The organism is Arthrobacter gyeryongensis (genome assembly GCF_039543785.1).
GTDB classification, from domain to species: domain Bacteria; phylum Actinomycetota; class Actinomycetes; order Actinomycetales; family Micrococcaceae; genus Arthrobacter; species Arthrobacter gyeryongensis.
In genome coordinates this window covers 55,065-280,396 of the sequence record NZ_BAABKK010000006.1, presented here as the reverse complement: position 1 = coordinate 280,396, position 225,332 = coordinate 55,065, and the positions used below count along the sequence as shown (strand labels likewise).

Here is a 225,332-nt window from a genome sequence, read left to right as displayed (position 1 = left end):
TTCCCTCGAAGAGCTGCGCCCCGCGAAGGCCATCCTGTTGGATGTTGCTCCCCCGGGACTGCTGCGTATGGCCGGTTCGGTGATTCCCGACCGCTATAAGCGGTCGCTGGAAGCATTCCGGTTCGGGAATGCAGCGTGCAAGGTGGATTTCATCCTCTCCGGGCCGGTGCCCTGGGCAGCTCCGGGTCTGGCCGCCGCCGGGACGGTCCACATAGGTGGCACGCGTGACGCCATGGCCGAGGCCGAGAACCTGGTAGCGGCCGGCCGACATCCCGCGAAGCCCTACATCCTTGTTGCCCAGCCATCCATTGTGGATCCCGGGCGCGCTCCAGCCGGGCGGCACGTTCTCTGGTCCTATTGCCACGTGCCCAAAGGATCGACTGTGGACATGGCCGAGGCGGTCATCTCCAGGATTGAGGAATTCGCGCCGGGCTTCCGCGACGTGGTGATCGGCTGGAAAACGACGACGGCGGCAGGCTTGGCGGAATACAACGCGAACTATGTTGGTGGAGACTTCAGTGCAGGACTGATGGACATTCGGGGATTGGTGCGGCGTCCCGTGTTTTCAACGGTGCCATGGCGGACGCCCATTCCAGGAGTGTACCTGTGTTCATCCTCAACGCCCCCCGGGCCCGGAGTAACAGGAATGCCCGGGTATCACGCTGCGAAACATGCCTTGAAAGACATGTTCAGCCTGCAGATACCCGGGCTTGGCCTGGGCGGTTAACCTCCCCCGACGCTCGCTCACCTATGTGCCGAATCCCCCGGACGCTCGCTCCCGTATGTCGTCGAAATCCCAAACGCTCGCTCACGTATGAGGCCCACCGGCGGATCGCTCCTGCAGATGATCTGCAGGAGCGATCGGCGTGTTTCCCTTATATGTGAGCGAGCGTTGGCAAATGTGCCCTCATATGTGAGCGGGCGTGGGGTTAGTTGGCTGCGGTGAACCGGGCGCGGCGGTGGACCGGAGTTTCGATTTCGTCCAACATGGCGACCGCGTAGTCCTGCGTGGAGATGATGTTTCCGGCTGGTGAATCCTTGGCAGTGGTGTACTTTCCCGTGCGTTCACCTGGCTGGATGACGGGCGCAGGTGCGAGCACCGTCCAGTCCAGGCTCTCGGGAGCTTCCTTGACGGCGGCGAAAGCTGCGGCCGCTGTGGTTGCCTCGGCCTTGTAGACCTCAGGGAAGTCCGGCGAATCGAGGAGGCGGACGCCGTCGATCTCCAGTGTTCCTGCGCCGCCGACGATCATGAGGCGTGTGCCTTCGGCGTTGCTGTAGGCGGTGTCCATTGCCGCAAGCCATTCTCCGTGGTCTCCGCCGGTGCGGCTCGGGCCGGTGGCGAGGATGACCGCGTCGTGCTCTTTGGCGATCTCCGCGAAGCTCTGGCCATCAGCGAGGTCGGCGGCGAGAGCCTTCGCTCCGGCAACCTCCGAGCCCTTGCGGGAGATGGCAGTGACTTGGTGACCGCGGGTGAGGGATTCGTTGACGATCTGGCTTCCGACCATGCCCGTTGCGCCGTAAACTGCGATTTTCATGACTCTCCTTGGGTTGCTATCCTTGCAATATCGAAACAGTATCTAATTGATACTGATAGCTTCAAAGGAACTTAGTTACTTCATGGATACCAACATGCTGCCAGCAAACATCCTTGACCCCGATTGCCCGTCTCGAGTGATCTTTCAGCGCATCGGCGACAAATGGGCCTCGTTGGTGGTCCAGGTCCTCGCGGACGGCCCCATCCGTTTCTCCGAGCTTCGCAAGATGGTCCACGTGGTGACGCCCAAGGTGCTCACCCAGACCCTTCGCACCCTGGAGCGCGACGGTCTCATCACCCGGACCGTCCACGCGCAGGTGCCCCCGCGCGTCGACTATGAACTGACCGAGCTTGGAGCTTCCCTGTTGGAGCCATTGACCCTTTTGCGTCTCTGGGCGGAGGACCACGTGCCCAGTATTCTCAAGGCCCGCGATGCCTATGACGATGCCCGGGACGATGCTTTGATCGGGGGCTAACCCTTCGCTTCTTGCCCAACTAGCTCGCATTTGTTGTCGTTTTAAGGCCTCATAACGACAACAAATGCGAGTCAGTTGGGTGTGCCGACGGGTACGCCCAAACCGAGGCGCCCGTCCCTCATGGTTGCGACCGAATCGGTGAGCGGCAGGAACTCGGTGTCGTGCGTGACCATGACGGTCGCCGTCGCGAATTCGTCCGTGACCTGCCGCAGCAACCGCACGATCGATTCACTGCGCTCGTGATCCAAGGCAGCCGTCGGCTCGTCGACGAGCAGCACCCGGGGTTGGCCCATGAGCGCCCTCGCGATGTTTACGCGCTGCCGCTGGCCTCCGGAGAGCTGGTGCGGCCGCTTGTTGAGCGAAGTCCCGAGCCCTACGACGTCGAGCAGTTCCGTAGCGCGCTTTCGCGCCTTAGCGGCCGGCTTCCCCCGGAAATGGTCTCCGATGATCAGTTGCTCGACGGCGGTCAGTGACGGCAGGAGATTGGCTTGCTGGAAGATGATGCCCACTTTTTCCCGGCGCAGGGCAGTCAGTTCGGTGTCCTTGAGTTCTGTGGCAACCGTGCCGTCGACGATAACGAGCCCGGAACCCGGCCGGACCAAAGTTGCCGCCACTGCGAGAAGCGAGGACTTCCCGGAGCCGGACGGGCCCACGAGGGAAAAGAATTCCCCGGCGCCCACGCGGAGATCCACGGCGTCCAGGGCCTTGAGGGTGGAGTCTCCGTCGGGGTATTCCAGGGTGACATTGACGAGATTTAATGCGGAGTGCATGAATATGCCTTTCGTGGAATATTAAGTGTTCGGAATGGCCTAGTTGCCGCCGAGGGCGATCAGCGGATCCACTCGGGTGATGCTGCGTACGGCAACCGCTGCACCGCCAAGGCCGAGGATCACGATCCCGGCAATCGGGACGAGCGTAGTCAGCGGAGTTACTAGGAACGGGGCCGCCTTGGCGGCAAAGAAGCCGCCCAGGACACCAAGGCCCCCACCCAGTCCCGCGCCCGCTAGCAAGACGATGCCCGCTTGGACCAGTGCGTCGCGCACCACATAGCCGGAGGAGGCGCCCATGGCCTTGAGCACCGCGATGTCCCGTGTGCGCTGGACAGTCCAGACGGTCAGGAACGCCACGATGACAAGCGCCGAGATGCCGTAGAGGAAAGCCTGCATAAGCATCAGGGAGCCGTTTTCGCTCTTGTAGGACCCGAGGGCCTGGAACGAGCCGCTGGGGGTGGCGCTGACAGTACCGGCCGCCGCATTGGCGGTGTCGAGGTCCACCGGGGCACCGGCGTCGTACGTCACCGCGAGGACTGTCCCAATCGATTCCCCGGCAGGAATATGTGCGAGCTTCTGCCACGTGGCCAGGGAGGTCCAGACGACTCCCGTGTGCGAATACCACTCGTCCCGGGCGACGGCAGAAACCGTTAGGTTGGTACCGCCTACGGTCACCCTGCTCCCGGTGCTCAGCGAGAGCTCCTTCGCCAAGGACTCCCCGACCACCACCTCGCTCTCCTTGACCGCCACTGGCGAGATGCCGCCGTCGGACCCGAAGACCGCGACGTTGGCAGTGCCCGCGGCGTTATTGGAGGAGTCGAGGGACTGGAACCGCGTCTGACTGATACCCACGGCTTCGGCAGAAGAAATACCCGGCCGGTTCCGCCAGGCTTCGAGCTGCTTGTTGGACACTTCCGATTCCGTAAAAGACGCCTTGGCCTCGCCACCGGGGGGCGCGCCGAAGGCGATTTGCTGCGCTGGAAGGCCTGCAATGGCCGACGTCGACTGGTTGCCGAGGCCCGCGGTCAGTCCGGAGAGCATGACGAGAAGGAGTGTGATGAGGGCGACGACGCTTCCCATGAGGGCGAAGCGGCCCTTGGCGAAGCGGATGTCGCGCACTGCGAGAAACATGGAATTCCTTTGGTTCGGAGGCGATCTTCTGGTCCCGTTTCAACTCTCCGGGCAGTTGGCGCATGAAACATCAGGCAGTGGATGGACTCATCCGATCGCCTTGGTTGACCCGCGGGTCAACCTTTTGGTTGATTGGGCCCGAATACGGCAGAACCTAGCCAAGAGTGTCGGCGGGCGAGACTACGCTGGAGGGCATGCAGGGAGACGATTTGCCGCAAGCCACCGCGCAGCCCAGCGTCACGGCGCAGCCCAGTGGCTCGGCCATGATTTTGCGTGTCCTGCGCGTGAGCCTGCACGTCGGTTTCGCGGTGCTTCTGCTGGTCGCCGTCCTCAGGCTTGCCGTGGCGGGACTTTCCCCTTTCGCCACGGGTTCCGGCCTCGGCCTTGCGCTGCTACTGGCTGCTGTCTACCTCGTGGGGACGGTTCTCGAAAAGAGGCACGCCGGCAACCCTGAGCGCTTCGATCCGAAGCCTTACGCACGCTGGTGGCTCGCCGTCGTGGGTTTCCTGTGGCTGCTGCTCATGCTCATCAGTCCGGACTTCGCTTGGATGGCTTTCCCGTTGTTCTTCCTGCAACTGCATATCTTGCCGCGGCGCTTCGCCCTCCCAGCCATAGCTGCCAGCACCGCACTGCTGATCGCGGCCATGTGGTTCCATAACCGTGGTGCCGGGGCGGATGCCTTGCAATCTGCCATGGTCCTCGGGCCTGTTTTCGGTGCCGCCTTCGCGGTTGTCACAGGCCTGGCGTATCGGGCGCTCTACGTCGAGGCAGAGAATCAGCGCCTCGCCGCTGAGGAATTGCGCCGCACCCGGGCCGAGCTGGCACGCAGCCAGCACGACGCTGGTGTGCTGGCTGAGCGCGAACGACTCGCTCGTGAAATCCACGACACCCTGGCGCAGGGATTCTCGAGCATCGTCCTGATGGGGCGCTCGGCCGAGAAAGCCCTCGACGCCGGTGACAACGCCGCGGCCCGTGACCGGCTCAGGACCGTCCGGGAGACAGCAGCCAGCAACCTTGCGGAGGCCCGCAATTTTGTGCGGGGACTCGGGTCCCCGGAGCTGGACGAGTCCACCCTTGCAGACACTCTGCGTCGCCTCTGTGCCAAGACCGAGGCCGAGGCCGCGGCGCGCGGAGCGACGTTGCGCTGCCGCTTCGAGCTCGAGGGCACGCCGGTGGCGCTTCCCAACCCTTACCAGACCACTTTGTTGCGCGCGGCTCAGTCTTCCCTTGCGAACGTGTGGGCGCATGCCCAGGCGAGCACCGCCGTCGTCACCCTGTCCTTCCTGGACGCCGAAGTGACCATGGACGTGTTCGACGACGGCACGGGCTTCGATCCCGCAGCGGCCGCTGCCGCGGAAACCCGCGGTGACGGAACCGGCGTCGGGCTCAAAAGCCTGCGCGAGCGGCTCGCGGCCCTGGACGGAACCCTCGCTGTCGAGTCGGCTCCCGGGGAGGGGACCGTGGTGGCAATCAGGCTGCCCTTGGGTACTGGCAACCCGGCTTTGGAGGCATCCCCATGAGCAACAACATCAGGGTTTTGCTGGTTGACGATCATCCCGTGGTCCGCGCAGGGCTCCGGGCCATGCTTGCCGATTTTGAAGGCGTCCAAGTGGTGGCGGAAGCGGCCGACGGGGGCGCCGCGTTGGCTGAACTGGCAAAGCTCCACAGCCTCGGAGAACCCGTGGACGTGGTCCTCATGGACTTGCAAATGGGCTCGGGGATGGACGGCGTCACCGCTACCGGCAAGATCAAAGCCGGTGAAGCCGGGACTCCCCCGCCGCCGGTCCTGATCCTGACCACGTATGACAACGACGCCGACATCCTCGCCGCGGTAGAAGCCGGAGCCAGCGGATACATGCTCAAAGACGCGCCACCCGAGCAAATCCGGGAAGCTGTAGCGTCTGCGGCAGCGGGTCAAACAGCCCTTGCGCCGGAGGTCGCCGCGCGGCTCATGGGGCGGATCCGCAATCCGGTGCACGCCCTGAGTGCACGTGAAGTCCAACTCGTGGAGCTCCTCGCCACTGGCATGAGCAACCGTGCGATGGCGAAGCAACTCTTCATTTCCGAGGCCACAGTCAAGACCCATTTGGTGCACATTTACGGCAAGCTGGGCGTGGACAACCGGACCGCGGCCATCGCGGCGGCAACCCAGCGCAGGATCATCCGGAGTCAGTAGGATCCGCGGAAGCCCAGGTGCCTGAAGCATCACAAAAGCGCAACGTGCTGTGATTTGGATCAATCCGGTCGGCCCAAGAAGGCATAATGGCGCAAATGGGGAAAATCAAGAATCTTGTCCTGGGGCTTGCCGCCCTGATGATTGCGGGCTCGCTGACCGCTTGTGATGACGGCCGCTCCGGGGCGGAGGGGGCGGCGAAGCAGCTCGCGTCGTCCCTGGCAGCGCTCGACGTCGGATCGCTCGCCGTTGACGGCAAAGACGCCGCAGCGGCGAACGAGCAGCTCAAGGCCGTGTTTGCGGCCCTCGATCCGGCCAAGCCGTCCGTTGAAAGCGGCGCTGTGAAGCTCGACGGCGACAAAGCGTCGGTCCCGCTCAACTTCACGTGGAAGATCGGAACAGCGGAGTGGAAATACACCTCCCAGGCCGCACTGAAGAAATCCGGCGACAAGTGGGCCGTCCAATGGACTACGACACTCCTGGAGCCGGACCTTAAGGACGGCGAAGTCCTGGACAAGACCGTCACCTCCCCGTCCAGGGCCGATATCCTCGGCGCAGGGGACGCGAAATTGGTCAGCTACCGTCCAGTGGTTCACGTGGGCATCGATAAGACCACGATTGGATCGGCGGATCCCGCTGTTTCGGCGGCGAAGCTTGCCCAACTGGTCGGCGTGGACGAAGCCGCGTATGTGAAACAGGTCCAGGCGTCCGGCCCACAGGCATTCGTCAGCGCCATCACCCTGCGCGAGGACGGAAACCGGACAGTCACGGACCAGCAGATTGCGTCGATTCCGGGCGCTCGTGGCATTCCAGATTTTCTGCCGTTGGCACCGACCCGCACCTTCGCCCGGGCTGTGTTGGGTACCGCGGCTGAGGCAAGCGCCGAACAGATCCAAAAGGCCGGGGGTGCCCTCAAGGTGGGAGACACTGTGGGAACAGGCGGCCTGCAGGAGCAGTATGACGCGCAACTCCGAGGTCAGGATGGAGTCTCCATCAAGACCCGGCCGCAGGGCATGACCGACGAACAGATCAAGGCCGCGAGGCCCGACCCCCGCCGATTGCTTTTTGCCGTCAATGTGAAGCCCGGCGATCCGTTGAAGACCACCCTGGATCCGCGTTTGCAGCAACTCGCTGAAGACACCTTGGGCGGCGTCGGCCCGGCATCGGCCATAGTGGCGCTCCGCCCCTCGACTGGCGCCGTTCTCGCAGCGGCCTCCGGCCCTGGAAGCAACGGCTACAACACGGCGATGCTGGGGCAGTACGCGCCGGGTTCGACGTTCAAGATCGTTGATTCACTCGCCTTGATCCGCAACGGAATGACGCCGGATTCCAAGGTTGAATGTACGCCAACAATTACAGTGGACGGCCGGACCTTCAAGAACGCCGAAGGCTATCCGGTGTCGTCGCTCGGCTCGGTTGCTTTGCGGGACGCTTTTGCGCATTCGTGCAACACGGCCTTCATCAGTTCCCGGGACAAGGTCAGCCAAGCCCAGCTCGAATCCGCGGCAACTTCATTGGGAGTAGCAGTCCAAGCCCCGAAACTGGGGGCCGATGCCTTCCTGGGATCCGTGCCGGGAAACGCCGACGGCACCGAGCACGCGGCTTCGATGATCGGCCAGGGAAAAGTGCTGCTTTCCCCGCTGGCCGCGGCGATCATGGCAGCTTCGGTGGCCCACGGCGCGCCGGTGTCGCCGCAACTCGTCCTGAACCCCGGCTCAGCCTCACCCTCCGCGGGTGCCACGCCGACGGCTTCCGGCGCGCCGTCGTCGTCGGCCTCTCCCGCCGCGCCGGCGTCCGAGAAGCCGGTTACGCCGGCGGAGGCAGCCGCGCTTAGCGACATGATGAGGGCTGTGGTGACCTCCGGCCACGCGGGTTTCCTCGCGTCGGTGCCGGGGGCACCCGTTGGCGCGAAGACTGGGACGGCCGAGTTCGGAAACGACAATCCGCCCAAGACGCACGCCTGGATTGTTGCAGTGCACGGAGATCTGGCGGTGGCAGTGTTCGTGGAAGACGGCGGGCTCGGTGCGACAACCAGCGGCCCGCTGCTCAAGTCGTTCCTCACCGCGGCTGGCTGAGCCGTCCGCAGACCGCTGGTGTTTGTTCTCTGGATGGACGTATTCTCAGGCTGTCACGCCGCGCCTTCTGCTGGAAGGTAACGCTAAAAAGCAACAGCAACGAGGGGAACCCATGTCGACGCCGCAGCAAGGATTTCAGTCCGCTTACCCGTCACCGTCCGATCAACGCCCTGTGAGCTTGGGTCAGTTGCAGTGGTACATGGAGGGCATGAGGCACGCGCGCCTGGCGGCTGTGTTCGGCGTGATCGGAATCTTCTCATTGGGCGTTGTTTTCGGACCCTTGGCCATTATGCAGGCGAAGAAAGCCGAGGGATTCGGGGTAGCGGCACAGGAAGGAAAGATCCTAGGTTGGGTGGGGATCGGCCTGTTCGTCTTATGGGTCCTGTTTTTCGTTGCCTACATTGTCCTGTTCGCATCGATCATCGCGAACTTGCCACACACCCCGTACCCGGGCCGCACCAGCTCGTAACGGGACATTCCTGACCGCGGCAGGCCCAGCTGCACGGGATTTCGGCGCGATATGTGAGCGAGCGTCGCCGGAAAGGGGGACATATGTGAGCGAGGGTCGCAGGGGATGGGCGCCCTCTGGACAGGTATTTCCAGCGGGTGCACACTTAATTCAACGCTTGTTGAATTAGTTGCAACGGTGGGAGTGGCCATGAACCAGCCTGAAAGCACCACTTGCGTCATCGCGGGCGGGGGCCCGGCGGGGGTGATGCTCGGACTCCTTCTGGCCCGGGCCGGCGTCGACGTCACCATCCTCGAAAAGCACGCCGACTTCCTGCGCGACTTCCGCGGCGACACCGTCCACCCCTCCACCATCCGTCTCTTGGATGAGCTTGGGCTGGGCGAGGGATTCCGCGCTTTGCCCCAAAGCAAGCTCGGCAATTTCAAACTCCCCGCGGGCGGCAAGGAAGTGACCCTGGTCGACTTCGATCGCCTCAAGCCGCCCTACGATTACGTAGCCATGGTTCCGCAGTGGGACCTCCTGAATTTCCTGGTGGACGCCGCACAGCAAGAGCCGCAGTTCACGCTCCGGATGAACACCGAGGTCACGGATCTGCTGTACGACGACGGCGGGAAGGTCGCCGGGGTGGCGTACCGCATCCGGGACGCGGCGTCCGGAGAGGAAACCGGGACGGGGGAGCTTCGCGCGACGTTGACGGTGGCATGCGACGGCCGCAGCTCGGTGCTTCGGCAGAAGGCAGGACTGGTCCCCCGCGAGTTCCCCGTGCCGTTCGACACCTGGTGGTTCAGGCTCTCCCGGCGCGCGGACGAACAGGGACAGTTGGCCTCGATCATGCCCCGCTTCTCCGGCACCGATGTGCTCCTCAGCCTGACGCGCAAGGACTTCTACCAGATCGGCTACATCGCGGAGAAAGGCAAGGACCCGCAAATGCGTGCCGAAGGTGTCGAGAGCTTCCGTGCCCGCGTCGCCCGAATCCGCCCGGATCTGGCGGACCGCGTGGATGAAATCAGGTCCATGGACGATCTCCATTTGCTCGATGTGAAGCTCAACCGGATCAAGCCCTGGCACAAACCAGGCCTCCTCCTCATCGGAGATGCCGCCCACGCGATGTCTCCTGCTGGAGGAGTGGGCATCAACCTGGCTATCCAGGACGCCGTTGCCGCGGCCCGGCGCATTGCCCGCCCATTGCTTCAGGACACCCTTGTCGAGGCAGACCTCGCGTCGGTGCAGAAGCGCCGCTGGTTCCCCACCGTAGTGATCCAGAATATGCAGCTCCTCATCCAGAAAGCGGTCTTCGGCCCCGCAGTAAAAGGCCAGTTAGTCGGGCCCCCGGGTCCGGTGGTCTTTGCCGCCCGCCATGTACCCGGGTTCGGGAAACTTCCTGCCCTCATGATCGCCTTCGGCCCGCGGCCGGAGCACGCCCCGGACTTTGCGCGCCGGAAGCCCGCCGTGAACCGGAAACCGGTGTGAACAGGGGTCGCCGCCCGGGACAGGTGAGCAGCCGGGACGCGGTTCTCCGTGCGGCCCGTGAACAGTTCAGCCGCAAAGGATATGACGCCGCAACAGTCCGGGCCATCGCGGCCGAGGCCGGTGTGGATCCATCCATGATCAACCATCATTTCGGCACCAAGGAGCAGCTGTTCATGGCTGCGCTTGAGTCTCCTGTGGACCCCAAGGAACACCTGACGGCTGTCCTTGACGGGCCGCGGGACGGCGTCGGGGAGCGGTTGGTATCGCGCTTCCTGACAGTTTGGGACTCGCCCGCGGGGGCAGCCGGGGTCGCGGTCCTGAGAACGGCGATGCAACACGAATGGAGTGCGGCACTGGTCCGCGAGTTCATCCTCAACCGGGCTATCAAACCTTTGCTGGCTGGCCTTGGTGTCCCCGCGGAAGAGGCTTCGTGGCGCGGAAGCCTGGTGGCATCGCAGCTTTCCGGACTCATCCTCACCCGTTACCTGATCAAACTGGAGCCGATCGCTTCGGCCCCGCACGCCGTCGTCGTCCAAGCGCTAGGGCCGACAATCCAGCGGTACCTGACCGGCGCCGTAAGCGGTGGACTGTCGGACTGGATCACCAAAACCGGCGACTAAGGAGTCTCCCGCGGTCCGTGGGAAGATTGGGCAGTGGCCCATATTGACGTTTCAGGCATCGACTACTTCCTCTCCGACGGCACCCAGCTGCTCAACGGCGTGACCTTCAAGGTCCCGGACGGCAGCAAAACGGCCCTGATCGGGCCGAACGGAACGGGAAAGACCACCCTGTTCAAGATCATCGCCGGCGATCTCACGCCTGACGAAGGAGTGGTGGGCCGTTCCGGCACCATGGGCATCATGCGACAGTTCGTCGGGCAGGTCCGCGATGAGTCCACCGTGCGTGACCTGCTCGTTTCAGCCGCGCCGCCGGCCCTCGCCGCGGCCGCCAAAGCGGTCGAAGACGCCGAGCTCGCCATGATGGAGCACGACGACGAGCCCACCCAGATGCGGTACGCCCAAGCGATCGTGGACTGGGGAGACGCCGGAGGGTACGACGTCGAGACCGTCTGGGACGAGGTCTGCATGGCCGCGCTCGGCATCCCCTTTGACCGCGCACAGCACCGCCCGGCGTCGAGCCTTTCGGGCGGCGAGCAGAAGCGGCTGGTGCTTGAGGCGCTGTTCTCCGGACCGGATCAGCTCCTACTCCTCGACGAACCGGACAACTACCTCGACGTTCCAGGCAAGCGTTGGCTCGAAAGCAAGCTCAACGAATCCAAGAAGACGGTCTTCTTCATCAGCCACGACCGCGAGCTGCTCAACAACGCCGCGGGCCGCATCGTGACCCTTGAGCCCGGCATCAACGGGGCCGGTGCCTGGGTGCACGGCGGGGGTTTCGGCACCTATGTGGAAGCGCGTATCGACCGCAACGCGCGCTTCGAGGAACTGCGCAAGCGCTGGGACGAGGAGCACCTGAAGCTCAAGGAACTCGTCATCATGTACAAGACCAAGGCTGCATTCCGCTCGGACATGGCCAACAAGTACCAGGCCGCCCAAACGCGACTCGCCAAGTTCCTTGAGGCCGGACCGCCCGAAGCCCTGCCCCTGGAGCAGAACGTGCACATGCGCCTCAAGGGAGGCCGCACGGCCAAACGCGCTGTGGTAGCTGAAAAGCTTGAACTCACGGGCCTGATGAAGCCGTTCTCCACCGAGATCTGGTTCGGCGACCGGGTGGGCGTGCTCGGTTCCAATGGCTCGGGCAAGAGCCACTTCCTGCGGCTCCTTGCTGCAGGCGGCACCGACCCGGAGCGCGAGCATTTGCCGGTTTCCGACGTCGAAATCGCTGAAGTTCCGCACGAAGGCACCGTCAAGCTGGGTGCCAGGATCCGTCCCGGATTCTTCGCTCAGACCCATTCCCGTCCGGATCTGTTGGGCCGGACGCTCCTGGACATCCTGCACCGGGGCGACGAACACCGTTCCGGGCTGGGCCGCGAGGCTGCTTCCGGCGCGCTCGACTCTTATGGGCTGGTGGGTTCGGCCGAGCAGAAGTACGAGTCGCTCTCCGGTGGGCAGCAGGCGCGCTTCCAGATCCTGCTCCTTCAGCTGTCCGGCGCTACGCTCTTGCTCCTGGACGAGCCGACGGACAACCTGGACCTGCACTCGGGCGAAGCCTTGGAGCGCGCCATCGACGCGTTCGAAGGCACCGTCCTGGCTGTCACGCACGACCGCTGGTTCGCGAAGTCCTTCGACCGTTTCCTCGTCTTCGGATCCGACGGCAAAGTCTACGAATCCGCGGAGCCCGTCTGGGACGAGTCCCGGGTGGAACGGGCGCGCTGACTTCCAGCCGACCCCGTCCGCGCACGACGCCGTTCCCGGGCTGAGACGCTCGCTCACCTTTGGTGCCCCGCCACGGAACGCGCGCTCACCTTTGGTGGGCTTTTTCGGAACGCTCGCTCACCTTTGGTGCCCCGCCACGGAACGCGCGCTCACCTCAAGTGAGCGAGCGTCGGCCTCTAACGCGTCAGAAGTGAGCGAGCGTCGGCCGGAAACGCCCCAAAAGTGAGCGAGCGTTTGAGCCGTTCGACACACGGGGCGATTTCTGCGCGCAAGTTCCCGCGCCTAGCGCCCATATGATCATCATGGATGATTAGATGATCATTCCCGGGTAGCATTTGAGCATGAGGACTGCTGACCGCCACCGGCTCATTGGCGAGCTACTGCGCAAGCGCGAAGAGATCACCGTTGACGAACTGGTTGCCGAATGCGGGGCATCGGGGGCCACTATTCGGCGCGACCTGGAAATCCTAGCGTCCCACGGTGTCCTCCGCCGGGTGCATGGCGGCGCCCGCAGCCTCGTGGACCGCGGCGACAACCCCGGCTATGGGCAGCGCGAGCTGGAGGACCAGAATGCCAAGGAGAGAATCGCCGTCGCCGTCGAACGATTGCTCCGCGACCGCGATCACGTGTGGCTGGACAGCGGTTCCACGGCAACGGAGATCGCGCGCCGGCTTGCGCAGCGGGAGCTGACCATCATGCCGATGTCCCTTCGTGCGGTGGAGTTCCTGGCCACGGACCTTGCCTCTGGGCGGCGGCCGGGCCTGTTGTTGCCCGGTGGCAGCCTGGTTCCCGGCGAGCAGTCATTCCGGGGACCAATGGCAGAGGCAAACATCCGCTCCTTGCGTTTTGACACCGCGATCGTCACTCCGTGTGCGATCAACCTCAAAGACGGCCTGCTGGCGCACGATCTCGAGGACGCCGCGATCAAGCGGGCAGGTCTGGAATCGGCCGGCCGGGTGATCGTGGCCTGCACAGGAAGTAAGTGGAATGCACAGGCCGTGGCCTTGGTTGCAGCCATGGACGCGGTAGATGTCATTGTGACGGACCGGAAGCCAAGCACTGAAGAATGCACCCGACTTGAAAATCTCTCCGTGGAAGTTGTGATCGTATGACCACCAGCACCCGAACCGCTCCGAACGTCAAAGCAGCGGCAATCGCCACTTTCCTGGTTTTCGGCATGAACGGGCTCGTCTTTGCCAGCTGGGCGGCCCGCATACCCGCCGTCACCCAGACCCTGCACCTGACGTCCGGACAGATGGGCACACTCCTGCTGTGCACCGCCGTCGGGTCCCTTGTGGCGCTCCCCTCTGCGGGATGGGTTGTGGGGAGGATTGGTACGGCCAATACCGTCCGCGCCGCGGGGCTCCTTGCCGCCTCCGCCGGAGCGGCTATCGCCTTCTCCCTGATGGCCGGATCCGTGGCCGCCACTGCGCTGGCGCTCTTTTTCTTCGGTGTTGGGGTCGGTCTGTGGGACGTGTCGCAGAATATCGAGGGGGCCGACGTCGAACACCGGCTCGGGCGCACCATTATGCCGCAGTTCCACGCCGCTTTTAGCGGGGGTGCCTTTGTGGGTGCGCTGGTTGGCGCGTGGCTTTCCGAGATCGGCGTTGGACTTCCGGAGCACCTGCTGGTCATTGCCGGCGTCGTGGTTCTTCTCACTTTGACCGCGCCGCGCTACTTCATGCCCCACGAAGCCACAGGAACAATGCCCGACGGCGGCGCGCCAGCTGTCAAGGGTCCGTCGGCTTGGCGGGACTCCCGCACCCTGTTGATCGGTGTGGTGGTGCTTGGAGCGACCCTCACGGAGGGGGCCGGAAACGACTGGATCGCCAAGGCCTCGGTGGATGGGTTGAATACTTCCGAATCGGCAGGCGCTCTCTTGTTTGCGCTCTTTGTGGCCGCGATGACCCTGATGCGTTTCCTTGGCGGCCGCGCGATCGACAGGTTCGGACGTGTAGCCGTGTTGCGGGTCAGCATGGCCGCCGCGGGAGTGGGCCTTGCTCTCTTCGTTTTCGCGGGCAACCTCATCCTTGCCGGGATGGGTGCGGCCCTTTGGGGTATCGGTGCAGCCTTGGCGTTCCCGATGGGCATGTCCGCTGCTGCCGATGATCCGAGACATGCAGCCGGGCGCGTCTCGGTGGTCTCGACAATCGGCTATGTGGCGTTTCTCGCCGGCCCGCCGCTTCTGGGATACCTAGGTGACCACACCGGCATCCACATGGCCCTGCTTGCCATCGGGGCGCCGATCCTGATCGCACTGTGGCTGGCCGGCGCCGCGAAGCCCCTGGTTAAAAGCAACTGACTCGCAGTTGTTGTCGTTTTGAAGGATCAGAACGACAACAACTGCGAGTCAGTTGGGTGGCTACGACGACGGGTGGTTACGGGGCTGAGGTGGCGGGAGCCGAAGGAACTGCGCTCGGCGATGCCCCGTTGGTCGGAGCACCGCTCGGCCGGTTCCGGCCCTGGCCGCCCTGGCCGTTGAAGTTCTGGAACTGGCCGCGGCCGGGACGGGCCTGGCCGGCATCCATGAGCTTTGTGACGCCGACGCCTCCGAAGAAGCCGACAGCAACCAGCAGCACGGCAAGGAGGATCTGCGTCAGGCGACCCATCTTGAAGCGCTTCTTGGGCACGAATGGCTCCGGCGCTTGGGGTTGGCCCCACCCTTGTCCGGTGGGTTCCTGACCGGTGGCCTGCAGGACGGCGGTCGGCTGTCCGGTATGGGGCTGTTGGGTGTAGGGCTGCTGGGGCTCCGGCTGGTTCGTGGGACCGGGCTCCGGTGCTGAATAGGACATTTTTGGATCTCCTGTTGGCTGTTTCTTTTAGTTGCTGGAGGTGGAACTGTGGGCGGTTATTCGTACCGCAGGGCGTCGATCGGCCGGAGTTTCGCCGCCTTGTTGGCCGGGTAGATTCCGAAAATCAGGCCGATCGCCGCGGATACGAGGAACGACAGCCACACGGTCCACCACTGGACTTCGGGTTGCGTTCCCAGCAGAGGGAACGCGCTGCCGATGTAGCCCGCGGCAATTCCCAGCACCCCGCCGATCAGCGAAATGATGAGCGATTCGATCAGGAACTGGCTCACGATGCTGCCCCGCGAGGCTCCGATCGCCTTGCGGATGCCGATTTCGCGTGTACGTTCGGTGACCGTGACGAGCATGATGTTCATAACGCCGATTCCGCCCACCAGAAGCGAAATGCCTGCCACGGCGCCCAGGAGGATCGTCAGCGTGGCAGTTGTGGTGGTGGCCGTCGTGAGGATCTGTGCCTGGTTCCGCACTTGGTAGTCACGGTTGGCGGAGGTGACGTTGTGCCGGGCATCGAGGATCATCTGTACCTCGTTCTGGGCCTGGTTCATCACGTCCGCCGACTTCGCCTGGACGGTGATGGAGGCGAGGGACGGCGAGTATCCGGTGAACTTGTCTTGCGCCGCACTGTAGGGGATCACCACAATGTCGTCTGGATCGTTGAGCCCCGAGGACCCCTTTTGGGCCAGTACGCCGGAGACCACGAAGTTCTGGCCGTTGAGGGCGATCGTCTGCCCCACGGCCGAGGTCACCGAGGTGCCCACCAGGTCCTGCGCCACGGTATTGCCGATCACGGCCACTGCGGTGCCGCTGCTTGCGTCACCGTCGCTGAAGTAGGACCCTGCCGCGAGGGTGTCGTTCGAAATGGAAAAGTACGACGGCGTGGTCCCCACGAACGTTGCGACCGCGTGGGTTGCGTCCTGGTAAGTCCCCGTGACGTTCTGTGCCGTGACCACCGGAGCCGTTGCGGCGACGTCGGGGGCCATGACGGGATCCGTCAGCGCGGCCATGTCCTGCAGCGTGAGGTTGGTGCCACGTGACCGCGGACCGGTGACGGCTTGCCCGCCGCCCGCGGCGCGGCCGCCGGCCGTCGTCTGGCGGCTCACGGTGAGTACGTTGGTTCCCAGTTTGCCGATCTGGGCCTTGATGGCGTTGGAGGTTCCGGCGCCCACGGCCAGCAGGATGATGACGGATGCGATGCCGATCAGGATGCCGAGGGTAGTGAGGATGGAGCGCATCTTGTTGGCCATCACCCCGGTCAGGGCAAAGCGAACGGATTCGGCGATCATCATGCCGGCACCGCCGTCGCTACGGGGTGCGCATTTACGGCACGGATCCGGTGGTCCTCAATGATGTGCCCGTCCTGGAAGCGCACTACGCGGTTGGCCCGCGCCGCGACGTCGGCTTCGTGGGTGATCATCACAATGGTCCGGCCGTTGGCGTGCAGGGACTCGAAGAGATCGAGGATTTCGTGCGAGGACTTGGTGTCCAGTGCACCCGTCGGCTCGTCGGCCAGCAGCAGCACCGGGTTGGTCACGAGCGCCCGGGCGATGGCAACACGCTGTTGTTGTCCGCCGGAGAGCTGCGAAGGCTTGTGGTCGGCCCGCTCTGCCAAGCCCACGGAAGCGAGCACTTCCAGGGCCCGCTCGCGCCGTTCCTTGCGGTGCACTTTTGCGTAAGCGAGGGGCATGGAGACGTTGTCCACGGCCCGCGTGCGCGGTATCAGGTTGAAGTTCTGGAAGACGAAGCCGATTTTCCGGTTGCGGATCTGCGCGAGCTGGAATTCATCCAGGGTCCCGGTATCGATGCCGTCCAGGTGATAAGTCCCCTGGGTGGCGCCGTCGAGGCAGCCGATGATGTTCATCATGGTGGACTTTCCGGAGCCCGAGGCGCCGATGATGGCCACGAAGTCGCCCCGGTCAATGGAGATGCTGACGGAATCGAGTGCCCGTACTTCGGCCTCCCCTTTGCCATAGATCTTGCTCACGGAGTCCAGTTGGATGACAGCGTCGTTCACGGCTGCTTACCCGCCATTTCCGCGGGTGCCACCGGTGCCGCCCGTAACTCCGGCGCCGCCCGTGCCACCGAATCCGCCCGTACCGCCAAGTCCGCCCGTCCCGGTTCGTCCGGTAGTGCCGGTGGTGTCCAGGGTGGAGGAGATGGCGGGGAGTTCAATCTGATCGCCCGCGTTGAGTCCGGTGAGCACCTGGGTGCGGCCATTGTCCGTGATCCCGGTGGTGATGGTCACCGGCGTCGAGGTTCCGTTCTTCATCACGTTGACGGTCTGCTTGGTTCCGGTGGTGGTGATGGCCAGCGAAGGCACCGTCAAAGCGTTCTTGGCGGTCGCCGTCGTCACGGAGATGTTTGCGCTCTGGCCGAGCCGGAGGGCAGCCGGGGGGTTCTTGATGGAGATCGTCACGGGGTAGCTGACCACGTTGTTCGTGGTTGTGGCGTTCTGGGCGATTGCCGTGATGGTTCCGGTGACGGGTGCCGCGGAGGGGTCGGTCTTGAGCGCCGGGAAGGTGAAGGTGGCGGAGTCGCCGGTCTTCATGGCGGCAATGTCGGATTCGGCGAAGTTGGCGATGACCTGCAGATGCGCTGTGTCGCTGATGGTGATCAGTCCGGAGGACGATGTGCTCGCCGCGCTTGTGGAGGAGCTGCTGGAGGAACCCGAAGCTCCAGAGGAACCGGAAGCCGAGGACCCGGATGAGCCGGAGCTGCTGCCGGCATTGCCTCCGACGACGGCGTTCACAGCGGTGACCGTTCCTGAAACCGGGGCCGCGAGTGAGCAGGACGCCAGGTTCTTGGTTGCGGTGTCGACGGCAATCTGGGCCGACGTCGTATTGGAGGTGGCGCCGCCACCGCTTTGGGCGGAATTGAGGGCCGTCGCAGCCGAGGCGATCTGCTCTTTGTCCTTGAGTGCCGAACTGGCTTGCTGGTTGACGGCTTGGGTCAGTGCCTGGTTGTCCTTCGCCAGCTGGGCCTGTGCCGTATTGAGCGCATTCTGGGCCGGCTGGCTGCTGGGCTGGGCGCTGGCGGCGGTCTGAGCCGCGGCGACAGTCGCATTGTCATTGTTCACGGCTGTCTGCGCGGCGGTCACGGCACTGGCTTGCTGGCTCGCGTCCAGGTTGGCCGTTTGTTGGGCGTTGGCCAGGCTCTGATTCGCCGAAGCTACCTGGTTGCTGGCTGAGGCCTGCTGTTGGTTTGCCTGCGCGGCGGCGGAATCCAGTTGGGCCTGGGCGACGGCCAGGGCGTTCTGGGCGTTCGTCGGATCAATGGTCACCAGCACTTGCCCGGCTGTGACTTGCTGACCGGTCACAGCGGAAACAGTGGCGATGGGCCCGGTGCAGTTCTGCGCGTTGATGACCGTGGTGCTTGCGGGCGAGACGTTTCCGCTCGCCGTAGAGACCGCGGCTAGGTCGGCTGCGCTGACCGCGACGGTGCGGGCGGTGGTGTCGGCGGCCGTTTGCGGCACGCCGTTCAGCACGAAGAAGGCGCCGGCGGCAATGCCGATAACGGCCACCCCGATGCCGCTGTTGATGAGTTGAGGCTTTGAGAGCATGCCCGAAGACTATGGTCGCTCTCTTGGAGAAGACCGAGTGCTACCTGATGGTTTACCCTATGTGACGTCCTGCGCGGCGTGCCGTTTCCCTCGAGTCTGTGGGGAAGAACGAGCCCCACTATCCCACATCTTTACCGGCCCGCCGATAGTCTGGTGGAATGCGAAGCATGCTGCGATGGGGATCAGGGCGGATAGCGCGACTCGATCGGGCGGCGGTCCGAGCAGTCTCGCGGCGGCCGGAGGGCTCGCATGACGCCGTTCTGAAAAACCTCTCGGAGGCCGCCACCAAGGGCAAGCTATGGTTTGCCGTAGCTGGAGTTTGCGCGGCATTTCCCGGTAAACCCCGCAACGCGGCGATCCACGGGCTCCTGGCCCTTGGCGTTGCGTCGGCCGTCACCAATCTGGGTTTCAAGACGCTGCTTCCTCGGGCGCGGCCGTTGCCCGAACTCCTTCCGGCTTTTCGCTTTGTCAACCCGCAGCCCACCAGTTCCTCGATGCCTTCGGGCCATTCGGCGTCTGCCGTTGCCTTCACTCTTGGCGTCGCGCTGGTGTATCCCCGTCTTGGTGTAGCTCTTGCCCCGGTTGCGGCAGGTGTGGCGTATTCCCGGGTTCATACAGGCGCCCACTGGCCCTCCGACGTCGTGCTCGGCTCGGCGATCGGGGCCGGAGCGGCACTCCTGACCCGAAAGTGGTGGCCGGCCAGACCTCCCGTTCCGGACACAGACCGTTCACCGGCCGATGCCCCCGCAGTCGGCGACGGCGAGGGGCTAAGCATTGCGGTCAACGCCCTCGGCGGTTCCTACTCGCCGGACACCGAGACGCAGCTTCGGGAAATATTCCCCAAGTCGCATATAAGCCTGATTTCCGATGGTGATGACGTGGTTGCAGAAATCCGGACCGCAGCAGGGCGGCCCGGGACGAAGGCCTTGGGCGTGTGGGGCGGCGACGGAACGGTCGGCACTGCCGCGGCGGCCGCCGTCGAGCACTCACTGCCCTTACTGGTGCTGCCCGGCGGAACGCTGAACCATTTCGCACGTGATGTAGACGCCCGATCGCTGGAAGGGGCCCTACAGGCCGCCAAAACGGGAGCAGCGGCATGGACAGACCTGGGCCATGTGAGCGCGGGCAGGGGCGTCGATGGCAAGGACGAGACCACCGAGCTCATCATGCTCAATACGGCAAGCATCGGTGTCTACCCCAACCTGGTGCGGCGACGCGAACGGCTGCAGCCCGCCATGGGGAAGCCCCTCGCGGGACTCGTCGCAGGCTTGCGCACCTTCGGCGCGGCAACGCCGACCACCCTCCGGATCAACGGCATCCCCCACAAGTTGTGGATCCTCTACTTGGGCCGTGGCCGCTACTACCCGCGGGACCTGGCACCGCTGACGCGTCCTGTGCTTGACGACGGCGTGTTGGACATCCGCATGGTCACGGCCGATGAGCCTTTTGCGCGGCTGCGTCTGCTGTGGGCGGTCCTCACCGGAACCGTGGGTACCTCCAAGGTGACCCACCTCAGCGAGGCTGCGGAGCTCAGCATCGAAGCGATCGGAGAACCGCTAGTGATTGCGGTCGACGGCGAGCCGTTGCCTGGTGTGCGGACCGCGGAGTTCACTGTCAAGCGCCGGGCGCTGCGCGTGTATTCGCCGCTTTACTAGAGTTTCCGAGCGCTTTCCTGGTGCCCGGGAAGACCTGGCCGCTGCCGGGATCATCCATAGGGACTACCCTGAGCGGCCCCTGAATCATCCCTGAGACCGGCGTATTCCGTCATGCCGGTGGCTAGCGTTGTACTTACAGTCACCACCTAGCTGCAGCAAGCGGAGGGAACGCTTCCATGATTGAGGCAACAGGCTTGAGGAAGGTCTACGGCGCAAAGACAGCCGTGGACGGAATCAGCTTCACCGTACAGCCCGGGAAAGTCACGGGCTTCCTTGGCCCGAACGGCGCCGGCAAGTCCACCACCATGCGCATGATCATGGGTCTCGACCGTCCGACGTCGGGCGACGTCATCGTCAACGGCCGGCATTACTCCCAGCACAAAGCCCCGCTCCACGAAGTGGGAGCGCTGCTCGATGCCAAGGCGGTGCACACCAGCCGCAGCGCGTACAACCACCTGCGCGCCATGGCTGCCACCCACGGGATTCCGAACTCGCGCGTTGAGGAAGTCATCGAGATGACCGGCCTCACCGCAGTTGCCAAGAAGAAGGCCGGAGGGTTCTCCCTCGGGATGGGCCAGCGGCTTGGCATCGCCAACGCACTCCTGGGTGATCCCCAGACGCTCATCCTCGACGAACCGGTCAACGGACTGGATCCTGAGGGCGTCCAGTGGGTCAGGAACCTTGCGCGCTACCTGGCAAGCCAGGGCAAGACCATCTTCATTTCCAGCCACCTCATGTCCGAGATGGCCCAGACCGCGGACCACCTCATAGTGATCGGTCGCGGCAGGATCATCGCAGACACCACGGTGGATGCGCTGATTGAGAGCCAGTCCCGCAAGCGCACTTTGGTCCGTACCTCGGAGACCACCCGCTTGTCCGAGTTGCTGGCCCGCGACGGCGTCCGGGTGGAGCAGAACGAACGTGAAACCCTGGAGGTGTACGGAGTGGAGCCGCTCCGCATCGCCGAGCTCGCCCTCGACAACCGGGTACTGGTTTACGAGCTCACTCCACTCACGTCATCACTGGAAGAGGCCTACTTCCAGCTGACCAAGGACGAGGTGGAATACCACTCGCACATCACCGGCGGACCGGCAGCACCAGGCGGGCCGGTGGACGGAAGCCCCGCCGGCGTCGGCGCCACCTCCGCTGCCACCATGGAAGGGATCCAGTCATGAGCACCACCACCATCAGCAAGAAACCTGCGATCCCGTCAGCCGCGACCGGTGGCGTCACTTTCCTCCGGGTACTGAACTCCGAATCCATCAAGTTCCGGACCCTCATGAGCACCAAGATCCTTTTGGTCCTCACTTTCGTGGCCATTGTCGGCATCGGCCTGCTGTCCGCCCTGGTCCGCTGGAACTTCATCAACCAGATGGTCGAAGTCGGCCGGCAGGGTCATAAGGAAACGGTGCAGCAAGCCGTTGACTCCTTCCCGCCGGGATCGGGGTTCAGCCTCTACAACCTGCCGAATGCCGGACTCAACATCGGCATCCTGGTCATGGGATCCCTGGCCGTGCTCTTCATTGCTTCTGAGTACGCTACCGGCATGATCCGGTCAACCATGAACGCGGCTCCGGGACGGCTCTCCACCTTCGGTGCCAAAGCCGTAGTCCTGGTTGTGGTGTCCTACGTCCTTTCGGTAGTGGCCGGCGTCGTGACTTTCCTGTTGGCCTCACCGATGTTCGCCAACTTTGGCCTTGATCTCGGCTGGAACACGGACGGTGTCCTCTACAGCGTTTTCACCGGCGGCCTGTACGTCTCAGGGGTCGCGCTGATCGGCCTTTCGCTCGGAACACTGCTGAAGAACCCGGCCGGCGGCATCACCGTCCTGGTAGGCATCATGTTCGTCCTCCCGTTCGCCGGCCAATTCCTCGGCTTCGCACCGGGAGACTTCTGGAAGTACGTCCCCCAGTACCTGCCCAGTGAGGCCGGCGGCCGCTTCTTGTCGATCGGCCACGTGGACGGCAACCTGGATCCATGGGCGGGCGGCCTCGTGTTCCTTGGCTATGTCATCTTGTTCATGGTTCCTGCCCTCATCGTGCTCAAGAAGCGCGACGTCTGATTCGCGATCGTCTGACGATCCAAGCGCACCCACTCCAGGCAAGGCCACTAGGCTCAAGCCATGAGTGAAGAGTTGCCAGCCCAGGACGCATCGGCCCACGTGGCCGATGCGTCCTTCGCTGAAATCACCCTGCGCCGCCGTGGCAGGATCCGCCGCTATCTCTTTCAACACCCACGGGTCATGGATGCAGTGGTGGTGCTGTGCTATTCGCTTTTGGCGCTGGCCACCTTCATCAGCTCGATCGTGGACGGCAAGTGGTTCGCCGCCGCGCTGCTGGTCGCCATTGCCGCCATCTTGTTCCTTCGACGCCGCAACCCGCTGAGTGTCACTGCCGCCGTTGCGGTCCTCGAAGTGGCCGTGACGCTGCTGAATCCCTGGGGTTCGAACGTCTCGGCAGGACTGTGGTTTGCGCTGTACGCGGTGGCCGTGACGAGGGCCCGGACCTTCGCGTTGACTGTGTTTGGGGCGGCGAGCCTGCCGCTGACGCTCGTGTATCTCTTCATGTGGACCAGTCCGGCGGCCCCGGCCAACGGAGAGGCGATTCCGGAGAATTTCCACCTCATCAGCAACATCACCGCCGCGGCCAGCATTCTGTTGTCCAACCTGATCGCCACCGGCATCGGCATTTCGGTGCGGCAGCGGCGTGAACATGAGAGCGAAATCAGGGCCTGGGCTGCACGCACGGCCCGCTTGGGTTCGGTCACCGAACGCAACCGGATCGCCCGGGAGATGCACGACGTCGTAGCCCACTCCCTGACGGTCATGATCAGCCTCTCGGACGGCGCCGCCGTCGTGGTCAAGAAGGATCCGGAGCGCGCCGGTGAGGTGCTCGGCGAACTCTCCCGCACCGGCAGGACTGCGCTGGCCGACATGCGCCGCGTACTCGGTGTGCTGCGGGAAGACTCTGCGCGCCCTGCGCCTTTGGAGCCCCTGGTTTCCGGGCATGACTTAAGCAAGCTGCTCGATGGATTCCGGACGGCAGGACTGCCGTTGCACTATTCGCACACGGGCCCTGCCCTTCCTGAAGACCCGGCGTTCCAGCTCACCGTCTACCGGATCGTGCAGGAATCCCTGACAAACGTGCTCAGGTACGGCCGTTCCTCGAGCCAAGTGGATGTGAGGATCGTGCGGGATGGCGACTCGGTCACCATTGAAGTGCTCGACGACGGCCGGGGCTCCCGGGATCCGGGCACCGAAGAGGCGGTCCTGGGAACGGGCCAAGGCATCGCGGGGATGCGTGAACGTGCGGGAATCTATGCTGGAACGGTGGATGCCGGTCCTGGAATACACGGCGGGTGGCGCGTTCATGCGGAGCTGAACTGGAATGGCGACAAGGGGAAATCATGACTGACAATGCTCCCATCAGGGTTCTGCTGGTGGACGACCAGCCCTTGCTGCGCATGGGATTTCGGCTGATCCTGGAAGGCGAAGACGATCTCGAGGTCGTAGGCGAAGCCTCCGACGGCGCCGAAGCAGTCCGGAAGGTCGAGGAACTGGAACCGGACGTGGTGCTCATGGACGTCCGGATGCCTGCCGTGGATGGAATTGAAGCCACACGGCGGATCACGGCCTCGGCGTCCAACGCCAGGATCATCATCCTGACTACTTTCGACCTCGATGAATATGCCTTCTCAGGCCTCCAGGCAGGGGCCTCCGCGTTCCTGCTGAAGGATGTTGCGCCTGCGGAGTTGGTCCAGGGCGTCCGGCTCGTGGCCAGCGGCGACGCCGTGGTGGCTCCGCGGGTCACCCAGCGGCTCCTGGAGACCTACGTCCGCGGGGGTCGCGTGCCCGGCCAGGCCACAGCCCAGGCCCGCGATCCGCTGCTCGAAGAATTGACGCCCCGCGAAACCGAGATGCTGGAGGCTATCGCGGGAGGGCTGTCCAACGCGGAAATCGCCCACAAGTTCTTTCTTTCCGAGGCAACGGTCAAGACCCACGTCCGTCGGATCCTCACCAAGCTGCACCTGCGGGATAGGGTCCAGGTGGTGGTCTACGCCTACGAAACAGGACTCGTGGTCCCGAGCAACCCGGATTACTAACGTCAGTCTGAGCTCTATTTGGCCGCTTAGCTTGAAATGGGGCGGAACTGCGGATTCTCTCCGTCATGGATTTCCTGGATAACCCTGTCAGGCATTGGGGCGCTCCGCTATGGTATGGCTCATGGGGGAACCGCGGAGCGAAGTTGTTGGGCAAAGTAACCAAGCTGCTTCTCGCCTGGGGCCTGAAGCGCCGGGCAAGTTCTGGATGCTGGCGTGGTTGGCGTTCCTTCCGTTTGCCTTGATTCGATCCGAAAACCTCGCCGAGTCAGATACATTTTGGCAGGTCCGCACGGGGCTCCTTACGATCGCCGAAGGTCGAATTCCCTCAGTGGATCCGTTTTCGTGGACCGTCAGCGGAAAACCCTGGACGCTAAACTCGTGGGCTTTCAACGTCGTCCTCGGTTTCTCTTACGAAGCGGCCGGTTTGGTGGGTGTTGCTCTTATCTGCGCATGCTTCGTCGCCGTCATCGGTGGACTGGTGCTCCTTCTCGCCCGGCGACTGGGAGCAGCGCCGGTACTGTCCGCTTGGGTGCTTCTGATTGGAGTGCCATTGTTGACATTGTTCTTGTCGGCGCGGCCCCAGCTCGTGGATTACATTGCCGTCCTGGCACTCGTGATGTTCCTACAGCGGCTGGTTGAGGTACCTAAACCGGTTTGGCCGCTCATTGCTATCGCCGTCCTGACGACTCTTTGGGTCAACTTGCACGCGGGAGCTTTACTGGGCGTGGCAATTGTGGGTGCCAGTGCCCTTTTGGTGTTCTTGAGACGAAGCACGCGGAGCCGATCAGGCTGGTTCCTGGCAGCGCTACTAGTAACAATGCTTTGCTCACTCGTAAATCCTTACGGCGCAGGGCTGCTCGCCCAAACGCTGCAAGTAAAGAGTGAATCGGCAGTCATTACCGAATGGCAGCCATTCAACCCGGCTGATCCGTTGCAGCTTGTTATGTTCGCCATCGGTCTTCTCGGGCTTGGCGTTGCGGCACGCCGAGGAGACCCGGTATTCACGGCCGCTATCGGAGTTGCGGTCTGCGGATCAGTGGCTGCAATGCGCGTCCTTCCAATCCTTGTCTTGCTTGCGTTGCCGGTTCTGGCGGCGTTTGCGTCACACGAGGTGGTGTTGCGCTACTTTGCCAGTCGCCGACGGTTGTTTTTCCAAGGTGCCACCGCCGTCCTCGTGATCGCTGTAGGGCTAGCAGTTTTCAATCTCCCTTTCTTCGGCCGTCCGGATCCGGCGCATTTTCCTCGCACAGCCATCAAGGCCATTCCGGCTGGTTGCAAGTTGTTCAACGAATACCAGCTGGGCGGACTGGTCATCTTGGAAAGGCCCGATGTGCCAGTGTCCATTGATTCGCGAAACGATCTCTATGGCGCGGAGCGGGTTACACAATCCTTGCGTGTCCTCGATGGCCAAGGGGACCTGAACGAAGGGCTGAGCGGTGCGGACTGCGTCCTGGTCCCTCCCGCTACCGGGCTGGCCCGCTGGCTAAACACAAACCCCGGCTGGGTCCTCAAATCAGCCGAACCCACAGCAGAATTGTTCATCCGACGTTGAACGCCGGGCCGGCAAATCCGCGGCCGCGGCTAGACTCGAAGCCATGCCTTCGAACTCCGCTGCAGCACACATCCAGGACCTTGGCGCGTATGTGAGCGCATCGCCGTCGAGCTTCCACGCCGTACACGAGGCCGCGCGCCGCCTCGATGCGGCAGGTTTCACGGCCCTTGATGAACTTCTGCCATGGGAGGGCGGGGCTGGCAGCTTCTACGTGATGCGGGATGGCGCCCTCATCGCATGGGTGACGCCGGAAGGCGCAACTCCGACCACGGCGTTCAATATCCTCGGCGCCCACACGGATTCTCCGTCCTTCAAGCTCAAGCCCAAGCCGACGACAGGCAAGTTCGGCTGGCTCCAGGCCGGCGTGGAGGTCTACGGTGGCCCTTTGTTGAACTCCTGGCTGGATCGTGAGCTTCGGCTCGCGGGCCGGCTCGTGATGCTGGACGGCACCCAGCACCTCACAGCTACCGGACCGCTCCTGCGCTTCCCGCAGTTGGCCATCCACCTGGACCGGGCTGTCAATGACGGCCTCACGCTCGACAAGCAACAGCACATGAACCCGGTATTCGGCCTCGGCGATCCCGCTTCCGCAGACGTACTGGCAATCCTGGCGGACTCTGTGTCCGGGACTTCTGTGGATCCGGCCCAGATCGGCGGCTACGACATCGTCGTCGCGGATACCCAGGCGCCTGAGCAGTTCGGTGCCAAGGGCGAGTTCTTCGCTTCAGGACGGCTCGACAACCTCTCTTCAACCCACGCAGGGCTCGCGGCACTCATTGCGCACGCAACCGCTGGTGCGCCGACCGCCGGCCCCATCGCCGTCCTGGCGGCCTTCGACCACGAAGAAATCGGCTCGGCCTCGCGCTCCGGGGCCTGCGGACCGATCCTCGAAGACATCCTCACCCGGATCTCTGACGGATTGGGCGCAACGGGGAGTCAACGGCGCCAGGCGTTGTCGGCGTCGTTCTGTGTTTCCGCGGATGCCGGCCACGCCGTCCACCCCAACTACCCCGAGCGGCACGATCCCGCCAACCGGCCCATCCTCAATGGCGGACCGCTCCTGAAGATCAACGCCAACCAGCGTTACGCCACGGACGCCACCGGCGCGGCATTCTGGGCCCGGCTCTGCGGCGAGGCGGGTATCCCCTACCAGGAGTTCGTCTCCAACAACGATGTCCCGTGCGGCTCCACCATCGGTCCGCTGACGGCCACCCGCCTGGGGATCCGGACGGTCGACGTCGGCGTGCCCCTTTTGTCGATGCACTCGGCACGCGAGCTATGCGGCGTTGAAGACCCGCGCCACCTGGCCGCGGTGACGGAGTTGTTCTTCCGGACGGCGATCTAGCTCAGGACGCCAGGCTCACTACGAGGTTGATGGTGGTGGCCAGGATCCCGACGCCGAAAACGTAGGCAAGCAGGCTGTGCCGCAAAGCGGCGGACCGCATTGCCCTGGTGGTGATCGACGTGTCCGAGACCTGGTAGGTCATCCCGAGGCTGAACGCCATGTAGGCGAAGTCCGTGTATTGCGGCGGTTCTTTTTGGTTGAATTCGATGCCGCCGGGCGGATCGGACGTGTAGTACACCTCGGCATAGCGCAAGGTGAAGAGGGTGTGCACCAGGAGCCACGACGCCACCGCACCGACGAGGGCCAGCAGGGCGAGCATGAATTTGTCGACGCCGTGCGCGTCCTTTGCTCCGAACATCACCAGGACGAAGGCTGCGAGGGAGCCGACGGCGGCACACAGGATCAGGAGGTCGGCCGTGGAGCGCCGTGGATCTTCTTCCCTGGCATGGCTTCTCGTCTGATCGGCCTTCATCGGAGTGATGACTGTCCACACGAAGATGTTGTAGACCGCCGCGGCCACTGCCCAGCCCGCCGCGGGCGCGTAGATCCACTGCCCCCAAATTCCGGTCGCTACCGCGGCAGCGATGCCGGTGACGATCATCAGCAAGAATCGCAATCGGGAACGTTTGGCACGGGCAGACTTCGGACGTTGGTTCTTCGCTGCGGCGTTCATAGTCAGATCATGGCACGGGGGTTGGCCGGCCCCGGCGTCACGCCACGCAGACTTTTAGCGTCCGGCGTGGAAGTTTGGCGCGGAAATCCGGGGGATCCCGACGTCGGACGGTCCAGAAAGTTGCACAGCGTGACGGCTCAACTTCCCGGCTTAGCTGCGTTGACGGCTTAGCTGCCCGGCCGGGGCGCGAACATGATGACGGCCACGCCGAAGATGCAGATCACCGCGCCGATGACGTCCCAACGGTCCGGGCGGAATCCGTCCATGAGCATTCCCCAAGCCAACGACCCGGCGATGAACACCCCGCCGTAAGCTGCAAGCACGCGGCCGAAGTGTGCGTCAGGCTGGAAAGCTGCCACGAAACCGTAAATACCCAAGGCTGCGATACCGAGGCCTGCCCACCACCACGGTTTAGCCTCCTTGACTGATTGCCACACGAGCCAGGCCCCGCCGATCTCGGCGATGGCCGCGAGGATAAAGAGTGCGACGGATTTGAGGACGGTCATGGGTTCAGTCTGCCCGAGCCTGGAAAGTTATCCACATACGCGACCCCGTGCATTCCACGTCGCCGACACGCCGAATAGGCTTAGAGGCGGGAAATGGACTAAGATATTGAAGTCTGTGCTGCGCCCTGCTCCCGCTTCTGGAAGCGGTCAGCAGCACTGTTCATCGCAAATGAACCTCCTGTTACGGAAATGCCGTAACCGCTTAGCCCAAAGGAGGTGGGTTCACATATGCGTCCTTACGAATTGATGGTAATCATCGACCCCGAGGTCGAAGAGCGTACCGTAGAGCCGTCGCTTCAGAAGTTCCTGAATGTCATCACCACCGATGGTGGAACCATCGAAAAGGTTGACATCTGGGGCCGCCGTCGCCTCGCTTACGACATCAAGAAGAAGTCCGAAGGTATCTACGCAGTGGTGAACTTCACCGCCAAGCCGGAAACCGCCAAGGAACTTGACCGCCAGCTGAGTCTCAATGAGACCATCATGCGCACCAAGATCACCCGCCCCGAAGAGCAGAAGGTCGTTGCTGAGTAATTTCAGCTCCAGGCTTTCATTCTTTACCCCGCAGGAACGAACAAGGAGGCAGTAGATGGCAGGCGAAACCACTATTACGGTCATCGGTAATCTCACCAATGACCCCGAACTGCGGTTCACACCGTCAGGCTCGGCGGTAGCGAACTTCACCATCGCTTCTACTCCCCGGACCTTCGACCGCCAGTCCAATGAGTGGAAGGACGGGGAAACCCTGTTCCTTCGCGCATCGGTATGGCGCGAAGCAGCTGAAAACGTCGCCGAATCCCTCACCAAGGGTATGCGCGTGATCGTTTCCGGCCGACTGAAGAGCCGTTCCTACGAAACCAAGGAAGGCGAGAAGCGCACCGTTATCGAGCTCGAAGTCGATGAAATCGGCCCGAGCCTGCGTTACGCCAACGCCAAGGTCAACCGCACCCAGCGCTCCGGCGGTCAGGGTGGTCAGGGCGGCTTCGGCGGCGGCAACAACAGCGGCGGCTTCGGAGGTGGCGGCGCTGGTGCAAACCAGGGCGGCAACTCCGGCGGAACATGGGGCGGCGGCCAATCCGCACCGCAGGAAGACCCCTGGGCTACCCCGGGCGTCAGCAATGCGGGTGGATGGGGCAACGGCCCGGATTCCGAACCTCCCTTCTAAATACTCATAAAAGTTCGACGCCGGAACCCGCCGGACGTGCCGCGAGGCACCCGGGTGGCGACCGCCGTCGAGCACCACCATCCCGTGGATCCATTCCACGGGCTCCATAGAAAAGGAGCTCCACGATGGCTAAGGCTGAACTCCGTAAGCCCAAACCAAAGTCCAACCCCTTGAAGGCCGCTGACATCACCGTCATCGACTACAAGGACGTAGCATTGCTGCGCAAGTTCATCTCCGACCGCGGAAAGATCCGCGCTCGTCGCGTCACTGGCGTCACGGTGCAGGAACAGCGCAAAATCGCCCAGGCAATCAAGAACGCCCGCGAAGTTGCTCTGCTGCCTTACTCCGGCGCTGGCCGCGGCTAAGGAAGGGATTAACTAACATGGCAAAGCTCATTCTGACCCACGAAGTAACCGGTCTCGGTGCTGCTGGCGATGTTGTCGAGGTCAAGGACGGTTACGCACGTAACTTCCTGCTGCCCCGCGGCTTCGCTCTGACCTGGACCAAGGGTGGCGAGAAGCAGGTTGAGTCCATCAAGGCTGCCCGCGCTGCTCGTGCCCACGCTTCGGTTGAAGCTGCACAGGCCCAGGCTTCTGCGCTTTCTTCCAAGAAGGTCAAGCTCGTAGTGAAGGCCGGCGAGTCCGGTCGTCTCTTCGGCACCGTCAAGCCGGCTGATGTCGCTGCTGCAGTTGAGGCCGCTGGCCTCGGCTCCATCGACAAGCGCAACGTTGAACTGCCGAACCACATCAAGTCACTTGGTTCGTACCAGGCCAACGTCCGCCTGCACGAGGACGTTTCCGCTGTCATCGACCTCGAGGTCGTTGCAGGGAAATAATCTCTGACGTAGCTCGAAGGACCCCCGTCCCCGGTTTCCGGAGGCGGGGGTCCTTTGCTTTACGCGGTTTCCGGGCGCGCGAACTGGCAGTAGATGCCCTCTGGCGGCCTCGCTAGGGGCATTAATTGCCAGTTCGCGCTAAGGAAGACGGGGGAACTTGATAGCCTGCAGCGGTGACCCTTGAAACCATGCGCACCAGGCCCTTCTCGCAAGTGGATGTCTTCACTGACGTGCCGTACCTCGGCAATCCGCTTGCAGTCGTCGTCGACGCTGAAGGGCTGAGCGCGGAGCAGATGCAGCACTTTGCAAACTGGACCAACCTCTCTGAAACCACTTTCCTGCTGCCGCCGAGTGATCCTGCGGCCGACTACCGCGTCCGGATCTTCACCGGCAGCGAGGAATTTCCTTTCGCGGGGCATCCGACGCTCGGCTCGGCGCATGCGTGGCTGGCGTCCGGGGGAGTGCCGAAGCAGGAAGGGATGCTGGTCCAGGAATGTGGCGCAGGCTTGGTCAAGGTAAAGCTCGACGGCGGCCGCCTCGCCTTCGCTGCGCCGCCACTGACCCGCTTCGGGCCCGTGGGAGAGGCGATCATGGAACAGTTGGCCGCCGGACTCCGCCTGCCCCGAACCGCACTCTCGGATGCCTCGTGGCTGGTCAACGGCCCGCAATGGATTGGTGTGCTGCTCGAATCGGCCGAACAGGTCCTCGCCCTCGAGCCGGACCTTACGGCTTTGGGGGAGCTGAAGGTTGGTGTGATCGGTCCCCATGAACCGGGTGCCGGCGTCGATTTCGAGGTCCGGACGTTCATTCCGGGAGACGCCATGGTGGAGGACCCCGTGACTGGAAGCTTCAATGCGGGAGCCGCCCAGTGGCTGATCGGCAGCGGCCGGGCTCCGGAACAATACGTCGCCGCGCAGGGTACGGTGCTGGGCCGGGCGGGACGCATCTACGTCAGAGCGGAAGACGGCGAGATCTGGGTAGGCGGGAGCTCGGTCATGTGTATCCAGGGAACCGTCCGGTTGTAGCAGGGGAATAAAAGGGGCGGGGGCACGGTTTGGGAGTATAGATGCAAACGCATGTACTCTGGTTTGAAGCCATCGAACCGCCCAGCAACAGGAGATCGCCATGGAGACCCGCCGCATAACCGTCCTTTCCGCCGGACTTGGCGTACCGTCGTCGAGCAGGCTTCTTGCAGACCAGCTCGCCGCGTCGGCCAAGCGCCAGCTGGGCGACGCCGGGTACGAGGTGCGGGTGGACGTTATCGAACTCCGGGACCTGGCGGTGGATATCGCGAACAACTTCGTCACCGGCTATGCTGCACCGCGCCTCGCGGAAGTGATCGCCGGCGTCGAGGATTCCGATGGCATCATCGCCGTCACTCCCGTCTTCAGCGCCTCCTATAGCGGGCTGTTCAAGTCCTTCATCGACGTGCTGGACCCCAAGTCCCTGGACGGCAAGGCAGTTCTTCTCGGCGCCACGGGCGGCACCGACCGGCACCAAATGGTGCTCGACTACGCCATGCGTCCGCTCTTCACCTACCTTCGCACCCGGATAACCCAGACGTCCGTTTTCGCCGGGCCCCAGGATTGGGGAAACACCGACGACGGAGCGTCGCCGCTATCGGTCCGCGTGGACCGCGCGGCCGGCGAGCTGACCCGGCTCCTGAGCGGCGAGCAGCCGCAGCGCAAGGCGGACGCCATGGAATCCTTGCCGTTTGAGCAACTCCTCGCGGGGATCACCGCGGGACGCTAGGCAAGCCGGGCTGAGCCGCACCTGGCGCTAGTCGTCGAGCAGCTCGATGAACTCCCGGGCCTGCTTCATGCTGATGTCGGAATGCTTGGTCAGGGCCAACGCTGCGGCTTCGATGTCGCCGCTCTTGGCAAGGGTCCGGATCCGTCCGTAGATCTCGTCATTGAGCATATTGCTGCTCACTTCACGTGTGACGTCGCCCTTGCTGACGATTGCCCGGTAACGGTACGGGAAGTGCTCCGGCTCGTCGTCGTCGGGCATGAGGTCCTGCGGGGCGGGTTCGGGCTTGCGGAAGGGCTGCGGGTGCGCTGCAAGGGCGCCGACGGCGTCCCGTGAGGCACGCAGCCCCTCCCCGGTGGCGCTGAGGTACAGCTTGATGGCCGCCATGGCCTGACCTTGGGCGATCAGGGAATACAGCTGCCGGTGTTGGTCCTCACTGAGCTTCGCGGCGGCCTCGCGGGCCAGCTCCACAGGGTCCACGGCAGCCTTGCCGGTGGCGGCATTCTCGCGAAGTTCCGCGGAGCGGCGGGAGAGCACGCGGCTGATCACCAGCACGCCGACGACGACGGCCGCCAGGATCAAGACCGGAACGAGTAGGGATGACATGCGCTAAAGCCGATCTATGTAGTTCTTGGCGGTCAACAAGTCCGAGTGGGTTTGCTGGCGCAGGAGCTTGATCGCCTGGATCTTCTGCCCACTGCGGACCATTCCCTGCAATTGCAGGGCGAGCTGTGGATTCAACTGCCCGTTGGGCAGAATGGGGCCGTTGTAGCCGGCCTGGCCGGCCCCCGGACTGGCCCCGACTTGCGCCCTGAGCGCGGCCCGCGACTGGCTGTCCTGCTGAGACTGCTGCTGCGCGTTTTGGCTCGGCCTGGTGGACGCATCGATACGGGCCCTTGCCGCCGTTGCCGCCTGCACTTGGGCGGCCTGGTGGGCTGCCGATCGGGCGGCCAGCTCACGTTGATAGCGCTCGGCGTCGGACAGCCCTGAGTTGCGTGGCTTGAATGCCGCCGTCAGGGCCCAAATCACAGCCACAAGGATGACAACGGGCATTGCGACCAGCAGTACATCCCCAATGGTGAAACCCATACCTAGAGCTTATGTCAGAACGCGGTTATCCACAGCACATTCCTGCTCCGGCATAGCTTCTGAGAGCCGGCTGTCAAATTCCGGGAGAGATTGTGTGGAGTATCACAATTTCGGCATATTTATCCCTCCTGGGGCGCTTGGGTGAGGGGAGAGGTGCGCATTGAGCGAATCGGCCTGTGGATGATCCCCTGGAGAAAATACTTTTGATCCACATGTCTTGAAGAACGTTTCCCCAGTTCAGGGGCCATTTACCGGAAAAAGAATTTCTCTTTCCACAGGGTCATGCACAGACTGTGCACAAGTAGGGGTGTGTATTCCACACTTTATCCACAGGCCCGGCTTGGTGCCTCGGAAAAGCAGGGCTAACGTGGCTGAGTACCTGCTTTAGGTACTTGGAAAACCCCTGTTTCTTGTGGACGGCGCCTTGGTGCCGTCGAAAAGCAGCGCGCCCGCGGACCTGTCTGTGGATAAGTTGTGGAAATCTCGGGGAAACCAAAATTGTCGGTGCCCTACGGAACAGTTTGGACCAGCCGGCATAAACGGCGCGGTCGGAGCAACCCACACCAGGGCATTGGCCTACCGCACCGCCGGGAACAGTTATCTGCGCGGTACACAATGGAGGACGGCTTGTCAGTTACGCACTTGGATTCGATCGAGGGCGGCCGGACATCGGACGCCAGCCGCAAACCTCCCCAGGACATCCCAGCTGAGCAATCGGTTCTCGGCGGCATGATGCTGTCCAAGGACGCCATTGCCGACGTCGTGGAAATTGTCCGCGGCCATGACTTCTACCGCCCGGCCCACGAGACGATCTACGAGTCCATCATCGATCTCTACGGCCGCGGCGAACCTGCCGATGCCGTCACAGTGTCCGATGAGCTGACCAAACGCGGCGAGATCAACAGGATCGGCGGCCCTGCCTACCTGCACGAGCTCATCCAGACCGTGCCCACGGCGGCCAACGCCGGCTACTACGCCGAAATCGTGGCTGAGCGAGCCGTCCTGCGCCGACTCGTCAACGCCGGCACCAAGATCGTCCAGATGGGCTACGGCCAGGACGGCGAGGTGGAAGACCTCGTCAACCAGGCCCAGGCCGAGATCTATGCCGTGGCCGAACGCCGCACGGCGGAAGACTACGTGGCGCTCAAGGACGTCATGGAATCCACCGTTGACGAGATCGAGGCATCCGGCCACCGCGGAGAAGGCATGACGGGTGTCCCCACCGGGTTCTATGAACTCGATGAGCTCACCCACGGCCTGCACCCGGGTCAGATGATCGTCATCGCCGCGCGCCCCGCCGTCGGTAAGTCCACGTTCGCGCTTGACTTCGCCCGTTCCGCTGCCATCAAGCACAACCTCGCCACCGTGATGTTCTCCCTCGAAATGGGGCGGAACGAAATCGCGATGCGCCTGCTGTCCGCGGAAGCCACCATTGGCCTTCAGGACCTGCGCAAGGGCACCATCAAGGACGAGCAGTGGTCCAAGATCGCCACCACGATGGGCCGCATGAACGATGCGCCATTGTTCATCGATGACAGCCCCAATATGTCCCTCATGGAAATCAGGGCCAAGTGCCGTCGCTTGAAGCAGCAGCACGACCTCAAGCTGGTGATCCTCGACTACCTCCAGCTCATGAGCTCCGGCAAGAAGGTGGAATCCCGCCAGCAGGAAGTCTCCGAATTCTCGCGCGCGCTCAAGCTGTTGGCCAAGGAGTTGCAGGTTCCGGTCATCGCGCTCTCGCAGCTCAACCGTGGATCCGAACAGCGCCAGGACAAGCGGCCCATGGTCTCGGACCTCCGTGAATCCGGTTCCATCGAGCAGGACGCTGACATGGTCATTTTGCTTCACCGCGAGGACGTCTACGACAAAGAATCCCCCCGTGCCGGCGAGGCTGACATCCTCATCGCCAAGCACCGTAACGGGCCCACCAAGGACATCGTGGTTGCCTTCCAGGGGCATTACTCCCGCTTCGCCAACATGGCGGGCGAGACTGGCGGTGGTGGCGGGTTCTAGCCTCAGGCTGGTCAGTGGTGCTGGTCAGTGGTGCGCGGACCCAACGAAGTCCAGGGCATCACGGGCGAGGGCGAGCCATGACTCCTGATCGTCGGCCATAACCGTGAGCCACTCCTTCATCGGACGACCTTTTCCGGCGTCGAACGGCGCCCCGGCTCCGGTCCCGATCAGGGCGCTGACTCGATCTCGTGGCAGCTTCACAACAAGCCTGCCTCCCGAAACCATCGCGAAAATCGAGCCGTGAACCTTCAACGCCGAGGAACCGAATCCATGCTGTCCCGGTTCACCCGGCACGCTCACACCCGGGACACTCCTGAATTCGTCGATTAGTGCGTTGAACCGTTCCTCAGCCAACATGAGGACATCTTCCCGCGCCGGACTTCGCTGCGCCAGACCCGGACGGAACGCCTAACGGCCGTTGAGCAGATGATCCGGCATCCGGTTTCCGGGGGCCCGTCCCCGGATTTCCAGCAATTCGCGGGCGTGGGCGTGAAGGCGCCGGTCCTCGTCGGTTTCCGGTACCCAGGGCGGGATCGGAACGGACGTGCCGGTCTCGTCCCTGGCCACCATGACCGTGAGGCAGTAGGTGGTCAGGTTCATCTCACGGCTCCGGGGGTTTCCGGAGCGCACATGGACTGCAATATGCATGCCCTTGTGGCCTGTATAGACGAGCCGGGCTTCTACTTCCACTACGTCGCCGATCAAGAGCGGGCGATAGAATCGCACGCCGCCGGAGAACACCGCCACGGTGTCCTTGCCGCAATAGCGGGAAGCGCAGACGTAGGCGGCCTCATCGATCCACTTCATGACGATGCCGCCGTGGACCTTCCCTCCCCAGTTCACGTCGGTGGGAGCCGCCATGAAGCGGAGGACAACGCGCTCGGCCGTCCCGGCGTCGGTATATTCCTGTGCGTTCATGGCTTCGACGATCTTTTCCCGCACGGCGATCCGCGCGAGGGCGTTGTCACGATGCTCGATTTCCTCCGGTGTCGACGGTTCGAATTGGGGGACTGGAACGGGGCGGCCGTCGGCACCGACAGCAACGAAGATCACCAGGCACTGGCTGCGCATCGTGGCCGGACCGCCCTTGGGATCGCCTGAAGACACGGTGGTGCGGATGTGCATGGAAGAGCGGCCCGTGTAGACGATGGTCGCCTCCACCTCGACCATGTCTCCGCTGTTCACGGGGTCGGCGAAATGGATGTTGCCGACATATGCCGTGACGCAATAGGACTTCGACCAGCCAACAGCTGCCGCGTACGCCGCCTTGTCCACCCACTCAAGGACTGTGCCGGCGTCGACGGACCCGCTGTGTCCGACGTCGGTGGGGGAGGCCAGGAACCGCAGCGTGACGGAGTGTGAGGGGAGCTCGCTCATGACGTGAGTGTATCGACGGCGTGGATAGTGATGCGCTGTATGACGGCCAGCGACGAGCACGTGGCTCCGCGACGCGCAAATGGGTCCGTGACATGCAAAAGGGCTGGCGACGCCCGAATTCGGGAGTCGCCAGCCCGTTGTGGCATCGCCGGCGCACTTGGGTGTCGCCAGCGAAGCAGCGCACGCGATCCTAGGCGAGAATGCGCAGCTTGGAACCCCTCCGGCCGAAGACGGCGGCGTCTACGGAGATTCGTCCGGCGCCGGTCAGGGCCACGGCCGCCACTGCGGCCGCGAGGGCCAGGACGAGTTCGTATCCGCCCTTGTCGGCAAACAGGCCGGCCGGGGCGTGGACCAGGAACAGGGCGCCGAGCATGTCCAGTGCAAGGAGAGCGGCGAAGACTCGGGTCAGCACGCCCGCGATGAGGGCAATGCCTCCGACAAGTTCGATGCTTGCCACGATCGGGGCCACGACGTCGGCGGCAGGAACGCCCATCTTGCCGAAGGCGGCCTGTGTGCCGGCGATGGTGAACTCATTGAATTTCTGCCAGCCATGCGCGGCGAAGATGAAGCCGACGATGACGCGCAGGACGGTAAGGGCTGTGTTGGTCAGGGTGGACTGGTTCATGTTTTTGCACCGTTTTCGGGTAGCGGTTGGCTGTCGCGAAGCTCCCAAGACCGGAGTCAATTTGTTGAAGCTTCAACTCAAGCCTTTCCGACTTTGCTTGAAGTGTCAAACAAGCGTGACGCAGTGAGACCGCCTCCGCAGTCCCGGCAGACGCTACTGGCCCTTCCGCTTTGCTTCCAACCAGGGCTTCAGGAGCCGCGTGGTGACCGGCAGGAAAATGTAGACCATGAGTGGCGTCAGGATACAGATATTCAACAGAACCTGTAGGGCCAGCGGCCAGCCCAGGACCAAAGGGTGCAGCAGAAAATTGGCCAGCAGGCTCAAGGGAAAGAACGGCAGGAAGATGCTGACGGCTTGCTTCCACCGCGGCGGCACTGCGGTCTCCGGGACAACGAGGTTCACGTCGCCCGGTTGGGAAAACCATCCCTCGATCCCGGAACGTCGCTCCACCCGTGTGATCTCCATGAGCTCGGTGGCGCTTTCGATCCACCATCGGCGCTCTTCGGATTCCTCCCAAGCCTGCAGGGTTTCAGCGTCCGCGAAGCGATAAAGCATGTGCCATTCATCGGAATCGGCCGCCGTGCGCACCCACCCTGAACCCAGGTAGCCGGGCCATTCCCGGGCAAGTTCCTGGCCAGCGTGCGCCCATGCGTTGGCTTGGCGGGTGTAACCGGGAGTGATGGTGCGGGCGACGGAAACGGTGATGGGATGCTCGAGCGACACCTCACCAAGCTACATGCCGGTGCCCCGCTAGGCTGGGAAAGTGCCCCAAACAGTGACCCGTCCCACCACGCCCTCCACTGCCCGCGAGATCCTGCGCCTGGCTGTCCCCGCCTTTGGGGCGCTCATTGCCGAACCCCTCTTCCTTTTGGCTGACTCCGCCATTGTGGGGCACCTTGGCGTCCCTCAACTGGCGGGGGTGGGGCTGGCCTCCACCCTGTTGTACACCGCCGTCGGACTTATGGTGTTTCTGGCTTATTCGACAACTCCCGCTGTGGCGCGGGCCATCGGGCACGGAAAGCTCGCCAAGGCGCTGGCCGCAGGGCGCGACGGCGTCTGGTTGGCGTTGCTGCTGGGTATCGTCCTCGCGGTGGCCGGCTTCTTCGCGGCTGAGCCGCTCGTCGGGCTGCTTGGAGCCGGTGGCGAGGTGCGGGCATACGCCGTCGACTATCTGCGCTGGTCCATGCCAGGGCTCGTCGCCATGCTTTTGATCTTCGCTGGCACCGGCGTCTTGCGCGGACTGCAGGACACCCGCACGCCGTTGGTGGTCGCAACGGCGGGGTTTGCTATCAACATCGCCCTGAATTGGTTCCTTGTCTATGGCCTGCATTTGTCCGTGGCGGGTTCAGCCATCGGCACCAGCATTGCTCAATGGGCCATGGCCGCCGTCTATTTGGTCATGGTGGGACGGAATGCCCGGGGCCACGGCGTTTCGCTGCGCCCGGACTGGCGTGGAATCCGCACGATGACCACCGTGGGTTCATGGCTCATGCTCCGCACCCTCAGCCTGCGCCTGGCTATCCTGGCCACGGTCCTGGTTGTCACTTCCCAAGGATCCGTGAACCTCGCTGCGCATCAGCTCGCGATGACCATTTTCTCTTTCCTCGCCTTCGCCCTGGATGCCTTGGCGATTGCCGCGCAGGCCCTTATCGGCAAGGAACTCGGGGCCTCCCATCCGGCGAGGGCGCGCGAACTCACCCGCACCATGATCCGCTGGGGTGTGGGATTCGGCGTGGTGACCGGCGTGCTCCTGGCAGTCGCCGCTCCGTGGGCCGGCCTTCTCTTTACCTCCGACGCCGGCGTCCAGTCCGCGCTCACCGCGGCACTGTGGGTACTCGCCGTCGGGCAGCCCCTCGCCGGATACGTCTTCGTCCTGGACGGCGTCCTGATCGGCGCGGGCGATGCACGCTACCTGGCGATTGCCGGCGTCGTGAACCTCGCGGTCTACCTGCCGCTGTTGGCGGCAGTCCACCTGACCAGGCCCGACGGCGCGGCGGGGCTCGTGTGGCTCTGGGTCGCGTTCGCGCTGGGCTACATGCTGGCCCGCGGGGTCACTCTGGGGCTGCGCGCCCGCTCCGACAAATGGATGGTCCTCGGTTCGCACTAAACTGGACTGGTGACTCTCCCCACCTCTTCAGCGACTTCATCCACGCCCACGGCAGCCGCGCTCTGGAAGCCCGTACTTCTCCGCGCCGGTGCTGCGCTGGTGTTTGGAGCCGTGACCGTCTTCTGGGGCTCGCCTTCCGTTCAGGTTCTGGCCTGGGCTACCGGGCTCTATCTGCTCGCAACCGCGGGCGCCGCGTTCGTTGCTGCGAGTGTTCCGGCGGCCGCGGCGGTCGTCGTCGGCCTGGCGGGGGTGGGTACCTTGATTACGCAGTCCGATACTGGGGCCGGCGTTTCTGCTCTCGTAGGATTGCTGGTGCTCGGGGCGTTTGAACTGGTCCGGGGATTCCGGCAGCGCGGACGCCACTTGCTTGCCCGCGACTGGATCATTTCCGGCGTGGTGGGCATCGGCACCGCCGTTGCATTGCCGTTCTTCATCAGCCTTGGAGCGCACGCGCTCCTCGGTGTTGCCGGCGGCGGCGCCATCATCTCGGGAGTCTTGTGGGTGCTGTCCGGGCTGAGCCTGCGGCACGATGGGCGAACCCCGTCCGCTGAGGCCGTAAACTAGTAGTCGTACGTTCTACCCTGCGTAGAACTCTCATGGCGCGCACGGCGCCAGCACCCACATTGGAGGAATGACCTTGGCTGACCAAAAACCAGGAGGGCCGCGCAAGATGCGGACCTCGGTTAAGGGACCGCTGATGTTCTCCGCGTTCTGGGGGGTCCTGATCTTCTTCGCTGTGCTGATTTTCGCCTCCGGCGGCAGCGCCCGCACTCCGCGCTTTGACCTCGCCTTTACCGGCGCCGGCATCGCCTTCATTGTGAGCCTCGTCCTCGCCGCCATGCTTTCCATGAGCCACAAGGAAAACGCCGAGCACCTCGGCAAGGGCTCGGGAGTCAACCTGAGTTCCAGGAAGCCGGGCCAGGGTCACGGTTCAGCCGCCCCCCATGCGGGCAGCGAAACGGAAACGCCCGACGCCGACTAGGCCGTTTTAGTTTTTTCGTGTCACGCCACGCAACTTTTGCCGGCGGGTCAGCGCAGCGACCCCGGAAACTCGCGGCAGGCCGCCGTCGTGCGCCCTGAAAAGATGCACGGCGTGACGCTTTCGCCCGCTTATTCGGCCCCCGATGCTTTCCGGGCCCGGTAAGCGGCGACGTGCGTTCGGTTGGCGCAGTTCCCTGTATCGCAATAGAGCTTGGATCGGTTTCGGCTCAGGTCCAACACGACGGCGTCGCAATCGTCCGCCGCGCATACCCGCAGGCGATCCATTTCCTTGCTGCGGATGACGTCCACGAGTGCCATGGCGGCTTCCGTGCCCATGCGTTCCGCGAGGGGCGCCTCAGGGGTGGTGGCGTGCAAGTGCCAATCCCAATGATCGTGCTTTACCAATTGGGGGAGTGCGCGTGCGTCGGTGAGGAGTTGGTTGACGGCCTTTGCGGCCGCATCTTCATCGGCCGTCCACAGGGAAGCCAGTTGGCTCCGCAGTCGCTTTACGCTGAGTAACTCGGCCTCGGTTCCGTCCCTGCTCCCCGTGAATTCTTCCGCATCGAGGAAGGCTCGGAGTTCGGCGACACTCGTGAGGGATTCGGTGCCGTTGGCGGCCGAATTGATCAAATTGACCACACTTCGAAGCGCCACTTCAGTGTCAGGTGCAAAAAGCACTTTGACTCCTTACATCTCTCGGTAGTAGTGTCAGCAGCGTAACCCATTTTACTCCTGACAGGAGGCTGCCGTGTCAGCTGCAATAAACCGGGCTGGTGCTGCGGGCTTCATGGCGTCGGGCCTGGGGCTCGCACTCTTTTCCTCAGCGGTCTTCGGCTTGTCCGGCTCGTTTGCCAAGTCCCTCCTGGAAACCGGGTGGACCCCCGGCGCGGCAGTTGCCATCCGATTGAGCGGCGCGTCACTCATTTTGGTGCTCCCGGCCGTCGTCGCTCTCCGGGGCCGTTGGCACCAGCTCAAGGACAACTGGCTCACTATCCTGTTGTTCGGCGTGATTGGTGTTGCGGGGTGCCAGCTTTTCTACTTCAACGCGGTGTCGCGGCTGTCCGTGGGGGTCGCCCTCCTGCTCGAATACCTCGCGCCAACCATGATCGTCCTGTGGCTGTGGGCCGCTAGCCGACGCCGACCCCGGGCCCTCACCGCCATTGGAACGCTGCTTTCCCTCGGTGGACTCGTCCTGGTGCTTGATCTCACCGGTTCCGTGAAGGTGGACTTCGTCGGCGTGCTGTGGGGCATGGCTGCGGCCGTCTGCCTGGTCATCTATTTCTTCATCACGGCCAAGCAGAACGACACGCTGCCGCCCATCGTGCTGGCTTCCGGCGGTCTCATGGCAGGTTCAATGCTTATCTGGATTGCCGGCGGAACCGGCCTGGTGTCCATGAGTTTCGCCACCGCGGATACGCAACTCGGGCCGTGGACCACGCCGTGGTGGGTCTCGATCGCCGGCCTCGTCATCCTCTCCACCGTGCTGTCCTACGTCACGGGGATCATGGCAGCACGAAGCCTTGGGTCCAAGGTGGCATCCTTTGTCTCGCTCACGGAAGTGTTGTTCGCCGTAGTGTGGGCCTGGCTGTTGCTGGCCGAATTGCCCGGGGCAATCCAGCTCGTGGGCGGGGCGCTCATCGTGTGCGGAGTGGTCTTGGTGCGAATCGACGAGCTGCGCGCGGACAAGCGCGATGCCGTGGAGTCCGGCGAACCAGCCCGCGAGCTTGACCACGCGAACGACGTCGAGCCGGTTCCTTCCGAGAGGGTCCTCTAAAACCCACCCTGGATGGGTGGACCGGGGCCTAGCATGTTGTTATGTGCCGGAACATCCACACCCTCCACAATTTTGAGCCACGAGCCACCTCCGCGGAGGTGGAAGCCGCGGCCCTGCAATACGTGCGCAAGATCAGTGGCACCACCAAGCCGTCGAAGGCCAACGAGGAAGCCTTCTCCGAGGCTGTTCATGAGATCGCCCATATCACCCAGCATCTGCTCGATTCCCTCGTGACCCATGCGCCAGCGCGCAACCGCGACGAGGAGGCGGCCAAAGCCAGGGCCCGCGCGGCCGTTCGTTTCGGAACGGCCTAGCTCCCCTAAACTGCTAGCTTCCCCAAACTGACTGGCAGTTGTTGCCGTTTTCACGCCGGATAACGACAACAACTGCTTGGGCCCACGCCGCCAGGGTTCCCTGGCCGAGCTTGCGAGGCGAGGGTGGCGGTGGGGATCAGTTGGGTGGGGCTCACGGTGGCGGTGGGGGACTACTTTGCGAAGGAGCGCAACCGTAGCGAATTCGCGACCACCAGGACCGAGCTCGCAGCCATGGCCGCACCGGCGATCATCGGGTTGAGCAAACCAAGGGCTGCCACCGGGATGCCGATGGCGTTGTAGAAGAATGCCCAGAACAGGTTTGTCTTGATGGTGGAGAGCGTCTTCCGGGACAGCTCGATGGCTTGCACTAACTGGCCGAGGTCGCTGCCCATCACGGTCAGATCCGAGGCCTCGATCGCCACATCCGTGCCCGACCCCATGGCGATGCCAAGATCGGCTTGCGCCAGCGCTGCGGCGTCGTTGACTCCGTCCCCGGCCATGGCCACAGTGGACCCCTGGGCCTGAAGCTTCCGCACCGCGTCCACTTTGCCTTCCGGCAGGACCCCCGCGAACACATCTTCCGGGGCGATCCCGACGGCGGTGGCCACTTGTGCGGCGACGGCGGCGTTGTCTCCTGTCAGCAGCAGAGGGCGAATCCCGAGTTCCTTGAGCTTCGAGATGGCTGCAGCCGAACCGGGTTTGACGGTGTCCCTAAGCGTGACTATTCCAGCGGGCTTCCCGTCCACAGCAACCCAGATGGCGGTAGCGCCGCCGGCTTCCTCAGTGGCCAGTGCCCGACGGTCGGTGTCGTCAGGGAAGATTCCGTTCTGTTCCAACCAGCCGGTCCTGCCTGCCACGACCGTTCGCTCGGTGCCGTTTCCAGCTCCGTTCAGCGCAACCATCCCCCGGACTCCGCCGCCCGGGGCGGAACTGAAGTCCTTCACAGCGGGGAGCGGGCCGGCGTCGGGCATTGCGGACTTGGCGGCAGCGGCGATGGCGTGGGCGATCGGATGCTCCGACGCCGCCTCGACGGCGCCGGCGAGAGACAGGACATCGGCGCGGGAGTGGCCGTTCAAGGCCAGGGTGTGTCCAACGGCCAGCTTGCCGCTCGTGACTGTACCGGTCTTGTCCAAAAGGATGGCGTCCACCGTGCGCGTATCTTCAAGCACCTGTGGACCCTTGATGAGGATGCCGAGTTGCGCGCCCCGGCCGGTCCCGGTCAAGAGGCCAACTGGAGTCGCGAGCCCAAGCGCACACGGGCAGGCAATCACGAGCACCGCCACGGCAGCCGTGAACGAGGCATTGAGGTCCCTGCTCAGGGCGAGCCAGACTACGAAAGTAACCACGGCGATGACCAGTACGACCGGCACGAAGACGGCGCTGATACGATCGGCGAGCCGTGCGATCGGGGCTTTGCCCGTCTGCGCCTGGCTGACCAACCGCCCCATTTGCGCCAGCGTCGTGTCGGAGCCGACGCGGGTTGCCCGCACCAGCAAACGGCCCGAAGTATTGATGGTGGCGCCCGTGACCTGGCTCCCCGGTCCGACCTCCACGGGCACGGATTCACCGGTGACCAACGAGGCATCCACGGCGGACGAACCGCTCGTCACCAGGCCGTCAGTGGCGATCTTCTCTCCCGGTCGGACCACGAAGATGTCCCCGGCTACGAGTTGCTCGGCCGGGATCTTGTGCTCGACGCCGTCGCGCAGCACCGTTGCGTCCTTGGCTCCCAGATTCAGCAGGGCCTTGAGGGCATCGCCGGCTTTCGCTTTGGCGTTGGCCTCGAGGAAGCGACCCAGAAGCAGGAACGTGGTGACGACGGCGGCAACTTCGAAGTACAGCCCGCCGCCCATGCCTCCCGTGGACTCCATGCCCGGGTGTTCGGTCATCATGGGGTTGGCGAAAAGCTGCCATGCAGAGTAGAGGTACGCGGCCAGGACGCCAATGGAGACGAGCGTGTCCATGGTCGAGGCGAAGTGGCGCGCGTTGATGGCGGCCGCACGATGGAAGGGCCAGGCAGCCCACGTCACCACGGGAAGAGCCAGCAGCCCCGCGACCCAACCCCATTGCGGGAACTGCAAAGCTGGAATCATCGAGATGGCGAAGACCGGGACTGTCAGTATGGCGGCGGCGATCAGACGTGGCTTTAGCTGGCGGGATGCGGGGCCGTGGTGCATGTGGTCTTCGTGGGCGCCTGCTGCGCGGTCGCTGGCACGGTGGTCGCCTTGCGCGCCGCCACCGGCGCCATGCTCTGCATGCTCGCTCGTGCCTCGCTTAGACGCATGCTGCCGCATGCCACCGGCGTCGTCGCTGTGGTCACGGAGCCACTCGTTGTGGTCGCTATCGCTGTGGTCATGGTCAGTTGCGCCGTCGTCACCCGGGCTGGCTTCAGTGCTGGACTCGATCGCGGGGCCGGTATGCGGCAGCGCGCGTCTAAGCGACGAAGGAGCGAGCGCGCCGAGCATATCGGTTTCGCGATCGTGGGTGTGCTGGCGGGCCGTGGACGGACTGGGGCGGGATTCGCGGATCCAGGCTTTGTAGCCCGTCGCGTTCACTGTGTCCACGATTTGTTGGTCCGTGACGTTGTCTGGGACTGTGACGTGGGCCGATTCGAGGGGGAGGTTGACGGAAGCCTCCACGCCGTCGAGCTTGCCCAGTTTCCGCTCCACGCGCGCCACGCATGATGCGCACGTCATACCCTCGATGTCGAGTTCGATGATGCGGGTGCCCGTTTGGTGGAGGATCTCGTGATTGCTCACATTGGCCCCTAGGCCTCGTTGGCGACTACCAGGTAGCCGGCTTCGGCGACGGCTTCGCCGATTTCGGACGGCGACAACTCCTGGGTGGAGGTGATGGTGACGGTGGAGATTCCGCCGGCGTTCAGATCGATCTCGACATTCTCCACTCCCGCCAAGGACTCAATTTCTTCGCTCACTGCGGAAACGCAGTGCCCGCAGGTCATGCCGGAAACGCTGACGTTCGTCTGGATGGTGGCGGTGTGGCCCATGGCGTGCTCCTTGGTGGTGAGTTGAATGGTGTGGTGAGTGCTTGCGGGGTTACCGCAGCAGGCGCCCGATGGCATCGGCTGCCTCCTTGACCTTGATGTCGATTTGCTCTGCGCGCACGACGGGATCGGATTCCGAGGCAGCTCCGACGACGCAGTGCCCGATGTGTTCCTCCACGAGCCCGAGGCTCACGGCATGCAGGGCTTTAGTGACTGCCGAGACTTGGGTGAGGATGTCGATGCAATATTTGTCCTCTTCCACCATCCGCGCAATACCGCGTACTTGGCCCTCGATCCGCTTAAGGCGCCGCAAGTATGCGTCCTTGTTGGAAGAGTAGCCGTGTTGGGCATGCGCTCCATCCTCAACGTCGATGCCCGGCTGGCCAATGTTCAAGTCAACCGGGTTCAAGTCGGCCGGGTTCAAGTCAACCGGGTTCAAATCTGTGGAGTTCACATCGATCGTGCTCATGCCCCAAAGATATACCCCCTAGGGGTATAAATCAAGTACCCCCAGGGGGTATCGGCCATCTTGCGTAAGATCGCCTCTTTACAAATTCCCATTTTGCAATGCAAACCTTTTGCCACTTGTGCTTCCGCTCACAAAGGTATGTTTGTAAAGTTTCCTTCCATACCCGAAGCGGGGGACCGCCGGGCACCTATCCCCTTTTCTCCATGGAGGATCCATTGAAAATCGCACGCACTGCGGCTGCCTTTGCCCTCGCCGCCCTCGCGCTGACGGCCTGTGCCCCGCCCACGTCGAACAATGCCGCGTCATCTTCGGATGAGAAGTCAGGCACTATCCGCGTGTGGCTCTTCTCGGAAGTCAACCAGGACCCCAAATCCGCGGTTATCAAGGCCGCTGTTTCCGATTTCGAAGCCAGTCATAGCGGCGTCAAGGTCGACGTCCAGTACATTCCCGTCGACAGCCGGGCGGAACGGTTCAAGGCCGCGTTTAACGACCCCTCCAGTGCTCCAGACGTCGCCGAATTCGGCAACACAGACCTCGCCAGCTATGTCGCATCGGGCGGATTGTCCGACATGACCGCCGACATCAAGGCCTGGGACGAGTCCAAGGACCTGGACAGCAAGATCCTGGCCACCACCGACGTCGGAGGCAAGAACTACGGCGTGCCGTGGTACGTCGGCGTCCGGGCCCTCTACTACCGCACCGATCTGCTGCAGAAGCTCGGGCTGGGGGCGCCCAAGACCCTCGCCGACGTCGAAACCGTGGCCCGCGCCGTCCGCGCAGCCAACCCGGACATGCTCGGGATTTCGGTCGGTGGAGCTGCGCAGTTCTCCGCCATGCCCTATCTCTGGGCCAACGGCGGCAACATTGCCACGAAGAAGGGTGACACTTTCGTCTCCGGCCTGGATTCGGCCGAATCCCGGGACGGCATTTCGGCTTATGCCCGGCTGCTCAAGAACGACATCTGCCCGCCCCAGACGTGCGCCGAATTCGGCGGAAACGCGAGCGTCCAGCAGTTCATCGCCGGAAAATCGGCCATGACCATCGGTGGCGACTTCAACTACAAAGCCGTGGCGGCCAGTGCGGTCAAGGACAAGTTCGCCGTCGTTCCGGTTCCGGGCAATACGGCCGGTTCGATCGCCCCCGCGTTTGCCGGCGGAAACAACCTGGGCGTCTTCAACAGCAGCAAGCACCACACCATTGCAGCCGAGTTCGTTGAGCTGTTGGCAGGCAAAAAGTACCAGCAGAAGATGTTCGACGCCATGGGCAACCTGCCGACATTCAGCGACGTCCAGAAGTCTGTTGCCGCGTCCAATCCGCAGCTGGACCCCTTCATCAAGACGCTCTCCGCCGGCACCAACTTTGTCCCCGTGACGGAAACCTGGTCGACCATCGACGCCCAGGGCATCTTCACCGGCATGTACCAGAAGATCGTCACAGGCAAGGCTGACGTCAATACGGCTACTGCGGACGCGGCAGCAGCCATGAACAAGGTGTTCGGATCCAAATGACAGGGTTCGTGACGCACGTTGGATCGGTGCGGCATGACGGCGCTTGCGTCCGCGAAGGCGGACACAAGCGGAACGCGGAACCGCAAGCCGACGACGGCGGGGACGTCCCGCCGTCGTGCGCTAGGCAAGCGCGGCCTGGAACCTTGGCTCTACCTGGCTCCAGCTTTCATTGTCCTGATCGCGCTGCTGGGTTACCCGATCTTCCAGCTCATCAACGTCTCTTTGTATGACTACCGCCAAGCCCAAGTCAGCGGCAAGGCGCCACTGCAGTTCACCGGCCTGGAGAACTACCAGAAACTGTTCGCCGATCCGGAGTTCTGGTCCGTCCTGGGCAACACCGTGCTGTTCGCGGGGGCATGCGTCGTCCTGACGCTGCTCGTGGGAACGTCGCTGGCAGTGCTGGCCACGCGGCTCCGGCCCTGGGTCCGGACCGCGCTGTTCGTAGTCTCCCTTGGCGCTTGGGCCACGCCGGCCGTCACCGGCAGCGCCGTGTGGTTGTTCCTCTTCGACCCCACCCTGGGCCTGGTCAACAAGGCTCTTGTCTCCGTGGGCCTCACCCAGTTCAGCGGCTACTCCTGGACCTACGACAAATGGTCCGCCTTCGGGCTGGTGGCCAGCGAAGTGGTGTGGTGTTCGTTCCCGTTCGTTCTCGTGACGGTCTACGCCGGCATCCAGGCGATCTCCACCGAAGTGATTGAGGCGGCGCGGCTCGACGGTGCTTCCATGCCCCGGATCGCGCGCAGCATCATGCTTCCGATGCTGCGGCCCATCGTGATGGTGGTGACCATCCAGTCCATCATCTGGAATTTCAAGATCTTCTCGCAGATTTACATCATCACCAACGGCGGCGGTATTGCCGGGCAGAACCTCGTGCTGAATGTGTACGGCTACCAGCAGGCCTTCGCGGCCAGCCTGTACGGCCTCGGCTCGGCCCTCGGTGTCATCATGACCGCGTTGCTGATGATCATCACCCTGGTCTACCTCCGCATCCTCAAGAGAACGGGAGAAGTCCTGTGACCGCCGTCGACGTTCCACTCCGCAAGAACCGGCCCGCGCCGGACGCGCCGCAAAAGTTCCGCAAGGGCGGACGACGCCGGTTCGGCGCCGATGCGGCGGGACTCGCCATCGCGCTTCTCGTCGCGTTCCCCCTGTTCTGGATGGTCCTTTCGGCCCTCAAGCCGAAGACAGCGCTCGACGCCGGCGATGCGGCACCGTTCACGCTGGAACCGTCCTTCGATTCCTTCATGCGGGTCCTGTCAGTGAACAACTTCGGCAGGTACTTCCTCAACAGCGTGATCGTGGCGCTCGTGGTCGTCATCGTCTCCACCGTGTTGGCGTTCTTGGCCTCCGTGGCACTGACCCGCTACCAATTCAAGATGCGCACCAAGCTGCTGATCGTGGTCCTGGTGTCCCAGATGGTGCCCGTCGAAGCGCTCACGATTCCGCTGTTCTTCCTGCTGCGAAATGCCGGGGAGGCAGTTCCGCTCGTGGGCCTGAACCAACTCGGCTCCCTGGTGCTGGTCCATGTGGGCTTCAGTATCCCGTTCGCGATCTGGATGCTTCGTGGCTTCGTGGCAGCGGTCCCGGTGGAGATCGAAGAGGCAGCGCGCATAGACGGTGCAAGTGGATTCCGCTTTGTCCGTTCGATCCTCTTCCCGCTCGTGGCGCCCGGAGTGGTGGCCTGCTCGGTATTTTCGTTCATCTCCACGTGGAACGACTTCCTCTTCGCCAAGACATTCATCATTTCCGCCCAGGAGAACCAGACCCTGCCCATGGCATTGTTGACCTTCTTCAAACCCGACCAGAACGATTGGGGCGCCATCATGGCCGGTTCCGTGATCATGACCATTCCGGTGCTGATCTTCTTCATCGCAGTGCAGCGAAAACTCGTATCCGGCCTGGCCGGGGCGGTGAAGGGATGAGCGCCGCGGATCTGCTGATTCCAGTTCCGTCCTCGGTGGAGTCCAGCGGCGGTTTCCTGGACCTGGACGCAGCCACCACGCTGGCCGCCGATCCGGAGCTCAACAGTGCGCGCCGCTGGCTCGCCCGGACCCTCGGCGCGGCCACTGGCTGGGACCTGTTCCCGGCCACCAAAGCCGATGCGCGCATCAGCCTTCTGCTTGACCCGGTGCTCGACGCCGAGGCGTACCGCCTGGAGGTAGGCACCGCCGTCGTGATTCATGCGGGCGGTCCGGCCGGAGCCTTCTATGCTGCCCAGACGCTCCTACAGCTGATGGGGCCCGCCGCGCTGCGGCAAGCGCCCATTCCGGAAACAGATCGCACATGGCCGGTTCCCAAGGTATCCATCCAGGACCAGCCGCGTTTCGGGTATCGCGGGGCCATGCTGGACGTGGCCCGGCACTTCATGCCCAAGGACAACCTGCTTCGGTTCATCGAGGTGATGGCCATGCACAAGCTCAACGTCCTGCACCTGCACCTCACGGACGACCAAGGCTGGCGGATCCAGATCAACCGCTACCCGAAGCTCACCGAGACCGGGGCGTGGCGGCGGGAGTCGTCGCTTGGTTCCTGGCGGGCAGGGGTTTTCGACGGGCTTCCGCACGGCGGCTTCTACAGCCAGGACGATCTCCGCGAAGTGGTCGCGTTCGCTGCCGAGCGGCACATCACCGTCATCCCGGAGGTCGATGTTCCGGGACACAGCCAGGCCGCCATCGCCGCGTACCCGGAACTGGGCACCGGTGCGGCCCCCGAGGTGTGGACCCGTTGGGGAATCAACGAGACGGTCTTGGAAGTCTCGGAAACCTCGTTGGAGTTCTACCGCAATGTGCTCGATGAAGTGGTGGAGATCTTCCCGTCCCGCTGGATCAGCTTGGGCGGGGACGAAGTTCCGCTCACCCAATGGCAATCCAGCGCCCAGGCACAGGCCAAAGCCGCGGAACTCGGATTGCCGGACGTTTCGGGATTGCACAGCTGGTTTGTGGGGCAATTGGCGAAGCACCTTGACGGGCACGGGCGAGCGACTTCCGTGTGGGACGAAATCGGCGACGGGGAGTTGCCGGATGGTGCGTTGGTGGCCTCCTGGCGAGGCTATGAAGGCGGTATGAGCGCGCTCAAAAGCGGCTATGACGTGGTCATGTGCCCTGAGCACAAGCTGTACCTGGACCACCGGCAGGCCAACGGCGACGGCGAACCCGTGCCCGTGGGTTTTGTCATCAGCCTGCAGGATGTCTACGGCTTCGAACCGCTGCCCGCGGGTGCGGGTGAGGCGTTCCCGGGCACGCTCCTCGGCGCGCAGGCCAACATCTGGACGGAACACCTGGATTCCCCGCGACGGGTCCACTTCGCCGCGTTTCCGCGGCTGAGCGCCGTGGCGGAGGTGCTCTGGTCCCAGCCGGAGAACCGGGACTACGATGGGTTCCTGGCCAGGCTCGAAGGTGCGCATCTGGAGCGACTGGAGGCCATGGGAGTGGAATACCGGCCGCTGTCCGGACCGCATCCCTGGCAGTTGAGGCCTGGCGTGGTTGGCTGGAAACGCGATTACGACGCCGAGCAGCGCATCGCCGCTGGATAGGACACACGTGGGTACTGAAGGCACGGAGGCCCGGAACTCCTCGGCTTCGCTGCGGAAGGCGCTGGCTTTGCTGGCGGTGGTGGCGGAGCATCCGGTGAGCGCGGACGGACTCGCCTTGGTCGAGCTGACCAAGCTCTCCGGGCTCAACAAGAGCACGGTCCTGAGGTTGGCCGCGCCCTTATTGGACGAAAACCTGCTGGAGCGCGATGCCGAGAGCGGCCGCTTCCGGCTCGGCCATGGTTGCCTGCGTTTGGGACAGTCATACCTGGACCGGCTCGATTTGCGCAGCGTCGCGAACGCCGAGCTCAGGGTGCTGATGAGGGCTACGGAAAGTACCTGCCACTTGGTGGTCCTGTCCGGCCATGACGTGGTCTACCTCGACAAAGTGGAAGACGAGGCAACAGTTCGTATGGCATCGCGCGTCGGGGCGACCATGCCGGCGTACTGCACCGCAGTCGGCAAAGCCATGTTGGCGTTCAGCCCGGAAGAAGTGGTGGCGCCGATCCTGGCCGGTGAGCTGGCGCCGATCACCGACAGGACGATCACGGACCCGGAGCAGTTGCGGGCTGAATTCGCCGCAATCCGTCGCCGGGGCTATGCAATCGACGATCGCGAAAACGAACCCGAGGTCCGGTGCGTCGCCGCCCCGATCTTCGGCCATGACGATCACGTGGTTGCCGCCCTCAGCGTCTCCTCCTTGTCGTCCCGCATGACCGCCAAGCGCGTCCGCGAAGTAGGTCCCATGGCCGCCGAAAGCAGCCTGCGCATCTCGGCGAAGCTGGGATCCCGGCGTGCGAACGCCAAACTCGCGAAGCTGGCCTAGGAGGGCAGATGGAAAAGCCAATGAACGACGCCGGTGCTGGAGTTGGCGCGGACGGTGCGGCAGGCGCCTACTTCCGAGCGAAGTTGCAGTTCGAGATCGACGTCATGGACGTCGCCGATGCGGCTGCCGGCAGTTTCGTGCTCGTGGATACACGCAGGCAGTCGTCGTGGGGCCACGGACATATTCCCGGTGCCGTACACCTTCCGACCGCCGAGATACCCGCCCGGGCAGCCGCACTGATCCCGGCTGGGAGTTCAGTAGTGGTCTATTCGTGGGGACCGGCTGCAACGGAAGTACCTTCGCGGCCCTCGCCTTCGCCGAGCTCGGGTACCCGGTACGGGAGATGATCGGCGGCATTGAATATTGGGCGCGGAACGGGCTTCCGGTGGAGACAACTGATGGTGTTGTCGTTCGGGACTTCGATCGGCTGGTGACGGCGCACCAGCCCGAGGGGTAGCGACGCCCTACCCCCAAGCCGCCCAGTCCTCAGGCCTGAGCGCGGGGCGGCCGAGATGGTAGCCCTGGGCCGCGGTCATCCCGAGCTTGGTGACCGCATCCAGCTCGGCCTCGGTCTCGATTCCTTCGGCTACGAGGGCGGCTCCGATTTCGGAGGAAAAACCGACCATCGCAGCTCCCAGGGCCCGCTGTCCCGGATCTGTGTCGATCCCGGCGATGATCTCGCGATCGAGTTTGATGAGGTCCGGCTTGAGCTGCAGGATGTGGCGCATGGAAGCAAAGCCGGCACCGGCGTCGTCGACAGCTATTCTGAGTCCGGCGCGCCGCAACGGTGCCAAAGCTTCGGCGAGCGGTTCATAGTCGGCCACCTCATGGCGTTCGGTGACCTCAAGCACGATGCGTCGTGGAGGGATGGCCGACTCCGCAATCGCGGCTGCCAGCCGGGGGTCAAGGCACGCCCGGGGTGAGAGGTTTGCTGCGATATACAGTTCCGGTGGAAGCCCGGCCGCGGTGGTCAGCGCGGTCCGGAGCGCAAGGATTTCAAGCTCGATATCCAGGCCGACCGAGGCGGCTTCCATGAAACGCACCTCCGGGGACAACTCTTGGGATCCGCTGAACCTTGTCAAGGATTCCACTCCAACCACGTTTCCCGTTTCCAGGCATACGATCGGTTGGAATGCTGTGATGAGCGAACCGTCAGTGAGCAATTCCCGGATGCGGGCCGTGACTTCCGCGTGCGAGCGTGCTGTCTCGCGATTCAAGACACGGCAGGTGCCTTCGAAACCGCGGTCCCTGCCCTCCCTGTCGCGCATTGGCCTTCCGGCAACGTCAACCAAGACGCGGCTGCCGTCCCGGTGGCGGCACACGGTGACCACCCGCGACCACGAGGAGTCACCGCTTTCCCTGGCTTTCCAGTCCACCCGCGCGTCTGCCAGGTCTCCGGGGTCGATGACGCGGGTGATATGCCTCCCCAGCAGCTCGGAAGGTTCGTACCCCGTGATGTCCTTGCATGCCGGGCTGCAGAACGTAAATCGCCCATCGGGCCCCGTGGCCCACAGCCAGTCCAGGCTTGTGTGCAGCACGGTGTCCATCAAGCGCGACGTCCGGAACGCCTGGCTTCGTTCCCGCTGCTGCTGCCGCATGAGACGCCACGCAGCCAGTACCACCAGGGGCACTATCAGCAGTGCCAGGAGAGCAGGGAATCCGGTTGGTCCATCGATGCCGACCCACGGCGGAAGCCCGAAGGCCAACGGCAGGCGGATGGACAAGGCGACCGCAGCCTCGATGAATACGACAACCAGCAGCCACCATCCGGTTGAAGCGGACGCGAGCCTGTTCGCTTGCTGTCCCTCCTGGGAAGACGCCCTCTTAAGCCGGGGAATGCGCATGAAGGGCATCACCCAATAGTGCCACCAAGCCGGGCTCTGGGGGTTACGCCGTAACCGCCAGCGCGTCGATTTCCACGAGCATGACTTCGTGCGGGAGGTCGACGAACACCGTGGTGCGGCTGGGCAGTTGGCCGCTGGGGACATTCTCGGTGATGAATTCGCCATATACCTCGTTCATGGCTGCGAAGTCGTCGCGCGTAGTGAGGTAGACACGGAACATGATGACGTCTTCCACAGAGGAACCGCCGGCTTCGAGGATCGCTTTCACGTTTTCCAGTGTGCGGCGGGTCTGGACGCGGACGTCGCCCTCGCCGATGTACTGGTTGGTGGCGGGATCCATGGGGCCCTGGCCGGAGACCTGGAACAGGCCGCCCTTCTGGATGCCTTGGGAGAATACGTGCGCCGGGGCCGGGGCATTTTCGGTCAGTACTACAGTCTTTTCACTCATGCCGAGTTCCTTTCGTGGCTGATCCAGCCGAGGTCGCGGGAGATGGCCTCGGTGCTGGCTTTGAGGTCGGGCAGCAGCTCAAGCAGTCCTTCATAGCTGAGCATCACTACCGGTACCGAACAAGAGGCTGCGGCCACGACGGCGCCGCTCGCGTCGCGAATGGGGGTCGCGATGCAGTGCACGAAGGATTCGTGCTCGGCGTTGTCGTGGGCCCAGCCCTGGACCCTGACCTGCTCCAGTTCGGCCAAAAGGGCCTCCGGCGAGGTCAGGGTGGTGTCGGTAATTCTTGTGTAATCGAGTCCCGCCGCGATCTTTTCCTGCCGGCTGCGCGGCATGTCGGCAAGCAGGACCTTTGCGACGGCGGCCGAATGCAGGGACGCGGTCAGGCCGATCCGGGAGTACATCCGCACGGGATGATGCGACTCGAATTTGTCGATGTACACCACGTCATTGCCCTCGAACGCGGCAAGGTGCACGGTGTGCCCGGTCTTTCCGTTCAGCTCAGCCAAGTACGGGTGCGCCACTTTACGGATGTCCCGCTGTTCCAGGGCGAGCGAGGACAGCTCGAACAGTTTGGATCCAAGCATGAACCGCTGGTCCTCATTGCGGACAACGAAGCGTTTTTCCTCCATGGCGTGCAGGAGCCGCATCACGGTTGTCTTATGCACCGAAGCCTTGGAGGCAAGCTCATCCAGGGTGGCCGGTTTGGCCGCAAGCTCGGCTAGCAGGTCGATGGCCCGCATCAGGCTTTGGCTCATGGTGCTGTGCTCCGATCTTCAAGGCTTCGCTTCTGGCTGCTGAAGTGCCCGCCGGCAACGTGGATTGCAGCCCATTCGGCGTCTGTGGAACCGAGGATGGCCGAAAGCAGGGCGGACCCCGGAAGCGGGCCGCGATCGCCATGCACGGTGAGGGTGCAGGCTGCAGCGACGTGACCGCGGCGAAGGCTCGCCTTCTGCTCAAGGCCGAACAGCACGCCGCTCAGGTACCCGGCCGCGAAGGAATCGCCCGCGCCCACCGGCTCAAGCACGTCCACGGACAAGGCGGACACTTCGGAGCGCGTGCCGTCCCGTTCCAGGGCGATGGCGCTAATGGCTTCGTTCTTGATGACGACGACGGCGGGATCCGGCATGAGGAGCCGGAGTTCAGTTTCGTCGGTGGTGCCGAAGGCGTGCTCGGCTTCGTCCTTGCCCACCAGCACGATGTCGGCGAGATTGGCCAGGCGGCGCAGCGCGGAACGGTCCTGCCCGGCCCAGAGCGCGGCGCGCCAATTGACGTCGAAGCTGATGAGGCGGCCGTGCCTCGGTGCGGCGAGGATGGCTTCCGTCAGTTCAAGGCATTCCGCCGAGAGCGCTGCTGTGATGCCGCTCAGGTGGATGATCGAAGCTTCCGCCAATAAGCGCTCGACGGCGGGATTCGCCAGGGTGCCCAGGTTCATCGCTGATGCGGCGGAACCCTGCCTGTAGTACAAAACTGAACTGCCGCCGTCGGGATCCGCTTCCTGGGCGGGGACCTTGACGTAAAGCCCCGTGGGCCGTCCGGGATCGACCTCGACGCCGGAAATCCCTACTCCGTGGCTGCTGAGCTCCTCCAGGATCCGGGTGCCGAATCCATCCCGGCCAACCCGGCCCACCCAGTGGGAGTCCAGGCCCATGGCAGCCAAGCCCATGGCCACGTTCGATTCCGCGCCGCCGATTCCACAATGCAGCTCCGTGGCTTGGTGCAGCGGGACGGGTTTCACCGGGGTGAGCATGGCCATCGTCTCACCCACACATACAGCTGAAAGCATGAAACTCCCGCGCTCCCTCTGCCGCTTCCAGCGGCACTCGACACCCCCATGAAGAAGGGATTTCCGTGGCCTGATCATGGGGTGCCGGGCCATGCCGCGGCCTTGACTCCCAATCCTGCACCATGTTAGACATATCACCAACAGCTTTGCAACCTGCGTTGCAAAATACGCAACGCAAGGGATTTGCGGGCAGAATGCGCACAGTGAAATGCGCACAGTGAATCGCGCACAGTGAAGGGATCGAACTGGTGAACACTTCCACGTCCGGCGCCGGAGCAGAGGCCGGGGCCGAGGCAATTGCGGCGGACACCGTGGCACGCCTGGCGGATGTCCGGCTCGACTGGCGGCACAAAGCCGTGCCCGCCACAGCCAACGGCACCAGCCACCGCGAGTTCCTCTCCACAGCCCCGAAGCTCAAGGATCTCCAGACACCGTTGTTTACGCTCGACTCACAGGCGATGCGCGGCAATGCCGATCGCTTGGCCTCATGGTGTGCTGAGCGCGGCGTCTTGCTGGCTCCGCACGGAAAGACCACCATGGCGCCGCAGCTCTGGGCCGAACAGCTGAGCCGCGGCGCCTGGGGGATCACTGTGGCGAACTTCGCCCAGCTCCGCGTGGCCCGCGAATTCGGTGTGCGGCACCTGCAACTGGCCAACAGCCTGAGCGATCCCCATGCCATCGAGTGGGTCGCCAAAACCGCGAGCCCGGATCAGCCGATCCTGTCCTGGGTCGATTCCACCGTCACCGTGGATCTCATTGGCCGCACCTTGGAAGCTGCTGGAAGCAACGCCGTCCTGGATGTCCTTGTTGAGCTTGGTGGAATCGGTGGCCGCACCGGGGCACGAGGCGTGGAGGCCGCACTCGACGTCGCCCGGGCCGTCTCTGCCTCCCCGCACCTGCGGCTGGTGGGGGTGAGCGGCTACGAAGGATCGCTGGCCCACACCGCCGACGCCGGCAGTCTCGCCGCCGTCCGCGGCTTCCTGGACCAGATGGGTGAGCTGCATCAACGGCTCCTCGAAGACGGTCTCTACGGATCCGACGTCGTCATCCTCACGGCAGGCGGCAGCGCCTACTTCGACGACGTCGTCGACGTCCTTTCGCCGTACGTCACCGCTGGCTCCGAGGCTGGGCCTCGGGTGGAACTCATGATCCGCAGCGGGGCCTACATCATCCACGACGACGGCTTCTACGGGGGCATCTCGCCGTTTTCCCGCGACGGCGGCCAGCCGTTCACGGCAGCTATGCACGGCTGGGCGCGCGTCGTGTCCCAGCCCGAACCCGGCCTTGCCATCCTCGACGCCGGCAAGCGGGACTTGCCCGTCGACGAAGGACTGCCCCGTCCCCAGCTGATCGGGCCTACCCTTGGCGGTCCCATGCTGCCGCTCGTTGGTGCCGAGGTCACCGCCGTCAACGACCAGCACTGCTTCATGACGTTCGACGCCGGCACCACCACTGTGCAGCCAGGTGACGTCGTGCGACTGGGGCTTTCGCATCCGTGCACAGCCTTCGACAAGTGGACACTCATCCCGGTGCTGGCGGATACCGACGGCGACCAAACCGTCGTCGACCTCATCCATACCTTCTTCTAGGACATACGCCATGAAGACACTCATCAGCAACGCCGTCCTGGTGGACGGAACCGGGGCGGACCGCCGTCCGGCGGACGTCCTGCTGGACGGCGAGGTGATCGCCGCCGTCGCCGACGCCGGATCCCTCACCGCGAGGGGAACCGGTGCCGAGCGGACTGTCGACGCGACGGGACTCGTCCTAAGCCCCGGCTTCATCGACATGCATGCCCATTCGGACCTGCAATTGCTCGTCAACAAGGACCACTACGCCAAGCTCAGCCAAGGCGTCACCACCGAACTGCTGGGCCAGGACGGGCTGTCCTACGCTCCGGTGGACGACGCCACGCTTACCGGGGTGCGGGAGAAGATCGCCGGTTGGAACGACAACCCGCAGGATTTCGACTGGAATTGGCGAACCGTGGGCGAGTACCTGGACCGCCTCGACGCGTCCGAAAACGGCAAGAGGATCGCCACCAACGCCGCGTACCTCGTCCCTCAGGGAACCGTCCGGGCCCTCGTGATGGGCTTCGCCGAAGGAGACCCGACGCCGGAGCAGCAGGAGCGGATGCAGGACACCGTTCGCACCGCCATGAAGGAGGGTGCCGTGGGCATGTCCTCCGGGCTGACCTACACTCCCGGCATGTACGCCCGGACCGAAGAACTTGCTGGACTTTGCCGGACCGTGGGGGAGCTGGGTGGCTTCTACGCCCCGCACCACCGCTCCTACGGGAAGGGCGCGCTCGGAGCCTACGCGGAGATGATCGGGCTGAGCAGGGACACCGGCTGCGCCTTGCACCTTTCCCACGCCACCATGAACTTCGCCGAGAACAAGGGCCGGGCGGGCGAGCTCCTTGAGCTCATCGATGCAGCGCTCGACGACGGCGCCGACATCACGCTCGACACTTACCCCTACCTCCCCGGCGCCACCACGCTCGCGGCGATCTTGCCCAGCTGGTCGTCCTCGGGCGGTACCGAGGCCACGCTCGCGCGGTTGGCCGACCCGGCGATGCTGGCGAGAATCCGCGAAAGTGTGGAGATCTACGGCTCCGACGGCTGCCACGGAGTGGTTGCCGAGTGGCACACCCTGGAGATCAGCGGCGTCCAGAACCCGGCGCTCGCCGGCCTTGTGGGCAAGACCATCGCCGCAATCGCTGCTGAAACCAACGCAGAGCCCTTCACCGTGTTCGCTCAGATCCTCCAGGAGGACCGCCTGGGCACCGGGATCCTGCAGCACGTCGGCCACGAGGAAAACGTGCAGGCCATCATGGTCCACCGCACGCACACCGGCGGCAGCGACGGCCTCCTGGTCGGAGCCAAGCCCCACCCGCGCGCCTGGGGAACATTCCCCCGCTACTTGGGCCACTACAGCCGCGACTTGGGCTTGCTGACCCTGGAAGAAATGGTCCACCACTTGAGCGGCCGCCCCGCCGAGCGGCTCAAGCTTGATCGCCGCGGGCTGGTCCGCGAAGGTTACGCGGCCGACGTCGTCCTCTTCGACCCGCGCACAGTCCGTGACGAAGCCACCTTTGAAGACCCCCGCAAGCCAGCCACTGGCATCCATTACGTGTTCGTCAACGGGACGGCAGCGATCGACGCCGGGAAGCCCACCGGCGCGCGAGCCGGCCGCGCCCTTCGCCGCGGCCCGGACGGACGCACCCGAGCAGGAAGTACCGAAAACGCATGACTCCTGAAGAATTTATCGAACAGCTTGAAGCCGACCGCACCCTCGCCGTCGTCCGTGCGCCGCTCATCCCCGACGCCGCCGAGCTCTGCCGCGCACTGGTCGACGGCGGCATCCGCAGCGTCGAACTGACGTTCACCACGCCTGACGTGCTGAAGCATGTGCGGCGAGTGGCGGAAACCGCAGCGCAGCACGGCGCCGCCGTCGGAATCGGTACCGTGATGACGGCCGAGCAGGCAAAGGCAGCAATCGACGCCGGTGCCCAATTCCTGGTGACGCCCGGCCTTCGCCCCGAGGTCGCTGCGGTGGCTGCGGCCGCCGGTATTCCCTTCAGTTTGGGCGCCCTGACACCCACGGAGGTGGCGCAGGCCCTTGACCTCGGTTCCGCGGCAGTCAAGATCTTCCCAGCCAGGCAGCTCGGGCCCGCCTACCTCAAGGATCTCCAAGGTCCCTACCCTGGCATCCGGCTTCTGCCCTCCGGCGGGATCGACGCGTCAAACGCCAAGAGCTATCTCGATGCGGGCGCCGCAGCGGTCTGCTGTGGGACCAGCGTGGTCCCTCCCGCCGCCGTGACCGCAGGCGACTGGGCTGACATTTCGGCCAGGGCCGCCGCCTTCACCGCCAACCTCGCGTAGGAATCCCCAGAAAGTAACCTCCATGAATGAATTCCTGAACTGGCTGCGGCACGATACAGCCGGCCTGCTTCTCTTGGCAGCTGCCGGCATCGCCCTCCTGTTGTTTCTAATCATCAAAGTCAAGGTAGAGCCGTTCATTGCCTTGGTGGGTACCAGCGTGCTCGTTGCGCTGGCGGGCGGCGTGAGCATCGATGCCCTCGTCGGCTCGCCCATCAAGAGCGGCGACGCCCTGATCGAGAAGGGCTTCGCCGGGATCCTCGGACACATCACGCTGATCATCGGCCTGGGCACTGTCCTGGGCGCCATCCTGGAACGTTCAGGTGGTGCGGAGGTCCTGCTGGGCAGGCTCGTGAAGGTCTTCGGCGAAAAGGGAACGCCGCTGGCCATGGGCGTCACCGGGTTTGTCCTGGGTATTCCGGTCTTCTTCGACATCGGCATTTTCGTGCTCGCACCCCTCGTCTACGTGGCGGCGGTGCGTGGCGGGAAATCCCTTATTCTGTACGCCTTGCCGCTCCTCGCCGGACTCTCAGTGACCCACGCCTTCCTGCCGCCGCACCCGGGTCCCGTGGCAGCGGCCGGACTATTCCACGTTGAACTTGGCTGGATCATCATCATGGGCCTCGCTTGTGGCATCCCTGCCTGGTTCGCTTCCGGCATTCTCTGGGGTCAGTGGATCGGCAAGCGCGTGCAAGTGCCCGTCCCGGAAGATCGCGTGATCCCGGAGGCAGAGGAAGCCGTGGGCCACGAACCGCCCATGAGCGTCGTTGCCCTTGCCATCGGCCTTCCGATGCTGCTGATCCTTGGCGCCACCTTCGGCAATGTCTTCCTGCCCGCTGGTGGATTCCGCGATGCGCTCGTGTTCTTCGGCAACCCGGCCATTGCGCTCACCGTTGCCGTCGCACTCTCGATGTGGCTCCTCGGCACGCGTCGGGGCATGAGCGCCAAGGACCTCTCCGAACTGAGCTCGGCCTCGCTGAAACCGGTCGGCATGATCCTGCTTGTTGTTGGAGCCGGCGCATTCTTCGGCGCAGTGCTCTCGGCAACCGGGGTAGGCAACGCTGTGGCTGACAGCTTGGCCAAGGCAGGGCTTCCTGTCATTGTGTCCGCTTACGTGATCGCCTGCGGCATGCGCCTCGCCCAGGGTTCCGCCACGGTCGCGATCGTGACCACCGGCGGCATCCTGGCTCCGGCGCTCACGGCCGGACACTATTCGCAGCCGCAATTGGCCCTGATTGTGATGGCCATCTCTTCCGGCTCTATCATCGCCAGCCACGTGAACGACGGCGGATTCTGGATCATCTCCAAGTACTTCAACATGTCAGTCAAGGACACCCTGAAGACGTGGACAGTGCTGGAAACCGTGCTCTCAGTAGTGGGCTTCGGCATGGCGGCCCTGCTGTACCAGTTCGTCTAAGAGCTGTGCGACACGGAAAATCCCTGGCGCCACCGGAAATCCGTGGGCCCCAGGGATTTTGCGTGTCGCGAGGCTTAAACAAAGAGCTCCGGAGTGCGTTATTGGGGGATACGCACTCCGGAGCGGACTTTGGAGCAGGTTCTTTGGGTTCCTGCTGACAATTAGCTTACGTGCCCCAACAGCACTCCGCTACCAATCTGAATAACTACTTTCACTTTACTTTTTCCAGTCCCGAGTTCAGGGCAAAATCCGGCGTTTGATCGGGGTCCCCGAGCCCTTGTAGAGCACCCGGCGCAGGCCTAGCGTTAACTTGCACAGGAAGAGGTGGTCCACGTGGAGATCTTCATGTGGTGGCTGGACATAGACCTCAAGAGCAAGGAATGGCTGCGCGAGAACCTTCGTGCCACGGAGCTTCCGCTGGAAGTTCTGCAACGCATTGCGGATGTCGGCGGCCCGCGCCTTGAGGAGCTGGCTGGCGGGCTGAGCGACGCCGACTGGGACTTCATAGAGACGCAGTCCGAGTTCGTGGACTGACACGGCTTCCTAGAAGCGGTTCATAAAACCGTTGCGGCTCCCGCGCGGGGATGGTTGCATGGGGTTCATGGCTACCGCAGAGAGTTATGTCTTGGCGATCGGGACCAAAAAAGGACTGTGGCTGGCACGCAGCACAGACCGCAAGGAATGGTCCCTTTCCGGTCCGCACTTCCTCATGAGCGAGATCCCCAGCATCGGTATCGATACGCGCGGGGACAAGCCCCGGATCATGGTGGGCGTGCGTTCCGAACACTGGGGCCCCACCGTGGCCCACTCCGACGACCTGGGCGCCACATGGACCGAGCCCGAACAAGGCGCCATCAAATTCCCGGAAGGCACCGATGCCGCACTGGAACGGATCTGGCAGATCTACCCGGACTCCGCGTCCCAGCCCGGGGTGGTCTGGGCAGGTTGCGAACCGATCTCTGTCTGGAAATCAACCGACGGCGGAGAACACTTCGAGTTGAACCGCGGCCTCTGGGACCACCCGCATCGCAGCGAATGGGGAGCTGGCTACGGCGGCGCTGCCGCCCACTCGATTGTGGTCAACCCTTCCGGGGAGAACGTCCACGTCGCCATGAGCACTGGAGGCGTCTACCGATCGCTCGACGGCGGTGCCTCCTGGGAGGCCCGCAACAAGGGGATCTCGGCCTACTTCATGCCCGATCCCAATCCCGAGTTCGGCCAGTGCGTACACAAGATCGCCGCGGATGCCGCCGTCGAAGGCCGCTTGTATGCGCAGAACCACCACGGTGTGTACCGCACGGACGACAACGGCGAAAACTGGGTTTCAATCGCCGACGGCCTCCCGGCAGATTTCGGCTTCGTGATGCTCACCCACCCCCGCCGCGAAGGGACGGCCTGGGTGATCCCGATCAAGGCCGATAGTGAGCGGATTCCGCCGGGCGGCCATCTCGCGGTGCACCGCACGGATGACGCCGGTCAGTCCTGGAAGCGCTTGGATGTGGGCCTCCCGGACCATGAATACAACGCCGTGCTCCGTGACGCAGCCGCGGTGGATTCTGCTGAACCTTCCGGGGTGTACTTCGGGACACGCGGCGGTTCGGTCTACGCCAGCGCCGATGAAGGCGAGTCTTTCATCGAAGTTGCCTCGCACCTACCTGATGTTTTGTGCGTCCGCGCTGCCGTCATCTCCGGGGTTGTCTCCGCAGATGTGGCCGAGGAATCGGCCGCTGCCTCCGCAGCATCCGGTCTTCCGGCTTAGGACGGATCTTGCCCGATATCACCGTGGTTTTGCCTAGCGTTCTCCAGCCGCTCGCCGGCGGGCAGTCCTACCTGACTACGCCCGCCGACGGAGCTGTGACCGTGGAAAACTTGCTTGACACTGTGACCGGTAATTACCCGGTGCTGGCCCGGAGGCTCCGGGATGAAACCGGTTCGCTCCGGCGCTACGTGAATATTTACGTGAACGGCGAGGAGGTCCGGCGTCTGAAGGGTCTGGATACTGAGGTTGCGGCCGGCCAGGAGGTCTTGATCATCCAGTCCGTGGCTGGCGGCTAAGCGGTTCGGGGCCAGGTCAGGCCACTCGCCAGACTGTGCATTCGTCGGTATTGATGGCCTTGCGCAGGCCGGTCAGCTGATCCATGATCCAGACGACGCCGATGCCCGGGGCCGTTTCCTGGACGCTGCCCCGGCGGATGACAACGTCATCGTAGGAGGGTCCGACGGAGAGGCGGGCTTCGATCTGGTCGCCGCGGTGCAGCTGGTCAAGCGCGCGGATTCTTGTGGGGTGGGTTGATACTTCCTTCAACATGGTGGCCTCCCTGGCTGGAGCTGCCAGCATTTGCCGGCTATTCCAGTGTGGCGGGCCAATGTTGCAGGGTGGTTTCGTACGGGTTAGCCGCGGGTAAGACTTCCGTTAGCAAAAAAATCCGCTGCTCCCCACCGGCCCCCTAGCCTCGCAAGCTCGGCCAGGGAACCCTGCCGGCGTGGGCCCAAGCCGGTGGGCGGGGAACAACGGATGTCTTTTGGAGGCGGTGCCCTACTTCAGGCCGAGCTCCGCCGTCGGGGTTTTGAAGGATTCGCGGGCCGTCATCGCGGATACCGCTGCGATGACGCAGATGACCCCGGTGAAGATGCTGATCTGGACCCAGCCGCCGGCCTTGGTGCCGCCCATTGCCGTCACGATGGTCGGGGCGAAGCCTGCCATGAGGAAGCCGATCTGCGTGCCGATGGCCAAGCCGGAGAAACGGACTTTGGTGCTGAACATTTCGCCGTAGAAGGAGGGCCACACTGCGTTTGCAGCGGCGTATCCGAGAGCGAAGTACACCACGGAGACCAGGAACATGAGCGGCACGTTTCCGGATTCGAGCGTCAAGAGGAACACCGGGGTCATGATGGCGCTGGCTACAGCGCCGTAGATGAAGACGGGCTTGCGGCCGATCCGGTCGGCCATCCGGCCGAAGACCGGCTGTGTGCCGAGCGCGACGACGTTTGCCGCGACGACGAGCCACAAAGTGATGGTGCTGTTGACGTGGGCCACGTCCTTGGCATAGGCAATGGCCAAGGTGCCGAAGACCGTGCTCACCGCGGAGATGAAGGCGCAGCAGATAACGCGCAGAACGTCGGCCCAGTGCAGCCGGAGGAGGTCGGCCACGGGAAGCTTGGCGATCTGGTTGTTCTTCTTGGCCTCGGCGAACGCGGGCGGCTCGTGCAGGGTGCGACGGATGAAGAACGCCACCAGGACCACCACGGCGCTGAGCCAGAACGGGATGCGCCAGCCGATGCCGTACTTGATCTCGTCGGGGAGGGCGACCACGGGGATGAAGACCAACGCTGCGAGGATCTGGCCTCCCTGGGTTCCGGTGAGGGTCCAGGAGGTAAAGAACGAACGGCGGTTGTCCGGAGCGTGTTCCAGGGTCATGGACGAGGCGCCGGCTTGTTCACCGGCGGCCGAGAGGCCCTGGCAGAGGCGTGCAAAGACCAGCAGCGCCGGAGCCCACCATCCGATGGCCTTGAAATCAGGGAGGCAGCCGATAATGAACGTCGCACCGCCCATGAGTACCAGGGTAAACATCAGCACGCGCTGGCGGCCGATCCGGTCGCCGAAGTGCCCCAGGATGATGGCTCCAACGGGCCTTGCTACATAAGCGAAGCCGAAGGTCGCGAAGGACATGATGGCTGCGTTGGCGTCGGCGCTGGGGAAGAAGACGTGCGGGAAGATCAAGGCCGCGGCCGAACCGAAGATAAAGAAATCGTAGTACTCGACGGCGCTGCCGAGGAAGCTGGCGAGGGCGGCCTTCTTCGGCGTTCCCGCCGTGGCAGTGCCCGGCGTCGTAGACGGGATCGTGTGACTCATGGTGTTCCTTTTGTGTGACGGCGATGTCGCATCTGGCTGAAATGTGCGTACCTGGAACGTCGATGTGGGTCCGGCAGCGGCCTCACACTGTAGCCACATTGTGAGAGCTACTTGTGCGATACAGCAATGATGACTGTGAGCACAGTCACTTGTCAAGATATTTACTCACCATCTAGATATAGCTCTCACGATGTGGCAATCTTTAGTTATGGATGTGAAGGAAGACACAAAAACCGACATGATCGGCAAGGCCCTGGGCCTCCTCGTATTGCTGGGCAATGAGCCGAAGGGGGCCAGTGCCTCGGAGCTCGCCCGCCAGGCGGAGCTGCCCTTCAGTACTACTTACCGGCTGCTCGGATCCCTGACCCGCGACGGATTCGTCGACTACGAGGCTGACGGCCGCCGCTACCATCTGGGACTTCGCGTCTTCCAGCTCGGTCAGCGGGTGTCCAATCATCACGGCTTTGCGGGCACCGCTCGGCCCATCCTGCAGCGCGTGACGGAAGGGACCGGCGAAGCCACCATTCTTTCGGTCAGGGATGGCCGCCACCACCTCACGGTCAACAAGGTGGACGGTCCCCAGATGTTCCGGGTCACGAGCGATCCGGGGCATCTTGGAATGCTGCACACCACGGCGGTGGGGAAGGCGCTTGTTGCCTTTGCGGACGACGACGAGCGGCAGCAGTTGGTGGAAGAGCTTGAGTTGGAGCCACTGACGGAGTTCTCCATTACCGACCGCGACGCTTTCCGCTTGGAAATCGAGAAGATTCGTCGCCAGGGCTACGCGATCATGGACGAGGAAAACGAGGTGGGTATGCGCGCCGTCGCCGTCCCTGTCCTCAATTCCCAGGGCGTTGCCTTCGCCTCGCTTGCCACCGCGGTACCTGTTTTCCGGATGAGCGTGGAGCAGCTGGTGGCGGTGGTCCCCTTGCTGAAAAGCGCGGCGTCCGAGCTTGCCGACCGCCTGCCGCAGCGTTAAGGGCCGCTAACGGCCATCACTTTTGTTCGCGATAAGAACAAGAGTGCAATATGTGAACATTTTGTGTAGTCTGATTCATACCTCCCGGCGGAGCAACAGACTCTGGATGACTCAACGGATCCAGAGACGGCCAATCCGCGGGTGCAGTTGTCAAAGGAGCAATGAGCATGAGCAACCGAGCCGAATCCTTCCTCGTGGGCCTGATCGGTGAGGGCGTCACGCCTTCGCTGACGCCGCCCATGCATGAGAGGGAGGCCGACGTCCAGGGGCTGCGCTACCTGTACCGGCCCATCGACCTGCTGGAGCTCTCCCTGCCCGGCTCCGCCGTAGGAGATTTGCTGACCGCAGCTTCCTGGCTTGGTTACAACGGCCTTAACATCACACATCCGTGCAAGCAACTGGTGCTGCCGTTCCTGGACGAGGTTTCCGAGGACGCCCGGCGGCTCGGCGCTGTGAACACCGTGCTGATCAAGGAAGGGCGCTTCTTCGGCCACAACACAGACTTCTCCGGTTTCGGCTCCGCTTTGGCCAGCGGCCTTCCCGACGCCGGCCTGGAGCGGGTGGTTCAACTCGGGGCCGGTGGTGCCGGCTCCGCCGTCGCATATGCCCTGCTTTCCGCGGGGGTCAGGACACTGGATCTGGTGGACGTGGACCCCTCGCGCTGCGCCGAACGGGCGGACGAACTCGCCGCCCTGTTCCCGGGCAGCACGGTCAGCGCGCGCTCGACGGCGGAGCTGCCGCAACTCATGCCGCTGGCCGACGGTTTGGTGCATTGCACGCCGGTGGGCATGGCCGCTCATCCGGGCCTCCCACTGGACATGTCCCTCGTGGAACCCCGGCACTGGGTGGCTGACATCGTCTACCGGCCGATCGAAACCCAGTTGGTGCTCGAGGCCCGGGCCAAGGGCTGCCGCGTGCTCGACGGCGGACGCATGGCCGTGGGCCAGGCTGCCGACGCTTTCCGCATCTTCACAGGCCGCGACGCCGATCCGGAACGGATGCGGGCACATTTCCTTGAGCTGGTGGGCGCCGAAGACGCCAAGGCTGAAGAGTCGAAGGCCGACAAGGCACTCGCCGGGGCGGGGCACTGATGCGCACGGGAATCGCTACCGTCTGCCTCTCGGGCACACTCAAGGAAAAGATGCAGGCCTGCGCCATCGCGGGCTTCGACGGCATCGAGATCTTCGAACAGGACCTCGTCACCTCGCCGCTCAGCCCTGAAGACGTGCGGAAGATGGCCGCGGACCTTGGACTCGGCCTTGATCTCTACCAGCCGTTCCGCGACTTCGACAGCGTCTCCGAAGACCTCCTGCAGGAAAACCTGCGCCGGGCGGACGCCAAGTTCAAGCTCATGTCCCGCCTCGGCATGGACACCATCCTGGTGTGCACCAACGTGGGAACCGCCACGATCGACGACGACGACCTCCGGGCCGGGCAGCTCTCCCGCCTGGCGGAACTGGCCGGGAATCACGGAGTCAAAGTTGCGTACGAGGCTCTGGCCTGGGGCAAATACGTCAACGACTACGAGCACGCGCACCGATTGGTGGACACCGTGGACCACCCCAACCTGGGCACCTGCCTCGACTCCTTCCACATCCTTTCCCGCGACTGGGACACCGCACCCATCGAGGCCATCAAGCCTGAGAAGATCTTCTTCGTCCAGGTGGCCGACGCCCCGAAGCTCTCTATGGATGTCCTGTCCTGGAGCCGCCATTACCGCGTGTTCCCCGGCGAAGGCCAATTTGAGCTGGCCAAGTTCATGGGCCATGTGGCTCGTGCAGGCTATTCCGGCCCGGTTTCGCTGGAGGTCTTCAACGACGTTTTCCGCCAATCCGATGTGGAGCGCACCGCCGTCGACGCGATGCGCTCGCTGATTTGGCTTGAGGAACAGAGCGCCAAATGGCTCGAGGCGAACGCGGCATCCCTTGCGGCGGGAGCCGCCGGCGGTGACTCGCTCGCCAACGCTGCCGGCCGGCGTCGTTATCCCATGGAACTGGCCACGCTGCCCAAGGTGGCGGAACCGGCCGGCTTCAACTTCGCCGAGGTCAAGACGGATGAGCCCGCACAGCTTGAGACCCTCCTGGGGCAGCTCGGCTTCGAATTCGACGGTCGGCACCGGACCAAGGACGTGCAGTTGTGGTCCATGGGGCAGGCCCGCGTCATCATCAACGAACAAGCGCCGTCGCACAGTGAACCCGCCATCGCGGCCTTGGGCTTCGACGTCGACTCTCCCGTGATTGCCTCGGCCCGCGCGCAGCAACTCAAAGCTCCCGTGGTGCCGCGCAAGGTGCAGGCGGACGAGGAAGTGTTCCAAGGCATTGCGGCCCCGGACTCCACCGAAATCTTCCTGTGCCAGGGCAGCCCGGACGGGACGGCGGCATGGACCCATGAATTCGGGCAGCCCAGCGAATTCGGCGAAGGCCTCGAGCACCCTTCTGTGGGAGCGCAAGCGGTGATCGACCACGTGAACGCTGTCATTGACCACGTGAACCTGGCCCAGCCTTGGCAGCACTTCGACGAAGCCGTCCTCTTCTACACGAGTGCCCTCGCGCTGGAACCGCAGCCGTTCGCCGAGGTGCCGAGCCCCAGCGGCCTGGTGCGCTCACAGGTCATGCAGACGTCTGACCGCGCCGTGCGCCTGGTGCTGAACCTGGCGCCGGTGCTTCAGCAGGAACCTGGCCAGCAGGGCAACGGCGCGCGCAAGAGCTACCAGGAACACATCGCCTTCGCGGTGGATGACCTTGTGGCCACCGCGCGGGCGGCGCAGGAACGCGGACTCGAGTTCCTCCGGATACCGGCCAACTACTACGAGGACCTGGATGCGCGCTTCGCCTTGGAGCCTGCCTTCCTGGCCACCCTCAAGGAACTGAACCTTCTCTATGACAGGGATGCCAGCGGTGAATTCCTCCACTTCTACACCGCCACGGTGGGCAGCGTGTTCTTCGAAATGGTGGAACGCCGCGGCAACTACGACGGTTACGGCGCCCCCAACGCCCCCGTGCGGCACGCCGTCCAGTACGACTCGCTTCACGCCCACCACGTGCAGCGCTAAGCAGAAACACCAGCAGAGACCAGGAAAGCAACCACCCGAAAGGAGCCGGCCGTGCTGCTAGACGCAAATGCCGGGCACTACCAAGACGACGAGCTCGTACCGGCGGCCGAACCGCATGCCGGGCACGCGCCGTTGGACGCCGCAGCCGAAACCCAAGCGGATCTCAGCGCGGAGATCAAGGCCATCGGCGAAGCGTACGCCCAGGCGCTCAAGAACGGTGCCGCGCCGGAGACCCAGCCCCGCCTGGACTTCGCGCCGTACCGCAGCAGCATCCTGCGCCACCCCACCAAGAGCCTGCACCACGCGGACCCGGAGACCATTGAGCTGTATTCGCCGGCGTTCGGGCACCAGGACGTGCATGCGTTGGAGTCGGACCTCACCATCCAGCACAACGGTGAACCCCAGGGCGAGCGGATCATCGTTCAGGGCAAAGTGCTCGACGGCGACGGCCGCCCGGTTGCCGGCCAACTCGTGGAGATCTGGCAGGCCAACGCTGCCGGCCGTTACATCCACAAGCGCGACCAGCACCCCGCCCCCCTCGACCCGAACTTCACCGGCGTCGGACGCTGCATCACCGGACCGGACGGCACCTACCGATTCACCACCATCAAGCCCGGCGCCTACCCATGGAAGAACCACCTCAACGCCTGGCGGCCGGCGCACATCCACTTCTCGCTGTTCGGCACGGATTTCACGCAGCGCATCGTCACCCAGATGTACTTCCCGGGCGACCAGTTGTTCCCCCTGGACCCCATCTACCAATCGATCGTGGACCAGGACGCCCGCGACCGCCTCGTGGCCAAGTACGACCACGAACTGACGAGCCCGGAGTGGGCCCTCGGCTACAACTGGGACATCGTCCTGAGCGGGTCGAAGCGGACCTGGACCGAAAACGAAGCCTTTGGCGACGCCGGGGATGAGGAGTAGAACATGAGCAAGCTGACACCCACACCTGGCCAGACCGTAGGCCCGTTCTACGGTTATGCCCTCCCCTTTAATAAGGACAACGAACTCCTTGCTCCGGGCAGCGCCGGAAGCATCCGCCTGCAAGGCACAGTGTACGACGGCGCCGGAGACGCCATCCCCGACGCCATCCTGGAGATCTGGCAGCCGGACTCCGAAGGCAACGTGGTCCAGCGCACGGGCTCACTTATCCGCGATGGCTACACCTTCACCGGCTGGGGCCGCGCCGCGGTAGGCAACTCCGGTGTGTACACCTTCACCACGGTCAACCCCGGCCCCACTGAAGCGGGCGCGGCTCCGTTCATTTCCGTCGCCGTTTTTGCGCGTGGCCTCATGAACCGCCTGTTCACCCGCATCTACTTGCCGGAAAACAAGGAAGCGCTCGCTGCCGACCCGCTGCTCAGCTCCCTCGATCCTGAGCGCCGCAAGACCCTGATCGCGCGTCGCGACGCGGATGGCGGACTCACGTGGGACCTGCGCCTGCAGGGCGGGAACGAGACTGTTTTTCTCGACTTCGAAGGCGCCTCCCAGTGAGTGGCGACGGCGATTTCGGGTTGCTCAGCCCGGTTTCGGCGTCGCCCGCCGTGGTGGCGCTGACGGGTGACCGTGCGGTGATCGCTGCCATCCTCGACGTCGAGGCCGCGTGGGCATCCGTGCTCGAAGAGGCGGGCTTCGCGCCCGCCGGTTCTGCCGCCGTCGTCGCCGAGGCGGCGGAATCCTGGGCCTACGACGCCGCATCCATCGCCGAACGCGCACAAGGGGGCGCCAACCCGGTCATTCCGCTGCTGGCCGATCTCCGGGGGAGAGTCAGGCAGCTCGAGGCTGGGCTTCCCGGCGGGCCGATCGGCGCGCTTGCCGCCGTGCACGCCTCCCTGACCAGCCAAGACGTCCTGGATTCGGCCCTGATGCTGCTCGCACACCGCGTGGTTTCCGCGCTTCTGGCCGAAGTAAAAGGTACGACGACGGCGCTCGCCACCCTCGCGGAACAGCATGCGGACACGCTCTGCGTCGGCAGGAGCCTGACCCAGCATGCGCTTCCGTTCACCTTCGGGCTCAAGGCAGCGCAGTGGTTCCACGGAGTGGCCGCCGCTGCCCGTCGCCTCGAAGCCCTGGAGTTGCCCGTGCAGTTCGGCGGCGCCGGCGGCACCTTGGCTGCCGGTACCGTGCTCACCGACGGCTCGTCGTCGAGCCCCTTTGACTTGGCCGACGCCTTGGCCAGGAAGCTGGGGCTGGCTCCCGCTGCGGCTCCTTGGCACACGAACCGCCTGGATGTCACTGCACTCGGCGACGCCTTGGCCTCTCTGACGGACTCTTTCGGCAAGATCGCCTCGGACCTGCTGTTCCTCAGCCGCCCCGAGGTTGCCGAACTGGGTGAACCCCTTGCCGCGGGTCGGGGCGTTTCCTCTGCCATGCCGCAAAAGCAGAATCCCGTGCTGTCCGTGCTGATCCGCAGCGCAGCGCTCCAAGCTCCCGGGCTGGCAATGCAGCTGCACCTCGCAGCCGCGAACTTCAACGACGAACGTCCGGACGGCGCCTGGCACAGCGAATGGCAGGCCTCGCGGGGCTTGCTTCGGCTTGCACACGGTGCCGCCACCCAGCTGCGCGAGCTCGCCGAAGGACTTCGTGTCTTCCCCGAGGCGATGCGCCGCAACCTGGAAATCTCCGGGCCATTGCTGCTCAGCGAAGCTGTTGCGTCCTCCGTTGCTCCGCTCCTTGGCACGGACGGGGGAGAAGCGAAGGCGAAGCTGCAAGCCGTCGTCGACGAGACCCTGCAAGCACCCGCAGCCGAGCAAGCCCGGATCTACACCAAGCTCCTCCGCGAAGCCGTCCCCGCCAGCAAGCTGTCCGATGAGGAACTGCGGGCCTTTCTGGATCCGGCGAACTATGTCGGTGAGGCTCCCGAGATCAGCCGTCGCATCCTCGCCGCGTACCCCGAATTCACGCACACCAACCCGAAGGGAGCCGATCGTGGCTAAGCCCAACGTCAAGGCGGTGCTGCTGTCCCCGCAGCGCACCCTCGGGGAGAAGCCGCTCCTGGTGGTGGGGCCCTCGCTCGGAACGTCCACCGTGCTCTGGACCGAGGCCGCTGCCCTGCTCGGCAACGAGTTCGACGTTATCGGCTGGGACCTGCCCGGTCACGGCGTCTCGCCCGCGGCCTCCGAAACGTTCAGCGTCGCCGAACTGGCGGACGCGGTGATTGACTTGGTGGACTCGATCGCGCCCGGTGCCGTGTTCCACTACGCCGGCGATTCCCTGGGCGGTGCCACAGGACTGCAGCTCGGCATCAAGCATGGAGAACGGCTCAAGTCCCTGTCCGTGCAGTGCAGCGGAGCGAAGCTCGGTACGCCCGAGGGATGGCTGGAACGTGCCGAAACCGTCCGCGCCCAAGGAACCGCGGTGATGATCCAGGGTTCCGCAGAGCGTTGGTTCGCTCCCGGTTTCATGGATCGCCAGCCCGTGGTCAGCAGTCGCCTCCTGCACGCCCTGCGGGACGCGGACCGCTTCAGCTACGCCTTCTGCTGCGAGGCCCTCGCCGGATTCGACGTCCGCGCCGAACTCGGCAGCATCACCGTCCCGACGCAGGCACTGGCGGGCGTCGAGGACACTGTTGCACCGCCGTCGTTCGCTGAAGAAATTGCGGACGGCATCAACGCCGGATTCAACACAGGAGGCGGCACTGCAGTCGCTGTGGCGCTCGACGGCGTCGGGCACCTCGCGCCAGCGGAGGCGCCCGCCGTCGTCGCGGACCTCATGCGGAAATTCATGATGGAGGCCGGAAAATGAGCACTGATCTTTCGCAGGGCGCCGTTCAGCGCGACGCTACATCGCAGGAGATCTACGACGCCGGCATGGTGGTCCGCCGTGAAGTGCTCGGCGACGCGCACGTGGACCGTGCCAACGCCAAGAAAGACGAATTCACCGGTGACTTCCAGGACATGATCACCCGCGTCGCCTGGGGCGGCATTTGGACCCGGCCTGGCCTGGATCGACGCATGCGCTCGGCCGTCACCATCACCGCGATGGTGGCGCACGGGCACTGGGAAGAACTGGCCATGCACATCCGTGCCGCAATCACGAACGGGCTGAGCAGGGACGAGATCAAGGAAATCCTGCTGCAGACCGCCATCTACTGCGGAGTCCCCTCCGCCAACACCGCATTCAAGACCGCGCAACGCGTCTTCGCGGAGCTCGACGCGACCCCCGAAGCCCCCACCCCACCCAACTAGTCCCCACCGCCACCCTGGCCTCGCAAGCTCGGCCAGGGAACCCTGGCGGCGTGGGCCCACGCATTAGAACATAGAGGAGACCCCATGAACCAGGCGTATGTGTACGACGCCGTGCGCACACCTTTTGGAAAATTCGGCTCGGGCCTTGCCGGGGTGCGGCCGGATGACCTCGCGGCCCACGTGGTGCGCGAGGCCGTGAAGCGCGCTCCTGCTTTGGATGTTGAGCGCATCGACGAGGTGGTGTTCGGGAACGCCAACGGCGCCGGCGAGGAGAACCGCAACATTGCCCGCATGGCCACCCTCTTGGCAGGGCTCCCGACGTCGATCCCGGGCACCACGGTCAACCGCCTGTGCGGTTCCTCCCTGGATGCCGCCATCATCGCCTCGCGCCAGATCAACGCCGGCGACGCCGAGCTGGTCCTGGTGGGCGGGGCTGAGTCCATGTCCCGGGCGCCGTGGGTATTGCCCAAGACCTCCAAGCCGTACCCGGCCGGTGACATGACCCTGGCCTCCACCACCCTCGGCTGGCGCCTGGTGAACCCGGCGATGCCGAAGGACTGGACCATTTCCCTGGGTGAGGCCACCGAGCGGCTGCGTGAGAAGTACGGAATCACCCGCGAGCGGCAGGACGAGTTCGCTGCGGCCTCGCATAACCTCGCGGCTGCTGCGTGGGACGAGGGCTTCTACGACCAGTTGGTGACTCCGGTACCGGGCACCGAGCTGGTCCGTGACGAAGGTATCCGTGCGGGCTCGACGGCGGAGAAACTCGCAGGACTCAAGACCGTTTTCCGTCCCGAGGCCAGCGGTCCGGAGGGTGGAACCGTGACGGCAGGCAATGCTTCGCCGCTGTCCGACGGCGCCTCCGCGGCCTGGATTGGCAGCGAAAGCGCCGCCGGGCTGCTCGGGCTGGAGCCACTGGCCCGCATCGCCGGCCGCGGCGCGCACGGAAACGATCCCCAGTTCTTCGGCTACGCCCCGGTGGAGGCCGCCAACAAGGCACTCTCGAAGGCGGGCATCGGCTGGGAGCAGGTGGGCGCCGTCGAACTTAACGAAGCCTTCGCCGCACAGTCCCTGGCTTGCATCGATGCGTGGGGGATCGACCCGTCGATTGTGAACCGGCACGGCGGCGCGATCGCGATGGGCCACCCGCTGGGCGCCTCCGGCACCCGGATCCTGGGCACCTTGGCCCGCAGCCTTCAGGTTTCCGGCGAGCGTTGGGGTGTCGCCGCGATTTGCATCGGCGTCGGGCAGGGCCTGGCCGTGGTGCTTGAGAACGTCACTGCCGGAAATTCGGCACAACCGGTGAAGGGCTAAGGCAATGCTGCAATTCATTGACACCGTCGGCGAAGCTGTCGCAGGCATCGAGGACGGCTCCACCGTCATGATCGGAGGCTTCGGAAACGCGGGCCAACCGTTCGAACTCATCGACGCGTTGCTCGATTCCGGCGCCACTGACCTCACCGTGGTGAACAACAACGCCGGACAGGGCGACCAAGGCCTTGCGCTGCTCATCAAGGAAGGGCGGGTCCGGAAGATGATCTGCTCCTTCCCCCGCCAGTCCGATTCCTGGCACTTCGACGCCAAGTACAAGGCCGGGGAAATCGAACTGGAACTCGTGCCCCAAGGCAACCTGGCCGAACGCATCCGGGCTGCCGGGGCGGGTATCGGCGGGTTCTTCACCCCTACCGGGTACGGCACCATGCTCGCGGAAGGGAAGCACACACGCTTCCTCGACGGAAAATGGCAAGTGTTCGAGACGCCCATCCATGCCGACGTCGCGCTTATCAAGGCGCTCAAGGCCGACGGCAAGGGCAACCTCGTCTACCGCAAAACGGCCAGGAACTTCGGACCGATCATGGCGGCGGCCGCAAAGCACACCATCGTCCAGGTATCGGAGATCGTACCGACCGGCGCCCTGGACCCGGAGAACGTGGTGACCCCGGGAATCTACGTCAACAGCATCGTGAAGGTGGCCTGACATGAGCATCCAAACCTCAACAACACCCTTGGAGCGAGACGATCTCGCGCGGCTCGTGGCGCGGGACATCGCTCCGGGCTCGTTCGTGAACCTCGGCATCGGCCAGCCTACGCTCGTCTCCAATTACCTCACCGAAGAGCAGAACATCACTCTCCACACGGAGAACGGGATGCTCGGCATGGGTCCGGAGGCCAAGGGCGAAGAGATCGACGGCGACCTCATCAACGCCGGCAAGATCCCCGTCACCGAGCTCCCCGGCGCCTCGTATTTCCACCACGCCGATTCCTTCGCGATCATGCGCGGCGGGCACCTGGATATCTGCGTCCTCGGCGCTTTCCAGGTGTCGGCCACGGGTGACCTCGCCAATTGGCACACCGGAGCGCCGGACGCCATCCCGGCCGTCGGCGGGGCGATGGACCTGGCCACCGGCGCCAAGGACGTCTTCGTCATGATGACGCTCCTGACCCGCGAGGGCGCGTCCAAGCTCGTCGACACCTGCAGCTACCCGCTTACGGGCGTGGGCTGCGTGACCCGCGTGTACACGGACAAAGCGGTCTTCCTGATAGGGCCCGACGGCGTGACCGTGCGTGAGACGTTCGGCTGCACCTTCGAAGAACTCCAAGCCATGGTGCCGGTCCCGCTGGTGCCGTTCGACGAGAAGGCGGCCGGCGCCGTCGTCGGCGTCTAAACGCGCCTAAAGTCGATCGCGAACTGGCAGCAAATGCCCTCTGGAAGCAACCCGAGGGGCAACTGCTGCCAGTTCGCGCCAATAAGATTGGTAACCATGACCGACGCAGCAGTAGCCGGGGTGCCGCAGGCAGGTGCTCCCCAAGCGAGTGACCAGTATGTGCAATCGCTGGCACGCGGATTGTCCGTGATCCGTGCGTTCGACGCGGCCAACCCCGTCATGACGCTCAGCGAGGTGGCGGCGCGTACCAACCTGACGCGTGCCACGGCCCGTCGATTCCTGCATACCCTGGTGGAGCTGGGCTATGTCCGCACAGACGGCAAGACCTTCGCGCTCACGGCGATGGTCCTGCAGCTTGGCTACTCATATTTGTCGGCCTTGTCCTTGCCCCAGCTCGCGCAGCCGCACCTTGAAGAACTCTCGCTGAAATTGGGGGAGTCGACGTCGGCCGCGGTGCTGGATGGGGCGGACATCTTCTACGTGGCCCGTGTGACCACGCGCCGGATCATGACGGTCGGCATTTCGGTGGGCACCCGCTTCCCGGCCTACGCCACGTCCATGGGTAGGGTGCTTCTTGCCGGCCTGACGCAGCAGAAACTGGACGAATACCTCTCCTCGGTGGAGTTCAAGGCCCTGACGCCGCGGACCATCACGTCCCGCGAAGAGCTGGTGGCCGAGCTGGACCGGGTGCGCAGGCAGGGCTGGTGCCTCCTCGACCAGGAACTGGAACTCGGGCTCATGTCCATCGCTGCGCCTGTATGGAACCACAATGCCGGCCACGTGGCTGCTGCGGTCAACGTCTCGCTCCAAGCCCAAAACGTCGCTGCGCAGCCAACCCCCGAGGCCTACCTCGAATCGGTCCGGGAGCAGATCGTGGAGACTGCGCGTGCGATATCGCAGGACGTTTCGGCGAAGCACTAGCTTTTGGCCTGGTTGCCACGGCGCGTTGCAGCGCGTAGGCTCACGGCCCATGACTGACGTAGCCGCGCAGCAGGCCGCGCTACCGCGTCAGCTTGGCGTCGTCCGGGTGTTCATCGCCGATGTGCCCGGGAGCGCTGGCGGCCAGGACGCGTTGGACGAACGCGCTGTATTCCTCCATGTAGTGGCGCAGGAGGGACGCGGTTCCTTCGTCCCGGACGGATCCATCCTCGTTGTAGGACGCCGGATCGAACTTGATGTAGGCCTCCGGGGCATTCAGCTGAGGTGCGTCGAGGAAGCTCAGGACGCTGCGCATGGAGGACTGCATCACGGCCGTGCCGATGCTGCCAGGTGATGTGCCAATGATTCCCGTGGGCTTGCGCGCGAAGGAGTTGGTTCCCCAAGGCCGGGATCCCCAATCGATGGCGTTCTTCAGGGCGCCCGGGATGGAGCGGTTGTACTCGGGGGAAACGAACAGGATGCCGTCCGACGCCGCGATCGCGTCTTTCAACGCGCGGCCCGCAGGTGGGAAGTCGGCGTCGTAGTCGGAGCTGTAGAGGGGCAGGTCCTTGATGGGGATCTCGGTGAATTCGAGCTCTTCCGGCGCGACGCTGATGAGCGCCTTGGACAGGATCCGGTTGATGGATCGGCTTGAGAGGCTGCCGACGAAGTATCCGATCTTGTACGTGGCCATAGCAATGTTCCTTCCCGACGGCGCGGCCGGAACCGGCTCATCGACGGTGCGGTACTGGAGGCTCCCAGCCCACAGCGAGCTTATTAGAGCATCCCGAAGATGGGAATGGCCGGGCACTGCTACGGCCATTCGAGTGGAAACGGCTTCAGTTGCCTTTGGGCCAGGCAATGAGCGGCATCTTTGGTTTTCCGATCGCGCGGCCTGAACTGATTCGATCGAGGTTGTACCCAAGCCGATCGCGGAGCGCAGGGCTGCTGCCTGGAACGCTTGGAGTCTCTTCGAGCGCAACCCCGAATCTGGAGAGAGTATCGGCGATGATCGAATCCGCGCGACGGCCGCTGAGGCCTCCCCAGCTTGCAACCTCCGCGCGGAAGTGGTCCAGGGTGACCCTGTGATGGTTGAATTCGCCGCCAATTGCCAGGGAGAGTTCATCGCCGATCTTTTTCGATCCGACTCTCGAAGGGTCGTCGTTGATATTGAGGATCGGTACTGCATCGTAGAGGTCGGCGATCGTTGATGCCTCGTTGGTTTTGTGGAGGATTGACACGTTTTTTGCATGTGCGTCGTGGTTACCGATGATCACGTTGTAGAGCAGATGGCGCAGCCAGGTCTCCATGTCGGAGCCATCACCAAATGAACCGAAGAGTTCGGCGATCCGCTGTGCGGTGGGTCGGGATGGGGAGCGTGGCTGCTCGGGATTCTGGAATTTTGCGGCGGAGTCTGTCCAGTCCAGACCGAGTGCTTGAGCAGCGTCTTCCTGATGGATAGGGCGGACCGTGTTGCCTTCCACAATCCGGTCGTACCGTTCGATGGAGAGGAAGGTCGTCTGGTTGTAGGTGATCAGTTCGCTGTGAAAGCCAGTCAGGCCCATGTGACGCGCGATCTGGTGTGAGAAGTACTCGTCGAAGATCGTGGCCGGCCGGTGGGAGGGCGATGGTTTGAGGATATGAGTGGAATGAGCCAAATTTTCAGGGTAGACCCAGTCCTCCCCAAATCGTGCCAAGAGTAGTTTCGGCTGGAAGCCGGGGAGCATGGAGCGGCCGCTGTCTGGTTCGTTGCCGAGGTCAAAGTCTCGCTGGGCCTTCTCAAGCTTGCGGATGACTTCGCGGGTGCTTAGGGGCCGATACTTGCCAGCCACGTGATCGCCCGGCTTTTCAGTGCGGATCGAGAGCGCGCCAGCCATAGTTAGGCCATAGTGCTTCAGGAGAGCAAACAGGTCACTCTCATCAATGCGCGCGGTGCTGGCAAGTCGAATTCGATGGTTGCCCTCGGGCGCGTATCCACCGAAGAAGTTGGAGGCGTGCCGAGTGTCGGCTTTGGTTCCAGGAACCAGGGAGAAGCCTTCCGTGAGCATGCTGGGCGCTCCGGCGTATGTGGATTCGATTGCGAAGGTCACCTGGCGCCTGTCCCGGCGGGTCGGGGTGATGACGCCGATGTGGTCGTCGTGCAGGAAGACGTCGAGATGCTCAGTCATGTGGAACTTCCGCCGGCAAATCAAAGCTCACGGTGATCTTGATACCGAGCCGCCGCAGTGTTCGGAACATCCGGGTGGCCCAGAGGTTCGACGTTCCCTTTTCAAGGTTGACCAGGTATAGGCGGGGGATCCCGAGATCTTCCGCGAGTTGTTCCTGGGTCATCCCACGTGCGGTTCGTGCGTGCTTGATGGCCGCGCCGAGGTTCTTGGGGTTGGGTGCTTCGAAGCTTGGCATTGAAAATCCCTTGTATGAATATCGCGACACCGTGCGTTGTATGAATATTACAACATTGTCCGATGTATGGATATGCCAACACCGCGCAGAGTCTGAATATTCATACATCGAGCCCGGGGCACCATCCCTACTCCCGCCAGGGCCTTCCGCGTCCTAGACTCAAGCCAACAACGGCTCAGGACAATGATGTTCAGAAGGACAATGGGGTTTCAGAAAGGGAGCGCGGGTGAAACTTGGCATAGCGCGGGAACGCCTGGACGGTGAACGGCGTGTGGCCGCGACGCCGGAGACCGTCCAGCAGTTGGCTGGACTGGGACTGGAAGTCGTCGTCGAAAGCGGAGCCGGAACCGCCGCGGGCCACAGCGACGAGGACTACCGCCAGGCCGGAGCTCTCATCGTCCCCGCCGTGGATCTGGCCACACTGGACGTCTACGCGCACGTCCGCCCCCTCGAACCCACGACGGCGGCCGCGCTGCGCCGGGGCGCCGTCACCGTAGGCCTGGCCTCGCCGTCGTCGGAACTTCCCACCGTCCGCGCGCTCGCCGAAGCGGGCGTGACCTCCTTCGCGCTTGAACTGGTGCCGCGCATTTCCCGGGCACAATCCATGGACGCGCTCACGTCCCAGGCCCTCGTGGCCGGATACCGGTGCGTGCTCGAGGCGGCAATGCGCCTCCCGCGCTTCTTCCCGCTCTATATGACGGCCGCCGGAACTATTCCCCCGGCCCGCGTGCTGGTATTGGGTGCGGGTGTGGCAGGCCTGCAGGCCATCGGCACCGCGAAAAGGCTGGGCGCACGCGTCTCCGCCAACGACATCCGGCCAGCCTCGGCGGACGAAGTCGCATCCATGGGCGGCACTTTCATCAAACTCGACGTGGAGACGGCGGAATCCTCCGGCGGCTACGCGCGCGAGCTCAGCGCCGACCGCGGTGCCCTGCAGCGCGAGCTGCTCGCCCCGCACGTCGCCCAGGCAGACGTGCTCATCACGACGGCGGCGGTCCCCGGACGGCGGGCGCCTCTCCTGGTGAGCCGCGAAATGGTCCAGCATATGCGTCCCGGCTCGGTGGTCGTCGACCTCGCCGCGGAGTCCGGCGGCAACGTGGAAGGCTCAGTGCCTGGTTTGGATCTTCAAATACCGACGGCGGATGGCCAGGGCACGGTCACCCTTGTGGGGATGAAGGATGTCGCCTCCGCCATGCCCGCGGACGCCTCGCGCCTCTACGCGAAGAACGTCGCGAACCTGTTGGCCCTCATGACATGTGATGGAGACGTCGTCCCCGACTTCGGCGATGAGGTGGTGGCGGGTGCGTGCCTGACGCACGACGGCGAGGTGCGGCACGGTCCGACGGCCGAGGCGCTCGCTGCGCTCTCCGCCGAGACGGCGGAAACCGTCAGCTCAGCCAACGAGGGGGTTTCCTGATGGACGGCATCGGCCTGCTCACCATCACCGTCCTGGCCGTCTTCGTGGGCTTCGAAGTGGTCTCCAAGGTCTCAAGCACGTTGCACACCCCCTTGATGTCCGGGGCCAACGCTATCCACGGAATCATCCTGGTGGGCGCGATCATCGTCGCCGGGCAAGCCTCGGATCCATGGGTCCTCGCGGTGGCCTTGCTCGCCGTCGTCCTCGCCACCGCCAACCTGGTAGGCGGATTCGTGGTGACCGACCGCATGCTGGAGATGTTCCGCGGCCGTAAACGCGTTACGCCGCCCGACGGGAAGCCGGGGGCCATTGAGGCTGAGCCCAAGGGGCGCACGCGATGACCCTCATCGATCCGGTGTGGACCTCGCTCCTTTACCTCGCGGCTGCAGTCTGTTTCATCCTCGCGCTCAAGGGACTCAACTCCCCGCGTACCGCCCGGCGCGGCAACCTGGTGGGCGCATTCGGTGCGGTGCTCGCCGTCGCCACGGTCTTCATGTCCGTAAAAATGGACAACGTTCCCTGGATCCTGGGCGCGATGGTGGTTGGTTCGGGCATAGCCGCGCCGGTGGCTCGCCAAGTCAAGATGACCCAGATGCCGCAGCTCGTGGCGCTTTTCAACGGCGTGGGCGGTGGAGCCGCGGCCCTCGTGGCACTCCTGGAACTTGCGCACACGGAGGACCGCTGGGTACGTGTGGCCATCGTCTTCACGCTGCTGGTGGGGGCGGTGTCGTTCGCGGGTTCCGCCATCACGTTCTCCAAACTCCAGGAGCTCATGACCACCCGCCCGGTGGTCTTCCCGGGCTTGCCGACCCTCATGGGAGCGGTGCTGTTCGCGGCGGTGGGTGCCGCCGTCGCCGTCGTTTTCAGTGGCTCCCTCGCGCTCGCGCTGCTGCTCTTGGTGCTGGGGTTGGCGGCAGGGGTCCTGCTGGTGCTGCCGGTAGGCGGCGCGGACGTGCCGATCGTCATCTCGCTGCTGAATGCCTTCACGGGCCTGGCCGTGGCTGCCTCGGGCCTGGTGCTTGGCAATGTGCTCTTGGTGGTGGCCGGCACGTTGGTGGGCGCCTCGGGCACCATCCTCACCAGGGCCATGGCCGCGGCCATGGGCCGCAGTGTTGCGGGTATCCTCTTCGGCGCGTTCAAGGGAGGCTCGACGGCGGGGTCCACGGCGGTGAGCGACCGCCCCGTCCGCTCCTCCAGCCCGGAAGAAGTGGCCGTACTCCTTGGGTATGCGCAACGGGTCATCATCGTTCCCGGCTACGGGCTCGCTGTGGCCCAAGGACAGCACACGGCAGCGGAGTTGGCCCTTGCCTTGGAGGCGAGGGGCATTGACGTGGACTTCGCGATCCACCCGGTGGCCGGCCGAATGCCCGGGCACATGAACGTCCTGCTGGCCGAAGCCAATGTGCCCTATGAGTCCCTCAAGGAAATGGGCGAAATCAACTCGGAATTCCGGACAGCCGACGTCGCCCTCGTGGTTGGCGCGAACGACGTCGTCAATCCAGCCGCGAAAACCACGGCAGGTTCGCCGATCTACGGCATGCCCATCCTTGAGGTGGCCGACGCGCGCCAAGTAGTCTTCCTCAAGCGCTCCATGCGGCCGGGATTCGCGGGAATCGAGAACGAACTCATGTACGAACCGCAGACAACGCTGCTGTTTGGCGACGCCAAGGAATCCCTCACCAAAGTGTTGAGTGCGCTCAAGGCGCTCAAGCTTAGTTAACCAACCCTAGGGTGCTGCCGTGCCTCTCTGCCGCCAAATCAGGTGAGCACACTCAGGATCGCGGCCCGCAGCTGCTGCCAGCCGGGTGAGCCCACTCAAGACGCGGCCGGAATCAACGCCCTATCATCGCCGAAGACCCAGGGCGGGAATGCTCCCATCCTTGACGGTTGCCCGGCTTCGAATGGACGGTGAGTGGAGTGGTTGGATCCTCGACGCACGAGCAGATGGTCAAACGCCATTTCGGGGTCCGTTGGGCCGCCGTCGGGGCGTGTGCTGCGATGGTCCTGGCACTCCTCAGCGGTTTTGCGTTGCCGGCGCATGCGGCCGCAAACACTGTTATCACGCTCACTTTCGATGACGGCAACGCCGACCAACTGACCGCCGCAGCCACGCTAAAGAACCTCGGACTTCACGGCACCTACTTCGTCCCCTCCGGGTGGATCGATCAGCCGAGCTATTTCACGTCCGCGAACCTCCAGCAACTCTATGCGGACGGCAATGAGATTGCCGGGCACACGGTCACCCACCCCGATTTGGTTACCTTGACGTCGGATGAAGTGACGCGCCAAGTGTGCAATGGCAGGGTCGCCCTGGCAAACATGGGCTTCAAGGTCACCAGCTTCGCGTATCCGTTCGCCTCCTTGGATCCCGCCGTGCAGACCATCGTCAAGAATTGCGGTTTCAACAGCGCCCGCGGGCTCGGGGACCTTTACAGCAAGGACGATCCCGGGCTCCCGGCCGCCGAAAGCATTCCGCCCGCCAACCCCTATGACACCGCGGCACCGGAGGAAGTGGACAGCACATGGACGCTGTCCAACCTTGAAAACTCCGTCACCAGGGCCCAAGCGGCCGGCGGTGGCTGGGTTCAATTGACGTTCCACCACATCGCGGTGGGGACTGATCCGACCCTCACCATCAGCCCCAGCCTGTTCAACCAGTTCGCCTCCTGGCTAGCGCAACAACAGACAGCAGGCAGCATTGCGGTGAAGACGGTTGACCAGGTAATCGGTGGCGCTGTCCAACCGCTCGTCTCCGGGCCGCCGGTACCGCCGCCGCCTCCCCAGGGGACCAACATGATCCAAAACCCGAGCCTCGAGACGCTCACCAGCGGGATTCCGCTGTGCTGGGCTGCGGGTGGATACGGCACCAACACTCCCAGCTTTTCAGTGGTCTCGCCTGGCCACACGGGCAATAACGCGGAACGACTGACTATGAGCGGCTACGTCAGCGGTGACGCGAAACTCCTGCCCGCTCTGGACCTTGGCGGCTGCTCACCCACAGGGACTCCCGGGCATATCTATCAGCTCAGCGCCTGGTACAAATCCAATGTCATCACCCAATTCGAGGTCTACTACCGCACCGGAACGGGGTATTGGACCTACTGGACGGCGAGTCCGCTGTTCAATGCGAACAGTAACTGGACGCAAATCACATGGACCACGCCGGCGCTTCCGGCAGGCGCCTCGGGTATCAGTTACGGACTGAACATCCAATCCAACGGTTCGATCACCACGGACGACTATTCGATGGTCGACGTCACCCAGGCCGCGGCGACCGCGCCGGCGGCGCCAACCGGCGTGAGCGCGACGGCGGGCAACGCCTCCGCCACCGTGTCCTGGACGGCGCCGGCCAACGGCGGCTCCCCGATCACCTCCTATACGGTGACGCCTTCGTCCGGCGGCACGGCCTTGGCTCCGGTGACGGTTACCGGAAATCCGCCCTCGACGACGGCGACCGTCACCGGACTGACGAACGGCACCGTCTACACGTTCACGGTCACCGCCACAAACGCCATCGGCACATCGCCGGCGTCGGCCGCGTCGGCTCCCGTCACCCCGACCGCGCCGACAGCGCCTGCCGCACCGGCGGGTGTGACCGCCACGGCGGGCAACGCCTCCGCCACCGTGTCCTGGACAGCGCCGGCCAACGGCGGCTCCCCGATCACCTCCTATACGGTGACGCCTACCTCCGGCGGCACGGCCTTGGCTCCGGTGACGGTTACCGGAAATCCGCCCTCGACGACGGCGACCGTCACCGGGCTGACGAACGGCACCGCCTACACGTTCACGGTCACGGCGACGAACGCCGTCGGGACCTCCACGGCTTCTGCGGCCTCGGCTCCGGTCACGCCGACGGCCCCGGTTCCGGGCGTCACCAACGGCGGGTTCGAGTCCGGGCTGAGCTCCTGGACCACCGGCGGCGTCCGGGCGCCGGTAGCCTCCACCACCGCACACACGGGCACAGGCTCCGCGCTCCTCGGACTTGCCTCCGGGGCCGAGCCGCTCGGGGACAGCAACCTGTCCCAGACCATCACCGTCCCCGCTGCCGGGACCTCCACGCTGTCCTTCTGGTACCAGCCGCACACCGCCGACGACACGTGCAGCGGCACCACGTGCCGTTACGACTGGATGGAAGCACAGGTCCGCAGCACCAGCGGCACGGTCCTGGCCAGCCTCTTCAAACTCAGCAGCAACTCCGGCGCCTGGACCCAGCTCAGCGCAAACCTCTCCGCCTACAACGGCCAGAGCATCGTGCTCTGGTTCAACGTCCACCTCGACGGCTCCAGCCCCGCGGATGACACCTGGATGTACCTCGACGACGTGACCCTCACCAACAGCCAGGCCACCCCCACGGCACCCTCCGCCCCGACAGGTGTCACCGCGACCGCGGGCAACGCCTCCGCCGCCGTGTCCTGGACCGCCCCTAACAACGGCGGCTCCGCGATCACCTCCTACACCGTCACCCCGCACGCCGGCACCACCACCCTGGCCCCGGTCACCGTCACCGGGAACCCGCCCGCCACCAGCACCAACGTCACCGGACTCAGCAACGGCACCGCCTACACCTTCACCGTCACCGCCACCAACGCCATCGGCACCTCCCCGGCCTCGGCGGGATCCGCGCCGGTCACCCCCACGGCGGGAGCGACGGCACCCGCCGCTCCGACAGGGGTCACCGCGACGGCGGGCAACGCCTCCGCGACCGTGTCCTGGACAGCGCCGGCCAACGGCGGCTCCCCGATCACTTCCTACGCCATCACCCCGCACGCAGGCGCCACCACCCTTGCCCCGGTCACCGTCACCGGGAACCCGCCCGCCACCAGCACCAACGTCACCGGACTCACCAACGGCACCGCCTACACCTTCACCGTCACCGCCACCAACGCCATCGGCACCTCCCCGGCCTCGGCGGCATCCGCGCCGGCCACCCCCACGGGAACAACCACCTCGGCCATCACCAACGGCGGCTTCGAATCCGGGCTCACCGCCTGGACCACCGGCGGCGTCAGGGCACCCGTGGCCTCCACCACCGCCCACACCGGCACCGGCTCCGCGCTCCTGGGCCTGGCATCCGGGGCAGAACCGTTGGGTGACAGCAGCCTGTCCCAGACCATCACCGTCCCCGCCACCGGAACCACCACCCTGTCCTTCTGGTACCAGCCCCACAGCCAGGAAGACCCCTGCACCGGCAACGCCTGCCCGTACGACTGGATGGAAGCACAAGTCCGCACCACCACCAACACCACCCTGGGCAGCCTGTTCAAACTCTGCAACAACAACGGCACCTGGACCCAGCTCACCGCCGACCTCACCGCCTACAAAGGCCAGACCATCACCCTCTGGTTCAACGTCCACCTCGACGGCTCCACCCCCGCCGACGACACCTGGATGTACCTCGACGACATCACCCTCACCACCGGCTGAAAGCGTAGATCGACGTGGTCGCCGTCGTGCCCTAGCCCTTAACGCGAGCGGCGGCCGCGAACTTGGGTCGCAGCCGCCGCTTCCCGTTGAGCAGGCCGATGACTGAGCCGGCGACCCGCAGCCGCAGGGGAGAGCCTGCGGCCGCCGTTTTTAGCCGGCTTCGAGGATCTTCTTGAGGTTCTCCAAGTCCTTGCGCATGGCCTTGCGCATCATTGGCGCCATGGCGATGCCCGCAAGCGCGGAGAACCCTGAGGGTTCACCTGTGTTGCGGAGGGTCATGCGTGTCGCGCCATTCTCATCGGACCAGGTGTAAGTGGTTCGCATCGGGAAAGGACCTTGGCTTGTGCGCATGGTGAGTTTCTCGCCGGGGACAAGCTCGGTGAATTCGTAGACATAGTCCAGATTTCGGCCCAGGAACCGTGCGGTGAAGGCAACCCGGGATCCAACTTCGAGGGGCTTCGGCGTCTGCCACTGTGCGGATCGTATGTTCACATACCAGACCGGCGCGTTGTCCGGGTTGGAAGCATAACTTGCCACGATCTCGCGGGGCCGCTGGATCAGTATTTCGGTCTGGACGTTCACCATGTTCCCAACTATCGCAGAACGCGCCTACCGGGCGGTAACCCACGTTGAATGAATTCAGGGCCGATTGTCAGTTTCGTTGGGATGCTGCTCCGCCTCCCCGGCGCGCGGTTCGATCTCCACGTAGTAGATCGCCCCTGCACCAGGGGCGTGGAGGCGGTGTGTTGCATGACGGGTTGGCCGATAGTCATGTCCGAAGGGATCGCGCACAGTGACATGTTCAAGGTGATCCAGCCGCGCGAGGAAGCCATCGACGTCCCTGAGTGTCGCGGGATGGGTCTCTTCCCCCGCTACTTCCACTACCCAGGGGGAACTGGTGGCGCTGCTGGCGAGTTCCAGGCTCAGCGTTTCAAATATTCCAGCCAGAAGGGCATCGAGCGTTGCGGGGTAGAGGCGCAGCAATCGATGCGCTTTCGGTTCGCGGCGCCGGTCGGTAATCCAGGTCTGGCGGAGCCAGGTGAATTCGACCCGGCCGAGCGAAGAGCCCAGGCTCAGCTTCCGGCCCTCCTCCAAGGTCAAGTGGAAGTTGTTGCCCGCCCGGTCCAGGATGCTGGCGGCTTCGTCAACGTACTCAAGGTCCTCGAGCATGGCGGTTTTGGATGGATAGTACGTGAAATCACCGAGCTCATCGACAACGACGTAATCTTCCGGAGCCGCGCCGGCAAGCTCGGAAGCGTGTGCCGCTCCTTGGTTGAGGGGAGTGCGTTTCATGGTGGATTCAGCTCCTACCGAGGTTAGGCCAAAGCCCGAATTGTCTATCCTCATCAGACCACCAAACCGGGCGGCCGTCGCCGGTCCTTAATGGTTTCCTTACGCGGACAGGCGCAGATTTAGCGCGTGCGTTCCCGTTTGTAACAGTCGGCCTCAGCGTGCCAAGAATTACGCAACAACGTCATGTTGTTATTACAGTAAGGATTGCCTTGCCTATCTCGCTACCGTTCCCCGGACTCCTCGGGCTGCTCGGCGTGGAGGGTGGGGCTGCCCCCAACCATTCCGGTCCCAGCCGGAACCCTTGAAAGGCCCCCCATGAAATTCGGCATCAAACCCGCTGCGGCCCTTGCCGCCGCCACGGCCACGCTGCTGGCACTTTCGGCGTGCAGCGGCGCACCAAGCGGTACTGCAAGCGGTGGTTCCACGGCCGGCGCGTCCGGCGACGGCATCGTCGTATACAACGCGCAGCACGAAAACCTCACCGGCGCATGGGTGGACGCCTTCACCAAGGAGACGGGAATCAAGGTTACGCTCCGTAATGGTGACGACCTTGAAATGAGTAACCAGCTCAGCGAGGAAGGCAAGAACTCCCCGGCGGACGTCTTCCTCACGGAAAACTCCCCGGCCATGGTCCGCATCGCGAGTGCCGGGTTGCTCGCCCCCGTCGATCAGGCAACCCTTAGCCAAGTCCCTGCGCAGTACCGGCCCTCCACCGGCGACTGGACGGGCATCGCGGCCCGCTCCACGGTGCTGGCCTACAACAAGACCAAGCTCAGCGCAGACAAGCTTCCCAAGTCCTTGATGGACCTCTCGGACCCGTCATGGAAGGGACGCATCGGCGCGTCCACAGGCGGAGCCGATTTCCAGGCCATCGTCAGCGCGATGCTTGCGCTCAAGGGAGAAGACGCCACCCAGAAATGGCTGGAGGCGGCCAAGACCAACTTCAAGTCCTACAAGGACGACACCCCGGTGCTCGCGGCCGTGAACGCCGGCGAGGTCGACGCGGGAGTCCTCTACCACTACTACTCCTTCGTGGACCAGGCCCAGACCGGAGAAAACAGCAAGAACGTTGATCTTCACTACTTCAAGAACCAGGACCCGGGTGCGTTCGTCAGCGTCTCCGGCGGCGCTGTTCTGGCATCCAGCAAGAAGCAGGCCCAGGCCCAGCAGTTCCTGAAGTTCATCACTGGCAAAGCGGGTCAGCAGGTCCTCCAGAACGGTGACTCCTTTGAATACACCGTCGGCTCCGACGTACCGGCAAACTCCAAGCTCGTGCCCCTCAAGGATCTCCAGGCACCTTCGGTGGACCCCGCCAAGCTCAACAGCGAGAAGGTCACCGAGCTGATGACCAAGGTCGGGCTTCTCTAGGCGAAGGGCCGCCTCGTCGGCAGTGCCCGTTGAAGGCAGTCAGCCGACCTTGAAACCCCCGTTGCTATAAAGAATCTGGCCATTCATCCACGAGCCCTCCTCGGAAAACAGGAATCTCACCAGGTCCGTCGTGTCCTCGGCCGTGCCGAGCCGGCCGGCTGGCGTCGCGCCAATACCCGAACGCCGCGTCGCGTCGTCCATCCACCCCGTGTCGATCGGGCCAGGGTTCACCACGTTCGCCCGCACACCCCGGCCTGCCAGCTCGACGGCGGCCGCGGTGACAATCCGGTCGAGGGCTCCTTTGCTCGCACCGTACGGCAGGTTGTGAACAGTGTGATCGCTCGTCAAGGCGACAATCCGGCCGCCCACGACGCCCGGAACAACGGATTCCCGCAGTTGCTCGGCGAAGGCCTTGATGAGGAGCCAGGTCGCCCTGGCGTTGACAGCGAAGTGGCGATCCCAACTCCCAAGGTCGGTCGTCAGGATCGAACTGTCCACTGATTCGCAGTGCGACATGACCAGCCCGGTCACCGGCCCAAGGGTTCCCGCAACCCTGATGAGCTCAGCGGGCACCGCTGGATCGCCCAAGTCGCCCGGGACGAGCTCGACGGCGGCTCCCAACGCGCGGCATTCAGTCGCGATCGACTCCGGGTCGTCGGCATTGCGCTCCAATCCGACGCGATCGTCGTACGGCCGCCAATAGTTGAGGGCGAGGTCCCAGCCGTCGCGCGCCAGGCCGACTGCGAGGCTCGCCCCGATTGAGCGCCGCCGGCCGACCCCTGTCACAACCGCGACTTTCGAATGGCTCTGCATAGTCATGGTTCGATTCTAGGAAGCGGTATCGGCGGCCACGCCGCGTTCCCCGGTGAGTTGCCGCACCTCGGCTCGCCGCGCGCACAAACCTCACCGATCGGGGAGCAGCCAGCCGTCGGCGATCAGTAGTTCCCGGAGCGCGGGCCTGCTGAGTGGTTCCAGTCCGTTATGGGCTTTGCGGCGGACTGACACGAGGAGCTTCTTGACGCCGTCGGCACTGATGCCCAGGCTCGCACCGACATCCGCCATTGTCCCGCCGGAGCCGCCAAGATACAGCGTGACGGCTTCGTGTTCGCGCGGGGTGAGGCGGATCCGCGGCCCGGGGACCTCAAAGACGCCGGCTAGCTCGGGCAGGACGAACTTCTCGCCGCGCGCGGCGGCGAGAACGGCCGTGGTGAGCACTTCGGCCCCAGCCGTCTTGGGTATGTAGGCCAGTGCGCCGGCGTCGAACGCTTGGCGGATCACCAGGGGCGTCGCGAGGGAACTGCAGACCACCACTTGTGACCCTGTTGAGAGAATGGCGTGGATCTTTGGCGCTGCCGCTTCGAACCGGCACCGGAACAACCCCACCTGGTGTTCTCCTTTATGGCCGACGACGCTAATCGTGAACCACTCTGCCGTCCCAGTTTCAAGATCCCGCACTGCAGAGGAGCAAGAAATCCTCAAGATTCTGGCACTAGGGAACACCGAGACCTCCGGAGATCCTTGCGCCCCCGAACCCCGCCACGTAGCTTTGAGGAAGCGGACGTATGCGTCCGGGGGCATCGGGGTTGAAGCCGGTGGTCAGTCAGATTCAGAGAAGGAACATGGCCGTGGCAACAGGTATTGTCAAGTGGTTCAACGCCGAAAAGGGTTTCGGCTTCATTGCCCCCGACGACGGTTCGGCGGACGTTTTTGCCCACTACTCAGCGATCGCCTCGAGTGGGTACCGATCACTGGACGAGAATCAGCGGGTCCAGTTCGACGTCGTGCAGGGCCCGAAAGGCCCCCAGGCAGAGAACATCCAACCTCTTTAAGAGGGGACCACTGACGAATCAGGCTAGTTCCGCAAGCAGCCGGCCCCACTTGGGCGCCAGTAAGGGCGCTCCGGCAAGCTTGAGGCAATGCCATAGCGTCACGGCTACGGAATCCAGCACCGGCACTCCGGTGGCTTCCTCCACTTCCGCGGTGATGTTGGCGCCGTAAAGGTTCGTGCACAAATAAATGAGCGCGTCCGGGTTCGAGGCGGCAAGTTCCAAGGACCCGGGCAGCATCTCGGCGTCCGTGACGCGGGCGAAGGATTCATTGTCGCTGAGGTCCAGGTGGCGGTGGTCCACCGTCTTGATTCCTTCGCGCGCGTACGACTCGATGACGGCCTGGTTCACGTTCCCCGTATAGGGGGTGAACATGCCGATCCTTTCCGTGCCGAACGTCCTGAAGGCCTCCAGGTAGGCCAAGGTGGAGGTCGTGGCCGGGATGCCGGTTGCCTCCGTGATTTCCCGGACCAAGCCCTCGTCGTGTTCGGCACCGAGCCAGGAACCCGAGGTTCCGTTCCACGCGATGACGTCCACGTCCGCCGTCGCGAGCAATGCTGCGGCCTCCCGCATGACGGCCGAATCAAACTGTTTGTCCGAGGAATCATCCAGCGCAATCCGGGTGACCGGAATCCGTGTGAAGTGGATGGTCACGTCCTGGCGGCCACCGAGGATCCGGTAGCTCTGCGGCTCCAGGCACGTGTTGGACGACGGCACGATCATGCCGATGCGGGTGGGGCGGTGTGCGGAAGGCATGGCTCTCCTAAACAGAAACGGTGGCGGGAACGGACGGCGATTTTCGAACGGACAGGGCGTCGCGGTGGGCGGCGAAGCCGTTGCGGGCGACGAAACGGCCCACCGGTCCGGGATCGTGGAAACCGCCGTCGTCGACCACCACGCGTCCGGCGGAGACGACGACGGCGGGCCAGCCGTTCAGCGTCTTCCCTTCGAAAGGCGAGAAGTCGGTTCCCATGTGCAGGGCGCCGCCGTCGACCTCGCGTTCTTCGGCGGGATCGAAGATGACGAGATCGGCGTCGAACCCTACGGCGATGGTGCCCTTGCCGGGCACCGCATTGATCCGAGCGGGGCCAGCCGAGAATACCTCGACGAAGTCCTCCACCGTGCTGCTGGGCGCCATCGCGGTGAACGTGACGGGCATGCGGGTTTCGACGCCGGGCAATCCGTGCGGCATGAAGCGGACGTCGTCGGTGCGCTCGCGCTTCTGCGAGAGGTCGTAGCAGGAGTGGTCCGAGGACACGGTGTGGATGGCTCGCGCCGTGAGGCGTTCCTTCAGCGCGGCGACGGTTTCAGCGCTGCGCATGGGCGGGCAGCAGGCATACCACTCGGGGAATTTTGAGCCGTAAACGGTGTCATCCAGGGTCAAGTAGTGCGGGCAGGTCTCGGAGTAGGCTTCCTGGCCGCGCCCGCGGGCCTCAGTGACCAGATCCACGGCTCCGGGGGTCGACTGGTGCACAAAGTACACGGGCGCACCGGTGTACTCGGCCATGGCCAGTGTCTCTTTGACGGAAATTTCCTCGGCGAGTTCGGGACGGGTGGAATGCAGGTGCTCAATGCCGATCCGGCCGTCCGCGGCGTGCTGTTCGGTGCAGTCGGCGATGATGGGATCGTGCTCGGCATGGATGTACGTGAGTCCGTCCAGGCGCACCATTTCGCGCATGACCTTCAGGATGGTGTCGCCGTCGGCCATGGTGGAGCCGCGGTTGGTGGTGTACATCTTCACCGAGCGGACGCCCTCGCCGGCGAGTTGCTCGAGCTGCCAGGGCACGGTCTCGTCCCATGTGACCACGGAGCCGTGCAGCGCGACATCGCAGCGGGACTCGGCGGCCAAGCGCTTCTTGTTCAGGACTGCATCCAGCGGGGATTCCTGGGCGTCGCGTGGAATACCGAAATCGATGATGGTGGTGGTGCCGCCCCACAGGGCCGCGGTGGAGGTGGTGCGGTAGTCGTCCAGGGTGCGGAAGCGGCCGGTCACTTGGGCCACGTGGCAATGGCCATCAACGCCGCCAGGGATGACCAACTTGCCGGACGCGTCGATGGTGCGGGAGGCGGCAGGGACCGGTTCGGCGGCGTCGATGAGCTGGGTGATACGGCCGTCGTCGACCACGACGTGCGCGTCCTGCCGCCCGAAGCTGTTGACGACGGTGCCGTGGGCGATGACGAGGTCGGGAATATTCACGATTGTCCCTACTTTCCGGCTGGAACGGGGGCGGGGCCGGCAACTGAGGCACTGGCGGCGGACTGGATGGCGGTCAGGGCGGCGTCGAGGTTTTCGGACAACCCCCGGCGGTGCTTGACGGGCGGCGGCGCAAAAGCGCCTTGGCGGTGGAAACCGGATTGCAGCGCCACAACAGCTTCGGTCATGCGGATCCCGGCGGAGATCCCGTCCACCACGGGCACGGGTATCTCTCCTTCAAGCTCGCGCGCAAGTCCCGCAAGCGGGGCACCTGCCAGGATGACGACGTCGGCGCCGTCCTCAGCGACCGCTTGCCGGCTCAGCGCCAGGAGGGTTTCCTTGAAATCCTGTTGCACTGTGCCGATCCCGTTGAGGCTCTGGTTGATGGACCGGATCGAGGCAAGACGGCTGCCAAGTCCGAAATGCTCTACGCAGTCCCGGTACCAGGCGGTGATGCGGTCCGAAATGGCGATGATGGAGAAGCGCTGGCCCTGCAGGGCCGCGGCGCAGAGGGCTGCCTCCGTGATACCGATGACCGGGACGTCAGTGAGTTCCTTGAGGGCGGGCATTCCAGGGTCTCCGAATGCGGCCACGACGACGCCGTCAATGCGGTCCGCTTCCGGATCGCCGCCGGAGTGCTCGGCGATGATTTCGGCGACTGCGCCGGCCGCGATGAGGGATTCGAAGCGGGTCTCGATGTATTCGACCCCATGTCCGGCGGTCCGGACGACCAGCTCGGTGTCAGTCCCCGCTGAACGGCGGGCTTCGGCGTCGATCAACGCGGTGACGTCCGCGCTGATGTTGGGATTGATGACTAGCAATTTCATGGTCGTTTGCCTTGCAACTTGAGTTCGGTGGCGGGCTGGTTCTGGGGGAACTGCTCGCGGTACTTTCCAATGTGAGACGCCGATTGGGTTGCGGCGAGCTCGGGATCGCCGCTCGCGATGGCGGCGTAGAGATCGCGGTGCTCCTGGATCAGTTCCGGCAGGTCGTCCACGTGGCGGAAGAGCCAGTGCATGCGGCCTTGGAGCGGTTCCAGCGCGGTGCGGAGAAAATCGTTGTTGGCGATGGCCGTGATGGCATCGTGGAATTCGCTGTTGGCGCGGTGTGCCTCGAGGATTGAGCCTTTCGCGAGGAAGCGCTCGGCTTCATCGAGGAGCCTCGCCAGGTGTTTGAGGTCCTTGTCCGTGGCGCGGGCCGCGGCCAGGTGGCAGGCGAGGACTTCGAGCGACTGGCGGACGTCGAAGAGGTCCTCGACGTCTTTGGGGCTCAACCCTGCCACTTCGGAACCGCGGGAGGCCCGGTCCTGGATGAGGCCTTCCTGCCGCAGCATTCGAAGGGCTTCGCGGATGGGGAGTCGCGACACGTTGAATTCGGCGGCGAGGTCCCGCTCCACCAGCCGGGTGCCGGGCGCGTAATGGCCCTCGAAGATTCGCGAACGGATGGCGTCCCGCACGGATTCCCGGAGGGGACGGTCCGTGGTGGGGGTTTCTTCTGCAATCAGCATCTTTGCTCCATTCGTGTTTTCTTTGGTCATTGCGCCCGGCAACCCGGAGGCGTCCGGCCGTGCGGCGGTTCAGGACCGCGCGGCCGGCCCGGTCAGGCGAGTTAGACCGGAAGCCGCTTGTTGTAGTTCAGGGTCAGGACGGATACGCCCATGATCACGGCGGATCCTACAAAGTACAGCAGCGCCCAGGTGTAGGAGCCGGTGGCCCCGACAATCAGGCCCACCACAATCGGGGTGACGAACCCTGCGATGTTGCCGCTGAAGTTCATGGCACCGCCCAGGACGCCAGCGTTGGTACGGCCACCGAGGATGGCCGGGATGGACCAGAAGAGGCCTACCCAGCGCAGGAAGAACAGGACGACTGAAAGGAGGACGACGGCGGTGATCGGGTCTGCGACGACCGTCACGCCAACCAGGCCGCCGACCACCACGACGCTGGAGATGCCCAGCAGGGTGCGCATGACCAGGTTGGCCGAAGCGCCGGCTGCACGCCACTTGTCAGCGATGGCGCCGCCGAGGATCTCGCCGACGAAGCCTGCGCCGAAGATCACGAAGGTGGACCAGCCGATGGTGTTCAGGTTGAAGTGCTTGGCCTGGGCGAGGTAGAGCGGGCCCCAGGTCAGCAGGCCGTAGAACACGCCGTTGAATCCCAGCCAGCCAAAGCACATGGCCCAGAAGGAACGGAACTTCAGGTAGGGGAGGAGCGCGCGCTTGCCCTTGACACCGTCTTTCTCGGCCTCGGCGTCTTCTTCGGCGTGGGAGGACTCGATGTATTCGGCCTCGGCGTCGTTGACGGCCTTATGGTTGCGGGGATTGTCCCGGACGTACCACCAGACAGCCAGGCCCATGAGGGCAGTCGCGGCGCCGGCGATGATGAACGAGTAGCGCCAGCTGCCTGTTGAGGCGATGAGCCAAGTGATGAGGATGCCGCCCAGGCCGGCGCCGAGCGGGGCGCCTGCGTCAAGGATCGTGGCGCCGCGGCCGCGCTCCTTCTTGTGCATCCAGATGGCGTTGAGCTTGCCGCCGGCCGGCATGACGCCTGCTTCGGCGACGCCGATACCTAGGCGGGCGATGAACATGCTGAGGAAGCCGCCGGCCAGGCCGGATGCTGCCGTTGCGGCACCCCAGCCGATGCACGACGCCGTGACCACCTTGCGGGGGCCGAATTTGTCGATGAGCAGGCCGACGGGAATCTGCATGAGGGCATAGGTCCAGAAGAATGCCGAAAGCAGGAGCCCAACGAGCTCTGGTGCGAGGTTGAATTCCTTTTGGATGATGGGCAGTGCCACGGAGATGGAGCCACGGTCGATGTAGTTGACGGCCACCAGGATCAGCAGCAGGACGAAGAGCCGCCAACGGACACTCGTGCGTCGCTGCACGCCGTCCTTGCCGGCTTTTTCTTCTGCTTTTCCTTCGACGGCATGCGCGTCTGTTTCGGTGTTTTGGAGAGACACAGTTTCTCCTTCAGGGGGAGTTTGAGGAGCGGGGAAAGTCTTGAATTGTTGTGCTGGGTGCGGGTTGCCGCGGCAGCTGGACTCGCGCCGGTGGCAGCAGTTGCGGCCTGGTCCTCTTTCTGGGAGGAGGGACGCTGCCGGTTCGTTGAATCCGTTTTGGGATCCCGTTTTGGGATCCCAAAATCAAAAGTAGATGTGACCCGCGGCACTGTCAAGGCTTTTGGTATACAAAGCGAAGAAACGGAATGTGACCGAGTGGCCGCGTGTCCTAATTCCGGGCGGCGGCGTGCGCGGAGGTTCCGGAGATGGGATACCGACGCGCAAATGGCTACGCGACGCGGAAAATGCCTATCGATGTTGGAATACCAGTGTCGATAGGCATTTTCCGCCTCGCCAGGCGCCCGGGATCGGCGAGCCTTAGCTCGGGTTGAGGTCGGCGAGGGCCGTCAGCGCCCGCTCGGGATGTTCCGCGATGCGGTTGAGGACGTACAACCACCACTCGCCGCCGAAAATGACGTACTCGCGCGTCCTGAAGCCGTCCCTGTGGAGCCGGTCGAGAAGATCGGTGCCCAGTCCGAGGAGCATTTCGAATTCGATCGCGTCGGTCTTCAGCGCCTCGCCGTGCGTGGCGATGAGCGTGCTGACGAGCTCGTCGTCATGCGTCGCGAGGGACAGGGAGTGGCCCGAGAGGATGAGCTGGCCCGCCAGGTCGAGGTAGGCAGCCGTCAGTTCGGCGCTGTTGCGAGGGTAGGCGACGGACTCGGGTTCAAGGAACGCGCCTTTGACCAGCCGAACCGTACCCGGGTGGCGAAGGACCCGCTCGAGGTCTCCGGGTGTGCGGTGCAGACGGGCTTGGAGTGTGATGCCGACACGGGGGATCTCGACGGCGAGTTCGTCGTACAGGTCCAGGACCAGATCGGTCCGATCCGAACCTTCGGCCGAGATCATCAGCCCCGTTCCGAACGGTTCCGTTATCGCGGCGAGCTGATGTACATGGTCGAGCGCAAGCTCAGGGTCCACGAGGGCACCGAGGTGGGAAAGGTCGAAAGAAATCGTGCTCGGCAGGCTGGTCTTTCCGAGGGCAGCGCCCAGCTCAAGGAATACCCCGGCTTCCGAGCGTGCGAGGTCGGCGTTGCGCACGCTCTCACCCGCGTATTCGATACTCGCGGCATGCCCGCGGGCCACCGCCGCTGCCGCTACCTCGATCGCGTCGGCCGCAGTGTCCCCGGCCGAGTATCGCCTTGCCACGCGCGCAGCCATTGTCGCCAAGGCCGGCGTGGACATGACTCGTTGCTTCAGGTCTTCATCCAATGCCCATGCCCGGAGGGTATCGGCGGCACGTTGGAGATCAATCTTGGTAGTCACCCGACAAACTGTACCGGCGGAGTTTGCGGTCGCCGGCGTCGGGTTCAGCATGCGAAATCCAAACCGGCCCTCTGCCCCCGCTACTCCTCCGGCAAACACCACATCGAGATGAGTGCGCCGTCCGGATCCGTGGTGATGCGGAGGCACTCATCCCGCCACCACCTTCCAGTTGTTGCCCGGTTAGTCCCGGTCCTTGGATTCGGCGCTCCGGGTGTGCGCCAGGATTTCCGCGAGCTCGGCCAGCCGATGTGCACGTGCTGATTCCGCCGGCGTGAACGGCTCGCCCGGTCGGGAGAACACGAGCGGGCCGTGCCAGGCCGTGGGGATCTTGAGGAGCGTCGTGGAGGGCCCGACGGCGGCGCCCGCCTCGACGGACTGACCTTCGGGTTCCGGGGTGACGATTTTCGCCGAAAGGAGTTCCGCAACCGCCAGCGGTAGTTCTTGCGGGTTGTCGGCGATCCGGGCAGCCAGGCTCAAGGCCTTGGTCTGGCCGTCCGCCATGGCGAGTGCAGTGGTAGGCCACACGTGCGAATCCCGGCCGCCGCCGTCGTCGAGCGCTGTCAGTAGCTCTTGCTCGCCGAGGTGGCCCGGAGCGGAAAGTACGAATTCGTCCATGACGGCTCCATCCATGGGGTGGACATGGATGCTGAGGATATTGATGTCGGTCCGGGCCAGCGATTGGGTGATGCGTTGGAGGGAACCCGGCTGGTCGCGCAGCACGGTCCTCGCCCGCCAAAGAGCCGGGGCCAAATGGAGCTTCCTGCGGTGGCGGAGGGCAGGCGCGTGGATCCAGCGGCGCAAAATCCTGGCCGCGGAGGGTTCGGCCACCCAGATGACCAGGACCGTTGCGGTGACGGTGAGGAGGAGCACCTTGGCCAGGTAAGGCAGTTGCGTTTCAACCACAACGGCGTGGACAAGAAGTTCGATGGGCAACATCACGGCAATTTGGGCCACGGTGACCCGGGCCTTCGGAGCCTCGGGCATCTGGCCGCACACTTCGCAGGAGAGCTCAGCTGTAGCGGAAGTCCTCTTGTTCGGCTTCATGGCACTATCGTGCCCGAACCCTGTTTCAGGCGGATTGCGCCTGCGTCACGATCTTAGGCAGCACTGGTGGGGGCCAGTTCGACGCCGACCGGACGCGCCGAACTGGCCGTAATGCCCGAAACCTAGCGGGCGTTCTCGTCACTCTTGTTGGCGGCGGCGAGATCGATCAGGAGGTCGCGGATTTCAACAAGCAGGGCGGTGTCAGCCGGCAGCGGCTCGTCCTCGGGCTCTTCGATGGAGGCACGGCGTTTGGTCAGTTCGTTGATCTTGTTCATGGGCGCAACGAAGATGAAGTACACCACGGCGGCCGTGATCAGGAAGGTCACGAACGCGGTGATGACGGCGCCGAAGTTGACGAAGGTCTTCGCGTTGTCGGGCCAGATGGAGAAGCCCAGACCCTGCGCGTTGACTCCGCCTGCGGCGGCGATGACCGGGTTGATGATGTTGGTGGTGAACGCTGCGACCAGGGCCGTGAACGCGGTGCCGATGACAACGGCGATGGACAACTCGATGATGTTGCCGCGAAGAACGAAGTCCTTGAAACCTTTGAGCATGGAATGACCTTCCGGTGAATGGGTACGGGTGATGTAGCCGGAATAGGCCCCGCCAGGCTGGTAACAACCGACATGAGACTATCAATCGAAGCCGTGGAGCCGTCATGCCCTCGGCCAAGGTTTCCATTCAACGGAAACCGATCGGGCCGCGTTAAGCCGCCCGACGTAAGCTCGTAACGGATGCCAATGCCGCCGTCGTGGGCCCACGCCGCCAGGGTTCCCTGGCCGAGCTTGCGAGGCGAGGGTGGCGGTGGGGATTAGTTGAGCACTACAGCACTACAGCGCTCAAGAGAAGCAAGCAGAGGCAGGCAATCCATTGAACCCCCTGGCAGAGATGTTCAGGATCGGTCCCGGGAACAAGGACCATCACCCGGCGGTCCGCTGCGCAGTGGGCGTCTTCCTGCCATTGATCACCCTCGTGCTGTTCGGACGGCTGGACCTTGTGGTTTTCGCCAGCTTTGCCGCGTTCACGAATATCTATGGCCGCAACGAGCCCCACCGCCACCGTTTTCGAAGCCAACTCCGGGCCGGTTCGCTGCTCCTGTGCATCATCCTGCTCGCCACCCTGACCGCCCGGGTTGGACAGGGCTCGGACGCGTACGTGTGGATCCTCACGCTTGGCACCACGTTGGTTGCCGCATTTTGCTCCGTGGTTACTGCGCTTTGGCGGCTTCGCCCGGCAGGTTCCCTCTTCCATATTTTCGCTTTCGCCGCGATCGCCTCCGTGCCCCAGCAGCCGCCGCTCTGGGAAGGGATGTTGGCAGCCGTTTTGACTGCCGTGTTGGCGTTGCTGATCGGAATGTCGGCGCGGGTAGTCCCGAGCCACCGGACGCCCTGGAAGCGGCCGGCCGCGGACCGGCTACTTCCTCAGGAAGTCCGGGCAGCTTGGCTGGAAGGCTTGGGCTACTTCGTGGCTGCCGGGCTGGCCGGAACGCTTGCTACCTTGGTTGGGCAGTGGCTCGGATTCGGACACGGCTATTGGGCCATGGTGGCGGCAGTAGTTCCCTTGGTGGGGCGCAGTACCCGGCATCGGGTGCAACGGGGAATCCAGAGGATCGTTGGGACCCTGCTGGGTTTGCTGGTGTTGGCTGGAATTCTCTGGCTCGGCCCGGCGCCGTGGCAGATGGTGTTGGTGATTGCCGTATGCCAGTTCGGAGCAGAGCTCTTCATTGCGCGCCAATATCTCGTGGCACAGGTATTCGTCACACCGCTCGCGCTCATTTCGACCTTGCTGGTTGCCAACGTCCCGCCTGGGCTCCTGTTGCGGGACCGGATTGTGGAGACGGTGATCGGGGCCGCCGTCGGTGTCGCTGTGGTATTGGCGCCCGCGGCATGGTCGCGGGTCAGGGAACTCACTTCCGGCTAGGCGTTTCCCAATTGCCGACCGTGTGGGACCTTATGTAAAGGGACTTATTGTTTCCACATGCCCCAATCAGCATATTCACCGGGAGAACGCGCCATGCTTCCTGCAGATAACACTTTGACCACCATCGACCGAATCCAGAACCTGATCCTGGAGAGTGCCGATTTCGAGGATTTCCTCAACGAGCTCGCGCGGTTTTCTGCCCACCAGATGGCGGGCAACGGCGATGATGCGCTCTGCGGGATCACGCTGCTGCGCGAGCGGAAGGCACTCACGATTGGGTGGAGCAGTGATGCGGCCCGCGAAGTGGACGAGATCCAGTATTCCCTGGCCCAGGGGCCATGCTTGACGGCTGCAGAAGAGGACCGGGAAGTCCACGTTCCGGATCTTCTTGAAGAGAACCGTTGGGGCCCTGACTATGCGAATGCCGTCGCGTCGCACGGCCTAAGGTCGGTGTTGTCGTTGCCTTTCAACCTTGAGGGAGAGGCCAAGGCAGCGCTCAACCTGTACTCCGAGGCCCCGTACAAGTTCGACGAAAGGGCCGCAGACCGGGCCCGCGGATACACCCGTGAGGTATCGCAGGCCCTGCGTCTTGCCATCAGGTTCGCCCTCCACGCGGACAGCGCAAAGAATCTCCGGGCGGCCATGGAGTCCCGCACGGTCATTGATATCGCTGTTGGAATTGTCATGGCACAGAGCCGCTGCAGCCAAGAGGACGCTGTCCGGATCCTGACGGAAGCCTCGAGCAATCGCAATGTGAAATTGCGCGATATCGCCAAGTCCCTGGTGGATTCCGTTGACGCGGCGGGCACCCTGACCCACTTCGAAGAGCCGGCCCAGGAGCCGGGCCGCAGCAGGGCGGGATGACTCCAGCCCTCTGATCGCTCAACGCGGCGGGTGTACAACGAGGATTCCAGGGGATACGCTTCTCAAGGTTGAGCCGTCGGCCATAGACACCTCTTTTGGAGTACCTATGGACCGCAGATTGCACGCCCTCGTAAAATTCGATGTTTCCACCGACGCAGTCGAAATCGACGTGCGGGGGAGCCTGAATCAAGATTCGAGGCCCGCGCTCGTTCACATCGTTCGCCGGATTCGGCGAATGGGCGTCACCTCCCACATCAGAGTGGGCTTTTCCCACGCCGCGATCGTCGAGTCGCAGGCCTTGGCGGGACTCCGCAACGACCTCAATGCGATCGACGGCGGAACCACGGAAGTTGGCCTCGTCAGCGGATCCGGAGTTTCCCTGGAATTTACGGACAAGCCTGCCAGCCTCCAGCTCGGGGCCGCAACGGGATCGAAATCGTTCGAGATCACGGGCGAATTCGGAGCCTCGATCGATGCGGCGGGATTCCAGCCGCTGGACAAGTGCTCCGATGAAGAACTTCTGGCCGCCAGTGATTTCGCGTTTGGCCTGCTGGATCAGCCCAGTACATCGGCCTCTCCGGTAGTGCTGGCGCACTACGACGCGATCGGCTTGGAGATCTCGCGACGGGAACTCCAGGATGCCCCAGCGGATCCCGCTGAACCGCAGTAAACTTGAGCCCACCATTCAATGGAATCCGCGGGAAGTGGGGAAAGCGCCTTGGCTAACTCGGCATCGGGTGATTCAGTGGTGGACCGCATCGTCCGGATCATCGAGGCCTTCCCCGAGGACGCCACATCATTGCGGCTCTCCGAACTCGCGGAGACCGCTGGCTTGCCCCTCTCAAGCGCCCATCGCCTGGTCCGGCAGCTAGCCGAACACGGACTTCTTGAACTCGGCGTTGGCGGAAATGTCCGATTGGGCCTGAGGTTGTGGGAGCTGGTCAATCGGAATTCACCCACTCTGGCCCTCCGGCAAGCGGCACTGCCGTTCATGGAGGACATCCAGCTGGTCCTGAACCAGAACGTGAACCTTGCCGTGCTCGATGGCTGGGAGGCGTTGTTCGTGGAGCGGCTGTCCCGCCGGGGATCCGTGGCCAACCGTGCCCGCGTTGCCGGCCGCATGCCGGTTCACATCTCTTCGGCCGGGTTGACCCTGATGGCAGGCCAGCCGCGGGAACAGCAGGCCGAGTACCTCAAACAGTTCAGTGACCCGGCCGGCAAGGTGACGGCCGACGTCGTCCGTCACCTGTTGGCCGAAACCGCCCAGCAAGGGTACGCGCAGCTCGCGGGCGTGGTGGATCCGGACACATGGGGCATCGCGGTACCGGTCACGGACGGCAAGCGGCGCACGATAGCCGCGCTCGGCGTCGTGGTTCCCCTCGCTGAAATGCGCCTGCAGGCCCTGGTGCCGGCGCTGCAGACGGCGGCCCGCGGCATCGCTCGCCAGCTCGGGGAGCAGCGAAACGCCTAAGTGTTTCCGTTCAACGGAATTCGTATAACGCCGAACCTTCGGTGCGGGTCACACTGATCAGCAGAACCTCCGCAGCCCTCCAGGCGCGGTTCCGCAATGAAGCGAGGAACACTTTGGCACGCAAGATCATCACCACCCAAGTGGCCATCATGGGCGCGGGCCCGGCCGGCCTCATGCTTTCCCACCTGCTGGCTACATCGGGGATCGAATCCACGGTCGTCGAGGTCCGCAGCCACCAGCAGATCGCCGAAACCGTCCGTGCGGGCATCCTCGAACACGGCTCCGTGAACCTGCTCGTGGAAAGCGGGGTTTCGGACCGGGTGCTGCGCGACGGCGACAGGCATGACGGGATCGAACTGCGCTTCAACGGCGAAAGCCATCGGATCGACTTCAAAGAGCTCGTGGGGGAATCGGTGTGGCTCTACCCGCAAACTGACGTCTTCCTCGACCTCGCCGCACGGCGCCAGGACGACGGCGGCGACGTCCGGTACAGCGTCACGGATACCACCATCCACGACCTCGAAGGCAAACCGAAGGTCTGGTTCACCGATGCCGAGGGCCAGGAATTCGAAATCCAGGCGGACTTCGTGGTGGGCGCCGATGGTTCCCGCAGCCACTGCCGCTTCCAGATCCCCGAGGCCAACCGCAAGTGGTACTTCCACGAATACCCCTTCGCGTGGTTCGGCATCCTCGCCCAGGCGCCCCGCAGCTCAGACGAACTGATCTACGCCAACTCCGAGAACGGCTTCGCCCTGATCAGCCAGCGCACGGAGAACGTGCAGCGCATGTACTTCCAGTGCGACCCCAAGGAAAACGTGGCCGACTGGGACGACGAGCGCATCTGGTCCGAATTCCGCAAACGCGTCAACGGGAACGGCTTTGAGCTCAAGGAGGGACCGGTCCTCGAGAAGATGGTCCTGCCGTTCCGCAGCTTCGTCCACACGCCCATGCGCCACGGGAACCTGTTCCTAGCCGGCGACGCCGCCCACACCGTCCCGCCGACCGGCGCCAAGGGCCTCAATTTGGCCCTCCATGACGTCAAGGTGCTCTTCGAAGGCCTCGAGTCCTTCTACTCGAACGGTTCCAACGCGCTTCTCGAGTCCTACAGCGGCCGCGCTTTGGAGCGGGTTTGGAAGGCCCAGCATTTCTCCTACTGGATGACGTCCATGCTGCACACTGTCCCCGGTTCGGACGACTTCGGCCGGGCCCGCCAGCTCGGCGAGCTCCACTCCGTGGTCTCCTCCCGCAACGCGCGGGCCTACCTGGCGGAGTCGTACACTGGGTGGCCGACGGGGAAGTAGTCAGGCCTTTTCTGTGTCACCGAGCAGTGTGTGCGTCGTCAGGTACCGGATGCCCCAACTGGCTTCCCAGACCTCCCCGGGTTCCAGCCAACGCAGGCCTTCGCCACTGTTGAAGGCATCGGCGGGCGCAGTCATCGGTTCAACCGCGACGGCGGTCACCATGCCGCCGTCGGTGGCGAAGTCCGTGGTGGTGAAGGCCTGGACGTAGCCGAAGGAGGCATCCATGAACATTTGGACTTGGCTGCCGTCGGGCGCTTCGAGATAGTGCAGTGAGCTTCCGTCGTCCTCGCGGCGGACGTTGCCCCAGGCGTCGTCGAGGTCAACGGCGCCCACGAGCTGCCCGGCACGGAAGTCGTTCCTGGTTCCGCTGACGTCCGTGGTGATTCCACTGGGGTTCAGGCGTTCGTCCACTTCAATGTGGGTATCGGCGTTGATGTAGAGCGTGAGTTCTTCCGTCGGCACGCTCCCCAGGCGGAGGAAAGGATGTGCACCGAGCGCGACGGGCGCGGACCGGTGGCCCGTGTTTTCAAGTCGGTGCGTGACAAGCAACCCGTCCTCCAGGAGTTGATAGCGGACCGACGTCGACAACTCGAAGGGGTACCCCGACTGCGGCGGGATGCCGGCGTCGAGCGTGATGCTGTCCTCGGTCCGGGCACTGACGCTGTACGGAGTGCGCGTCAGCAATCCGTGCAAGGCGTTGCCGTTGCCCGGTTCGGTGATGTCCAGTTGTTGGGCGACGCCGTCGTAGCTCCACGTGCCGCCAGCCACCCGGTTGGGCCACGGGACCAGGACCCAGCCCGCGCACCATGGCGGTTGGGCATCGACGGGATAGTCCTGAACCAGCGCTACTCCGTCGACGTCGAGCTCCCGCAGGCTCGCGGCGACTTCCGTCAGCACAACGCGCTGGTGGCGGCCGCCGATGCTGGCCGTGAGTTCGAAGTGTTCGCCCATGGGCGCTGGTGCACGGTGACGCGGTTCCCTATGAGGCGAGGGCGTCTGGTTGAGCGGGCGGGCCTGATTCGGCATGGTTGACCTGACTGGGAGGGGGAGATTAAGAAGTGCGAGCAGAGAAGGTGCCGGCAGGGTCCGCAAGGAACTGCGCGAAGGCGAGTTCCGCGGCTCCGATCATCATCAGATCCGAGCCGAGGGCAGCCCGGTAGATCTTCACCTGGCCTGCCGGGCCGTCCATCGCCTGGGATCGGAGCGAGGTGTCCAATGTCCCTGGGGACAGGGCGTGCAAGACGCCGAGGAAGCCATCCAGGACGATCGCTTCCGGATTGAAAATGTTCACCGCATTCCGCAAGGCAACGCCAAGATACTCAAGCTGGCGTGCCACTTCGGCGGCCACGGCCTCGCTGCTGCTCGCGCGGAGCGCCTGCTCGAGTTGGCCCGCATCGCCGCCGCCGATCCCGGCCAATTCAAAAAGGGGTGACTGGGAGACTTCGGTTTCAAGGCAGCCCGCGGCACCGCAGTGGCAAGGTTTGCCGGACGAGCGGACAAACGTGTGCCCAAGTTCCCCGGCGTAGCCGGATGCTCCGCGCAGCAATTCCCCGTCAGCGATGATTCCGCCGCCGATGCCGCTGGCGCCACCGTTGAGGAAGATCAGGTTCTTCTGGCCCGCACCGGCGCCGAAGAGGAGTTCGCCCTCGGCGCCGAGCGATGCGTCGTTCGCCGCGTGGCAGGGGTATCCGGTGGCTTCGCCGAGCATTCGGGCGATGGGTTCATCGCGCCAGCCCAGATGCGGGGCGTGCCGGACCACGCCGTCGTCGCGGTTGACGAGCCCGGGCACCGCGATGCCCACGCCCATGACCCGGTACGAAGTGTCTAGCTCGGACCGCATTCCGGCGATCACTGCGGCGGCGATGTTCACGGCTTCTTTGGCCGTCGGGATCCGCTCGGTGTCGAAACGGATCTTCTTCTGGACCTTGCCCCCGAGTCCGACAAGACCGATAGTGACGGCGTCGATCTCCGGGTTGACCGCCAGGGCCGCTATCGACGGCCGCGGATGGACGATCGGGCTGGGTCTGCCCACTTGGGCTTCACCGGAGGGCGCCGTCTCGTACACCACATCCAAGTTCACGAGCTGCCCTATCAGCGTCCCTACGGTGGACCGGTTCAGGCCCGTCCGCTTGGTCAGCTGGGCGCGGCTGAGACCACCGTTGTGATGGACGAGTGAGGTCAGCAGCGCCAGGTTGTTTCGCCGCGACGGATCGGGCTCGCTGGCGGCGACGGGATGTGGGGTGGGGGAGGGCATCATCGCGACAATATCAGCTCCCAAACACCGTTCGGTCCAGGAAGTCGTTGCGGAACTTTCCGGAAGGATCCAGGCGCTCAGCCAGGGCGATGAAGTCGTTGAAGCGAGGGTACAAGGGCGCGACGGCGGCAGCACCGGCGTCGAACAGCTTGCCCCAGTGCGGCCTCGCCGCGAAGGGAGCCAGTTCCGCCTCAAGCAGCGGCAGGATGGCTTCGACCGCCGGCTGGTCCTGGCGCCAGGTGAAATGCAAGCCGATGCCGTCGCGGCCGTAGTTGGCACTCAGCCAGAGCTGGTCGGCCGCCACCGTGCGGATCTCGCCAATCAGCAGCAGCGGAGTCACGACGTCGGAGAGCCTGCGCATGGTCCGGAGGGCGTCCACGGCGTGTTCACGGGGGATGAGGTACTCGCTCTGTAGCTCGTCGCCTTGGCTCGGAGTGAATTCCATCCTGAAATGAGCCAGCCGGTCGGACCACGGCCCGGCAATCCCGAGTTGCTGCGTGCAGTTGCTGCCAGACACTCCGGGAAGGGGGTGCCGGGCTTCCGTTGCCCGAGTGCCGCCGAAGAAATCCGGCGATTCCGGGGCCGCATCGCCGCTGCGCCTCTTGAGCCACGCCTGGCCCACCGTCTCTCCACTCCAATCGGTGAACAGGCTGACGCTATACGCGGAGGAGGTTATCCGGTCGAAGTTTTCCAGGACGAGATCCCAGCTGAGGTTTTCGAAAACGCTCTGGGCGACGTCGAAGCTTGGCTGGATGTCGAGGGTCAGTTTGGTCACGATGCCGAGTGCGCCGAGTCCCACCACCATTCCGTCGAAATCCTCGTCGCCGCGGCGCACGCTAAGAATACTGCCGTCCGCGGCGACCAGTTCAAGGCCCGCGACGGCGGTGGCCAGGTTGCCGTTGGCGTCACCGGAGCCGTGCGTGGCGGTTGCGACAGCTCCTGCCACCGAAATGTGGGGGAGCGAGGCGAGGTTGTGGAGGGCGAAGCCTTGGCGCTGGAGTTCTGCCGCCAGGGTCCCGTACCGCGTACCACCGCTCACTGTGACTTTCATGTTCGCCGCATCCACACGGATGCCAGGATCCAGACGGTCCAGCACCACGAGGGTACCGGCCGTGTCCGCGATGGAGTTGAAGGAATGGCGGGACCCGAGCGCGCGGATCTTCTTGGCGCCTGCCACGAGCCCCTGGAGCTCCTCCAAGCTCGTGGGATGGGCGAGTTGCGGTGCCTGGTAGCTGTAGTTTCCTGCCCAGTTGCGTTCCGCCACCAGCTGATCAGTCACGGTTGAATCCTTCGTTCGTTCGAGGGCTCGACGGCCTTATTTGATGTCCACAACAACATAACGGCTCCTTAGTCGCCGCGCCAGATCTTTTGCGAATTATTCAATGATTTGATGAAAAATCTTGTTAACTCCAAGTGGTTGACATCACAGAGATTCGTAATATGTTGGATAGCGAAACAAACTCCACATCGACTACCCGGAGCACTCAATGACGATTCAGCCCACCCGTGAAGACAAGTTCTCGTTCGGCCTTTGGACCGTGGGATGGGAGGCTCAGGACCAATTCGGTTCTGCCACCCGCCCTCCCCTGGACACCGTGGAAGCCATCAACCGGCTCAGCGACCTTGGCGCCTACGGCATCACTTTCCACGACAACGACCTGTTCCCCTTCGGCTGCTCGGCCGCCGACCGCCAGCGCGAAATCGACCGTCTGCAAGGGGCCCTCAAGGCCACGGGGATGATCGTTCCCATGGTCACCACCAACCTGTTCAGCCACCCCGTCTTCAAGGACGGCGGTTTCACGAGCAACGACCGCGGCGTCCGCCGCTTCGCCTTGCGCAAGGTGCTGGACAACATCGATCTCGCCGCTGAACTCGGCGCCGAAACCTTCGTCATGTGGGGCGGCCGTGAAGGCAGCGAATACGATGCCGCCAAGGACATCCGCGGCGCGCTGGAGCGCTATCGCGAGGCCGTCAACCTGTTGGGCGACTACGTCACGGACAAGGGCTACAACATCCGCTTCGCGATCGAACCGAAGCCGAACGAACCCCGCGGCGACATCCTGCTCCCCACCTTGGGCCACGCCCTGGCCTTTATCGAAACGCTGGAACGTCCGGAGCTCGTGGGAATCAACCCCGAAACCGGCCACGAGCAGATGGCGGGCCTGAACTTCACGCACGGCATCGCCCAGGCCCTGTACCAAGGAAAGCTCTTCCACATCGACCTCAACGGCCAGCGCAGCATCAAGTTCGACCAGGACCTGGTGTTCGGCCACGGTGACCTGCAGAACGCCTTCTCCTTGGTGGACCTGCTCGAAAACGGCGGTCCCGACGGCGGCCCGTCCTACCAGGGCCCGCGCCACTTCGACTACAAGCCCAGCCGCACCGAGGACATCGACGGCGTGTGGGACTCTGCGGCCGCGAACATGCAGACTTACTTGCTGCTCAAGGAGCGCGCCAAGGCATTCCGTGCCGACCCCGAGGTCCAGGAAGCCCTCCAGGCGTCCCGCGTGGCTGAAATCAACGAGCCCACCCTGAACCCGGGAGAAGGCTACGAGCAGTTGCGTGCGGACAAGTCCGCCTACGAGGACTTCGACGCCGATGCCTACTTCGGTGGCAAGGGCTTCGGCTTCGTGAAGCTCCAGCAGCTCTTCATCGAGCACCTCCTCGGAGCACGCTGATCCCGTGGCCGCTGCTTCCTTGAACCTTGTTGCCGGGGTTGATTCCTCTACCCAAAGCTGCAAAGTGGTGGTACTGGACACGCAAACCGGTGCGCTCGTCCGTTCGGGCCGGGCGAGCCACCCGGAGGGAACGGAAGTCCATCCGGACGAGTGGTGGCGGGCGCTGTCCGAAGCGTTCGACGACGCCGGCGGCCTCGCCGATGTCAGCGCACTGTCCGTCGCGGGCCAGCAGCATGGCATGGTGCTGCTGGACCGCGAGGGCAATGTGGTGCGGCCAGCTTTGCTGTGGAACGACACGCGCTCGGCCGGCTCCGCGGAAGACCTCACAGCAGAAGTAGGGGCAGAGGACTTCGCCCGGCGGACCGGGCTGGTGCCAGTGGCTTCGTTCACCATCACCAAGATCCGCTGGATCAGGGACCACGAACCCGAAAGCATGGCGAGGGTGGCCGCCGTCGCGCTCCCCCACGACTGGCTCACGTGGCGTCTCCGCGGTTACGGGCCAGCGGGCTCCAGCCCGCTGGGGCCGGACCTGGACGAACTCACCACTGACCGCTCGGACGCCAGCGGTACCGGCTATTGGAGCCCGCTGACCGGACGCTACGACCTGGACCTGTTCAAACTGGCATTCGGCCAGGACGCGCGGGAAGCCTCGGGCGGGTCAGCGACGGCGGCGCCCGGCGTCGTCGCTCTTCCCCGCGTGCTGGGTCCGGGCGAAACCGCAGGCCGCGTGCACCCGGCGTGTTTCGGCGGCCCTGGCGCGAGCGAGGCACTGGGTGGCGGAATCCTGCTCGGTGTCGGGGCGGGGGACAACGCCGCCGCGGCGCTGGGACTCGGAGCCAAACCCGGCGACGTCGTCGTGTCGGTGGGCACCAGCGGTACGGTGTTCGCCGTCGACTCCTCACCCGGCCATGATCCGAGCGGGACCGTGGCGGGATTCGCGGATGCAAGCGGGGAGTACTTGCCCATCGCAGTGACGCTGAACGCCGCCCGTGTGCTCAGCTCAGTTGCCGCAGTGCTCGACGTCGACTTCGACGGGCTTTCCCGGCTCGCCTTGGAAGCCGAACCTGGTGCGGGAGGTGTGGTGCTGGTGCCGTACTTCGAAGGTGAACGAACCCCCAATCTGCCGCATGCGAAAGCCAGCTTCCATGGGCTCAGCATCGCCTCCACCACCCGGCCGAATATCGCACGGGCGGCCATCGAAGGCATGCTGTGCGGACTCACCGGAGGCCTGGACGCGCTGCGTGACCAGGGTGTTCGGGCGGAACGGTTGCTGCTGATCGGGGGTGCGGTGCAGAACCCCGCGGTCCAACGGATCGCGGCCCAGGTGTTCGACTTACCGGTGGTGGTTCCGAGTCCCGGTGAATACGTTGCGCGGGGGGCAGCAGTGCAGGCGGCATGGGCGCTCGCCGGGTTCCGCCCGGACTGGCTCGTTGCCCTGGACGCCACGCCCGAGCCGGATTTCCGAGCTTCGATCGGGCAGAACTACGGGAAGGTCAGTGCCCGCGTTGACACCGGCAACTGAACCGCTGCTCGTCAGGACACCGCTTCTGGATTCCCTGAATCAGGACCCGGTGCCTGCATCCGGCGATGCCGTCCGGTGGGGAGTCATTTCCACCGGACGGATCGCCTCCACTGTCGTCAGCGACCTCGCCCTGCTGCCCGACGCCGTCCTGCAGTCCGTGAGTTCCCGGAACCAGGAAAACGCGGAGGCGTTCGCCGCCGAGCACGGCTTCCAGAGCGCCTACGGTGACGACGACGGGCTTCCGGGTTACCAGCGTCTGCTCCAGGACCCCGCGGTAGACGTTGTGTATGTGGCGACGCCGCACGCGAGCCACTACTCCGTGGCGAAAGCTGCCCTCGAAGCCGGGAAGCACGTGTTGTGCGAGAAGCCGCTGACCATCAACGCCCGTGAAGCAGAGGTCCTGGTTCGGCTGGCTCGGGAGAAAAGCCTGTTCCTGATGGAGGCAGTGTGGACCCGGTTCCTGCCCAGCGTGCAACGGGCGGCGGAAATCATCGCATCCGGCGAACTCGGCGAGATCCGGTGGGTGCAGGCAGACCTCGGATTTCCGGCGCCGCTCCATCCAGAATCGCGGCTGTGGAAGCGCAAAGACGGGGGAGGCGCCTTGATGGATGTGGGTGTTTACCCCCTGACGTGGGCGCTGATCAGCCTAGGACGCCCGGAATCGTTGACGGCCACGGCGCATCTCACTGACGGCGGAGTGGATTCCGAAACTGCACTGACTCTGTCCTATTCTTCCGGCGCGCAGGTCCAGGCCATGACCTCCTTGACCTCGGCCACCCCACAAACGGCCACCGTATGCGGTACGAAGGGGATGCTCCGATGCAACGCCCCGCTGTTTAATCCGACCGAACTGACCGTTACCTCAAGCTCCGGCGAGCAGCGGGTGGAGAAATTCACCCCGGCCGGCCGTGGCTACACCTACCAGTTGCGCGAAGTGATCCGCTGCCTGCAGCAGGGCCTTCTCGAGAGCCCCACGATGCCGTTGGCGGATACCTTGACCACCATGTCCCTGCTGGATGAAGCACGCAGCCAAGCGGGAATCAGCTACCCGGCGGACTAGGGGCAGCTCGCCACGGCGGGTCGGCAAGTGACCACTGAGCGGCTGTCAGTCGCCGTAGACCACTGAGCGATGCCCCATCGCTACGGCGACGATCACGAGCTGAGCGTCCTGAATCTCCACGATCACGCGGTAGTCCCCGACCCGGTAACGCCAGAACCCGGTCATGCTTGCCGTCAACGCCTTCCCCCGGCTCCGCGGGTCATCCAGGGCGCACACCTCATCCAGGTATGTGAAAACGCGGCGCAGCACGGCCCGGTCGATCTTTCGGGCGGTCTTGTCGAAGTCTGCAGAGGAGTGCAGGCTCCACTGGCTCAAATGCCAAGCTCTTTCCTCAGCTCACCGGCCGGGCGCGAGGGCCGACCGGCCTCAATCCAGGCCGTGGCTGCGGCGATGTCCTGAGCCGTCTCGTACGCCTCCAGCGCCTCGGCATCGCCAACGCTGATCACGACGGCGGCCAAGCGGCCATTGCGGGTCACGCCAATGCGCTCTCCGCCGTAGCTCACCCGCCCCACCACGTCAGCCAGGTGGTTTCTGAGCTCCCGGGTGCTTACTTCACTGGTCACGGTTTCCATACCAGCCATGATACTCCCGGGTGTACCTAGTTACCATTGTGTACACGAGCGGGTCCTGCGCGCCAGAAGCCGCTCGGGAGATCCCCACGGACGCGGACAAAGCACAGCTATTGGTTCTCGAGTCCTGACTCGGGCTTCCGTGCGGCGACGATGGTGGCCTCCGTCGCCGCGCGGCACGGTCCAAATGGCCAACAACCGTGGATCGCTGAATGATGATGTAAGTCACGCAGTCAATAAAGGATCCCGGAGGAACCATGTTCGCCACGCCGTCGCCCGGAAGAGTGGGCGATGTCCGCAGGCAGAACCTTGCTCTCGTCCTCGCAGGGATCCAGGGGAACGGCGGGGCCACGCGCGCCCAGCTTGCCGCGGAAAGCGGTCTGACGAAAGCTTCCGTTTCAAGCCTCGTCACCGACTTACTCGAATCCGGCCTGGTGCGGGAAACAAGTGTCACCCGCGACGGCGAACGCGGACGGCCCGGAACCGGCCTTGTCCTCAATCCGGCCCGCGGTGCCTTGGCCGCAGAAATCAATGTGGACTACCTCGCGGTGGGAGTCTTGGACTTCGCGGGGGAACTGACCTTCCACGAAAGCATTGAACGGCACAACCGTGGAAGCCTACCCTCCGACATCCTGCCGCTCCTCGTCGCCATGGCGCAGCGGGCGGCAACAAAGGCGGCGGCCGACGGTGTCGAACTTCTTGGTGGGGAACTGACCGTGCCTGGGTTGGTGGATGCGGAACGCAACGTTGTGCTGGCCGCGCCAAACCTGGGCTGGGCCGACGTCGAGCTCTCCGAAGAGCTGCCCAAGCTCCTGCCCGAAGCCCCGTTCGGAGTCTCCCTCTCGAACGAGGCTAATAGCGCAGCACTCGCGGAACTCTGGTTTGGCCACGGCGCGGATCACGGCACAAGTGAGCGGTTCCGGGATTTCCTGTACATCTCCGGCGAAGTGGGTGTTGGTGGCGGGCTGGTCATCGATTCCGAACTGTTCGCCGGCCCGCAAGGCCACGCCGGTGAGATCGGCCATGTGGTGGTGCATCCCGACGGCCCGTTGTGCGCCTGCGGGGGCCACGGTTGCCTTGAGACGTTCGCGGGCCAAGAGGCCTTATATTCCGCTGTGGGAATAGAACGGGATTCGAGCTCCCAGCAAATGGACCACTTGCTCAGCCGCCTTGCCGACGGCGATGAGCGTGCCGTGTCAGCGGTGGAACAGGCCGGGCACTACCTCGGAATCGCAGTTGCCTCCACGGCGCGGGTGGCGAACATTTCAGCCGTCGTGCTCGGCGGTCATTTCGCCGTACTGGAGGAATGGATCGCTCCCGCACTGCGCCGGAGCTTGGACCACCACGCGCCCGGGCTGATCCCGGAAGGAAAGCTGGCGGTCTCCGGACTGGGGCAGACGGGGGCCCTCAGGGGCGCCGCGGCAACCTCAGTCCGGAGAATATTGAGCCAGGCCTACGAACTGATTCCGTGAACCTCCGCGAGCGGGGCAGCCAAGGCGGTCAGCTCCACGAGTTCCGGCCGTGCAACCGCGCTTTCGATCGACACCGCTGAGCCGCTGTGGGCGGATGCCAACACAGATTCCATGACCTCCAGCGCATGGAATGCCAATTGGCCGCCAGCACGTGGTTCGACGCCAGCCGGGGTTGCGGCGAGGTCGGCGATGCCGAAGCCCCGGCCCGAATCGATGTAACCGGCCGAGACCGGAAGCGTCTGCCAGGAGTCGGCGCCGAGGGTGAAAAGCTCAACGTCACCGTCGAAGTGGTTCGGATCGGGAACCACAAGGGACCCTGCCGCACCGTGGATCTCGATGTTGGGCGACTTGGTTTTCACCGCGTCAAAGCTCATCACAAGCGTGGACAGGGCGCCGGAGGCATGGACCAGGACTCCGGTCACGTGCGAATCGATGGTCACCGGGATCACTTCGCCTTCGCGCGGGCCCGAACCGATGGTGCGTGAGTTCCGTGTGTGGCTTGCTGCTCCGATGACCGAGACTACCGGGCCCAGCAACGTGACCAGGGCACTCACGTAATAGGGGCCCATGTCCAGCAGCGGTCCGCCGCCGGGTTGGTAGTAGAAATCCGGATTGGGGTGCCAGCGCTCATGTCCCGGCGTCACCATGGTTGCCGTAGCCGAGATCGGCGCACCGATCAGGCCGTCGTCGATCGCTTTGCGTGCGGTCTGGATCCCGGTACCGAGCACCGTATCCGGCGCGCAGCCGACCACGACGCCGGCCTCCCGCGCCGCGTCGAGCACTTGCCGTGCCTCGGCCGTCGTCGCAGCGAGCGGCTTTTCCCCGTACACGCTCTTGCCGGCGGCGATCGCCCTCAAAGCGATCGGCGCATGCGCGGCCGGAATGGTGAGGTTCAGGACGAGCTCGACGTCGTCCGCCGCCAGGAGTTCGTCGACGGTCACCGCACGGACGCCGTCATAAGAATCCGCGACCGCCTGAGCACGGGCGGGATCGAGATCCGCCACCGCCACCAGGTCGATGGCCTCCAGCCGGCGGAAGTTTGTGAGGTACTGGGCGATGATGGCGCCGCAGCCGATGATTCCTACTCTTAGCGACTTGCCCACAGCATGCCCCTTTCGATGATCATGCGGACGTTGCTGTCCTGGAGGATTTCCACCCGGTGTCCCGGGGTGCAAACGAAGATCCGGCCTTCGGCCCACTGCCTGGTCCAGATGGCGGGTGAGGTGACTTCCCGGTTCCACTGGTCCCATTCGCGGACCTTCTGGGTGGTGGTGGCGAGGACGTCGATGTAGTCGTCCGAGAGGACCCAGTACTGCTCGGTTACCAGCTCGAAGTCGCCGATGCCCTGTGTGATGGGATGGCTCGCGGCACCCGGGAGCATATTCACCGTGTACGGCACGTAGTTGTCGGACTGCTCGCCGATGCGTTCGTCCGGGTGTTTGCCCGGGTGGCAGGCGAACTGGCCGCCGATCAGGTGAAGGTAATCCGAGTTGTTCCGGTAGGAATCGGCGATGCCGCCGTGCCAGCCGGCAAGCCCGGTGCCGTTTTCGACGGCGGTGCGGAGCCCCTCGAACTCGTCCTTTTCAATCGTGGACATAGTCACGCATTGCACGATCAAGTCCACCCCGGACATATATGCCGAATCGGCATATACCTTGGGGGATTCCTCCACACGGACGTCATAGCCATTGTCCTTGAGGAACGGGATAAAGAGTTCTGTGGCCTCGAATGGCTGATGGCCATCCCAGCCGCCACGGACCACCAGGGCGGTCTTCTTGTCAGTCATGGTTTCCTTTGCTTAGAAATAAGGCCGGATAAAACGAACGGTCAGCGGCTTGAGAATGCCGCGTCGAATGCGGCGACGGGCGGGGCGATAGCGGCGAGTTCCCGAACCATGGCCAAGGATTGCGGCGCTCCGACGAGCCGGTCCATGCCCGCGTCTTCCCACTCGACGCTGGTTGGCCCCCCGTAGCCGATGGCATTGAGAGTCCGGAAGATCGGCTCCCACTTCACGTCCCCATGGCCTGCGGTGACGAAGTCCCAGCCCCGCCGCGGATCCGCCCATGGCAAGTGGGATCCGAGCCGGCCATTGCGTCCATTGAGCTGGCGGATGGATTCCTTGACGTGCATATGGAAGATCTTCGGTGCGAAATCCTGGAGGAACATCACCGGATCGAGGTCCTGCCAGATGAAGTGGGACGGATCGAAGTTCAGCCCGAAGCTCTCGCGATGACCTACAGCTTCCAGGGCGCGCTTTGCGGTCCAGTAGTCGTAGGCGATCTCGGAGGGGTGGACTTCCAAAGCGAAGCGGACTCCCACCTCGTCGAACACGTCGAGGATCGGGTTCCAGCGGTCCGCGAAATCCTGGTAGCCACGTTCGATCATCGCCTCCGAGGCGGGCGGGAACATGGCCACTGCTTTCCAGATGGAGGAGCCCGTGAATCCCGTGACGGTCTTGACGCCGAGCCGTGCCGCGGCCCGTGCCGTCACTTTCATTGCCTCTGCAGCGCGTTGACGCACCCCTTCGGGATCACCATTGCCCCAGACTTCATCGGACAGAATGTCCCGGTGGCGCTCATCGATGGGATCGTCACACACCGCCTGCCCCGTGAGGTGGTTGGCGATGGCGAAAACCTTAAGGCCGTTCTTGTCGAGGATGTCGAGACGTTCCTGGACGTAGCGGTCGTCAACGGAAGCGCGGTAGGGGTCGAGGTGGTCCCCCCAGCAGGCGATTTCCAGCCCGTCGAAGCCCCATTCGCCCGCGAGCCGGGCGACCTCTTCGAAGGGCAGATCGGCCCACTGGCCGGTGAATAGTGTGATGGGTCTTGTCATCGGGATTCCCTCCTAGACGTTCTGCCAGCGGCTGGACTCTGCGGCGCTGCCTTCCACGGCGGCCAGCACCTTTTGCACCTGCAACGCATCAGCGAACGACGGTGAGGGCTGCTCGCCTGCGCCGATCGCGGTTACGAGGTCCACCACTTGGTGCGTGAAGCCGTGTTCGTATCCGAGGCCGTGCCCGGTGGGCCACCAATTGCCGGCGTAGGGGTGCTCGGGTTCGGTGACGAAGATCCGGCGGAACCCGGCGTCGGGGGATTCGGCGGCGTCGTAGAAGGACAAGACGTTCATCTCTTCGAAGTCGAACGCAAGGGATGCCTTCGTCCCGTTGACTTCCAGTCGCATGGCGTTCTTCCGTCCGAGCGCGAAACGGGTGGCCTCGAAAACCCCGACGGCGCCCGCGGAAGTAGCGCCGCCGTCGAGCCCGTCGCCAGAAAAGCGGGCGGTGAAAATGGCGGCGTCATCGACCGTGACCGTGCCGCGCGGCGCATCCGCGCCGACGTCGCCGTGGCCGCCGAGACCCACGAGGTCGCCGGCCAGCGGCCGCTCGTGGACGAACGTCTCCAGGAGCGCGGAAACGCCCGTGATGTGCTGCCCGGTGACCCACTGCGCGGCGTCAATGCTGTGCGCTCCGATATCGCCCAAGGAACCGGACCCGGACTTGGACTTGTCCAGCCGCCAGGTCATGGGCGCGTTTTCGTCGCTAAGCCAGTCCTGCAGGTACTGCGCCCGCACGTGCCGGATGTTTCCCAAACGGCCCTGCTCGACCATCCGCTTGGCCAGGGCCAACGCTGGAGTGCGGCGGTAGCTGAAGCCGCACATCGAGAACACTCCGCGTTCCGCCGCGGCCTGGGCGGCTTCGGTCATGCGCTCCGCTTCCGCCACCGAATTGGCCAGAGGTTTCTCGCAGAGCACGTGCTTGCCGGCCTCAAGGGCCGCGATCGCGATCTCGGCGTGCGTGTTGCCTGGGGTGCAGATGTCGATGAGGTCGATGTCGTCCCGTTCGAGGAGCCGGCGCCAATCAGTCTCCACGGATCCCCAGCCGAGCTTGCCCGCGGCGGCCCGGACGCCGTCGTCGTTCCGGCCGCAAAGCGCGGTGAGCTGGGGGTCCAGCGGGAGCTCGAAGAACCGCGGCGCTGTCCGCCAGGCGTGGGAGTGGGCGGCACCCATGAACGCGTAGCCGACCATGCCGACGCGTAAGGGCTTTGCGGTGGTCATTGAGTTTCCTTTCGTGAATTTCAAAAGAGCGTTGGCTATTTGCTGAATCCGGCGGTCAGTCCGCTGAGCAGCTGGCGGCGGGCCACCACATAGATGACCAGCAGCGGCAAGGTGGCGAGCACCACGGAAGCCAGCACGGCGGGGATGTTGACGCTGAATTCGCCCTGGAAGGTCCACAAGGACAGCGGAAGCACGCGGGTGGACGGGCTCTGGGTCAGGATCAGCGGGAAAAGGAAGCCGTTCCAGACGCCGAGCGCGTTGTAGATGCCCACGGTCACGACGGCAGGCCGCGTCATGGGCAGCGCGAGTCGCCACATCATGGCCCAGTCCGAGCAGCCGTCGAGCCGCATGGATTCGAACAACTCGTTGGGAACGTCGCGCATGAAGTTGCTCAGGATAAGGACGGAGATGGGAATGGCGAACGCGATGGAGGGGAGGATCAACGCCAACAAGGTGTCATAGAGATGGGCTTTGGTGATCATCCAATAAATGGGGATGATCGTGGCGTGCAAGGGAATCGCGAGGCCTAGGAGGAACGTATTGTTCGTCCACGTCAGGAACCGGCCCTTGCCCCGGACGATCGCGTAGGCGGCCATGAACGAGACCAAGAGTGCCGGTACAACGCTGCCCACTGTGACGATCAGGCTGTTGGCGAAGTACATCGCGAAGTCGTTGTCCAGAACCAGCTTGTAGTTGTCGAGGGTCGGCTCGGTGGGCGGCATCATCGGGTTCGAGGTGAAGAACCCGGCTTGGTTCTTCAGGCTGGTCACCACCACGTAGTAGATGGGAACGATGATGATCGCCAGCCAAAGCCAGCCGCCCAGGCCACCCAGGTAGTTGGGACGGAAGCGTCCAGGGCCCTTGGTCCGTTTTGCTCCGAGGCCATGCTTGCGGCCTTCCTTGTTGCTTAGCGCGGTGCGCCTTGCCGGCGGTGCCGGAGTCTGGGTCGTGGAAGCCATCAGGCACCTTCCAATTGGCTTGCGTTGCGGTTCTTGCCACCGAGTCTTTGCAGGAGGAGGGCCAGGGCAAGGCCGATCACCACGAGGATGACGCCCAGGGCGCTCGCCGCTCCCATGTCGTTGGCCTTGAAGCCGGTCAGGTACATGTGCAGCGGTAGCAGCCTCGTGGAGTAGCCGGGGCCTCCGCCCGTGAGGACGAAGACGAGATCGAAGTAGGCAAGTGAGCCGACCACCATCAGGGTGGAGGACGTGATGATGGTGTACTTCAACTGGGGCAAGGTGATGGCGAAGAACTGCTGGACGCGCCCGGCGCCGTCGATTTGGGCCGCTTCATACAGCGACGCCGGGATCTGGCGTACGCCGCCTTGGTAGATGAGCGTGTGGAACGGAACAAACTGCCAGGCGATCACGAAGACGACGACGAACAGCACCAGATCCGAGTTGCCGAGCCAGTCCTGGGCCAGGAATGGAAGGCCCAGGCCAGGGCCAAGGCCGAAGTTCGGGTCCAAAAGGGCCTTGTAAGCGATGGCGACGGCCGCGGAGGACAGCAGCAGCGGCACGAAGTAGAGGACGGCGAGGGCCGCGCGGTATTTCTGGGATGCGGACGTGAAGACTCCGAGGAGCAAGCTGATGGGAGCCTGGACGATGAACGAGAAGAACATGATCTTGGCGGTCACCCACAGCGCATTGCCGGTGACGGGATCAGTCAGGACCGTGGTCCAGCTCGACAAGCCGTCCAGCTTGATTTCGCCCAGCCCGTCCCATTTGGTGAAGCTGAGGAAGAGCACGCCGAAGAGCGGGATGATGGCGAAGAGGAGGAAGAAGACGAGGGCTGGAGCGGCCAGCCACCCCGACGGGCCCTTTTCAAGGACCCGCCGGGAAGAACCGGTTGAAGTAGACACTGGTTATTTTCCGATCGTGGCGTTCATGGTTGAGACAAACTGATCGGGGCTGATCTTCTTGAGGAAGATCTGGTCCAGGTTCGCCAACATGGCGTCTCCCTGGGCGGGGCTGAGGGCCTGGTCCCAAGAGAGGGTGAAGCTGGGGGCGTTCTTGGCCATGCCGTACACGTAGCTCAGGAAGTCCTTGTCCGGCGATGCGGCCAGCTTGCTTTCGATGCCCGTGGTCACGGGAACGGCTCCGGAGTCGATCAAGGATTGCGTGTCGGCGTCGGTGAACATACCGCTCTTGACGTAGTCGAGTGCTGCCTTCTTCTGGGTGTCAGTTGCCTTGGAAGAGATCGACCAGAAGTTGGAAGGGTTGCCCACGACGTTGGCCGGATCGCCCTTGCCGCCGGAAACGGCGGGGAAGGTGACGTAGCCCAGCTTGCCGTTCTTGACGAAGTCCGCGGCGTCCTTCTTCATGCTCTGGTAGATCCAGCCACCCTGCAGGATCATGGCGGCCTTGCCGGTGTAGAGCAGGGCCTGGTCCGCGTTGCTGTCGGCCGCGATGGAGGAGAAGCCGTTGGCGAATCCGCCGGCGTCCACCAGGTTCTGGATCTTGCTCAGGGCTTCCTTGACGGCCGGATCGGACCAGGCGCCGGGCTTGTTGGCGGCGATGTTCGCGAAGACGTCGGGTCCGCCGATGCGCTCTACCAGGTATTCGAGCCACATCAGGTCAGGCCACTTGGACTGGCCGCCCAGGGAGAAGGGAGCGATTCCTGCAGCCTTGAACTTCGGCACCAATGCCATCAGCTCGTCCCAGGTCTTGGGGGCCTGCGCGCCGATCTTGTCGAAGACTTCCTTGTTGTAGTACAGAACGACAGGCTGCACGTTGTTGTTTGGCAGGGCATACGTCTTGCCGCCGATCACGCCGTTCTTGAGCACGGACGGCAGGTAGCGGTTCTTGACATCCGGGTTTGACGTTACGAAGTCCGACAGGTCGGCCACCTGGCCGGCGTCGACATAGGACTTCAGGACGCCGCCGCCCCAACCGTAAATGAAGGTGGGTCCCTGGCCGGCGCCGACGGCGGTGCGCACCTTGGTCTTGTACGCGTCGTTCGCGAAGAAGTCGAGCTTGACGGTCTCGTCCGGGTGGGCTTTGTTCCATGCATCGATGGACTTCTGAAGTACGGGCTGGTTACCGCCCGTAAGGCCCCACATGGTGGCCGAATCGGCGTTTCCTGCTGAACTTGCCGGTCCACTTGATCCGCAAGCTGCGAGGGAGATCGATACGGCCGCAGCAGTGGCGGCGATCGCCGCTGAGCGCAACGTGAGTTTTAGCATTTGCGATTCCATTCGTCCTCCGGGCTCGACGCTGATTGCCCGGCTATTGGTTTCGGGAGTCCGGCCTTCGGGGAGCGAGGCTGCACTGCCGCTGAATATGCTTGATCCGAATCTTCGAAATATTTCGACAATAATTTCGGTCCGTTAGGCAAATTTAGCTGTGGTGTGGGTCACCGTCAAGGCAAACCAGACATAAAGTTCAACTCTTTTACGAAATGGCGATTGACTCTGCTCGCCTCGCCGCTCAGACTTATGTCAACGAAATATTTCGAAAGAGTTGAGGATCCATGGCCAGCAGCGAAAGTCCCGCCAAGGTGACATTGGCCGCGATCGCCCGGGAAGCGGGCGTCTCGATGCCGACCGTCTCGAAGGTGGTCAATGGGCGCGAGGACGTTGCGGCCGATACACGTGCCAAAGTTCTAACCGCTTTGGAGCGGACGGGATACAAGTCGCCGCTTCAGCGAAAGAACACCGCAAGCCGCCGGCCCGTGGTGGAGGTTGTCTTCGACACCTTGAATTCGGCGTATGGGGTGGAAGTGCTCAATGGCGTGCTGGAGCACGCGGCCGCCTCCGACGTCGAAGTCCTGCTCAACATCACCGGTCAGCAATCGGCGTCGAAGCTGAGCCTCGAGCAACGGGCGCAGCGGATGGTCGACGAAGGCCGCAGCGGCATGATCGTGGTGACCTCGGCGTTCAGCTCGGCACAATTGGATCCATTTCGACGGCGGCAGATACCAATTGTTGTCATCGACCCGCTCAACCCGCCGCCGGGTGACGTGGTCAGCGTCGGTGCCAGCAATTGGGCCGGGGGCAAGGCCGCCACGGCCCACCTGCTGGATCTAGGGCACCGGAGGATCGCCTATCTGGGCGGGCCGGAAGCGGCCGAGTGCAACCAGGCCCGGCTGCACGGCTACATGGCGGCGCTGATGGCGAAAGGGGTGCCCGTCGAGGAGCGCTACATCCTGTCGGGACCCTTCCGCTCCGAGAATGGCGTGGCGGGAATGAAAACCCTGCTTCAACTCGAAGAGCGCCCAACGGCAATCTTCGCCGCAAGCGACAGCATCGCCTTGGGCGTCCTCGCCGAGGCGCGTCGGCAAAAGATCCGTATCCCGGAGGACATCAGCGTTGTGGGATTCGACGGAACCTACCAAGCGGAGGAATCGGTCCCTCCGCTGACGTCCGTGTCCCAGCCGCTGCAGGAAATGGGCCGCGCCGCCTTGCGATTCGTCTTACGCCAAATGCGGGGTGACGCGGTGGACTCACGGCGGGTGGAGCTCGCTACGCACCTCGTGGTCCGCGAATCCACGGCGCCGCCGGCGTAGACCCGGGAGATTCCGGGTGGTCACACCGCCGCGGAGCCGCAGATAGGGGGATTCCCGGCCGCGGACCGGCGGGGACTACGACGTCGGAGCGCCTGCAGTGGTGACGACTTTGGCTTCCCCGGTTGCCGGGCCCGTGGCCGGGACGGGGGCACCCTTGCGGTAGCGCCACAGGCCTAATGCCACCACAACAACGGCCAGGGCCACGGAAAGCAAGAGTGATTCCCGCGTTGACTCGAGGATCTCCATTCCGATCAGCAGAGCCACGATGCTTATGATCGCAACCCACGTCAGGTACGGGAAAAGCCACATCTTCAGGCTCAGGCCCTCAGCCGAGCCGCCCATGCGACGGCGCAGGATCAACTGGGAAGCGGAGATGACGAGCCACACGAAGAGTGCGATGGCGCCGGAAGTGTTGACGAGGAAAATGAAGACTGTATCCGGGGCGATGTAGTTAAGCCCGACGGTAATGAATCCAACCACTGTGGAGGCCAACACTGCGGTCGCCGGAACGCCGCGCTTGGAGATCCTGGCCCAGGATTTGGGGGCGTCGCCACGTTTGGAAAGCGAGAAGAGCATGCGGCTGGCCGTATAAAGCCCGGAGTTCAGGCAGGACAGCACCGAGGTGAGGACCACGATGTCCATGATGGTACCGGCTCCTGGGATGCCGTACAGCTCAATGACTGCCACGTACGGGCTTTTGGCCACGCTGGCGCTGTTCCAGGGCAGGAGGGTGACCACAATGGCTATCGATCCGATGTAGAAAATCAGGATGCGCCAGACCGTGGACTTGACGGCCTTCTTGACAGCGCCCACGGGGTCGGCAGACTCACCGGCTGCGATGGTGGCGATCTCCGCGCCGAAGAAAGAGAAGACGACTACGAGGACGCCGGCCAGGACTGCGCCGGGACCGTTCGGCAGGAAACCGCCGTTCTCCAGCAGATTGGCCATGCCCGGCGCTGGCACGCCCGGCATGAGCCCGAGGATTGCAGCGATGCCGGCGATCAGGAACAACACGATCGCGGTGACCTTGATCGAAGCAAACCAGAACTCGAACTCGCCGTAGGACTTCACGGAACCAAGGTTCGTCAGGGTAAGCAGCACCATGAGCACCAGGGCCCATGCCCACTGATCGACGCCTGGAACCCAGCGGTGCAAGATCGCGGCACCGGCCGTGGCTTCGATGCCCAGAACAATGATCCAGAACCAGGCATACAGCCATCCGATGCTGAAGCCAGCCCAGCGGCCGAGCGCCTTGTCTGCGTATGTGGAGAACGACCCAGTCTCCGGGTTGGCGGCAGCCATCTCGCCCAGCATTCGCATCACCAGGATCACGACGATGCCGGCGGCCATGTATGCCAGCAGGATACCTGGGCCGGCCTGCTGTATGGCGGCGCCGGAACCCACAAACAGCCCCGCGCCGATCACGCCGGCAATGGCGATCATGGACAGATGCCGCGGTTTGAGGGATTTCGAAAGTTGCTGTTCAGCGTGCATGGAGAGCGCCGTCTTTCAGATTGGGGTGCGGGCCGGAAGGTGTGCATCAGGCCAAATTGTGTGCGTTAAGTCACAATTGCCATCCCATCGTAAATGGGCCTAGAAGAGTCGCCGTTGTGCACCCAAACAATTGGCGCCGTCAATAAACGGCAAGTCTCACAGCTGAGAGGCGTATTAGTAAACATCTGTTGTCTCCATGACAATTCAGAAACATTCCTGAAACGAGCGCCATGGCGTGTCAGTGTCGGACGCCACTCCGTTTGGATTCCCCAGGAATCTCGACGTAGTAGACGGATCCAGCGGTGGGAAAGAAGAAGCGGTGTCCGGCGTGCCGAATCGGCCGGTAGTCGTGCCCGAACGGGTCTTGTACCCTGACACGTTCGAGGTGACCCACCCGGGTGAGGCCCCTATTGACTTCCTGGAGCGTCGCTGGGTGGCTTACTTCGCCGTCCACCTCCAAGACCCACGGTGCGTCCGTCGTCCTGCCCGCATGTTCGAGGTAAAGCATTTCAAATAGTCCGGCAAGGAGGGCTTCTAGCGTTGTCGGATGGAACCGCTGCAGGGGATGGGCCTGTATATTCCTTTGCTGGTTGTTCGTCCATGCCTGGCGGAGCCAGTTGAATTCGACCGTGCCCAACGAAGGGCCCAGACGCAGTTGCCTGTCCTTATCCATGGTCAGGCGGTAGTCGTTTCCGGCTCGGTCAAGAATGCATGCAGCTTCGTCAACGTATTCCAAGTCATCGAGCATGGCAGCCTCGGACGGATAGTACGAGAAATCGCCGACCTCATCGACCACCACAAAGTCGTCCGGACGCGTGGCTGGAACCGTGTCGTCGGGTGTCGTTCCGTTGGTAGAGCCAATGCGCTTCATGCTTACGTCAGCTCCTGCGGAGGGCCAGTCCAGGGCCCGGATGGCCATGAATTCTTCCCTCGATCAGATCACCGAAAGGACCCGTCACCGGCGGTCTTTATGGTTTCCATACGCGGCATGGCGGAGATTTAGCACTCTCTTAACACCTGGGAGCCGCCTTGCTATCGCGAGTCTCTTAACGGGAAGGGCTCGAGCAAATGGGGCAGGCATGTCAGACTTCGGCCATGAGTATCGAGCACTGGTGGCCGAAGCTGAAGCCGTCCACCCAAGAATGGCTGATCGAGAACAATGGCGACGCAGTGTCCCCGGAGGTGCTTGCCGAGATCACCCAAGTCGGAGGCGTCACTACGTCCGATGCATGGTGGGTTGGTGAGAGTGGGCCTTCGGGGTTCTATTTCTCGGACGAGGCGGTCGACTGGATCGAAGCGGTTGGGAACGGCGAGGTGCCCGAGCGGCCCTGACGGCAGCGCCGTCAGGCCACCTTGTAGCCGCGCTTAGCCGACGTGGACCCACGGGCGCCGGCTGACATCGGGTTCGGCTTCACGCAGGACTTCACGAGTGACAGGGGCGATCTCTCCTTCGCCGAGGAAGAGGAAGCGAAGGAGGTTGATGACGGGGTTGCCTTCGGTCCAGCGGAAGTAGATGTGCGGCATGAGGCCGGTCACGTCGCGGATGTGCAGCAGGACCGAGGCGATGGTGTTGGGGACCACGGGGCCGTGGACCTCGAGGATCTGGTGTCCGTGCCGGACCACGCCATGGACTTCGAGCGCGGTTTCGAAGTCGGAGGAATCGTCCACGATCACTTCCAGGAAGAGAGCCTGGTAATCCACCGGAATGTGGCTGACCTCGATAGCTGAGGTGAGTTTGTCCCGGTAGGCCTCTGCGGTGAGGCGGAGCGGTTCGTGGGCAATAAGCGCAATCGGGCCGCTCAGGTTGGTGGACATGAATTCCAGTGCCTGGCGGTCCAGATGGACGTGGGTGGCGTGCAGTTCAAAGGAGCGCCGGATCCTGGAAAGCAGGGAGATCACAATGATCCCCACGATAAAGATCGCGGCGATCCGGATGCCTTCGGGACGTTCGAAGATGTTGGCAATTGTTGTGTAGATGAAGACGAGGGCGATGATGCCGAATCCGACAACGCGCTTGCGCTGCCTCAAGCGGCGCGCGGAGAGGGTCACCGCGACGGCTGCCGAGGTCATCAGCACCAACACGCCGGTGGCGTACGCGCCACCCTGGGCGTCGACGTCGGCGTTGAAAAGGAACGTGATCAGGAACCCGATGAGGGTGAAAACCAACACAAGAGGGCGCACCGCCCGGGCCCATCCCGGGGCCATTCCGTATCGCGGCAGGTACCGCGGGACCAGGTTCAGCAGCCCGGCCATGGCGGAGGCGCCCGCGAACCACAAGATGGCGATGGTGCTGAGGTCGTAGACAGTGCCGAACCCCACCCCAAGATATTGGTGCGCCAGGAATGCCAGGGCTCGCCCATCGGCCTGGCCGCCGGGCTGGAATTCCTTCTCCGGAATCAGCACCACGGTGGTGAAGCTTGTAGCGATCAGGAATGAACTCATGATGACTGCCGCGGTGGTCAGGAGGCGGCGGGTTCCCTTGATCCGTCCGGCAGGGTTTTCCTCGGTGTCCGAAGCCCGTCCGCGGATCTGCGGCATCACGGCGACTCCGGTCTCGAAACCGGACAGGCCCAAGGCGAGTTTGGGGAAAACGAGTAGCGCGATGCCGATCACCATGAAGGGATTTCCGTGCGACGTCGACAGCGCATGCCACCAGTCGCCTACAGCGACCGGATGGGCGAACACTTCCACAAACGTTGAGAACACGACGACGACGTTGAGGCTCAGATAGACGATGACGAGAACGACGGCCACGCCAATGGCTTCCTTGAATCCGCGCAGGAATACCGCGGCCAGCAGGGCCAGCAGGAACAACGTAACCAGGATGTTCTGTCCCTGCAGCCAGCCCGGGGCGAGCGGATTCTGGATCGCGTGGGCGGTGGCATCCGCGGCCGAGAGGGTCATGGTGATCATGAAGTCTGTCGCCGCGAATCCGAGGAGAACGAGAACCAGGAGCTTTCCGCCCCAGCGTGGCAAGAGGCGCTCAAGCATGGCGATGGATCCCTCGCCGCGGTGGCTTTCCCCCGCGACGCGGTGGTACACAGGCAGGGCGCCCAGCAGCGTGACGGCCACCAGGACGATGGTGGCCAAGGGGGAGATCACTCCCGCAGCCAAGGCTGCGATGGCCGGCTGGTAGCCGAGGGTGGAGAAATAGTCGACGCCGGTGAGGCACATGACCTGCCACCACGAATGCTTCTTCAGGTGGGGATCGCCCACCGCTCCGGGGCCTTGGTGTGATCCTTTGGAGTCCTGCAGTCCGAACAACAGCCATGTCCGCAAGGAGGCCATACCCCCGGGCCGTGGCGCCGAAGGGTCAGCCGGGGGCCTGCTCAAGGTAGTCATGGTGTCCTTTCCGCGCGACGCGCAGGCACCGCGATCATTGCTGAAGATAGCACCGACTACGGGTGTTTTCGCTGGTTGAAGCCGATCTTGATGAATCCTTAACGTCGATGACCCGGAACCACGTCGCATCTGTTAAGAAGCCGTCAAGATTCGGCCTTGCCGTGTTAAGGAACCATCAGGAAACGATTTTCGCCGCCTGCCAAGGCGTTGACTGTCATCAGCCCCGCAAACGGGGCGCGGATGAAAGGACGTTCCAATGGCCGACGTGGCTGTTGTGGGGATCTTCGTGGTGTCAATGGGGATCGTGCTGTGGATTGCCCACCTTCTGGGCAAAATCGTCGACGGCGATGGGCCGGTGAACGGGCAGTGAGCGGGGACGCCGTGATGTGGTTGGTCCTGTTCATTGCAGGCCTATGCCTGTTCGGTTATCTGTTGGCCGTGTTGATCCACCCGGAAAAGTGGTGATTCGGGATGGTTTTCAACGTTGCCTCCTTCGTCACCCAGGTGGCCGTCCTGCTCCTGCTGTTGGTCCTGGTGCACAAGCCCCTGGGCATCTACCTTGCCCGCGTGTTCGAGGGCAACAAGTCGACCCGTGTGGAGCGGCTGTTCTACAGGCTGGCCGGAGTGGATGCCGGCGCCGAACAGAGCTGGTCGATCTACTTGCGCAGCGTCCTGGTCTTCTCTGCGGTGTCCATCCTGGGGGTGTTCCTTCTCGAGCGGCTCCAAGGCATCCTGCCAGGGAACAATTCCCTCCCCGGCGTTGATCCTTGGACGGCCGTGAACACGGCCATCTCGTTCGCCACGAACACCAATTGGCAGACGTACACGCCTGAAACCACCGTGGGCATCTTCGTACAGATGTGCCTGCTGGCCGTGCAGAACTTCCTCTCTGCCGCCGTCGGAATCGTGGTGGTAGTCGCGCTGATCCGCGGCATCGCGCGGACCCGGACGGACAGGCTGGGGAATTTCTGGGTGGATCTTGCCCGCACCTCATTTCGCGTGCTGCTCCCCATGGCCGCGCTTGCGGCCGTCGTGATGGTCATCGGCGGCGTGGTGCAGAATTTCTGGTCTACCGACGTCGTCAACCAGGCAACAGGTGTCACCCAGACCATTCCCGGCGGGCCTGTAGCCTCCCAGGAAGCCATCAAGATCCTCGGCACCAACGGCGGCGGCTACTTCAACGCGAATTCGGCCCATCCGTTTGAGAACCCGAACGTCTTCATCAGCCTGTTCGAAGTCTTCCTGATCCTGCTCATTCCTTCCGCGTTGCCGTACGCCTATGGCCGCATGGTGGGGGACCAGCGGCAGGGGTACACCGTCGTCGGCGTCATGGGCACGCTCTGGCTGGCGTCCACATTGCTGATGGGTTGGGCCGTTGCCGGCGCGCAAGGGACGGCAACCGCAGTGGCGGGCGGTCTGGGCGAGGGCTTCGAGCAGCGCTTCGGCGCGGCCCAGAGTTCGATCTTTGCCACGGCCACTACCTTGACTTCCACGGGGGCAATCAACGTTGCCCATGATTCCCTGCCGCCCCTAGCCGGCGGCGTGGCCATGGTCAACATGATGCTCGGCGAAGTGGCCCCCGGCGGCACGGGGTCAGGGCTTTACGGCCTGCTCATCCTCGCGATCGTCTCGGTGTTCATCGCCGGGCTCATGGTGGGCCGCACACCGGAATTCCTGGGCAAGAAAGTCGGGCCCCGGGAAATGAAGCTCACAGCCATGTACATCCTGGTGACGCCCGTCGTCGTGCTGGCCACGGCCGGAGTCACGGTCCTGCTTCCGGATGCCGTGGCTAACGCACCTGCCTCCGGTCCACACCAATTCAGCGAAGTGCTCTACGCCTTCACCTCCGGAGCCAACAACAACGGCTCGGCCTTCGCCGGGATCACCACTTCGGGCCCGTACCTGTCCACGATGATGGGCGTCGCCATGCTGCTGGGCCGCTATCTGCCCATCGTGCTGGTGCTGGCCCTGGCAGGTTCCCTGGCGAAACAACCCCGGATCCCGGCATCCTCCGGAACCGTGCCCACCCATGGCTGGCTCTTCGGCTCCCTTTTGCTCAGTGTCACAGTGATCTTGACCGCCTTGAGCTACTTCCCGGCCCTCGCCTTGGGCCCCCTCGCAGAAGGACTCCTCAAATGACCCGGTCAAACACGGCATTAGCCTCGGACACCGCTACCCAGACCTACGCGGACGGAAATCCCCTGGGCACTCCGGGGGAGCACAAACACCACACCAAGGCGCCGGCCAAGCTGGACCTTGCCAGCATCCGGACCGCCCTGCCGGTCGCAGTACGGAAGCTGGCGCCGCGGCAGATGATCCATTCTCCGGTGATGTTCACCGTGCTGGTCGGGGCGGCTCTCTGCACAGCCATTTGCATCCTCAAACCGGCCGTGTTCGGCATCTCGGTGACAATCTGGCTTTGGCTGACGGTGCTCTTCGGTACATTGTCGGAAGCCATCGCAGAGGGCCGCGGCAAGGCCCAGGCAGACAGCCTCCGGGCCAGCAGGAAAGGTGTTGTTGCCAGGCTTCGGCTTGAGGACGGCACTCTCAAGGAAGTGCCGGGAACGGAACTACGGAAGAACGACGTCGTCATTTGCGAAGCCGGGGACGTCATCCCCTCCGATGGCGAGATCATCGAAGGCCTGGCGAGCGTGGACGAATCCACCATCACCGGTGAATCGGCACCCGTCATTCGTGAATCCGGCGGCGACCGCTCCTCGGTGACGGGCGGCACCAAGGTCCTTTCGGACCGAATCGCCGTTCGCATCACGGCTGAGGCGGGCGAAACGTTCATTGACCGGATGATCAAGCTCGTGGAAGGCGCCGTTCGGCAGAAGACGCCCAACGAAATCGCCCTCCACGTCCTCCTTGTCTCCCTCACCATCGTCTTCCTGGCGGTCACCATGAGCTTGGCGCCATTCGCTTCCCTGCCGGGGGCAACGCCATCGCCGATCGTGCTGGTGGCGCTGCTCGTCTGCCTCATCCCGACGACGATCGGCGCGCTCGTGCCGGCCATCGGCATCGCAGGCATGGACCGCTTGGTGCAGCACAACGTCCTGGCCACTTCCGGCCGCGCAGTGGAGACCGCCGGAGACATCACCACGCTCCTGCTCGACAAGACAGGCACCATCACTTACGGCAACCGCCGGGCGGTCAACTTCTTCCCCGCCCACGACGTCGAGCGGACCGAACTCATCGAGGCGGCCCGGCTCTCCAGCCTGGCCGACGAGACGCCGGAGGGACGCTCGATCGTGGATCTCGCGGCGGAAAAGGGCGTCGGCGGCCCGGACCTTGCCGCTCTCTTGAAAGGTTCGGAAGAGTTCGCAGTTGTCGAGTTCAGTGCCAGCACGCGCATGAGCGGCCTGGATCTCGACGGACGGAAGATCCGCAAAGGCGCCGCAACAGCCGTCGCGAAGTTCGTCGCGGACGCCGGCGGACACACGCCTGCCGAGGTCGATAGCAAGGTAAGGGAAATCTCCGCCCAGGGCGGCACCCCGCTGTTGGTGGCCGGCGTCGCGCACGACGGCGGAGCCCGGGTCCTCGGCACTATCCACCTTGCCGATGTGGTCAAGCCGGGCATGCACGCCCGCTTCGCCGAACTGCGCCGGATGGGCATCCGGACGGTGATGATCACGGGTGACAACCCCATCACGGCCAAGGCAATCGCCGCGGAGTCCGGCGTCGACGATTTCGTCGCCGAGGCGACTCCGGAAGACAAACTCGCGGTCATCAAGGACGAACAGGCGCACGGCCGGCTGGTGGCCATGACCGGCGACGGCACCAACGATGCGCCCGCGCTGGCCGCGGCGGATGTCGGCGTCGCCATGAATTCGGGTACTCCGGCCGCCAAGGAAGCTGCCAACATGGTGGACCTGGACTCGGATCCCACCAAGCTCATCAACATTGTGGGCATCGGCAAACAGCTGCTCATCACCCGCGGCGCCCTGACCACATTCTCTGTGGCCAACGATGTCGCAAAGTACTTCGCGATCGTTCCAGCCCTGTTCACGGGCGCTTTCCCCGGACTGGGGCTCTTGAACATCATGGGTCTGGCATCGCCGTCCTCGGCCATCCTGTCCGCAGTGATCTTCAACGCCCTCATCATCATCGCCCTGGTTCCGCTCGCCCTGCGCGGCGTCAAGTACCGGGCTGTCTCGGCGAACCAGGCGCTCGCCAGGAACCTGGCCATCTACGGCCTCGGCGGACTCGTGGCACCTTTCATCGGGATAAAGCTCATCGACCTGCTCATTTCCCTCATCCCCGGCATCGGCTAGGAGACAACCATGAATACCCTTCCCGGCTATCTTCGGCAAGCAGGAACGGCCCTGCGGTTCCTGCTCCTGGCCACCGTGGTCCTTGGATTGATCTACCCATTGGCGATATTCGCCATCGGCCAGGCCGTTGCACCCTTCCAAGCCAATGGCTCCATCGTGAGGGACTCGGCCGGTAAGCCCGCCGCTTCCGCCCTGATGGCGCAAGTCTCCGCCAACGACGCCGGCACCCAGAACCCGCTGTGGTTCCACGCCCGCCCTTCGGCGGCCAAGTGGGACCCGGCAGCGTCAACCGCCTCCAACCTGGGACCCAACGATCCAAAACTGCTCGACGCTGTCAAAGCCAATCGTGCCGCCGTTGCCGCCGCGGAAGGGGTCAAGGAGTCCGACGTCCCCGCCGACGCCGTGACGGCGAGCGGTTCCGGTCTGGACCCGCAGATCTCGGTGGCCTATGCCCGGCTCCAGGTGCCGAGGGTGGCCAAGGCGCACGGGCTGAGTCCTGAAGCCGTGCAGGCCATGGTGGACCGCCGCACAGTCACCGGACTTGAGGCCTTCCTGGGGCAGCCGTCCGTCAACGTCACGGAGCTGAATCTGGACATAGCCGCAGCGGTGCCGGCCAAGTGAAGGAAATCCGCCAAGCGAGTGTGGCCAGCTCAGCGCGGGGAACCGCCGCGTTCAACAAGTGAAAGAATGACCACATGGCACGGGCAACGCTGCGCATTTTCCTCGGGGCAGCCCCGGGAGTAGGGAAGACCTACGCCATGCTTGAAGAGGCCCATCGGCTCCGCGGGCGCGGTGAAGACGTGGTAGTGGCTTTCGCCATGGACCATGGGCGCAGCGAGACCCGGGCCTTGATGGATGGACTGGAAGTCATTCCACCGCACACGATTGCGTACCGGGATACCAGCTTTGAAGAGATGGACGTCGACGCAGTCTTGGCACGCAAGCCGCGCACCGCCGTCGTCGATGAATACGCTCACTCGAATATCCCAGGAAGCCGAAATCCCAAGCGTTGGCAGGACGTCGAGGAACTGCTCGACGCCGGTATCAACGTCCTCTCCACCGTCAACGTGCAGCATCTGGCATCCCTCGGTGACGTTGTAAGTGCCATTACCGACGTCCGGCAGGCGGAGACAGTGCCCGACGACGTCGTGCGGCGTGCCGATCAAATACACCTTGTGGACATCTCACCGGAGCTGCTGCGGCAACGGCTGGGCGACGGCAAGATCTACTCGGCGGACAAGATCGACGCAGCCCTTTCCAACTATTTCCGGATGGGCAACCTGACGGCATTACGGGAACTGGCCCTGCTGTGGCTGGCCGATCGTGTGGACGAAGGGCTCGCGAAGTACCGTTCGGAACAGGGGATCGAGGCGAGCTGGCCAGCCCGCGAACGCATAGTCGTCGGCCTCACAGGCGGCCCTGAAGGAGACGTCCTCGTCCGCCGCGCCGCCCGGATCCTCAAGCGCGTCAACGGCGGCGACTTGCTCGCGGTGCATGTCCGCGCCGCCGATGGCGTGGCGTCGGAATCTCCGCAGGCGTTGGAATCCCAGCGCCTTTTGGTCCGGGATTTGGGCGGCAGTTACCACACGGTGGCGGGGGAGGATCCGGCCAAGGCCTTGCTGGACTTCGCCCGCAGCGTGAACGCTACGCAGATCGTCGTCGGGATTTCCCGACGCCGGAGCCTCGTCGCCCGGCTGACCGGCCGGGGGATCGGCAACCGGGTGGTCCGTGACTCGGGCGATATTGACGTGCACATGGTTTCGCATCCGCTGGGTGGCCGGGGCGTCGACCGTCGGCGGCAGCGGGACCTTGGCCGCACCAGGGTGATCGTCGGGTTTGCCATGGCGGTGGTCCTTCCGGTTCTTTTGCAGCTCCTGCTGGCCGCGAGCCCTTCGCACAGCATTGCGACGGCGGTGCTCCTCCAGCTCACGGGCTCGGTTGCCGTGGCGCTGGTCGGCGGGTTGTGGCCCGCCCTGCTCGGTGCCTTGTGGAGCAGCCTGTTGGTGAACTTCTTCTCCATACCGCCCGTGGGAACCCTGACCATCAGCGACCCCGAGAACATCCTGGCGTTGCTCGTCTTCGTGGGCGTTTCAGCTGCAGTGGCCGCCGTCGTGGACGTATCGGCCAGGCGTTCCAAGGAAGCTGCCCGTGCCCGAGCCGAGGCCACCACCCTGGGGGACCTCACGCGTGGGGCATCGAGCGCCGAGGACACTGTCGAGGGGCTCTTGAAGCAAGCGCTGGATGTATTCCAGATGCGCGGGGCTGCGTTGTACAGGGCTGGCGCCGCGGGCCCGGCTGGCGTGGCGACCGGCGGCTGGCGCCTCGTCGCCAAAGCGGGAGAGGCCGCACCACTACCGCCCGACGGCGGCGAAAACACCGAACAGATCGACGCCGGAACCCGGCTGGTCCTGTCCGGCCGCATCCTGCCGGCCAGCGACCGCCGGTTGCTCAGCGCCTTCGGCGCGCACCTTTCGGCTCAACTCGAACGGCGACAACTGGCAGCCAGCCGACGGGAGGTCATGCGCTTGGCCGAGAGCAACACTATGCGAACCTCCATCCTGCGCGCCGTCTCCCACGATTTGCGGACTCCGTTGGCCGGGATCAAGTTGGCCGTGGGTGGCTTGCGGCAAAGCGACGTCCATTACACACCCGAGGAGGAACAGGAACTGCTGGCAACCATCGAGGAGTGCTCGGACAGGCTCGACGTCCTCGTGGGGAACCTCCTGGACATGTCCCGCATCACCTCGGACTCGGTGAACGCCCTCATTCGCCCGGTGCGCTGGTACGAAGTGATTCCGACCGCCCTCCATGGCATACCGCCGGGCCGGGTGCGCGTCGACCTGCCGGGAAACATGCCGGAGATCGACGCCGACTCCGGGATGCTGGAACGCGTCATTGCCAACATCGTGGAGAACGCCATCAAGTACGCTCCGGATTCCGATGTTGTGCTGGTGGGAGCCGCGGGTGGCTTCAGTTCATCGACCCTGGACGGGAGGCCGTCGGGGGAACTGCGCATCATCGACCACGGCCAAGGAGTCCCTGCCGAGAGTGTCGTCAGGATGTTCCAGCCGTTCCAGCGGCTCAACGACGTCCCTTCCACCACTGGGGTTGGCTTGGGGCTCGCCGTGGCGAAGGGATTCACGGAAGCGATGGGAGGAACGCTCACCGCGGAAGAGACTCCGGGCGGTGGCCTGACCATGGTCATTCGGCTTCCGCTGTCCACAGGGGTCGCGTTCCCGCACGAGGAGGCGCAAGCTCCCATGGAAGCGCAATCGGTTCTTTTGCAGCGCCGCCATGTGCCGCCGTCGGGCAGCCCGGATGGCGCCCCCGGGGAGGCGAGATGAGCAATGTCCTGGTAGTGGACGACGATCCCCACATCGTCAAGGCCTTGCGGATTACGCTCCAAGCCCACGGTTACACCGTGGCCACTGCGTCCGACGGCGAATCGGCCTTGCGCTCCGCCGCCCAGCACCCGGTGGGCGTCTTGATCCTCGACCTGGGTTTGCCGGACATCGACGGAACCACGGTCATCACCCGCTTGCGTGAGTGGAGCAGCGTGCCCATCCTGGTCCTCTCCGCCCGGCACGGCTCCGACGACAAGGTTGAAGCCCTGGACGCCGGCGCGGACGACTACATCACCAAGCCCTTCGGACTCGACGAGCTGCTGGCGCGTCTCCGGGCGATCCTGCGGCGCACGTCGGAACCGAGTGAGGAACCGCCCGTGCTGGTCACTGAATCGTTCACTGCGGATTTGGCCATGAGACGCGTGACGCGCGACGGCGAAGACATCCGGCTGACGCCGACCGAGTGGCGGATCCTGGATCTCTTCGTGCGGAATCCCGAGAAGCTGATCACCCAGCAGCAGCTCCTCAGCGAGGTCTGGGGGCCGGCCTACGCCAAGGAAGCCAACTACCTGCGTGTGTACATGGCGCAGCTCCGCCGGAAACTGGAACCGGAGCCCGGGAACCCGCGCCACCTGATCACCGAGGTAGGGATCGGGTACCGTTTCATGCCGTGAGCCTGGCTCTCAGGGCTGGCAGGGCGTGGTCTTCAAACTCCACAGTCCCTCCGGCATCGACGAGCTGCGCATACGCGCCGCCCGAATCGCGAAGTTGTCCGGGCGTTCCGAACTCCACGATCGCACCGCCAGAGAGGACCGCCAGCTGGTCCGCTTTCTCCACGGTGGAGAGCCTGTGGGCGATGGTGAGCGTAGTCCGGCCGACGGCCAGGCGGTCGAGCGCCGCCTGGACGTGGGCCTCGGTGGCGTTGTCCAGGGCGGAGGTAGCTTCGTCCAGTACCAGCACTTTGGGATTGCGCAGGATGGTCCGGGCAATGGCCAGGCGCTGCTGTTCTCCTCCGGAGAACCGGTGGCCGCGGGCGCCGACCATGGTGTCCAGGCCGTCGGGCAAGCTTGCGATCAGGTCCGCGATCTGCGCCGAGGCCAAGGCGCTCCACAGGACTGCGTCGTCCGCGCCGGGTGCGGCCAGCAGGAGGTTTTCCCGGATGGTGTCGTGGATCAGGTACGTCTCCTGGGACACCACGCCCACGATTTTCGTCAGGTCCTCCGGGGCGATGTCGCGCACGTCCACGCCGTCAATGGTGATCCGCCCGGCGGTGGCGTCATGTAGGCGCGGGACCAGCGAGCCCAGCGTCGATTTTCCGGAGCCCGTGGGGCCAACGATTGCGGTGCTCGTGCCGGCCGGAAGCTTAAGGTCGATGCCGTGCAGGACTTCCGTGCCGCCGTCGTACGCGAAACTGACGCCCTCGAAGCGGACCTCGCCGCGCACGGCGGCCGGGTCCAGGGGGGCGGGCCGCGCCGGGGGAGTGATCTCGGGAGCCAAGTCCAGGTACTCAAAGATGCGGCTGAACAGGGCCATCGCCGTGACCCATTGGACGCCGAGGTCCAGCAGGCTCATGACGGGGCGGAAGATGGCGCCTTGCAGCGCGGTGAACGCCACGAGCGTGCCGATGGTCATGCCGCCGCTAGTGACGGGCAGCCCGGCGGCGAGGTAGATCAGCGCCGGAATGGCCGAGAAGATGATGCCCATGGTGGACATCCGCCAGCGGCCGGCCAATTGGGAGCGCATCTCCAGGCCGATCAGCCGTTTGGAGCTTTCCGTATAGCGGTGGGCGTCGCGCTTGGTGGTTCCGAGGGTTTTCGAGAGCCGGACGCCGGACACTGACAGCCCTTCCTCGACCTGCGTGTTCATGGTGGCCAGTTCGCTCTGCAGCGTTGACGTGATGTTGCGCCGGAGCAGGGCCACCCGGCGGGTGAACCAGACAGCCGGCGGGATCACTATCAGGGACAGGAGTGAGAGCCCGGGAGAAATGGCCACCATCGCGATGGCAGTGGCAATGGCGGTGGTCAGGTTGGAGGCAACGCCGGTCGCGGTGGAGGTGATGACTTGCTGCAGGCCGGAAATGTCGTTGTTCAAGCGCGACTGCACTTCGCCGCTGCGGGTCCGGGTAAAGAATCCCAGTGATTGCTGCTGCAGGTGTGTGAACAAGCGAGTGCGCAGCGTGTGCATGATCTTCTGGCCCATGCCCGTGGTCATCCAGGTCTGCAGCACGCCAATGAGGGCGGTCGCGGCTGCCACGGCGATCAATCCGGCGGCCAGCCATACAAGAAGCGGCAGATCCTTGCCGGGGAGTGCGACGTCGATGATGTGGCGGACCAGGAACGGCTGCGCCAGGCCGATGATGCTGGAAGCGCTGATGAGAAGCACGACGGCGGCAATGGTCACTTTGTGCGGGGTGAACAGCCCGGCGATCCGTTTGAGGCTCACGGGATGCTGTTTCAACTGGGTGCGGTCGGCAGGATTGAGGCGGGCGGGGCCGCGGCCGGGACTTCGGGCTCCAACGCCCGGTCGATGGGGATTTTGGGTGAGGATGTTCTCCGTCATAAGCACCACCTCCAGTGGCGAGAGGGGCGCGGGAATCGCGCTGACTAATACAGAGGTTACCTCACTATGTGGTTACGGGTCAAATTGCTAGACTGGCAGAGTGCACTCACAGCCCCCTGATTCTGCCGACCTCGGCGATCTCTTCCATGCCGCTTTCCGGGGGCTGCGTAGGACCTGGTCCGAACAGCTGTCTCCGTGGGAGCTGACGCCGCACCAATGGCGGGCGCTTATGACGCTGATGCGCCCGGCGCCCGGTGAGCCGATGCGGCTGAAAGACCTTGCGGAACGCCTTCGCATTGCTCCGCGTTCGGCCACGGAAGTGGTGGACCAGCTCGAGGTCAAAGGCCTCGTCCGTCGCGATCCGGACCCCACGGACCGGCGTGCCACCCTCGTCGCCGCCACAGCGGACGGGCAGCAACTCTTTGCGAAGATCAGTGCTGAAAGGCGCGGCAAATCCTCCGAGTACTTTGCCCGGCTCAGCGCAGAAGATCGCGCCGAATTGGCCCGGATTCTGGGGCAGCTCAGGGACTGAAGCGAACGCCGCCCGCCTGCCAAGTTGCCGCAGAGTAGGTAGAGTCGAAGCCATGACTCGCCGGAAGGTTCCAGTTGCCCTCGTCGCGCTCCCTTTCGCGTTGTGCCTGATCGCACTTGCGCCAGCAGAGAGAGCGTGGGCCGCAAACTGCGATTCGCAAGGCCTTCTAGGTGTGGTTGGCATGTGCTCTCCCGGCAACTCCCCATCTCCCCGGCCGACGGGAACAGCAACGCCGTCCGCCACGGCCCGCCCGCCGGTACAACCGCAACCCCAGCCGGATCCCGGCGTCGCGGTTCCGTCCGGTGGCGCTTCAATGCCCTCGACGGCGGTGACCGCGCAGCCGGCCCCCACCCAGGTGGCGCCACCCGCCACAACCGTCGCTGCAGTGCCTTCGCCGATCGTTTCCAATCCGAGCCCCTCGACGCAAAACTCAGCCTCGGCGGTGGCCGCCGCCCGGATCGACCCTGGCTCGCTCGCCCAGGGCGACCATCCCCTCGCTCCAACCGTCCCAGTGGCTGGAATCCTGGTGGCCTTCGGCGGAACCCTGATTGCCGTGGGCGGAGTGGTGGGCCTCAGAAGATATCCGCCGCTCTGATCCCGGACCCCGGAGTTCATCGGGAAACAGGTAATAGCGGACCCTGCCTCATTCCAACGTGCGTTCCTAGGATTGAAAGCGAGTAGACAAGCTTTCACCGAAAGAGGGACAAATCATGGGTACTGGAGAAGGACGGGTTGCCGTCATCACTGGGGCGTCGTCGGGAATCGGGGTCGCCACGGCGCGGGCCCTGGCCGCAGACGGTTACCGGGTCGCCCTCCTCGCACGGAGGTCCGACCGGATCCAGGCCTTGGCTGATGAGCTCGGGGATGGCGCCATTGCCATTGAGGCAGATGTCACCGACCGCGGCACCATCGTGGCGGCTGCGGAGCGGGTCAAGGCAGAGTTCGGCGGGACCGACGTGTTAGTGAACAACGCGGGGATCATGCTGCTCGGCCCGTTCTCATCGGACCAGCAGGACGACTACCGCCAGATGATCGAAGTGAACCTCATTGGGGCGATCACCGCGACGGAGGTCTTTTTGGACCAGCTCCGCGATGGTGGCGGGGACTTGGTCAACATCTCTTCTGTCGCCGGCAGGACGGCCAGGCCGGGCAATGGCGTCTACGCCGCGACGAAGTGGGGAATGAACGGCTGGTCCGAATCACTCCGGCAGGAACTTCAGCCGGGGGTTCGGGTCACGGTCATCGAACCCGGGGCGGTTGCTACGGAGCTTCCGAGCCACATCACGCATGAGCAGACCCGGCAGGGCGCCGAAGCGTTGTACGGCCAGGTGACCGTCACGGCCGAGGACATCGCCGAAGTGATCGCGTTCGCAGTCAACCGCCCGCGGCACCTCACCATCAACGAGATCCTGTTGCGCCCCGCCGGCCAGGCCTGAATCGGCGGACCCGTGCGCCGCCGTCGTCGAAACTAAGGAATGGAATGGACAACAGGACCGAGGTGCAGGACTTCCTGACGTCGCGTCGCGCCCGGGTCACGCCGGAACAGGCCGGGATTCCCACCTACGGGCGTAACCGGCGCGTCAAGGGCCTTCGGCGCGAGGAAGTGGCGATGCTGGCAGGCGTGAGCGTGGACTACTACGTGCGCATGGAGCGCGGCAATATCTCCGGTGTCTCGGAGAGTATTCTCGACGCGGTCGCGCGCACCCTCCAGCTGAGCGAGGTTGAGCACGCCCACCTCTTCGATCTCGCCAACACAGCCAATAGCAGCGGGGCCCGCCGCGCACGCCCTGCGGCGCTCCACATACGCCCGGCCGTGCAGCGCATACTCGACTCGATCGCGGCACCGGCCTGGGTCAGGAACGGCAAAGCCGATTTCCTTGCCGGCAACCGTCTGGGACGGGCGCTCTACGCGCCGATCTTCGTCGATCCCCGACGGCCAGGAAACACCGCTCGATTCCTTTTCCTGAACCCACGCGCGGGGGACTTCTATCCTGATTGGCCGGAAATGGCCCGCGGCATGGTCGCAACCCTTCGCGCCGAGGCCGGCAAGAACCCCTACGACAAAGGCCTCACCGACCTCATCGGCGAACTCGCGACCCACAGCGAACCCTTCCGCCAGCTCTGGGCTTCACACGAAGTCCTCGTCCACCGCAACGGCGCCAAGCGCCTTCGGCATCCCGCTGTTGGTGATTTGGAACTCACGTACGAGGCCATGCAACTGACCACGGACGAGGGCCTCACCCTCCTCATTTATGCCGCCGAACCGGGTTCCCGGTCCGAGGAAGGGCTCCGGCTGCTCAACAGTTGGGCACCCGTGGACGGCGCTGAGGACGCTGAAGGCGGACCCTTCGCCCCCGTAAACGAATCACTAACAAGGAGAACCCCGTGACTGAACAATCCCGTGCCCAGCAACTCGTCGGAGACATCTCGCCCAAACTTGCCTCCCTGACCGACGACGTTCTCTTCGCTGACGTCTGGGAACGGTCCGAACTGGCCAAGCGCGACCGGAGCCTCATTACCGTCGCCTGTCTCGTGACGAGCGGCAGCACCGAACAGCTTTTCGGGCACCTGCGTCTTGCGAAGGCCAACGGACTGAGCGAGGCCGAATTGAGCGAGGCGATTACGCACCTGGCCTTCTACGCGGGTTGGCCGAAAGCGATGTCCGCCATGGCGGTCGCCAAGCAGGTGTTTGCCGAGTAGCCAAATTCACGTCCGGGGGCGCTTTGCGCCCTCTTTCCCTGTTGCTGCCGAAGTCAGGCCGGCGGGGTCTGCCCTTGGAGGGAGGCAATCTGTGCGCGCGCGGCTGCGATGAGCTCCTCATTCGTGTTGGCGTGCCCGTTGAGGCCCCAGCCGCCGTCGGGCGCTTCCGTGAGAAGGACCCAGGTTCGATCGGGCAGCATCGGGTCCGCAGCCGCCGCCGCGACGAGCGCGGTGAGCTGTTCGACCAAAGCGAGCTGCTTGTCACGGTCCAGGGCGCCCGCGTTCGTGAGCACCTGGACGCGCACGTAGTTGCTGTCGCCGTCGACATTCGACAGATCTCCCTCCGGGAGTTCGTGGATGAATGCCGCCGTGTTCTTGCGGAACATCGGGATATCCGGCACCTGCTCCACGCGCATCACCGTCGACGCCAGATCAACGGCGAGCTTGTGCTTGTCGGCAAAGGTCCCTGCCGTGGCGTACACGTCGATCATGGGCATGATGCTTCTCCTCTTCGGTGCAGGTCAACGGTCATTTGTTGTGCCATCCTTGCATCTTGTTCTCACTGTGTCTTCCGCTGGGCGATCATTTGCGGGTCGTCCGGCTTGACGTCCTTGGAAGTGCGGTTCTTCGGCCGGTGCGGCATGATCGGTTCGGACGCGAAGCGTCGTGGGCCGCTCCACATTGATGGCGGGGCGTCGATCGCGTAGGCGAGGGCGTATGCGACCCTTTCGTAGTTGACGCGCCAGCCTCTGAAATGGGGCCAGGCTTGCTCCGCCGTCACCTCAATCGGGTAATCGACAGTCCTCATGAGTTCCACGGCGGCTCGAAAGTCTTCGAATTTCACGTCGATTTCGGAATCTGGATCGGGGTCTTCCTCGACAGGGATACGAATAGCCCGGGCCACTTGGTTCAAGCAGGTGAACCCCATCCGAATGACCAGCCGCGCCCGGGTGCTCGGGGCGGACCCCGGACTCAGGGAAAGCTGCAACGCGGCCGCGTCCATGACGCTGACGAGGGAGTTGAGCCAGTTCGATTGCGGTGAAGGCGAACGGAACCATACCAGCGTCAGGTAGGTGCTGTGTGATTCGGCGACATCCGCGGCCCATCGTTCCCATCTTTGGTAAAGCTCGCTGAGCTCGCTGGTGCTGGTTTGGGCGGCCATGCCAAACCGTGTGCGCACCAGAAGTTCCGGTCCCCATGAGGGTGAGCCTGCCCTCGATACCAGGAGCGTTACTTCCGCCTCCCGCCTGTTGAAGGCTGCATAGAGCGTTGGCAGGTAACCGATCTGCAAAGCGATCACGATCAACCCGGTATAAGCGGCTACGTAAACCAACACTGTGTTGCCGACATTCGATGGAGCAGCGTAGCCGAGGGTGAACATCGCGGAGCCGGCCTCGCTTGCGGCTTGCCAGAGGTCACCGTCGACGAATGGAAGAAGCAGGAGACTGAACGACAAATCGAACACGATCACCCAAACCAGCAGGCGGACGAACAGCGCCATGGGAGACTGCCAGGCGAGGATCCGATCCCGTACTTCGTACGAGGTGAGGGGCTTTGTGATGACAAAGAAGATTTTCGCAGTGACCAAATGGGTCACCCGTGAAAGGTTGCTGTGCAGCGGCCGCGGCACGATCAGCGTTCCGATCACGCTCATCCAGTTCAAGAGCAACCCAAGCAACCCGACTGAAAAACACGCCCACACTAGTACTGTCAATGCGCTCTTTCGACATTGTTAGACACCAATTCAGCTATTGACCACCGGTAGGGACAAAGCTGATGAGGCTCGTATCATTCATTCCACCCTCGGATCTTGTCAAGGGTAAGGGGCTGCGCCGTACTTCGGCGCGACGTCACCAGCAAAGCATCGCCGGAGAGTTAGGGAGAAACCATCGTGGCACGCCATCTTATCCTCGGCGCGGGACTCGTAGGCGGGACGCTCGCGAGGCAGCTCTCCGCCCGTGGAGACCAGGTAACTCTCGGCACGCGCAGTGGCACAACGGTCCCCGGGGCTACTCCCGTGAAACTGGACGCGAGCAACCCGGCCGACGTGACTCGGGCTGCACACGGAGCCGACACGATCTTCGTTTGCACCAACCCGCCCTACACCAATTGGGTAGCCGATTGGCCTCCGATCTTCGACGCCGCGATCAAGTCGGCGCGTGACTCCGGGGCCGCGCTTGTGCTCATGGGCAACCTCTATGCGTACGGCCCGCCGGACGGTCCGATGACCGAGCATTCACAGCTCGCCACCACCGAGAAAAAGGGCCTCGTACGCAAGGCGGGTTGGGAGAAAGTGCTCGCCGCGCACGAACGCGGTGAAATCCGGGCCGTGGAGGTTCGGGCGAGCGACTACTTCGGTCCTGGCGCTGCGGGGATGTCGACACACCTCGGCGGTGGTTTTTTCGAACCGCTCTTGGCCTCGAAGACGGCGCGCGTCGTAGGGGACCCGGCACTTGAGCACAGTTGGAGCTTCCTCGCCGATATCGCCGCGACGCTGATCGCTGCTGCAGACCACACGGGCGATTGGGGGCGTGCCTGGCATGTGCCTAGTGCGTCCGTCCCGCGAACGGAGATCGTGCGGCGGGTAAATGAGCGGTGGGGCGTGAATGGCCGGGTCGCCTCGATCCCGCAATGGTTTCTCAGCGCTCTCGGCGCAGTCGTTCCGATGATGCGCGAGATCTCAGCTTCAAGCTACCAATTCACGATGCCCTTCGTGATCGACTCTACGGAAACGCAGAAGATGCTGGGTGTCACGGCAACACCTTGGGACGAAGCGCTGGAGGTCACGGTGGACAGCTACCGCAAGCCTCCAACACGACATCCAGTGCGGTGACTATCCAGTCCGCTCAACCGCCGCAAGAATGGCTTTCCCGAGTTCAACCGGCTTCGTGAACTGCGGCCAGTGTCCGGTGGGCAGATCCATGAATTCGACGTCGTTGATGCGCGCGAGCTCGGCCACGAAGGGATGGCCGGATTCGATCCATTCGCCGAGCAGGCTGGAGGGGAACTCGCACGCGATGATGGTGGCCGGGACGTCGTAGCGGCGCACATCGTGCAGCCGCTGCTTATCCGTGGTGACGTTCTTTGGTTCGGGGATGGCGCGTGCGCGGAAGGCGGCCCGCAGCTCGTCGTTGAGGTCCACGAGGTCCTCATTTTCGAAAAGCTCCCACGGTGGCAGGGGCACGGCATCGCCCTCGACTGGCAGCTCGTCGTTAATGACGCCGCCCTCGCCAAGGGGGCCGCTGTCAACGTAGACGGCCCGGACCACGCGGTCCGGGCGGGCGTCGACCGCGCCGTGGATGATGGCGCCTCCACCGGAGTGGCCGACCAGTACGACGGGATTGTCGACGGCGTCGACGGCCGCTACTACTGCGTCGATGTGGTCCCTGAGGCCGATGCCGGACCTCGGGGCGTCAATGGCCTCCAGCCCAGGCAGCGTGAGCGGGTGGACCGTGTGCCCCGCAGCAACGAGCGGCGGGGTGACCTCCGACCACGAAGAAGCGTCCAACCAGAATCCGGGAACCATGATGATGTCCATGCCGGTACCCTACGACGGGCCACCGACAGAATGAACCCTTCCGTTGGTCCCGCTCGCCGGAACGCGCCAACAGCTCACACTGCCGCGGTCCGGCCCGATCGAAGGAGGGGCGCGAAGAACGCGGCGAGTTCTGCCGTCGCGGTCAGGGGCAGAACGTTCGCAACGTACTGGTCTGGCCGCACCACCACGACGACGCCGCCGCGGTCCAGTCCGCGCAGCTCGAAGATGTCTGCCGAAGGGTCGGTGCCGTAGACGTTCTCAAGGTACGTGAGCTTGAACGGTCCGACCTGCGGCTTGAATGCCTCCGGCACGGCCCCGATGTCGACGCCCGTGTGCTCCTGCTGGTAGATCACCTTCACGTCGAACCACGCGTCCCGGTCGGCGCCCGACGGCGTTGCGGCCAGCGGCGAGTCCGGCGAGTTCGCGATCCACTCGGCAAAGTCGGCGACGGGTGAGGTTCCCGCTTTTGCCGTTCCCGCAGCTTCGCTTGCGTCCGCGAAGACGTAGATGCGCCACCGTCCGTCCGCCTTGGCCTGGTGGCCGAGTTGTAGCGGGTTGGTATCGCAGACGCGCACCACGGGCGCGGACTTGAAACGCTTGCCGATGGTGAACCCCGTGGCCAGGCCTTGGTGCGCGGGCTCGGCGATGAGCGGCGAGGGGGCGTAGTGGGTCATGAAGCCGGCAGGGAACTCCGCGGTGCTCACATAGAAGTTCTCCAGCTCGGTGGGATCTTCAAATTCCTCGGGCTTCTTCGCCATGAGCGTGGACCACTCTTTGTCGAAGTCGATGAGGTTCTTGGCAACGACTTGGCGCTCGGCCGAGTAGGTGGACAGGAGGCTCTCCGGGCTGCGGCCTTCGAGCACGTGCCCGAGCTTCCAGGCCAGGTTGAAGCCGTCCTGCATGGAGACGTTCATGCCCTGGCCGGCCTTCGCGCTGTGGGTGTGGCAGGCATCGCCCGTAATGAATACACGCGGTGTGCGGGTGCCGCGCTCGTCCGGCAGGAGGTCGTCGAACCTGTCGGTGAGGCGGTGGGCGACTTCGTAGACGCTGTGCCAGGCGACGTTGCGCACATCGAGAGTGTATGGGTGGAGGATGTCGTTGGCTTTGGCGATGATCTGCTCGATCGTGGTGCTGCGCACGGAGCGGTTGTCATTCCGGTCCACCTCGCCGAGGTCGACGTACATACGGAAGAGGTGGCCGCCTTCGCGCGGAATCAACAGGATGCTGCCGCCGGTGCCGGACTGGATGGCGCATTTCGTGCGGATGTCGGGGAAATCCGTGACGGCAAGGACGTCCATGACGCCCCAGGCATGGTTGGCTTGGTCGCCGGCGAGGGTGCAGCCGATCGACTCCCGCACCTTGCTCCGGGCGCCATCCGCCCCCACGACGTACTTGGCCCGGACAACGCGCTCCTGGCCTTCGTTGGGTCCGGCGGTGCGGAGAAGGGTGACGGTGACGGGGTAGTCGCTTTCACCGCTGACCTCGAGGCCGCGGAACTCGTATCCGTAGTCGGGAGTCATGCGGGTAGGGGAGTTGGCCATGAATTCGGCGAAGTAGTCGAGCACGCGCGCCTGATTCACGATGAGGTGCGGGAATTCGCTGATGTCTCCTGTCGGATCGTCGAGGGCGCGGGCGGTCCGGATGATGCGCGAGGGATCCGCGGGGTCCGGCTTCCAGAACGCCATCTCGGTGATCCGGTACGCCTCGGCAATGATCCGCTCGGCGAATCCGAAGGCCTGGAAGGTCTCCACGCTCCGGGCCTGGATCCCGTCGGCCTGGCCGATCGCGAGCCTCCCGGGGCGGCGCTCCACGATACGGGTTGTGACGCCCGGGAACTGGGACAACTGCGCGGCGGCGAGCATACCGGCGGGTCCGCTGCCCACGATGAGCACGTCGACCTCGTCGGGAAGGTCGGCGGGCCTGTCGATGCCGACGCCGGCGGCCGCTTGGACCCGCGGGTCGCCGGACACATAACCGTGGTGGTGGAACTGCATTGGCATTCCTCACTTCATCGTGTGGTTGTTCAATTATAGAACTGTGAATTCTCTATTTGAACCTGAGTTTGGATTCATACTGTACGGCAGCCGTGACGGGGGTTACAAGGTCAAGTGCGCCTGAAAAGCAGGGGTTGACGCCCCGAAGCTCCCGGGTCATAGTTATCGTATACGATTTCGTACTCGATGAGGAGTGAAACTTGGAACAGGTCACCGACCACACCCTGGCCGCGGCCCGCAAGGTCATCGCGGTGCATGTCAACTACCCCAGCCGGGCGGCCCAGCGCGGCCGTACGCCGGAGCAGCCTTCGTACTTTTTGAAGCCGTCGTCCTCGCTTGCTCTTGGCGGCTCTATGGTGGAGCGTCCGGCCGGTTGTGAACTTCTCGGGTACGAGGGCGAGATCGCCCTGGTCATCGGCAAGCCTGCCCGCCGCGTGGGCCTGGAGGACGCGTGGAGCCACGTCCAGTGGGTCACGGCCAGCAACGACCTCGGCGTCTACGACCTGCGCTACGCGGACAAGGGCTCCAACCTCCGGTCCAAGGGCGGCGACGGCTTCACCCCGGTGGGCCCCGCACTCATCCCGGCCGCCGACGTCGACCCCTCCGGGCTGCGCATCCGCACCTGGCACAACGGCGAACTCGTCCAGGACGACACCACCGAAGACCTGCTGTTCCCGTTCGCGCGCCTCGTTGCAGATCTGTCCCAGCTGCTTACCCTCGAAACCGGCGACATCATCCTGACCGGCACCCCGGCCGGCGCCTCCGTCGCCCAGCCCGGCGACGTCGTCGAGATTGAAGTCACCGGCGGCGGGCTCAGCAGCGGCCGCCTGGCCACCACAGTGACGGAAGGTACGACACCGTTCGCGGACTTCGGTGCCTGGCCCAAGGCCGATGACACCCAGCGGGAGGAAGCGTACGGTTCCCGCGAAGCCGCCGGCCTCGCCGTCGTCGTGCCTGTCCTGACCCCCGAGCTGAAGAAGAAGCTCGAAAGCGTCGCCACCGCCACACTGTCCAGCCAGTTGCGCAAGCGCGGGCTGAACAACGTGAGTATCGACGGGTTGCAGGCCACGCGCCCTGACCGTCGCGTCGTCGGGCTCGCCCGGACTTTGCGCTATGTCCCCAACCGCGAGGACTTGTTCACAACCCATGGCGGCGGCTTCAACGCCCAAAAAAGGGCCATTGACTCTGTCAACGAAGGCGAAATCCTGGTCATGGAAGCCCGCGGCGAAAAGGGCACCGGGACGGTCGGGGACATCCTCGCACTGCGTGCCCAGATGCGCGGCGCGGCCGCCATCATTACCGACGGCGGCGTGCGCGACTACTCCGCGGTGGCAGGACTGGACATGCCCACCTACTTCGCCAACCCGCACCCCGCCGTCCTGGGCCGACGCCACATCCCGTGGGACACCGACATCACTATCGCCTGCGGCGGCGCCACTATCCAGCCGGGGGACATCATCGTGGCCGACTCGGACGGGATCCTGGTGATCCCGCCGGCGATCGCGGGGGAGCTCGTGGATGAGTGCATCGAGCAGGAGAAGGAAGAGGCCTTCATCTTCGAGATGGTCAAGCAGGGCAACAGCGTGGACGGTTTATACCCGATGAACGCGCAGTGGCGTGCCCGCTACGAACAGTGGGAAGGGGCCCAAGATGACTGAAACCGCCGTCGGGAGCAAGTCCGAGCAGGCCTATGCGGCCGTCAAGGCGCGGATCGTCGAGGGCACGTACACGCCGGGTTACCGGCTGGTGTTGGCGAAGATCGCCGAGGACCTGGGTGTGAGCGTGGTTCCTGTCCGGGAGGCGATCCGCCGCCTGGAGGCCGAGGGGCTCGTGAAGTTCGAGCGCAACGTCGGCGCCACGGTCTCCGGGATCGATCCGACCGAGTATCTGTACACGATGCAGACCCTGAGCATCATCGAGGGCGCGGCCACGGCATTGTCCGCACCCCTGATCGGCGCCGTGGATATTGCCCGGGCCCGTGCGGTGAACGCTGAGATGCGGGACTGCCTGGAGCATTTCGATCCGGTCCGCTTCACGGCGTTGAACCAGGACTTCCACAGCGTGCTCTTTGAACACTGCCCCAATCCACACATCCTGGACCTCGTGCACCGGGGCTGGAACCGCCTCGCCTCGATCAGGGCCTCGACGTTCCGCTTCGTCCCCGGCCGCGCGCAGGAATCCGTGAAAGAGCACGAGGCCCTGCTTCAGCTCATCGAAAGCAACGCAGACGCCGACACCATCGAACAAGCCGCCCGCCGCCACCGCAGCGCCACCCTCGACGCGTACCTCGCCCAAAGCAAGGCGGGGTCAGTTAGCGCCCATTAAACGGTCCAACATGGGCCGTAAGTGACCCCGCGTTGCAATAGCAAAGGAGAAAACAATGACGTTCACTGCACCAGAAACCACCCACTACGTCCCGAAGGACCTTCCCACCCACATCCGGCACTTCATCAACGGCCGGTTCGTTGACTCCGTCAGCGGGAAGACCTTCGATGTCCTGGACCCGGTATCCAACGGCAATTACGCCACCGCAGCGGCCGGGCAGAAGGAAGACATCGACCTTGCCGTCGCCGCGGCCCGCGAAGCCTTCACCAATGGCCCGTGGCCGAAGATGAAGCCGCGCGAACGTGCCCGTGTCCTGAACAGGATCGCCGACGCCGTCGAAGCCCAGGAAGAACGCCTCGCCGAGCTCGAGACCTTCGACACCGGCCTGCCGATCACCCAGGCCAGGGGCCAGGCCCTGCGCGCAGCCGAGAACTTCCGTTTCTTCGCGGACCTGATCGTTGCCCAGTTCGACGACGCCATGAAGGTCCCCGGTTCCCAGATCAACTACGTGAACCGCAAGCCGATCGGCGTCGCGGGCCTGATCACGCCGTGGAACACCCCGTTCATGCTCGAGTCCTGGAAGCTCGCCCCGGCCCTGGCCACCGGCAACACCGTGGTCCTCAAGCCGGCCGAGTTCACCCCGCTCTCAGCCTCGCTCTGGGCGCAGATCTTCAAGGACGCCGGACTGCCCGACGGCGTGTTCAACCTGGTCAACGGACTCGGCGAGGAAGCCGGCGACGCCCTCGTCAAGCACCCGGACGTGCCCCTGATCTCCTTCACGGGCGAGACCACCACGGGCCAGACGATCTTCCGCAACGCCGCAGCCAACCTCAAGGGCCTGTCCATGGAGCTGGGCGGGAAGTCCCCGTGCGTCGTGTTCGCCGACGCCGACCTGGACGCCGCGATCGATTCGGCCCTGTTCGGGGTCTTCTCCCTCAACGGGGAACGGTGCACCGCCGGCTCGCGGATCCTCGTCGAACGCGCCATCTACGACGAGTTCTGCGAAAAGTACGCCGCCCGCGCGAAGAACATCGTCGTCGGGGACCCGCACGACCCCAGGACCCAGGTCGGTGCCCTCGTCCACCCCGAGCACTACGCCAAGGTGGCCTCGTACGTGGAGATCGGCAAGACCGAAGGCCGGCTGCTCGCCGGCGGCGGACGCCCGGAAAACTTGCCCACAGGGCTCAACAACAGCAACTACATCGCGCCCACCGTATTCGCCGACGTCGCCCCCGACGCCCGGATCTTCCAGGAGGAGATCTTCGGCCCCGTCGTCGCGATCACCCCGTTCGAGAACGACGACGAAGCGCTCGCCTTGGCGAACAACACCAAATACGGCCTGGCGGCCTACATCTGGACCCAGAACCTGACCCGCGCCCATAACTTCGCCCAGAACGTCGAGGCCGGCATGGTGTGGCTCAACAGCCACAACGTCCGGGACCTGCGCACCCCCTTCGGTGGCGTCAAAGCCTCCGGCCTCGGACACGAAGGCGGCTACCGCTCCATCGATTTCTACACCGACCAGCAAGCCGTGCACATCACCCTCGGCACCGTCCACACCCCGAAGTTCGGCGCCTAAGAGCGCTTCCACGCCTTTCAAAGAAGAGAGAACCCCATGACCAACTTCGTTCCCACCCCCACCGTCCCGGCCCCGGATATCGTCCGCTGCGCCTACCTCGAACTCGTCGTCACGGACCTCGCCAAGTCCCGCGAGTTCTACGTGGACCTGCTCGGCCTGCACGTGACCGAGGAAGACGAGAACACCATCTACCTGCGCTCCTTCGAGGAGTTCATCCACCACAACCTGGTCCTGCGCAAGGGACCGGTCGCCGCAGCCGCCGCGTTCGCGTACCGGGTGAAGTCGCCGGCCGAGGTGGACGCCGCCGAGGCCTACTACCGCGAGCTCGGCTGCCGGGTGGAGCGCCGCAAGGACGGCTTCACCAAGGGCGTCGGCGACTCCGTCCGCGTCGAGGACCCTCTGGGCTTCCCGTACGAGTTCTTCTACGACGTCGAGCACGTCGAACGCCTCACCCAGCGCTACGACCTGTACTCCGCCGGCGAACTGGTCCGCCTGGACCACTTCAACCAGGTCACCCCCGACGTTCCCCGGGGACGGAAGTACCTCGAGGACCTCGGCTTCCGGGTCTCCGAAGACATCAAGGACTCCGACGGCGTCACCTACGCCGCGTGGATGCACCGCAAGCAGACCGTCCACGACACCGCCCTGACCGGCGGCAACGGGCCCCGCCTGCACCACATCGCCTTCTCCACGCACGAGAAGCACAACATCATTCAGATCTGCGACAAGATGGGCGCCCTGCGCATCAGCGACCGGATCGAACGCGGCCCCGGCCGGCACGGGGTCTCCAACGCTTTCTACCTGTACATCCTGGACCCGGACGGGCACCGCATCGAGATCTACACCCAGGACTACTACACCGGGGACCCGGACAACCCCACCGTCACCTGGGACGTGCACGACAACCAGCGCCGTGACTGGTGGGGCAACCCCGTGGTCCCCTCCTGGTACACCGAGGCTTCCCTCGTCCTGGACCTGGACGGCAACCCGCAGCCGGTCATCATCCGCGAGGAAAAGAGCGAAATGGCCGTCACCGTCGGCGCCGACGGATTCTCATACACACGCCAGCCAGACGGCGGCCCCGCAGGGGAAAAGAGGGGCTTCAAGGTCGGCTCGCAGCTCTAGGTCCGCAGCCCTCAACGTATGCTGACCGCAGGATGGCCGAACGGAGTGTGGAGATGCTTGACCCGAAGACGATAGAAACCATCGCGGACGAACTACTGGAAGCGGGCCGGTCCCGGACCCCGGTTCCGCGGCTGACCGCCCGGTACCCGGAGATGACGGTGGAGGATTCCTACGCCGTTCAGCAGTTGTGGCGCCGCCGCAACGAGGACGCCGGGCGCACCCTCGTGGGCCGCAAGATCGGGCTGACGTCAAAGGCCATGCAGGCTGCGACGGGCATCACCGAACCGGACTATGGCGCCATCTTCGACGACATGGTCCTGGAAACCGGCTGCTCCGTTCCGTGGGACCAGTACACCCACCCCCGGGTGGAGGTGGAACTCGCGTTCGTGCTCAAGAAGGACCTCTCCGGGCCGGGTTGCACCATCTTCGACGTCCTGAACGCCACCGACTACGTGGTTCCGGCCCTGGAGATCCTGGATTCCAGGATCGAGATGGAGGGCCGGACTATCGTGGATACCATCTCGGACAACGCGGCCATGGGTGCCATGGTGGTGGGCGGGCGCCCGGTCCGCCCGGACGCGGTGGACCTGCGCTGGGTATCAGCGATCCTGTACAAGAACCAGACCGTGGAGGAAACCGGCGTCGCAGCCGGCGTCCTGGACCATCCCGCCAACGGGGTGCACTGGCTCGTTAACAAGATTGCTCCGCACGGTGACGGGCTGAAGGCCGGTGAGATCATTCTCGCCGGCTCGTTCACGCGCCCGCTCTGGGTGTACAAAGGCGATACCGTCCACGCCGACTACGGACCCTTGGGAGTTGTCACATGCCGGTTCGAGTAGAACCAGACCGCACGTTCCGCGAAGCCCTGGCCGCAGCGGACCGGCCCCTCGCCGGGATGTGGGTGTGTTCCGGCAGCCCGCTCATCGCCGAACTGTGCGCCGGGGCCGGGCTGGACTGGCTCCTGATCGATGCCGAACACAGTCCCAACGGCCTCGAATCCATCCTCGCCCAGCTCCAGGCGGTCCGAGGCTACCCGGTCCAGGCCGTGGTCCGACCTCCGGTCAACGACACCGTGCTCCTGAAGCAATACCTGGACCTGGGCGTGCAGGACCTGCTGATCCCCATGGTCAACTCCGCCGCGGAAGCCAAGGCCGCCGTCGCCGCCGTCCGCTACCCCCCGCACGGGGTACGGGGCGTCGGATCGGCCCTGGCCCGCGCCTCGCGCTGGAACCGCATCCCGGACTACCTCGCCCGCGCCGCCGAAACCATCAGCGTCACGGTCCAGATCGAAACCGAGGCCGCCGTCGCCGCGGTCGAAGAGATCCTGGCGGTCGACGGCGTCGACGCCATCTTCCTCGGGCCCTCCGACCTCGCGGCGTCGATGGGCCTTCTCGGCGAGCAGGAACACCCCAAGGTGCGCGCCGCCGTCGAACACTGCCTCACCGTGGCGAAAGCCGCGGGCAAACCGGCCGGCGTCAACGCCTTCAACGAAGCCACAGCGCGGGCCTACATGGACGCCGGGGCGAAGTTCGTGCTGGTCGGCGCGGACGTCGCGCTCCTGGCGCGCGGCACGGAAGCCCTCGCGGACAAGTTCGTGCCAACAGCCCCCGACGTCGGAGCGCCCTTAGGCAGGACAGGTGACACGCCGTCGAGCTACTGAACTAGGTAGGTAGTCGATACTCTTCCGGAGGTCCTTGGACGGAGCTACATTGGATATCCCGGGGCCGCTCGGGGGCGGGCGAAGAGGGGGCCGTCCGCAATTTCGATGGAGCATGCCGTGTCCGCGCAACCAGATCTCAATCCTCAACAAGCCGCAGCCATCGCGGAATCGCCGGCTGCAAGGCGTCCAGGCCCCGTGGAGTATGATCTGCGGGCTGTTTACGTCCCGCAGTCCGGGCTGTTCCTGGATGATGAGGGGCGCGAATTCTTCGTAACCGCCGTGGAATTCTGGGAGCACGCGACGGTAGTCAGCCTGTGCTGGAAACGCAGGCCTATGGCAGGGCAGGGAAGCCCGCCCTTGGTTGCGACGGATGAGCATGACCGGGTGCTGGGCGTGAAGCGCATCTGGAACGTTGGCGCGCGGTCGATCCAACATTTTGAACCGATCTCTACGTCCGCCCGAGCATTGACGGTGCTCATCGCAAGGAAAACGGGAACACAGGAACTGTTTAGCTGCAGGACGCCGCCGGCAAGGAAAGAGTGAGGCGCCGTCTGCGCTCGCCCGCGGAAGCTAGGCGGAGCGCGCGATGCCCCGCGTTGACCTGCGGATATGGTCGGGTGTGAGGCCGGTCAGTGATGCAAGCTCGATGTCGTCGCACGCCCGGCTGCGGAGCGCAGTGACAATCAACGCTTCCCGCTGATTAACGATCTGGTCGCGGTGCCTTTCGGCTGCTTTGAGTTGCTCGCTTTTCGCCCTCAGGCCATCCACATGTGCGCCTCGCGGAAGCTCACTCGGGTGAAGGTCGTCATAAGCCAAACCGATGGTTCGGACGGCACGCATGTTTTCCCCGGTCAGCGCGGAAATTGTGGCCAAGGTGAGCCCGTCTTCAAGGGCCTGGGCGATCGTCTCGTTGCGGGCAGCGGTCAATGTCCGGATGGCGCTCGAAGCGTGCGACAGCAGTTGCCTGTGCGCCGCGAGGGCGTGCGTGAGCTTGGCACGCTCTCCTTTGGCCACGGTTTGGGGCCGGGCTGGAACCTTGGCCCGGTAGGCGTACCTGCCGGTGGTTGAGGGACCCCGAAGGGACCCGGATTGGGCTGGCATTGGATCCCTTTCGGACTCTTCGCGAACTTCTGATCTATGAAATCTAGGCGGTGTTCGCTCCGCCGCGGAAATACCAATACCGCGTGAACCCATAAGCGAAGTGCATGGAAGATTCCCATATGGGGTGGAAATCTCCCTAAATGACCGCAGAATCCTTATATGGATCAGGTGGTCATAAGGGCCTCTTATTGATCCACGCACATTAGGTCTTATCCACGGCGCCCGGCAGTGCCTAGTCTCGAAATTGGGGATTCGACACCCGAATCCTGAGTTTCACGATTCTGGAGAAGACAAATGTCCGAGTACCTGCCGGCGTCGAGGGTCACACGCATCAAGTCCTCAGCGAGCGTTGCGGCCGCCGCCCGCGTCCGTGAACTACGAGCCGAAGGCATTCCGATCATCGACTTGACCGTCGGCGAGCCGGACTTCGACACCCCTGACCACATCAAGGCGGCCGCGATCGAAGCGATCAACGCCGGCCAGACCAAATACACCTCGGTGACTGGAACGCCGGAACTGCAGACCGCCATCCTCCGCCGGATTGAAGGCCACACCGGCGTGCACTACGAAGCGAACCAGCTGACCATAGGTGGCGGTGCCAAGCAAGTCCTCTACGTAGCACTCATGGCTTCGCTCAATGAGGGCGACGAGGTCATCGTTCCCGCACCGTACTGGGTGTCCTACCCGGACATGGTCCTCGCCAACGACGGCACGCCCGTGATCGTCGCTTGCGGAGAAGACACCGGCTTCAAGCTCACACCGGCCGCCCTCCGCGAAGCCATCACTCCCAAGACCAAATGGCTCATCCTCAACGCTCCGTCCAACCCGACGGGAGCCGTGTACACACGCGAAGAACTGCAGGCCCTGGGTGCCGTCCTTGAGGAATTCCCGCACGTGTACATCCTCACGGATGAGATCTACGACGAAATCCACTTCGGCGATGGCCGGGTGACCAGCCTTGTCACGGCGGTTCCGTCGCTGCGCGACCGCATCCTGCTGGTGAACGGTGTCTCCAAGGCCTACGCAATGACAGGTTGGCGCCTTGGCTACGGCGTGGGTCCGGCGCCTTTGATCGCGGCGATGAACAAGCTGCAGTCGCAGACGTCCTCATGCCCGTCGTCGGTCAGCCAGGCAGCCGCGGCGGCCGCCCTGAACGGCGATCAGTCGTTCGTCCGGGACAGTGTGGAGGTGTACCGCAAGCGCCGGGACGTCGCCGTCGAGGGCCTCAACGCCATTGACGGACTTTCGGTGGCCCCGGCCGAGGGCGCCTTCTACGCCTACGTGAACTGCAACGGCGTCATCGGCAAGACCGCTCCTGACGGCACCGTGATCGAAAATGACCAGGACTTCACGCTGTACCTCCTCAACGCGGCCGCGGTTGCGGTCATCCAAGGCTCGGCCTATGGCCTTGGCCCGTACTTCCGGATCTCCTTCGCCACATCGCTGGAGACCATCAACGCCGGCGTGGACTCGATCCGCAAGGCAGTCAGCGCCCTCAACTAAGCACTACAGGCACTCCAGCAGCCAGCCAAGAGAAAGATTCAGAAAATGATCCACGTCAAGACCAAGTTCCAGAGGCCGGACGCCGACGTCGTCAGCCGCCTCGCGGCGTTCTCCTCCGCGACCATCCACGAAGCCCAGGGCCGCCGCGGCGCCTTGAGCTCCAAGATCAAGCCGATCGATCGCTCCATGTCCTTCTGTGGGCCGGCCGTGACCGTGGCTTGTGCCCCGCAGGACAACCTCATGCTGCAAGTCGCCATCCACTACGCCCAAGCAGGCGATGTTGTCTTGGTCGGTGCGCAGGAATTCTCCGACGCCGGAACCTTCGGCGACGTCTTGGGCAACGCCATGAAAGCCAAGGGCATTGCGGCCATGGTCACGGATTCCGGCGTGCGGGACACCCAGGACCTCATCGAACTGGGCCTCCCGGTCTTCTCGGGCAGCGTCTGCATCAAGGGCACGGTCAAAGAAACCCTTGGACCGATCAACCACCCACTGGTCTTTGGCGATGAGATCATCTACCCCGGCGACATCCTCCGCGGTGACGCTGACGGCGTCGTGGTGGTCCGCCGTGAAGAAGCCGAAGAGGTCATCGCGCTTTCCCAGGCCCGGGACGACGCCGAACGTGAGCTCATCAAGGCCTACCACGCAGGAGGCACCACCATCGAGCTGTGCGGGCTGACGGAGAAGCTGAAGGCCAAGGGGCTCCTGGTCGAAGACTGATTGTCTCGCTCTAAGGCCGGTCACCGAAAGCGGTGGCCGGCCTTTTGCGCGCCCGTTTCCGGGCCCGAAGAAGGCGCCTTGCCAGGGGCAAGGCGCCTTGAGTGGTGGAGTGGGTTTGAGGAAACCCCGAGTCAGTCCAGTCCAGGGTGTCCTGGCCGTGCGTCGACCAGGTACCACTCGATGCTGTGTCCAGCGTGGGCCGGCATGAGGCTTCCTTCGAAGACGAAGAGGGGTTCGCCCAGCCCGCCTACTGGACGCCAGAAACCGTTCTTTGGGCAGTGGAATCCGGTCCGTGCACTGATCGCTCCGAGGGTTGGATTCGAAGCCCACCGGGTCTGGCTGATCTTTTTCACCGCTGTTCCTTTGATTGGGTTCACGGAATCCGCGAGCCGCTTTCGAATTACTTGCTAATTCGATAATAGGAAATAAAAACGCCGGTGAATAAGACCAAAGATGTCTGTCCGGATAAGGCAATGTTATGGATGGATCACGCTTCGGCTGGATCGGCCGCGTACTTGCTGATCAATTGTTGCTGGAGCATCTCCTTGACCAGGATGAGCACTGCGGAGGCGGCCTCGGACAGCGGCTCGTGGTCGGGGGTGCACAGTGCAATCTTGCTCTGCAGGGCAGGTTCGACGATCCGCAATACCTTGAAGTTCTCATCAGGGAAGAGCGCGTCAGCGGCCGATTTCGGCAGCACGGTGGCCCCGAGGTTTGCGCGGATGAGTCGAACGAGGGACGGAACCGATTCCACTTCCCCTACTAGGCGCAGGGGCAACCCGTGGTCAGCCAGTCCCTTCTCGATGATCTGGCGCAGGGTGTGGTTCTTTTCGGGGAGGAACAGCCCAAGGCTGCTGGCTTCTTCGAGGGTGACCGTTGTTCGACCCTGGGCCACATCGACGTTCTCATGGGTCACCAAGTGCAGGTCTTCCACAATCATGGTGGTGAACTGCACTCCGCGGATCTTCCCTGGCTCGTAGATCAGGGCCATGTCCAGGCGGCCGTTCTTGATTGCCTCGCTCAGCACGCCGCCGAAGATCTCCGTCAGGTGCACCACAATGTCCGGGTATCGCCTGCCGACCTCGCGGATGATCTGCGGCGTCAGGCTGGAAGCCATACTGTACGGTGCGATGGCGATGGACACCCTGCCCGACGGCGCCGCCCCGGATGCCGCTACGTCCAGCCGGGCTTGTTCCACGAGCCGCAGGATGGTCTGGGCGTGGCGATAGAGGGTGTGTCCCGCGGCGGTTGGCTCGACTCCCTGCTTACTGCGGATCAGCAGGCGCTGCTTCAAATCGCTTTCCAGCGCCGACACCTGCTGGCTGAGGGCGGGTTGGGCGACGTGGAGCGCTGCCGCGGCCTTGGTGATGCTCCCCGAATCGACGATCTTTACAAAATACGAGAGCTTCCGCGTATCCATGGGTCTGCCTTCCTCCAGGTCCTCATTGGGGCCTGGATGCCATAAGGAAATTCTATGTAGGGACACACAATCCGTCTTTGTGTGGCCTGTCTCTCAGCGACTAATTTGAGATCCACATCCCCATGGTGGCGTTTCCCAACCATTTACCGACAGTTCGTTGACTCCCCATCAACCAATTGTCCCGATACCCAAATATAGACGCATTTGCGACCCGCCGTCGTCGACCTTCAACAAGGAGGACGACGACGGCGGTCCGGCGCCATGCGGTCCTGCCAGCAGCATGTGTGCCCTAGGTCATAACCGGGAGCTATCCCGTGATAGCGAATAGGTCTTTGTGCCCGAAGTTCGTGGATGCGAGACTTCTATCACCAAAGAATTACCGACAGCGCCTCAGATTGAAGAAATTTAGCTAAACATTCTCAATCGAAAAGGCGACTGAGTTTACCGGATATTCCTGCCGTTCGTATGGAATTACCGGACCCCAATGCAGAACCACGGAAAGAGAACCACGTGAACCCGACAATTGATCTTGTAGCGGATCTTGGAGAGGGATTCGGTGCCTACACCATAGGCAGCGACACCGATCTTCTGGAGATCGTTTCAAGCGCCAATATCGCTTGCGGGTTCCACGCGGGCGATCCCGACATCATGGACGCCACCGTCGCCGAATGCGTTCGCCGCGGGGTGGGTATCGGAGCTCATCCGAGCTTCCCGGACCTGCGTGGTTTCGGCCGCCGGGACATGGGCCTCACTGCCAACGAGGTGCGCGCCGATGTCCTGTACCAGCTGGGGGCCCTGAACGGCTTCGCAGCCTTCCACGGAAGCAAGGTAACCCACATTGCTCCGCACGGCCGGCTGGGAAATCTCGTGGCAGTGCGTGCGGATTACGCTGCGGCCGTGGCTGAGGCCGCAGCCCGCGTGGACAACGAACTCATCGTGGTCGCTCAGGAGGGCGAGTTGGCCAGGGCGGCACGTTCCGCCGGCCTGGACGTGGCCATTGTGGGCATCGTCGATCGCGCCTACCAGGAAGACGGGACCCTGGTCCCGCGCAGCCAGCCCGGCGCCGTACTGCACGATCCCTCGGTCATTGTGGAGCGAACCGTCCGCATGGTGTGCGAAGGCAAGATCCGCTGCGCCAATGGCACTGACATCGACATCTCGACTGATACCGTCCTGCTTCACGGAGACAACCCCGGCGCCGTCGAGCTCGCCCGGCTCATTCGCTCGGAGCTCATTTCGGCCGGGGTCCGTATCGCCCCGTTGACCGAAGTCATGGATGCCAAGAGGAAGGCGGCCTGACATGTCCGTTCTCATGGCGGCTCCCACCGAGATCTACGAATCCGGAGACTCCGCATTGCGCGTTGTCGCCCTCGCTGAAGCAAGCGAGGACAACTGGCTCACGGTCCACCGTCTTGCTGACTGGCTGGAGAGCTGTGGCGCCGAGGGCCTTCATGGCGCGGTTCCCACTTACGATTCCGTACTGGTGGAATTCGACCCCGTCCTGGTGTCGGCCCGCCAGGTGCGCGCGTTCGTAAAGCTGGGACTCCTTGAAATGGGCCGGTCAGCTGGCACCGCAGCAGCACCCCATGAATTTGACGTCCCGGTGGTCTACGGCGGCGAATACGGTCCCGACCTGGAGAAAGTAGCCGGGCAACAGGGCATCACCACCGAGGAAGTCATCCGCCTCCACACCGAGAAGACCTATACGGTCCGCTGCCTGGGTGCTCCTGCCGGCTCGCCGATGATGGACGGCCCTGCGTTCCCCAAGCCCGTACCGCGCCTCAAGGATCCCCGCCTCAGCGTCCCGGCAGGGGCAGTGGCAGTGGCTGGACGCCAAGCCGTCATCGCTCCCGCGTCCGCGCCGGGTGGTTGGTGCGTCATCGGTCAGACCCCTTTGACCGTCCTGAACATTCGTCGTGAACCACTGGTCCCTTACAAGCCAGGAGATATTCTCCGGTTCCGTCCTATCGAGGCCGGAGAATTCGACTCTTACGTCGGCAAGGAACTGGAACCAAGGCCATGAACGGGCACATCCTCATCCAGCAACCAGGTAATTCCGTGGTCACAGACCTTGGCCGTTTCCGCGGACCGCGCTTTGGACTGCCGGTCAACGGCGCCCTGGACCAGTATTCTGCCCGGGCCGCCAATATCCTGGCCGGCAACCTCGACAACGATCCCTTGGTGGAAATCACGGCCCTCGACTTCAGGATGAAGGCACAGTCGGACATCCTGATCGCAGTCACGGGGGCACCCCTGACACTCACCGTCGGAGGGCGTCCGAGTAGCCAGTGGGAACCGGTTTCGGTCCGTGCGGGCGAGACGGTAGCCATCCGGGGAATCAACCGGGGCCTCCGGGCCTACCTGGCCATCCACGGCTCCGTCGAGGCGCCGATGCTGCTGGGTAGTTGTGCTCCGGACACCGTTGTGGGCTTCGGCCTGCAGCTCAAGGAAGGAACCACACTCCTCACCCGCCGCAGCGTGGGCCCCGTTCGCCAACCGTACTTCGACCTTCCGCTCTTCCGGCTTGGTCTTGAACGGCCGGACATGGGGCAGGAACTAATGGTCGATGTAACCGACGGTCCGGATGTCGCCGAGTTTGGCGATTCCGCCGAGTTGCTCTTCACATCGGAATACGCCGTGAGTGGCCGGAGCAACCACATCGGCTTGAGGCTCGGCGGCGAGCTGCCGGAAAGAACCTCAAGCGGTGAAGTGCTTTCACGCGGGGTCCCGGTGGGCGCCGTCGAAGTTCCCTCACGTGAAGAACTGCTGGTACTGCATCGGGGCCGCGGCGTTACCGCCGGATATCCAGTCCTCGCCGTCGTCACCAGTATTGGCCTGGATGTCCTTGCCCAAGCCCGCCCGGGCGACAAGGTCCGCTTCAGGAAAACAACGGTGGCAGAGGCAACTTCCGCCCATCGGCGCTCGCGGGCGCAACTTGAAACCCTCCGCGAATCCGTCAACACAGTCTTCGGACTCCTTGGCATTGGATGCCGACCCCAGTGGCAGGACTTACCAGTTGCAGCATGCAGCTAAAGACCTGTCGCCAATACCAGTAGCAGTTGCTACGCTCAACATCAAGAAGGAAATGTCATGACCGCAAACACCAACGCTGCGCAAGTGCAGCATGAACGGCTCACAGGCCGTCAAACGCGCAAGGTTGTCACCGCAGGCTGCGTTGGCATCTTCGTGGAACTCTATGACAACGGCATCTTTGCCTTCATGGCCGGAACGCTTGCCTTGGTGTTCCTTGCCCCGGGCAACCCGGACAACGCCCTGTTGTTCGTGTTCGCCGGCTACGCAGTCTCGTTCTTCGTCCGGCCCCTTGGCGCAGTTGTTTGTGGCTACTTGGGTGACCGGATAGGCAGGCAAAAGCTACTGGTCTTCGTCATTTTGCTGATCAGCGTCGCCACCGCCGGTATCGGGGTCCTGCCCACTTACGCGGCCATCGGCATCGCAGCGCCAATCCTGCTCGTCCTCCTGCGGCTCCTGCAGGGCTTCTCGGTTGGCGGCGAAGCCGCCGGCGCCATGACCTTCCTCGCTGAACACGCCCCCGAAGGCAAGCGCGGCATCATCACTTCCTACGCGCAGATCGCTTCGTTCGCAGCCCTGCTTACCGGCACCCTTGTGGCGTTCTCCATGTCTCCCTGGCTCACCCAGTCCGCGATCGACGGCGGTGGCTTCGGCTCCTTCGCATGGCGCATTCCGTTCCTGGTCGCCATCCCCATGGGCGTCATCGGTTGGTACATCCGCAAGGCCATCGCGGACACCCCCAACTTCACAAAGCTCAAGGAAGAAGGCGGCCTCTCCAAGAACCCGCTCAAGGAAGCCTTCCAGTCCGCTGAGCACCGCCGGGCCATGGTTCTGGCCCTCTTCATCCCGCTCATGAACGGTTCCGGCTACTACGTGCTGTTCTCCTACATGCCTACGTTCCTCAAGGGCAAGCAGCTCAACTTCACCATCGGCGAGGCACTGTTCATCACCGCCTGCAGCCTGGTTGTCATCTGCATCGCCATTCCTTTCATGGGCGCCCTGTCCGACCGCATCGGCCGCAAGAAGGTCATCGCCGGCTCCGCCATCGCCATGACCATCCTGGGCATCCCGTCCTACGCCCTCATCGCAACGGGAAACATGGGCCTGGCTATCCTTGGCGCCTCGATCATGGCCATCGTCTTCGCCGGCCACACGGCCGTCATCCACATCCTGATCGTTGAGCTCTTCCCCACCCGGGTTCGGTACTCCGCTTACGGCCTCGGCTACAACATCTCCTCCGCGCTCTTCGGCGGAACGGCCCCGTTGTTGATGACCTGGCTCATCAGCAGCACCGGCAACATCTACATGCCCGCCTTCTACGCAGTCATCACGGCCCTTGGCACGCTTGCAGCCGTGAGCACCGTCAAGGACCGGGCCCACGAACCCCTGCGCGACGCATAGTCGCCGCTGACCTCGGCACATTTCGTGCCTTCCATTTCCACTCTTTGGAGAACCGATGTCTTTTTCCGACTACAACACCGCCCTCGTCACCGGAGCGTCAACCGGTATGGGTGCCGCGATCACGGAGCGCCTGGCCAAAAGAGGCCTGACTGTTCACGCCGTGGCCCGCAACGAGGAACGCCTCAGCGAACTGGCCGATCGTACGGGTGCTATCCCGCACGTCGTTGACCTGACCGACACAGCGGCGCTGACCGCCGTCGTGAGCGAACTGAAGGTCGACGTCCTGGTCAACTGCGCCGGGGTTTCCAGGCCAGGCAACCTCCTGGACTCGTCCGAGCAGGACATCGACGAGCTCATCGACGTCAACCTTCGCGGCCTGCTTCAGCTCACGCGGCTGGTCCTGCCGGGCATGGTGGAGCGCGACCTCGGCCACATCATCAACATCAGCTCGATCGCAGGCGTGTACAACTTCTACGGCCACACGGTGTACCACGCCACGAAGGCAGCCGTGCACCAGATCTCCCGCCAGCTCAGGAACGACACGGTCGGCAAGCGCATCCGCGTGACCGAGATCTGCCCCGGCAGGGTGGAAACCGAGATCTTCGGCCGGAACATGGGCGGCACGCCTGAAGCCATGGAAGAAGCGTGGAAGACCTACTATGAAGGCTACGAGTCGCTGACCACTGACGACATCGTCAACGCCCTCGACTACGCCATCGAAACCCCGCGCCACGTCAATGTGGGCATGCTGGAGCTCATGCCGACGTTCCAGGTCCCCGGAGGCCTGACCTTCGACAGGCGCTGATCGCAGCAAGCTGGCGGCCGCGAATTTCGCGGCCGCCAGCACCCGTTTCCGGGGAAAAGCTTTTGGACGGGCCCGCCACTTAAGGCGGGCCCGACGCTTGCGGAGGGCCCGACGTCGGGCGCTCAGTCCTCGTGGAGCGCTTGCGTCAGGTGGTGCGTGGGGATGCGGTCACGGTCATAGGTGATTTCCGTGTAGCCGTGCGGTTCCGGCCGGCCGTCGTGCCCGAGGTTGACGAACACGATTTCCTCAATGGTCAGGATGCTGTCGCGGGTGATCATGTTGCGCACCTCCGCGCGCATGGTCAGTGACGTCCGGCCGAAGCGGACTGCGGTCAGACCCATCTCCACCAGATCGCCCTGGACGGCCGAGCTGACAAAGTTGATTTCGGAGATGTACTTGGTGACGGCGCGGCCGTTGCCGAGTTGGAGGATTGCGTAGATTGCCGCTTCCTCGTCGATCCACTTCAGCAGGCTTCCACCAAACAGCGTGCCGTTGGCGTTGAGGTCCTCCGGACGAATCCACTTGCGGGTCCGGAACGTGATGTCAGCCTTTTCCATAATGCGAGATTAGCCGAGGCTGGGCGCCCGCGTCTCCTGCGGCGTGCCATGCTCGGCGCGACTCCGTAACATGGATACGGTGCACCCGGTTCAGGGCACAACACGACACGCCGATTCGCGCACCATGCGGCACACCGGGGAACGCGCTGGAGGAACACGATGAAGATCGACAAAACCCACGGTAGCGCCGGGCTGGGCGCCCGGCCTTCCGATGTGGACCACTGACCATGCCACCGCTGAGCGCAGTGTTAGGCGCCTGGTCAATGAACTGGCCCGCCCTGATCGTCCTGATTGCCGCGGTCGCCCTGTATTCAAAGGGCCTGATTGCCGCCAAGCGTCGGGATATCCGCTGGCCCTTGTGGAACTCGTTTGCCTTCTTCGTCCTTGGCCTTGGCAGTTTCGCGGCCCTGAGCTTTGGATTCCCGGGAACCTACAGCCACGATCTGCGGTGGGCATTCACCCTCAAAGTGACGTCCTATCTTTTTGTGGTCCCGCTGTTGATTGGCCTGGGCAAGCCGCTAACCCTTGCGCGGCAGACCCTCGGGCCCGTGGGCGCTGCGAGGGTGGAAGCGGCCCTCGGGCACCGGCTCGTTCGCATGCTCAGCAACACGCTCGTGGCTGCGCTTCTCGGACTCGCCATGTTCACACTGTTCCTGACCCCGTTCTTCTACGTGCTCCGGACCAACCCCGCCGCCGACGTCATCCTGACCTTGCTGGTGCCCGTCATGGGACTCCTCATGACCGTACCGATCATGGAAGACGGCGCAGGACGCACCTCATCGCTCATTGTGGTCGAGTTCATCTTTGTATTCATCGAGCTGCTCGCCGATGCCGTGCCTGGTGTCCTCATGCGGCTCAGCCCGGGAATTCTCGACGGTGCCACGTCAGTCTTGGGCAATCAGCCAGCCTGGTTCCCCTCACCGCTGCGGGACCAGCAACTCGCGGGAGACCTGATGTGGTTCCTCGCGGAGATCGTCGATCTCCCCCTCATCATCCTGATGTTCGTCCGGTTCTCCCGGAGCGACAAACACGAGGCCAAGAGCTTCGACGACTTGAGTGACGAAGAAATCGAAGCCCTGAACCGGGCACATCTAGGGCAGGGCGGACGCAGCCTGGAGTGATCCGGCTGGATTGATCCGGGGCGGCAGGTGGAGCCGGAGGGCGGCCCGTCTTTAGGCCATCGCCGTGTGCGAGGCGCTGTGCGAATCGATCGGCTTGGCGTAGCACTGCGAGTGGCTGACACCAATGTAGGGGCCGAAGTTGGGCACTGCGGCGAAGCCGGCGCTTTCGTAGAAGCTGCGGCCGTCCGATTGGGCCGAACCCGCTTCCGCTGTGATCATGCTGAAACCGTGGGCATGTGCCTGCGCTTCCAGCGCGGCAAGGATGGAGCTGGCCACTCCGGAGCCCCTGGCGTAGGGGACCACGTAAAGCCGCTTGATTTCCGCGGTTTCGGCATCCAGAATCCTTAGCCCTCCGCAACCCAGGGGCTGGCCCGAGCACTTTTCGTAGGCAACGACGAAAACGGCAGTATCCGCTTCCGATGGTGCGGGTCCGGGCTCGTGGTCCGAGTTGCCGAAACGTGCGTCCAATTCCGCCTGCTGCGCCGCGCGGAGGTCTGCACCCACCGGGTTGGCCCAGGTGACCTGTCTGATGTTGAGCCGCGGATTGGTCTGCATCGGAACCTCTTTCGCCGGAGGGGGTTATGCCTATCAAGCCTAAGAAGCGGGGGTTACCGCGGTGTTTCCTGCGCGTAAGCGTCCGGAGAAATACCGGTGCGTTGGGGTAGGCCTCTCTCTGCCGTCATTCGACGGCGTCACCGGTTGGATCTTCGACGGTCCGGTCGGCCAAGGCAAGTCCGCCTACGGGGCTCTGGTCCCAGTGCAGCAGGCGCCAGCCCATTTCCGGGTCGCCTTCGAGCGCCACGATGCCGGTGTTCTGCAGTTGGTGGGTGGCGGCGAACTCGCGGCCAACATCCATGGCTCGGCGACCTGCCCAGCAGCGGATTGCGGCACCGTGGCTGACGACGACGACGGTTTCGTCGCCGGCCGCTGCCACCTTGGCAATGGCAGCGTCGTAGCGGGCAAAGAACTCATGGCCATCACCGGCTCCCGGCATGCGAACGTCGAGTTTACCGTCTGTCCAATCGAACACGGTGCTCATGTACCGGTGGTGCGACTCGTGGTCGGTGCGCTTCTCCAAGGCCCCGGCCTCAATCTCCTGCAGGCCGTGCAATACGATTGCCTCCAGCCCACGCACTCTTGCGAGTGGGGCGGCCGTCAGCTGAGTGCGGACCAGGGTCGATGCATAGATTGCCGTGATGTCCTCGTTGGCAAGGGACCCCGGAAGCGCAGCTGCCTGACGTTCGCCGAGTTCAGTCAGTCCCGGACCGGGAAACGCCGTGTCCAATTGTCCCAAGACGTTTCCAGGGGTTTGCCCGTGGCGGATAAGCAAGAGCCTCATGCTGACATAGTTCCTTACTTCGATTCGGAAACGCCGGGACCATGAACAGCGCCGCGTTCTACTTCAGGTGGTCCACCAACTGGTCCGCGATGCCGGTGTACTTGCCTGGAGTAAGTGCCAGGAGGCGTGCTTCGGCTTCGGGAGACAAGCCCAGGCTTGAGACGAACTCCTGCATGCGGACGGCGTCGACGCGCTGACCGCGGGTGAGATCCTTGAGTCGCTCGTACGGGTTCTCCATGCCCTCAACGCCGGCGATCGCCTCGGCGCGCATGACCATCTGGATCGCCTCGCCCAGGACTTCCCAGTTGGTGTCGAGATCGGCTGCCAGTACTTCCTCGGCAACGTCCAGGGCCTTCAGGCCCTTGGCAACATTCGAGATTGCAAGGAGCGAGTGTCCGAATGCGACGCCGATGTTGCGTTGCGAGGAAGAGTCGGTCAGATCTCGCTGCCAGCGGGAGGTAACCAGCGTTGCGCCCAGGGTGTCCAACAGTCCGTTTGAAATCTCCAGGTTGGCCTCGGCGTTTTCGAAGCGGATCGGGTTGACCTTGTGCGGCATCGTGGAGGAGCCGGTGGCGCCGGCAACCGGGATCTGGCGGAAGTAGCCAATCGAGATGTAGCTCCAGATGTCCGTGCAGACGTTGTGCAGAATGCGGTTGAAGCGGGCGACGTCGGCATAGAGCTCGGCCTGCCAGTCGTGGCTCTCGATCTGGGTGGTCAACGGGTTCCACGTCAGTCCCAGGCCTTCAACGAAGGATTGGGCCACGGCCTCCCAGTCGGCACCGGGAACGGATGCGACATGTGCGGCATACGTGCCGGTAGCGCCGTTGATCTTGCCCAGATACTGGGTCTTGGAAACGCGGTCCAGCTGGCGGCTCAGGCGATGCGTGATGACTGCCAGTTCCTTGCCAAGAGTGGTGGGAGTGGCCGGCTGGCCGTGCGTGCGGGAAAGCATCGGCACGGCGCGGTTCTCCTCGGCCATCGCTTCGATCTGCTTCACCAAGGCGCGGGCTGCAGGGAGCCAGACATCTTCCACGGCACCCTTGACGCCCAAGGCGTAGGAAAGGTTGTTGATGTCTTCCGATGTGCAGCCGAAGTGCACCATGGCGGTCAGGTTCTCGATGCCGATCGCGGGGAGGCGGCGGCCGATGTAGTACTCAACGGCCTTGACGTCGTGGACCGTGACGGCCTCGATTTCAGCGAGTTCGGTGACCGAAGCGGCGTCGAACTCGGTGACGATGGCACGCAGCTTCTCCTGCTGTTCGCTGGTCAGTGGGCCGGCGCCGGGAAGTACGTTGTTGCTGGTCAGGTGGATGAGCCACTCGACTTCGACGGCCACTCGGTCGCGGTTGAGAGCGGCCTCGGACAGGTAGTCGACCAGGGGAGCGACGGCGGACTGGTACCGGCCGTCCAGCGGGCCCAGGGCGATCGGCTCCGGCGACGCGGCGAGAGCCAGGCGTCCAGAGGGCGTACGGGTAACAGCGGCGGCGACGGTTTCAGGCATGAGGCAATTCTTTCATGAACTCGGCTCGCGCCATTAAGCCGGCCTTCACTATGTGCATAACATCGAGGCATCCTCTTCCGGGTCCGGTTTCCGGCAGGTTATCCACATAGCCGATCACGGCGGTTCCGCGCCACCGCAGCACGACGTAGCGTCGCTGCCACGACATCAATGGACATGAAGGAGGACAGCGTCTTGAGCGGCATTCTTATGGCGGCCGGAGGAACGGATCTGGATTCGCAGCAATGTATTTCACGGGGTGCGGAGATCCAGGAGCTTGGATGGCGGATGAGCGTCTGCGCCGACCAAGCCGACGCCGTTCTTGCCAAGCTGGCGCAGTTGCAACTTGAGCAATGGGAGTCGCCGGCAGGCCGTGCCTACCGGACCACACTGGCCTTCCAGGCTGCCTCCCTTCGAAGGGGGCGTGACGCTTTGCGCGAGGCCGCTGCAGTGACCCTGCGCCATGCCCGGAATGTGGCATCGAACCTCCAGTCTGGCTTCTGATGGCCGAGGTCGCTCCTGTCGGCGCGGGCGGAACTCCCCACCCTCGAACACCCGAGCCGGATGGCACATTGCGGATACGCGGCGGCGTCGGCGGAATCCACTTCCAATTCGAAGAGCTGCTTGCTGGCGCTGCGGCGCTGGACGGACTCGTGCTCCAGCTGCAGGTCATTGAAGTGGAAGCTGAATCGGTGAGGGTGGCTCTCTTCCCGCACCAGGCCTCGGCCTACACGAGTGGAAGCAACGCCATCATTGCCGTCGGTGAGAGCGGCCGGGACATTGGACGGGTCCGCGAACAGCTTCAGCGAATTGGCAACGATGTCAGGGCAAGCCATCGTGAATACGAGTTTGCAGAATCACACGCGGCGATCAGGCTGCGGATGGGCCTGGGAATGCCAGTCCTCGCGACTGGTCCGAATCCCCTGGACCTTGGGCAGAGGGGAGCCACGGAGGGAGCTGTCCGGGATCTGACCCGGATATTGGCGCTGATGATGGGGCTACCCCCGGCAGTGGCGAACCTTTCGGGGGCGACGGTCGGGCCTACTGATGTCGGTGCCGTCCTGCGAGCGATCGTGGCGGTCCCCGGATTGGCATTCCTCAGGCCACGTCCTGTTTCGGTCAGCCAGGGAGAGACCGCCACCAAGCGCGTGGACTTGTCCGCAGCAGGACTGCTCAGCGAACTGGATCACGTCGGTGCCACTTCAGAGGGCGAAATAGAAGTCCTGCAGGTAGATAAGGACGGAGCGCGGGCGTGGGTGGTCTTGATTCCGGGCACCCAGCCGGGCAATCCGCCAGGAGGCAGCAATCCACTGGACGAAGCCGGGATTGCCGAAGCGCTGGGTTACAACTCGATGGAAACCAGCAAGGCCATCCGTCAGGCGTTGCTCGAGGCAGGTGCCGCAGCCGGCGAGGCTGTGGTGGCAGTCGGCCACAGCCAAGGCGGAATCCATGCCATGAACTTGGGCAAGGACAAAGCGTTCCTCGCCGAGTACGATCTCAAGTTTGTGGTGACAGCTGGATCACCAGTCGGCGGGATCACCCCGCAGGCCGGCATCGGGAGCCTGCACTTGGAGCACGAACAGGATTGGGTTCCCGGTGCGGAAGGCAAAGCGAATCCGGACACCAAGGACAGGGTAACGGTGACCATGACCAACCCGGTGATCCTGGAACCCGGCGAAGACCCGGGAATCGGGCCGGCGCACAAGCTCTCACGCTACGAGGAAGGGGCAAAGCTGGTGCAGCTCAGTTCGGATCCTTCGCTGGCCGCTTCAACAGCCGCTCTGGGCGGGATACTGGGCGCTGGTGGAGTGGCCAAGGTGAACCGGTTCAAGCTGAGCCGCGAAGCACCCCCGGCCCCGCGGGGAAGGCGGTGACAAAGAGCTGTCGAACAAACTGGCGGAAACCGCGCTGCCGCCTCTTGCGGCTCCTCACCGCCTGCCGCCGGGAATCCAGCTGGCGACCATGGAGATCAGGCTGATGATGATCGCTGCGAGAACTGCGGTCCAAAAGAAACGGTCGATGGTGAGGTGTACCGGCGTGTAGCTGCTGAGCCACGCTGTGAGGGACAACATGGCCGCGTTGATGACAATCGTGAACAGGCCGAGAGTGAGGATCGTGATCGGAAGGGAGAGCAGCTTGACCAAAGGCCGGACAAAGGCATTGACGATGCCAAAAATGAGCCCTATGAAGAGATAGGCAAGAACCACGCCCAATGTGTCGCCGCCTTGAGTGACGCCCGCGTTGCCTACTGCGTTGGTGGTTGCCGAAGTGGAGATATCCATCCCCGGCAGAATCCAGCTGGCAACCCAGAGGGCCAGCCCGTTGATCAGGACGCGCACAATGAATGAACCCATACGCCCATGCTTTCACATGCGCTCGTTTTCACATGCGCCGGTTTTCGCATGCGCCGGTTTTCACGTGCACAGGCCAGGGGCCTGCCAGCATGGCCCGAAGCCCTGCAAGTAGGCTGGTGCCATGAATTCTTCTGACAACGCACCGGAGGGCGTGCGTCCCCGCCCGGTTGTGGACAGGCTCCCCAAATATGCTGCAGGGAAGCCTCCCGTAGCAATAGAGGGCCTGACCAGTTACAAACTGTCTTCCAATGAAAACCCGCTACCCCCGATTCCGGCGGTGCTGCAGGCGATCGCTGATCAGTCGGACATCAACCGGTACCCGGACCCTTTGTCCACCAAGCTGCGCACTGCGCTCGCCGACTTCCTGGGAGTCCCCGCTGACGACGTCGTCACCGGAGCCGGAAGCCTCGGTGCCCTGAACCAGATCCTTGCCACCTTCGCCGGCCAGAACCACGATGGCAAGGCCGACGAGGTTATCTATGCCTGGCGCTCCTTCGAGGCCTACCCGATCTGCGTGGGGCTGGCCGGGGCCGAGAGCATCCAGATCCCGTTGCTTTCCGATGGACGCCACGATCTCGAGGCCATGGCGGCCGCTGTCACGGTCCGCACCAAGGTGATTCTGCTTTGCACGCCAAACAACCCTACGGGCCCCATCCTCACCGCCGAGGAAACCGAGCGGTTCATCCAGTCAGTGCCGGCAGGAGTGGTCGTAGTTATCGACGAGGCCTACCAGGAGTTCGTCAGGAACGAGAAGGCCGTGGACGGCATCAAGCTGTACCGCAAGTACCCCAACGTCGTTGTCCTCCGCACCTTTTCCAAGGCTCACGGCCTGGCTGGGCTGCGCGTTGGATACAGCGTTTCCGGTCCGGATCTCACCCAGCACCTGCGCGTCACTGCCACGCCGTTCGCCGTCTCGCAGATTGCTGAACGCGCCGCCATTACTTCGTTGGAGAATTTCGACCAAGTTGTGGAAAGGGTACAAAGCCTGGTCGACGAGCGGGACCGGGTAACCGTGGGACTCCGGGAGCTGGGATGGTTCGTGCCCGAGGCCCAAGGCAACTTCGTATGGCTGAATCTTGGGGAGAATAGCGCCGAATTCGCCGGACTTGCAGGCGAGCGGGCGTTGTCCGTGCGGGCCTTCGGCAACGAGGGCGTCCGGGTCAGCATCGGTGAAGTCGAGGCCAACACCCGATTCCTGGAACTCTGTGCGTCCTATACAAAAGCGCCGCAACCTTCCTAGCGGTTAACAAATGACCCTGCGTCCCTTACTGCGGATAAAGTAAGGGACGAAAGCCAAGATATGCCGATTCCGGAATGCATTCCGGAATCGGCATATATCAGCGAATATTGCTCAGCATCGGGCTGCGGCAGGCAAGGAGACGGAATGGGCGCAACTCAATTGCCCACCCCCGGGATCAACGGAACGGGACTGGATCAGCAGTCTCCGGCGGGAGGCGCTTCAAGCGATTCCGCTGCCGAGATGATCCAGCTGCTGGGGCCGGACGGCAAGCTAGGGACAGATCCCGTCTTCTCGGACTACGCGAAGCGCCTTGATCCTGAGCAGCTCCGGGGCTTCTACGCCGACATGGCCAAGGTCCGCCGCTTCGATCAGGAGGCCACGGCCCTCCAGCGCCAAGGCGAGCTGGCTCTTTGGGTTCCCCTCACCGGCCAGGAAGCCGCCCAGATCGGTTCCGGACGCGCCACCCAACGGCAGGACTACATCTTCCCCACGTATCGGGAACACGGAGTTGCGTTGACCCGTGATGTGGACCTGGCGGAACTCCTGAAGCTGTTCCGTGGAATTTCGAATGGCGGCTGGGACCCCACCGAGAACAACTTCCATCTCTATACGCTCGTGCTTGCGGCGCAGACACTGCATTCCGTTGGTTACGCCATGGGAATCCAGCGGGACCAGAAGCTCGCGGAAGCCAATGGCTCCAACGATCCGAAGGCTGCCGTTGTGGCCTACTTCGGGGACGGTGCCAGCTCCGAAGGCGACGTCCACGAATCCATGGTGTTCGCGGCGTCCTACAACGCTCCCGTGGTGTTCTTCTGCCAGAACAACCACTGGGCCATCTCGGTTCCCACCGAGGTCCAGACCAAGGTTCCCCTGTTCAACCGGGCCAAGGGATACGGTTTCCCGGGCATCCGGGTGGACGGCAACGACGTCATCGCCGTCCATGCGGTCACCGAGTGGGCGCTTGAACATGCACGCGAAGGCCGTGGTCCTGTGCTCATTGAGGCATATACCTATCGCGTCGGAGCCCACACCACGGCGGATGACCCCACCAAGTACCGCGAATCCGCCGAGGAAACCGCGTGGCGAGGCAAGGATCCCTTGGATCGCTTGGAGAAGTACCTCCGCAACGAGGGCCTTGCCGACGAAGCTTTCTTTGAGCAAGTCAGAGTCGACGGCGACAAACTCGCTGCCCATGTCCGTAGTACCACCCAAAGTCTGCAGGGCCCTAACTTCCGCGAGTCATTCGCCGGGGTCTATGCCGAACCGCACCCGCTGGTGGCCGAGGAACTTGCTTGGTTCGAGGAATACTCCGCCGGATTCGAAGGCGACGAGGAAGAGGGGACAGGCAACTGATGACCACCATGACCATAGCCAAGGCCATCAACGAAGGCCTCCGGGCGTCGCTCACCAACAACCCGAAGTCCTTGCTCATGGGCGAAGACATCGGGCCGCTCGGCGGTGTCTATCGCGTGACCGACGGACTGATCAGGGAGTTCGGTGCAGACCGGGTGGTTGATACCCCGCTGGCTGAGTCTGGCATCGTCGGCACCGCGATAGGCCTGGCCCTGCGCGGCTACCGTCCCATCTGCGAGATCCAGTTCGATGGCTTTGTGTTCCCCGGTTTCAACCAGATCACTACGCAACTGGCCAAGATGCACTCGCGCAGCGGCGGCAAGCTGACTGTTCCCGTGGTCATCCGCATTCCTTACGGTGGCGGCATCGGCTCGATCGAACATCACTCGGAATCACCGGAGGCGCTGTTCGCCCACACCGCCGGCCTGCGCATCATCACCCCGTCCAATGCCCACGACGCCTACTGGATGATCCAGCAGGCCGTTGACTGCACGGACCCGGTCATCTTCTTCGAACCCAAGCGCCGCTACTGGCTCAAGGGCGAGGTGGACATCGAAAACCCGGGACCGGCGTCGGACCCGTTCCAGGCGCACGTCCTGCGCGAAGGCTCCGACGCAACGATCGTGGCTTACGGTCCGCTGGTGCCGGTCGCGCTGGCCGCAGCAGCAGCGGCGGAAGAGGACGGGCGCAGCATCGAGGTGATCGACCTACGCTCGATTTCCCCTATCGACTTCGACACTGTCACCGCTTCCGTCAAGAAGACGGGCCGCTTGATCGTTGCCCACGAAGCCCCGACATTCGGGGGGATCGGCGGCGAGATCGCTGCGCGGATCAGTGAGCGGGCCTTCCTGCACCTTGAGGCTCCGGTCATCCGCGTGGGCGGCTTCCACATGCCGTATCCCGTGGCCAAGGTGGAAGAGGACTACTTGCCGGACATCGACAAGATCCTCGAAGCCCTGGACCGTTCCCTGGCCTACTAGCCGCCCCTGATTGCACCCGCCGCCAAGCGGACGGGCCAGCCAAGATCGAGGACACAAGTGACTGTTAAGAAATTCAACCTGCCGGATGTCGGCGAAGGACTGACCGAGGCGGAAATCGTCTCCTGGAAGGTCAAGCCCGGCGACACCGTGGCCATCAACGACGTCATCTGCGAGATCGAGACCGCCAAGTCCCTCGTGGAATTGCCGTCCCCCTATGCCGGAACGGTGGCGGAACTGCTCGTTGCCGAAGGCATCACGGTTGAAGTAGGAACCGCGATTATCGGTATTTCGGACAATGCGCCGGGAGAACCGGAGCCCACCCCGGCGCCGGCGGCTCCGGCCGCTGTCGCGTCGTCCCTCGCCCCACCGGCCGCGCCTGCAGCCGAACAGGTCTTCGAAGCCTCGATGTACGGCAAGTTGCCCGACGACGCCGGAACGTCCGACGGCGGTCCCGCCGGCGGACCGCTGGTTGGTTCCGGTCCCAAGGCCGACGCCGTCAAGCGCCGCCCGCGTAAGCGCCCGGAAGGAGCCACGGCTGCAGCCTCGGCCGCCCCGAGCTCGGCACCCGCAGCCGCCGTCGTCGAACGAGTCGTCGAGCCCACTGCTCCGGCCCTGCCGCTTGTTGCCGCACAGCAGCCCACAAGCCAGGGAGCCGCAAGCCAGGCGCCTGTAGGCCAGGCACCGGGGCTCACCGGCCTCGGCGCAACGGTCAGCGGCATCGTCAACCGGGTGTTGGCGAAGCCTCCCGTGCGCAAGATCGCCCGCGAACTGGGGATTGACCTGGCCGACGTCGTCCCCACGGGAGCCCGCGGCGAAGTGACCCGCGAGGACTTGGTGAGCTACCAGTCGCAGCGCGACGCCGAGGTGGACCAAGCAGACAAGTTCTGGGGTGCGTCCAAGAAGCCGCAGGATCAGCGGGTGGAACGGATCCCCGTCAAGGGCGTCCGGAAGGCCACCGCCAAGGCTATGGTGGAGTCGGCCTTCACGGCGCCGCATGTGAGTATCTTCGTCGATGTCGATGCCAGCCGCACGATGGAATTCGTCAAGCGGCTCAAGGCCTCCAGGGACTTTGAGGGCATCAAGGTATCGCCGCTGCTGATTCTCTCCAAGGCCGTGATTTGGGCCGCGGCACGCAATCCGAGCGTTAACGCGACCTGGGTGGAGAACGCCGACGGCAACGGAAACGCGGAGATCCTCGTCAAGCACTACATGAACCTGGGTATTGCTGCAGCTACGCCGCGAGGGCTCATGGTCCCGAACATCAAGGATGCCCAGGACCTTTCCCTCAAGGAACTGGCCCTCGCGCTCAACGAATTAGCCAGTACGGCACGCGCGGGCAAGACCCAGCCTTCGCAGATGCAAGGCGGCTCGTTGACCATCACCAACGTTGGCGCCCTCGGTATCGATACAGGAACGCCCATCATCAACCCCGGCGAGGTGGCAATCGTCGCGTTCGGCACCATCAAGCAAAAGCCTTGGGTTCTCGACGGCGAGGTCATCCCCCGCTGGATCACAACGCTTGGCGGTTCGTTCGATCACCGGGTGGTGGACGGGGACCTCTCCGCCCGCTTCATGGCCGACGTCGCGTCCATTCTCGAAGAGCCGGCTCTGCTGCTTGACTGAGCAGCGCGGCGGTGGGACTGAGCAGCGCGGCGGTGGGACTGAGCAGCGCGGCGGTGGGACTGAGCAGCGCGGCGGTGGGACTGAGCAGCGCGGCGTTGGGGCCCGGCACCGTGTTGCCCGGGTCCTGACGGAAGTCTTCCAGCCGCCCGCCGTCGTATCCGTCTTGCTGCTCATCAGTCCCGCGGTGGACCCGGGTTTCCCGGGGACGATATGGTTCGGTGTCCTGGCGGCGCTCTTTGTGTGCGTGCTGCCGCTGGCCTACGTCTTGGCCATGGTGAGGCTCGGCAGGCTCAGCGACCACCACGTCAGCGATCGCAGGGAGCGTGCGCCCTTGCTGATGCTTGCGCTCGTGTCCGTGGTCGTGGGGTTGGTGGTCCTGAACCTCATCCACGCCCCGACGAGCGTCTCAGCGATGATCCTTGCACTGATTGGCGGCATCACAGTGTTGGCCGCAGTCAGCCTCGTGTGGAAAATCAGCGGTCATGCCTCGGCAATCTCCGCGGCTGCAGTCATTGTGGCCCTTATGTTCGGGCCGGTGTGCTTGCCGCTCCTGCTTCTGGTTCCGGCCGTCGGCTGGTCCCGCGTCGTCCTACGGGACCATACCCGCGGCCAGGTCATCGCCGGTTCGTTGTTCGGCGGGGTGGTCATCGCGGGACTTTGGTGGGTCCTGCGCGGTTGGTTGAGTTAGTAGGACGTGTAGCTGAGCGCAAGGTCGCGCAGTTGCTGGTCGCTCATGCTGCCGATCATTCCAAATGACAGCACCATGGCCAGGGCTCCGACGGCGAGCATCGCGGAAGCAACCACGAGCAACAATTTCCAGTCGGAGCGAAGGATGCTGCGGAACGTTTCCGGCATCTGGAGCAGCGGAGAGATCATGTTCGGAGCGCTGTCTACCGAGCCGTCGTCGAGAAGCGCCACGATGCGGTCATTTGCCCGGTCGAAGCGCATGGAGCTGATGTGGTTGCCGTGGCGGGCGAGCAGAATGTCGTGTCCGACGCGTTGGCGCGGCTGCAGAGTAAGCAAAAGGGATCCCCTACGGGTTGTTGTGATGGGCGGCTCGCACCCTTGGGGGCCACCTCAATTTTACCGGCGGCGTCCCAGCCGCACGGCCAAAATCGGGGTGAGACCGCCCACCACAACGCGTGATCCCGGTCAAAGTCCCGGGGCCGGGGAGTCGCTTAAGGTTCGTCCGTCTTGGCGATGTAGACGTCGCACGGCGCTTTGTGCGCCACCGTGTTGGCGACGCTGCCGAGAACCCTGGCCAGTCCCTGCATGCGGCGGTTGCCGACCACGATCACTTTGGCACCCACTCGTTCGGCTTCCTTGACCAGGGCCTCTCCGGCTTTGCCGAAGACAGCTCCATAGCTTGTGGTCAACTGGTCGGAGGCGAGTTCAGCGGCCACTTTGCTGGCTACCTTCTCCGCCTCGTCGGCGTCCGAGAGAATCCACTTGTCGCCGCCGCTTTCGACGACCTCTACGTGGGCGCCTTCAAACGCGGTGATGACGCGCAGTTCCGCGCCCAGTGCGGTTGCCAAATTCTTTGCCGAATCGGCGGCCCGCCTTGCCGTTACGCTGCCGTCGACTCCAACGAGGACTATTCCGCTCATATCTCTGCTCCTTTGCTGATGACATCAATCGCTTCTTGCAAAACCGGCGCCAATCGGCGGACGCCTTCGGCGATGGACTCCGGTGGCACTGCGCTGAAAGCCAACCTCAGTTTGTTGGATGGTTCGTCGGAGTGCGTGAACGCCGCGCCGGGGATGAACACGACCCCCGCTTCGATCGCCTTCTTGAGCAGCGGATATGTGTCCACGCCGTCGGGCAAAGTGACCCAGACGAAGAAGCCGCCCTCGGGCTTGGTCCAGCTGAGGCCGGAAGGCATGTGCTCTTCCAACGCCACCAGCAGGGCATTGCAGCGTTCCTCGTACAGGGCCCGGTAGGTGTCGATCTGCCCGCGCCAGTCGTAGTCCCGAAGATATGCCGAGATGATCATCTGGTTCAAGGTCGGAGGGCAAAGCGTCACGGCTTCCGAGGCGAGATAGAAGCGCCGCTGCAAGTGCTCGGGTACCAGCGCCCACCCGATTCGCAGCCCCGGGGCAAAAATCTTGGAGAACGAGCCCATGTAGATGACGTCATGCTCGTTCGCCGCCCGCATTGGTTCCAGCGGGTTGCCGTCGAAGCGCAAAAGACCGTAGGGGTTGTCCTCGAGCACCAGGATATTCGCATTGCGGCATATATCGACGATGTGCTGACGCCTCGCCGGAGCAAGTGTGATGCCGGAGGGGTTGTTGAAGTTGGGGATCGTGTAGAGGAACTTGATGGCCTTGCCCTGCGCATGAAGCGCCGCGATCTTGGCTTCCAGGAGTTCCGGGACCAGGCCGTCGTTGTCCATGTCCACTGTCTCAACCTGGACCTGATAGGCCTCGAAGGTGTTCAGTGCGCCCACGTAAGTGGGGTTTTCCACGAGGACGACGTCACCCGGATTGCAGAAGACCTTCGTGGCCACGTCCTGGGCCGATTGGGAACCCGCGGTGATCACCACGTTCTCCGGGCGGGCGTCCAGGATGCCTTCCGCGGCCATGATCTCGCAGATCTGGGTACGCAGTTCCTCGGTGCCCTGTCCGCCGCCGTACTGCAGCGCCGTCATACCTTCTTCCGCGATGATGCGGGCGGCGGTCTGTCCGAGCTTTTCGAGGGGCAGGGACTGCAGATAGGGGTTTCCGCCGGCGAGGGACACGAGTCCCGGCCGCATTGAAATGTCGAAGACGTCACGCACAGCGGACTGCTTGATGTTGGCGGCGCGCTCCGAGAAAAGTTCCTCGTGGCGGTGGGCGGCAGTTGCTGCTCGCTCTATTGCGTCGATTGCTTCCGCGGGCAACTCGGGCCCGGCATCCAATGTTTCGTGGGTCACAGTGAAAGGATACTCCCCGGAGTTGCCAATTGAGCAACGGATGTTTCATCCTAATTTCGAGATTCGCGGTGCGAAGCGCTTTACGTCCGGACACAGGAAGGCTGGAATAGAGCCATGACGACGCATCCCGAACTCGAATCCAAAGCCCTTCGCTTCAAGGAGCTCCATAGCGTGCCGCACGCGCCGTTGGTGCTGGTGAATGCGTGGGATGCGGCATCTGCGCGAATGGTTGAGGAAGCGGGAGCGACGGCGGTGGCGACCTCCAGCTCGGCAGTCTCATGGAGCTTGGGGTACCGGGACGGGGACCACCTTCCGCGGCAACTCGCGATGGAAGCGCTGTCGCGGATAGCAAAGGCTACGCGCTTGCCCGTGACTGCGGACATCGAGACCGGGTACGGCCGTACCGACGAAGAACTCCAGGCCACCGTTCGAGCGGTGCTCGACGCGGGCGCCGTCGGGATCAACATCGAGGACTCGGCGGATCAACCGCTGAGCGAGATCGGTGAACAGTCCAGGCGCATCGCCCTGATCAGGCAGACGGCCGAGGACGTGGGCGTCGCACTGTTTATCAATGCGCGTACGGACACTTATTGGTCTGGAAAGTTTCCGGACACTGCGTATGAGGAAACGCTGCGCCGTGCGGACGCCTATCAACGGGCCGGGGCGGACGGAATTTTCGTGCCGGGTTTGACGGATCTCCATGTTCTGCATGATCTCTCCCGGCGGATCAGCGCACCGCTCAACGCCCTGGCCGGCTTGGGTTCGCCGTCGCCCGGAGAACTGCACGACGTCGGCGTGCGGCGAATCAGCATCGGCGGCAGTACTGCCAGGGCGGCCTACGCGAAGGTCTCGAGGCTGGCAAGGGAAGTTCTTGGCGACGGAAACTGGTCGGGCCTCGCCGGATCCCGGAGTTATGCCGACATGGACGCGCTATTCGAGTGACGGGCCGCCTCAGCGCAAACTCAGGACGTCCGCGAGGGTGTTCCCGTCGATGTAGATCGCGGCCTGGGATGCTCCCGTAGCCGCCACCGCGGTCTGCGCGAGCTGGGTTTCGATCCGCGGTTGGTCGCACACGCCTCCGGGACGCAGCGACCCGCTCAGGTTCACGACGGCGGTGGTGCCGTCGAGGTAGCCCGAAACGTACCGCAGCGCCGAGCCCGAGAGCGCGTTGTACAAACCTGACCGGGACGCGGTTCCATCGGGCGCCAGCAGTTGCCCCATTGCCACGGACAGCGGGTCGCTGCCCGGAGGGGCGGCGACGTGCACAGCTACCAGGCTGTCGTCGCAGCCGAACCGCACACCACGGCTGCCGCCGTCGCCGATCGCCACGAAATACACAGTGGCTCCAGTCGATTCGCCGGCGGTCGGGAGGGGTGCGGGAACCGGAACGGCTGCGGGTGCCAGCGGGCTCGCCGTGGTTGGGCGCGGCGCCGCGGTAGGCGGGTTGATATACGGGGGAGGAGCCGGAAGGGGCATGGGAATCGGCCCGGTAACAGGCTCCTGCGTCGCCTGGACGAAGCCGGGTGAGCCTGGTTGTTCGGAACGCGACCCGCCCGGACCGCCACCGCCTGGGGACGCACAGCCGGCCAGACTGAGCGCAAGGGACAGACACAGCGCGGCGACCGTCGTCGTACATTCCACGCCGCGTCCGACCCGCATGACAGCCCCCGCTCCTGCCCTGATCACCCCTGGTGCCTGTAACTCAACGTTACGGCTGGCCGCCCGGGTGTGGACCGCTCTGTCCATGACGGTTCGGCCTCAGCTCAGTCACGGAATGGTAGCGGTGCGGTGACGCCTTGCTCCCGGTTCGGAGGGTGTTCCGGGCTAGTCCGTTCCCTTGATCTTCCGCCAGCCGCCGGCGCGGTTGTTCGCAGCGATCTGCCGCAGCATTGTGGTGAGCGGTGCGCGGGGAATCTCGTCGTGCTGGTGGAAGGCGATCATTCGGGCGGTCTTGTTGCCGTGCCCCGATGTGATGATGTCGTCCGGGTCGGGGACAATCGCGCCGTCGTAAAGGAACAGGTTGACGTGGTCCTTGGCTGCGAGCAGCGCGCAAACGTTACCGTCGAGGACAAAATAAGGCCTCGTGCGGCGCTTGATCGTCTCGACGATTTCAGGCTCGGCTTCATGGATGAGGTCGCGTAGTTGCTCGGCGATCGCGCGTTGCCAATCCGGGAGGGCCTCTAGGTAGGCGTCGACGTCGGGATGGCGGTTGTAGTCGGCCATGCCGCCATCGTACTGACAAAGAATGCCCCCGCCCACGCCTCAACGGCGGGACAGGGGCACTCTCGCGCGTCGCGCGGGGCGAGCCGCAGGGACTAGGCTGCTACTTCAGCTTCCTGGAAGGCAGTCAGCGGCTCGAAGATGCCCTTGATCTGCTCGACAACTTCGGCATCGTCCTTCGGGTGCAGTTCAGCGAAGCGGATCATGGAGCCCGGAACGGCGAGCTTGACGTCCTCGAGGACCTTGGCGCCCGCGATGCCGGCTGCCTTACGGGCCTCGTCCTGCGCCCAGACGCCACCGAACTGGCCAAAAGCGGTACCGACGACGGCGGTCGGCTTGCCTGCCAGCGCGCCGGCGCCGAACGGGCGGGACAGCCAGTCGATGGCGTTCTTGAGGGATGCCGGCATGGTGCCGTTGTGTTCCGGCGTGACGAGCAGGATGGCGTCGGCTGCGGCGGCGGCAGCGCGGAGGGCAGCGGCTTCGGCGGGAACTTGGCCCTCGACGTCGATGTCTTCGTTGTAGAACGGGATGTTGCCGAGGGAGCCGTGGATCTGTACTTCGACGTTTTCGGGAGCGTTGAGCTGGATGGCTTCGGCGAGCTTGCGGTTGTGGGAATCGGCGCGGAGGCTGCCAACGAGGGCGAGAACGGTGTTCTTGGACATGGGAACTCCTTGGGTCTGGCCGCGGACGGTGCCGCAGGCGCTCGGTTTGGAGGCTTTTGCTGCCTTCGTAGATTCTAAACGGACTACGGTCCGCTTAATATTCCCAAGGCTAGAATGTTTCTGTGAGCCTCATCCCCATCCGGCCCGGGTTGCCCTTCGGAACGCAGCCGGAGCGCAGTGACGCCGCGCGTAACCGCGAACGGCTCCTTCAAGCTGCGAGGGATCTCGTGGCTGAGCACGGCGTGGACGCTGTCACTATGGACATGCTCGCGTGCAGGGCCGACGTCGGGAAGGGGACCGTCTTCCGCCGATTCGGCAGCAGGGCAGGACTCATGATGACTCTCCTGAGCGACGCGGAGGCCGAATTCCAGCGAGAGTTCATCTTCGGTCCACCGCCGCTGGGTCCCGGAGCACCCCCGCTTGAACGCCTCATTGCCTTCGGCGAAGCGCGCATCAAATATGTCGACGAATACGGCGAGCTGGCGCGCGCCGCGGCGGAGCATTCCCCGCAGAATCGGCACGACGCCCCGCCGGTCGTGTTGTGGCACCGGCACATCGAGATGCTGCTGCGGGAAGCGGGCCTGGACCGCGATCCTTGGCTGCTGGCTCTTTCCCTCGGCGCCACCCTGGATCCTGAACGCACGCTCCATGCCCTTCGCTCACACGGAGTCACGCCGGAGCGCCTTGCGGCGTCGTGGCGCGAGCTCGTCACCCGCCTGCTTAAAGACGCCTGACAAAAGCTACGGTGGGCTACCTTGGCCCGGTAGCCTAGCGGCATGACCCACACACCGATCCGCACCGCCGTCGTCGGCTTTGGCCTTTCCGGCAGCGTCTTTCACGCGCCGTTTATCGCAGCCAATCCCGCGTATTCCCTCGACGTCATCGCCACTTCGGACGCGGGTCGCAAGGCAAAAGCCGAGGAACGCTATCCCGGCACGAGGATCGTGGACAGTCCGGAAGACGTCCTGGCGCTTGCTCGGGAGCTGGACCTCGTGGTGCTCGGCACGCCGCCCGCGACCCATCACCCTCTCGCGAAGGCCGCGCTGGAAGCCGGGCTCGACGTCGTCGTGGACAAGCCATTCGCGGTGAGCAGCGCGCAGGGGCAGGAGCTGATCGAGCTGGCCGCGAGGCTGGGCCGCGTGCTGACCGTCTACCAAAACCGCCGCTGGGACGGCGACGCACTCACTGTGAAGAAACTGCTCGACGCCGGGACGCTGGGCGAGGTCATGCGCTGCGAAGCTTCAATGGAGCGGTGGGCGCCCGAAATCAGCAAGGCGTGGAAGGCCGGCGCCACGGCCCACGACGGCGGTGGGCTGCTCTTCGACCTGGGAACCCACCTGTTGGACCTGGCCCTGCAGATGTTCGGTCCCGGCGAAGTCATCCACGCAGAAATACTGGCGCGACGGCCCCAGGAAAAGGCTGACGATGACGTCTTCCTGGTCCTGAAGCATGCTTCCGGAGTGCTCAGCCACGTCGCCATGAACGTCAACAGCCAGCTTCATGCTCCGCGCTTCCGCATCCTGGGCAGCAAGGGTGGCTTCCTGAAGTACGGAATCGATCCCCAGGAGCCGTTCATCCTGGCAGGCGGACTGCCCACAGATGGCAGCTACGGCGTCGACGATCCGCAGTACTACGGCACCCTGGAAATCGATGGCGTGCGGACGTCGGTACCCACTGAGCGCGGCGCCTACCAGGAGTTCTACCGGATCCTTGCGGAGAAGATCGCCGACGGCGGTGCCGCCTCCGCCTTGCCGCTCCCCGTGGATCCGGCCGGGCCAGTCGAGGTACTCAAGCTGATTGAGCAGGCCCGGACACTCGCCTGAAAGTTTTTTTTGGATCGGGCGTAACCTCGCCGGGACCGTCAGCGATGTAAGGGGAGTGTGGACAACGTCCGCACTGATCATCCGGTAGCGACAAAGCCGCTGCCGGAGTAGTCCCAAAACGTTTGTCGGAGGGTTCCATGTCCTTGTTCACTGTCCTTGCCACCAGCAAAATCGCCGCCGGCGTCCTTGCCGCCGGAGCTGTAGCGGTTGGCGGAACCGGCGTCGCAGCCTTCAACGGAGCGCTTCCCAACGATATGCAGAAGAGCGCCCACGAGCTGCTCGGAGCCCCGGCTCCGGCCGCATCCAAAGCAGCTGAGTCCGCAGAGTCCAAGGCGGCTGAGGCGTCCCAGATGGCCACGTCGAAGGCCACTGACGCCGCCGCCGACGCGAAGTCCAAGGCCACGGACGCGGTCGACGACGCAAAGTCCAAGGCCGCAGCAGCAGTCGCATCGGCCAAGGCCACCTCACCCGAGGCGTTCGGCCTCTGCACCGCCTTCCTCAACGGCGGCCTCAAGGCCGACACCAAGGTGCCCGGCTACTCCTCGCTGGTTGTTGCCGCTGGCGGCGAAGCCAACGTCAACGCACACTGCGCAACTGTAGTTAGCGAAGGCAAGGCTGCCGGCTTGAAGGCTGACGGTTCCGCTTCCGCCAAGGCGGACGCCGATGGAAACGCCGCACTGCCTGCTACGCCTGCCGTACCGGCGGTTCCCGCAGTGCCGTCCGCACCGGCCGTCCCCGCTGTGCCGTCCCAGGTGCCGACGGTGCCGGTGCACGTGCCGTCCGATTCTGTCCGCCCGTAACACTGCGGCTACGCTTGAACGGCGGGGCTCCTTGGCTAAATGACAAGGAGCCCCGCGACGCAACAGACTGCAGCAGTGGTCATTTCCCAGGCCAGGGACGATGACCGCGCTGCGTGGGATGGAGGGGTCGCGGGTGCTTGACCCTTTGGCTGATGAATACTTGCAGGCGGACGAGGAAGATCCCGCACTGCTCTTCACGGCTGCCTATAACGAGTTTTCCGGACCGGTGTTTGGATACCTACGCGCCCGCGGCGTAGACGATCCGGAAGCAGTTACCCAGGACGTGTTCCTGGCGCTTTATCCCAAACTGGATTCCCTCCGCGGAGGTCTCCAGGGGGCCAAGACCCTGCTCTTTTCCATAGCGCACGCGCGAATGGTGGATCACTATCGCAAACGGGAACGCACCCCTGATTCCGCGCCCTATGAATCCGATCTGGATTCGCGACGCGCCCCTTCAGCCGAGGACCAGGCATTCGGGCACGGGGAAGGCCTGGGTGTAACCGAGCTACTGGCCGACCTCAACCCCGACTACCGGGAGGTCCTGGCACTACGGGTCGTGGCGGACCTGTCGTTGGAAGAAACAGCGGACATCATGGGCAAATCCCAAGGAGCCGTGAAGCAGTTGCAGCGCAGGGCATTGAGTGCACTGAGAGAACGTGCACTACTAAGGAATGGCACATCATGAGCGAAAAATCCGCATCCTTCGGTGAGCAAGGCATTGACCGCCTGCTTGCTGATGCCGGGCTCGACGAAGCGTACGAGATCCGGACTGAGCTGCTGGAACTGCGCGCCCTCGCGAGCACCCGGCCACAGCCCTCGGCGGCTGTCCAAGCCTTGATGGCACCGGCGAGCGTTGCGGCTGCACCTGTCACGTCCACAACCCCGCTAGCCCGCACGGCGGCTGCGCCGATCGACGAACTGGCCGCGCGCCGTCGTCGTAAGCGCCGTGCCGGCATTGCGGCTCTTGCCATTGCGGCTTCCCTTGCCGCCGGAGCTACCGCTGCGGCTGCGTCCGAGGGCGGCATCCCGGGCACGATCGAACACTTGGGCGCCGTGGTGGGATCCGTTGTTTCGCAGCTCACCCCTGGATCGGGCGGCAAGGCCCCGCAACAGCAAGGAACCCGTCAGGAGCCGGTCCCGATGCCCACCCGGGAAACAAGCGTTCCCGGATCGCCCTCTCCGGAGTCCTCTGCGCCTGGGGCCCAAAACAGTGCGCGTCCATCGCCGCACGCGACTCCCGGCACTACCGCTCCGGGGTCCGAGTCGGATCCGCGTAATGGATTGCACGACATCGCAAAGGGCCGCCCGGGGCCAATTACGATCCCGACGCCGGAGGTCCCAACGCCCACGCTCCCGTTGCCCCAGCCCGTTCCCTCCGAGATCCTTCCGGGCAACCCGGTCAAGCCGTAACTGGGCCTGCGCTCCGGTGCCGGGGCTTTCCGGACGCTCGCTCACTAATACGCCCAATTCCTGCGACCCTCGATCACTTTTGTAGCGAATCCCCATCAACGCTCGCTCAGAAAAAGTGAGCGAGCGTTGGGCCGAAATGCCCCAAAAGCGAGCGAGCGTCGCTGAAAACCCCGACGGCGGGGTGCCGCTTCCCAAGGAAGCCGCACCCCGCCGTCGGGCTCGTTAACCGCGCCCGTTAGAGGCGGAGAAGACTATGCCGAGACCAGGTTGTGCCAGTCGGCGACGAGGGGCAGGTTGTGCGCCTCGGAAACCGAGCGGTGCGTGACCTTGCCTGCCGCGATGTTGAGGCCGGCTGCCAGGGCGGGGTCGCGGTCGAATGCGGCCCTGACGCCCAGGTTGGCCAGTGACACTGCGTAGCGCAGGGTGACGTTGGTCAGGGCGTAGGTGGAGGTGTTCGGAACGGCGCCCGGCATGTTGGCGACGCAGTAGAAGATCGTGTTGTGGACCTTGTACGTGGGTTCCTGGTGCGTGGTGGGGTGCGTGTCCTCGAAGCAGCCGCCCTGGTCCACTGCGATGTCCACCAGCACGGAGCCGGGCTTCATGCGGGAAACCAGCTCGTTGGTGACCAGCTTGGGGGCCTTGGCGCCCGGGATCAGCACGGAACCGATGACGAGGTCGGCGTCGACCACGGACTTCTCGATCTCGTATGCGTTGGAGGCGACCGTCTTCAGGCGGCCCTGGTAGAGGGCATCCAGTTCGCGGAGGCGGTTGATGTTGATGTCCAGGATGGTGACGTCGGCGCCCAGGCCCAGGGCCATGGCGGCGGCGTTGGTACCGGCAACACCGGCGCCGAGGACAACAACCTTGGCCGGACGGACGCCCGGGACGCCGCCCAGCAGCACACCCTTGCCGCCGGCCGGAGCCATGAGGGAGGAAGCGCCGACGACGACCGACAGGCGGCCGGCAACCTCGGACATGGGTGCCAACAGAGGCAGCGCGCGGCCGTCCTGGACGGTTTCGTAGGCGATGGCCGTGACGCCGGAGTTGATGAGTTCCTGGGTCAGCTCGGCTTCGGCGGCCAAGTGCAGGTAGGTGAAGATGATCAGGCCCTTGCGGAAGCGGTGGTACTCAGCCTTGATCGGTTCCTTGACCTTCATGACCATGTCAGCGCGTGCCCAGACGTCGTCGGCCTCGGCCACGATCTCAGCGCCGGCAACCGAGTATTCCTCGTCCGTGATACCGGAGCCCAGGCCTGCGCCCCGTTCGACCAGAACGGTGTGGCCGTGGGTGCGGAACTCGTGAACGCCCGCGGCCGTGATGGCAACGCGGAATTCGTTGTTCTTGATCTCTTTGGGGACACCGATGATCATTTTGGGCTCCATCTTCGAAAGGCTTCAACGGCCTTTTTCTCTGCGGGGGACTGTGCTTCCAGAATAAATCCGCTGTGAGCCAGCCGACAGGAAAGGCGATCGTCACGGTTGTCGACTTCCCCGGAATTCCGCGGTTTTTGCCGCCCTCGACTCGACATTTGTCGATATTGAGGGCGTCAGGTGTCGCCTGATGTTCGTGAGGCAAAGTAGTGTTTTCTCCATGCAGCAAGACGTGGAGAAAATCGTCGAGGACGTAGCACTCAAGTTGGGCCGCGGCCTCTCCCTGGAAGACCTCGACGGCGTGCTGCTCGCCTACAGTTCCAACCAGTCCCACGCCGACCGTGTGCGCGTGAATTTCCTCCTGAGCAAGCGTGTCCCGGTGGACGTCAGCGCCTGGCAGCTCTCGCACGGCATCGCAACCGCGGTGCGTCCCGTCGTCGTACCCGCCAATGAAGAACTCGGGATGGTCGGGCGGGTTTGCGTCCCGTTGCTGGTGCGCGGATTCCGTGTGGGGTACCTCTGGGTCCAGCAGGACCTTGACGAGCAGACCGCGACGGCGATACTCGCCGAATTGCCTGGCGTCCGGGACGAGTTGGACCTCCTCGCGGGGTTGCTGCTCGATTCCAACACGGCGGAATCGGAGTTCCGGCGCCGCCGCGAGCAGGAATTCCTGGCTGCGTGCCAGGGCGAGTCCAACGCGGTGGCGGCCGTGGCGGGATGGAAAGAGATCCAAGGCAGGGGACCGTGGCAGCTGGTTACGGTGCTCGACGCCGAGGACAGTGGCGGCGTCTCGGATCAGATCGCGGCGACCCTGACACACCGTTCCGCCGCGCTTCAGGCCACTATCGGGGTCGATTCCGTGCTTTTCAGCGCGGGGACGGAGACGCACGCGGTCTTGTTGTTCCGCGAAACCGGCGGACGGGCAGAGCATGCCCAGGTCCTGGTCCACTATCAGCTGGAACTCGCCAAGCGCGCCGGCCGAAAAGTGGACCGGGTAATTCTTGGCATCAGCGAGCCGTTTTCGGCTATTCGCCAACTGGGCCGGGCGTACCGGCAGTCGAAGCTCGCGGCCCAGGCTGCCGCCGTCGATCCGCCACTCGGCGAGCTCGTGGACAGCCGCTCGGCCGGGATCTATCAGTTGTTCGAACGGCTACAGGCGCCGGGGGGCTGGGACGATTCGGGCTCGGCGCAATTTCAGGCAATCGAGGACGCGGACCGCAATGGCGAGCTGCTGCCCGTGCTCGAACTGCTCTACGACAGCGACGGCTCAGTGCAGGACGTCGCCGCGAAGCTCCACCTGCACCGCAGCAGCATCTACAACCGACTGGCCAGGGTCCGGCAGCTCATCGGCGCGGATCCGCTGAATGGCGCCACCCGGCTCGAACTCCACGCAACGCTCAAGGCGCGCCGCTGGGCTGGCCGACCGCGGATTTGAAGCCGCTGGAATCCGAAGCCGAGCTCGCCTACTTGTTGAGCTGCCTCAACTGAAGGCTGCAGCGCCAGCGGTCCGGGCGGTGTTGAATCATCTGCGGCTGGGTGTTCCGGCAGCACCGCCCGTGCCACTCGACGGCAAATGTTCGATGCCCTCCCATCCTCACTGCAGTGCCTTGGTTGCTGCGTCCAGAATCGATCCAAGATCGACGCCCGGTTGGGTGGGCTGCGGCGTAGGGGTAGGGGTAGGGCTGGACGGGGTCCGCGGCTTCCAGGAACCTGTGGGCGCGGGCGTCGGAGACGCTGGATCCGTCGGATCCGGCGTCGGCGTGGGGGTTGTTGGCCCTGTTGGAACCGGGCTGGGAGACGGCGCGGGCTGGGCCGGTACCGGACTGGAAGGAACAGGCACCGGAGTGAGGCTCGGGGGCAGTGCTGACGGGACGGCAGGAACCTGGACGGAGATCGATGGTGCCGGGACGCTCGACGGTTCGACAGCGGCGGGGCCTTGCGGCGAACCTTGCGCCGGGTCCGCGGCAGTCTGGCCGGACTTGGCGCTTGGGGTAGCTGCCGAAGGTGACGCCGCAGCGCTGGGGGACGTGCTTGCCGTTGTGGACGGAGCTCCGGATTGGGTGGAGCCTTGGCTATCTGAGCTGGCGGCGTCCTGGGCGCGGGATTCCTGGCCGAAGAAAGGCAACTCAAGGGCCTGGCCCAGGGAACCGGCGGCCAACAAGATGCCTAACGCACCTGTCACCACTGCCATTCGGTTGCTCATGGTCCGGACGGCGGCGGCCTTCTTGAGGACGGCGTGTGGTTCACGGCTGAAGGACGAACCGGTGAACGACGCCGGACCGACGCCGGGACGGGGTGCCGCCGGGATTTCCGTGGCAGCTGCGTTCTCAGCTTTGGTCGACTCAGCTGTCGCGCGAGCCAGGGTCGCAGCAGACACCGTGGGAATGGCTGCGGTGGCGGGTTCTGACGGCGCGGGGGCTACCGTTGGGGCGGCCACTGTCGGAATGGCCGCAGTCGCTGGTTCTACCGTCGCGGCAGCCACCTTCGGAGCCGTCACCGTCGGAATGGCCGCGGTTTCGCTGGCTTGCGAAGCCCGCTTCCGTTCGGCCGCGCGGGCGGCCGCGCGCGTGGTGGGTGCCGCCGTCGTCGGGGTTGCCGCGGGGGTGGGTGCCGCCGTCGAACTCAAAGGTTCAGAAGCCGGTGCAGCGATGAACGGTTCGCTGTCTTTGGCTCGACGGCGTCCGGTTGCTTTGGTGCTCTCGCCCGCCACTTGGGCACGGCGAGGCTGATCCATGGTTGGGGACATGGTGATTGCCTCTCAACGCCTTCGAGGTTAGCTGTCGGGTTCGGACGAGGCCGTCCGGCCGCGCATGGCGGCTTCACCCCAAGGGCCCCGAAGTGGGCCCGGAGACTCTGGGTCCCCCGTCTCTGCCGCGGGTCTGGCGGATTCCGGGTTGCGGCAGAGCTCGGCGTCAACCCGGAAGCGGCCCGGTTGGGGACTGGGTCGCCCCTCGACGTTACAACAGCCGGCATGCAAAGTCACATTTGAATAACGGGCGCGGCGACCCGTTTTTGCCCGGTCTGCCCGGCGATGAGTCCCGCGACGTGTTCGGCGTCGCGGCCGACCCCGCCCACGAGCCCGGAGGTCAAACCGTATTGGAAGGGCATGCCCACAAAGAACAGTCCCGGGAGTTGTTCCACGGCGCCCCGGCGAGTGAGAGGCCAGCCGTCCTCATCCGTGGGAAGTCCTTGGATCCAGCCAAAGTCCGGTTGGTATCCGGTTGCCCAGATCACAGTCGACACAGGGATCGCGTTGCCTCCGTCGGTCAGGGGTTGCCCCTCCCGCGTGCCCGTCACGCGTGGCAAGCGAGTGACTCCCGCGGCGTCGAGCTCCCGCGTTGAGGTCCGGATCAGCGGCGCGCCGTGCTGGGTGAACCCGACCGCGACTTTGCGTCCGATAGGGGTGGATCTGTTCAGCACCTTGTGGATGAAGAGCCACCAAAGGCCGCCGGCGTATCGCGTCACCGGGCCCGGAATATGGAACGGAGGGGTTCCGGCGATGTAGGTACGGTGGGTAGGTGCGAGCTCCAGGGCGATTTCGACGCCGGAGGTGCCGGAGCCGACCACCAGGACATCCCCGGGCGGAACCGAGTCCGGGTTGGCGTATTCCGCTCCGTGCAGTTGGTGGATGCCGGGATCAAGGTCCTTCGCGAATGCCGGGATCCTTGGCTGCGCGTTCGGGCCCGTGGCAACAACAACGTTCTTGGCGAGGATCGGCCCGGAGCCCGACTGCACCCGGAACCGGCCGTCCTCCCGCTCGATGCCTGCGACCTGTACGCCATTGCGTACCGGGAGTTCCCAGTTCCTGGCGTACTCCTCGAGGTATTCGGCCATGGCGTCTTTTCCGGGGAAGCTCCCCCGGGCGGCGGGAAATGGCATGCCGGGAAGGGAATCGTGTTGCGCCGGGGTGAAGAGCCGCAAGGAATCCCATCGGTTCCGCCACACGTCGCCGACGCGGTCCTGCGAGTCCAGGATGAGGAAGTCTTGCCGGTGTTTCTTCAGGTGGAATCCGGTGGCGAGCCCTGCCTGCCCGGCGCCGACAACTACGGTGTCCACTGGCTCATTGCTGTGCATCGCGAAGCCTCCTGAGGTGTTCGAGGTCATTAGAATATCATTCCAGTGACTGGAATGATATTCTTTTTGCGTGGAAATCCGGCACAATGACAGGCGGCTAGCGCAAGCTGTTGCAACCAAGGCGGCCGTGGTGGAGGCTGCCCGGCAGCTGTTTCTGGGCCGGGGATACGTGGCCACCACCATCGGTGCCGTTGCCGAGCAAGCCGGCGTGGCTGTCCAGACCATCTACAACTCCGTGGGCAACAAGGCTGCGCTGCTCTCGGCAGTGGTTGACGTAACTGCTGCTGGTCCGGATGCCCCCCGCTCCGTCCCGGAAACCATGCGCGAGCGGACTGCCGCGGCCGCCGACGCCGGGGCCGTTTTAGCGTTGTTGGCCGACTGGTTCGCCGAGGTGAATCCGCGGAGCAGCCAACTGTTCAGCGTCATGAGGCAGGCCTCCGCGGTCGACTCCGAAGCGGCAAAAGTGGAACGGGACCGGGCCGAAATCCGGTTGCGAAACTATGCGGAAGCGGCGGCTGCCCTCAGGCGGCGCGGGGCACTGACCTCCGGCATGAGCGACGAGCAAGCCGCCGCCGTGATCTGGTCGGTGGGCCACCCGGACACCTACCGATCACTCGTGCTGGATTTCGCCTGGGGCTTGGACCGCTACCGGGATTGGGTCCACGCGGCCCTCAAGGCCGCCCTCGCCTAGCTTTCTATTTGTTGCTTTGCTCTTCTGCCGCGTCCGTCTTCTTCTGGGTTTCCAGCCACGCCATGATGTCCGCAAGCCTGATGCGGCGATGCGTGCCACGGTATTCCACCGGGATTTCGCCACGGTCAGTCATGTTCCGCAGGTAGGTGTGCGAGATTCCCGCGAGTTCGGCCGCCCTCGAGGTCGTGAGCATTTCCTCCACGCTGCTCACGGTCACCGCTTCGCCCCGGCCCAGCCTGCCGAGGAGGTCGACGACGGCGTCCCTCGCCTCATCCGGCAGGCGGTGGACCGTGCCGTCCACGAAGACGGTGATGTCGTTGCTGTCCTGGAGTGAGCGCGCCAGGTTCCGGGCGTCGTCCGCGGCCAAGCCAGGCGTCACGCGGGGAGCTATCAATGCCATGGCAGAAGCCTAGCCGCTCGAGGCTGCGCGCTTACGCCGCCGTGTTAGATTCACGCCTATGGTCAACTACCCCGCCAATCCGGATCCAGGCCCTGCCGTCGCCTCGGCAATCGAGCTACTGGTGCGGCAAGGCTACGACTCGACCTCCGTGGACGACCTCGCCGATGCCGCTGGAATCAGTCGAAGCACGTTCTTCCGCAAGTTCGGTTCCAAAGAGGACATCGTTTTTGCCGACCACGACCGGATTCTGGCACGGGTCCAGGAGTTCCTTGCGGGAACGACGGCGGATCCGTTGCGCGCCGTCGTGGATGCCGCGCTCTTGGTCTTTGGCCATCACATGGGCAATCGGAAGACTTCCGTTGCCCGCTACGAACTTCTGCATCAGGTGCCGGCCCTTCGTGATCGTGAACTGGTCATGACGCATCGTTATCAGCGGGCATTTAGGAATCATCTTCTTTCTGCGCTGCCCGAGGGTGAGGGCAGGGAGGTTGCGGCCGTGGCCTTCGCCGCATCGGTAGTCGCCGTGCACAACAGCGTCCTGCGCCAATGGCTGCGGGCTGTTGCTGCTGGCGAACGCGTCGAGGGAGTCGAGGGAGTCGAGGGTGTCGAGCGCGGCGAGCGTGAGGCGCGGGAAGCTGAAGCCCATGAGTTGGCCGCCCGGCTTGAGCGTGAATTGGGCGCCTTGGCCGATACCTTTGCCCGCGTTTCAGCCGGGCCGGCGGGTAGCGAGGCTGCCGGTGCGCCGTCCGCGGAAAGCGGCCGTCCCGCCGTCGTGGTTGCCGTCCTGGATCCGGCAGCGGGCACAGAACAGATCCTTCAAGCGCTCCGGGACGCCCTGGCTTAGCTTTTGATTCCGCAGAATTCGCCACTGACATTGAGTTCCTTGACATGGAACTGAGTGTCAGCGCATGCTGGGAGTCGTAGATCGCAACCCCCGAGCGAGGATTTCCCCATGACGACGACGTCCGATAGCACTTCCGAGGAACTGGATGCCGTTTTTCCGGCGGGCATTGTTTTTCCGGCCGGGACTATGGAGCCCGAGTACGTCCTGAACGAATCCCTGGACCCGGATCCGGCCTCCGTCTTCAAGGACGTTAGCCGCGAGGACCGCGCCTACTGGGACCGCGCGAGGACCTTTGTCCAGGACGACGTGCTCCCGGTCATCGGGGGGTACTGGGAGCGCGCGGAGTATCCGCTGCACCTGGTGAAGCGCCTGGGTGAACTCGATCTGCTGCGCGACGGAATCAACATCGACGGGTTCCCGGCCATGAGCAAAACCGCCGCCGGACTGGTCACCATGGAACTGAGCCGCGGGGACGGCTCCATCGGCACGGTTGTTGCGGTCCAGGGCGGTTTGGCGCTGCGATCCGTGGCCGAATGCGGTTCCCCCGAGCAGCAGGCCCGTTGGCTTCCAGCACTTGCCCGTGCCGAGGAATACGGCGCCTTCGCCTTGACCGAGCCGGCGCACGGCTCCGACTCCGTGGGACTCGAGACTACAGCGACGCCCGTCGAGGGCGGTTATGTGCTCAACGGTGAAAAGAAATGGATCGGCAACGGCTCGATCGGCGGGCTGACCGTCGTCTGGGCTCGTGGCGACGACGGGCAAGTTCACGGATATCTTGTCCCGCAGGATTCGCCCGGGTACTCGGCCACGACCATCGAAGGCAAGCTCTCACTCCGGGCCATCTGGCAGGCACACATCCGCCTTGAGGATGTCTTCGTCCCGGCGGAAAACGCGCTCCCGGGTGCCCGGAGTTTCAAGGACACGGCCCGGGTGCTCTTGGCGACCAGGCTGGGAGTTGCCTGGTCCGCCGTCGGGCATGCCACTGCCTGCTACGAAACCGCTGTGCAGTACGCCGCCCAACGCCGGCAGTTCGGCCGCCCGCTGGCTGCCTCGCAGATTGTGCAGGAGCGTCTTGCCCGGATGCATTCCGAGCTCGCGATCATGCAGCTCATGGTCATGCAGATGACCAAGCTGGACGAAGAGGGCGCGCTGACTCCCGCGCAGGCGGCCCTCGCGAAGTTCACGTGCACCCGCACTGCCCGCAGTATCGCCTCGAACGCGCGCGACCTGCTCGGTGGCAACGGGATCTTGTTGGCCAACCGCGTGGCCCGGCACTTCGCCGACGTAGAAGGCATCCATACCTATGAAGGCACAGAGACTGTCCAAGCGTTGATCATCGGACGTTCGATCACGGGTATCTCCGCCTTCGCCTAAGCGGCATCCCCACTGAGACGCTCGCTCGGATATGTCGTCAAAATCCCGGACGCTCGCTCGGATATGAGCCCAATCGGCGGAACGCTCGCTCGAGGCCCCCATCTGTGAGCGAGCGTCGGACGGGAGGCCCCCATCTGTGAGCGAGCGTCGGACGGGAGGCCCCCATCTGTGAGCGGGCGTCGGATGGGAGGCGGTTGTTTGTGAGCGAGCGTCGGATGGGGGACACCTACTCCGCGTCGAGGTCCGTTTCCAGCAGTGTCACCAGGGAATCCAGGGCAGCGTCGGCGCCGTCGCCCTCCGCGCGAAGCACGACGACGTCGCCCTTCGCGGCGCCGAGCGTCATGAGCGAAAGGATGCTGGCGGCGTCGAGCGCGTCGTCGGCGGGCGAACCGGCCATTGCGATGGTCACCTCAATCGGGGATTCCCCCGCGGCTTCGGCAAAAATCGCAGCCGGGCGGGCGTGCAGTCCGGAGCGGCTGGCGATGGTGGCGGTGCGTTCGGGCATGGTTTCTCCTTGTGTTCAGGTAGGACAGTACGGCTGGGCTCAGAGCCCGAGTTCCTCGAGGATCGGCAGTTTCGCGCGGACCCAGGCCTTTGCGTCGAGCGCATCGGGCGCGCTGAGCGCCAGCCGGGCCAGCTCTTGCGCCTGTTCCAACGTCACCGTCTTGAGCACGGTTCCGACGGCGGCCAGCGAGCGGGCGGTCATGGACAGTGTGGACACGCCCAGGCCAACGAGCACGACGGCGAGGGCCGGGTCCGCGGCAGCCTCACCGCAGACGCCAACGGGTTTGCCGTGGCCCTCTTCCGCTGAGCCCGCGACGGTCAGCTGAACGAGGCGCAGGACCGCGGGCTGCCACGGGGTGTTGAGTTCGGCAAGGGGACCGAGTTGCCGGTCGGCGGCCATGGCGTACTGCGTGAGGTCGTTGGTGCCGAGGGACGCGAAGCCCACGTGGCGCAGGACCGACGCCGAGGTCAATGCCGCGGAGGGAACTTCCACCATCACGCCGGGCGTCTTGATTCCCGCGGCATCGCACATCGACGCGAAATGGGCAGCCTCAGCCGCAGTCGAGATCATGGGTGCCATGACCCACACCTCGGCTTCTGATTCGTCGGCAGCGATGGCGATGGCCTCGAGCTGGCGATCCAAAACACCGGGCGTGGTGAAGTCGGTGCGGTAGCCGCGCACACCGAGGGCCGGGTTGGGTTCCGTGGCGTCGGTGAGGAAGGGAAGGGGCTTGTCGGCGCCCGCGTCGAGGGTCCGGAGCACCACTTTCTTGCCCGGGAAGGCGTCGAACACGCCCCTGTACGCGGCGGCCTGTTCCAGCACGGTCGGTTCGGTGTCGCGTTCCAGGAAGCAGAATTCGGTGCGGAAAAGGCCCACGCCCTGGGCACCCAGCGCAGCGGCCGCGGCAGCGTCCTTGGCTCCGCCGACGTTGGCGAGGAGGGGCACCAAGTGGCCGTCCGCCGTCGTGCCGTTTCCGTCAAAAACCGCCAGAGTGGCGGCATTTTCGACCCACGCGATGGCGGCCGCGCGTTGCTCTTCGGTGGGTTCGAGCGAGAGTGAGCCGGCCGCGCCGTCCACGAAGACTTCGGCGCCGTCAGGAATTTCGTCCACTCCGCGGGCCGCGACGACCGCGGGCAGGCCGAGCGAGCGCGCGATGATCGCGGTGTGGGACTGCGGTCCGCCGCCGGAGGTGACCAGTGCTGTCACGATCGCGGGGTCCAGCGTTGCGGTGTCGGCGGGAGCGAGGTCTTCGGCCACCAGGATGAACGGAGTGTCCGACGCCGGGATCCCCGGGGCGGGTACTCCGCGAAGTTCGGCGACGATCCGCGCGCGGACGTCCAGGACGTCGGTGGCGCGCTCGGCCATGTATCCGCCCAGGTTGTGGAGCATTTCGGACACGGAGGCGCCGGCTTCCCAGATGGCGCGTTCGGCGGAGCTGCCGTTGTTGTTGATGAGTTTGGTGGCCGATTTCAGGAGCATGGTGTCCTTGGCCATGAGCGCGGTGGCTTCCAGCACGGCCTTACCGTCTCCGCTGGCTTTGTCCGCGCGTGCTTTGAGTTCGTCGTGGACCGATTGGGCCGCCGCTTTCAGGCCCGCGACGGCGTCTTCCGCAGTGGTCGATGCGGCTAGCTGCTCGCCCGACGGCGGTTCGCTGACTGGTTTGGGCATCTGACGGATAGTGCCAATGACGCGGCCCGGGCTAACGCCTACTCCTTGGAAATTCTGCACTGAAATCCTCTGTTCCTGCTCTCGGATCGGACCCACCGGCTGCGGCGCCTCGGGGTCCGAAAAAATCTCCTGTGACTCACTTCATATAGCGTTGCTATAGGTGCTAGGGTAGCGGCTATGAGTTTCGATGACCAGCTTCCGCCCAAAACTCGGCTGCTCCGTGCAGCTGCCGAGTTGCTGGCGAATTCGGACGGGTCGCCGGTCTCTACGCGCCAAATCACCAAACTTGCCGGCGTCACGGCGCCCACGCTTTACCACCACTTCGGCGACAAGGAGGGGCTGTTCGACGCCGTCGTTGCAGCCGGCTTCGAGGAGTACGTGGCGGGAGAGCGGGACTTCGCACCCTCTGGGGAACCCCTGGAGGATGTCCGCCGGATGTGGGACAACCACGTCCAGTTCGGACTTACCCAACCGCACCTTTACCTGGTGATGTTCGGCAACATCCGTCCGGAGAGCAGGCCGGCCATCGTGGCTGATGCCGAGTCGCTTCTGGAGGAGATGCTGAGCAAGGCAGCCATTGCCGGGCAGATCAACGTGCCCCCGCGCGAGGCGGCCAGGAGCATCCTGGCGGCCAACGTCGGCGTCACGCTCATGCTCATTGCAGAGCCTTTGGAAGACCGGAACCTCGAGCTTTCCACCATGACCCGGGATTCCATGATTTTCGCTGTGTCCACGGAAACAGCCCGTGGCGCCGCAGCAGACGACTCCGGCAAGTCGTCGGTTGTTGTTGCGGCAATCGCGCTGAATGCGGCACTCCAAGCCTCACATTCAGACCAGCTTTCCAGTTCGGAACTGAAGCTGTTCCTTGAATGGCTTCACCGAATCTCCAGCAGCTCCTAGAGCTGTCCTCCTTCGATAGATATCGACTGATCCCGCACTGATGCGGGACTCACGTTAGGAATTCACACAATGGCAACAGCGTCAGTTGCGAAACAGCGCACCAGCGTGCGCGTTGGTGTCCAAAAGTTCGGAACGTTCCTTTCGGGCATGATCATGCCCAATATCGGAGCCTTTATTGCATGGGGCATCATCACCGCCCTGTTCATCCCGGCAGGGTTCTTCCCCAATGCGGACCTGGCCAAACTCGTGGGCCCCATGATCACGTACCTGTTGCCGCTCCTGATCGGGTACACCGGCGGCCGGGCGGTCCATGGCATCCGCGGCGGCGTGGTTGGAGCCGCCGCCACCATGGGTGTGATTGTCGGTACGGATATCCCGATGTTCATCGGCGCCATGCTCATGGGCCCGCTCACGGCCTGGATCATGAAGAAGCTCGACAAGGTATGGGAAGGCCGGGTCAAGCCGGGCTTCGAGATGCTGATCGACAACTTCTCCGCAGGCATCGTCGGCGCCGCACTGGCCATCTTCGGCATGCTGGTGATCGGCCCGGTGGTGAAGGCCTTCAGTGACGGCGCCAGCTCCGTCGTCGAATTCCTGGTCCACAACGGACTTCTGCCGCTGACCAGCATCTTCATCGAACCCGCCAAGGTTCTGTTCCTCAACAACGCAGTCAACCACGGCATCCTCACCCCGCTCGGTACGGAACAAGCGCTGCAAAACGGGAAGTCCATCCTGTTCCTGCTGGAGGCCAACCCCGGCCCGGGCGTCGGCGTCCTGCTCGCGTACATGATCTTCGGCAAGGGGCTGGCGCGTGCGTCCGCTCCCGGCGCTGCGCTCATCCAGTTTGTCGGCGGCATCCACGAGATCTACTTCCCGTACATTCTCATGAAGCCGATCCTCATCCTCGCCACGATCGCAGGCGGCATGACCGGCATCTTCACCTTGGTAGTCACCGGCGCGGGCTTGCGCTCGCCGGCAGCCCCAGGCAGCATCATCGCCGTCTTTGCCGCGACAGCGAAGGACAGCTATTTCGGTGTGGCACTGTCCGTGCTCCTCGCAGCCACAGTGTCCTTCCTGATCGCTTCCGTGATCCTGCGGACTAGCAAGACCACTGATGTGGACGCGCTGGGCCAAGCAACGTCCAGGATGGAAGACCTCAAGGGCAAGAAGAGTTCCGTATCCTCCGCACTCCTGGGCGCCGGTGGCGGTACCGCCGTTCTGACCCGTCCCATCCAGAACATCGTGTTCGCGTGCGACGCCGGCATGGGCTCCAGCGCGATGGGCGCTTCGGTCCTGCGCAACAAGATCAAGGCAGCCGGGTTCCCGGACGTCAAGGTCACCAATTCGGCAATTGCCAACCTCAGCGACACCTACGACGTCGTGGTCACGCACCAGGACCTGACAGAACGCGCCCGGCCGGTCACCTCCAGCGCCGTGCACGTCTCCGTGGACAACTTCATGAACAGTCCCCGGTACGAGGAGATCGTGGAACTGGTCAAGAGCAGCAACGCGGCTCCCGGCGCTGAGGGCTCGACGGCGGTTGCCGAACCGGCCGCCGGTGCCCACGCTGCCCAGCCCGCCGCCGTCGGGGGCAAGGATGTCCTGCTCCCCGAAAGCGTGATCCTCAATGGTTCCGCGACGGACCGTGACTCGGCCATCGACGAAGCGGGCAAGCTCCTGCTGGACCGGGGTTCAGTGGACATGGGCTACATTCACGCCATGCATGAGCGCGAGGAATCCGTGTCCACCTACATGGGCAGCTTCCTTGCCATCCCGCACGGCACGAACGCTGCCAAGAACCACATCCTGCACTCCGGTGTGTCGATCGTCCGCTACCCCGAGGGCATCGACTGGGGTGGCAAGCAGGTCAAGTTCGTCGTCGGCGTCGCCGGCATCAACAACGAGCACCTCCACATCCTGTCCTCCATCGCCAAGATCTTCACGGACAAGGCGCAAGTGGCCCAGCTTGAGCAGGCCACGTCGGTGCAGGAAGTGCTGGATCTGTTCGGAAAGGTCAACGCATAGTGAAGGCAGTCCATTTCGGGGCAGGGAACATCGGACGAGGATTCGTCGGCTTGCTGCTGCACGAGGCTGGATATGAGGTGGTCTTCGCCGATGTCGCGGAAGCCTTGATCAGCCAGCTCGCCTCCGCGACCTCCTATGAGGTCCACGAGGTCGGCGAAAACGCGGCGGTCAAGACCGTGTCCGGTTTCCGGGCCCTGAATTCGGGCACCGAAGAGGTTGCCGTCGTCGCGGAAATCGCGACGGCGGACCTCGTCACCACGGCGGTGGGGCCGCACATCCTCAAGTTCGTGGCACCCGTGATCGCGAGGGGCATCGCCGGCCGCTCGCCGTCGTTGGCTCCGCTCCAGGTCATGGCCTGCGAGAACGCGATCAACGCCACGGACCTCCTGCGATCCGAAGTGGAAGCTGCTTGGGACGGTGCCGCCGGTGACCTTTCCTCCGCTGCTGTGTTTGCGAACACGGCGGTGGACAGGATTGTCCCCAACCAGGCGTCGGGCCAAGGCCTGGACGTCACTGTGGAGACCTTTTACGAGTGGGTCATCGACCGCACGCCGTTCGCGGGGGAGGCGCCGGTGATTCCCGGCGCGACCTTCGTGGACGAACTCGGTCCATACATCGAACGGAAGCTATTTACCGTCAACACGGGACACGCCTCGGCGGCATACTTCGGCTATGGCGCCGGCTTGGAGAAGATCTCCGAGGCGATGGCCGACGCGTCCGTGGCGGCCAGGGTGCGGGCCGTGTTGGAGGAGACCAAGCAGCTTCTCGTGGCCAAACACGGCTTCGTTGAGGCCGAGCAGGAAGCGTACGTGCAGAAGATCCTGTCCCGCTTCACCAACCCGTACTTGCCGGACACCGTGAACCGGGTAGGCCGTGCTCCGCTCCGCAAGTTGGGCCGGCACGAACGGTTCATCGGCCCGGCCGCGGAACTCGCCGAGCGCGGAGTCACGCCCGTTGCCTTGTTAGATGCGATGTCCGCCGCCCTGCGTTTCGACGACGGAGCAGACGACGAAGCCGTGGAACTCGCCCGGATGCTTGCCGAGATGGACGCCGTCGAGGCGGTCGAGCGCATCACTGAACTGCCGCCGTCGCACCCGTTGTTCCCGCAGGTGCTGAAGCTGATCGAAGAACGGAAGGCCGAGGCCTAAACCCCGGCTCACATATGCCGGGGTTTTCCTGAACGCTCGCTCGGATATGCCGGGGTTTTCCTGAACGCTCGCTCGGATATGCCGGGGTTTTCCTGAACGCTCGCTCGGATATGCCGGGGTTTTCCTGAACGCTCGCTCGGATATGCCGGGGTTTTCCTGAACGCTCGCTCACCCTCCTTTACATGATGTGGAGGAGGGTGAGCGCTTTGGGCTGCAAAAGTAAGCGAGCGTCAACTAGTTGCCGAGTTCTTCCGACGCCGTCCGTCCGGCCGCCTGGACGCGCCGCAGGAAGTCGGTAATGACGGCGATTTCAGCGTCGTCGTAGTCTGCACAGATGGTGTCCATGAGGCTGTTCATTCCCGAGTAAAGGCGGAACATCTCGGCGTTTCTATCGGGCAGAACCCGGATGACCACGGCGCGCCGGTCGGATGGGTCGCGGTCCCGGACAATCCAGCCTCCGCGTTCAAGTCGGTCGAGGATCCCGGTCATGGTGGCTGGGTGCAGGCCGGCGTGTTTGGCCAACATGCTCGGGCTGAGCGGCCCCCGGCTCGAGATCAGGTCAAGACAATCAAGGTCAACATCCTTCAGCTCGGCTTGGGTGCCGACCTGGTGATTGAGCACGGATAGTTGCACGCGTACGCCGCGAAGCTCGGCTTTGAGCTCAGCAACGGCACGCCGCCGAAGGCGCGGAGGTGCGGCCCCTTGATTTCGTATGGAACTCATATGATATCGTTTCTGTATTGTATGGTTTTCCTAAGACAAGAGTACCGGAGGCCGCATCGCATGAAGATCGCAGTATTCGGGGCAAATGGCCCCACCGGAAGGATTCTCACCGCACAAGCGCTCGACGCCGGACACCTCGTCACCGCAGTCACGCGCAGGCCACACGAATTCCCGCTTTCGGCCCCCGGCCTAAGCGTCGTCGGCGCCGATGTGTACAACTTCGAGGACGTGAGCGCCGTCGTCGAAGGAAGCGATGCCGTCCTCTCAACCCTCGGTGTTCCATACAGCCGCAAGCCGATCACGGTCTATTCAGCGGGCACCGGCAATATCATCCGGGCAATGGGCAACCACGGCGTCCGTCGGCTGGTCTGCGTGAGTTCCAGCGCCACCGATACTACGGCCGGCCCGCATGGCGGGTTCCTTTTCGAGAAGGTGTTACAGCCCCTCGTCACCAAGGTGCTGGGAAAGACGTTGTACGAGGACATGCGGCGGATGGAGTCCGCCGTCGTCGACAGCGGTCTTGATTGGACGATCATGCGGCCCTCCGGTCTTTTCGAGACCGAGTCCATCACCGAGTACAAGATGGCCGTTGACTACATAAACGGTACTTTCACGTCGCGTGCCGACCTTGCGGACTCCATGCTGAGGCAACTCACCTCGGACGAGTTCGTGCGCAAAAACGTAGCGGTTGCAACCTTTTCGCAGAAACCGAACCTCATTCAGCTGCTTTTCCGCGAGGCCAGCAGCAAGAAGGCTGCGCCGGATAGCCTCCCTGAGGGAAAGTTGTCATGAGCCGTCTAGCCATCCAGTCAGTGGTCCGTATCGCTGGGCTTGTATTCGTCGGCCTGTTCGCGGGGTTCCTCACTGGGATACTCGTCTTGGAATTGTCCTTGCGGCAATTTAGCAGCACGGTTTACGCCCAGCTCCAGCAGGTGGCCCTCGTCGGGCTGCCTCTCCTGGCCTCAGTCCTACTGTTTCCAGCGCTGATTGTCACGGCGGCCCTGGTATTGATGGAGCTCAAGACAAGGGATCGCGCTTTCTGGTTGGTGGCCGGTGCCCTTGCGCTGCTGCTCGCGGCCTTGATCATCACACTCGTAGTCAACGTTCCTATCAATCTGGCCGAAGCTGGATGGAACGTCAGCAACCCGCCAGGGGACTGGGCGGACATACGCGACCGTTGGCAGGTGGGCCACGCAGTACGAACCTTTGCTGCGTTGTTGGCCTTCGGAGCTTTGTCAGTCGCCGCGGCGCGACAACCGATCCGCCGTCGGAGTTTGCAGCCCACGCCAGCATAAGTCCCGGCGCCCAACGCTCACCCGCCTTTGGCGGGACAGCCGAAACCCTCCTTCACATGATGACGTGAAGGAGGGTTTCGGCTTTTGTCGCTATATGTGAGCGAGCGTTTGAAGAACCGCGGCTATAGGTGAGCGGGCGTTGCGTTGAAAAGCTCGTTTTGAGCGCGCATCGGAAGAATGGCCGCTATACGTGAGCGGGCGTCCTAGCGGGGGGCGGTTTCGACGGCGGCGGTTTCGGTTTCGGCCATGGCTTTCCACTCGGCCACGCGGGCCTGGTGCAAGGGAGACTTCCGGACCAGGGCGTAGGCGACGCCGAGGACGGCGAACCAGATGGGCGTTACGAGCAGAGCCGTGAGGGTGTCCGGCTGCGTCGTCAGGGCCCAGACCAGGAACGCGAAGAAAGCGAAGACCACCCACACCATCACGATGCCGCCGGGCATCTTGAACGTCGAGGCCTCGTGCAACTGGGGCCGGCGCTTCCGGAAAACAAGGTAGCTGGCCAGGATGATGGACCACACGAACATGAAGCAGACGGCGGACACGGTGGTGACCATGTCGAAGGCTGCTCCGATGTCCTTGCCCGCATAAAGCAGTGCGACGCCGCCGAGGAGCAGCACGCAGGACAGGAACAGCGCGTTCTGCGGAACTTTCCGGCTGGAGAGGCGGCCGAACATCTTGGGGGCATCGCCGTCGTTCGCCAAGCCGAACACCATGCGCGACGTCGAGTAGATACCCGAGTTGGCGGAGGACATGGCCGAAGTCAGGACCACGAGGTTCACCACGGTTGCAGCGATACCCAGGCCAGCCAGGGAGAACATGGCGATGAACGGGCTGTGGCCGGCCTTGAATTCGGTCCACGGGATGACGGACATCAGGATGATGAGCGCGCCGACGTAGAACAGCATGACGCGGACCGGGATGGCGTTGATGGCGCGGGGCAGGTTGTGCTCCGGGTTCTTTGTCTCGGCCGCGGCTGTGCCTACCAGCTCGATGCCCACGAAGGCGAAGACCGCGATCTGGAAGCCGGCAACGAAGCCCATGAATTCCTTGGGGAAGAAGCCGCCGTGGCTCCAGAGATTGGTCAAGCTCGCGGCTCCGGCGTCTGACTTGAAGCCGGTGGAGATCATCACGATGCCCACGATGATCAAAGCGGCGATGGCAACGATCTTGATGAGGGCGAACCAGAACTCAGTCTCGCCGAAGGCCTTCACTGTGGGGAGGTTGAGCAACAGCAAGATGGCGATGGTCGCGAGGCCCGGAATCCAGAGCGGCACACCCGGCCAGAGCTCATTGGCGTAGCCCGCGATCGCGATGACATCGGCCACTCCGGTTACCACCCAGCAGAACCAATAGGTCCAGCCGGTGAAGAAGCCCGCCCAGGGACCAAGGAGGTCCCCGGCGAAGTCGCTGAAGGACTTGTAATTCAGGTTGGACAGTAGGAGCTGGCCCATGGCGCGCATGACGAAGAACAGCATGAAGCCGATGATCATGTACACGAAGATCACGGACGGCCCGGCGACGGAGATGGTCTTTCCGGAGCCCATGAAGAGGCCTGTGCCGATGGCGCCGCCGATCGCAAGCAACTGGATGTGGCGGTTGCTCAATGAGCGCGCCAGATGCGGCTCGCTGTCTTTGCTGGAGGCAGTGCGTTGCCCTGTTGTTGTCTGGTGAGACATATCTGCATCCTTCGGGTGATTCGCCGCATGGTGACGTGGCTAACAAATCTGCTAGTCCAAACTAACTCGAATCATCCGAGAATTTGTGATTGATCGTTTCACCCAGAATTCACGAACGCTCGTAAAACGAAGCCGCCAGCTTGTGTCAGGCTGGTGCTATGAGTCACACAAATCCAGGCGTGAAGCCGCTATTGAGCATGGTTCTGGACGAAGGAGTCTTCACGCTCCGCCGGGCCCACTGGGAGGACTTGCCCGCCATTCTGAGATTGCTCGCCGCCGATCAGTTGGGCAGTTCCCGCGAAAACGCCGAGGACGTCGGCCCCTATCTGCAGGCGTTTCAACAGATCAACGAGGATCCGGCCCAACTGTTGGTGGTAGGCCACTTGAACGGCGCTTGCGTCGCAACTTTCCAGCTGAGTTTCATCCCGGGCTTGGCCCGGAAAGGCTCGCTGCGCTGCCAGATCGAGGCCGTGCGCGTCGCCGCAGAGTTGCGGGACCATGGCGTCGGTGCGGCAATGATGCAATGGGCCATCGAAGAGGCGCGGAACCGGGGCTGCACCCTGGTCCAGCTCACCAGCGACAAGTCCCGCAAGGACGCCCATCGCTTCTATGAGCGGCTGGGCTTCGTAGCCAGTCACGAGGGAATGAAGCTGGCCCTCTAGCGCCGGCATCCTCGATGAGTCCCAAGACAAAGTCCCGTAATCCTTGATATTTAGGCAGCCTAACTGTTAGGATACCTAAATATGAACACCAATCAAGCGGACGACGCGCTGCTCGCCCTCGCCCAGTCATTCCGGGAAGCCCTGCGGCAGAGCGTATATGTGATGCGCCGCCTCGATTCCGAGGAGCAGCTCAGCTCGGCCCAGCTTGGCGTCCTCAAGATGGCGCTCGACGGCGGTGCCCGCGTCGGGGGGATCGCCCGGAACCTTGGGGTCAAGGTCCCCAGTGCCACGGAGCAGATCATCAAGCTTGAGCGCGCGGGCCTGGTCAAACGCGAAGCAGATCCGGACGACTCCCGTGCCGTCCGCGTCGCCGCGACCGCGGCGGGACGTGCCGCCGTCGAGAACGCGGACCGCCGCCGCAACGAATTCATCGCCGGGATCCTCGGAACGCTGAGCCAGGCAGAACGCGACGCAGTCGAAGCCGCCCTGCCGGTGTTCGACAAGATCAACCATTCAGTCCAGAACTGAACAAGCCAGAACTGAACAAGCCAAGAAACTAGGAGAGCAGTCCATGAAAGGCCAGCTCGCAGAGCAACTGCAGCCAGCGGAAGACACACTCGAGGCCGAAAAAGCCTCGTTCCTCAAGCAGCCCAAGGCTGTGTGGGCCACGGCGATTGCCGCCGTCTTCGCCTTCATGGGCATCGGCTTGGTGGACCCGATCCTGCCGGCCATCGCCAAGAACCTCCAGGCCAGCCCCAGCCAAGTGTCGTTGCTCTTCACGAGCTACTTCCTCGTGACCGCCGTCGCAATGCTGGTGACCGGGTTCGTCTCTTCGCGGATCGGCGGCAAAAAGACGCTCATGATCGGCCTGGCCCTGATTGTCGTGTTCGCATCGCTTTCTGGCATGTCCGGAAGCGTGGGTGAGCTGGTCGGTTTCCGCGCGGGTTGGGGACTTGGCAACGCCCTCTTTGTTGCCACCGCGCTTGCCGTGATTGTCGGCGTCGCGAGCGGCGGAACCGGAACTGCGATCATTCTCTACGAAGCCGCCCTTGGCCTGGGCATTTCCCTCGGCCCGTTGCTCGGCGCGCTTCTCGGCGGCTGGCAGTGGCGCGCACCGTTCTTCGGCACCGCGGTCCTCATGGCCGTATCCTTCATCGCCTTGCTGGCCTTGTTGCCCAAGACCCCGACGCCGGCCACGAAGGCCCGTTTGCGTGACCCGCTCCTCGCCCTTGGCCACAAAGGCCTTCGCACCACCGCGGCCAGCGCCCTGTTCTACAACTATGGCTTTTTCACGATCCTGGCCTTCACGCCCTTCATCCTCGGGATGGATGCCTACGGTATCGGTGCCGTGTTCTTCGGTTGGGGCGTGGCCGTGGCCGTGTTCTCGGTTTTCGTGGCACCCGTGCTGCAGCGCCGATTCGGCACCACCAACGTCTTGGTCGGCACCCTCGGGGCCCTTTTGCTGGACCTCGTCGGGCTGGGACTGGCCGCGGGGCACTCGGTGACTACCGTCGTCGTGCTCGTCATTGTGGCGGGCGCCCTGCTGGGCATCAACAACACGCTCTACACAGAACTGGCCATGGAAGTCTCCGATTCGCCGCGTCCGGTGGCTTCGGCCGGTTACAACTTTGTGCGGTGGATGGGTGGCGCGCTGGCTCCGTTTGTCGCGGCACAACTGGGTGAGCACTTCGGCCCGCAGGTCCCGTTCTTCGCCGCGGCCGTTGCCCTCGCGTTCGCGATCCTCGTGGCCGCCGGTGGCCGCCGCTTCCTGAAGTCGCACGAACCGCACCTCGTGTAGGAGGGCCCAACCAGCTCGCAGTTGTTGTCGTTATGAGGCCTCAAAACGACAACAACTGCGAGTTAGTTGGGTGCGGGAACGCTACTTGGGTGTGACCGCGAGTTCTGCCGGCTTGGAGCCTTTCGGGACAAACAAGGTGTCGGCCTGCTCAAGGGACATGCCGTTGGTTTCCGGCACCTTGAACATGACGAAGAAGAACGACGCCGCGGCGAACAGCGCGTACATGCCGTAAGTCAGCGGCAGCGAACCGGCCGCCATGATGGGGAAGCTCAAGGTGATGGCGAAGTTGGCGATCCACTGGGCCGCGGCGGCCAAGCCGAGCGCGCGGGCACGGATCCGTGAGGGGAAGATTTCGCCCAGGAGCACCCACACCAACGGTCCCCATGAAGCGCCGAAGCTCACTACGAACACGTTTGCAGCCACGAGGGCCACCGGACCCCAGACGCCGGTCATGGAGACAGAAGAACCCGTCCCGCTGGCGGAAGAAAAGGCCAGCGCCATGGCACCCAGGGACACAGCCATGCCGATGGAGCCCGTCAGCAGGATGGGCCTGCGGCCAATGCGGTCCACGAGGGCGATGGCCACGAGCGTGACCAGGATGTTGGTGACGGACGTTGCCACCGAGATGGCCAGGGAGTCTTGCTCGTGGAAGCCGACTGCCTTCCAGAGGGTGGTGGAGTAGTAGAAGATCACGTTGATGCCCACGAATTGCTGCAGCACCGACAAGATGATGCCGATCCACACCACGGGCTGGAGGCCAAAAGCCTTGCCGCGGAGCGAGCCCTTCTTGGTGGAGAGCTCGTCCTGTTTGATGGAGTCGCGGATTTCGCGGATGTGGCGTTCGGTATCGTCGCCGGGCATCAGGGTGTCGAAGATCCTGCGTGCGGTGTCTTCCTTGCCGTTGAGGACCAGGAAGTGCGGCGACTCAGGCAGCCGGAACGCGATCAGACCGTAGACCGCGGCAGGCACGGCGCACGGGATGAACATCCAGCGCCAGGCCTCAATTCCGAGCCACAGCGCGTGGTGTGCGCTTCCCGCGGACGTCGCCAGGACGGCGTCGGACAGCAGGGCCGCGAAAATACCGGTGGTGATCGCCAACTGCTGCAGCGACGCGAGCCGGCCGCGGACTTGGCGTGGTGAGATTTCCGAGATGTAAGCCGGCGCGATCACCGACGCGAGGCCGATGCCCAGGCCGCCGACCAAGCGCCAGAAAACCAAATCCCAGATGCTGAAGGCAAAGCCCGTCCCGATGGAGCTGACCAGGAAGAGGGCGGCACCCAGCTTCATGGCGGGGATGCGGCCGTAGCGGTCGGCCACCTTGCCCGCGAGATACGCCCCAGCCGCGCAACCGAGCAACGCGACCGCCACAGCAAAGCCCGTGACGGCTTCGCTCAGCATGAATTCGTCCTTCATCGCATCGACGGCGCCGTTGACCACGGAGGAATCGAAGCCGAAGAGGAAACCGCCCACAGCTCCGGCAACGGCCAGGCCAATTACCTTGCGTGGGACGCCGGAACGGCTGTCGGAGCTGGAATTGGGCATGGCTCTCCCTTGAGGAAACGTAGTGGATTGTGCGGCGCGGTCGTCGTCGGCAGCTGGTTCCGACGGGGACGCCGGTGCACTCGCGCTACACAGTGTGGCACGGTGCCAGCGTGACTTCCAGTCAACCGGGCCAGCCACACTGGACGTGTCACGCCACGCAAACTTTCGCGCCGCCGTCGGGCACTCCACCGCGCGAACACTGGAAACGACAACGGCAGGCAGTCCAAAAGACTGCCTGCCGTGACGCGGTTCGAGATATTAGTGGGCGGAAACGGATTCCTTCGCCGCCGCCTTCGGATCCATCAGTTTCTTGTTCGGCAAGGCGAAGCTGATGAGGAACGCGAGGCCGGTCAGCGCCGCGGCGGTCAGCATCACGGTGTCGATGGACTGTGCGAAGCCTTCAGTGATGGGCCGTGTGAGCGCCGGGTTGGCGTGGTGCAGCCAGCTGGTGTCGTTCAGCGAATCGTTTGTGGCGCCGTTCTTGAAGAAGTCGTACAGCTTGGCGTTGGCGGGATCCGCGGCAACTGCAGGATCCTTGAGCACCTTGAGGTAGTCCGCGCTGCCCATGGCGTCCTTCATGCCCGAGGCGATCTTGTCGGCGGCGAGGCTGAAGAGCATCGAGATGAACACCGCGGTACCCACGGCGCCGCCCATGGAACGGAAGAATGCCGCGGTGGACGTGCCCACGCCCATGTCCTTCGGCGGTACGGAGACCTGCATGGCCAGAGTGAGCGGCTGCATGCAGAAGCCCAGGCCCATGCCGAAGAATACGGCGATCAGGCCGGGAACCCAGAGTCCTGTGTCGACGCCGAGGGACAGGCCCATGACGATTGCGGCGGCGGTCAGGATGCCCGTACCGAGGATCGGGAAGATCCGGAAAACGCCCGACGCCGAGATGGTCCGTCCCGCGGTAATGGAACCGAAGAGGATGCCCACCGTGAAGGTGATCATCATGAGGCCGGCCTCGGTGGGGGTGAGGCCCTTGACCAGCTGCAGGTACATCGGGAGCATCGCGATGGCCCCGAACATGCCGATACCGATGATGAAGTTCAGCAGGGAAGACAAACCGAAGGTGATGTTCCTGAAAAGCCGGAGGGGGATCAGCGCGTAGTCGCCGGCGCGCCGCTCAACCAGGAGGAACGCGATGATGCCGATGACGCCAAGCCCGTAGCAGATCCAAGAGTTTCCGGAGGTCCAGCCCCAGCTGCGGCCTTGTTCGGCCACAAGCAGCAGCGGGACGATTGCCAGCGTGATGGCTCCAGCGCCCCAGTAGTCGATCTTCTGCTTGACGTGCTTCGCGGGCAGGTGCAGGTAGAAGAACACCACGGCCAGTGCGGCCAGGCCTATGGGCAGGTTGATGAAGAAGACCCAGCGCCAGCCGTCGAAGCCAAGGATGTTGGCCGAGCCTGCGAAAGCACCGCCGACCACGGGACCGAGGACCGAGGAAACGCCAAAGACGGACATGAAGTAGCCCTGGTACTTGGCACGATCCTTCAGGGCAACGATGTCGCCGATGATCGTCAAGGCGAGGGCGAGCAGACCGCCGGCGCCCATGCCCTGGATGCCGCGGGCGATGGCAAGCTCGGTCATGGAGTGCACGGAACCGGCGTACAGGGAGCCGGCCAGGAAGATCAGGATCGCGGCGAGGTACAGCGGACGGCGGCCGAAGATGTCGCTGAGCTTGCCGTACAGCGGGGTGGTCACCGTGGATGTGATGAGGTAGGCCGTAGTGGCCCACGCCTGCAGGGACAGGCCGTCCAAGTCGTTGGCGATGGTGTAAATGGACGTGGACACGATGGTCTGGTCCAGGGAGGACAGGAACATGCCGAGCATGAGGCCCACCATGACGGTGAGCGTCTGACGGTGTGTCAGGACCTCTCCGGCGGCCCGCACAGGCGTGGCGTTGGACATTGCTTCTCCAAAGGTGGATGAAAAGGGGACTAAGCAGGATAGTTGCTTTCAGTAACTATCCTAATCGCTCCTGTATTCCCTGTCTTACCCGATTGGCGAGAAGTATGTCACCGCTCCACGAGAATCCCGTCAGGATCGCAGTAGATAAGGTTGCCGGGTTCGATGTGCACTCCGTCAATCACCAGGGGGATGTCCACTTCGCCACGGCCCACTTTGGAGCTCTTCTTGGGATTGCTCCCGAGGGCTTTGACGCCCAAAGGCAGCTTCGCGATCGCCACGCGATCGCGGATCGCCCCATTGATCACGACGCCGGCCCAGCCGTTCGCGACGGCGCTCTCGGCGATCATGTCGCCCATGAGGGCTGTGCGCAGCGAGCCGTAGCCGTCCACCACCAGCACAGCGCCGTCGCCGGGGGTTGCCAAGACGGTCTTGACGAGTGCATTGTCCTCAAAGCATTTGATGGTGCGAACGGGGCCGTTGAAGTGGGAAACACCGCCGAGGTCCTGGAACTGCAGTGATATCGACTCAAGATCCTCGGCACGTTCGTCGTAGAGATCGGCAGTGTTGATGGGGTTCGCTGGGCTGTTCATCGTTCATCCTCCTCGGTCCGTTGGAGTTACCCTAACGCGTGCAGACGTGCCTTGGCGCTAGGCTGAATCCACACGTCCAGACGCTAGGGAGCATCGTCATGAGCCTGTCCGATCTGCCCGGTTCATTGCCTGAAAGACCGGTGACGGATCCCGTGGAGACGCAGGCGGGCCCGACGACGGCGCTCGCCGAGCCCGTGGAGCGCGTCCGCTCGCTGTGGGTCACCGGAGTGGTGCTCGTCAATGTGGGCATCAACGCTGCCTTCTTCGGCCCTATCCAGGTTTTGCTCGGGCAGCAAGCCATCCACTTTGACGAAGGCCAGAAGGAAGCCATCCTTGCGCTGGTTACGGGATGCGGCGCTGCGGTGTCCCTCGTGGCGAACCCCCTCTTCGGTGCGTTCAGCGATCGCACGACGTCCCGCCTTGGACGACGCGTTCCGTGGGTGCTCTTCGGTGCCATCCTGGGCGCCGCGGCATTGGTGGCCCTGGCAGGTGCTCCCAACGTGGCAGCTATGGCCATTTTGTGGTGCCTGGTCCAGGCCGGTTGCAATGGAGCCTATGCCGCCATCACGGCGGCTATTCCGGATCGAGTGCCGGTGCCTCAACGCGGCGCGGTCGGGGGCCTTGCAGCCATGGGCCAGACCGTCGGCATCCTCGCGGGTGCCGTGATCGCGTCCGTGGTGTCCGGGAACTTTGCCCTCGGCTACATCGTGTGCGCTGCTGCCCTGCTGGCCGGCGTCGTGCTTTATCTTTTCAAGAACGACGACGTGCCTCTCGTTCCGGAGGCAAGGCCACCATTCAAACTCTGGACATTCGTCAAGCGCTTTTGGATCTCGCCCGTCAAGTACCCGGACTTCGCGTGGGCCTGGCTGACGAGGTTCCTGGTCAATGTCGGAAACCACATGGTCACGTTGTATTTGCTGTTCTTCCTCAAGGATGCCGTACATATCGAGGAAATGCAGGGGATCAAACCAGAGTTCGGCGTCCTTATCTTGACGGGCCTGTATGCCGTCATGGTGATCATCACCAGCGTGGTGGGCGGTGCCATCAGCGATCGAATGGGCAAACGCAAACCCCTCGTCATTGTCTCGTCCGTCGTCATTTCGATAGCTGCCCTGATCCTTGGGTTCGAACCCACGTGGACGGGGGCCATTGCCGGCGCAGCGGTGCTCGGTATCGGCTTTGGTGCGTACTTGGCGGTCGACTTCGCCCTTATTACCCAAGTGCTGCCCACTGCGTTGGACCGGGGAAGGGACCTTGGAGTCATCAACGTGGCCAACTCTTTGCCGCAGGTGATCGCGCCGCTTATTGCGTACCCCTTTGTGGCGTTCTGGGGTGGCTACGTCTCGCTTTATGTGGCCGCAGCCGTCATAGGTTTGCTGGGCGCCGTATTCGTCGTGAAGATCAAGGGCGTCGCGTAGCCCTGCGAATCCGTTCTCAGGGAACTGACAACTTGCTGCCGTATCATTGTCAGGACGCGCTCGGTCTTTGGGGGGCCGCGCAATCTCCCAGAACGAAGCCCAAACCAACAGAACGCCGGAAATGTCCGAACCGAACTCCTTGGAACCGTATTCGCTGGATCTGGCCGCGGGGTTGCCCCAAATGGCGGCTGCTCCCACCACCCCGAGACAGCTATTGCGCTACGCCCGGATACTGAAGACTGCCGCGGGATTCGCCCAGCGGCAGTTCGATACCGTGAGCCTTTCGGACGTATCCACCAGAGCCCATGTTCCGCTTGGGACGCTCTACCGCTACTTTCCGTCCACGGTCCATCTGATGCTTGCGGTCTACCGGCAGCAACTGCGGGAGCTCAACGACTCAAAGCCGGCGTCTTCGAGGTGCAGCCAGCAAGAACTCACCGGTCTCGGGATGGAGATTTTCCATATGCGGGTCATGCAGCCCGCCGTCGAACACTGTCTGTCCCGCACCTGGGATACCCGCGATGGTGACATCCCCGTACTTTTGCGCGATATCGAAGCGCTCTCTGCCGAGATGGTTGCGGCCGCGATCGGCGACGCCGGGAGGGCCAGGATTCTGCTCCACGTCGTAAGTGGTCTGGTCCAGTCCGTGAACTGCCGCCGGATCTCACTTTTCGACGCAGAGAAGGACCTCAAGAACGCCTGCAAGTTGATCGCGGACGCGTAGCTTTTCCAGCAATCCGCGTAATTGGTCTAGACCACTACGACCAAAAGTATGAGTTTATGACTGGATGTCTCTAGTCTTCCTATCAGGCCCCTGTCTACGAAGACAGGACCCAAGCGGCTAGCAGCCCATATCCGCAGGAGTTTCACCGCACGGACCAACCACCCTTGGTCCGGCACCGAAGCCTCTACACCTGCCCGAATTGTGCCGTGGGTTCACGGCTAGCCTGAGGAGACAACGACGTGTCCGTCGAGACCATCACCCCTGAACAGAATCTGACTGCCCTGGCGCTGAGCGAAGAGGAAATCTTCACCGCCCACGAAGGCGGCAAGCTCTCCATTTCCAGCACCGTACCGCTCTTGAACAAGCGGGACCTTTCCATCGCCTACACCCCGGGTGTCGCCGAAGTGAGCCGCGCAATCCACGCCAACCCCGAGCTTGCACGCACGCACACTTGGGCTCAGCGCCTCGTGGTGGTCGTCAGCGATGGGACCGCGGTCCTCGGCCTTGGTAACATCGGTCCGAGCGCTTCCCTCCCCGTCATGGAAGGAAAGTCCGCGCTCTTCAAGGCCTTCGGCGACCTCGACTCCATCCCCTTGGTCCTCAACACCACCAACGTGGACGAAATCATCGAGACCCTGGTCCGCCTGCGTCCGAGCTTCGGTGCCGTCAACCTCGAAGACATCTCCGCCCCCCGCTGCTTCGAACTCGAAGAGCGCCTCATCGAAGCCCTCGACTGCCCCGTCATGCACGATGACCAGCACGGCACCGCCGTCGTGGTTCTCGCAGCCTTGACGAACGCCGCCAAGGTGACCGGCCGCGAACTTGAGGGACTGAAAGTTGTGGTCTCTGGTGCGGGTGCCGCGGGCATCGCCGTCTCCGAGATCCTGCTGACCGCGGGCGTCAAGGACGTCGTCCTCCTGGATTCCAAGGGGATCATCAACTCCGAGCGCGCGGACCTCGTGGCCGATTCGGGCAGCGTCAAGGCCCGCTTCGCCCAGCGCACCAACCCCCGAGCTCTTTCCGGCGGACCCGCGGAGGCTCTTCAGGGCGCCGACGTGTTCATCGGCGTTTCCTCGTCCAAGCTGGCCGAGGAACACTTGAAGCTCATGAACGAGAATTCGATCGTGTTCGCCCTGTCCAACCCGGACCCGGAAGTCCTGCCGGAGGTCGCCGTCAAGTACGCGGCCGTCGTGGCCACGGGCCGCAGCGACTTCCCGAACCAGATCAACAACGTCCTGGCCTTCCCCGGAATTTTCCGCGGAGCCTTGGACGCCGGCGCACGCCGCATCACCCCGGCCATGAAGATCGCGGCGGCCCGTGCGATCGCTGGACTGGCCGAGGACGAACTCTCTGCCGACTACATCGTGCCCAGCCCGCTGGATCCCCGCGTCGCTCCTGCAGTGACGGCGGCGGTTGCCGCTGCGGCCGAATAAGGCCGCGCACCCAACCCGAATAGCCGACGACGGCGACCCTCCCGTGCTGGGGAGCGTCGCCGTCGTTCTTTTGTTCCGACGTTCGGGATATGTGAGCGGGCGTTTGGGATTTGGCCGGGATATGTGAGCGGGCGTTTGGGATTTGGGCGGGATATGTGAGCGAGGGTTGAGGATTTGGGTCGGATATGTGAGCGAGGGTTGGGCACGACAAACGCTCGCTCACCTTTGAGGCCTTTTGAACAAACCCTCGCTCACGTCGCGCTGGCTCCGGGGATGAATCCGTTGGCTTCTAGGTGGAGATCGGACGCTGGAGGGCAGAATCGGCGGTCCCGTGTCCCTGGCCGTGGATAGGGTGGCTGACATGGAACAGACACTGAAAGTTGCACGGCATTGGGGCGCCCCCGCGGCGGCCGTCATTTTCTTCACGCTGTGGTGCGTGGGCGAGGCGGGAAGGATGGGGCCGTGGGGCCTGGACTATTGGCCCGGCACGTGGATGCTCGTCCTGACAACCTTGGCGATCGGCGTAGCGGCGTGGAAACCCTATGTGTCACTCGGGCTGACCGCCATCCTTTTGCTCGGCCAATTGACCTATCTCATTGCGCCGCCGTGGGCCAATTATTGGGCAATATATATCGGCGCATTCATTGCGCTGGCTTTCATTCTGTGGACAGGATCCCCCAGACAACGATCTATTGCTGGAGGGTCCAACGTTGTTTTCGCAGCCATCATGACCTTCTTGATGTTGTCATGGCGCTACGGGCAGGGAGTTGGTTGGTTCCACAAAATTGGCTATGGGGACCGCCTCACCCTGCAAACCAACGGCTGGCAGCTCCTTTCCCTCCTCTTCCTGATTGCCGCCGGATGTGCCGCCGTCGGCATAGCCTTGGCTCTCTATGAGGACCGGGGCAAGCTATTCCAGTCCAAGGTCCTCGTCCAGGCAAGCCTCAAGGAGACCGAGGTGGAGCTCGTCGTGGAGCAGGAGCGCACCCGGATCGCCCGCGATCTCCATGATGTCCTGGCGCACTCGCTCGCAGTGATCGCCGCGCAAGCCGATGGCACCCGTTATCTCAGCCAGGACCAGCCCAAGGCGGTGCTCGACGCCTTGGAGAACATCGCGGTATCCGCCCGCCATGCCCTCGTGGACGCCCAGCGCGTCATCGAGGGAGTGCGCGACGACGGCCTGGTGGCCCCACAGCCCCGGCTCACCGACGTCGGGCCTCTCGTCGAGCGGATGCGCCAGGGGAGCCTCAAGGTGCAGCAGAGCGAGACCGGAACCCCGGTGGACCTTGGCGCGGGCCAGCAACTCGCAGTATTCCGGATTGTGCAGGAGTGCCTCACGAATGCCCTCAAGCACGGCGGACGCGGCACGCCCGTGCGACTTCACTTCGACTGGAGCGGCCCGGGGTTGACCATGCACGTTGCGTCGGAATTGCCGGCGTCCGTTTCGATTGGGGGGACGGACGACGGTGGCGCCTGGCGCGTGGGGCGCGGCATCCCGGGAATGCGTGAGCGTGCGCACCTTGCCGGCGGGTGGCTCAGTTCCGGGCCCGACGGCGAGCAGTTCCGCGTGACGGTTTTCATCCCCTATGGTTCGCGGCCGGCAGCGCTCCTTCCGGAAGGTGGAGCGGAAGAGGGGGGTGTTCCGTCCGTTGAGGGGCTGGAGCAGGAGCCGGCACTGGCTCTCGAGGCCGCCTCGCCGTCGTCGGGCACTGAGCGGGAAAGCGTCGGACGTGGCTGAAACACCGATCACGGTGGCCTTGGTGGACGACCAACCACTGTTCCGCTCCGGCATCCACATGCTCGTCCAGAGCCAAGCGGACATGGACATGGCTTGGGAGGCCGACGACGGCGAACAAGCCGTGGCGCTCGCGGCCAGGCAGCGGCCGGACGTCATGCTGATGGACCTTCGGATGCCGGTGCTTGACGGAGTGGAGGCCACGCGCCGCATCACGGAGGAAGCCGATGCGGCCGGGGTGGACAAGCCAAAGATCATTGCCCTGACCACCTTCAACAGGGACCAAGCCGTGGTTGACGCCGTGCAGGCGGGCGCCAGTGGCTACCTGCTCAAGAGCGCCGAACCGGAATTTCTGCTGGCTGCCATCCGGACCGTGTATTCGGGATACTCGGTGATCGCGCCCGGTTCGGTTCACGAACTCTTCCAGCACGCGGCCAGGACGGTGCCGGTCGCCGGGCCGGACCTCGCCGTGATGGACGAGCTGTCTCCGCGCGAGCGGGATGTGTTACTCCTGGCGGCCAAAGGCTTGGGGAACGCCGAGATGGCGCAGAGCCTGTTTGTCTCCGAGGCGACAGTGAAATCCCACCTACGCAGTGTGCTCAGCAAGCTGGGGCTGCGCACGAGGCTTCAACTGGTGGCCTTTGCCTACGAACGTCGGCTTCTCGGGTAGGCATCCCGGACGCAAAGGCGGCGGCCGCCCGAAAGGGACGGTCGCCGTCGTGCAACTGCAGAGTGCTGCAGAGTCAGGGTGCGCTACATGGCGCGGCCCTTCGACTCCTCCCTTACATCGCGTCCAAGCCATAGGCCAACGGCAACCATGACAACACCGAGAACCAGGTGCAGCCAGTCGTCCGCAGCGTTCATGGGCACGAAGTCAGCGCTCATGTTCGACATAGTGATGAGGCCGTAGATCCACAAGACGAGGTAGATTGCGCCGCCACCGATGAGGTAACCGCGCGCCATCCTTCCAGTCCTTGCGAAGTACAGGCCTGCTGCGCCGAACAGCAAATGGACAATATTGTGCAGGACGGATACTTGGAAGACTCCAAGAAGCATGGCGCCCGAGTCATGTCCTGCGAAGGTCATGGCGCCGTAATTGCTGGTGATGCCCGGGATAAATCCCAAGACGCCAACAGCCAGGAAAACCCAGCCCAAAATCAGTGCTGAGTTGTGGAGCGTCAGCCCCATCGCGTGGTGCTGCGCGGGGTGTGAAGCAGTAGTCATAGCTCCTCCCGATCACGATTTCCATCGGCCCTTCAAATGGAGGGCCGTATCGCGGCAAGGAGTCGGAAACCCTGCCGACGAGGATATCTTACTCCCGAAAACCCCGGAAATAGAGGGGAGAGGCCGGGACAAGCGCAGCTAGCATGGTTCTGTGATGCCCGATTCTGCGACGCTTTATCCCGTGATGGCAGTGCAACCGTGAGTGAGCCATCGGTTCCCGGAGTGCGCGGAGCGATTTTCGGGGACACCAGGGACATCACGCCGTTCCGGAACGGACATGTCCGCACATCGGTAGGTGGACTGGCTGAGGGCTTGGGCGGTGCGATTTGGGGCGTCCTGAGAGGAAAAGCCGCAGGCCGGATCGACGTCGCCGGGGACGTCCCCAGGCTCAAACGGCTGGCTGGCAAGACCGCCAAATCGGTGTACGACGCGGTCTTCACCAGTACGGAACCGGATCGGCTCATCACCCTGGCGCGTACCTACCCGGGCTGGGCTGGCCTCTGCTACGTGATTGCCGGGCTGCTTGTGTACAAGCACGGAGGATATCTCCGGGCCTCGGAACTTCTGCAACGGGGCTTGTCCATCCGGATCGACGACGCCGCCAGCCAGTTCTCATCAAGCTACCTTCGCAGGGTGGTCACGCGGATCGAGGTGGCGGAGCGGATCGACGTTTCAGTGCTGTTCAGCGAGGAATCCGTGTTCCTCGCCCTCTCGCATTGCTTCAGGGAGACGGGCCAGACGGCGGAAGCGCTGGACTCCCTGGCCAGCTTGCCGCCATCGTTGCCCTCCGCCTTGGCCCGCTGCACCGCGGCGGTGGCGCTCGAGCGGCACGCCGACGTCGTCGCCTGGACCGAAGGCCTGCGCAACACGGACGACCTCTCGGCGGCGCTGCTGCTGATTCGTGCGCAGTCGCTCAGGACGTTGGGGGAGCGGGAGGCGGCCCAGGCCGCTCTCGTGGAGGTACTGCGGAGGAAGAAGACCAGCTTGGCTTTGCGCAATGACGCGCTCACTGACAGGGCCCTGTCGAAGCTTGAAGTCAGGCGGAGGCCCAACCCGCGGCCGCTCGTTCCGCGTGCGGTTGCGCGCCGGGGGCGCAGCAAGCCGGAGGAGGCTGAACTGGATGCGGTCGATGGGATCCGCAAGGACATTGAGGTGCGTCGGATGTGGAACAAGGACTTCGGGGAACCGGGCGACCAGGGCCGCGAGCCGGACGGTTAAGCGCGAAGCGCGCGGACGACTCCCCTAATGGAGACCCCGACGGCGCCGACAAGCGGTAGCAGCATCGCCAGGACAACCACGGTGTTCGGCTGGAATGTCACGCGTCCGCTGGCGTTGCGGCCGTAGACCCCGACAGGGAGCACGAAACCGCCCCCACCACCGCCGGCAGCATTGCCTCCATCGCTGCCTCCTCCGAATCCAAAGGACACCAGCGCGACGGGGATCAGTTCTTCTCCGCCGATCTGCAGGGGAGGGCCGTACGCCCTCGATACGCCGACCTTCTTGAAGGCCTCCACGAGAGCTAAAAAGTCATCGGACATGAAGCCGACGATAGGCTGCCCCGCCGAAGAACGCCAGAGATCTCACCTGACGGCCCCGTCACCGGAGCATCGGAAGCAACTGTTCGCCCAGAAGAACAGCCCCGAGCCCCACCATGATGATGCCGCTCGCAAGTGTCACCACGCGTGCAGCGGAAGGCCGGGATTGCAGCAGCTTTCGCGAGGTCAGAGCCACCGCCGTGTAAATGATGCCTACGAACAGGACGAACGTGAGGCCCAGCACGCCTGACTGCACCGGCACCGGCAATGACGCCTCCGGGCTGACGAATTGCGGCACCAGCGCCAGGAAGAACAGGAGGCCCTTGGGGTTGATGCCACTCGTGCCCATGCCTTGCAGGAAGGTGCGCAACTGGTTTCGGGACTGCCCGACGGCGTCATCCGCACTGAAGCTCGCGCCGCGCCACGAGCGCATGGTGCTCACGCCGAGCCAGAGCAAATAGGCTGCTCCCGCGATCGTCAGCCAGCCAAGAAGCCCCGGAACGCCCGTCAAAAGGGCCGCGAGTCCGGCCACCAGGAGAGCCGTGTGCAGCACGTAGCCGCTGCACAGACCGGCCACGGCGGGGAGGAAGCTGCGCTGCCGCAGGCCTGCGGCAATCGAATATGCCCAATCGACTCCCGGGGTGCACGCCAAGGTGACGGCGACAATGACGAAGGCGATGAAAAGCTGGGGATTCATGGTGGCTCCTAGCTGGCGGTTACACCATGAACTTTATGGAAAATCGGCCCATAAGTGTTCCCATTTTTAGCCAGACTTGCCGCCATCTCGGTAAGATATTTGCGTGATTGATGGAATAGATAGAACTATTTTGCGCCACCTCAAAGAGGATGGCCGAATGACTGCCACCGCGCTCGCAGCAAAGGTGGGATTAACCGTGGCTCCGTGCCACCGAAGACTGCGGGATCTCGAGGCTTCCGGCGTCATCCGGGGGTACAGGGCAGACATCGATCCGGGTGCGATCGGCCTGGGATTCGAGGCGATAGTCTTCGTGACCCTGCGTCAGGCTGACCGCGCCACGATGTCGGAGTTCGAAGACCGCGTGGCGGCCATTCCGAATATCGTCGAGGCCCAGCGGCTCTTCGGCTCGCCAGACTACCTCCTCCGCGTGATAGCCGCCGATCTCCCGGCCTACCAGCGCTTCTACGACGACCAGCTCTCGGCACTTCCCGCCGTCGAGCGCCTCAATTCGACATTGGTGATGAAGAACCTGAAGCCGAACGCGGGGCCGCCGGTCTGAGTTCGGTTAAATGTCGTACCCTCCTGGCAGAGTGTTTCCATGGAAGCGATCGGATACTTCGACACCCGTCAGGGCCTTGCGTCCCGTGGTGGTTTCGGGGTGTCCCGTCATGCCCGTGGTCCGCGTCTTGCCGGGGTTCCGGGCGGGCTGGCGTTGGTGGATCTGCGCGATGGGCGCGGCCGTCAGACCGCTTTGGGCCGGGCCGTGGCGGCAGTGAGGTCGCTGGCCGAAGAAGCGGCCGACGACGTCGGAGTCCACGGTTTCCAGGAGGCCGTCGAGTTCGCGTCCGGGGTGGAGGAACTCTCCCGGACCCTGGATTATCTTCAGCTGCTCGCCGCGGCCGGGCTGGACCGGGCCCGGAACGATGAACCCGTCAGCCGGCCGGGCTGGACAACGGGCTGGGCCGCTGATGCGGATGCCGGCTCCGGCACGGGCTGGACGTCCGTGACCGCGGCGGGCCCCGCAGCCACGGCGGGCCCCGCGGGCGCGCAGGAGGGTGCGGCCGGTTCGGTGCAGGCGGGAGCGGCCGGCTCCGAGCAGGCGGGGAGCGCACTGGGCGGTGAGTTCAGGTCCACGGCCGAGCACCTGCGGTCCTTGCTGCGCATCAGTGCCGCCGAGGCCAGGCGCCGGCTCGCCCTGGCGAGCGAGCTGCTGCCGGGCCGCGCCCTCACCGGGCAACGGGTCCCTGCCCGGCACGAAGAAACCGCCGCGGCGCTGGCCTCCGGGATGATCGGATCCGGTGCGGCCGGGATCATCACGATGGCCGTGGCGAAGGTGCGCCCGCTCTGCAGCCCGGAGAAGGCCGCGGAAATGGAACACGCCCTGGCCCGCACCGCGGAGGACAACGACCAGGACTTCCTGGCCAGGGTGGCCCGGCGCTGGGTCGAGGCGATCGACCAGGACGGCCCGGAACCGTCCGAGGAATCCCTGCGCCACCACCAAGGAGCGTTCCTGCGCCGCCCCAAACACGGCCTGGCGCATGTGGAGATCTTCGCCACCGCCGAGCAATACGAACACCTGCTCACGGTCATGAACACCGCCACCAACCCCCGCACACCCCAGGGCACAGCAGCCCAAGGCACAGCTCACGCCTGCGCTGAACCGTCCGCCGGTCCGTCCGGGGAACCAATCGGCGATTCGTCAGGCGATTCCTCCGGCGATTCCTCCGCCGACGCGTCCGAGAATGCCGGACCGCTGGAGCGGCGATCGCGGGCGCAGAAGCTCCTGGACGGCCTGGTCGGCGCCTGCCGGCTCGCCCTGGCCACGGGCTCCCTGCCCGCCACGGGCGGGCACCGCCCGCAGATCCTGGCCACCATCGACCACCGCGACCTCTTCCCCCAACACCACCGGCCTCCGCAGCCCGGACAAGCTTTACAGGACGGGCAATCTTCCCAGCCCGGGCAACTTTCGCAGCCCGGACAGCCCGCCCTGTTCGACCGGCCCCGGCAGGGCGGCGGCACCGGGTCGTTCACGTTCACCGGGCCCGTCCGGGCAGCTACGTTGCGCAGACTAGCCTGCGACGCGGACATCATCCCCGTGGTCCTGGGCGGCGAGGGCCAGGTCCTGGACATCGGCAGGGCCTCAAGGATCTTCCCGCCGCACCTGCGCAAGGCGATCACGGCGCGGGACAAGGGCTGCGCCTTCCCCGGGTGCACCATGCCGGCACCGTGGTGCGAGGCCCACCACATCGAGTACTGGTCCCGGGGCGGACCCACGAGCGCCGCCAACGGCACGCTCCTGTGCAGCCACCACCATCACCTGATCCACAAGGAAGACTGGCGCATCGACGTCCAAACAGGCGTGCCCTGGTTCATCCCGCCACCCCACACCGACCCGGACCGGAAGCCCAGAAGAAACCACTACTTCCAGATATGACCTCAGCCTCGCAGCAACCCCGTCGTCCGGTATGGAATCACCTCGCGCAGGAACATGCTAGTGGACGTGCGCACGATTCCCGGGCATAGCCTGATCTCTTCGGATACCCGGTATAGATCATCCGGGCTTGTGGCGACCACGCGGATGATGAGGTCGGTGTCGCCGGCCGGCGCATGGCATTCGAGTACTTCCGGGATGTCGCGCAGGGCAGCGATGGCCTCGTTCAGCCGGCTCTGATCCAACTCCGCACTTACCGCCGCCGCAACGCCGCGGCCCAGTGCTGAGGGCAGCACGCGGCTGCTGTTCGGACGCAAAGCGCCCGACGCCGACATTCGCTCCAGGCGCGACTGGACCGTCCCGCGCGCCAGGCCCAGGCGCTGGGCGAGGACCATGATCGGCACCCGGGGGTCGTCGTCGAGCGCGGCAAGGATCCGCTTGTCCGTTGAATCCAATTCCTGCATCGCTAACGCTTTCTGCCTAGTCGCGGAAGATCCGACTGGTCAGAATGTCCAGCCGAAACCCATTCTCCCGCACAATCCCGGCCGAGCAGCCCACCGGCGGGACCAGTTCGCCCCGAGCCATGGTTGCGAATCATTTACATGCCCGTAACGGGAAAGCCTTGACGGCATGAATTTAAAACGCGAAACTCTTCTCATATGTGATTGACGTCTCAAGAAGATCGGCACCCAAGGCGCCGGCTCTTGGGAAGAAACCAAAGGCGAAGAAAATGGCAACAACACTCGAACTGACCGTCCGCACCGCATCCTGGACCCGGCCGCCCCGCGAACTGGTCCGTGCGTTCGAAGCGTTCCCCGTGGCAAACATCGGTGACGCCATGGAGCGGCTTGGAATCGTCGACGGCGGAATCAGCCCGGTCTGGGAAGGCGCCCGTTGCGTCGGCTCGGCACTGCCCGTCCTGGGCGCCGCCGGAGACAATGCCGCCGTCATCGAAGCGCTGAACTACATCCAGCCCGGCGATGTGGTGGTCATCAACGGCTTCGGCCACGAACACCGCGCCCTCGTCGGCGAGCAACTGTCCCAGCGCTTCGAAGCCGCGGGCGCCACCGGAGCCGTCATTGACGGCTACATCCGGGACCGCGCCACCATCACTCAAATCAAGTTCCCCGTCTTTGCCCGGGGTGTCACCCCCGCCGGTCCGTTCAAGAACGGCCCGGGTGTCATCGGCGAACCCGTAGCAATCGGCGGAATCGTCTGCTCGGCGGGCGATATCGTCGCCGCCGATGACGACGGAGTGGTCATCATCCCCCAGGCCCGTGCCGCGGAAATCCTGGAACGGGTCATCGCCGTGGCCGCGCACGAGGCCGAGATGACCGCGGAAATCACCCGCGAATACAGCTAGCGCTTTCTCCCACCCCAGCCCCCTCATAGACTGAAAGCACCCACCATGACAAAGCAATCGACGGACTCAGTGGAACTGAACACCGCTCAAATCAAAGTCGTAACCGCTGACGGCAGGATGGTGCGCAAAGCAACCTTTGCCGGCACCATGGGTTCCTTCGTGGAATGGTACGACTACGGCATCTACGGCCTGCTGACCACGTACCTGGCCATGAACATCATGGGTTCCAAGGACGTCGGCTCCTTGCTCCTGACCAACGTCGGCTTCCTGGTGAGCTTCCTGGCCCGCCCCTTCGGCAGCGTCATCTGCGGTTTCCTTGGTGACCGGCTGGGCCGCAAGAATCTGCTCGCTGTCCTCCTGCTCCTCATCTCCGGGGCCACTGCCTGCATCGGCCTCATCCCGTCGTACTCGGTCATCTTCTGGGCCGCTCCGGCCTTGCTGATCCTGTTCCGCATCCTTCAGGGCTTCTCAGCCGGCGGGGAAGTGGCAGGCGCCATGGCCTTCGTGGGCGAATACGCCCACAACAAGCACCGCAACTACTCCATGAGCTTCATCGCGGTCGGCTCCTTCTGCGCCCTGCTTTTCGGTAGCGCCCTCTCCGCCGGCCTCATCACCACCCTCGGCGACTCGACCATGCAATCCTGGGCGTGGCGCATTCCGTTCCTCTTCGCCCTGCCCTTGGGCTACGTCGGCTTCTACATCCGCTCCAAGATGGAAGACACCCCGCACTTCGCGGCACTCCGAGAGCGCAACGAGGTGGAACGCAACCCGCTGCGCACTGTCTTCACCTCCAAGCGCCACCTCAAGGCCATCGCCCTGACCATCTTCCTCCCGGCGCTGAACGGCCCCGGTTACTACCTTCTGTTCGCCTACATGCCCACGTACCTGAAGACCCAGCTTGGTGCAGGCAACAACTTCACCATGCTCCAGGCGCTCCTCGTCACCGCCGTCAGCTTGGTGGCCATCATCATCTCCATCCCGCTCATGGCCCGCCTGTCCGACCGCATCGGACGCAAACCCGTATTGGCTCTCTCCGCCGTGCTCATGGCCGGTGTCTCCTACCCGATGTTTGCAATGATCACCACTGGCAACATGCCGCTGGCCTGTGTTGCCACGGTCGTGATGGCCATCGCGTTCTCCGGCCACGCCGCCGTCGTCCACACTGTGCTGACCGAAATGTTCCCCACTACTGTCCGCTACAGCGCGTACAGCATCGGCTTCAGCATCAGCACCATCATCTTCGGCGGCAGCGCCCCGCTGGTCATGACGGAACTGATCAAGGCCACCGGCAACAGCATGGTTCCCGCCTACGCCTCGATCGGGACGGCCATCATCACGCTCGTCTCGGTCTACTTCCTGAAGGAAACCAAGGGACAGCCCCTGCAGACTCACTAGTAAAACCAGAACCCCGACGGCGGCGGCCGCCCGCCAGCGAAACGGCAGCCGCCGCCGTCGAACCCCAAGCAAGACAACAGAACTTCCTAACCAGGAACAGAAGCAGGAGTCACCTTGAGCATCAATTCAGTCGCCGTCGTCGCAGACCTCGGCGAAAGCTACGGCAACTACACGATCGGCGACGACGACGCCCTGCTCGGCCTCGTCACCGCCTCCAACATCGCCTGCGGCTTCCACGCCGGCGATCCGAGGGTCATGGATGCCACCGTCAAGGCCTGCGTGGAGCGCGGCATCGAACTCGGCGCCCACCCCGGATATCCGGACCTGGTGGGCTTCGGCCGCCGCCTCATCGAAGCCAGCGAAGAAGAAATCCGCACCGACGTCCTCTACCAGATCGGCGCCCTGGACGCGTTCGCCCGCATCCACGGGGGCAAGATAAGCCACGTGGCACCGCACGGGCGCATGGGCAGCATCGCCCAGACTGACGCCAAGCACGCCCGGGCCATCACGGACGCCATCAAGGCCTACGACCCCTCTTACATCGTGATCTGCCAGAACGGTCTTTTGGCCGATGAGTCCCGAAAACGCGGCCTTCAAGTTGGCTATGTCTTCCTCGCGGACCGCGGCTACGGCGAAGACGGCATGCCGGTCTCCCGCAACAGCGAAGGCGCACTCCTTCACGACCCCGAGGAAATCGGCCGCCGCGTGGTTCAGGTGGTGACCGAAGGAACCGTCCGCGCCGTCACCGGCAAGGTGGTCCCGCTGGGCCACGACGCCGACGTCGTCCTCCTCCACGGCGACCACCCGCAGGTCCTCCAGAACGGCACGGCCCTGCGTGCGGCCCTCGACAAGGCAGGCATCAAAGCCGCCGGGCTACAGGAAGTCCTCGCCGAAAAGGCCCGGCTCGCCACGGTCTGAAGCTGAGCAGCAACCCGGATCCATCACCCGCACCACCGAGCAGGACTCATGACCACGCACACAGCACCCACGGAGCGGCTGCACCACCCGCCCGAACTGGAAGCCGAGCCGTTCGGCGACTCAGCCCTCATGCTCCGGGTCAAGAACGACGACGGCGACTTCCGCCGGGCGGCGGGCCGCCGGCTCCGCGACGTGCTGCTGGAGGTTCGGCCGTACGGGGTGCTGGACATCGTGGCCGGCGTTGAGTCCCTGTTGGTCGAGTTCGATTGCCTGGCTGTGACCCACGAACAATTGGCCCAGACCATCCGCCTGGCGGTTGCCGGTAGCGGCCTGGAACCGGGTGCTCCCAGTGCTTCCCAAGCACTTTTTGTCATCCCGATGGTGGTCAGCGAGGAATTCTCCCCGGACCTTCAGGATGTGGCCGAGGAGTTGGGCCTGAGCCCGGAAGCAATGCTGCAGCAGTTCCAGTCCTCGGTGCTGACCATCAACCTGTTGGCCGCGGCCATGGCCCCCATGATGGGCGGTGTGCAATTCCCTGGCCAGGTCAGCCGCTGCGTCGAGCCTCGGACCAACGTGGAGCCCGGGTCTGTCATGGTGGCCGGTACCAACGCCATCATCCAGCCGTTCCCCGGGCCGAGCGGCTGGAAGGTGATCGGACGGACGCCGCTCACCATTTGCGATATCCGGGAAGATCCCGCGACGTCCTACAAACCGGGGGATCTGGTGCGTTTCGACGTGGTGCCGGAGAGTGTATGGTCGCGGCTTGAAGGGCAATTCCTGAGGGCCACCCCGGAAGGCGCCGCCTCTGACGGCACTGGCTGGAACGGCGCTGAAGGGGGCAATAGTGACCTTCCCTGAACACGCCATCAGCATCAAAGTAAGAGAGGCCGGCTGGCTGTCCACCTTCCAGGACCTTGGCCGCGAGAATTC

General features: G+C 64.1%; 225 protein-coding genes, 1 pseudogene and 1 riboswitch (2 of these 227 cut by a window edge). Of the genes and pseudogenes, 138 read left to right on the top strand and 88 right to left on the bottom strand.

Annotation, left to right across the window (positions count from 1 at the left end):
- A protein-coding gene (locus tag ABEA18_RS05260; protein ID WP_345448247.1) for a phytoene desaturase family protein crosses the window boundary here: on the top strand, positions 1-727 show its 3' portion. The gene continues 719 nt to the left of window position 1, outside the view; only the last 727 of its 1,446 coding nucleotides appear in the window; its start codon lies off the left edge, out of view; it ends in the stop codon at positions 725-727.
- A 202-nt stretch (positions 728-929) separates the two neighbouring features.
- Here the strand turns inward: ABEA18_RS05260 and ABEA18_RS05255 are convergent, their stop codons facing one another.
- A complete protein-coding gene (locus ABEA18_RS05255; protein WP_345448246.1) occupies positions 930-1,535 on the bottom strand; it encodes an NAD(P)-dependent oxidoreductase in 606 nt (201 codons plus the stop codon).
- An 82-nt stretch (positions 1,536-1,617) separates the two neighbouring features.
- On the opposite strand from ABEA18_RS05255, the gene ABEA18_RS05250 reads away from it, so the two are divergent.
- On the top strand, positions 1,618-2,010 hold the full coding sequence (locus tag ABEA18_RS05250) for a winged helix-turn-helix transcriptional regulator (RefSeq protein WP_345448245.1): 393 nt from the start codon (positions 1,618-1,620) through the stop codon (positions 2,008-2,010).
- A gap of 71 nt (positions 2,011-2,081) precedes the next feature.
- On the opposite strand, the gene ABEA18_RS05245 is transcribed toward ABEA18_RS05250, so the two are convergent.
- Together ABEA18_RS05245 and ABEA18_RS05240 are read right to left on the bottom strand one after the other, a co-directional pair.
- Positions 2,082-2,780 carry an ABC transporter ATP-binding protein gene (locus ABEA18_RS05245; protein ID WP_345448244.1) on the bottom strand — a complete coding sequence of 233 codons (699 nt, stop codon included), beginning with the start codon at positions 2,778-2,780 and terminating at the stop codon, positions 2,082-2,084.
- A gap of 39 nt (positions 2,781-2,819) precedes the next feature.
- Positions 2,820-3,911 carry an ABC transporter permease gene (locus tag ABEA18_RS05240; protein ID WP_345448243.1) on the bottom strand — a complete coding sequence of 364 codons (1,092 nt, stop codon included), beginning with the start codon at positions 3,909-3,911 and terminating at the stop codon, positions 2,820-2,822.
- Between the two features lie 194 nt (positions 3,912-4,105).
- Between ABEA18_RS05240 and ABEA18_RS05235 the strand changes: the two genes are divergently transcribed.
- From ABEA18_RS05235 to ABEA18_RS05195, 9 genes are all read left to right on the top strand, one after another.
- Positions 4,106-5,431, top strand: coding sequence for a sensor histidine kinase (locus tag ABEA18_RS05235; RefSeq protein WP_345448242.1), 1,326 nt, complete (start codon positions 4,106-4,108; stop codon positions 5,429-5,431).
- The gene (locus ABEA18_RS05230) at positions 5,428-6,087 is read left to right on the top strand and encodes a response regulator (RefSeq protein ID WP_345448241.1); all 660 of its coding nucleotides are present in this window, start codon (positions 5,428-5,430) and stop codon (positions 6,085-6,087) included. Before ABEA18_RS05235 ends, ABEA18_RS05230 begins: the two co-directional genes overlap by 4 nt.
- 95 nt (positions 6,088-6,182) lie before the next feature.
- Complete coding sequence (locus ABEA18_RS05225; RefSeq protein WP_345448240.1) at positions 6,183-8,159, top strand: penicillin-binding transpeptidase domain-containing protein; 1,977 nt, start codon at positions 6,183-6,185, stop codon at positions 8,157-8,159.
- 208 nt (positions 8,160-8,367) lie between these two features.
- Positions 8,368-8,628: a hypothetical protein gene (locus ABEA18_RS05220; protein ID WP_345448239.1), complete on the top strand. Its 261-nt coding sequence runs from the start codon at positions 8,368-8,370 to the stop codon at positions 8,626-8,628.
- 189 nt (positions 8,629-8,817) lie between these two features.
- Positions 8,818-10,098 carry an FAD-dependent oxidoreductase gene (locus ABEA18_RS05215; protein ID WP_345448238.1) on the top strand — a complete coding sequence of 427 codons (1,281 nt, stop codon included), beginning with the start codon at positions 8,818-8,820 and terminating at the stop codon, positions 10,096-10,098.
- Positions 10,099-10,121: 23 nt separating this feature from the next.
- On the top strand, positions 10,122-10,718 hold the full coding sequence (locus ABEA18_RS05210) for a TetR/AcrR family transcriptional regulator (protein WP_345448237.1): 597 nt from the start codon (positions 10,122-10,124) through the stop codon (positions 10,716-10,718).
- 33 nt (positions 10,719-10,751) lie between these two features.
- Positions 10,752-12,434 (top strand): ABC-F family ATP-binding cassette domain-containing protein, encoded by a 1,683-nt coding sequence (locus tag ABEA18_RS05205; protein WP_345448236.1) that lies wholly within the window; start codon positions 10,752-10,754, stop codon positions 12,432-12,434.
- A 341-nt stretch (positions 12,435-12,775) separates the two neighbouring features.
- Positions 12,776-13,546, top strand: a complete 771-nt coding sequence (locus ABEA18_RS05200; RefSeq protein ID WP_345448235.1) for a DeoR/GlpR family DNA-binding transcription regulator — start codon at positions 12,776-12,778, stop codon at positions 13,544-13,546.
- The gene (locus tag ABEA18_RS05195) at positions 13,543-14,736 is read left to right on the top strand and encodes an MFS transporter (RefSeq protein ID WP_345448234.1); all 1,194 of its coding nucleotides are present in this window, start codon (positions 13,543-13,545) and stop codon (positions 14,734-14,736) included. The genes ABEA18_RS05200 and ABEA18_RS05195 overlap by 4 nt, the downstream gene beginning before the upstream one ends.
- Positions 14,737-14,812: 76 nt before the next feature.
- Here ABEA18_RS05195 and ABEA18_RS05190 read toward each other — a convergent pair whose 3' ends face one another.
- The 4 genes from ABEA18_RS05190 to ABEA18_RS05175 are packed head-to-tail and all read right to left on the bottom strand — an operon-like array spanning position 14,813 to position 18,800.
- Positions 14,813-15,226, bottom strand: a complete 414-nt coding sequence (locus tag ABEA18_RS05190) for a hypothetical protein (protein ID WP_345448233.1) — start codon at positions 15,224-15,226, stop codon at positions 14,813-14,815.
- A 56-nt stretch (positions 15,227-15,282) separates the two neighbouring features.
- Positions 15,283-16,530 carry an ABC transporter permease gene (locus tag ABEA18_RS05185; RefSeq protein ID WP_345448232.1) on the bottom strand — a complete coding sequence of 416 codons (1,248 nt, stop codon included), beginning with the start codon at positions 16,528-16,530 and terminating at the stop codon, positions 15,283-15,285.
- Positions 16,527-17,255: an ABC transporter ATP-binding protein gene (locus ABEA18_RS05180; RefSeq protein WP_345448231.1), complete on the bottom strand. Its 729-nt coding sequence runs from the start codon at positions 17,253-17,255 to the stop codon at positions 16,527-16,529. The genes ABEA18_RS05185 and ABEA18_RS05180 overlap by 4 nt, the downstream gene beginning before the upstream one ends.
- A gap of 6 nt (positions 17,256-17,261) precedes the next feature.
- Complete coding sequence (locus ABEA18_RS05175; RefSeq protein WP_345448230.1) at positions 17,262-18,800, bottom strand: efflux RND transporter periplasmic adaptor subunit; 1,539 nt, start codon at positions 18,798-18,800, stop codon at positions 17,262-17,264.
- Positions 18,801-18,958: 158 nt separating this feature from the next.
- On the opposite strand from ABEA18_RS05175, the gene ABEA18_RS05170 reads away from it, so the two are divergent.
- The 7 genes from ABEA18_RS05170 to ABEA18_RS05140 all read left to right on the top strand — a co-directional run bounded on the left by ABEA18_RS05170 (position 18,959) and on the right by ABEA18_RS05140 (position 27,453).
- Positions 18,959-20,455, top strand: coding sequence for a bifunctional phosphatase PAP2/diacylglycerol kinase family protein (locus tag ABEA18_RS05170; protein ID WP_345448229.1), 1,497 nt, complete (start codon positions 18,959-18,961; stop codon positions 20,453-20,455).
- A gap of 176 nt (positions 20,456-20,631) precedes the next feature.
- Positions 20,632-21,630, top strand: a complete 999-nt coding sequence (locus ABEA18_RS05165) for an ABC transporter ATP-binding protein (protein ID WP_284751038.1) — start codon at positions 20,632-20,634, stop codon at positions 21,628-21,630.
- Entirely contained in the window at positions 21,627-22,517 is an 891-nt protein-coding gene (locus tag ABEA18_RS05160; RefSeq protein WP_345448228.1) for an ABC transporter permease, read from the top strand. Before ABEA18_RS05165 ends, ABEA18_RS05160 begins: the two co-directional genes overlap by 4 nt.
- 60 nt (positions 22,518-22,577) lie before the next feature.
- Complete coding sequence (locus ABEA18_RS05155) at positions 22,578-23,864, top strand: sensor histidine kinase (RefSeq protein WP_345448227.1); 1,287 nt, start codon at positions 22,578-22,580, stop codon at positions 23,862-23,864.
- The gene (locus ABEA18_RS05150; protein ID WP_345448226.1) at positions 23,861-24,556 is read left to right on the top strand and encodes a response regulator; all 696 of its coding nucleotides are present in this window, start codon (positions 23,861-23,863) and stop codon (positions 24,554-24,556) included. Before ABEA18_RS05155 ends, ABEA18_RS05150 begins: the two co-directional genes overlap by 4 nt.
- Before the next feature lie 328 nt (positions 24,557-24,884).
- The gene (locus tag ABEA18_RS05145; RefSeq protein WP_345448225.1) at positions 24,885-26,108 is read left to right on the top strand and encodes a hypothetical protein; all 1,224 of its coding nucleotides are present in this window, start codon (positions 24,885-24,887) and stop codon (positions 26,106-26,108) included.
- Between the two features lie 43 nt (positions 26,109-26,151).
- Complete coding sequence (locus tag ABEA18_RS05140; RefSeq protein WP_345448224.1) at positions 26,152-27,453, top strand: M18 family aminopeptidase; 1,302 nt, start codon at positions 26,152-26,154, stop codon at positions 27,451-27,453.
- Position 27,454: 1 nt separating this feature from the next.
- Here the strand turns inward: ABEA18_RS05140 and ABEA18_RS05135 are convergent, their stop codons facing one another.
- Both ABEA18_RS05135 and ABEA18_RS05130 read right to left on the bottom strand, forming a co-directional pair.
- Positions 27,455-28,126, bottom strand: a complete 672-nt coding sequence (locus tag ABEA18_RS05135; RefSeq protein WP_345448223.1) for a DUF1345 domain-containing protein — start codon at positions 28,124-28,126, stop codon at positions 27,455-27,457.
- Positions 28,127-28,293: 167 nt separating this feature from the next.
- The gene (locus tag ABEA18_RS05130; protein WP_345448222.1) at positions 28,294-28,632 is read right to left on the bottom strand and encodes a YnfA family protein; all 339 of its coding nucleotides are present in this window, start codon (positions 28,630-28,632) and stop codon (positions 28,294-28,296) included.
- A 228-nt stretch (positions 28,633-28,860) separates the two neighbouring features.
- On the opposite strand from ABEA18_RS05130, the gene rpsF reads away from it, so the two are divergent.
- The 6 genes from rpsF to ABEA18_RS05100 all read left to right on the top strand — a co-directional run bounded on the left by rpsF (position 28,861) and on the right by ABEA18_RS05100 (position 32,384).
- Positions 28,861-29,166 carry a 30S ribosomal protein S6 gene (gene rpsF / locus ABEA18_RS05125; protein ID WP_028267876.1) on the top strand — a complete coding sequence of 102 codons (306 nt, stop codon included), beginning with the start codon at positions 28,861-28,863 and terminating at the stop codon, positions 29,164-29,166.
- Between the two features lie 55 nt (positions 29,167-29,221).
- The gene (locus ABEA18_RS05120; protein WP_078107100.1) at positions 29,222-29,797 is read left to right on the top strand and encodes a single-stranded DNA-binding protein; all 576 of its coding nucleotides are present in this window, start codon (positions 29,222-29,224) and stop codon (positions 29,795-29,797) included.
- Positions 29,798-29,922: 125 nt separating this feature from the next.
- The gene (rpsR, locus tag ABEA18_RS05115; RefSeq protein WP_003800144.1) at positions 29,923-30,162 is read left to right on the top strand and encodes a 30S ribosomal protein S18; all 240 of its coding nucleotides are present in this window, start codon (positions 29,923-29,925) and stop codon (positions 30,160-30,162) included.
- Positions 30,163-30,179: 17 nt separating this feature from the next.
- Positions 30,180-30,632 carry a 50S ribosomal protein L9 gene (gene rplI / locus ABEA18_RS05110; RefSeq protein WP_059388834.1) on the top strand — a complete coding sequence of 151 codons (453 nt, stop codon included), beginning with the start codon at positions 30,180-30,182 and terminating at the stop codon, positions 30,630-30,632.
- Between the two features lie 173 nt (positions 30,633-30,805).
- Positions 30,806-31,657, top strand: a complete 852-nt coding sequence (locus ABEA18_RS05105) for a PhzF family phenazine biosynthesis protein (RefSeq protein WP_345448221.1) — start codon at positions 30,806-30,808, stop codon at positions 31,655-31,657.
- Between the two features lie 100 nt (positions 31,658-31,757).
- Complete coding sequence (locus ABEA18_RS05100; protein WP_345448220.1) at positions 31,758-32,384, top strand: FMN reductase; 627 nt, start codon at positions 31,758-31,760, stop codon at positions 32,382-32,384.
- Between the two features lie 27 nt (positions 32,385-32,411).
- On the opposite strand, the gene ABEA18_RS05095 is transcribed toward ABEA18_RS05100, so the two are convergent.
- Together ABEA18_RS05095 and ABEA18_RS05090 are read right to left on the bottom strand one after the other, a co-directional pair.
- Positions 32,412-32,987, bottom strand: a complete 576-nt coding sequence (locus tag ABEA18_RS05095) for a hypothetical protein (RefSeq protein WP_345448219.1) — start codon at positions 32,985-32,987, stop codon at positions 32,412-32,414.
- Between the two features lie 3 nt (positions 32,988-32,990).
- Positions 32,991-33,470 (bottom strand): hypothetical protein, encoded by a 480-nt coding sequence (locus ABEA18_RS05090; RefSeq protein WP_345448218.1) that lies wholly within the window; start codon positions 33,468-33,470, stop codon positions 32,991-32,993.
- 627 nt (positions 33,471-34,097) lie between these two features.
- Between ABEA18_RS05090 and dnaB the strand changes: the two genes are divergently transcribed.
- Positions 34,098-35,483 (top strand): replicative DNA helicase, encoded by a 1,386-nt coding sequence (gene dnaB / locus ABEA18_RS05085; protein ID WP_345448217.1) that lies wholly within the window; start codon positions 34,098-34,100, stop codon positions 35,481-35,483.
- A 24-nt stretch (positions 35,484-35,507) separates the two neighbouring features.
- Here the strand turns inward: dnaB and ABEA18_RS05080 are convergent, their stop codons facing one another.
- The 4 genes from ABEA18_RS05080 to ABEA18_RS05065 form a co-directional block, all read right to left on the bottom strand.
- Positions 35,508-35,840: a hypothetical protein gene (locus ABEA18_RS05080; RefSeq protein WP_345448216.1), complete on the bottom strand. Its 333-nt coding sequence runs from the start codon at positions 35,838-35,840 to the stop codon at positions 35,508-35,510.
- A gap of 51 nt (positions 35,841-35,891) precedes the next feature.
- A complete protein-coding gene (locus tag ABEA18_RS05075) occupies positions 35,892-36,860 on the bottom strand; it encodes an acyl-CoA thioesterase (protein WP_345448215.1) in 969 nt (322 codons plus the stop codon).
- A gap of 190 nt (positions 36,861-37,050) precedes the next feature.
- Positions 37,051-37,485, bottom strand: a complete 435-nt coding sequence (locus tag ABEA18_RS05070; RefSeq protein WP_345448214.1) for a DoxX family protein — start codon at positions 37,483-37,485, stop codon at positions 37,051-37,053.
- A 153-nt stretch (positions 37,486-37,638) separates the two neighbouring features.
- Positions 37,639-38,208, bottom strand: a complete 570-nt coding sequence (locus tag ABEA18_RS05065; RefSeq protein ID WP_345448213.1) for an antibiotic biosynthesis monooxygenase — start codon at positions 38,206-38,208, stop codon at positions 37,639-37,641.
- 40 nt (positions 38,209-38,248) lie between these two features.
- On the opposite strand from ABEA18_RS05065, the gene ABEA18_RS05060 reads away from it, so the two are divergent.
- The 3 genes from ABEA18_RS05060 (at position 38,249) to ABEA18_RS05050 (ending at position 40,574) form a co-directional block, all read left to right on the top strand.
- A complete protein-coding gene (locus ABEA18_RS05060) occupies positions 38,249-39,592 on the top strand; it encodes an MATE family efflux transporter (protein WP_345448211.1) in 1,344 nt (447 codons plus the stop codon).
- A gap of 9 nt (positions 39,593-39,601) precedes the next feature.
- Positions 39,602-40,156 carry a hypothetical protein gene (locus ABEA18_RS05055; protein ID WP_345448209.1) on the top strand — a complete coding sequence of 185 codons (555 nt, stop codon included), beginning with the start codon at positions 39,602-39,604 and terminating at the stop codon, positions 40,154-40,156.
- A gap of 67 nt (positions 40,157-40,223) precedes the next feature.
- Positions 40,224-40,574, top strand: a complete 351-nt coding sequence (locus ABEA18_RS05050) for a hypothetical protein (protein ID WP_345448208.1) — start codon at positions 40,224-40,226, stop codon at positions 40,572-40,574.
- A gap of 128 nt (positions 40,575-40,702) precedes the next feature.
- On the opposite strand, the gene ABEA18_RS05045 is transcribed toward ABEA18_RS05050, so the two are convergent.
- Positions 40,703-41,251, bottom strand: coding sequence for a CGNR zinc finger domain-containing protein (locus tag ABEA18_RS05045; protein WP_345448207.1), 549 nt, complete (start codon positions 41,249-41,251; stop codon positions 40,703-40,705).
- Positions 41,252-41,360: 109 nt separating this feature from the next.
- Between ABEA18_RS05045 and ABEA18_RS05040 the strand changes: the two genes are divergently transcribed.
- Both ABEA18_RS05040 and ABEA18_RS05035 read left to right on the top strand, forming a co-directional pair.
- The gene (locus tag ABEA18_RS05040) at positions 41,361-42,347 is read left to right on the top strand and encodes an EamA family transporter (RefSeq protein ID WP_425550482.1); all 987 of its coding nucleotides are present in this window, start codon (positions 41,361-41,363) and stop codon (positions 42,345-42,347) included.
- 41 nt (positions 42,348-42,388) lie between these two features.
- Positions 42,389-42,661, top strand: coding sequence for a DUF2277 domain-containing protein (locus ABEA18_RS05035; RefSeq protein ID WP_345448205.1), 273 nt, complete (start codon positions 42,389-42,391; stop codon positions 42,659-42,661).
- 170 nt (positions 42,662-42,831) lie between these two features.
- Here the strand turns inward: ABEA18_RS05035 and ABEA18_RS05030 are convergent, their stop codons facing one another.
- The 3 genes from ABEA18_RS05030 to ABEA18_RS05020 all read right to left on the bottom strand — a co-directional run bounded on the left by ABEA18_RS05030 (position 42,832) and on the right by ABEA18_RS05020 (position 46,134).
- A complete protein-coding gene (locus ABEA18_RS05030; RefSeq protein ID WP_425550481.1) occupies positions 42,832-45,357 on the bottom strand; it encodes a heavy metal translocating P-type ATPase in 2,526 nt (841 codons plus the stop codon).
- A gap of 71 nt (positions 45,358-45,428) precedes the next feature.
- Positions 45,429-45,668 (bottom strand): heavy-metal-associated domain-containing protein, encoded by a 240-nt coding sequence (locus tag ABEA18_RS05025; RefSeq protein WP_059388821.1) that lies wholly within the window; start codon positions 45,666-45,668, stop codon positions 45,429-45,431.
- A 49-nt stretch (positions 45,669-45,717) separates the two neighbouring features.
- Entirely contained in the window at positions 45,718-46,134 is a 417-nt protein-coding gene (locus tag ABEA18_RS05020; RefSeq protein ID WP_345448203.1) for a metal-sensitive transcriptional regulator, read from the bottom strand.
- A 215-nt stretch (positions 46,135-46,349) separates the two neighbouring features.
- Here ABEA18_RS05020 and ABEA18_RS05015 point away from each other — a divergent pair, with 215 nt between their 5' ends.
- From ABEA18_RS05015 to ABEA18_RS04990, 6 genes and pseudogenes are all read left to right on the top strand, one after another.
- Positions 46,350-47,642, top strand: coding sequence for an extracellular solute-binding protein (locus tag ABEA18_RS05015; protein ID WP_345448202.1), 1,293 nt, complete (start codon positions 46,350-46,352; stop codon positions 47,640-47,642).
- Positions 47,643-47,675: 33 nt separating this feature from the next.
- A complete protein-coding gene (locus ABEA18_RS05010; protein ID WP_345448201.1) occupies positions 47,676-48,659 on the top strand; it encodes a carbohydrate ABC transporter permease in 984 nt (327 codons plus the stop codon).
- Positions 48,656-49,564, top strand: a complete 909-nt coding sequence (locus ABEA18_RS05005; RefSeq protein ID WP_345448200.1) for a carbohydrate ABC transporter permease — start codon at positions 48,656-48,658, stop codon at positions 49,562-49,564. The genes ABEA18_RS05010 and ABEA18_RS05005 overlap by 4 nt, the downstream gene beginning before the upstream one ends.
- Positions 49,561-51,174: a beta-N-acetylhexosaminidase gene (locus tag ABEA18_RS05000; protein WP_345448199.1), complete on the top strand. Its 1,614-nt coding sequence runs from the start codon at positions 49,561-49,563 to the stop codon at positions 51,172-51,174. Before ABEA18_RS05005 ends, ABEA18_RS05000 begins: the two co-directional genes overlap by 4 nt.
- Before the next feature lie 7 nt (positions 51,175-51,181).
- Entirely contained in the window at positions 51,182-51,997 is an 816-nt protein-coding gene (locus tag ABEA18_RS04995) for an IclR family transcriptional regulator (RefSeq protein WP_345448198.1), read from the top strand.
- Between the two features lie 20 nt (positions 51,998-52,017).
- A pseudogene (locus ABEA18_RS04990) lies at positions 52,018-52,454 on the top strand (rhodanese-like domain-containing protein).
- Positions 52,455-52,461: 7 nt separating this feature from the next.
- Here ABEA18_RS04990 and ABEA18_RS04985 read toward each other — a convergent pair.
- From ABEA18_RS04985 to ABEA18_RS04970, 4 genes are read right to left on the bottom strand one after another with little or no spacing between them, the layout of a single operon-like run.
- Complete coding sequence (locus ABEA18_RS04985) at positions 52,462-53,850, bottom strand: sensor domain-containing phosphodiesterase (RefSeq protein ID WP_345448196.1); 1,389 nt, start codon at positions 53,848-53,850, stop codon at positions 52,462-52,464.
- Positions 53,851-53,884: 34 nt separating this feature from the next.
- On the bottom strand, positions 53,885-54,289 hold the full coding sequence (locus ABEA18_RS04980; protein WP_059388814.1) for a RidA family protein: 405 nt from the start codon (positions 54,287-54,289) through the stop codon (positions 53,885-53,887).
- A complete protein-coding gene (locus tag ABEA18_RS04975; RefSeq protein ID WP_345448195.1) occupies positions 54,286-55,047 on the bottom strand; it encodes an IclR family transcriptional regulator in 762 nt (253 codons plus the stop codon). Before ABEA18_RS04975 ends, ABEA18_RS04980 begins: the two co-directional genes overlap by 4 nt.
- A complete protein-coding gene (locus ABEA18_RS04970) occupies positions 55,044-56,075 on the bottom strand; it encodes a sugar kinase (protein ID WP_345448194.1) in 1,032 nt (343 codons plus the stop codon). Before ABEA18_RS04970 ends, ABEA18_RS04975 begins: the two co-directional genes overlap by 4 nt.
- Before the next feature lie 248 nt (positions 56,076-56,323).
- Here ABEA18_RS04970 and ABEA18_RS04965 point away from each other — a divergent pair, with 248 nt between their 5' ends.
- The 7 genes from ABEA18_RS04965 to ABEA18_RS04935 all read left to right on the top strand — a co-directional run bounded on the left by ABEA18_RS04965 (position 56,324) and on the right by ABEA18_RS04935 (position 63,428).
- Positions 56,324-57,664 (top strand): type III PLP-dependent enzyme domain-containing protein, encoded by a 1,341-nt coding sequence (locus tag ABEA18_RS04965; protein WP_345448193.1) that lies wholly within the window; start codon positions 56,324-56,326, stop codon positions 57,662-57,664.
- Between the two features lie 10 nt (positions 57,665-57,674).
- Positions 57,675-59,327: an N-acyl-D-amino-acid deacylase family protein gene (locus ABEA18_RS04960; protein ID WP_345448192.1), complete on the top strand. Its 1,653-nt coding sequence runs from the start codon at positions 57,675-57,677 to the stop codon at positions 59,325-59,327.
- Positions 59,324-59,959 (top strand): bifunctional 4-hydroxy-2-oxoglutarate aldolase/2-dehydro-3-deoxy-phosphogluconate aldolase, encoded by a 636-nt coding sequence (locus ABEA18_RS04955; protein ID WP_345448191.1) that lies wholly within the window; start codon positions 59,324-59,326, stop codon positions 59,957-59,959. The genes ABEA18_RS04960 and ABEA18_RS04955 overlap by 4 nt, the downstream gene beginning before the upstream one ends.
- Before the next feature lie 22 nt (positions 59,960-59,981).
- Positions 59,982-61,373 (top strand): GntP family permease, encoded by a 1,392-nt coding sequence (locus ABEA18_RS04950; protein ID WP_345448190.1) that lies wholly within the window; start codon positions 59,982-59,984, stop codon positions 61,371-61,373.
- Between the two features lie 333 nt (positions 61,374-61,706).
- Positions 61,707-61,907 carry a hypothetical protein gene (locus ABEA18_RS04945; RefSeq protein ID WP_059388808.1) on the top strand — a complete coding sequence of 67 codons (201 nt, stop codon included), beginning with the start codon at positions 61,707-61,709 and terminating at the stop codon, positions 61,905-61,907.
- A gap of 58 nt (positions 61,908-61,965) precedes the next feature.
- Positions 61,966-63,132 carry a WD40/YVTN/BNR-like repeat-containing protein gene (locus ABEA18_RS04940; protein ID WP_345448189.1) on the top strand — a complete coding sequence of 389 codons (1,167 nt, stop codon included), beginning with the start codon at positions 61,966-61,968 and terminating at the stop codon, positions 63,130-63,132.
- Positions 63,133-63,140: 8 nt separating this feature from the next.
- On the top strand, positions 63,141-63,428 hold the full coding sequence (locus ABEA18_RS04935) for a MoaD/ThiS family protein (protein ID WP_345448188.1): 288 nt from the start codon (positions 63,141-63,143) through the stop codon (positions 63,426-63,428).
- 16 nt (positions 63,429-63,444) lie between these two features.
- Here ABEA18_RS04935 and ABEA18_RS04930 read toward each other — a convergent pair whose 3' ends face one another.
- Positions 63,445-63,681 carry a hypothetical protein gene (locus ABEA18_RS04930; RefSeq protein WP_059388807.1) on the bottom strand — a complete coding sequence of 79 codons (237 nt, stop codon included), beginning with the start codon at positions 63,679-63,681 and terminating at the stop codon, positions 63,445-63,447.
- A 228-nt stretch (positions 63,682-63,909) separates the two neighbouring features.
- Positions 63,910-65,226, bottom strand: a complete 1,317-nt coding sequence (locus ABEA18_RS04925) for an MFS transporter (protein WP_345448187.1) — start codon at positions 65,224-65,226, stop codon at positions 63,910-63,912.
- A gap of 208 nt (positions 65,227-65,434) precedes the next feature.
- Between ABEA18_RS04925 and ABEA18_RS04920 the strand changes: the two genes are divergently transcribed.
- The 12 genes from ABEA18_RS04920 (at position 65,435) to ABEA18_RS04865 (ending at position 77,034) form a co-directional block, all read left to right on the top strand.
- Positions 65,435-66,205: an IclR family transcriptional regulator gene (locus ABEA18_RS04920; RefSeq protein ID WP_345448186.1), complete on the top strand. Its 771-nt coding sequence runs from the start codon at positions 65,435-65,437 to the stop codon at positions 66,203-66,205.
- A gap of 167 nt (positions 66,206-66,372) precedes the next feature.
- On the top strand, positions 66,373-67,296 hold the full coding sequence (locus tag ABEA18_RS04915) for a shikimate dehydrogenase (RefSeq protein WP_345448185.1): 924 nt from the start codon (positions 66,373-66,375) through the stop codon (positions 67,294-67,296).
- Positions 67,296-69,257, top strand: coding sequence for a bifunctional sugar phosphate isomerase/epimerase/4-hydroxyphenylpyruvate dioxygenase family protein (locus tag ABEA18_RS04910; protein WP_345448184.1), 1,962 nt, complete (start codon positions 67,296-67,298; stop codon positions 69,255-69,257). The genes ABEA18_RS04915 and ABEA18_RS04910 overlap by 1 nt, the downstream gene beginning before the upstream one ends.
- 54 nt (positions 69,258-69,311) lie before the next feature.
- On the top strand, positions 69,312-70,184 hold the full coding sequence (gene pcaH / locus ABEA18_RS04905) for a protocatechuate 3,4-dioxygenase subunit beta (protein WP_284988596.1): 873 nt from the start codon (positions 69,312-69,314) through the stop codon (positions 70,182-70,184).
- A gap of 3 nt (positions 70,185-70,187) precedes the next feature.
- Positions 70,188-70,754: a protocatechuate 3,4-dioxygenase subunit alpha gene (gene pcaG, locus ABEA18_RS04900; RefSeq protein WP_345448183.1), complete on the top strand. Its 567-nt coding sequence runs from the start codon at positions 70,188-70,190 to the stop codon at positions 70,752-70,754.
- The gene (locus ABEA18_RS04895) at positions 70,751-72,196 is read left to right on the top strand and encodes a lyase family protein (protein ID WP_345448182.1); all 1,446 of its coding nucleotides are present in this window, start codon (positions 70,751-70,753) and stop codon (positions 72,194-72,196) included. The genes pcaG and ABEA18_RS04895 overlap by 4 nt, the downstream gene beginning before the upstream one ends.
- Positions 72,189-73,004 carry an alpha/beta fold hydrolase gene (locus tag ABEA18_RS04890; protein WP_345448181.1) on the top strand — a complete coding sequence of 272 codons (816 nt, stop codon included), beginning with the start codon at positions 72,189-72,191 and terminating at the stop codon, positions 73,002-73,004. Before ABEA18_RS04895 ends, ABEA18_RS04890 begins: the two co-directional genes overlap by 8 nt.
- Positions 73,001-73,447 (top strand): 4-carboxymuconolactone decarboxylase, encoded by a 447-nt coding sequence (gene pcaC, locus ABEA18_RS04885; RefSeq protein ID WP_345448180.1) that lies wholly within the window; start codon positions 73,001-73,003, stop codon positions 73,445-73,447. The genes ABEA18_RS04890 and pcaC overlap by 4 nt, the downstream gene beginning before the upstream one ends.
- Positions 73,448-73,531: 84 nt before the next feature.
- Positions 73,532-74,761, top strand: coding sequence for a thiolase family protein (locus tag ABEA18_RS04880; protein WP_345448179.1), 1,230 nt, complete (start codon positions 73,532-73,534; stop codon positions 74,759-74,761).
- Between the two features lie 4 nt (positions 74,762-74,765).
- Positions 74,766-75,425 carry a 3-oxoacid CoA-transferase subunit A gene (locus ABEA18_RS04875; protein WP_345448178.1) on the top strand — a complete coding sequence of 220 codons (660 nt, stop codon included), beginning with the start codon at positions 74,766-74,768 and terminating at the stop codon, positions 75,423-75,425.
- 1 nt (position 75,426) lies between these two features.
- On the top strand, positions 75,427-76,113 hold the full coding sequence (locus ABEA18_RS04870; RefSeq protein WP_345448177.1) for a 3-oxoacid CoA-transferase subunit B: 687 nt from the start codon (positions 75,427-75,429) through the stop codon (positions 76,111-76,113).
- Between the two features lie 96 nt (positions 76,114-76,209).
- The gene (locus ABEA18_RS04865; protein WP_345448176.1) at positions 76,210-77,034 is read left to right on the top strand and encodes an IclR family transcriptional regulator domain-containing protein; all 825 of its coding nucleotides are present in this window, start codon (positions 76,210-76,212) and stop codon (positions 77,032-77,034) included.
- 79 nt (positions 77,035-77,113) lie between these two features.
- On the opposite strand, the gene ABEA18_RS04860 is transcribed toward ABEA18_RS04865, so the two are convergent.
- The 3 genes from ABEA18_RS04860 to ABEA18_RS04850 all read right to left on the bottom strand — a co-directional run bounded on the left by ABEA18_RS04860 (position 77,114) and on the right by ABEA18_RS04850 (position 79,434).
- Positions 77,114-77,725, bottom strand: coding sequence for an NADPH-dependent FMN reductase (locus ABEA18_RS04860; protein ID WP_345448175.1), 612 nt, complete (start codon positions 77,723-77,725; stop codon positions 77,114-77,116).
- A gap of 145 nt (positions 77,726-77,870) precedes the next feature.
- Positions 77,871-79,199, bottom strand: coding sequence for a type II toxin-antitoxin system HipA family toxin (locus ABEA18_RS04855; protein ID WP_345448174.1), 1,329 nt, complete (start codon positions 79,197-79,199; stop codon positions 77,871-77,873).
- Positions 79,192-79,434, bottom strand: a complete 243-nt coding sequence (locus tag ABEA18_RS04850; RefSeq protein WP_345448173.1) for a helix-turn-helix transcriptional regulator — start codon at positions 79,432-79,434, stop codon at positions 79,192-79,194. The genes ABEA18_RS04855 and ABEA18_RS04850 overlap by 8 nt, the downstream gene beginning before the upstream one ends.
- Positions 79,435-79,660: 226 nt before the next feature.
- On the opposite strand from ABEA18_RS04850, the gene ABEA18_RS04845 reads away from it, so the two are divergent.
- From ABEA18_RS04845 to ABEA18_RS04830, 4 genes are all read left to right on the top strand, one after another.
- Positions 79,661-80,851: a Re/Si-specific NAD(P)(+) transhydrogenase subunit alpha gene (locus ABEA18_RS04845; RefSeq protein WP_345448172.1), complete on the top strand. Its 1,191-nt coding sequence runs from the start codon at positions 79,661-79,663 to the stop codon at positions 80,849-80,851.
- A complete protein-coding gene (locus ABEA18_RS04840) occupies positions 80,851-81,192 on the top strand; it encodes an NAD(P) transhydrogenase subunit alpha part 2 (RefSeq protein ID WP_345448171.1) in 342 nt (113 codons plus the stop codon). The genes ABEA18_RS04845 and ABEA18_RS04840 overlap by 1 nt, the downstream gene beginning before the upstream one ends.
- Positions 81,189-82,571, top strand: a complete 1,383-nt coding sequence (locus tag ABEA18_RS04835; protein ID WP_345448170.1) for an NAD(P)(+) transhydrogenase (Re/Si-specific) subunit beta — start codon at positions 81,189-81,191, stop codon at positions 82,569-82,571. Before ABEA18_RS04840 ends, ABEA18_RS04835 begins: the two co-directional genes overlap by 4 nt.
- A gap of 167 nt (positions 82,572-82,738) precedes the next feature.
- Complete coding sequence (locus tag ABEA18_RS04830) at positions 82,739-86,275, top strand: fibronectin type III domain-containing protein (RefSeq protein WP_345448169.1); 3,537 nt, start codon at positions 82,739-82,741, stop codon at positions 86,273-86,275.
- A gap of 150 nt (positions 86,276-86,425) precedes the next feature.
- Here the strand turns inward: ABEA18_RS04830 and ABEA18_RS04825 are convergent, their stop codons facing one another.
- A complete protein-coding gene (locus tag ABEA18_RS04825) occupies positions 86,426-86,860 on the bottom strand; it encodes an SRPBCC family protein (protein WP_345448168.1) in 435 nt (144 codons plus the stop codon).
- Positions 86,861-86,914: 54 nt separating this feature from the next.
- The gene (locus tag ABEA18_RS04820; RefSeq protein ID WP_345448167.1) at positions 86,915-87,568 is read right to left on the bottom strand and encodes a hypothetical protein; all 654 of its coding nucleotides are present in this window, start codon (positions 87,566-87,568) and stop codon (positions 86,915-86,917) included.
- 315 nt (positions 87,569-87,883) lie between these two features.
- Here ABEA18_RS04820 and ABEA18_RS04815 point away from each other — a divergent pair, with 315 nt between their 5' ends.
- Positions 87,884-88,936, top strand: coding sequence for an iron ABC transporter substrate-binding protein (locus tag ABEA18_RS04815; protein WP_345448166.1), 1,053 nt, complete (start codon positions 87,884-87,886; stop codon positions 88,934-88,936).
- Between the two features lie 39 nt (positions 88,937-88,975).
- On the opposite strand, the gene ABEA18_RS04810 is transcribed toward ABEA18_RS04815, so the two are convergent.
- Together ABEA18_RS04810 and ABEA18_RS04805 are read right to left on the bottom strand one after the other, a co-directional pair.
- A complete protein-coding gene (locus ABEA18_RS04810) occupies positions 88,976-89,749 on the bottom strand; it encodes an SDR family oxidoreductase (protein ID WP_425550480.1) in 774 nt (257 codons plus the stop codon).
- 90 nt (positions 89,750-89,839) lie between these two features.
- Entirely contained in the window at positions 89,840-90,319 is a 480-nt protein-coding gene (locus ABEA18_RS04805; protein WP_345448164.1) for a hypothetical protein, read from the bottom strand.
- 242 nt (positions 90,320-90,561) lie between these two features.
- On the opposite strand from ABEA18_RS04805, the gene ABEA18_RS04800 reads away from it, so the two are divergent.
- On the top strand, positions 90,562-90,765 hold the full coding sequence (locus ABEA18_RS04800) for a cold-shock protein (RefSeq protein WP_035743560.1): 204 nt from the start codon (positions 90,562-90,564) through the stop codon (positions 90,763-90,765).
- A gap of 18 nt (positions 90,766-90,783) precedes the next feature.
- Here ABEA18_RS04800 and ABEA18_RS04795 read toward each other — a convergent pair whose 3' ends face one another.
- From ABEA18_RS04795 to mscL, 8 genes are all read right to left on the bottom strand, one after another.
- Positions 90,784-91,518, bottom strand: coding sequence for a maleate cis-trans isomerase family protein (locus tag ABEA18_RS04795; RefSeq protein ID WP_345448163.1), 735 nt, complete (start codon positions 91,516-91,518; stop codon positions 90,784-90,786).
- A 7-nt stretch (positions 91,519-91,525) separates the two neighbouring features.
- Complete coding sequence (locus tag ABEA18_RS04790; RefSeq protein ID WP_345448162.1) at positions 91,526-92,959, bottom strand: amidohydrolase family protein; 1,434 nt, start codon at positions 92,957-92,959, stop codon at positions 91,526-91,528.
- An 8-nt stretch (positions 92,960-92,967) separates the two neighbouring features.
- Complete coding sequence (locus tag ABEA18_RS04785) at positions 92,968-93,783, bottom strand: aspartate/glutamate racemase family protein (protein ID WP_345448161.1); 816 nt, start codon at positions 93,781-93,783, stop codon at positions 92,968-92,970.
- Positions 93,780-94,463, bottom strand: a complete 684-nt coding sequence (locus ABEA18_RS04780) for a GntR family transcriptional regulator (RefSeq protein WP_345448160.1) — start codon at positions 94,461-94,463, stop codon at positions 93,780-93,782. The genes ABEA18_RS04785 and ABEA18_RS04780 overlap by 4 nt, the downstream gene beginning before the upstream one ends.
- Positions 94,464-94,564: 101 nt before the next feature.
- Positions 94,565-95,917, bottom strand: a complete 1,353-nt coding sequence (locus tag ABEA18_RS04775; protein WP_345448159.1) for an MFS transporter — start codon at positions 95,915-95,917, stop codon at positions 94,565-94,567.
- A 417-nt stretch (positions 95,918-96,334) separates the two neighbouring features.
- On the bottom strand, positions 96,335-97,282 hold the full coding sequence (locus ABEA18_RS04770) for a proline dehydrogenase family protein (RefSeq protein WP_345448158.1): 948 nt from the start codon (positions 97,280-97,282) through the stop codon (positions 96,335-96,337).
- A gap of 180 nt (positions 97,283-97,462) precedes the next feature.
- Positions 97,463-98,326 (bottom strand): ACT domain-containing protein, encoded by an 864-nt coding sequence (locus tag ABEA18_RS04765; RefSeq protein ID WP_345448157.1) that lies wholly within the window; start codon positions 98,324-98,326, stop codon positions 97,463-97,465.
- 122 nt (positions 98,327-98,448) lie between these two features.
- On the bottom strand, positions 98,449-98,880 hold the full coding sequence (gene mscL, locus ABEA18_RS04760; protein WP_345448156.1) for a large conductance mechanosensitive channel protein MscL: 432 nt from the start codon (positions 98,878-98,880) through the stop codon (positions 98,449-98,451).
- Positions 98,881-99,196: 316 nt separating this feature from the next.
- Here mscL and ABEA18_RS04755 point away from each other — a divergent pair, with 316 nt between their 5' ends.
- From ABEA18_RS04755 to ABEA18_RS04735, 5 genes are all read left to right on the top strand, one after another.
- Entirely contained in the window at positions 99,197-100,246 is a 1,050-nt protein-coding gene (locus ABEA18_RS04755) for an FUSC family protein (protein WP_345448155.1), read from the top strand.
- A gap of 93 nt (positions 100,247-100,339) precedes the next feature.
- Positions 100,340-101,110, top strand: coding sequence for a GAF and ANTAR domain-containing protein (locus ABEA18_RS04750; protein ID WP_345448355.1), 771 nt, complete (start codon positions 100,340-100,342; stop codon positions 101,108-101,110).
- 118 nt (positions 101,111-101,228) lie between these two features.
- On the top strand, positions 101,229-101,780 hold the full coding sequence (locus ABEA18_RS04745) for a hypothetical protein (protein ID WP_345448154.1): 552 nt from the start codon (positions 101,229-101,231) through the stop codon (positions 101,778-101,780).
- 48 nt (positions 101,781-101,828) lie between these two features.
- On the top strand, positions 101,829-102,581 hold the full coding sequence (locus ABEA18_RS04740) for an IclR family transcriptional regulator (protein ID WP_345448153.1): 753 nt from the start codon (positions 101,829-101,831) through the stop codon (positions 102,579-102,581).
- A 113-nt stretch (positions 102,582-102,694) separates the two neighbouring features.
- The gene (locus tag ABEA18_RS04735; RefSeq protein WP_345448152.1) at positions 102,695-103,882 is read left to right on the top strand and encodes a 4-hydroxybenzoate 3-monooxygenase; all 1,188 of its coding nucleotides are present in this window, start codon (positions 102,695-102,697) and stop codon (positions 103,880-103,882) included.
- Here the strand turns inward: ABEA18_RS04735 and ABEA18_RS04730 are convergent, their stop codons facing one another.
- From ABEA18_RS04730 to ABEA18_RS04720, 3 genes are all read right to left on the bottom strand, one after another.
- Positions 103,883-104,833, bottom strand: coding sequence for an aldose 1-epimerase family protein (locus tag ABEA18_RS04730; RefSeq protein WP_345448151.1), 951 nt, complete (start codon positions 104,831-104,833; stop codon positions 103,883-103,885).
- A gap of 100 nt (positions 104,834-104,933) precedes the next feature.
- A complete protein-coding gene (locus ABEA18_RS04725; protein ID WP_345448150.1) occupies positions 104,934-106,136 on the bottom strand; it encodes an ROK family transcriptional regulator in 1,203 nt (400 codons plus the stop codon).
- 13 nt (positions 106,137-106,149) lie between these two features.
- Positions 106,150-107,415 carry an FAD-binding protein gene (locus ABEA18_RS04720; RefSeq protein ID WP_345448149.1) on the bottom strand — a complete coding sequence of 422 codons (1,266 nt, stop codon included), beginning with the start codon at positions 107,413-107,415 and terminating at the stop codon, positions 106,150-106,152.
- Positions 107,416-107,623: 208 nt separating this feature from the next.
- On the opposite strand from ABEA18_RS04720, the gene xylA reads away from it, so the two are divergent.
- The 3 genes from xylA to ABEA18_RS04705 are packed head-to-tail and all read left to right on the top strand — an operon-like array spanning position 107,624 to position 111,396.
- Positions 107,624-108,814, top strand: a complete 1,191-nt coding sequence (gene xylA / locus ABEA18_RS04715; RefSeq protein WP_268019949.1) for a xylose isomerase — start codon at positions 107,624-107,626, stop codon at positions 108,812-108,814.
- A gap of 19 nt (positions 108,815-108,833) precedes the next feature.
- Positions 108,834-110,336 (top strand): xylulokinase, encoded by a 1,503-nt coding sequence (gene xylB / locus ABEA18_RS04710; protein ID WP_345448354.1) that lies wholly within the window; start codon positions 108,834-108,836, stop codon positions 110,334-110,336.
- Entirely contained in the window at positions 110,311-111,396 is a 1,086-nt protein-coding gene (locus ABEA18_RS04705) for a Gfo/Idh/MocA family protein (protein ID WP_425550474.1), read from the top strand. Before xylB ends, ABEA18_RS04705 begins: the two co-directional genes overlap by 26 nt.
- Positions 111,397-111,441: 45 nt before the next feature.
- Here ABEA18_RS04705 and ABEA18_RS04700 read toward each other — a convergent pair whose 3' ends face one another.
- Positions 111,442-111,711: a type II toxin-antitoxin system RelE family toxin gene (locus ABEA18_RS04700; RefSeq protein ID WP_345448148.1), complete on the bottom strand. Its 270-nt coding sequence runs from the start codon at positions 111,709-111,711 to the stop codon at positions 111,442-111,444.
- Positions 111,708-111,968, bottom strand: a complete 261-nt coding sequence (locus ABEA18_RS04695; RefSeq protein WP_345448147.1) for a type II toxin-antitoxin system Phd/YefM family antitoxin — start codon at positions 111,966-111,968, stop codon at positions 111,708-111,710. The genes ABEA18_RS04700 and ABEA18_RS04695 overlap by 4 nt, the downstream gene beginning before the upstream one ends.
- 254 nt (positions 111,969-112,222) lie before the next feature.
- Here ABEA18_RS04695 and ABEA18_RS04690 point away from each other — a divergent pair, with 254 nt between their 5' ends.
- The gene (locus tag ABEA18_RS04690; RefSeq protein WP_345448146.1) at positions 112,223-113,437 is read left to right on the top strand and encodes an ROK family transcriptional regulator; all 1,215 of its coding nucleotides are present in this window, start codon (positions 112,223-112,225) and stop codon (positions 113,435-113,437) included.
- Here the strand turns inward: ABEA18_RS04690 and ABEA18_RS04685 are convergent.
- Genes ABEA18_RS04685 through ABEA18_RS04655 form a run of 7 tightly spaced genes read right to left on the bottom strand, consistent with a single transcriptional unit; the run spans position 113,419 to position 120,674 of the window.
- Positions 113,419-114,540 (bottom strand): Gfo/Idh/MocA family protein, encoded by a 1,122-nt coding sequence (locus tag ABEA18_RS04685; protein WP_345448145.1) that lies wholly within the window; start codon positions 114,538-114,540, stop codon positions 113,419-113,421. The genes ABEA18_RS04690 and ABEA18_RS04685 overlap by 19 nt on opposite strands.
- Positions 114,525-115,223, bottom strand: a complete 699-nt coding sequence (locus tag ABEA18_RS04680) for a ThuA domain-containing protein (RefSeq protein WP_345448144.1) — start codon at positions 115,221-115,223, stop codon at positions 114,525-114,527. Before ABEA18_RS04680 ends, ABEA18_RS04685 begins: the two co-directional genes overlap by 16 nt.
- A gap of 41 nt (positions 115,224-115,264) precedes the next feature.
- The gene (locus ABEA18_RS04675) at positions 115,265-116,269 is read right to left on the bottom strand and encodes a sugar phosphate isomerase/epimerase family protein (protein WP_345448143.1); all 1,005 of its coding nucleotides are present in this window, start codon (positions 116,267-116,269) and stop codon (positions 115,265-115,267) included.
- Between the two features lie 12 nt (positions 116,270-116,281).
- Entirely contained in the window at positions 116,282-117,490 is a 1,209-nt protein-coding gene (locus ABEA18_RS04670; protein WP_345448142.1) for a Gfo/Idh/MocA family protein, read from the bottom strand.
- Positions 117,491-117,525: 35 nt separating this feature from the next.
- The gene (locus ABEA18_RS04665) at positions 117,526-118,449 is read right to left on the bottom strand and encodes a carbohydrate ABC transporter permease (protein WP_345448141.1); all 924 of its coding nucleotides are present in this window, start codon (positions 118,447-118,449) and stop codon (positions 117,526-117,528) included.
- Positions 118,449-119,351 (bottom strand): carbohydrate ABC transporter permease, encoded by a 903-nt coding sequence (locus ABEA18_RS04660; RefSeq protein WP_059388769.1) that lies wholly within the window; start codon positions 119,349-119,351, stop codon positions 118,449-118,451. The genes ABEA18_RS04665 and ABEA18_RS04660 overlap by 1 nt, the downstream gene beginning before the upstream one ends.
- A 3-nt stretch (positions 119,352-119,354) precedes the next feature.
- Positions 119,355-120,674, bottom strand: coding sequence for an extracellular solute-binding protein (locus tag ABEA18_RS04655; RefSeq protein WP_345448140.1), 1,320 nt, complete (start codon positions 120,672-120,674; stop codon positions 119,355-119,357).
- Between the two features lie 287 nt (positions 120,675-120,961).
- Between ABEA18_RS04655 and ABEA18_RS04650 the strand changes: the two genes are divergently transcribed.
- Entirely contained in the window at positions 120,962-121,996 is a 1,035-nt protein-coding gene (locus ABEA18_RS04650) for a LacI family DNA-binding transcriptional regulator (RefSeq protein WP_345448139.1), read from the top strand.
- A gap of 75 nt (positions 121,997-122,071) precedes the next feature.
- On the opposite strand, the gene ABEA18_RS04645 is transcribed toward ABEA18_RS04650, so the two are convergent.
- Together ABEA18_RS04645 and ABEA18_RS04640 are read right to left on the bottom strand one after the other, a co-directional pair.
- Positions 122,072-123,490, bottom strand: coding sequence for an amino acid permease (locus ABEA18_RS04645; RefSeq protein WP_345448138.1), 1,419 nt, complete (start codon positions 123,488-123,490; stop codon positions 122,072-122,074).
- 238 nt (positions 123,491-123,728) lie between these two features.
- Entirely contained in the window at positions 123,729-124,409 is a 681-nt protein-coding gene (locus ABEA18_RS04640; protein WP_345448137.1) for a hypothetical protein, read from the bottom strand.
- Between the two features lie 176 nt (positions 124,410-124,585).
- Here ABEA18_RS04640 and ABEA18_RS04635 point away from each other — a divergent pair, with 176 nt between their 5' ends.
- Positions 124,586-124,822 (top strand): hypothetical protein, encoded by a 237-nt coding sequence (locus tag ABEA18_RS04635; protein WP_345448136.1) that lies wholly within the window; start codon positions 124,586-124,588, stop codon positions 124,820-124,822.
- Between the two features lie 33 nt (positions 124,823-124,855).
- On the opposite strand, the gene ABEA18_RS04630 is transcribed toward ABEA18_RS04635, so the two are convergent.
- Complete coding sequence (locus ABEA18_RS04630) at positions 124,856-126,832, bottom strand: APC family permease (protein WP_345448135.1); 1,977 nt, start codon at positions 126,830-126,832, stop codon at positions 124,856-124,858.
- A gap of 384 nt (positions 126,833-127,216) precedes the next feature.
- Between ABEA18_RS04630 and ABEA18_RS04625 the strand changes: the two genes are divergently transcribed.
- From ABEA18_RS04625 to ABEA18_RS04600, 6 genes are all read left to right on the top strand, one after another.
- Positions 127,217-127,297, top strand: a complete 81-nt coding sequence (locus tag ABEA18_RS04625) for a potassium-transporting ATPase subunit F (RefSeq protein WP_231497388.1) — start codon at positions 127,217-127,219, stop codon at positions 127,295-127,297.
- Between the two features lie 6 nt (positions 127,298-127,303).
- On the top strand, positions 127,304-128,971 hold the full coding sequence (gene kdpA / locus ABEA18_RS04620; protein WP_345448134.1) for a potassium-transporting ATPase subunit KdpA: 1,668 nt from the start codon (positions 127,304-127,306) through the stop codon (positions 128,969-128,971).
- On the top strand, positions 128,968-131,106 hold the full coding sequence (kdpB, locus tag ABEA18_RS04615; RefSeq protein WP_345448133.1) for a potassium-transporting ATPase subunit KdpB: 2,139 nt from the start codon (positions 128,968-128,970) through the stop codon (positions 131,104-131,106). The genes kdpA and kdpB overlap by 4 nt, the downstream gene beginning before the upstream one ends.
- A 9-nt stretch (positions 131,107-131,115) precedes the next feature.
- Positions 131,116-131,727 (top strand): K(+)-transporting ATPase subunit C, encoded by a 612-nt coding sequence (gene kdpC / locus ABEA18_RS04610; RefSeq protein ID WP_345448132.1) that lies wholly within the window; start codon positions 131,116-131,118, stop codon positions 131,725-131,727.
- Between the two features lie 74 nt (positions 131,728-131,801).
- Complete coding sequence (locus tag ABEA18_RS04605; RefSeq protein WP_345448131.1) at positions 131,802-134,450, top strand: DUF4118 domain-containing protein; 2,649 nt, start codon at positions 131,802-131,804, stop codon at positions 134,448-134,450.
- On the top strand, positions 134,447-135,124 hold the full coding sequence (locus ABEA18_RS04600) for a response regulator (protein ID WP_345448130.1): 678 nt from the start codon (positions 134,447-134,449) through the stop codon (positions 135,122-135,124). Before ABEA18_RS04605 ends, ABEA18_RS04600 begins: the two co-directional genes overlap by 4 nt.
- On the opposite strand, the gene ABEA18_RS04595 is transcribed toward ABEA18_RS04600, so the two are convergent.
- Positions 135,114-137,009 (bottom strand): ABC transporter ATP-binding protein, encoded by a 1,896-nt coding sequence (locus ABEA18_RS04595; protein ID WP_345448129.1) that lies wholly within the window; start codon positions 137,007-137,009, stop codon positions 135,114-135,116. The two genes, ABEA18_RS04600 and ABEA18_RS04595, sit on opposite strands and share 11 nt — an antisense overlap.
- Before the next feature lie 100 nt (positions 137,010-137,109).
- Here ABEA18_RS04595 and ABEA18_RS04590 point away from each other — a divergent pair, with 100 nt between their 5' ends.
- The 5 genes from ABEA18_RS04590 (at position 137,110) to ABEA18_RS04570 (ending at position 140,241) form a co-directional block, all read left to right on the top strand.
- Entirely contained in the window at positions 137,110-137,541 is a 432-nt protein-coding gene (locus ABEA18_RS04590) for a MarR family winged helix-turn-helix transcriptional regulator (RefSeq protein ID WP_345448128.1), read from the top strand.
- A 52-nt stretch (positions 137,542-137,593) separates the two neighbouring features.
- Positions 137,594-138,136, top strand: coding sequence for a hypothetical protein (locus tag ABEA18_RS04585; protein ID WP_345448127.1), 543 nt, complete (start codon positions 137,594-137,596; stop codon positions 138,134-138,136).
- Positions 138,137-138,251: 115 nt separating this feature from the next.
- Complete coding sequence (locus ABEA18_RS04580) at positions 138,252-138,977, top strand: SDR family oxidoreductase (RefSeq protein WP_345448126.1); 726 nt, start codon at positions 138,252-138,254, stop codon at positions 138,975-138,977.
- 44 nt (positions 138,978-139,021) lie between these two features.
- Entirely contained in the window at positions 139,022-139,930 is a 909-nt protein-coding gene (locus tag ABEA18_RS04575; RefSeq protein WP_345448125.1) for a helix-turn-helix transcriptional regulator, read from the top strand.
- Positions 139,927-140,241: a carboxymuconolactone decarboxylase family protein gene (locus ABEA18_RS04570; protein WP_345448124.1), complete on the top strand. Its 315-nt coding sequence runs from the start codon at positions 139,927-139,929 to the stop codon at positions 140,239-140,241. Before ABEA18_RS04575 ends, ABEA18_RS04570 begins: the two co-directional genes overlap by 4 nt.
- A gap of 53 nt (positions 140,242-140,294) precedes the next feature.
- Here the strand turns inward: ABEA18_RS04570 and ABEA18_RS04565 are convergent, their stop codons facing one another.
- Both ABEA18_RS04565 and ABEA18_RS04560 read right to left on the bottom strand, forming a co-directional pair.
- A complete protein-coding gene (locus ABEA18_RS04565) occupies positions 140,295-140,738 on the bottom strand; it encodes a tautomerase family protein (protein WP_345448123.1) in 444 nt (147 codons plus the stop codon).
- A 62-nt stretch (positions 140,739-140,800) separates the two neighbouring features.
- The gene (locus tag ABEA18_RS04560; RefSeq protein WP_345448122.1) at positions 140,801-141,904 is read right to left on the bottom strand and encodes a hypothetical protein; all 1,104 of its coding nucleotides are present in this window, start codon (positions 141,902-141,904) and stop codon (positions 140,801-140,803) included.
- 228 nt (positions 141,905-142,132) lie between these two features.
- Here ABEA18_RS04560 and ABEA18_RS04555 point away from each other — a divergent pair, with 228 nt between their 5' ends.
- A complete protein-coding gene (locus ABEA18_RS04555; RefSeq protein WP_345448121.1) occupies positions 142,133-143,074 on the top strand; it encodes an NAD-dependent epimerase/dehydratase family protein in 942 nt (313 codons plus the stop codon).
- Here ABEA18_RS04555 and ABEA18_RS04550 read toward each other — a convergent pair whose 3' ends face one another.
- Positions 143,075-143,779 carry an alpha/beta fold hydrolase gene (locus tag ABEA18_RS04550; protein ID WP_345448120.1) on the bottom strand — a complete coding sequence of 235 codons (705 nt, stop codon included), beginning with the start codon at positions 143,777-143,779 and terminating at the stop codon, positions 143,075-143,077.
- Positions 143,780-143,853: 74 nt separating this feature from the next.
- On the bottom strand, positions 143,854-145,773 hold the full coding sequence (locus ABEA18_RS04545; protein WP_345448119.1) for an FAD-binding monooxygenase: 1,920 nt from the start codon (positions 145,771-145,773) through the stop codon (positions 143,854-143,856).
- Between the two features lie 200 nt (positions 145,774-145,973).
- On the opposite strand from ABEA18_RS04545, the gene ABEA18_RS04540 reads away from it, so the two are divergent.
- The 7 genes from ABEA18_RS04540 (at position 145,974) to ABEA18_RS04510 (ending at position 153,005) form a co-directional block, all read left to right on the top strand.
- The gene (locus tag ABEA18_RS04540; RefSeq protein WP_345448118.1) at positions 145,974-147,431 is read left to right on the top strand and encodes a fumarylacetoacetate hydrolase family protein; all 1,458 of its coding nucleotides are present in this window, start codon (positions 145,974-145,976) and stop codon (positions 147,429-147,431) included.
- Positions 147,424-148,098: a GntR family transcriptional regulator gene (locus tag ABEA18_RS04535; RefSeq protein WP_345448117.1), complete on the top strand. Its 675-nt coding sequence runs from the start codon at positions 147,424-147,426 to the stop codon at positions 148,096-148,098. The genes ABEA18_RS04540 and ABEA18_RS04535 overlap by 8 nt, the downstream gene beginning before the upstream one ends.
- Before the next feature lie 55 nt (positions 148,099-148,153).
- Positions 148,154-149,677 (top strand): 5-carboxymethyl-2-hydroxymuconate semialdehyde dehydrogenase, encoded by a 1,524-nt coding sequence (gene hpaE, locus ABEA18_RS04530; protein ID WP_345448116.1) that lies wholly within the window; start codon positions 148,154-148,156, stop codon positions 149,675-149,677.
- A gap of 36 nt (positions 149,678-149,713) precedes the next feature.
- Complete coding sequence (gene hpaD, locus ABEA18_RS04525; RefSeq protein ID WP_345448115.1) at positions 149,714-150,802, top strand: 3,4-dihydroxyphenylacetate 2,3-dioxygenase; 1,089 nt, start codon at positions 149,714-149,716, stop codon at positions 150,800-150,802.
- A 53-nt stretch (positions 150,803-150,855) separates the two neighbouring features.
- Positions 150,856-151,641, top strand: a complete 786-nt coding sequence (gene hpaH, locus ABEA18_RS04520) for a 2-oxo-hept-4-ene-1,7-dioate hydratase (protein WP_345448114.1) — start codon at positions 150,856-150,858, stop codon at positions 151,639-151,641.
- The gene (locus ABEA18_RS04515) at positions 151,626-152,462 is read left to right on the top strand and encodes an HpcH/HpaI aldolase family protein (RefSeq protein WP_345448113.1); all 837 of its coding nucleotides are present in this window, start codon (positions 151,626-151,628) and stop codon (positions 152,460-152,462) included. The genes hpaH and ABEA18_RS04515 overlap by 16 nt, the downstream gene beginning before the upstream one ends.
- A 117-nt stretch (positions 152,463-152,579) precedes the next feature.
- Positions 152,580-153,005, top strand: coding sequence for a hypothetical protein (locus ABEA18_RS04510; RefSeq protein ID WP_345448112.1), 426 nt, complete (start codon positions 152,580-152,582; stop codon positions 153,003-153,005).
- 27 nt (positions 153,006-153,032) lie between these two features.
- Here ABEA18_RS04510 and ABEA18_RS04505 read toward each other — a convergent pair whose 3' ends face one another.
- On the bottom strand, positions 153,033-153,563 hold the full coding sequence (locus ABEA18_RS04505) for a hypothetical protein (protein ID WP_345448111.1): 531 nt from the start codon (positions 153,561-153,563) through the stop codon (positions 153,033-153,035).
- A gap of 294 nt (positions 153,564-153,857) precedes the next feature.
- On the opposite strand from ABEA18_RS04505, the gene ABEA18_RS04500 reads away from it, so the two are divergent.
- Both ABEA18_RS04500 and ABEA18_RS04495 read left to right on the top strand, forming a co-directional pair.
- Positions 153,858-155,066 carry an aspartate transaminase gene (locus ABEA18_RS04500; protein ID WP_345448110.1) on the top strand — a complete coding sequence of 403 codons (1,209 nt, stop codon included), beginning with the start codon at positions 153,858-153,860 and terminating at the stop codon, positions 155,064-155,066.
- A 45-nt stretch (positions 155,067-155,111) separates the two neighbouring features.
- On the top strand, positions 155,112-155,786 hold the full coding sequence (locus ABEA18_RS04495; protein WP_059388748.1) for a 4-carboxy-4-hydroxy-2-oxoadipate aldolase/oxaloacetate decarboxylase: 675 nt from the start codon (positions 155,112-155,114) through the stop codon (positions 155,784-155,786).
- A 131-nt stretch (positions 155,787-155,917) separates the two neighbouring features.
- On the opposite strand, the gene ABEA18_RS04490 is transcribed toward ABEA18_RS04495, so the two are convergent.
- Both ABEA18_RS04490 and ABEA18_RS04485 read right to left on the bottom strand, forming a co-directional pair.
- Positions 155,918-156,139: a hypothetical protein gene (locus ABEA18_RS04490; protein WP_345448109.1), complete on the bottom strand. Its 222-nt coding sequence runs from the start codon at positions 156,137-156,139 to the stop codon at positions 155,918-155,920.
- A gap of 134 nt (positions 156,140-156,273) precedes the next feature.
- Positions 156,274-157,206, bottom strand: a complete 933-nt coding sequence (locus ABEA18_RS04485; protein WP_345448108.1) for a LysR substrate-binding domain-containing protein — start codon at positions 157,204-157,206, stop codon at positions 156,274-156,276.
- Between the two features lie 510 nt (positions 157,207-157,716).
- On the opposite strand from ABEA18_RS04485, the gene ABEA18_RS04480 reads away from it, so the two are divergent.
- From ABEA18_RS04480 to ABEA18_RS04460, 5 genes are read left to right on the top strand one after another with little or no spacing between them, the layout of a single operon-like run.
- Positions 157,717-158,505 carry a LamB/YcsF family protein gene (locus ABEA18_RS04480; protein WP_345448107.1) on the top strand — a complete coding sequence of 263 codons (789 nt, stop codon included), beginning with the start codon at positions 157,717-157,719 and terminating at the stop codon, positions 158,503-158,505.
- 1 nt (position 158,506) lies between these two features.
- Positions 158,507-159,229: a 5-oxoprolinase subunit B family protein gene (locus tag ABEA18_RS04475; protein ID WP_345448105.1), complete on the top strand. Its 723-nt coding sequence runs from the start codon at positions 158,507-158,509 to the stop codon at positions 159,227-159,229.
- Positions 159,226-160,239 (top strand): 5-oxoprolinase subunit C family protein, encoded by a 1,014-nt coding sequence (locus tag ABEA18_RS04470; RefSeq protein ID WP_345448103.1) that lies wholly within the window; start codon positions 159,226-159,228, stop codon positions 160,237-160,239. The genes ABEA18_RS04475 and ABEA18_RS04470 overlap by 4 nt, the downstream gene beginning before the upstream one ends.
- A 57-nt stretch (positions 160,240-160,296) precedes the next feature.
- Positions 160,297-161,637, top strand: a complete 1,341-nt coding sequence (locus tag ABEA18_RS04465) for an MFS transporter (RefSeq protein ID WP_345448102.1) — start codon at positions 160,297-160,299, stop codon at positions 161,635-161,637.
- Positions 161,638-161,692: 55 nt separating this feature from the next.
- Complete coding sequence (locus ABEA18_RS04460; RefSeq protein ID WP_078107213.1) at positions 161,693-162,442, top strand: SDR family oxidoreductase; 750 nt, start codon at positions 161,693-161,695, stop codon at positions 162,440-162,442.
- Between the two features lie 122 nt (positions 162,443-162,564).
- Here ABEA18_RS04460 and ABEA18_RS04455 read toward each other — a convergent pair whose 3' ends face one another.
- Positions 162,565-162,999 carry an acyl-CoA thioesterase gene (locus ABEA18_RS04455; protein ID WP_084784486.1) on the bottom strand — a complete coding sequence of 145 codons (435 nt, stop codon included), beginning with the start codon at positions 162,997-162,999 and terminating at the stop codon, positions 162,565-162,567.
- Positions 163,000-163,262: 263 nt separating this feature from the next.
- On the opposite strand from ABEA18_RS04455, the gene ABEA18_RS04450 reads away from it, so the two are divergent.
- Positions 163,263-164,120 (top strand): cytochrome c oxidase assembly protein, encoded by an 858-nt coding sequence (locus tag ABEA18_RS04450; protein WP_345448101.1) that lies wholly within the window; start codon positions 163,263-163,265, stop codon positions 164,118-164,120.
- A gap of 51 nt (positions 164,121-164,171) precedes the next feature.
- Here the strand turns inward: ABEA18_RS04450 and ABEA18_RS04445 are convergent, their stop codons facing one another.
- The 3 genes from ABEA18_RS04445 to purB all read right to left on the bottom strand — a co-directional run bounded on the left by ABEA18_RS04445 (position 164,172) and on the right by purB (position 166,960).
- Positions 164,172-164,675: a GNAT family N-acetyltransferase gene (locus ABEA18_RS04445; RefSeq protein ID WP_234751783.1), complete on the bottom strand. Its 504-nt coding sequence runs from the start codon at positions 164,673-164,675 to the stop codon at positions 164,172-164,174.
- Positions 164,676-164,799: 124 nt separating this feature from the next.
- Entirely contained in the window at positions 164,800-165,459 is a 660-nt protein-coding gene (locus ABEA18_RS04440; RefSeq protein WP_345448100.1) for a histidine phosphatase family protein, read from the bottom strand.
- 58 nt (positions 165,460-165,517) lie between these two features.
- Positions 165,518-166,960: an adenylosuccinate lyase gene (gene purB / locus ABEA18_RS04435; protein WP_345448099.1), complete on the bottom strand. Its 1,443-nt coding sequence runs from the start codon at positions 166,958-166,960 to the stop codon at positions 165,518-165,520.
- A 192-nt stretch (positions 166,961-167,152) separates the two neighbouring features.
- Here purB and ABEA18_RS04430 point away from each other — a divergent pair, with 192 nt between their 5' ends.
- Positions 167,153-167,461, top strand: coding sequence for a hypothetical protein (locus tag ABEA18_RS04430; RefSeq protein WP_345448098.1), 309 nt, complete (start codon positions 167,153-167,155; stop codon positions 167,459-167,461).
- Positions 167,461-168,831: a hypothetical protein gene (locus tag ABEA18_RS04425; RefSeq protein WP_345448097.1), complete on the top strand. Its 1,371-nt coding sequence runs from the start codon at positions 167,461-167,463 to the stop codon at positions 168,829-168,831. Before ABEA18_RS04430 ends, ABEA18_RS04425 begins: the two co-directional genes overlap by 1 nt.
- 54 nt (positions 168,832-168,885) lie before the next feature.
- Here ABEA18_RS04425 and ABEA18_RS04420 read toward each other — a convergent pair whose 3' ends face one another.
- Positions 168,886-169,311 (bottom strand): phage holin family protein, encoded by a 426-nt coding sequence (locus ABEA18_RS04420; protein WP_345448096.1) that lies wholly within the window; start codon positions 169,309-169,311, stop codon positions 168,886-168,888.
- 121 nt (positions 169,312-169,432) lie between these two features.
- Between ABEA18_RS04420 and ABEA18_RS04415 the strand changes: the two genes are divergently transcribed.
- The 5 genes from ABEA18_RS04415 (at position 169,433) to ABEA18_RS04395 (ending at position 175,195) form a co-directional block, all read left to right on the top strand.
- Complete coding sequence (locus ABEA18_RS04415) at positions 169,433-170,551, top strand: histidinol-phosphate transaminase (RefSeq protein WP_345448095.1); 1,119 nt, start codon at positions 169,433-169,435, stop codon at positions 170,549-170,551.
- Positions 170,552-170,695: 144 nt separating this feature from the next.
- Entirely contained in the window at positions 170,696-171,904 is a 1,209-nt protein-coding gene (gene pdhA / locus ABEA18_RS04410; protein ID WP_345448094.1) for a pyruvate dehydrogenase (acetyl-transferring) E1 component subunit alpha, read from the top strand.
- Positions 171,904-172,884, top strand: a complete 981-nt coding sequence (locus ABEA18_RS04405) for an alpha-ketoacid dehydrogenase subunit beta (RefSeq protein ID WP_345448093.1) — start codon at positions 171,904-171,906, stop codon at positions 172,882-172,884. Before pdhA ends, ABEA18_RS04405 begins: the two co-directional genes overlap by 1 nt.
- Before the next feature lie 57 nt (positions 172,885-172,941).
- Entirely contained in the window at positions 172,942-174,507 is a 1,566-nt protein-coding gene (locus ABEA18_RS04400) for a dihydrolipoamide acetyltransferase family protein (RefSeq protein ID WP_345448092.1), read from the top strand.
- Between the two features lie 124 nt (positions 174,508-174,631).
- Positions 174,632-175,195, top strand: coding sequence for a phosphatase PAP2 family protein (locus ABEA18_RS04395; RefSeq protein ID WP_345448351.1), 564 nt, complete (start codon positions 174,632-174,634; stop codon positions 175,193-175,195).
- Here ABEA18_RS04395 and ABEA18_RS04390 read toward each other — a convergent pair.
- The 3 genes from ABEA18_RS04390 to ABEA18_RS04380 form a co-directional block, all read right to left on the bottom strand.
- Positions 175,192-175,530 (bottom strand): hypothetical protein, encoded by a 339-nt coding sequence (locus ABEA18_RS04390; protein ID WP_113990649.1) that lies wholly within the window; start codon positions 175,528-175,530, stop codon positions 175,192-175,194. The two genes, ABEA18_RS04395 and ABEA18_RS04390, sit on opposite strands and share 4 nt — an antisense overlap.
- 155 nt (positions 175,531-175,685) lie before the next feature.
- The gene (locus tag ABEA18_RS04385) at positions 175,686-176,114 is read right to left on the bottom strand and encodes a universal stress protein (RefSeq protein WP_345448091.1); all 429 of its coding nucleotides are present in this window, start codon (positions 176,112-176,114) and stop codon (positions 175,686-175,688) included.
- Positions 176,111-177,418 carry an aminotransferase-like domain-containing protein gene (locus ABEA18_RS04380; protein WP_345448090.1) on the bottom strand — a complete coding sequence of 436 codons (1,308 nt, stop codon included), beginning with the start codon at positions 177,416-177,418 and terminating at the stop codon, positions 176,111-176,113. Before ABEA18_RS04380 ends, ABEA18_RS04385 begins: the two co-directional genes overlap by 4 nt.
- 114 nt (positions 177,419-177,532) lie before the next feature.
- Between ABEA18_RS04380 and ABEA18_RS04375 the strand changes: the two genes are divergently transcribed.
- Positions 177,533-178,360, top strand: coding sequence for an isocitrate lyase/PEP mutase family protein (locus ABEA18_RS04375; protein ID WP_345448089.1), 828 nt, complete (start codon positions 177,533-177,535; stop codon positions 178,358-178,360).
- Between the two features lie 9 nt (positions 178,361-178,369).
- Here ABEA18_RS04375 and ABEA18_RS04370 read toward each other — a convergent pair whose 3' ends face one another.
- The 3 genes from ABEA18_RS04370 to ABEA18_RS04360 form a co-directional block, all read right to left on the bottom strand.
- Positions 178,370-179,077, bottom strand: coding sequence for a GerMN domain-containing protein (locus ABEA18_RS04370; protein ID WP_345448088.1), 708 nt, complete (start codon positions 179,075-179,077; stop codon positions 178,370-178,372).
- A gap of 165 nt (positions 179,078-179,242) precedes the next feature.
- Positions 179,243-179,641, bottom strand: coding sequence for a DUF1801 domain-containing protein (locus tag ABEA18_RS04365; RefSeq protein ID WP_345448087.1), 399 nt, complete (start codon positions 179,639-179,641; stop codon positions 179,243-179,245).
- A 92-nt stretch (positions 179,642-179,733) separates the two neighbouring features.
- Positions 179,734-180,300: an NAD(P)H-dependent oxidoreductase gene (locus ABEA18_RS04360; protein WP_234751821.1), complete on the bottom strand. Its 567-nt coding sequence runs from the start codon at positions 180,298-180,300 to the stop codon at positions 179,734-179,736.
- 122 nt (positions 180,301-180,422) lie between these two features.
- Between ABEA18_RS04360 and ABEA18_RS04355 the strand changes: the two genes are divergently transcribed.
- The 5 genes from ABEA18_RS04355 to ABEA18_RS04335 all read left to right on the top strand — a co-directional run bounded on the left by ABEA18_RS04355 (position 180,423) and on the right by ABEA18_RS04335 (position 184,333).
- Positions 180,423-181,034: a TetR/AcrR family transcriptional regulator gene (locus ABEA18_RS04355; protein ID WP_345448086.1), complete on the top strand. Its 612-nt coding sequence runs from the start codon at positions 180,423-180,425 to the stop codon at positions 181,032-181,034.
- A 42-nt stretch (positions 181,035-181,076) separates the two neighbouring features.
- Positions 181,077-182,123: a Gfo/Idh/MocA family protein gene (locus ABEA18_RS04350; protein ID WP_345448085.1), complete on the top strand. Its 1,047-nt coding sequence runs from the start codon at positions 181,077-181,079 to the stop codon at positions 182,121-182,123.
- 137 nt (positions 182,124-182,260) lie between these two features.
- A complete protein-coding gene (locus ABEA18_RS04345; RefSeq protein WP_345448084.1) occupies positions 182,261-182,923 on the top strand; it encodes a hypothetical protein in 663 nt (220 codons plus the stop codon).
- Positions 182,924-183,056: 133 nt separating this feature from the next.
- Positions 183,057-183,608 (top strand): RNA polymerase sigma factor, encoded by a 552-nt coding sequence (locus ABEA18_RS04340; RefSeq protein ID WP_345448083.1) that lies wholly within the window; start codon positions 183,057-183,059, stop codon positions 183,606-183,608.
- Positions 183,605-184,333, top strand: coding sequence for a hypothetical protein (locus ABEA18_RS04335; protein ID WP_345448082.1), 729 nt, complete (start codon positions 183,605-183,607; stop codon positions 184,331-184,333). The genes ABEA18_RS04340 and ABEA18_RS04335 overlap by 4 nt, the downstream gene beginning before the upstream one ends.
- Positions 184,334-184,584: 251 nt before the next feature.
- Here the strand turns inward: ABEA18_RS04335 and ald are convergent, their stop codons facing one another.
- Entirely contained in the window at positions 184,585-185,703 is a 1,119-nt protein-coding gene (ald, locus tag ABEA18_RS04330; RefSeq protein ID WP_345448081.1) for an alanine dehydrogenase, read from the bottom strand.
- A gap of 220 nt (positions 185,704-185,923) precedes the next feature.
- On the opposite strand from ald, the gene ABEA18_RS04325 reads away from it, so the two are divergent.
- Positions 185,924-187,138 carry a PucR family transcriptional regulator gene (locus tag ABEA18_RS04325; RefSeq protein WP_345448080.1) on the top strand — a complete coding sequence of 405 codons (1,215 nt, stop codon included), beginning with the start codon at positions 185,924-185,926 and terminating at the stop codon, positions 187,136-187,138.
- Between the two features lie 145 nt (positions 187,139-187,283).
- Positions 187,284-188,432, top strand: a complete 1,149-nt coding sequence (locus ABEA18_RS04320) for a hypothetical protein (RefSeq protein WP_345448079.1) — start codon at positions 187,284-187,286, stop codon at positions 188,430-188,432.
- Positions 188,433-188,451: 19 nt separating this feature from the next.
- Positions 188,452-188,598, bottom strand: a riboswitch (cyclic di-AMP (ydaO/yuaA leader).
- A gap of 84 nt (positions 188,599-188,682) precedes the next feature.
- Here the strand turns inward: ABEA18_RS04320 and ABEA18_RS04315 are convergent.
- The gene (locus tag ABEA18_RS04315) at positions 188,683-189,807 is read right to left on the bottom strand and encodes a flavin-containing monooxygenase (RefSeq protein ID WP_345448078.1); all 1,125 of its coding nucleotides are present in this window, start codon (positions 189,805-189,807) and stop codon (positions 188,683-188,685) included.
- A 40-nt stretch (positions 189,808-189,847) separates the two neighbouring features.
- On the opposite strand from ABEA18_RS04315, the gene ABEA18_RS04310 reads away from it, so the two are divergent.
- Positions 189,848-190,468, top strand: a complete 621-nt coding sequence (locus tag ABEA18_RS04310; RefSeq protein ID WP_345448077.1) for a TetR/AcrR family transcriptional regulator — start codon at positions 189,848-189,850, stop codon at positions 190,466-190,468.
- A gap of 4 nt (positions 190,469-190,472) precedes the next feature.
- Here ABEA18_RS04310 and ABEA18_RS04305 read toward each other — a convergent pair whose 3' ends face one another.
- Positions 190,473-190,868: a helix-turn-helix domain-containing protein gene (locus tag ABEA18_RS04305; RefSeq protein WP_345448076.1), complete on the bottom strand. Its 396-nt coding sequence runs from the start codon at positions 190,866-190,868 to the stop codon at positions 190,473-190,475.
- A 58-nt stretch (positions 190,869-190,926) separates the two neighbouring features.
- On the opposite strand from ABEA18_RS04305, the gene ABEA18_RS04300 reads away from it, so the two are divergent.
- Both ABEA18_RS04300 and ABEA18_RS04295 read left to right on the top strand, forming a co-directional pair.
- A complete protein-coding gene (locus ABEA18_RS04300; protein ID WP_345448075.1) occupies positions 190,927-191,712 on the top strand; it encodes a TetR/AcrR family transcriptional regulator in 786 nt (261 codons plus the stop codon).
- Positions 191,713-191,820: 108 nt separating this feature from the next.
- Entirely contained in the window at positions 191,821-193,086 is a 1,266-nt protein-coding gene (locus tag ABEA18_RS04295; protein ID WP_425550473.1) for an acyl-CoA dehydrogenase family protein, read from the top strand.
- Between the two features lie 226 nt (positions 193,087-193,312).
- Here ABEA18_RS04295 and ABEA18_RS04290 read toward each other — a convergent pair whose 3' ends face one another.
- Both ABEA18_RS04290 and ptsP read right to left on the bottom strand, forming a co-directional pair.
- Entirely contained in the window at positions 193,313-193,591 is a 279-nt protein-coding gene (locus ABEA18_RS04290; RefSeq protein WP_236813538.1) for an HPr family phosphocarrier protein, read from the bottom strand.
- Between the two features lie 39 nt (positions 193,592-193,630).
- Positions 193,631-195,319 (bottom strand): phosphoenolpyruvate--protein phosphotransferase, encoded by a 1,689-nt coding sequence (ptsP, locus tag ABEA18_RS04285; protein ID WP_345448074.1) that lies wholly within the window; start codon positions 195,317-195,319, stop codon positions 193,631-193,633.
- Between the two features lie 117 nt (positions 195,320-195,436).
- On the opposite strand from ptsP, the gene ABEA18_RS04280 reads away from it, so the two are divergent.
- The 3 genes from ABEA18_RS04280 to ABEA18_RS04270 all read left to right on the top strand — a co-directional run bounded on the left by ABEA18_RS04280 (position 195,437) and on the right by ABEA18_RS04270 (position 199,332).
- Entirely contained in the window at positions 195,437-196,159 is a 723-nt protein-coding gene (locus tag ABEA18_RS04280) for a TetR/AcrR family transcriptional regulator (RefSeq protein ID WP_234751842.1), read from the top strand.
- Between the two features lie 69 nt (positions 196,160-196,228).
- Entirely contained in the window at positions 196,229-198,184 is a 1,956-nt protein-coding gene (locus ABEA18_RS04275) for a PTS mannitol transporter subunit IICBA (protein WP_345448073.1), read from the top strand.
- The gene (locus ABEA18_RS04270; protein ID WP_345448072.1) at positions 198,184-199,332 is read left to right on the top strand and encodes a mannitol-1-phosphate 5-dehydrogenase; all 1,149 of its coding nucleotides are present in this window, start codon (positions 198,184-198,186) and stop codon (positions 199,330-199,332) included. The genes ABEA18_RS04275 and ABEA18_RS04270 overlap by 1 nt, the downstream gene beginning before the upstream one ends.
- A gap of 234 nt (positions 199,333-199,566) precedes the next feature.
- On the opposite strand, the gene ABEA18_RS04265 is transcribed toward ABEA18_RS04270, so the two are convergent.
- The gene (locus ABEA18_RS04265) at positions 199,567-200,055 is read right to left on the bottom strand and encodes a MarR family winged helix-turn-helix transcriptional regulator (RefSeq protein ID WP_345448071.1); all 489 of its coding nucleotides are present in this window, start codon (positions 200,053-200,055) and stop codon (positions 199,567-199,569) included.
- Positions 200,056-200,115: 60 nt separating this feature from the next.
- On the opposite strand from ABEA18_RS04265, the gene ABEA18_RS04260 reads away from it, so the two are divergent.
- Positions 200,116-200,847 carry an NAD(P)-dependent oxidoreductase gene (locus tag ABEA18_RS04260; RefSeq protein WP_345448070.1) on the top strand — a complete coding sequence of 244 codons (732 nt, stop codon included), beginning with the start codon at positions 200,116-200,118 and terminating at the stop codon, positions 200,845-200,847.
- Positions 200,844-201,350: an anthrone oxygenase family protein gene (locus ABEA18_RS04255; RefSeq protein ID WP_345448069.1), complete on the top strand. Its 507-nt coding sequence runs from the start codon at positions 200,844-200,846 to the stop codon at positions 201,348-201,350. The genes ABEA18_RS04260 and ABEA18_RS04255 overlap by 4 nt, the downstream gene beginning before the upstream one ends.
- A 203-nt stretch (positions 201,351-201,553) precedes the next feature.
- Here ABEA18_RS04255 and cycA read toward each other — a convergent pair whose 3' ends face one another.
- Positions 201,554-203,026, bottom strand: a complete 1,473-nt coding sequence (cycA, locus tag ABEA18_RS04250; protein ID WP_345448068.1) for a D-serine/D-alanine/glycine transporter — start codon at positions 203,024-203,026, stop codon at positions 201,554-201,556.
- Positions 203,027-203,184: 158 nt separating this feature from the next.
- Here cycA and ABEA18_RS04245 point away from each other — a divergent pair, with 158 nt between their 5' ends.
- The 3 genes from ABEA18_RS04245 (at position 203,185) to ABEA18_RS04235 (ending at position 205,486) form a co-directional block, all read left to right on the top strand.
- The gene (locus ABEA18_RS04245; RefSeq protein WP_284982561.1) at positions 203,185-203,688 is read left to right on the top strand and encodes a GNAT family N-acetyltransferase; all 504 of its coding nucleotides are present in this window, start codon (positions 203,185-203,187) and stop codon (positions 203,686-203,688) included.
- Positions 203,689-203,769: 81 nt separating this feature from the next.
- The gene (locus ABEA18_RS04240) at positions 203,770-204,216 is read left to right on the top strand and encodes a MarR family winged helix-turn-helix transcriptional regulator (protein WP_345448067.1); all 447 of its coding nucleotides are present in this window, start codon (positions 203,770-203,772) and stop codon (positions 204,214-204,216) included.
- A 43-nt stretch (positions 204,217-204,259) separates the two neighbouring features.
- Positions 204,260-205,486 carry an MFS transporter gene (locus ABEA18_RS04235; RefSeq protein WP_345448066.1) on the top strand — a complete coding sequence of 409 codons (1,227 nt, stop codon included), beginning with the start codon at positions 204,260-204,262 and terminating at the stop codon, positions 205,484-205,486.
- 81 nt (positions 205,487-205,567) lie between these two features.
- On the opposite strand, the gene ABEA18_RS04230 is transcribed toward ABEA18_RS04235, so the two are convergent.
- From ABEA18_RS04230 to rraA, 3 genes are all read right to left on the bottom strand, one after another.
- A complete protein-coding gene (locus tag ABEA18_RS04230; RefSeq protein WP_345448065.1) occupies positions 205,568-207,028 on the bottom strand; it encodes a sugar porter family MFS transporter in 1,461 nt (486 codons plus the stop codon).
- A gap of 258 nt (positions 207,029-207,286) precedes the next feature.
- Complete coding sequence (locus ABEA18_RS04225) at positions 207,287-208,939, bottom strand: MDR family MFS transporter (RefSeq protein ID WP_345448064.1); 1,653 nt, start codon at positions 208,937-208,939, stop codon at positions 207,287-207,289.
- Positions 208,940-209,046: 107 nt separating this feature from the next.
- Positions 209,047-209,529 (bottom strand): ribonuclease E activity regulator RraA, encoded by a 483-nt coding sequence (gene rraA, locus ABEA18_RS04220; protein WP_345448063.1) that lies wholly within the window; start codon positions 209,527-209,529, stop codon positions 209,047-209,049.
- A gap of 98 nt (positions 209,530-209,627) precedes the next feature.
- Here rraA and ABEA18_RS04215 point away from each other — a divergent pair, with 98 nt between their 5' ends.
- The 5 genes from ABEA18_RS04215 (at position 209,628) to ABEA18_RS04195 (ending at position 215,509) form a co-directional block, all read left to right on the top strand.
- Positions 209,628-210,947 (top strand): MFS transporter, encoded by a 1,320-nt coding sequence (locus ABEA18_RS04215; protein WP_345448062.1) that lies wholly within the window; start codon positions 209,628-209,630, stop codon positions 210,945-210,947.
- Between the two features lie 121 nt (positions 210,948-211,068).
- The gene (locus ABEA18_RS04210) at positions 211,069-211,671 is read left to right on the top strand and encodes a TetR/AcrR family transcriptional regulator (RefSeq protein ID WP_241709707.1); all 603 of its coding nucleotides are present in this window, start codon (positions 211,069-211,071) and stop codon (positions 211,669-211,671) included.
- Positions 211,672-211,910: 239 nt separating this feature from the next.
- Entirely contained in the window at positions 211,911-213,104 is a 1,194-nt protein-coding gene (locus ABEA18_RS04205) for an NAD(P)-dependent malic enzyme (protein WP_345448061.1), read from the top strand.
- A 361-nt stretch (positions 213,105-213,465) separates the two neighbouring features.
- Positions 213,466-214,842 carry a sensor histidine kinase gene (locus ABEA18_RS04200; RefSeq protein WP_345448060.1) on the top strand — a complete coding sequence of 459 codons (1,377 nt, stop codon included), beginning with the start codon at positions 213,466-213,468 and terminating at the stop codon, positions 214,840-214,842.
- Positions 214,835-215,509, top strand: coding sequence for a response regulator (locus ABEA18_RS04195; protein ID WP_345448059.1), 675 nt, complete (start codon positions 214,835-214,837; stop codon positions 215,507-215,509). Before ABEA18_RS04200 ends, ABEA18_RS04195 begins: the two co-directional genes overlap by 8 nt.
- An 83-nt stretch (positions 215,510-215,592) precedes the next feature.
- Here ABEA18_RS04195 and ABEA18_RS04190 read toward each other — a convergent pair whose 3' ends face one another.
- Positions 215,593-216,063 (bottom strand): DUF4383 domain-containing protein, encoded by a 471-nt coding sequence (locus ABEA18_RS04190; protein ID WP_059388710.1) that lies wholly within the window; start codon positions 216,061-216,063, stop codon positions 215,593-215,595.
- 198 nt (positions 216,064-216,261) lie between these two features.
- Here ABEA18_RS04190 and ABEA18_RS04185 point away from each other — a divergent pair, with 198 nt between their 5' ends.
- Positions 216,262-217,281, top strand: coding sequence for a hypothetical protein (locus ABEA18_RS04185; RefSeq protein WP_345448058.1), 1,020 nt, complete (start codon positions 216,262-216,264; stop codon positions 217,279-217,281).
- On the opposite strand, the gene ABEA18_RS04180 is transcribed toward ABEA18_RS04185, so the two are convergent.
- Positions 217,278-217,601 (bottom strand): hypothetical protein, encoded by a 324-nt coding sequence (locus ABEA18_RS04180; RefSeq protein WP_345448057.1) that lies wholly within the window; start codon positions 217,599-217,601, stop codon positions 217,278-217,280. The two genes, ABEA18_RS04185 and ABEA18_RS04180, sit on opposite strands and share 4 nt — an antisense overlap.
- A gap of 58 nt (positions 217,602-217,659) precedes the next feature.
- Positions 217,660-218,295: a LysE family translocator gene (locus ABEA18_RS04175; RefSeq protein ID WP_345448056.1), complete on the bottom strand. Its 636-nt coding sequence runs from the start codon at positions 218,293-218,295 to the stop codon at positions 217,660-217,662.
- Between the two features lie 103 nt (positions 218,296-218,398).
- Between ABEA18_RS04175 and ABEA18_RS04170 the strand changes: the two genes are divergently transcribed.
- Together ABEA18_RS04170 and ABEA18_RS04165 are read left to right on the top strand one after the other, a co-directional pair.
- On the top strand, positions 218,399-218,854 hold the full coding sequence (locus ABEA18_RS04170; protein ID WP_234751876.1) for an Lrp/AsnC family transcriptional regulator: 456 nt from the start codon (positions 218,399-218,401) through the stop codon (positions 218,852-218,854).
- 39 nt (positions 218,855-218,893) lie between these two features.
- On the top strand, positions 218,894-220,729 hold the full coding sequence (locus ABEA18_RS04165; protein ID WP_345448055.1) for an HNH endonuclease signature motif containing protein: 1,836 nt from the start codon (positions 218,894-218,896) through the stop codon (positions 220,727-220,729).
- 2 nt (positions 220,730-220,731) lie between these two features.
- Here the strand turns inward: ABEA18_RS04165 and ABEA18_RS04160 are convergent, their stop codons facing one another.
- The gene (locus ABEA18_RS04160) at positions 220,732-221,190 is read right to left on the bottom strand and encodes an Lrp/AsnC family transcriptional regulator (protein WP_269996679.1); all 459 of its coding nucleotides are present in this window, start codon (positions 221,188-221,190) and stop codon (positions 220,732-220,734) included.
- Between the two features lie 266 nt (positions 221,191-221,456).
- Between ABEA18_RS04160 and ABEA18_RS04155 the strand changes: the two genes are divergently transcribed.
- From ABEA18_RS04155 to ABEA18_RS04135, 5 genes are all read left to right on the top strand, one after another.
- Positions 221,457-222,089: an RraA family protein gene (locus tag ABEA18_RS04155; protein WP_345448054.1), complete on the top strand. Its 633-nt coding sequence runs from the start codon at positions 221,457-221,459 to the stop codon at positions 222,087-222,089.
- Positions 222,090-222,134: 45 nt separating this feature from the next.
- On the top strand, positions 222,135-223,484 hold the full coding sequence (locus ABEA18_RS04150) for an MFS transporter (RefSeq protein ID WP_345448053.1): 1,350 nt from the start codon (positions 222,135-222,137) through the stop codon (positions 223,482-223,484).
- Between the two features lie 114 nt (positions 223,485-223,598).
- Positions 223,599-224,402 carry a LamB/YcsF family protein gene (locus ABEA18_RS04145; RefSeq protein ID WP_284756054.1) on the top strand — a complete coding sequence of 268 codons (804 nt, stop codon included), beginning with the start codon at positions 223,599-223,601 and terminating at the stop codon, positions 224,400-224,402.
- Positions 224,403-224,450: 48 nt separating this feature from the next.
- Positions 224,451-225,260, top strand: coding sequence for a carboxyltransferase domain-containing protein (locus ABEA18_RS04140; protein ID WP_345448052.1), 810 nt, complete (start codon positions 224,451-224,453; stop codon positions 225,258-225,260).
- Positions 225,247-225,332, top strand: the 5' portion of a protein-coding gene (locus ABEA18_RS04135) for a 5-oxoprolinase subunit C family protein (protein ID WP_345448051.1). 952 nt of this gene lie beyond the right edge of the window; only the first 86 of its 1,038 coding nucleotides appear in the window; the start codon lies at positions 225,247-225,249; the stop codon falls past the right edge of the window. The genes ABEA18_RS04140 and ABEA18_RS04135 overlap by 14 nt, the downstream gene beginning before the upstream one ends.

Bases quoted from the DNA above. Each gene is read 5' to 3' on its own strand.
- ABEA18_RS04420 (WP_345448096.1), bottom strand. From the start codon at position 169,311: ATGGGTTCATTCATTGTGCGCGTCCTGATCAACGGGCTGGCCCTCTGG.
- ABEA18_RS05130 (WP_345448222.1), bottom strand. From the start codon at position 28,632: ATGACCGTCCTCAAATCCGTCGCACTCTTTATCCTCGCGGCCATCGCC.
- hpaE (WP_345448116.1), top strand. From the start codon at position 148,154: ATGACGTTCACTGCACCAGAAACCACCCACTACGTCCCGAAGGACCTT.
- ABEA18_RS04470 (WP_345448103.1), top strand. From the start codon at position 159,226: ATGAACGGGCACATCCTCATCCAGCAACCAGGTAATTCCGTGGTCACA.
- ABEA18_RS04235 (WP_345448066.1), top strand. From the start codon at position 204,260: ATGAAAGGCCAGCTCGCAGAGCAACTGCAGCCAGCGGAAGACACACTC.
- ABEA18_RS04650 (WP_345448139.1), top strand. From the start codon at position 120,962: ATGGCCAGCAGCGAAAGTCCCGCCAAGGTGACATTGGCCGCGATCGCC.
- ABEA18_RS04915 (WP_345448185.1), top strand. From the start codon at position 66,373: ATGAGCAACCGAGCCGAATCCTTCCTCGTGGGCCTGATCGGTGAGGGC.
- ABEA18_RS04835 (WP_345448170.1), top strand. From the start codon at position 81,189: ATGACCCTCATCGATCCGGTGTGGACCTCGCTCCTTTACCTCGCGGCT.
- ABEA18_RS05170 (WP_345448229.1), top strand. From the start codon at position 18,959: ATGCGAAGCATGCTGCGATGGGGATCAGGGCGGATAGCGCGACTCGAT.
- ABEA18_RS04920 (WP_345448186.1), top strand. From the start codon at position 65,435: ATGGATGTGAAGGAAGACACAAAAACCGACATGATCGGCAAGGCCCTG.
- ABEA18_RS05220 (WP_345448239.1), top strand. From the start codon at position 8,368: ATGAGGCACGCGCGCCTGGCGGCTGTGTTCGGCGTGATCGGAATCTTC.
- ABEA18_RS04600 (WP_345448130.1), top strand. From the start codon at position 134,447: ATGAGCAATGTCCTGGTAGTGGACGACGATCCCCACATCGTCAAGGCC.
- ABEA18_RS05200 (WP_345448235.1), top strand. From the start codon at position 12,776: ATGAGGACTGCTGACCGCCACCGGCTCATTGGCGAGCTACTGCGCAAG.
- ABEA18_RS04350 (WP_345448085.1), top strand. From the start codon at position 181,077: ATGACCCACACACCGATCCGCACCGCCGTCGTCGGCTTTGGCCTTTCC.
- ABEA18_RS04670 (WP_345448142.1), bottom strand. From the start codon at position 117,490: ATGACCACCGCAAAGCCCTTACGCGTCGGCATGGTCGGCTACGCGTTC.
- ABEA18_RS05185 (WP_345448232.1), bottom strand. From the start codon at position 16,530: ATGATGATCGCCGAATCCGTTCGCTTTGCCCTGACCGGGGTGATGGCC.
- ABEA18_RS04545 (WP_345448119.1), bottom strand. From the start codon at position 145,773: ATGCAGTTCCACCACCACGGTTATGTGTCCGGCGACCCGCGGGTCCAA.
- ABEA18_RS05135 (WP_345448223.1), bottom strand. From the start codon at position 28,126: ATGAACGCCGCAGCGAAGAACCAACGTCCGAAGTCTGCCCGTGCCAAA.
- ABEA18_RS04290 (WP_236813538.1), bottom strand. From the start codon at position 193,591: ATGCCCGAACGCACCGCCACCATCGCCAGCCGCTCCGGACTGCACGCC.
- ABEA18_RS04605 (WP_345448131.1), top strand. From the start codon at position 131,802: ATGGCACGGGCAACGCTGCGCATTTTCCTCGGGGCAGCCCCGGGAGTA.
- ABEA18_RS04240 (WP_345448067.1), top strand. From the start codon at position 203,770: ATGAACACCAATCAAGCGGACGACGCGCTGCTCGCCCTCGCCCAGTCA.
- ABEA18_RS04675 (WP_345448143.1), bottom strand. From the start codon at position 116,269: ATGACAAGACCCATCACACTATTCACCGGCCAGTGGGCCGATCTGCCC.
- ABEA18_RS04695 (WP_345448147.1), bottom strand. From the start codon at position 111,968: ATGGAAACCGTGACCAGTGAAGTAAGCACCCGGGAGCTCAGAAACCAC.
- ABEA18_RS04155 (WP_345448054.1), top strand. From the start codon at position 221,457: ATGGCAACAACACTCGAACTGACCGTCCGCACCGCATCCTGGACCCGG.
- ABEA18_RS05040 (WP_425550482.1), top strand. From the start codon at position 41,361: ATGGCGTCGGGCCTGGGGCTCGCACTCTTTTCCTCAGCGGTCTTCGGC.
- rraA (WP_345448063.1), bottom strand. From the start codon at position 209,529: ATGAACAGCCCAGCGAACCCCATCAACACTGCCGATCTCTACGACGAA.
- ABEA18_RS04810 (WP_425550480.1), bottom strand. From the start codon at position 89,749: ATGCAGAGCCATTCGAAAGTCGCGGTTGTGACAGGGGTCGGCCGGCGG.
- ABEA18_RS05215 (WP_345448238.1), top strand. From the start codon at position 8,818: ATGAACCAGCCTGAAAGCACCACTTGCGTCATCGCGGGCGGGGGCCCG.
- ABEA18_RS05120 (WP_078107100.1), top strand. From the start codon at position 29,222: ATGGCAGGCGAAACCACTATTACGGTCATCGGTAATCTCACCAATGAC.
- ABEA18_RS05140 (WP_345448224.1), top strand. From the start codon at position 26,152: ATGCCTTCGAACTCCGCTGCAGCACACATCCAGGACCTTGGCGCGTAT.
- ABEA18_RS04680 (WP_345448144.1), bottom strand. From the start codon at position 115,223: ATGACTGACAAGAAGACCGCCCTGGTGGTCCGTGGCGGCTGGGATGGC.
- ABEA18_RS04465 (WP_345448102.1), top strand. From the start codon at position 160,297: ATGACCGCAAACACCAACGCTGCGCAAGTGCAGCATGAACGGCTCACA.
- ABEA18_RS04955 (WP_345448191.1), top strand. From the start codon at position 59,324: ATGACTCCTGAAGAATTTATCGAACAGCTTGAAGCCGACCGCACCCTC.
- ABEA18_RS04460 (WP_078107213.1), top strand. From the start codon at position 161,693: ATGTCTTTTTCCGACTACAACACCGCCCTCGTCACCGGAGCGTCAACC.
- ABEA18_RS04140 (WP_345448052.1), top strand. From the start codon at position 224,451: ATGACCACGCACACAGCACCCACGGAGCGGCTGCACCACCCGCCCGAA.
- ABEA18_RS05165 (WP_284751038.1), top strand. From the start codon at position 20,632: ATGATTGAGGCAACAGGCTTGAGGAAGGTCTACGGCGCAAAGACAGCC.
- ABEA18_RS04970 (WP_345448194.1), bottom strand. From the start codon at position 56,075: ATGCTTTCAGCTGTATGTGTGGGTGAGACGATGGCCATGCTCACCCCG.
- ABEA18_RS05025 (WP_059388821.1), bottom strand. From the start codon at position 45,668: ATGGGCCACACCGCCACCATCCAGACGAACGTCAGCGTTTCCGGCATG.
- ABEA18_RS04230 (WP_345448065.1), bottom strand. From the start codon at position 207,028: ATGCCCAATTCCAGCTCCGACAGCCGTTCCGGCGTCCCACGCAAGGTA.
- ABEA18_RS04275 (WP_345448073.1), top strand. From the start codon at position 196,229: ATGGCAACAGCGTCAGTTGCGAAACAGCGCACCAGCGTGCGCGTTGGT.
- ABEA18_RS04385 (WP_345448091.1), bottom strand. From the start codon at position 176,114: ATGAGCGGAATAGTCCTCGTTGGAGTCGACGGCAGCGTAACGGCAAGG.
- pcaG (WP_345448183.1), top strand. From the start codon at position 70,188: ATGAGCAAGCTGACACCCACACCTGGCCAGACCGTAGGCCCGTTCTAC.
- ABEA18_RS05225 (WP_345448240.1), top strand. From the start codon at position 6,183: ATGGGGAAAATCAAGAATCTTGTCCTGGGGCTTGCCGCCCTGATGATT.
- ABEA18_RS05250 (WP_345448245.1), top strand. From the start codon at position 1,618: ATGGATACCAACATGCTGCCAGCAAACATCCTTGACCCCGATTGCCCG.
- ABEA18_RS04940 (WP_345448189.1), top strand. From the start codon at position 61,966: ATGGGGTTCATGGCTACCGCAGAGAGTTATGTCTTGGCGATCGGGACC.
- ABEA18_RS04500 (WP_345448110.1), top strand. From the start codon at position 153,858: ATGTCCGAGTACCTGCCGGCGTCGAGGGTCACACGCATCAAGTCCTCA.
- ABEA18_RS04575 (WP_345448125.1), top strand. From the start codon at position 139,022: ATGGACAACAGGACCGAGGTGCAGGACTTCCTGACGTCGCGTCGCGCC.
- ABEA18_RS04190 (WP_059388710.1), bottom strand. From the start codon at position 216,063: ATGACTACTGCTTCACACCCCGCGCAGCACCACGCGATGGGGCTGACG.
- rplI (WP_059388834.1), top strand. From the start codon at position 30,180: ATGGCAAAGCTCATTCTGACCCACGAAGTAACCGGTCTCGGTGCTGCT.
- ABEA18_RS05070 (WP_345448214.1), bottom strand. From the start codon at position 37,485: ATGAACCAGTCCACCCTGACCAACACAGCCCTTACCGTCCTGCGCGTC.
- ABEA18_RS04365 (WP_345448087.1), bottom strand. From the start codon at position 179,641: ATGGCCGACTACAACCGCCATCCCGACGTCGACGCCTACCTAGAGGCC.
- xylA (WP_268019949.1), top strand. From the start codon at position 107,624: ATGACGATTCAGCCCACCCGTGAAGACAAGTTCTCGTTCGGCCTTTGG.
- pdhA (WP_345448094.1), top strand. From the start codon at position 170,696: ATGGGCGCAACTCAATTGCCCACCCCCGGGATCAACGGAACGGGACTG.
- ABEA18_RS04645 (WP_345448138.1), bottom strand. From the start codon at position 123,490: ATGCACGCTGAACAGCAACTTTCGAAATCCCTCAAACCGCGGCATCTG.
- ABEA18_RS04175 (WP_345448056.1), bottom strand. From the start codon at position 218,295: ATGAATCCCCAGCTTTTCATCGCCTTCGTCATTGTCGCCGTCACCTTG.
- pcaC (WP_345448180.1), top strand. From the start codon at position 73,001: ATGAGCACTGATCTTTCGCAGGGCGCCGTTCAGCGCGACGCTACATCG.
- ABEA18_RS04405 (WP_345448093.1), top strand. From the start codon at position 171,904: ATGACCACCATGACCATAGCCAAGGCCATCAACGAAGGCCTCCGGGCG.
- ABEA18_RS04150 (WP_345448053.1), top strand. From the start codon at position 222,135: ATGACAAAGCAATCGACGGACTCAGTGGAACTGAACACCGCTCAAATC.
- ABEA18_RS05150 (WP_345448226.1), top strand. From the start codon at position 23,861: ATGACTGACAATGCTCCCATCAGGGTTCTGCTGGTGGACGACCAGCCC.
- ABEA18_RS04690 (WP_345448146.1), top strand. From the start codon at position 112,223: ATGTTCGCCACGCCGTCGCCCGGAAGAGTGGGCGATGTCCGCAGGCAG.
- ABEA18_RS05190 (WP_345448233.1), bottom strand. From the start codon at position 15,226: ATGTCCTATTCAGCACCGGAGCCCGGTCCCACGAACCAGCCGGAGCCC.
- rpsR (WP_003800144.1), top strand. From the start codon at position 29,923: ATGGCTAAGGCTGAACTCCGTAAGCCCAAACCAAAGTCCAACCCCTTG.
- ABEA18_RS04325 (WP_345448080.1), top strand. From the start codon at position 185,924: ATGCAGCAAGACGTGGAGAAAATCGTCGAGGACGTAGCACTCAAGTTG.
- ABEA18_RS04535 (WP_345448117.1), top strand. From the start codon at position 147,424: ATGACTGAAACCGCCGTCGGGAGCAAGTCCGAGCAGGCCTATGCGGCC.
- ABEA18_RS04550 (WP_345448120.1), bottom strand. From the start codon at position 143,779: ATGGACATCATCATGGTTCCCGGATTCTGGTTGGACGCTTCTTCGTGG.
- ABEA18_RS04635 (WP_345448136.1), top strand. From the start codon at position 124,586: ATGAGTATCGAGCACTGGTGGCCGAAGCTGAAGCCGTCCACCCAAGAA.
- ABEA18_RS05010 (WP_345448201.1), top strand. From the start codon at position 47,676: ATGACGGCGCTTGCGTCCGCGAAGGCGGACACAAGCGGAACGCGGAAC.
- ABEA18_RS04255 (WP_345448069.1), top strand. From the start codon at position 200,844: ATGAGCCGTCTAGCCATCCAGTCAGTGGTCCGTATCGCTGGGCTTGTA.
- ABEA18_RS04265 (WP_345448071.1), bottom strand. From the start codon at position 200,055: ATGAGTTCCATACGAAATCAAGGGGCCGCACCTCCGCGCCTTCGGCGG.
- ABEA18_RS04415 (WP_345448095.1), top strand. From the start codon at position 169,433: ATGAATTCTTCTGACAACGCACCGGAGGGCGTGCGTCCCCGCCCGGTT.
- ABEA18_RS04865 (WP_345448176.1), top strand. From the start codon at position 76,210: ATGACCGACGCAGCAGTAGCCGGGGTGCCGCAGGCAGGTGCTCCCCAA.
- ABEA18_RS04315 (WP_345448078.1), bottom strand. From the start codon at position 189,807: ATGACCTCGAACACCTCAGGAGGCTTCGCGATGCACAGCAATGAGCCA.
- ABEA18_RS04950 (WP_345448190.1), top strand. From the start codon at position 59,982: ATGAATGAATTCCTGAACTGGCTGCGGCACGATACAGCCGGCCTGCTT.
- ABEA18_RS04335 (WP_345448082.1), top strand. From the start codon at position 183,605: ATGAGCGAAAAATCCGCATCCTTCGGTGAGCAAGGCATTGACCGCCTG.
- ABEA18_RS04300 (WP_345448075.1), top strand. From the start codon at position 190,927: ATGGTCAACTACCCCGCCAATCCGGATCCAGGCCCTGCCGTCGCCTCG.
- ABEA18_RS04305 (WP_345448076.1), bottom strand. From the start codon at position 190,868: ATGGCATTGATAGCTCCCCGCGTGACGCCTGGCTTGGCCGCGGACGAC.
- ABEA18_RS04730 (WP_345448151.1), bottom strand. From the start codon at position 104,833: ATGGGCGAACACTTCGAACTCACGGCCAGCATCGGCGGCCGCCACCAG.
- ABEA18_RS04765 (WP_345448157.1), bottom strand. From the start codon at position 98,326: ATGAAGCCGAACAAGAGGACTTCCGCTACAGCTGAGCTCTCCTGCGAA.
- ABEA18_RS04565 (WP_345448123.1), bottom strand. From the start codon at position 140,738: ATGCCCATGATCGACGTGTACGCCACGGCAGGGACCTTTGCCGACAAG.
- ABEA18_RS04815 (WP_345448166.1), top strand. From the start codon at position 87,884: ATGAAATTCGGCATCAAACCCGCTGCGGCCCTTGCCGCCGCCACGGCC.
- ABEA18_RS04925 (WP_345448187.1), bottom strand. From the start codon at position 65,226: ATGAGTCACACGATCCCGTCTACGACGCCGGGCACTGCCACGGCGGGA.
- ABEA18_RS05050 (WP_345448208.1), top strand. From the start codon at position 40,224: ATGACCTTGGCTGACCAAAAACCAGGAGGGCCGCGCAAGATGCGGACC.
- ABEA18_RS04930 (WP_059388807.1), bottom strand. From the start codon at position 63,681: ATGTTGAAGGAAGTATCAACCCACCCCACAAGAATCCGCGCGCTTGAC.
- ABEA18_RS04180 (WP_345448057.1), bottom strand. From the start codon at position 217,601: ATGTCCGATGACTTTTTAGCTCTCGTGGAGGCCTTCAAGAAGGTCGGC.
- ABEA18_RS04725 (WP_345448150.1), bottom strand. From the start codon at position 106,136: ATGCCCTCCCCCACCCCACATCCCGTCGCCGCCAGCGAGCCCGATCCG.
- kdpC (WP_345448132.1), top strand. From the start codon at position 131,116: ATGAATACCCTTCCCGGCTATCTTCGGCAAGCAGGAACGGCCCTGCGG.
- ABEA18_RS05075 (WP_345448215.1), bottom strand. From the start codon at position 36,860: ATGAGCGAGCTCCCCTCACACTCCGTCACGCTGCGGTTCCTGGCCTCC.
- ABEA18_RS04630 (WP_345448135.1), bottom strand. From the start codon at position 126,832: ATGACTACCTTGAGCAGGCCCCCGGCTGACCCTTCGGCGCCACGGCCC.
- purB (WP_345448099.1), bottom strand. From the start codon at position 166,960: ATGCCTGAAACCGTCGCCGCCGCTGTTACCCGTACGCCCTCTGGACGC.
- ABEA18_RS04360 (WP_234751821.1), bottom strand. From the start codon at position 180,300: ATGTCCAAGAACACCGTTCTCGCCCTCGTTGGCAGCCTCCGCGCCGAT.
- ABEA18_RS04210 (WP_241709707.1), top strand. From the start codon at position 211,069: ATGTCCGAACCGAACTCCTTGGAACCGTATTCGCTGGATCTGGCCGCG.
- ABEA18_RS04665 (WP_345448141.1), bottom strand. From the start codon at position 118,449: ATGGCTTCCACGACCCAGACTCCGGCACCGCCGGCAAGGCGCACCGCG.
- ABEA18_RS04580 (WP_345448126.1), top strand. From the start codon at position 138,252: ATGGGTACTGGAGAAGGACGGGTTGCCGTCATCACTGGGGCGTCGTCG.
- ABEA18_RS04165 (WP_345448055.1), top strand. From the start codon at position 218,894: ATGGAAGCGATCGGATACTTCGACACCCGTCAGGGCCTTGCGTCCCGT.
- ABEA18_RS04825 (WP_345448168.1), bottom strand. From the start codon at position 86,860: ATGGTGAACGTCCAGACCGAAATACTGATCCAGCGGCCCCGCGAGATC.
- ABEA18_RS05235 (WP_345448242.1), top strand. From the start codon at position 4,106: ATGCAGGGAGACGATTTGCCGCAAGCCACCGCGCAGCCCAGCGTCACG.
- ABEA18_RS04295 (WP_425550473.1), top strand. From the start codon at position 191,821: ATGACGACGACGTCCGATAGCACTTCCGAGGAACTGGATGCCGTTTTT.
- cycA (WP_345448068.1), bottom strand. From the start codon at position 203,026: ATGTCTCACCAGACAACAACAGGGCAACGCACTGCCTCCAGCAAAGAC.
- ABEA18_RS04225 (WP_345448064.1), bottom strand. From the start codon at position 208,939: ATGTCCAACGCCACGCCTGTGCGGGCCGCCGGAGAGGTCCTGACACAC.
- ABEA18_RS04485 (WP_345448108.1), bottom strand. From the start codon at position 157,206: ATGGATACGCGGAAGCTCTCGTATTTTGTAAAGATCGTCGATTCGGGG.
- ABEA18_RS04975 (WP_345448195.1), bottom strand. From the start codon at position 55,047: ATGAGCCAAAGCCTGATGCGGGCCATCGACCTGCTAGCCGAGCTTGCG.
- ABEA18_RS05095 (WP_345448219.1), bottom strand. From the start codon at position 32,987: ATGTCATCCCTACTCGTTCCGGTCTTGATCCTGGCGGCCGTCGTCGTC.
- ABEA18_RS04440 (WP_345448100.1), bottom strand. From the start codon at position 165,459: ATGAGGCTCTTGCTTATCCGCCACGGGCAAACCCCTGGAAACGTCTTG.
- ABEA18_RS04860 (WP_345448175.1), bottom strand. From the start codon at position 77,725: ATGGCCACGTACAAGATCGGATACTTCGTCGGCAGCCTCTCAAGCCGA.
- ABEA18_RS04880 (WP_345448179.1), top strand. From the start codon at position 73,532: ATGAACCAGGCGTATGTGTACGACGCCGTGCGCACACCTTTTGGAAAA.
- ABEA18_RS04795 (WP_345448163.1), bottom strand. From the start codon at position 91,518: ATGCCTTCCGCACACCGCCCCACCCGCATCGGCATGATCGTGCCGTCG.
- hpaD (WP_345448115.1), top strand. From the start codon at position 149,714: ATGACCAACTTCGTTCCCACCCCCACCGTCCCGGCCCCGGATATCGTC.
- ABEA18_RS04375 (WP_345448089.1), top strand. From the start codon at position 177,533: ATGACGACGCATCCCGAACTCGAATCCAAAGCCCTTCGCTTCAAGGAG.
- ABEA18_RS04850 (WP_345448173.1), bottom strand. From the start codon at position 79,434: ATGCCAAGCTTCGAAGCACCCAACCCCAAGAACCTCGGCGCGGCCATC.
- ABEA18_RS04215 (WP_345448062.1), top strand. From the start codon at position 209,628: ATGAGCCTGTCCGATCTGCCCGGTTCATTGCCTGAAAGACCGGTGACG.
- mscL (WP_345448156.1), bottom strand. From the start codon at position 98,880: ATGCTCAAAGGTTTCAAGGACTTCGTTCTTCGCGGCAACATCATCGAG.
- kdpA (WP_345448134.1), top strand. From the start codon at position 127,304: ATGGTTTTCAACGTTGCCTCCTTCGTCACCCAGGTGGCCGTCCTGCTC.
- ABEA18_RS04495 (WP_059388748.1), top strand. From the start codon at position 155,112: ATGATCCACGTCAAGACCAAGTTCCAGAGGCCGGACGCCGACGTCGTC.
- ABEA18_RS04785 (WP_345448161.1), bottom strand. From the start codon at position 93,783: ATGAAATTGCTAGTCATCAATCCCAACATCAGCGCGGACGTCACCGCG.
- ABEA18_RS04980 (WP_059388814.1), bottom strand. From the start codon at position 54,289: ATGAGTGAAAAGACTGTAGTACTGACCGAAAATGCCCCGGCCCCGGCG.
- rpsF (WP_028267876.1), top strand. From the start codon at position 28,861: ATGCGTCCTTACGAATTGATGGTAATCATCGACCCCGAGGTCGAAGAG.
- ABEA18_RS04245 (WP_284982561.1), top strand. From the start codon at position 203,185: ATGAGTCACACAAATCCAGGCGTGAAGCCGCTATTGAGCATGGTTCTG.
- ABEA18_RS04505 (WP_345448111.1), bottom strand. From the start codon at position 153,563: ATGCCAGCCCAATCCGGGTCCCTTCGGGGTCCCTCAACCACCGGCAGG.
- ABEA18_RS05100 (WP_345448220.1), top strand. From the start codon at position 31,758: ATGGAGACCCGCCGCATAACCGTCCTTTCCGCCGGACTTGGCGTACCG.
- ABEA18_RS04985 (WP_345448196.1), bottom strand. From the start codon at position 53,850: ATGCCCTTCATGCGCATTCCCCGGCTTAAGAGGGCGTCTTCCCAGGAG.
- ABEA18_RS04820 (WP_345448167.1), bottom strand. From the start codon at position 87,568: ATGAAACGCACTCCCCTCAACCAAGGAGCGGCACACGCTTCCGAGCTT.
- ABEA18_RS04475 (WP_345448105.1), top strand. From the start codon at position 158,507: ATGTCCGTTCTCATGGCGGCTCCCACCGAGATCTACGAATCCGGAGAC.
- ABEA18_RS05035 (WP_345448205.1), top strand. From the start codon at position 42,389: ATGTGCCGGAACATCCACACCCTCCACAATTTTGAGCCACGAGCCACC.
- ABEA18_RS05240 (WP_345448243.1), bottom strand. From the start codon at position 3,911: ATGTTTCTCGCAGTGCGCGACATCCGCTTCGCCAAGGGCCGCTTCGCC.
- ABEA18_RS04910 (WP_345448184.1), top strand. From the start codon at position 67,296: ATGCGCACGGGAATCGCTACCGTCTGCCTCTCGGGCACACTCAAGGAA.
- ABEA18_RS04445 (WP_234751783.1), bottom strand. From the start codon at position 164,675: ATGCAGACCAATCCGCGGCTCAACATCAGACAGGTCACCTGGGCCAAC.
- ABEA18_RS04455 (WP_084784486.1), bottom strand. From the start codon at position 162,999: ATGGAAAAGGCTGACATCACGTTCCGGACCCGCAAGTGGATTCGTCCG.
- ABEA18_RS04870 (WP_345448177.1), top strand. From the start codon at position 75,427: ATGAGCATCCAAACCTCAACAACACCCTTGGAGCGAGACGATCTCGCG.
- ABEA18_RS05230 (WP_345448241.1), top strand. From the start codon at position 5,428: ATGAGCAACAACATCAGGGTTTTGCTGGTTGACGATCATCCCGTGGTC.
- ald (WP_345448081.1), bottom strand. From the start codon at position 185,703: ATGATCATCGGTGTCCCCAAAGAGATCAAGAACAACGAATTCCGCGTT.
- ABEA18_RS04320 (WP_345448079.1), top strand. From the start codon at position 187,284: ATGCCCTCCCATCCTCACTGCAGTGCCTTGGTTGCTGCGTCCAGAATC.
- ABEA18_RS04370 (WP_345448088.1), bottom strand. From the start codon at position 179,077: ATGCGGGTCGGACGCGGCGTGGAATGTACGACGACGGTCGCCGCGCTG.
- hpaH (WP_345448114.1), top strand. From the start codon at position 150,856: ATGCTTGACCCGAAGACGATAGAAACCATCGCGGACGAACTACTGGAA.
- ABEA18_RS04655 (WP_345448140.1), bottom strand. From the start codon at position 120,674: ATGCTAAAACTCACGTTGCGCTCAGCGGCGATCGCCGCCACTGCTGCG.
- ABEA18_RS04625 (WP_231497388.1), top strand. From the start codon at position 127,217: ATGTGGTTGGTCCTGTTCATTGCAGGCCTATGCCTGTTCGGTTATCTG.
- ABEA18_RS04780 (WP_345448160.1), bottom strand. From the start codon at position 94,463: ATGCTGATTGCAGAAGAAACCCCCACCACGGACCGTCCCCTCCGGGAA.
- ABEA18_RS04260 (WP_345448070.1), top strand. From the start codon at position 200,116: ATGAAGATCGCAGTATTCGGGGCAAATGGCCCCACCGGAAGGATTCTC.
- ABEA18_RS04200 (WP_345448060.1), top strand. From the start codon at position 213,466: ATGGAACAGACACTGAAAGTTGCACGGCATTGGGGCGCCCCCGCGGCG.
- ABEA18_RS05255 (WP_345448246.1), bottom strand. From the start codon at position 1,535: ATGAAAATCGCAGTTTACGGCGCAACGGGCATGGTCGGAAGCCAGATC.
- ABEA18_RS04515 (WP_345448113.1), top strand. From the start codon at position 151,626: ATGCCGGTTCGAGTAGAACCAGACCGCACGTTCCGCGAAGCCCTGGCC.
- ABEA18_RS05020 (WP_345448203.1), bottom strand. From the start codon at position 46,134: ATGAGCACGATCGATGTGAACTCCACAGATTTGAACCCGGTTGACTTG.
- ABEA18_RS04345 (WP_345448084.1), top strand. From the start codon at position 182,261: ATGTCCTTGTTCACTGTCCTTGCCACCAGCAAAATCGCCGCCGGCGTC.
- ABEA18_RS04595 (WP_345448129.1), bottom strand. From the start codon at position 137,009: ATGACGGAGAACATCCTCACCCAAAATCCCCATCGACCGGGCGTTGGA.
- ABEA18_RS05000 (WP_345448199.1), top strand. From the start codon at position 49,561: ATGAGCGCCGCGGATCTGCTGATTCCAGTTCCGTCCTCGGTGGAGTCC.
- ABEA18_RS04855 (WP_345448174.1), bottom strand. From the start codon at position 79,199: ATGACTGAGCATCTCGACGTCTTCCTGCACGACGACCACATCGGCGTC.
- ABEA18_RS04840 (WP_345448171.1), top strand. From the start codon at position 80,851: ATGGACGGCATCGGCCTGCTCACCATCACCGTCCTGGCCGTCTTCGTG.
- ABEA18_RS05245 (WP_345448244.1), bottom strand. From the start codon at position 2,780: ATGCACTCCGCATTAAATCTCGTCAATGTCACCCTGGAATACCCCGAC.
- ABEA18_RS04280 (WP_234751842.1), top strand. From the start codon at position 195,437: ATGAGTTTCGATGACCAGCTTCCGCCCAAAACTCGGCTGCTCCGTGCA.
- ABEA18_RS05080 (WP_345448216.1), bottom strand. From the start codon at position 35,840: ATGTTGGCTGAGGAACGGTTCAACGCACTAATCGACGAATTCAGGAGT.
- ABEA18_RS05175 (WP_345448230.1), bottom strand. From the start codon at position 18,800: ATGCTCTCAAAGCCTCAACTCATCAACAGCGGCATCGGGGTGGCCGTT.
- ABEA18_RS05195 (WP_345448234.1), top strand. From the start codon at position 13,543: ATGACCACCAGCACCCGAACCGCTCCGAACGTCAAAGCAGCGGCAATC.
- ABEA18_RS04425 (WP_345448097.1), top strand. From the start codon at position 167,461: ATGGCCGAGGTCGCTCCTGTCGGCGCGGGCGGAACTCCCCACCCTCGA.
- ABEA18_RS05090 (WP_345448218.1), bottom strand. From the start codon at position 33,470: ATGGGTTTCACCATTGGGGATGTACTGCTGGTCGCAATGCCCGTTGTC.
- kdpB (WP_345448133.1), top strand. From the start codon at position 128,968: ATGACCCGGTCAAACACGGCATTAGCCTCGGACACCGCTACCCAGACC.
- ABEA18_RS05160 (WP_345448228.1), top strand. From the start codon at position 21,627: ATGAGCACCACCACCATCAGCAAGAAACCTGCGATCCCGTCAGCCGCG.
- ABEA18_RS04875 (WP_345448178.1), top strand. From the start codon at position 74,766: ATGCTGCAATTCATTGACACCGTCGGCGAAGCTGTCGCAGGCATCGAG.
- ABEA18_RS05030 (WP_425550481.1), bottom strand. From the start codon at position 45,357: ATGACGTGCGCATCATGCGTGGCGCGCGTGGAGCGGAAACTGGGCAAG.
- ABEA18_RS04585 (WP_345448127.1), top strand. From the start codon at position 137,594: ATGACTCGCCGGAAGGTTCCAGTTGCCCTCGTCGCGCTCCCTTTCGCG.
- ABEA18_RS04960 (WP_345448192.1), top strand. From the start codon at position 57,675: ATGAAGACACTCATCAGCAACGCCGTCCTGGTGGACGGAACCGGGGCG.
- ABEA18_RS04160 (WP_269996679.1), bottom strand. From the start codon at position 221,190: ATGCAGGAATTGGATTCAACGGACAAGCGGATCCTTGCCGCGCTCGAC.
- ABEA18_RS05155 (WP_345448227.1), top strand. From the start codon at position 22,578: ATGAGTGAAGAGTTGCCAGCCCAGGACGCATCGGCCCACGTGGCCGAT.
- ABEA18_RS04750 (WP_345448355.1), top strand. From the start codon at position 100,340: ATGCTTCCTGCAGATAACACTTTGACCACCATCGACCGAATCCAGAAC.
- ABEA18_RS04640 (WP_345448137.1), bottom strand. From the start codon at position 124,409: ATGGCCATCCGGGCCCTGGACTGGCCCTCCGCAGGAGCTGACGTAAGC.
- ABEA18_RS04450 (WP_345448101.1), top strand. From the start codon at position 163,263: ATGAACTGGCCCGCCCTGATCGTCCTGATTGCCGCGGTCGCCCTGTAT.